The sequence below is a fragment of the Chryseobacterium oryctis genome (assembly GCF_025971925.1).
GTDB classification, from domain to species: domain Bacteria; phylum Bacteroidota; class Bacteroidia; order Flavobacteriales; family Weeksellaceae; genus Chryseobacterium; species Chryseobacterium oryctis.
Genome location: NZ_JAPDHV010000004.1, coordinates 57,672 through 288,357, shown reverse-complemented (window position 1 = coordinate 288,357; position 230,686 = coordinate 57,672). Strand labels below are relative to the sequence as shown.

The window sequence follows — 230,686 nt, the reverse complement described above, 5'->3', positions numbered from 1 at the left end:
CAAAGAAAGAGAATATGATTTCAAAATACAGAAAACAATTTAACCAAGAATTCTCTCAGGATAAATATGAACAATTTAAACAGTCTCTAAAACAGAAAAGTGGCTTAGAGCCTGGATTCAGAATCTCTGAAAGTCCAATTTTTCTTACCAATGAGTTCAAAAACAAACTGATTGATGCAAGTGAAAGTATTATTTCCCAAATCAAAGCTTTACCAAAAGGAACATTAGAAAAAGCTATTCCTGAAAGCTGCAAAGTTCCGAATGATACAAAACAACCTCATTTTTTTACTATTGATTTTGGAATCTGCAAAAATGAAAACGGAGAAATTGAGCCTCAGCTTATTGAGTTACAAGCATTTCCTTCATTATATGCTTTTCAAAAAGTTTTTGAACAAACATTTTGTGGGGTTTACCCTTTTATTTCCGAAATTAAAAACCCGATGCCCGATAATGAGTTTAAAGATTCTTTAAAAGAACTTATTCTAGGCAACGAAAACCCTGAAAATGTAATTCTGCTTGAGATTTATCCTGAAAAGCAAAAAACAGCAATAGATTTCGTTTTTACTGAAAAATTATTAGGAATAAAAACAGTTTGTCTTACGAAACTAAAAAAAGAAGGACGAAAGCTTTTCTACGAAAACAGTGGAAAGCTTATAGAAATTAAAAGAATATACAATCGTGTAATTTTTGATGAATTAAACAGGATTCCAGATTTAAAGACTGAATTTGATTTTCGTGAAGATGTTGATGTAACTTGGGTGACACATCCTAATTGGTTTTTCAAAATCTCGAAATTTCTTTTACCATTATTAAAACATCAATACGTTCCGAAAAGCTATTTCCTTCATGAGTTTCCGGAAACAGAGAATCTTGAAAATTTTGTTTTAAAACCTTTATTCTCTTTTGCAGGAAGCGGAGTAAACTTAAATCCGACAAAAGAAATCATCAATTCTATAGAGGATAAAGAAAACTATATTTTACAAAGAAAAGTAAATTATGAATCTGTTTTTGAAGATATTAATGGTGAGTTTTCAAAAGCAGAAATTCGACTGCTTTATATCTGGAAAGAAAATGATGAGCGTCCTATTTTATTGGAAAATTTAGCACGAATGACGAAAGCAGCAATGGTAAATGTAGATTTTAATAAAAAAGACGCAATCTGGATTGGCAGTTCCAATGCTTTTTTTGGAGAAAAATAACAATTGATAAATAAAATATCGGGCGACTTCTTTGAAGTCGCCCGATATTTTTAAGTTATATAATTAAACTTTATCATCTTCGAGCAATTCTCTAGCCTGATATTCCTGAACCAAATCAATTGCATTAGAAATTACGTCACTTAAAGCTGTAATAAATGTACCCTCTTCTGCCATTCCCATAGCATGTTTTAAAGCTTCAATTTCTTTTGGTATAATTTCGTAACTAATGTCTCTTCCTGAAGATTGCATTCCTTCAATAATCAATCCGTTAATTTCGTCTTCCGTTCTTCCGCGAAGATGTTTTTCATTTCTGATAATAATATGGTCAAACATCCTTCCTGCAATTTTACCACATTCTCTGATATCCTCATCTCTTCTATCCCCAACTCCAGAAATAATACCTATTTTCTTCGTAGATTCTATATTTTTAAGATAATCTTCAATGGCTTCGTATCCTGAAGGATTGTGAGCAAAGTCGATTAAAACTTTAAAGCTCTTGAATTTGAAAATATTAAGTCTTCCCGGAGTAAGTTGTGCACTTGGAAGAAAAGTTCTCAAGGAATTTGAAATATGCTCGATTTCAAAACCATAAAGATAGCTTGCCAAACTTGCAGCCAAGACATTTTCAATCATAAATTTAGCTTTAGCTTCCATCGTAATCGGGAAATCTTTTGCCTTACCTATTCTAATCTTCCAATCACCTTTTTTTATGGTAACAAAACCTTCCTCATAAACGCATGTAATTCTCCCCTCTTTTGCAAATTTTTTGATGTAGGGATTATTCTCATCCATACTAAAAATGGCTACATTACAATCTAAATCATTAACAATCTTCATTGAATATTCATCATCAGCATTCATTACACTCCAACCATTCTTTTTTACGCTATCTAAAACTACTCTCTTTACTCTGGTTAAATCTTTCAGATTATGGATATCATTCAGACCTAAATGATCTTCCTTAATATTTGTCAAAACACCGATATCACATTGAGAAAAACCTAATCCTGAACGTAAAATTCCACCTCTGGCTGTTTCCAGTACAGCAAATTCAACAGTAGGATCTTTCAAGATAAATTCAGCAGAAAGAGGGCCTGTTGTGTCTCCTTTAGATAACATTGTATTTTGAATATAAATCCCGTCAGACGTGGTGAAACCTACTCTATATCCATTGTTTTTAACAATATGAGAAATCAGTCTTGTTGTCGTTGTTTTTCCGTTTGTTCCTGTAACCGCAATAATCGGAATGGTAAAAGGTTTACCTTGCGGATAAAGCATATCTACTACAGGTGCAGCAACATTTCTCGGAAGTCCTTCACTTGGAGCAAGGTGCATTCTGAATCCCGGAGCCGCATTTACTTCAATAATAGCTCCCTCACTTTCTTTTAACGGTTGAGTAAGATTTTCAGCCATAATATCAATTCCACAAACATCTAATCCTATTATTTTGGAAATTCTTTCAGCCATTGTGATATTTTCAGGATGAACCATATCCGTCACATCAATAGAAGTTCCTCCTGTAGAAAGGTTTGCAGTTGACTTTAAATAAACCACCTCTCCTTTATGCGGAATCGTTTCTAAGGTATAATCTAGTTTCTCAAGAAGTTCGGTTGTGTCTTTATCAACTTCAATCTCAGTTAAAACATTTTCATGTCCATATCCTCTTCTAGGATCTTTATTTTCTTTATCTATAAGTTGCTGAAGATTAAGTTCACCATCACCTACAACATGAGCAGGAACTCTTCTTGCTGCTGCAACCATTTTGTTATTAATGACTAAAACTCTAAAATCATATCCAGTAATAAATTTTTCGACAATTACTTTTCGGGAATATTTCTGAGCATGTTCCAGCCCAATTTTAGCCGTTTCCCAATCATTTACATTAATTGAAGAACCTTTACCATGATTTCCATCCAAAGGTTTTAATACAATCGGATATCCTATTTTTCTGATTACTCGTTCTAAATCTTCTTCATCAACAATCAAATCACCTATTGGAACAGGTACTGCTGCATCATGAAGCATTCTTTTAGTTAATTCTTTATTACATGCAATATCAACAGCAATTGAACTTGTTTTTCCTGTAATTGTAGCCTGAAATCTTTGCTGATTAACACCATAACCAAGCTGAACCAAAGAATTTGTACCCAAACGAATCCAGGGAATTTTTCTCGAAACCGCTTCTTCCACAATACTTCCCGTTGAAGGTCCTAAACGAACACGCTCTCTTATTTCTTTTAATCTTTGAATACATGCGTTAATATCATATTCTTTATTATCAATCAAAGCCTGAGCTATTTTTACCGCTTCCTCAGCTGCATAAATTCCTGCATTTTCTTCAATATAATTAAATACAACATTATAAACTCCTGGAGTTTTCGTCTCACGAGTTCTGCCAAACCCCACATCCATTCCTGCTAAAGTCTGGATTTCTAACGCAATATGCTCTATAACATGCCCCATCCATGTTCCGGTTTCCACACGATGAAAAAAACCACCTTCTACTCCTTCAGAACATCTGTGACTAATTAAAGACGGTAATAGTTTTTCTATTCTTTCCCTAAAGCCTTCTATTTTATTAGTAGGAAAACTCTCCTGTTCTTCGAGATCTAATCTCATCTGTATCAGCTTCTTTCTTCTTATACTCCAAATATTTGGACCTCTCAACGCTTGTATCTTTTCAATTTTCATAATTTTTCTTCATGTTTAATCGTTAACTATAACTTCACTTATAATCAAAGATAATGTAAAAGTCTAAACAAAACGATATCTCATTTAAAGAATTATCAAAAAAACTTCAAAATCAATCAACAATCCTAAAACCCTCAAAATCAATTAAAATATGGCATGAATTTCGCCAAATGTTATTTATTTTTTAAATTTGCACACTATGATGAAACCCGTTGGAAAATTAATCGTTATCGGAGGAGCTGTAAACAAAGGAAGTTTTACAGAAACAGATTTCGACCAAAATATAGAAAAGAATCTTAATTTTTTTGAAAGAGGCATCTTAAGAAAAATCATTAATGAATCGAAGCACAAAGAAGATTCAATAATTGAAGTGGTAACTACCGCATCTCAAATTCCTCAAATTGTAGGAGCTGAATACAAAAAAGCTTTTGAGTTTTTAGGAGCCAAAAATGTGAACATACTTGATATTCACAACCGTGAGGAAGCAAATTCTGAAGAAATTGCAGAAAGAGCCAATGCTGCAGATGTTGTAATGTTTACAGGAGGCGACCAATTAAGATTAACTTCTATTCTTGGAGGAACAAAATTTCATGATATCATCTTACAAAAATATCAGGAAGAAGATTTTATTTATTCCGGAACTTCTGCAGGTGCTGCTGCAGCCTCTGAAAATATGATTTATCAGGGAAGTAGTTCAGAAGCTCTACTGAAAGGAGAAATCAAAACAACACAAGGTTTAGGTTTAATCGATAACGTAATCATTGATACCCACTTTGTACAAAGAGGAAGGATTGGGCGTCTTTTTCAGGCTGTAGTAAATAATCCGAGAACTTTAGGAATCGGTTTGGGAGAAGACACCGGACTTTTCATCTATAATGATGTAATGACTGCCATTGGTTCAGGACTTGTAATTTTAGTTGACGGAAGGTTTATTAAGGATACCAACCTTACAAATATCAACCTTGGAGAGCCTATTTCCATTGATAATTTAACGGTTCATGTCATGTCGATGAACGACCATTATGATTTAACTACGAAAACAATGACGATTGAAAATTCTCAGTTTAACCCAGTACCTCAAGATAAATAATAAGTGAAGTTTTTCTTCACTTTTTTTATATATTTAAATCTCAAATTTAAAACATGAAATTAATAATACACGGTGGTTTTTTCTCAGAAAGCGACCAGAGCAATGAAGTAAAAGTTGCCAAACAAAATTCATTGAAAAGTATAGCTCAAAAAGCCTTTGAATACTTGCAAAATAATTCCGCTTTTGATACGGTTGCTTATGCTGTTTCTTTACTGGAGGATGACGAGCTTTACAATGCAGGAATCGGGTCTCAGATTCAAAGTGACGGTGTGATAAGAATGAGCGCAGCAATTATGGATGGCGAAACTCAAAAACTAAGCGGAGTTATTAATATTCAGGATGTAAAAAACCCGATTTTTGTTGCTAAAGAACTGATGAAAGAAGATGACAGAGTTTTAGGAGGAAACGGAGCAAAAATTTATGCTACAGAACATGGTTTTGAAAATTTTTCGACTGAAATTACACAAAGAAGAAAAGAATATGAAGCTAAACTGAATAACGGAGGAAAAGGAACTGTTGGCTGTGTTGCTATTGATAAAAACGGAAAATTAGCAGTTGCCACTTCTACAGGAGGAAAAGGATTTGAAATTCCCGGAAGAATTTCTGATTCTGCAACGGTTGCAGGAAATTATGCCAATTCATTCTGTGCCGTGAGTTGTACAGGCGTAGGTGAAGATATTGTAAGTAATGCCACTGCCACAAAAATCGTGACAAGAGTTACAGACGGAATGTCATTGGAAAACGCCTTTACTAAAACTTTTGACGAATTAAAAACCATTGATGGTTTCGCAGGTGCTATTGCTATTGATAAAAACGGAAATATGTACCATCAAGACTCTTATCCAACTATGGTTTTTGCAAGTTTTGATGGAGAAAAATTTGAAGTTTTCAGTTAATTTTAACATTTTTTTATAATTCCATTTAATTTTTTGGCACACATTTTACATTATCTTTAATAACAAATTTTAATATTAATAATAAAAATTAGAAATCATGGGAAATAATAAAGCAAAAGGTTTATTAGCTCTACTAGGTTTAGGAGCTTTGGCTTATTGGAAATATAAAAAATCAACTCCTGAAGAGCAACAAGCAGTAAAAGATAAAATCAATACAGCGAAAGACAACCTTAACAAATGGGGAAATGACCTGAAGAATAAAGCAAATGATGTAGCATCCCAGGTTCAAAATAAAGTAGACGAGGTAAAAACTAAAGCCGAGGATTCTTTAAACTAAAAAATTTATTTTAACATTCATATAGTTAAAAGTCATTGTAATTTTGAATTACAATGACTTTTTTCTTGCACTTAAAGCATATACCAAAGGTACTTTATTTCCGAATTGAGGAATTCTCCATTTTCCTTTTTCAAACTCATCTATATGCCTAAAACACGGATACGGAGACCAATCAAATTCCTGAAAATTTTCAATTTTTAGACCTTTATTAATCAGATTTTGAAGTACTTCTGCCAAAGAATGATTCCACATTACATATTCCTGAACAATTTCTGCTGAAAAATCGGCATAAGTACCTTCATAGGTTTCCACAATTGGTTTTTCGTTGAAGTAATTATAAGTAATTCCTTTAAAATCATCATCAAACATCCACACTACAGGATGAAATTCTGCCATAATGAATTTACCTTCAGGTTTCAGAAAATGATTAATAATATTTGCCCATTTTTCCAAATCCGGAAGCCACCCAATTGTTCCATAGCTTGTAAATACAATATCGAATTTTTCATCTAAAACATTGAGAAGATTATAAACATCTGAGCAAATAAATTGAGCATCTGTACCACATTGCTGAGCTAAATCTTTTGCTGCTTCAATCGCTTTATCAGACAAATCAATTCCTATAACTTTTGCTCCCAGTCTTGACAAAGAAATAGAATCTTGCCCGAAATGACACTGCAAATGCAATATCTTTTTATCTTTTACATCTCCTAAAAGCTCAAGTTCAATAGAATTAAGAGAGTTTCTTCCATTCAAAAATTCATCAACAAAGTAAAAATCCGATTTCAGATGAGGCTCTACTTTTGCGTTCCAAGAGTTTTTGTTTATTTCAAGGTAGTTATTTTCCATATTGATAAGGTTGATATATTTTGTAAAGGTAATATTGGAGTTTTACTTTAGCATCTTGCCCCTTATTTTATCCATATAACCTTTCACGCTTTATTATATTTTGTATATATTGTCGTTTTTTTATCTCCATATTTTACGATTAACTTTTTATCAACAGCACTTTTTAAATCTCTACTTGCTGTTGCTGATGAAATATCTTTAAAATAATTCATATACTCTTTCCTCGTAAACTCATTTTTACAATGTTCTAGAAATATACTTATTCGATCATCCTCTGATGGTTTTTTAGCAGAATTATCAAGCAAATCCGACAAAGAATGATTTATAACTTTCAACATATATTCTATGAACTTTGTTGAATTCCCTTCCTTGTCGGACTGAGATAAAGCTCTGTAATACTCTTCCTGATTCTTTGAAATTAACGTTTCAAAAGGGAGAAACTCAAAAACAGGATATTCCTGCATTAAAATTAAAGTCTGCCACAATCTTCCCATTCTTCCATTTCCATCTAAAAAAGGATGAATAAATTCCATTTCATAATGAAATACACAGCTTTTGATTAATGCTAATTCAGTTTTATCTTTCAGATACTCAAATAAATCTTTCATCAAAAACGGAACATTCTCGAATGGTGGAGCTACATGCTCAACTTTTGAACCTTTAACAATTCCAACTCCTTGATTTCTATATTTCCCAGGATTTTCAATGAGTTTCTGCATCAAAAGCCTATGAGTAGATAAGAAATCTTTTTCACTATGAGGTTTTAGCTTACTGATATTTTTATAAACCTCCAATGCATTAAGAACTTCAAGAATATCTTTTTCCGGCCCAACTACTCTTTTGTTCTCAATAATTGCAGTAATTTGTTCTTCTGTAAGAGTATTTCCTTCAATACTTAATGAGGAATGAATCGTTTTAATCTGGTTTTGCTTTCTTAAAGTTGGATTGGTTTTAATTAAATATTTTGCATTTACCTCTCCAATTTTTTCTGAAATTACACTGATAAGTTTTAAAATTTCTGAAGTTATGTTATATGGTGGTTTCATTTTATGATACTATCATTTGATACTATCACAAAATTAAATTTTTCATTTGAAATTATGGCAAATTGTGTTGAAAAATATTATTCATAACTGGAAAAAAGTATTAGTAGAGGTGAATAAGATTTTCAAATTACGATATTCTCCCACATTTTGCAAAACCTATGTTATCTGCAGTATTATTTTGAAATTACTAAAAATTTGCGACAATATCTTTCCTTGTCATATTCGTACTTCACTCCATCTTTGAATGTATTTGAAACTTCTTTTAAATCATATCTTACTAATTTCAACAAAATTTTAGCTCTATTTGCCCAGTCTTTTATAATATAGCTTTTCTCAAGATTATATTGTCTAGAAAATTCTACATTAAAATTTTTAAGACCTTCGTTTTCAAATTTATAGATATTTACTCCGTGCGAATACTCTGAACCAAATTTTATTTCAATTAAAGTATTTCCGTTGTCCAATATCACCGGAATTGAATTGAAAAAATATAATGTTTCATTATTTATATTAAAAAGCAAATAATCATCAATTTCAAATGCCTTTAAATTAAAAATATAATAATTTTCAACCTTATCAATCAAAACAATATTAGTCTTTTCACTACAATATGAAGAGTATTCAACTTTACCTTCGGTAAATATTTTTGAATTGATACAATGTTTAGTAATTCTGTTTGGATATTTTTTATTGAATTCGTTTTGAAGAAAATGAATTTCTTTTTCATTTTTTTCAGGAATTTTTATGCTATCCTTTAAAAACAAATTAAAATATTCCTCAGTTACAAGATCAATTTTTGTTCTCAAATTCCCTTCTATAGTTTGTAAAAAATCTTCACAACTAAAACTTTGAGATTTTAGAAAAATATTAAAAAGTAAAAAAATGAATATAAGAAGTCTTACTTTCATAATGTTTTAAACAAATGATAAAGTACATCAATTTAACAAAATCATTAAACGAAAAGAATGCTTTTTCAATAAAACTAAATTACATAAAAAATAGAATAGAAAATCTACTTTTCAATTTTGCACTTCACCCCACTTTTGCCAATACTATGTTATGTGCAGTTTCTCTAATCATTCCAACCATAACTTTTCCAATCTCTATTTTCACTTGAAAAAATTTCTCTAACAAAAAAACCAGTCTCATATTTCAGTTCATAATTATTTGAAAATTTTGATTTTTTATACTCAATGCCAAAATTTGTCTCTAAAGTTTCAGGGAAATTTTCAGATCTTTTTTGAAGTTTAGTTATGATTTTTTCACATCGGATTTTTTGAATTTTATTCACAGTAAATGAAGAAACAATTTGACATAGAAGAAAAATTGGTATTACTAAAATTAGTTTCATTGAGCTTTGATTAAATATTTCCTTTTTAAACTTGAATAAATTTACGATGAAGATAATAATTGAAAAAATTAAAATTATTCCAAACGGAATTATCAAAAAAAATACTTGAATAGTAACAAAATTGTCTATAAAGGGAGTTACAAATCCAAAAACAATAATCAAACTAAAAAGTAATTTCCAAATTTGAAATTTATTTTTCACAGTGATCTTTTATTGATGTGAGTTATGATAAAATTGCACATAACGGAAAAGGTATTGGCGAAGTACGGGTATAAAAGAGAACTTTAGTTCAATTTTTGACCAAGCGTAGCCGATATTTTTTCCCTGAAACGAACTTACAAAAATATGCAGAATTGAAAAGCATGAGCAGAATAGAAAATTTGCTTTTCAATTTTGTCATAAACCCCGTATTTTGCCAATACAATGTTATCTGCAGTTTTATCTTTGCCAACCTTGAATTATGTAATTTTTTGAAAATAATTTTCTCTCTTTTTCAGATTTATTTTCTGGCTTAAACCAAACTTCAATTCGACTACCATAAAATTGATTCCAATCTCCTTCATAAACAGTAAAATCATCTTTCAGTTTAAATTTCATAAGTTTATTGGTAGGATTATATATGTTTATCTTACTTTTTTCCTCAATATCTTTTTCAGATAATTTTTCGTTTTTTGTAATTTCATAAACCTTTAAATATGCAGTTCCTTTCTCAATTTTATTTATAAAAATTTCATATTGATAAATTCCTGGTTGAAATCCATCATAGAGCAGAAATGTTGGGGTGTTAATATTTGGAATTTTTAATTCAGAGCTTAAATTTTCATTTAAGTTAATTGGTTTTTCAAATTTTATATTTTGTGGAATTTTTAAATTATCAGCGAAAAAATCATAAGGATAAAACAGCAGAAAAAACGAAAAATAACCTGCATAAACAACAGAAATTAGTAAAGTTAATATCGTTTGGAATATTCCTTTCAAATAATCTTTTTTGAATAATCGAATTATAGAAAAAATTAAAGCAAATATTATCGAAACATAAACAATAATAATACTTGTGTTAAATGCCAATTCTTTCGGGATTTGTAAGAGGAAATATGACAAAACAAAGCCAATAATCATTAAGATAATTGGATAATACCATTTTTCATTCAATTTCTTGTAAAGTTCTTTTATCAAGGATATTTAATAAAATTGCACATACGGAAAAAGGCTTTGCGAAGTTCAAGAATTCAGAAACGAAGCACATTTTTTCTTTTTATTTACAATTTTTTTTAAATAAAAAGTATGTTTTATCATTTTTGACTGATTGAATATATTTAACCTTTTCTTTTGTTACTTCATAGATACCATCATCCTCATCATCTTTTCTCCAATCATTTTTATATTTTAGCATTGCTGTAGTTTTATTTTCACACTTTGCATTAACATAAAATTCTGATTTGAACATTCCCGGATCATTATTCATTGTATATTCTATTTTGAACCAATAAAAAAATTCATTGCCAAGAGTTTTGTCTAATTTGTAAAATAAAGAATTACCATATTGATCATTACCTAACGATATATATTCATTCTTCTGAGCTTTTATAAATATAGTTGAGCAAATTCCGATTATAAATAATATTCTATTTATCATAAATGTAGTATTTTAATTGTGTTACGTGCCACGGAAAAAGGCTTGGTAAAGTTCAAGAATTCAGAAACTCAACAAATGCTTTTTCAGATTGTCTAAATTAAAGGAAAAAAACAATATGAAAAGCAGTTGCGGTTTATTTTTACATAATTTCAATCAATGACTAAACTTACATTTTGCAAAACCTATGTGCATGTTGCACAACTATGAATAAATTAATTTTAGTAATTCGTAGTATACAAGGGTGAAAAAAATTCACACCACAGTTATTCTATATGACCAGCTTAGATAGTGTAATACCTTCTTAATTTTTTGATTTTTGAACTTTTAAGGAGTTGTGCAACGGTTACCAATGTTTGCGATGTGCCTTTTACTTTTAGTTTTCAAATCTTTTGCAACTTCGATTAAATGTTCCATAATTCTTTTCTTGTCATATTCGGTAAAATAACTGTCAGTTAAAGAATGTTATTATGGCAATTAGATTTTTTATTATTATATTAAATTATATTTAAACCAAAAAGAAAAAGAAATCCTAAAATTGCTATGTTGCAGTAAAATTTATTCCATAGTTTTTTTCTTAATAGCAACATGGTTTCGATGATTAAAACTATAAAAGATATTCCGATTGTAGCTGCAATACCATACGCAATAAGATAAGCAGTATCCATTCCGCTACTTACTAATGATATGCTGAGAAATGCGAGACAGATAATGAGAATAATTCCTATTCGTAATAAAATGTGCTTTATCCAGTTTTCGTCCTTACTATTTGTAATTATGTCTTTTTGTTCGAATAGCGTGTTAAATTCTTTACTTTTATATAGTGAAATAAAAAATGGAAGAGTGCCTAATGAGCAAAACGTCATTAGAAAATAGAGAGAATCTCTAAATCCGAAACCAAATCCATCATCAAATTTAGAAGCAAAATTATTAAGAAAAACTTGTATAATAATTGGTAAAATTGTTGAGATGATCGCAAGTTTAAGTTTATTTTTCATTCTAATGTTTTTTCTGTTGATTCAATTTGTGCAGAATGTTGATTTAGCATATCACACAACGATTGGCTCGGCTTTGCGAAGTTTTTAGAGAGAGCTTTGCTCTTGAAGAAAAAAATTCCGTAAACCGAATATTCTGCAAGGCAACCAAATTAGCGCAATGCGCTAATCTGATTATAATAAATATGTTTTATTTCAAAAATTCTTCCAGAGAAACTGTTTTCTGTTCTCCTACTTCAAGGTTTTTGAAAGTTACTGTTCTGTTTTTAATTTCTTCCTCACCTAAAAAAACAAGGTTTTGAATTCCTTTCTTTTCGGCGTAAGTAAATTGTTTTCCTAGCTTTGCGTTTTCAGGATATAGTTCTGCAGAAATGCCTTTTGCTCTTAATTCCATAATTAATTTTAAGGCTTCAACTGTTTCTTCTCCACCGAAATTCGCGAACAGATATTCAACTTTTGAAGTCGCTTCTTCAGGGAAAAGACCAAGCTCTTCCATCACAAGATAAATTCTGTCTAATCCGAAAGAAATCCCAATTCCAGGAATATTTTTCACACCAAAAACTTCCGTCAGATTATCATATCTTCCGCCGCCTCCGATAGATCCCATCTGAACTTCATCTGCCTTCACTTCAAAAATAGCTCCGGTATAATAATCTAATCCTCTTGCCAACGTAATATTGAAAACAAGATTTTCCATATTTACGCCAAGATTCAGAGATTGTGTAAGTACAAATTCTAATTCTTCAACACCTTTTAGACCGATTTCGTTACCAACAAATTTTTCTTTTAACTGAAGAAGATTTTCCAAAGCATCTTCCGACTGATTGAACAAAAAGTCTAATTTATCAATAGATTCCTGAGAAATTTCTCTTTCTAGTAATTCTTTTACAACGCCTTCTTTTCCGATTTTATCCAGTTTATCAAGAGCTACCGTAAAATCAATCAATTTATCTGTAATTCCTGCATATTCTGCTAAACCTGAAAGAATCTTTCTATTGTTTAAGTGAATCGTAACAGGAACTTTCAAATCTGAAAATGACTTTAAGTACAACTGAACTAAATCAACTTCCTGAAAAAGACTTTCACTCCCCACAACATCTGCATCACACTGATAAAACTCTCTGAATCTTCCTTTTTGAGGGCGATCTGCTCTCCAAACCGGTTGAATTTGGTAACGCTTGAAAGGGAAAGTCAATTGCCCGTGATTCATTGCTACAAATCTTGCAAAAGGCACGGTAAGGTCGTAGCGTAAGGCTTTATCTGAAATTTGAGAAGTCAGTTTCTGATGATTTTTATTTTCCCAATCTTCCTGATTCACTTTTGAGGTATAATCTCCCGAATTTAATATCTTAAAAATCAAACGATCTCCTTCTTCCCCGTACTTCCCTGTCAATGTTGAAAGATTTTCAAAACTTGGTGTTTCCAGAGGCTGAAACCCAAATAATTCGAAGTTTTTTTGTAAAATATTGATGATATATCTTCTTCTTGAAACTTCTAATGATGTAAAATCTCTCGTCCCTTTAGCTAAACTTGGCTTCATTTTATAATTGATAAATGATGATTAAAATGTAATATATAATGCAAAAATAGTGAAATGGCAGGACTTTTTTACAGACAAAACTGATAGTCTAAAATTACATCATCATTAAGTGATAAAATTTATTATTTAAAATACTGTAAACCAATATAATAAATATTGAACAATTCACTTTAACAAGAATTAATACATTTTTTTTATTATTTGTATTAAAAATAATTGTATACTTGTATAAACTAAATAACTAAATATCATGAAAAATATTTCATTTTTATTCCGAATTTCGGATAAAATACATCATTTTGATATTATTTTAAAAATATCATTAACCTTACAATACAAAACAATATTAAGCTAGTTTCTCATCTATCCACCTTACTATAACTATTTAATACTTATCTAAATGGAAAAAATAAGACCCAATCTTTCAACCATTGAAAAGTATGCAGTTAATTTTAATGAAAATGCCAAGCAGAATTTATACGATCCTGTTTTCTATAGAAATCTTGAGATAAAAAAAATAATTGAGACTCTATGCAGAAGGATAAAAAACAATGTCATACTACTCGGATTTCCAGGTGTCGGCAAAACAGCAATCATTGAGTCTATTGCTCAACTAATTGTTGATAATGAAGTACCCGATGCATTAAAAGACAAAAAAATATACGGTATCAAAATGTCTACTATGCTTGCCGGAACAAGTTACAGAGGCGAATTTGAGGAAAGAGCTGAGCAATTATTAAAAGAAATATGCAACAGTAATGTAATCCTTTTCATAGACGAGTTACATACAATTATGAAAGCAGGAGCTTCTGAAGGTTCTGTAGATTTCGTTAATCTTCTTAAACCCTATATCGCACGAGGAGACATTCAGTTAATTGGAGCAACTACTTTTATGGAATACAACAATTCAATTGTTCTGGACAAAGCATTAGATAGAAGATTCCATAAGATAACAATTGATGAGCCCAAAGACTATATAACTTACTTAATCATTAAAAAACTGAAATACAGATATGAACAATTTTATAAAGTTTTAATTAATGACGAAGCTGTTCTTGAAGCAATAAACCTAACTAAAAACCATCCCGATTCTTACTTTCCCGATAAAGCTATTGATCTTATAGATTTAGCATGTTCGAGTTTAGTAATGAATAATGAATTCAAATATTCTGATGAATTAATAGAATTAGAATATGAAGAAGATTTTTATACCAACTTAATTGAGGATCCATTATTCAAAAACATCTTTCAAACCTACGATAATATTGATATTAATTCTATAAAAAAAACAAAACAAAAAATAATCGAAAACTTTGAAACAAACAAAAGGAATTTTGATGAGCAAAAAAAGAAATTAAGATTAGTTAGATCTTATATAAAAGAAGCAAACGCTATGCATAAACAAGGTTATGAATCTAAATCCACAGAAATTTTACAGGTCATTGTTCCTTCTATTATGAATGATCTTCAGGGAAATAAAACAGAACTCACCAAAGATTTTATTAATTCATTTTACAACAATAACTATGGAAGATAATATTACCTATAAACTGAAACAAGTATGTGTTCAAAATCCCATTTTTGGACCACGAAATTTAGGACATTACTGGGGTTCAATGAAAGATTTTGTTAATAATCAGGATAAACATGAATCTTACCTGATCATAGATGATGTATTAGCTATATTAATGAATCCTAATGAAGCTCATGCAATAAAAAACAGAACTTATTTCGTACTACAAGACTTCATCAACTGTGGATACGACATCGAAAAAAGCCATGTTATTTTAACAAGTTCTTTTACGCCTTATCTCATGGAGCTTATACTTTTCTATGCAGATTTTATAGATTTTAAATTTTGTAATTATTTATATGAAAATTCTTTTCTGGGAGGTTTAAAATCATATCAACGAGAAGAATTGGGACTCAATTTATACCCTTCTGTTTTTGAAGTACTTTATCCTCAATTGGGTATACCTGCCATTTCGTTTGCCTTAGAAGCAGAACTATTTCAGGGAGGTGAAGAAATCATAGGCTACACCTATATTATGAATCATCTAAAAAACAATATTAAAAAAGTTTATAACGATTACAACTATCCTCCAATGTACGAACCTGCAAGAAACGGATATGTATTAGGATTGGATGGAGAATACATGTTTCAGCACAATAGTATTTTTTTATCAGAAGATGAAGATTCTTTAATCAAAAAAATAGACAACATAGAAGATAAAAGAGTAATCAAAGACTGGCTTACTTCCGCAGGTCATAAAAATGTTTTTGAATTTTATTCAGAAGACAACGATTTCACCTACCTCAAAAATCTCCTTAAAGATATTTTGGTAAATGAGCTAAAACCTTTCAGAGAAAACCAATTGGAAATAAGTCATTTAGACGAAATCATTATCAATAATTATGAAAATATACAAAATCAGCTTACAAACCATATTACAACTTTAAAAAGAGAAGCCTACAAAATCTCATCCCTAAAACACACCTAGATAAGTAACCACAAAAACAAAAAAAATATGGAAAAATTCATTTTAACCCCACAACTAAAAGTACGAAAAGAAAGCTTTGGCTGTATTGTACTCATAAACAAAAGAAAATCAGTTCGATTCTTTAATAAACTGGGATACCAAATTATTCTGGCACTAAAAACTCCCCGAAGTATATATGAAATTTATGAAAAAATTTCTGAAGATTTTGACATATCAAACGTACAACACGAAGAAATAGAAAACTTCGTAAATCTACTTAAAAGAGTAGATATTTGTAACGAATACCAAGGAGAAACATTAAGAGAAAGCCCTATTTTTTACTTCGAAAATGTTCCTGATGAAGATTTTTCAGACGAATATTTTTATTCTCCTCTTGGCGTAGAAATAGAAAGCACGAATAAATGCGCAAGAGAATGTTCTTACTGTTCTTATTTCAGTAATCCTAGAGTTGATATTTCTTTAGAACTTACAGTGGAAGAATGGCTTCCAATTATCAAAAACATATCAGATTCCGGAGTCTTTTATGTAAGATTCACAGGTGGAGACCCTTTTACAAGAAGAAATGACTTACTGGAAATGGTAACTTATGCAGATAGTTTAGGATTAATGGTTTCTATTGGTTCAGATCTTACTCTTACTACCGAAAATGACATCATCTACTTAAGTCAACTGAAAAACTTTGTTTTCCTGCAGACTACACTAGATGGCTCTACCAAAGATATTTGTGAACAATATCGAGGTAAAGGAAATTTCTTAAAAGTAATAAAGGGGATGGAACTACTTCACAAGCATAAAGTTCCTTTTATTGTAGGAACAGTACTTACCAAACACAACAAACATGATATCTATAATATTGGAAAACTTATTTCTCAATACGAACCATTAGGATATAGTTTTGCACCACTCTATATCGCAGGAAGAGCTCTTAACTTAGAAAGTGATATGCCCAATAATGAAGAGCTTTATGAAGCCAACCTTCAGCTAAAACAGCTTGTAGACGACAAAGTAATCAAACCAGCTGATTCTGCATGGCAGGAAATAGTAAACGACGTAAATGAAGATACTTTCAGAAATCTTATCAACGATCAGCCTTTATTAACCAGAACAGGTGAGCGATTAATGAGAATAACCCCTCAAGGACAATGCTATGTATCTGTAAAACTTAAGAGAGTGGATGTTGAAAATGATCATGAATGGAATTCAGGAAGTATTATCGGAAAAGATTTAATCAAAGTCTGGCAAAAATCTGATAAAATGAATGAATGGAGAAAACTAACCACCTGCGACAACTATTTTGGAAAAACAGTAAATATTAAGGAATTGCTATAACTCTAACTATCAAATTTTATTAAAATGAAAACATTAAAAGAAAACACCAAAGAAATCAAAGGAAAAGTAAAATCCCTTGATAGCAAAGCTACTCCAGTTTTTGAGAATGTAAAACCTATGCTAAGTACTCCTCTGGAGATTACTAGAGATAAGTTGAGAATGATGAATATGGTAGACGAAAATATCATCATTCATGATAGTGACATACAACAGGATTGTGAATAAACCACAAAATATTATTAAAATGAAAACAATAACAGAAAACACCAAAGAGATCAAAGGGAAAGTAAAATCCCTTGATAGTAAAGCTACTCCGGTTTTTGAGAATGTAAAACCTATGCTAAGTACTCCTCTGGAGATTACTAGAGATAAGTTGAGAATGATGAATATGGTAGATGAAAATATCATTATTCACGACAGTGACATAAAACAGGACTGCGAATAATCCTCACCTAACAGTAATTCCTTAATATAATGTATAGAGACCAATCTATTGGTCTCTATATTTAACCAAACCTTAAAAAATTAATAAAATGGAAAGAAAAATCTTAATCAGTGCACACAATCCAGTAACAGGACCAAGACATTTAGGTCATTATTTTGGAGCAATGAAATCTTTAGTAGAATCTCAATATGATCATAACACATTTGTAGTGCTAGACGACCTTCTTGCTTACTTCATGTATCCTAAAGAAAGAGAATACATTCAGAACAGGACATTATTTGTAGTACAGGATTTTATAAATTCTGGTTTCGACGTGGAAAATAATAATATTGTACTAACATCAGATATTGCGCACTTATTTTTAGAACACATGCTTTATTACAGCACAGTAATAGATGTAGAATACTGCAATCACTTATATGAAAATTCATTTTTAGGATCATTAAAGTCTTATCAAAGAAAAGAACTTGGTCTTAGCAACTACCCTTCTGTTACAGAATGGCTTTATCCACAACTTGGTATAGCAGCTATGGCATTAAGTCTCAAAGCCGATTATTTTCAGGGAGGTGAAGAGATTATCGGGTATATATACATCATGGAAGAGATAGCTGAAAACCTCAAAAAAAGGAATAATATTTCCATCAATATTCCTAAATATCTACCTTCAAAAATTGGATATATCAACGGTACAGACGGTAAATATATGATTCAAAAAAATTGTGTTTTCTTAAGTGAAGATTTAGAAGATCTTGAATCTAAAATAATGTCTATAAATGACAAAAGAGTACTACAAGAATGGTACAATTCTTTACACAGAGAAGACCTATCCAAAAACCTGGAAAACATCCCCTTAACAATTGAAGAAAAAATGAGATTTTTTGATATTATATCGGAAGAATTACGTCCATTCAGAGAAAACCGTCTCACCAATGAATACCTGATGAATGTACTTGACAAAGGAAAAGATTCTGTACAAGATCTTTTAAAATCTTCATTGGAACCGCTTAAAAACTCATTAAATATCTATAGCATATAATGAAAAAGCCTAAAACAATGTCTGGCAAAAACAAAAAACTAAATACTTATTTTATAGTTTTAAAAGATTATTAATCATTAATTTTTTATAAATGGAAAACGCAATAACCTTAAGAAAGTTATCTGTCGACGATACAGAAACATTGTACAAATTGGCAAACAACAAAAATATATGGAATAACATGAGGGATATTTTCCCTCATCCATATACAATTGACGATGCAAAATTCTTTATCAATATGGTAGCACAAGAAGAACCACAGCTTACTTTTGCTATTGAATTCAACAGTCATTTTGTAGGAGTAATAAGTTTTGTGAAACAGCCTGATGTTTATAGAAAAAGTATAGAAATTGGATTCTGGATCGGAGAAAAATATTGGGGAAAAAGAATAGTAAGCTCTGCAATAAAAAAAATGATAGATTATGCTATAAAAAATCTAGATGTAAACAGAATATTTGCCAGAGTTTTTGAATACAATATAGGCTCTATGAAGGCCTTAAAAAATAATGGTTTTATTGAAGAAGGAATATCTAAAAAAGCAGTTTATAAAAATAATCAATTTTATGATCTTCACAATTTTTATTTGTTAATCAAATAAGATTAGCTGGATAATCTAAAAAAACAATTTAGACACTAAGAATAAATATGAATAATCTATTTTTTTCATTTTTAAATTCTTACAAAGGCTTATCCAAAGAGTCGTGGATGCTGTGCATGATAATGTTGATATACCGTTCCGGTTCAATGGTTTTACCTTTCCTCGGCGTTTATTTTGCAGATCATTTAGGTTTTTCATTGGAAGAAACAGGCATTATTTTAGGCTTCTATGGATTAGGAGCAATCTTAGGAGCGTACCTTGGAGGCAGATGTACAGATAAAATCGGACATTTTAGAGTACAGATGCTAAGTTTATTTCTATGCATTCCCGGTTTTATAATAATTCCTGAAATAAAGAACATTTATTCTTTATCAATAGCATTTTTTATACAAAGCTGTATTAATGAGTTTTTTTTACCTGCAAACTCTGTTGCAATCACAAGATATTCTTCAACAGAAAACAGAGCAAGAGCATTCTCTTTAAACAGAATGGCATTGCATTTAGGTTTTTTTATTGGTCCTTCTTTAGGAGGTATTCTTGCTTCATTATCATACAGTCTTATTTTTTATGTTAATGCATTCACATCCCTCATTTCTGGCATCATCCTCTATTTTTACTTTAAGGATAGAAAAGACATCAACGTAAAAAAAGAAAATCAAAATTCCCATAATTTTCAGTCTCCTTATAAAGATAAATACTTTCTTATTTTCATCTTTTTTTGTACTATTTATACAATTTGCCTTATGCAACTATTTAGCTCTCTGCCTTTATTTTATAATAATTTAGAAATTTCTAAAGCTGAGATCGGTGTCATTTTTGGGTATTGTGGAATTTTGCTCCTTATAATTGAAATGCCATTAGTCAATATATTAATAAAAACTCTTAAAACAATCTACGTTGTAATATTGGGTCTAATTCTATTATTTACTGGTTATTTTATTCTTGCTTTTTTTACAGACATATATTCTATCTTTATTTCAATCACTCTCATAGCAGTTTCAGGAGTGCTGATAAATCCTTTTTTATCAACAATTATTTCTATTAGAGCAGAAGGCAAAAATATTGGGGGATATATGGGATTATTTAGCGCAACCTTCTCTGTTGCATTATTCATATCTCCTTTTTTAGGAACATTCCTTGCCCAAAATTATGGGTTTAATACACTTTGGCTAATAATTTCTTCTCTCATTATTATATCAATTGGTGGAATTTATTATACTTATACAAGCAAACTTGTAGCTCGTGATAATAATACATAAATCAAAAGTTTTCAAGAATTTCCAAGATTTCTACACCGTAATTTTCAATCTTATGCTTTCCAAAACCTTTGATATCACACAATTCTTCTTTCTTTGCAGGTTTGTATTTTGTTACAGATATCAGCTCTTTATTGGTCGCAATAAAATAAGATGGTAAATTCTGTTCTTGAGCTTTCTCAGACCTCCAGTCTTTCAATGCAGACAAAATCTTTTCTTCATCAGCATTTAGTTCTTCGCTTTCAGCTGAATATTTTGCTCTTTTAGATTCTTTTACACTATTCTGAACCTTTCTTAATTCATCAAAATATAGTATCACAGACCAAAAATTTTCGTCATTTACAAAAGCTGTTTCTACTTTAATAATATCGTGATTTCCTAAAAAATCGTCCAACATTTCCTGATCCTGATAAAGAAAATCCTCAGACAATCTGATTTTAAAAACTTTTACTCTCATCATTCGTGTTTTTTAATTATTTCCCACCAAGAAGTAAAATTTCATCTACTCTTATTTCTGTAATATATCTTTTCACACCGTCTTTATCATCATAAGATCTATATATGAGTTTACCCTCAATTGCAATTTCCTTTCCTTTCGGAACATATTTCTGAAAAATTTCTGCTGTTTTACCAAAAGCAATCAAATTGTGCCATTGAGTCTCCTCTACTTTTTCGCCTTTTGCATTTGTGTAATAATCACTTGTAGCCAAAGATACAATCGCTTTTATATTCCCGTTGTCAAAATTTACGATTTCAACTTCTTTACCTGTGTAACCAATTAATGTTACTTTGTTTCTTAGTGACATAATTTTTATTTTTTTGATTAGTATTAATAGATAAGAAACGCTCACTGTTTTCTCAAATCTCTGTGACAAAGATTTGAAAAACAACAAATTTTAATCGGTAAAAAACTATTTAAATCCGTTTACAGTCGTTTGTAAACGGATAAATACTTCTGCAATTGAGAAAAAGACGTTGAATGAAAATTAATTAGCATCTGTCAATCTTTCTAAGAAAAGTGTAACTTGTCCGGGGCTTGCGACAGTAACTTCACCACCTACTGTTGTGGTTCTAGATACACTAATAGTCAAACGATATACCTCTTTTGTATTTACCAATGTAATCATTGATTGTACAAAATCTCTGAATCCGACATTGGGTTTAGCATTACCATCCTGAGCTACATACCATGTATTTTTTTGTGCTGATATTTGCCTGTGCTGACCTCCGTAAATACCTCCCTGACCTACTTTTATATTATTGGCAATCACATTATCTGCAGTGGCAGCATTACCGTTTGAATCTTTAATATTATTTATTAGTCGAAATGACCAAGTAGCCTCATAATCTGAAGGATTGGTACCATCAAATCGAACAGCTAAGTTCCCCAATTCTAAATAGGAGGCTGTAGCTGTATTATTAGTAATAGGAGCAGTAACTGATTTGTACTGAATGCTTTTAATTTCCGGTAAAACCGTAGTCGGTAAGCCGGAAACAGTTCCTAATACTCCATTTTTATCAACTACTACAGTATTTACTGCTGTAAAAGTTTGATCCTTACTCGTTGAAGATGTATTGTTCGTTGCTGTGTTAGAATTGATTGTATAGATGGCGTTAGTCGCACCGTTTGCTGGTAATTCTTTAACCTTAACTGTTCCATCAACTGACAAGTTTTCAGTTGGTTCACTTGTATGGATACCTACCTTTCCCGATTGTCCGTACGCTGTCAGGCCTAAAAAAGGCAATAATACTAGATAATTTTTCTTCATTTCCTTTCCTTTGTTATTTAATGTTCTTTTATTCGTTGAAACTATCGACCACATAATTATATAAACTAATCTATTCTTTATATAAATTAATTCATCATTACCTGATTAATTTCACTGTGTAATTGATTATTATTAAAAATTTAAACTATTCACATTTCCGTGTTATAAATATATTTTTTTTAAGAAAATATGATTTGATTTGAGTGTTTATATTTCATTTACATTGTTTTATTAGTATGTACAAAATATTTACAACATTTTCAATATATTGATAATCACATAGTTAAAAATAAAGATTTAAGCTCTCAATCTAGGAATTTGAAAAAAATGCTATGTATATTTGCATTATGATTTGAAAAAATTATCCCCTATACACATTTTGTGTAAAATTTTCCCACATATACTTTAACTTTTTATTTATAAAACTAAATATCCTTCAGTTTGAAAGAAAAATTTCAACAAAGGACATATAACCAACTGTGCCAATTTCTAGTTTGACAAACTAGAAATCTAAGTGAAGATGATATAATAATTCTTTGAATTGGGAAAATCTGAGAAACATTCGAACAGTCATGACTTTCATTCTTTATAAATGAAAAAAAAGATTAGAGCAATTGTAATTCTCTTTTAATGACGATTAACACAGAAAACCAAGACCAACACCTAATAAATAAGAAAATCTCCCACATATAAACAAACATAAATTACTAACAACAAAAGAATTACATGAAAAAAAGTACACTGATTATTATTTCCTTTATGACACAATTTTTTTTCGCTCAGGGTAGTGACAATAATATGAACATGCAAGAAGTTGAAAATCAGCTGTATGAAAAAAACCTAGTTGAAGTAAAAAGACAATTAGATAGAAATTTCATTCATTCAGAAAATAAATCAACTCAGATCTTAGGCTATGTTTTCTATTTTTTTTACTATCTCAAATTAGAAGATGAAAAAAAAGCTGTTCTTTCATTACAAAAAGCAAAACAATTAGCTCATTCGACTAAATCTAAACTAGATATGGCATATGTAGACTATGCATATATGTCATATTATAATTATCTCGAAAAATACCAATTAGCATTTCAATCTTTCAACTCGGCAATTAATGAATTCTCTAAACATGTTGACCAAAATTATATACTAACAATTCTGTATTTGGAGCAATATAAAGCCCAAAAACAAAATGTTTTGGAAGCCAATAATAAAACATACATACAGAAAGCCTATGATCATGCGCAGAAAACAAATAATAAATACTTAAAAGCTCGAGCAACACTTGTAAAAGGTTCTTATTTTTTAGAAGATTGCAGATGACTCCCGACTAAAGAAGAAAATCTGGATTCAGCAAGTCATTATCTAAAAAAATCCATTAATCTGGCTAAATTAATCACCAATGAACATGCAAAAAAAAGGACATTAGGATTTGCTTATGTTAACTATTCACTTGCATATACAAGAACTCACAATAACAATCTTACAGAAACATTAAACATCCTTAAAGAAGCCGAAAAAATATTTTTAAGCTCACCAAACAATAGAAGTGAACTTGTACTCGTCTATGATAACATTGGAGGCCTTTACTTTTCAAACAAAAAAAATAAGGAAGCTCTAGTATATTTTAAGAAAGCTTATAATGAGTTGCTAAATACTAAAAGCCCTAAAAAAGAATATCTAGAATATACTTTATCCTATTTATCGGCAGCATATCAGGAATTGGGAGATTGCAAAAATGCATTGAAGTATCAGGCAGAATTAAATGATTACCTGAAAAATATCTATCTTAATTCCTATGCTAACAATACAAAATCGCTAGAGATATTCTATAATACAGAGAAAAAAGAAACAGAAATTAAACAACTTCAGGAACGTAATCAATCTTATAATAGGGAAAGGATGTTCTATTTTTTTCTGTTAATCTTAGCAATTATCATTTTGGGATTGGTCATTTATGTTTTAAAAAGCAAAATAAAAACAAAAAAACAAACAGTAGAATTATTAGAAGCGCAAAATCATGAACACCTGTTAAAATTTCAATTAGAGCAGGAAGAAAAATTCCGGATAAAAGCCGAACAAGAATTATTGGTACTACAACAAGAACAACTGCAAAAACAAGCCTTGGTTGCATCATTGCAGGTGAAACATAAGAATGAAATATTGATGTCACTTAAAGACAAGCTGGAAAAGAAAAACGAAGTTGAATATTCAAAATTAATTAAAAATGAATCATGGATTGATAAAGATTTCACTTCTGTGCAGGAAATGGTGCAAAAAATTCATCCTAATTTTTATAAAAAACTTGACGAAATAGCAAAAGGAAAGCTCACCAATCTTGATGTAAAATATGCTTCTTTTATTTATTTAAACATGAACAATCAACAGATTTCAAATATCTTGAAAGCAGACCCCAATACAGTGAGAATCAGCAAACACAGATTAAAACAAAAACTGGGGTTGAGTAAAGAACAAGATATCAGATTATTCATACAAAATTTGTTGGATTAATTTCTCAGCCTCTTATTTTTTTTGATTAATTCATAGATATTACCATAAAGCTATTTAAATTCATTCACAGTCGTTTACAAACGGATAAATGTTTATCTTTACATAAAATAAAGCAATAGTGAAGAAGACAATTAAGAGAAGTTTTAGGGTATCAAAATATGTAATTTATAAAGAAACCTTGGTTGATTATAAAGAACATTTTTGGTCTTTTTTAGGAGCTTTTTTCGGAATTGGCATTATTGCTTTTATACAATCTCACTCTCTTTCTGCAACAGAAAACATTTTTCTTATCGGTTCTTTCGGAGCATCCAGTGTTTTGATTTACGGAGCCATTCAAAGTCCGCTTGCACAACCTAGAAATTTAATTGGAGGTCATGTCATTTCAGCAATAGTCGGAGTTACTATTTATAAAATTGTTCCTGATATTATTTGGCTTTCAGCACCTTTAGCTGTAGCACTTTCTATTGTTTTGATGCAATACACAAAAACTTTGCATCCTCCGGGAGGTGCAACTGCACTGATTGCGGTAAGTTCAACAGGTAAGATTCCCGAATTAGGTTATTGGTACGTTATCTCACCTGTTTTATCGGGATGTATAATTTTATTATTGATAGCTTTAATTTTCAATAATATTACTCCGAATAGAGCATATCCCACTCATGGTAGAATTAAGCGATTATTAAAGAAAAAACATCAGCACATACATAAAATGAAAAAATAAAAATTATGAACTGTCTCGAATGTGGCGAAAAAATAGTCGGTCGGTCAGACAAAAAATTTTGTAATGATGCCTGTCGAAACGCCTACAACAATAAACAAAACAAAGACTCATCAAATTTGATGAGAAATGTAAATAATAAACTTCGAAAAAACTATAGAATTTTAAAAGAAGTTAATATTGAAGGAAAGACTAAAATTGCAAAATCAAAACTCAGCCAATTAGGTTTTGACTTTGACTATTTTACCAATACAAAAGTTTACAAAAACGGTTCTGAATACAAATTCATTTATGACTATGGTTATAAACTTTTGGAGGAAGATTTTGTTTTAATCGTAAAGAATTAAAAAACATACACAAAATACCATTATGAAAGAGGTTGTTTTAATCACAGGAGCCAACGGAACCATTGCTAAAGAATTAGCAAAAATGATTGGAAAAGACTATGAAATTAGATTTTTAACCCGTAAAAAAACACAAAACAACCAATACGAATGGAATGTAAAAAAGCAAATTATTGATGAATCCGCCTTTGTAAACGTTTCACATATCATTCATTTAGCAGGAGCTAACATTTCTGAACAACGCTGGACCGAAGAACGAAAAAAAGAACTCATTTCCAGTCGGGTTGACTCTGCAAATCTGCTTTTAACCACTCTGAAAAAGAAAAATATTACATTAAAATCTTTCATTACCGCTTCAGGAGTTAATTATTACGGAACCGAAACAACAGATAAAATTTTTAATGAAAATGATAAACCCGGAAATGATTTTCTGAGTGAAGTTGTCGTACTTTGGGAAAAAGCTGCAGATGAATTCAAACTCCAAAATCTTGCAGAAAGAGTTGTAAAACTTCGTACTGCTGTTGTACTTTCCGAAAAAGAAGGTGCTTTAAAAAAAATGGTTCCAACGATTAAAAATTATATTGGTTCACCTTTAGGAAGTGGAAAACAATATATGCCTTGGATTCATATTAAAGATATTTGTTCGATATATGAATTTGCTTTAAAAAACCCCAATATTGATGGAGCTTACAATGCAACTTCACCACAGCATACAACGAATGAAAATTTCACCAAAGAAATTGCCCAAGTTTTAAGAAAACCATTATTTATGCCCAATGTACCGGGTTTCATTTTAAAGATTTTATTTGGCAAATTGGCAAGTGCTTTGCTTGAAGGTTCTAGAGCGTCTTCTCAGAAAATTCAGGAGGCAGGTTTTACTTTTGAGTTTCCTGATTTGAAATTGGCTTTGGAAGATTTGCTAAAAAAGTAATGATATAAAAATATTCAATCAAGATTATAAAATTAATGCAAAATACGAACGTTAGTATTGAAAAAACTGAAATTTTATCAGACAACTGGTATACTTTAAAAAAAGTAACTTTCAATATTCAAAAAAAAGACGGAACAGTAGAAAAACAAAGCAGAGAAGCCTATGACAGAGGAAACGGAGCAGTTATTTTGCTGTATAATAAAGAGTCTAAAACAGTAATTCTGACGAGACAATTCAGATTACCAACTTACATCAACGGAAACCCAACAGGAATGCTAATTGAAGCCTGTGCAGGATTGCTAGATGATGACAACCCTGAAGAATGCATAAAAAGAGAAACCGAAGAAGAAACAGGATATAAAATCTCTAAAGTTGAAAAAATTTTCGAAGCCTATATGTCTCCAGGTTCTGTTACTGAAATTCTTCACTTTTTTGTCGCCGAATATTCAAAAGAAATGAAAATTGCAGACGGAGGAGGATTGGAACATGAAGGCGAAAACATTGAAGTATTGGAACTTCCATTTGAAGAAACTCTTACGATGATAGATTCAGGAGAAATAAAAGATGCGAAAACAATCATGTTGATTCAGCACCTTCGTCTTAAAAATATTTTGTAAATTTTAAAAATTAGTTAATTAAAAACATAACATTATGAAACTGTTGTATACACTAAGTCTTTCTTTGTTATTGTCAATGAATCTTTTTGGGCAGAAAAGTGAAAAACCAAGCCCGAGAGAACAAGCAAATATCGAGCAGTATAAAAAAGAATACAAGAAAAAAAATTATAAAAAATTTGAAGGAAAAATCACAGTAACTAATACTCAGGTTCAATTTGACGATAAGTTTTTTTACTATGATAAATCTGATAAAATTATGAGTTCTTTGCTGAAAGAAGGATTACTTTATCCACAGCTTTTAACAGATTATCAGATGCAAAAATTCTTGGACGAAACCACCGATAAAACTCAAAAAAGATTTTTGAAATTACAGAAAGATCCAAGAGCCGGTTTTGATGTAAACAATGTGAAATTGAGCAATACCTCTGAAATAAGTCCGTTAAGTTCAAACCCGAAAACCAAAGTAATCAAATTTACTTACAAAGACAGTAAATTGGGAAATAATTCTATTGTATATCTTATTGAGCTTACCAACAAATCTGCCGTAAAAGAAACATCTCTTGAAGATTTTATAAAAGGTGCAACTCTGACTTATTTACAACAAGAAAGGTTTGATTAACAGAATTCCAAATAGTAATTTCACCAATATTATGGATATAAACGAAATTCTTAAAGATTTAAATTTAGGATTGATACAAGATTTTGCATTTTGCAAAGGGATGGAAGCTCGAAACAATTTTCGATATATAAATTTTTATGAAACTTGCATTTATGTTAAGACAATTCAGAGTGATTTAATTATTAGTTCAAACAACCTGAATAAAAATAATAATGAAATTGAAAATAAATTTTATGCAAGAATAATTTGCTTAACCATCTATGAATATTTTAATGATATAAATAATATTTTAGGAAAGGAATTAAGTGATGAATTAAAAGAAATAAATTTTTTAGAATTTATAACATCTTTAAATGAAATTGGAAAAGAAATTAATCAATTAAAGAAAAAAAGAACAGCTTTTTTCAAAGAAATTCGACACGAAACAATAGCCCACAGAAACAAAAGTAAAACAAAACTTCTAGAGCAAATATTTAATATCGATGAAGAAGAAGTTTTAGACATTTCTATTGAAACAATAAAACTAAACACAAAGCTAATTAGTTTATTCTCTCAAATTACAAAAAAAATAAGTCAATATCATACTATAAATGGATTACTAAAAAATAACAGATAAAATAATATTACTGAAAAATACAGGTTTAAATGTGATTTAAAAGAATATTAACAATGAGTAGCATCAGAAAGTTGATGCTGTTTTCTTATATTAAATACTCACTCCATGAATATTTTTCACTTCCGCCATCACAAATGTACTATGCGTACTTCCGATAGAATCTACAGAACCTAACTTATTGAACACAAAATCCTGATAATGTTTCATATCTCTCACCTGAACTTTCAATAGAAAATCAAAATCACCGGAAATATTATAACATTCTGCAACCTCATCAATCTTTAAAATATCTTCCACAAACTGATTCCCAACAGAACGGTCATGAATTTTCAGCTTCACCTGACAAAAAACCGTAAAACCACGATTCAGCTTTTCGGCTTCTAAAATAGCTGCATAATGCTTGATATATCCCTCCTGTTCCAGTCTTTTCATACGCTCAAAAACAGGTGATGCCGAAAGATTAACTTCTTTAGCCAACTCTTTTACCGTCAATTTCGCATTTTTTTGAAGGATTCTAAGCAACTGTAAATCCTTTTCGTCAAGCCTTTCCACAGAATAATATTCTTTTTAAATGATTATTTTTCAAAAATACAGAATAATAAACTTTTAAATCCAATTAAAACAAAATATAATACTTAATTTTTAAATTAAAACCAATCAATTCACTTTAATTAATACCTTTACATCACATTTTGTTCTTTTACATACTTCATCAAACGGAAAAGGTTTTGCATAACGTAAATTAATAGGGAATCGTGTGAAAATCACGAGCTGTCGCGCAACTGTAAGTAATCTATCAAAGGTTTTGTCGACTCATATCCACTGTGAAAACGGGAAGGATGACAAAACTGTTACAAGTCAGGAGACCTGCCTTTTCCGAATGATCAATGCTCTCGCGATTTGGAGTTTTTGGATTAGAAAGATGATATACTTGAACGTATTTTCGTTAATGGAAAAATTACGTCATTATTATATCCTGTTCATCAATTTCATTTTACGAAAGCATTTCGAAGCACTAAAGAACTTTTGAATAATTGTTTAATTAAAAGACTTTACAGAAATGCAAACACACCTACTTGGCTATCCGCGAATTGGTAGCGACAGAGAACTCAAAAAAGCCTGTGAACAATATTGGGCAGGTAAAATCGAAGCAGACGAACTATTGGAAATTGGAAAAAACATCGCATTACACAACTGGAAAATTCAGCAGGAAGCAGGAATAGACCTTATTCCATGTAATGATTTTTCGTATTATGACCAGGTTTTGGATATGACTTTAACCGTTGGAGCCATTCCTGAACGTTATCAGGAAATTGCTTCCGAAAAATCCGAAATTGACCTCTACTTTGCCATGGCAAGAGGTTATCAAAATGACGGATTGGATATTACAGCAATGGAAATGACCAAATGGTTTGATACCAATTACCATTATATCGTGCCCGAATTTCAGAAAAATCAGGAATTCAGTTTATTTTCAAACAAAATCATTCAGGAATTTATTAATTCAAAGCAAACGGGAATTAATGCTAAGCCTGTAATCATTGGTTTACTGACCTATTTATTACTTGGAAAAGAAAAAGAGGAAGATTTTGATAAATTAGATTTAGCACAGAAGTTAGTTCCTGTTTATATTGATATTTTAAAGGAATTAGAAAATCATGGTGCAGAATATATTCAGTTTGATGAGCCTTTTTTAGCGTTAGATTTAAACGAAAAAACCAAGGAAACCTATCAACTCATTTACACTGAAATCAGAAAACAATTCCCTAATCTTAAATTTATTATTGCAACCTATTTTGAAGGCTTAAAAGATAATCTTTCCTTAGCAACGTCTCTTCCTGTCGATGTTTTACATATTGACTTGGTTCGTAGCCCGGAACAGTTGGATGAAGTTTTACATATAATTCCACACAACTTGAGTCTTTCTTTAGGAGTTGTAGACGGAAGAAATATCTGGAAGAACGACTATAAAAAATCTTTAAGTTTCATTGAAAAAGCAGTTCAGAAAATAGGCTCGGAAAGAGTTTTTGTTGCACCTTCATGCTCCCTGCTTCACTCTCCTTTTGACCTAGATTCGGAGAAAAACGAAGAAATTTTATCTCCCGAAATCAAACAATGGATGGCTTTTGCCAAACAAAAAGTACAGGAAATTGTTACGCTGAAAAAACTAGCTTCAGAAAACCCTGATTACAGTATTTTACAAGAATTAGCCGAAAACAGAAAAATAATTGAAAGTCGAAAAACTTCCACACTCATTCACAACCAAAACGTGAAAAACCTTGTGAATTCAACAACAGGGCAACATGCACAAAGAAAATCTCCATTTAAAATAAGAAAAAAATCTCAACAGGAAATTCTACAGCTTCCCTTATTTCCGACAACAACCATAGGTTCTTTTCCTCAAACTAAAGAAGTAAGAAATTGGCGTTCAAAATTCAGAAAAGGGGAATTAAATTCCGAACAATACGATACTTTACTAAAACAGGAAACCGAAAGAACTATCCGTTGGCAGGAAAAAATCGGGATTGATGTGCTGGTTCACGGAGAATTTGAACGAAATGACATGGTGGAATATTTCGGAGAACAATTAGCCGGATTTGCTTTTACTCAAAACGGTTGGGTTCAAAGCTATGGAAGTCGCTGCGTAAAACCGCCTGTAATTTTCGGAGATGTCTACAGATCCAATCCTATGACCGTTTATTGGTCGGAATATGCCCAATCTTTAACGAAAAAATGGGTAAAGGGCATGTTAACCGGTCCTGTAACGATTCTTCAATGGTCTTTTGTACGTAATGACCAGCCTCGTTCTCTTACCTGTAAACAAATTGCATTGGCAATTCGTGATGAAGTGAATGATTTGGAAAAAGCCGGAATCAGAATCATTCAGATTGATGAACCGGCGATTCGTGAAGGACTTCCGTTAAGAAAATCTGATTGGCAAAATTATCTGAAATGGGCAGTTGAAGCCTTCAGAATTTCGGCAAGTGGCGTGGAAGATGCAACACAAATTCACACACACATGTGTTATTCTGAATTCAATGATATTATTCAAAATATCGCAGATATGGATGCTGATGTCATCACAATAGAATGCTCTAGAAGTCAAATGGAATTACTGAATGCTTTTGCAGATTTCAAATATCCAAACGAAATCGGACCAGGAGTTTATGACATTCACTCGCCTAGAGTTCCATCAAAAGAAGAAATGCTAAAATTATTGAAAAAAGCTCAAGCTGTCATTCCAGCTCAGCAACTTTGGGTAAATCCTGATTGCGGACTAAAAACCCGTCATTGGGACGAAACAGAGAAAGCCTTGATAGCAATGGTAAAGGCTTCGAAAGAAGCGAGTGAAGAGTTTTCTTTGCAGGAGGTTTAAATTATTGATATTTGTTTTTTAGGAGCTTAAGGGCTCCTGTTTTTTTAATGACATAAAATCTTAATTACCAAATATTTTGAAGTTATACTATTTTATAAAAATATTATTGAAATGAAAGTCTAAAAAATCTTGATCAGGTAAAAACCGCTCTGGCAATACAATTTGTTGGTTCTGAAATTTATTAAAAAAATCATTTACGGCAACATCATTAGAATAATCATCAAAATAATTCGAAACTAATACTTTGTAATCAGGCGTTATTGTAATAAACCCTTTATCAAAAGCTTTATCATGTATAGAGTTTAAGCATAAACCATTATGTGGATTCGTCCTATTATCCATATCTACTGACCAAGGCTTGATGTGGCTAGCAACTAAAAAATCTGGAATAGATAATCCAGTAATACAACATTTTAAATTATAAGATGAAAGAATTGTACTTCTAAAAAAGCTTTGATTTACCCTTGTTTTGATAATAGTTTCTTTCTCTAGCCCTTTTGGAAAATCTGCTACATTATACACTTCTATTTCTTCAATTTTTTTGTTTTGAAACCCTGCTAACAACACTTCACTTTCAAAAACCAAATTATCCCAATTACCATTAAACTCATTCCAAACCTCCTCATCCAACTTACTACCATTTGTTAAGCCTTTAATTCCTTGTTTTTTAAGCTCTGGATCAAGTCGTCCAAAATTTCCAATTTTCATACTTAATGCAGATGGACTCCGACAAATAATGTCAGCATACTTGATTATTATAGGATTTGTTTTACTGCAACTTTTAAAAGGTATTTTACAATAAATGTTAAAAGCAATTATTGTTTCTTCTTTAGTCCAGTTATTATTTTTTGCCATTATCTATTTCAATTACTTCAAGATTATCAACATTGTAATCAGATAATATCTCATCTAATAATTTTTTTGTAAAATCAGAAGAACCAATTAGAATGGTTTCGAAAATTTCAAATCTGTCATCTGTTGTTAATTCATTTAATTTTTCATCATCACGGAAGAAATTCATAAAATCTTCTCTTGACATATTTTTATATTCGTTCATATCACTAATTTAAAATAATCAATTAAATAGTACAATAATATTTCAATAAATTAATAATCAAAAACTTACATTTTTTACAATTAAAAACCCTAATTTTGCACCCCGAAAATAAGGATTATCCGTTATGAAAAAATTAGGCGAATACAGAAAGCTTCTTGAAGTTGATAAAAATGTGACTTTAAAGGAATTAAAAACAATTTACAGGAATACGATGAAAGATACGCATCCTGATAAATTTATCAACGATGAAGCGGGAAAACTGGAAGCAGAAGAAAAAAGTAAGTCTGTGATTGAAGCCTATCATTTTTTGGTAAGCATCAATCCTGAAACACAGGAAAAGTACAAAGAAGAATATACTGAAACGATTACAAAATCTAATATTCAGGATTTTTATCTGGAGAAATCAATCTTGACTGTTCAACATTTGAATGGAGTATCTTACGAATATATTGGTGTTCCAAAGAATACATATATAAAAATGGTGAATGCAGATTCTCCGAGCCGTTTCGCAAGAAGGCACATCTACGGAAATTTCGTTTACAGAAAAGCAGGTGAAGTGATGGCTGATTAATTTCCGTATTATAAAACATATAAGGCTTTCAGTGAATTCTGGAAGCTTTTTTTGAGATTGCTTAGTCTCTGTCCTCTCGCAATGACATAAAAAAGCGTATCATTTCTGATACGCTTTTTCGGTTAATTAAGGCTGTTATATTAATCTAAATGTTTTGGAGTAAATCCGTCATCACTTAGTTCTCTATGTACATAATCGGCTTTCATTTCAGCTTCATAGTCTATCTTTTTATCTTTACCCATTCTTCTTAAAACTGAATCGAATAAAGAATAAACTACTGGTACAATAATCAAAGTAAGGAATAATGAAGATGTTAAACCTCCGATAATTACCCAGGCAAGACCATTATTCATCTCAGCTCCTGCTCCACTTGCCAACGCAATAGGAATCATACCAAATATCATCGCAATTGTGGTCATCAAAATCGGACGAAGACGTGCATGGTTAGCCTGAATCAATGCATCATGAGTATTTGCGCCTTCTGCTTTTCTCATATTCGTAAAGTCAACAAGCATGATGGCATTTTTAGCAACCAAACCAATCAACATAATCATACCCAACATTGTGAAAATGTTTAATGAATTTCCTGTTAATGCCAGAATAACCATAACTCCAATCAATGCCAACGGAATTGAGAATAACACCACAAACGGATATACAAAACTGTCATAAAGCGATACCATTACCAAGTAAACCAAAATAATTGCCGCCAATAAAGCGATACCTAAAGTACCAAAACCTTCAGACTGGTTTTCCATATCACCACCCCAAACGTAATCTACACCTGCAGGTTTATCTTTGCTATCCCAGAACATTGCAGACCATTCATTCGCAACGTCTCCGGAAGGTCTACCTACAACTTTAGATTGAACTTTAACCGCAGGAGATTTATCTCTACGCTGTAATAAACTTGGCCCTGAACCCATTTCTACATTTGCAAACTGACTCAATCTTATTTGTTCACCTTTATTATTAGTAAACATTAGGTTTCTTACATCTTCAATAGATTTTCTATCATTATCTGCAAAACGGATATTGATATCATACTCATATTCTCCGGCTCTGAATTTTCCGTCTGTATTACCGTTAAATGCAGTTTGCATTACTTGTCCTACATTTGAAAGATTAAGTCCCAAAGCAGACATTTTATCTCTGTCAATATTTACCTGAACTTCAGGACTTCCTGTGTCTGTAGACAGTTCAGCACCTACAGAACCCGGAACTTTTTTCAACAATGCCAATAATCTTTCTGCTTCTTTAGTTGCAGTTTCGTTATCAGGAGCCGTAACTACCAATTCGATTGGTGCTCTTTCTGCTCCCATAATTCCGATTGGTGCGGTTTTAAATTCAACACCTGTATATTTTTCTTCTAAAGCTCTTTTTATTCGGGCAGACATAATGTCTGTACTTTCCGCTCTCTCAGATTTATCTGTTAAAATAACCTGAATTTCTGATTGATATGCTGTAGACTGCATACCTCCCATACCAGAAGACTGCTGACCTACTGTTGTAATCATATTAACAACCTCAGGATATTTTCTTAAGAATTTTTCAACATCTAAGGTTACCTGATTGGTTTTTTCTACTGATGCATCTTTTGGTAATTCTATCTGAACTAAGAACTCTCCTTTATCTAATTTCGGGAAGAATTCACCTCCAATAAATCCGAATTTCACAAGCATGAAAGAAGAAATAAGAATAATAAAAGTAACAACAACCGTCATTATTCTTCTCAATGTAGTTCTTAAACACCACTCAAGAATCCCTGTTATCCAATGTGTGAAAGTATCTAATTGTTTTTCAAACCAAAGAATAAATTTTTCGAACCAGTTTTTACCAGTTAAATGCTCTAGCTTACCAAATCTTGATGACAACCAAGGAATAATAGTAAATGATGATAATAACGACAATAAAGTAGCAATAACCACCGTGACACAGAACTGAGCCAAAATATTTGCTACCAAACCTGTACTCATTGCAATTGGTAAGAATACTACCACAATTACTAAAGTAATCGCAGTTACGGTAAATCCGATTTCTGAAGCTCCATCAAAAGATGCTCTGATTTTAGATTTCCCCATCTCCATGTGACGGTAGATGTTTTCAAGTACTACAATCGCATCATCCACCAAGATACCAACAACCAATGATAACCCCAATAACGACATCAGATTAAGTGTATACCCCATTAAATTCATTCCAATGAATGCCGCAATCAACGACATTGGAATCGATATCATTACAATAAATGCATTTCTAATACTATGTAAGAATAATAACATTACCACAGCAACCAAGATAATTGCCAAAAACAAATCGAAAATAACGTGATCCGCAGCAGCTAATGTAAAGGTTGTAGTGTCGTTTACAATATTCAGTTTAATTCCTTGATTGGCGTATGTTTTTTCTACATTTTCGATAGTTTTCTGAACCAATTCTGATACAGCAACAGCATTGGCATCCGATTGCTTTTTAATCTGAATCAATATAGTGGGATTCTGATTATAACGAGCCAACTTTTCTACATCTTCCGTTGTATCCAACACTACAGCAACATCTGATAAACGTACCTGAGCTCCATTTTTGTTAGAAATAACCAAGTTGCTCATCTGCTCCACAGATTTGTATTTACCAGATAATCTGATGGTAGATTTTGATGTACGTGTTTTTACATTACCCGTCGGGAAATCTAAATTGGAAGATAAAATAGCCTGTTGAACTTCACCGATAGAAATACCGTATCCTTGAAGTTTCTTCTCATCAATATTTACTTGAATTTCTCTTTCTTGTCCACCAATCAAATCTACTTTAGCCACCCCGTTTACACGAGAGAATGTAGGTTCAATTTTTTTGTCTAATAAATCGTAAAGCTCTTTACTGTTTAGCTTCTCACTCGAAATACTCATCGTCATGATTGGCATATCATCTAAAGAGAATTTATTAAGTGAAGGAGCATCTGCATCATCCGGCAAATCAGATAAAATTGCATTTACTTTACGCTGTGCATCATTCAAAGCAAAATCAACATCTGCACCTGCGTTCAACTGAACCATGATAACAGATAAACTTTCGTATGAAGAAGCTTCTACTTTTTTTACGTTTTCTAATGACCCAACGGCATCTTCAATTTTACGGGTAACGGATGTTTCTACCTCACTTGGTGAAGCACCAGGATATACCGTGGATATTGTTACCATGTTGGTTTCAAATTTAGGAATAAGCTCGTATCCCATCATGGAATAACTTAGCAAACCTCCTAACGTTAAAATTGTAAATAATACAATAATTAACGAGGGTCTTTTTATCGATATTTCTGCTAACTTCATATAATCTTACTTTACGATATTGATTTTATATCCGTTATCAAGGTTAATTTGTCCACTTGTAATTACTTCATCACCCTCTTTCAGACCACTAAGAATATGTACACGATCTCCATATACTTTTCCTACGGATACTTTAATCATTTTAGCTACTCCATTGTCATTGATAAATAGCTGACCAGAAGATACACCATTCACGAATGCAGTTGCAGGAACAGTTAATATACTTTGAGTTTCACCTCCGTTACTTGTTTTAAATATTGCAGTTCCGTACATACCTGCTTTTAGTTTTCCATTATTGGCAACCTCAATTTCTACAGGGAAGTTAAGCGATGCATCACTTTTCGGTGCAATGAATGTAATTTTACCAGTAATGGTTTCATCACCAATTGAATTTACCTTAATATCAACTGATTGACCTAAAGCTAATCTACCGACTTGGCTTTCATCCACCAAAACAGATAATTTAAGAGTATTGATATTTACAATTTCAAATAATGGTGTTCCCGGAGAAACAACGGCTCCCGGTTCTACCATTCTTTTATTAATAGTTCCGCTGATACCTGCAGTAACATTCGCATTATTTACTTTTACATTTTGAGCTCTAACAGCAGCCTGAGCGTTTTTAAGCTGCAATCTGGATTGATCTAATTGCTGTTTTGTAACCCCTCCTGTTTTGAATGCATTTTCATAACGTTGATTATCAATAATCGCATTCTGCAAATTATTTTGAGCCTGTGTAACATCTACTTCAATTGCATCTTTTTTGATAACAGCAACCACCTGACCTGCACCTACTCTGGAGCCTTCTTTTACATTTACACTGATAACTTTACCCGCAATTTCTGATGCTAAATTAGTTTCAGCTTTAGGTATGAAATTACCATTCGCAGTATATTCAGTATTAATATGTTCGTATTTTACTTTTTCGATATTTACGTTTATTTTTTCTACCGTTTTAGCAACTTCAGCAACTGTGGCTGTTTGTTCTTTTTTATTATTTACAATTTTATAAGCAGCCAGACCTACAAGTACAGCAGCTACGATAATATATATTAAAGTTTTTTTCATTTTAGTTAATTATTGGTTTTGTAGTGTATTTAATTCACCTTTAGCTTTTATCAGTTTTATTTCCGCTTGTTTATAATCTAGTAAAGCATTAGCATGATTTTGTTTTGCCTGTGTTAAAGCATTTTCAGCATCTAAAACTTCTGTAAGATTAGCCAATCCATACTGATAATTTGACTGTGTATTTTTTTGCACTTTTTCAGCCAATTCAACATTTTCTTTCATGCTTTTCAGATTGATTAAGGCATTTTCAATATTCGTAACCGAATTTTCATAATCTAAATTTAAACTCAGTTTAGTATTTTCAATATCCTGATTCAAATCCTGAATATCAATTTCGGCCTGCTGTATTTTAGCTTTTGTGGCTCCACCTGTAAAAATGGGAATATTTACATTAAGACCTATTGAGGCAAAATCACTCCAGTTCACACCATTGTTTAAACCATTTGTAAGAGGAAATTTACCTCCTACTCCATACCAACCGTAATTACCTTGCAAACCAACCGTAGGATAAAGTAATGCCTCTGTTGCTTTTTTGTTATATTGTAAAAGTTCTTTCTGTTTTTCAAGAACTTTTATTTCAGAACGGTTCTCAATATTCGTTACAGAAGCCAATAACTCAGGTTTAGGCTCAATTTCTCTCTCTTCCAGTTCAATTTCAGTATCAATAGGAATACCCATATAGAATTTAAGGGCATTTTTCGCTAAATCAACTCCATTGATTAACCTTTGCTTATTAGAACTTATATTAGTAAGTTGTACGTTTGTTCTGTCTAAATCTATTTCTTTAGCCAAACCATTATCAACTAAACTTTTAATAATATTTCTTACTTTTTCGGTATTGGTATAACTAGACTCTACCGTTTTCAAGTTCTCTTCCTGAACAAAAACATTGTAGTAAGCAGTTGCTACATTTTCAATAATTTGCTCATTCGTAAGCTGAGAATTAAGAATATAAAACTCGCGTGTAGATTTCGCGGCTTTTAATCCTGTAAATACTCTCTGGTCAAATAATGTCTGGTAAACCGATGCCGAAATATTTGACGTCCAAGGTTGTCCCATTTTTACTACAGTTCTCTGTCCTCCAAAATCAAGTACAGATTCTTGAATAATCGGGTTATAGGTAATATTACCTGTTGCACTTACTTGTGGAAGTGCTCCTGCTCTAGCTTCATCAATTTTATATTCCGCTTTTTTCACCTGTAAAGCAGCTTTTTTAGCTTCTGCTTTGTTCTGAAGCGCCTGTTTTATGGCTTCTTGTAAAGAAATCTGCTGTTGAGCAGACACAGATGAATAACCGAAAATCATAAATGCTGCAGCTATCCCAATTTTTAGCTTTTTTGCAGTTATACGTTTCCTTTTCATAATTTTATTACTACGTTTATTATTTTCTTAGATGATTTTATTTATAAAAGACGAATGTATTTTCAAAATACTTTAATCTATTTTAGTGCTTAAATAACATATTTAATATTATTTCTTTTCTTTCGGAGATCAACTGATCATATTCTTTATCATCAATGATAAGATTCTCCATCAATAAAGGTCTGACTGCACTAGGAAAAACAAGCAGAGAAATCATATTAAGGATAAATTGTACAGGCTTCATCTTTTCAATTCTTCCTAGCTCCATTTCTTTTTCAATATCTCGATAGAATTTATTAAGATCGTGTTCCTCAATATCTTTTCGTTGACAATTCCCTTTATTAATCTGTGAAACAATATAAGTTTCAAGGTAAGGGTAACGCAAACTTGTAGACAAACTGCTTTCTATAAACTCACTTATTTTCTCTTTAAAAGGCATTTCAGAATCCATTATAATATCAGATTTCTCTCTCTCCACCTTCTGAGCTTCTTCAAAAACAATCTGAATAAGATTATCTCTCGAACGGAAATAGTAATTTATCAGAGTTCTATTTATCCCTGCCGCATCCGCAATCTCTTGTGTAGTAGCATCAAATTTGCCTTTCACAAAGAATAAATTCTTTGCCGTTTCCTTGATTAACTCCTGCGTTTGGTCCTTTTTTGCTTGATTTGACATTTTTGTTAAACAAATTTGTCGCAAAATTATAACAAATATTTTTTTTGACAAAATTGTTAAACAAAAAATTTAAATAGATTTTATGAAAACTTTACATTATAAAAAAAGCGAGTAGAAAATTCTACTCGCTTTTTTGTTTTATAATAACCGTATTTTATCATCTAAAATATCAATTATTTTATCTTTATAAAGACCTCCGATTGCTTTCTTAAAGTTCTTTTTACTCATCTGAACCTCATCCTTGATTTCTTCCGGTGAAGATTTGTCTGAAAGATGAAGCAAACCATAATTCTCCTCTAATTTATTGAGAATTTTTTGTTTGAATTCGTCAATATTTTCAAATCCTTCCGGTTGTAAAGAAACATCTATTTTGCCATCTTCACGAATTGCCTTAATGTATCCCGTTTCTTCTGACAAAGGGTATAACTTCTTGAATACATCCGAAGCATATATCAATCCGATATATTTTTTATTAATGACAACATTCCAGCCCAATTCGCTTTCATTCATCATAATCAAATCAACTTTATCTCCTTTCTTAAAAGGTAAATCCTGATACTGAGGATTTCTTTTAAATTTAGTAGTCCCAGTAATTAAATCTAAACTTTCATCAACATAGATATGTACTAAATATCTTTTACCTTCAATGATTTTAGATTTTTGCTGCTTATAAGGAATGAATAAATCTTTAATAATTCCCCAATCCATAAATGCTCCACTTGGAAGACTTTGAACACAGCTCATCACAGCAAATTCGCCGACTTCAGCCAAAGGAATTTCAGTTGTTGCCTTTAATTTATTATCATCCTGATATACAAAAACTTCAACTTCTTCATCAATCTCTTTTTCGTCCTGAATGAAAATTTTGGGCAAAAAAGCCTTTTCACCTAATTCATCTGTTAAAATCCATCCTGAATTGATTTTTTCCGAAATTTTTAAAGTTTGAGTTTTTCCGAGTTGCATGTAAAGATAATATTAGTCTGCAAAGGTATGGAAAATATAACCGAAAGAGCAAAATGAAGTTCAAATGAAAAGCATTCATATACTTCAACAAAAAAGAGAGGCATTTTCGCCTCTCTTGAATATATAAATGATTAAATAAAATTAAATATGAATTGCTCTCTTTCCTGTAGCATCCAATGCAGCTTCTTTAATAGCTTCTGCATACGTTGGATGAGCATGAGAACTTCTTGCGATATCTTCTGCACTTGCACGGAATTCCATTGCGATTACACCTTCTGCAATAAGGTCTGCAGCTCTTGCTCCAATCACGTGGAAACCTAAAACTTCATCAGTCTTTTCGTCAGCAATAATTTTCACTAAACCATCAACATCACCACTTGCACGGCTTCTTCCCAAAGCTCTCATTGGGAAAGAACCTACCTTGTAAGCCACACCTTCTTCTTTTAGTTGTTCTTCAGTTTTACCAACTCCTGCAACTTCAGGCCAAGTATATACAACCCCCGGAATCAGGTTATAATTGATATGAGGCTTTTGACCAGCTAAAGTTTCAGCAACGAAAACTCCTTCTTCTTCAGCTTTATGAGCCAACATTGCTCCTTTGATAACATCTCCGATTGCGTAGATGTTTGCAACATTAGTTTGTAAGTGATCATTTGTTTTAATTCTTCCTCTTTCGTCAAGCTCCACTCCTGCTTTTTCAAGTCCAAGACCTTCTGTATAAGGTCTTCTTCCCACAGAAACTAAACAATAATCTCCTTCTACAACTACTTCTTCTCCTTTTTTATCTTTAGCTGTAACTTTTACAGAGTCTCCATTTCTTTCAACTGCAGAAACAGCCGTAGAAAGCATGAATTTCATTCCTTGTTTTTTAAGAACTTTAGTCAATTCTTTACTTAAAGCTCCATCCATTCCAGGGATGATTTTATCCATAAACTCAACAACAGTAACCTGAGCTCCTAATCTTAAATAAACAGAACCTAGCTCAAGACCGATAACTCCTCCTCCGATAACTACCAAATGCTTAGGAATTTCCTTAAGATTTAATGCTTCCGTAGAAGTAATGATTCTTTCTTTATCTAAAGTAATGAAAGGCAAAGAAGATGGTTTAGAACCAGTTGCAATAATTGTATATTTAGACTCTATGGTTTCAGTAGAACCGTCGTTCTTCGTTACTTTAATCTGAGTAGCAGATTCAAAGCTTCCAACTCCTTCAAAAACAGTAATTTTGTTTTTGTCCATCAAAAAGTTGATACCTTTTGTAGTTTGTTCTACTACTTCATTTTTTCTGGCAATCATTCTTGCAATGTCTGCCTTTGGTTCATTAATGATGATTCCATGGTTTTCGAAATTGTGTTTTGCATTTTCGAAATGTTCAGAACTATCTAAAAGCGCTTTTGACGGAATACATCCCACATTAAGGCAAGTTCCTCCTAAAGTTGAATATTTCTCGATAATTGCTGTTGTGAAGCCTAATTGTGCAGCACGAATTGCAGCAACATAACCACCAGGACCAGAACCGATTACGGTAACATCGAATTGACTCATGTTATTTTATGAATTTGTTTATTATTATCAATCTTAATTCTTACAAATTTACAGATTAATTACCAAGTGCCAAAGTGTGTTTCGCCAAATTTGAAATAGAAATTTTTATTGTATTCTGAAATATTACAAATCTACATTCAGTTTCCCTTGCCCGAATTCTCCTGTACTTTCAAAATAAGAACCTCCAAACACATACCAATCAAGGCTTTCCAGATATTCAACAGCATTTTCGGGAGTTATTTGCGGACGGTCTTTTTTCGAAACAATTCCTTTGTACCATCTTCCTGAATTGGAGAAACTTTCATATTCAACAAAATAACGGATCCAGATTCTCTGGCACAATTTGCACTGCTGAATACTTACTTCTCGGTATCTTCCATTAGAATGATCTATTCCCAGCTGAGAGCTTCTGTATTCTGTATAATTTGAGGTCGGTTTTTCACAAGCACATCCTAATTTCTGAATTTTGTTCATGAATAAATAATAGATAAAATTTAAAGTTCAAATTTAGGTAAATACTGAGTTTTAATTGTATTATTTATTAATCATTTCCAAAAGTAATTTTTCATACTTATCCAAAATGATATGCTTTGAAAACCTTGATCGAATGGAATTTTTAATAGCTGTTTTATCATGTTCTCTTTGAAGTACAGAAATGATTTTCTCCGCAAAATTGTCATGATTTTCGATATCAACAATTTCGCCGTTGATATTATCCTGAATAATTTCGTTAATTCCACCAGGGCAGTTATTGGCTAGAGAATACACTCCACAAGCTCCGGCCTCAAGCAAAACATTCGGAAAACCTTCATATCTTGATGAGAGAATAAATAAATCTGCATACTTCAGAAATTGGTAAGGATTTTCCTGTCTTCCATGGAAAACAACCTGATTTAACCCTAAAAAATCTTTCATTTGATGAAGTAGTTCTCTATCGTCACCGTCACCTAAAATATGAAGAATAATATTTTCATTTTTAAGTCTGGAAAAAACCTTTAAAAGATTGTCAAAACCTTTCCTTCCCGATAAATTTCCAATAGCAACTACATTCTTGTAATTGTATTTAAAACTTTCAGGTTTTATTGAGCTTTCAAGTTTTGAATTAATAAACTCAAAATCAACAGGATTATTTATTTTGACAATTTTCTTTTGCTTAATACTAAAATTGTCAATCAAATCCTTCTTCATATCATCACTTTGAGCAATGACTTTGTGATAATTATTGTAAAAATTATAGAAAAACTTTATTTCTTTTCTGGTAACATGTTGAGATACAACATTCGTTTCACGAGCTATGAATTTAGTTCTCGGAAAAAGTTTTATAAACAGTGATAAATATGCATTTACTTCTCCAAAACCCGAAAAGACAATATCAGGTTTTCTTCTATAAATCTCTCTTAAAATTGGTTTCAAAGAATGCCTGATTCTTTCTGTATTAACATCAATAATTTCAACATCTTCTTTTAAGAAATTAAGATACCCTCCTTGCTTGCGTAACAACAAAATTTTAGGTTCAAATCTATCTCGGGAAAGATGATTCGCAATGGTGGTAACAATCCTTTCTGCACCTCCGGTCTCCAGATCCGGCAGAATAAATATGACAGAAATCTTTTTCATCAGTGTAAAATTAGTAAAAAGTTTGGTACAGTTTAGTTTCAATCCATAAAAACAGAAATAATTACATGGTATTTGACCAAATTTTAATAAAAAAGAAACCCTTCTTTTGAAAGGATTTCTTTTTTATTTCATTATCATTTAAATGATTCTAATTAGCTACATCACTAATGAATTTTATTCTCAACATTCTTACTTCTTCATCTGATAATTCATCTCCAAATTCATCTAATAAAACTTTCATGCTGTCACTTTCAGATTCGTTCATAAATTCCATGAATTCATCAACGATATCTTCATCAAAATTATCTTCAATATAATAATCAATATTTAATTTTGTTCCTTGATACACGATACGCTCCATTTCTTTCAACAATTCATCCATTGAAAGGTTTTTAGCTCTTGCAATGTCTTCAAGGTCAATTTTTTTGTCAGTACTCTGAATAATAAAAACTTTGTGGCTAGATTTGTTTGCCACCTGTTTCAGAACCATATCCTGAGTACGCTCGATATTATTATCCTCTACATATTTACTGATGAAATCAGCAAATTCTTTTCCATACTTTTTTGCTTTTCCTTCACCAACACCATATATTTTTGTAATTTCTTCAACAGTAATCGGGTATTGAACCGTCATATCCTCCAAACTAGGATCCATAAATACGGTATAAGGTGGAATCCCATGTTTTTTGGCTACTTTTTTTCTCAATTCTTTCAGCTGACCAAATAAATTCTGATCTAAACCTCCTCCGGACTGCATTTGCACCTGATCACTTTCAGCTTTAGCCTGAGTCAAATCAAATTCTCTGTCTTCAGCAATTAAGAAAGGAGGTTCTAGTTTACCCTCCAAAAGCTGTTTTCCTTTTTCGGCAATCTTTAAAACTCCATACGTTTCAATATCTTTCTGTATATAGTTCTGAACTGTGCCCTGTCTTAGAATACTTTTCCAATAATTATCTTTTTCCTCTTTTCCGAAACCGAAATAAGACGATTGTTCTAATTTATAAGATTTGGTAACTGCCGTTTCTTTTCCACCAATTACAGAGATTAAATCTTTAGCTTTGAACTTTTCTCCTGTATCTCTAATTAGCTCAAGAGCTTTCTTCAAATCATTCGTAGCATCTTTTAATTTCGGAGGATTTGATGAGTTATCACACATCTTCGCTCCCTCTCCATTAACAGGATCAAAATTCTCCCCGAAATAATATAAAATATATTGTCTTCTACTCATTGAAGTTTCGGCATAACCTACAACTTCATTTAAAAGCTGTAACCCAATTTCCCTTTCGGAAACAGGCTTTTGAGCCAAGAATTTCTCTAGTTTTTCAATATCTTTCGGATCATAGAATGCCAAACAATGACCTTCTCCTCCGTCTCGACCGGCACGACCGGTTTCCTGATAATAACTTTCTAAAGATTTTGGAAAATCATAATGAATTACAAATCGTACATCCGGTTTATCAATCCCCATTCCAAATGCAATTGTAGCGACAATCACATCTACTTCTTCCATCAAAAATTTGTCCTGATTTGCGACCCTTATTTTTTGGTCAAGACCAGCGTGATAAGGTAAAGCATTTACACCATTAACCTGTAACAGTTGAGCAAACTCTTCTACCTTTCTTCGGCTTAGACAATAAACAATCCCTGATTTGCCTTTGTGTTGATTTATAAACTTTACAATCTCTTTGTCAACATTTACTTTAGGACGTACTTCATAATAAAGATTAGGTCTGTTAAAGCTTTCTTTAAAAACCAAAGCATTTGTCATTCCCAAAGTTTTCTGGATATCATCCTGAACTTTAGGTGTTGCTGTTGCCGTTAATGCAATTACCGGAACTTCGGCAATTTTATCAATAATTTGCTTAAGATTTCTGTATTCTGGTCTAAAATCGTGTCCCCATTCTGAAATACAGTGTGCCTCATCAATAGCAAAGAAAGAAATTTTCACTTCTTTCAAAAAGTCCAGATAATCTTCCTTAATCAATGATTCAGGAGCAACATATAAAAGTTTTGTTTTACCACTTTTAATATCATCAAAAACCTGTTTGGTTTGTGTTTTATTCAATGATGAATTCAAAACATGCGCTACCCCATCATCAGACGAAAGACCGTTTACCGCATCTACCTGATTCTTCATTAACGCTATTAAGGGAGAAACTACTATCGCTGTGCCTTCAGAAATAAGTGCCGGAAGCTGATAACATAAAGATTTACCACCTCCTGTCGGCATTAAAACAAAAATATCTTTCCCAGCTAACAGGTTATCTATGATTTGTTCTTGTTGACCTTTAAAAGTAGAAAACCCGAAATGTTTTTTCAATTCGCCTGATAAATTGGCTTTTTTTGCGCTCATCTAATTTTCTATTGCTAAATTTGCATCTATTCCAAAGTTATAAAAATTTTACTTAAAATAAAAGCGAACGAATTTATAAAAAATAAAACTTATATTAAATATTCTTTTTAAAATATAACATTTTTTAAGAGATTTTTTGTAAGCCCTATCAAAATAAAATGGAAAATACCAATATTATTTCAATAGCAAAAAAAACTATAGAAATAGAAATTTCAGAACTTGAAAAATTAAAAAGCCGTATTAATGAGGATTTTGCCAAAGCTGTAGAAATCATTCATTCGGCAAAAGGAAAACTAATTGTTGTAGGAATCGGGAAATCTGCCCATGTCGGAAATAAAATTGTAGCTACATTAAATTCCACAGGTACACCATCACAATTTTTACACGCTTCAGAAGCTATTCATGGGGATTTAGGAGTTATTCAAAAGCAGGATGTGGTTTTATGCATTTCAAATTCGGGAAATTCTCCTGAAATTGTAAATCTCGTTCCATATTTGAAGAACTATTCCTCAGCTTTAATAGGAATGACAGGAAACAAAAAGAGCAAATTGGCCGAGTTTTCTGAAGTTATTTTGGACACCCATGTTGATATGGAAGCGTGTCCCAATAAATTAGCTCCTACAAGTTCTACCACTTTACAAATGGCTTTAGGTGATGCTTTGGCGGTATGTTTGATGGAATTAAACCAATTCAAAGAAACTGATTTCGCAAAATTTCATCCAGGAGGAAGTTTAGGAAAGAACCTTACAGCAACTGTAGAACAATTTTTATCTTCTCAAAAACCTCAGGTTTCAGATACGGCATCTATAAGAGAGGTTATCATTTCAATAAGTTCTTCTTCACATGGAATTACAGTTGTAACCAACAATAATGAAATTATAGGTGTTATTACGGACGGAGATTTGAGAAGAATGCTAATGAAAAATGAAGATGTTTCATTCATTATAGCAAAAGATATTATGTCTAAAAACCCTAAAACAATTGAGAAAGAGGCATTAGCTAAAGAGGCAATGAGAATTTTGAAAGAAAACAATATCGGGCAATTGATTGTTACTGAAAACGGAAATTATCACGGTATTATCGACATTCACAGACTTCTGGACGAAGGAATTATATAAAAAACAATCAGGCAGAGAAATAATCTCTGCCTGATTTATTACTACTTCTTTTATTTTTATAATGTTCCAAATTTCCCTGCCTGAAACTCTTCAAATGCTTTCACCAATTGTTCCTGAGTGTTCATTACAAATGGACCGTAATGTGCGATAGGCTCATTTAGAGGTTCTCCGCTTACAATCAAAACGATAGTATTATCACTTGTCGCTTCAAGGCTGAACGTATCTCCTTTTTCATTTTCAAACATTGCAAAAGTGTCTTTATTCAGATTCTCTGTTCCGTTAACAACAACTCCGCCTTCAATAATAAGAATCGCTGTATTGTAATGATTCGGAAATTCAAAAACAGCTTTTCCTCCTTTATTCAAGTATGCATTAAACATATTGATTGGAGAATAGGTAGTTGCTTTTCCTTTTTGCCCCTGATATTCACCTGCAATTACATTTATAAAGCCTCCGTTATTTTCAAGCTGTACTTTAGTCATATCATCAAACAACAAATCCTGATAATGAGGTTTGGTTTCACGGTCTTTTGCAGGAAGATTCACCCACATTTGCACCATTTGAAAAGTACCACCTTCTTTAGACCATTCTTCTTCGTGATATTCTTCGTGAAGAATTCCTGCTCCGGCTGTCATCCATTGTACATCACCTTCTCCTATCACACCATGATTTCTGTAACTGTCTCTGTGCGCAATTTTACCTTTATAAGCTACTGTTACAGTTTCAAAACCTTTGTGTGGATGTGGACCTACTCCTCTCGGAATTTCCTCAGCCTCAAATTCTATATCCGCATTATACCCTAGTGCAAAAAAAGGATCCATTCTACGACGGGTAATTCCTCTCCCTATAAATGATGTGGTATAAAATGCATTTCCAACCCAATTGAATGAGCCTGGATGCAATACTTTTTCTATATTTCTAGTATTCATTTCTTTATTTTTTAGATTAATTTTTTAATATTAGCTAACATCAAATGAGTAGCTGTGAACAATAAAGTTATCATATTAAATTTTAGATTTTGTGATTAAATTTTTAACAGCTTTTTCAATATCAGGATATTTGAAAACAAAGCCTTCATTTTCAATTTTCCTTGAAACTAAATGCTGCCCTTTAAACTTTGAAATCGGCAACTTATCATTCAATCCTAATTCATTTGAAATAGCTTTGTAAATATCTTGTTGTGAGGCAGGTTGTGGTGCCACAGAATTATAAATGTCATCTAATTTTTTCTCAACTGCAAAAGCAAAAATTCCTGCCATATCTTCTACATGATTCCAAGGAACAGCCGAATCATTTTCCTTAAAAATAATATTCGGATCACTTTTTACTATTTGTTCATACACCGGGAAAATCCCCCCTTCATTACCTAAAACCAAAGACACTCTTATTTTAGATACATTTTCAGCAATTCCGTCTTCTTTAAATCTGTCTGCTGCTTTTTCCCAATCATCACTAAGATCAGCCGCAAAACCGATTCCTTTTTTTTCCGTTTTCATCAATTTCAAGTGTACGTTCCTGAAACCCGTAATACCCAATTGCTGAAGCCGAAACAAAAGCTTTAAGTTTATGACCTCTTTTTTTCAGTTCTTCACGAAGGAAATCGGAAGCTCCTATTCTACTTTCATACACCAGCTTTTTACGTTCTAATGTTAAAGGTGTTCCGTCATTCAATTTAGAACCTGCCAAATGCACAATATAATCCACTCCTTCTAATGCTTTATCATCAATTGTTTTCTCATGAACATCCCATTTGAACTCATTACTTTCTCTAGGGCTTCTTGTTAATAATTTAATATTGTAATTTTCCTTTAAAATCTGAATCAAATGACCTGCTATAAAACTATTTGCTCCTGTTATTAATACTGTTTCTTTCATTTCTATATTTTGTTTTGTGATTGAATACAAATTACCCTACTGATACCCTCTATATGAATCAAAAAAAAGATTATATCTGAGTAAACTTGTCTTTTCATAGTAATATTTATGATTTCTTGTACAAATTTATGGCTGAAATAAGCTATATTTGGTATGGGTTAACTTTAGGTAACTGGTAACAAAAAAGTAAGCGAAATGGTAAAAAAACCGATTTCAGATCCACCTGCATGTACAGGAAACTTATTAGCCATGCGTGATACGCTCGAAACTCTTGGCGGAAAATGGAAACTATTAATTCTTCACTATTTAATCGTTCGTGAAGATGATAGTAATACTTTTAAAAAAATGGAGCGTGACATTGACGGTATTTCGTCGAAAATGCTGTCTAAAGAACTTAAAGATTTAGAAGCTAACAAGCTCATTAAAAGAGAGGAGCAAAAAACCAAACCCATAAAAGTAGAATACTCTATCACAGAATACGGAAAATCTACCAAAGAAATTATTGATATACTTGTAAACTGGGGAAAAAAACATCGCATAAACATTTTAGAATCTTATGAATAGCTCTATATTAGAGATTAATTTCATAATTTCGCAACTTTAAAACCTCAATATAAAAAATTTCTAAATGAGTGAAGGTAAAGAAATGTCCTTTCTTGGACATATAGGAGAATTAAGAGGTCATCTCATACGCTCGATTATCGCTATTGTATTAGCCGCATTTATCGTTGGTTTTAATATCAACTGGATAATGGATCATATTTTCTTTGGCCCAACAAGAAATGATTTTCCTACCTTTAAAATTGTGAATCATTTTTCGAGAATGATTTTGGGAGAAGACAGCATTACACTTCCTAAAGATTTCCCTGTACGTGTACAAAGACTTTATCAACAGTTTAATGTAATGATGGCTGTTTCCATTTTTGGAGGAATAGTAGTTGCGTTCCCGTATATTGTTTGGGAACTTTGGAGATTTATCAGCCCTGCTTTACACCCAAATGAAAGAAAAAACTCTGTTTTTATCATCAATGCAGTATGGGTTCTTTTTATGACAGGAGTTTTGTGCGGATATTTTCTAATTCTTCCGTTTGCAGTTAATTTCGGGGTAATTTTTAAAATTTCCGATATTATTGTACCTCTTTATGATTTAAGTGATTATACTACATTATTTTTACAGGTTGTGATAGGTATGGGTGTTATTTTTCTTTTCCCAATTCTTATTTATTTCCTTACAAGTATCGGAATTCTTACGCCAATGTTTATGAAAACCTACCGTCGTCATGCCATTGTTTTGATTATGGTAGTTGCAGCAATCATTACTCCCGCAGATGTTCTAAGTATGCTGATGGCTGCATTCCCGCTTCTTTTGCTGTATGAATTCAGTATTGTAATGTGTTCTTACACTTATAAAAAAGCACAGAAACGAGAAGGAAATCTTCCTGCCGTTCAAGATTAAATATTACTAAATAAAAAAATAAATTCCCGTAAATAGATTTTTACGGGAATTTTTAATTGAAATTAAACCTTAATATGTTTTCGTCATATCCGCAGGAATTATCAGGTTAAAATCTGTCGGAATATAATCCTTCTCAGGAATTTTCAGATCTGGATTTTCAGATTCAAAAACGGAAATGACAGCCATTTTTAGGTTCGGATTTTTCTGTTTAATATACCAATAAATTCCACCAAATTCTTTAGAATGATAATTTCCGTTATAATGAATAAAAAGCTTTCCGGGTTGAATATTTTTCAAAATAGATTCAGCCATTGTAGCATCTTTTATAGCTTGAGCCGAAATAAAATTCATCACTTTTGGACCTTCTGCATGTTCGCCCATCATAGCTTTCATTTCAGGATAACCAGGTGTATCAAGTGTTACTTTTATAGGTAATTGAGCAATATACGATTTATCTTTTTCAGACAGTTTATTTAAAGATTCTAATCCTTCTTTTGCGGTTTGAGAAGCATATCTTCTTGGCACATTGGTTGCTATAAAATCCAATTTTTTGGCTTTAGCAAAATCAACCAAAGGTTTGTAGTCGGTTGAAAAATTATTCCATAAACGAGCAGAATCTCTCAATGTTTTTGCATCAAACTTTCCACTTAAATATTGATTCAAGTGCGATTGATTATCTCTTTCAAACATTTCTGCCCCCAAAATAATTTGTCCGTTTTTTTGTTGATACAGTGCTTCCGTAACTTTCAGCTGAAGCCAATGATTGATTGAATTATTATGATTTTCACCAAAAAAAACAACATCATATTCAGCTAACTGCTTAATCAATTTTTCAGTTTTTATTTCCTTTCCTTTTTTATCATAGAATTGATAGGCTTTAAAATTTTGGGCATTTATTTTACAAAAACCTATTGACAATATCGCTAAAAAAATATTTTTCATTTTTATCATTTTTGTAAAAATAGATTAATAAACTTTAACCACAAAAGTCACAAAAGTATCTTTAGCTTTCTTAGCACTTTAGTTGATTTTAGAAATATTTTGAATATAAAATTAAGAACACTTTAGTTTTTTTGAAAATCTCTGATTTTCATCTTGTCTGAGCTTCAATACACATAATTATTTAAACTTTAGTAGTCAAATCGTTTATGACTTTTGTGGTTACAATTCAAAATAAAAGACCGCTTTGAATTATAAAAAACAAAACGGCCTCAAAAAAATATCTAACTATTTATTTTTCTAATTCTACAACCAAATCTTTCCATTCCTGCAATTCAGGAATTCCCGGTTTTCTTTTACCAAAGAATTGAACGATAAAATCTCCTTCTTTGTTAAATACTTCTATTGCTGTAACTTCGCCATCTTCCGTTGGTTTCTTTACAATCCAAGTTTCTGCAATCGCACTCATATCCAAATGTAAATTGAAATCAGGATCCATTACATTAAACCATTGCTGATGCCAAAGCGTTTTTTTTACATTTCCTGTGTGAATTTGAATGATTCCTCTGTTTCCGACAAAAACCATGATTGGAAGTTGCCTTTCTGAAGCATCTTCTAAAACATTAACAACTTTTGCATTATCAATTTTTTTTGCAAAACCTTCAGGAGCTAATCTCAACGCCTGAGTTCTGCTCACTCCGAATTTTCTGGTCATCATAAAGAAATCGTGAGTGTCTTTCAGTTCTCGCCATGCATTTTGGAAACCTTCAACGTCTATTTCGGAATCGGGTTTTTCTTCTGCTTTTGGCTCAAGAGTTTCAAATTCGAAAACCTGATTTTGGTTTTCATCTTTGAATTTTTCAACAATAACCTCAAAAGCAGCTTCGTTGCTATCTTTCGTCAAATAAATTTTGTGAAGAGCCGATCCGTCTTTTCCGAAAAACTGAAGACTTTTTTTATCACCTTCAACTACTCCGAAAGCAAATTTCCAATGATTCAGAAAAATTCTCAAATCAATATCTTCTCCTACAAAAAGTTGTGCATGAGGACTGCTAAAATCTCCGTTCTGATAAGTACCTTTTCTCTCATGAACACATTCATTATTACGTGTAAGAGCCATTACTTTTCCTAATTGCTCTACATCCATTAAAATATCTTTAAAATCAGGTCTCAAAACAGTTACCCCTTCACCAATGTTGGTAACCAACAATTCGGCTTCGCTTACTCCTAATTGTGAAGCTGCATTTCTAATTCTCAAATGTGGATTTTCAGCCTTCAAAGCCTCCCATTTTTGCTTTAATTCGTTAATTAATGTACTCATTATTTTTATTGTTTTTTTATTTACTTTTTAATAGTTAAAACCGTATAATTTCTCGTTATGGTTTCGTCTCCTGTTTTACTTTTTACCTGCTCTTCTTTTTCAGAAACTTTCATTCTTTTAAAATGGCTTTTAGCAACCAACTCCTCCATTTCATCGGTATTATACAATGTAAAATCAAATTGTGTGAAAGGTAATTTCTCCATAAAATCTCTTTGCCCAAAAGTCAATACAAATGTTCCTTTATCTTTCAAAACCCTATAGATTTCATTTAAAAAGTCAATCGGTTTTTTCCAGAAATAGACTGTATTTACAGTGAATATTTTATCAAACTTTTTATCTTCAAAAGGAAATTTTTCACCTTCATATAAAATAAAATTCACCTGACTCTCATATTCTTGGTTCAATCTTTTGGCTTCCTGATGCATGGTTTCGGAAATATCAATTCCTGTATATTGTATATTCTGAGCTTTACTCAAAATACTTTTGACATGACCTGCATTTCCATGACCGATTTCAAGAATCGTTTCGTGATCTTCAATTAAAAGTGTTTTAATGCTTTCAAGAGTCATTCCTATGTTTGTATCATTCATCATCTCACCAATTTCAATCCCTTTTTCGCCTTGAGGATTCGCAAGATTCTGAGCTAATATTTTTAAGTCTTCTTTTTCCATATTATCCAAAAATAATCATTGGGTTATTAGTAATGGGATGTTCACAAATGGTACACGGAAAATTGTATGCTTCACTAATGTTTTTAGCAGTAAAAACTTCCTGTGGCGTTCCGTACGCGGCAACTCGTCCTGATTTCATCAATAGAATTTTATCGGCAAACTGAGCAGCCAAATTCAAATCATGAAGAACAACCACGGCAGAATTTGCCTTTTCAGTAAAGTTTTTAATAATTTCCAATGTTTTGTATTGATGTTTTATATCCAAATTATTTAAAGGTTCGTCAAGAAAAACCAATTTATGAGCTATTTCGTTCTGCAATTGTGCCATTATCCTCGAAAGATGTACACGTTGCTTCTCTCCTCCGGAAAGCGTATTGTATTCTCTATCTTTTAAATGAACAATATCTGTTTCTAACATCATTCCGTTTATCGCTTCATGGTCTTCTTGTCTTGGCTGCGCCTCAAAATACGGATAACGTCCCATCATTACTACGTCTTTTACATCAAGCGAAATATCATTACTGTTATGCTGAGAAAATTTGGCTTTATGCTTAGATAATTCCCCAATTTCCCAATCTCTGATATTTTTATCTTTAAATACAATTTGATGTTTAGATTTTATTTCATTCGCCAACACACTCAAAAGGCTTGATTTTCCAGCTCCGTTTGGTCCTACAATTGCCAAAAATTCTCCGTATTCCAATATAACATCAATTCCTTCTAAAATATGAAAGTCTTTATGTTTATAACTAATCTGATGCGCCTTTATCATTACAATGATTTTTTGAGTTTAACTAAAATAGCGATGAAAATTGGCCCACCCATTAAAGCCGTTAAAATACCAATCGGCAATTCTGAAGGTTGCACTATACTTCTACTTAACGTGTCTGCCAACAATAGCAAAACACTCCCAAAAACTGCCGATAAAGGCAATATGAATACATAATTTGACTTAAACAAAAGCCTTAAAATATAGGGTATAATAAGACCTACAAAGCCAATTGTTCCTGAAAAAGCAACACAACTTCCCACCATCAATGCAGTAAGAATTATAATTTGCTTTTTTAATCTTTCTACATTAATTCCTAAATGCTGAGCATCTTTTTCGCCCAACATCATTGCGTTTAAAGCCTTTCCTTTGGGCAAAAGAATAAAATAAGAGATTAAAACAACAATTACTAAAATGATATTCTTCGTCCAGGTTGCAGCCGCTAAACTTCCTAAATTCCAAAAGGTTAAATCTCTTAATTGTTCATCTTTTGAAATATAAATCAGAAATCCTGTAATCGAAAAACCAATCGCCGTAATAGCAACACCCGTCAGCAACATCATTACAACATTTGTTTTTCCTCCACTTGTTGAAATTTTATACACCAACAACATCGACAAAAAAGAACCGATAAAAGCAGCAATTCCTACTAATGAAAATTGTACAGCTTCAGGAAGATAGTGTTTGAAATACCCTCCTAAAACAATAGTAATAGCTGCAAGTAATGTAGCTCCCGAAGTCAATCCTATTAAATCTCCTGTTGCCAAAGGATTTTTAAACAATCCTTGTAAACTTGTTCCTGAAACAGCAAGCATACTTCCTATAAGAATCGCCATCACAATTCTGGCTGCTCTTACATCCCAAACCACATATTTATCACTTAGAGATAATCTTGAATCACCTTTAATATATTGAATCAATACATCAAATGCAGACTTATCTCCAAAATCGTATACTCCGATATTGAGCGACCATACTGCTATAATTACAAGCAGTACGGTGCTCATCAAAATATACAGATAAAGTTTATTTTGTGCTTTCAATTAAAAGTTTGTTTAATTGTACTGCTGCCTCACCTAATCTTGGACCGAAACTTGAAACTAAACCTCCATCCATTGCAATAATCTTTTTATTTTTTCCAGCGTTTGTTTGAGAAACTCCTGGCATTTGAAGAGCACCTTCGTTACCACCAGCACCTTGCAATCCGCTTGTAAAGAAGAATAATACATCAGGATTTGCCTTTACAACAGCTTCTGGAGTTAATGGCTTGAAATCTGCAAAATCATTCACAGCATTTTCTCCTCCTGCAATCTCAATCAATGAAGTCATAGGTGTATTTTTCCCTGAAACCATCAACATATTTCCTCTGGCATAAATGAACAATACTTTTGGTTTTTTAGCAATTGGCTGAATCTGTTTTAAATCGGCATCAATTTTATCATTTAGTTTTTGATACTCTTCACTTCCTATTGCTTTTGCTACGTCAGCAATTAGTTTTTTAGTTCCTTCAACCGTAAATTCTTGCTTGAAAGTTTCTGTTTTAATGCCTGAGGACTTCAATTTACCCATCAACTCAGGATTAATATCCTTATCAGAAGCTAAAATCAACGTAGGGTTTACAGCCATGATTGGCTCAATTGTCATAGACCTTACATGTCCCAAATCTTTGGCTGTAGCTTTTAATGTCTCTGGATAGGTACTTGTAACATCGGTACCAACGATTTCTTTTTCGTAACCCAATTCGCTTACGATTTCTGTAATTCCACCGTTAAGCGTTACAATTTTATTATTAGATTTTGGTGCTTCAGAACTGATTTCTGTACTGTTTCCAGCTTTCGATCCTTCTGCTTTTTTACAAGAATATACTGCAAGAAGAACAGATGTTGCAATGATTAATTTTTTCATGATATATTATTTAATTTATTTTACAAAGGTTTATATTCAAATTGAGGATATCCTCTTTCACCTGTATTGCTATTAGTAAGTCTCGTAAACCTAAGTTTAAAGTAATAGCCATCAGAATCTTTAATGATGTAAAAACGATCGTTGTAAACTTCCAGTCCGTTTGCACCTACAGGATTTCTCCAATTTCCACCAATAACTCTATAGTCATTGTAAATGAATTTAGATTTATCAATATCTGATGCTTTGAAATTATTATAAGCCTCAATTCCGGATCCAGAGATAATTTTAACTTCGTAAGCTCCAACTCCTCCTACATTATTATTGTTGACAAAATCGGCATAAACATAACTTCCTGCACCTTCAATAACATTCGTGAATACGGTAAAACAGATATCCCATTTCTTTTTTTCGGGCTGAATGTAAACTTCCTTATTATTTTTAAGGCTGATGAAATTAAAATTATAAGCCTGATTTTTAGCGACAACGATTTCTTTGTGTTTTGAATCATTTAGTTCAGCATATCTTACTTTGTAACCTTCTCCGAACCTTATTACCTGAATTTTCATCCATCCTCTGGAATCTCCTCCTGTTACTACAGAACCATTGGCAACAGTTCCCGTATAGATTTCTTTACCCATATTCAAAAGATAAATTCCGTTTTCGATTTCGGTGGGTTTTATTTCTTCAATCGCAGTATAACCTGACGGAAAATCACCTTTAACATCGTCTACATAAACTTCATTAGAAGGATTGAAGTTGGCTACCTGAACCTGATTTTTCAAAGGTGCTACACTACTTTCTGTAACCTGATCAATATCGATTGCATTAGGAATTTTTCCTGCAGCCATCATAATTGAAGAATTTATAATTACTTTAAATTCTCCTCCTGAATACAACGCAATATCCCAATCTGTTCTTTTTGTTACAACTTCCCTATTTTCACTTAAATCAAACCAAACCTGATTGGGCTGTGTGGCTCCTCCAACATGAGGCTCAATAATATCTCCCTCAATTTTAGATACTTTTACAATATCTTCATTATCATTAATACAAGATTGAGAAATAAGAGAAACGCCTATTACAAAGCAATAAAGTATTTTTTTCATTTTAATACTATTTAAAAGTTATAGTTTAATCGGGCAAAATAACTTCTGCCGTAAAAAAGATTTTGTTGGCTATTGGCTGCATTATGTGCACTTCCTGACTGAATAGAATTTCTTACACTGCTTACATTGAATATATTTTTTACCCCTGCACTTATTTCAAAATGATTTTTAAAGAAAGGCTGAGAAATAGTAAAATTCATCATGTTGTAACTCCCTACTTCTCCCAAAATGAATCTTGGAGGAGCTGAAATATCAGAAGTAGACTCATGTACAAACTGTTTTCTTACTCCTGTATATTTATAATACAATGCAAATAATGTTTTTGTTTTAGGAAGTGTATAATTAGCCGAAAAGTTGGCTTCTGCATAGAAATTATAATCAGATGGAGATTGAGCATCTCCCGCTACAAGTTCTTGCGAAATTCCCATTACAGAAATACCTGCGTTAAATGATACATTATCTTTTTTTGCAGAAATACCTCCACCGAAAAGCAAAGAATTATATCTGTTAATATTAAGATAAGTGAATTTCAAAGGAATATTACTCACTATAACACTTTCAATTCTATCTTTTACATCCAGATACATCGCAGAAAGGCTTGCATCAAACTTCCAGGCATTTTGTGTTTGAGATTGGTAATCCCAAAATAAGCCTAACGAATATCCCTTCTCAGGAGCTAAATTCTCATTCCCACGAATATCATGATTAGCATCTACCGTATAAGAATACAGCTCTTCGTATGTCGGAAATCTATTAGAAGAACCAAAAACTGCACGTAAGTTTGATTTTTCAGAAGTCTGATATCTAGCCGTTAATGAATAATTACTTTGCGAGTCAAACCTGTCACTAAAAGCTAATCTATAACCCGGTCGTAAAGAAAATTTGTCTGAAACATTCCATTCTGCAGATATGAAATTGGCATAATTAAATATTGCTTTATTGATACTTTCTCGCCCTTCAATACTTTGAAATGTAGAGGCACTCGCAAAACCGCTTGTTCTATCTAGCTCATATCCTATCTGGAAATTAATCTTTTTACTATCTAAAAAATTACTGAACATTCCTCTGGAATATAAAACTTTAGAATCGTAATAAGTATTTTTAGGTTCGCGGGAAATTTCTTGCCTGTTCGGAATATCAAATTGATAATCCTGACTATTTCTTTCTTGAGTTTGATATGAAAAATCACCGAGATAATTTATTCTTCCCAATTTTGTCTGTATATTGAACTGATGAATCCATCGTTTGGTAAAGTAATCTTTATCCTTTCCTATATACGTTCTTTCACCTCCTCCCAAAGGTAATTCTTCGGTATTCTGATTATAATAATTAATCTCTTCCTTCAAAAAATTTAGCTTGTAGAATAAAGTCGTATTATTTTTACTATAACGTACCGAAGCATTAGTCGTTAATTGGTCTTTAGGAAGCCATTCATACCCTCTTTCTCCATTACTCGATTCACTAAAATATTTGTAACCGTTATACTTTCCTTTATACCCTTGAAAATCGTTGTGATTAATATCGGCTGCTATAGTCCAATTATCATTTATTCTGTATCCCAAATTCAAAGATTGAATATGTTTTCCATTTCCTTTTTTGAGCCAGTCATAATCTTTAGCCACAGTTTCTTCCTGAACAGATAAGTTGACATTTACTTTCTTATTGTACCCTTTTTTAGTTATGATATTAATAACTCCGGTCACTGCGTTATTTCCGTATTCCACCCCCATCGCTCCTTTTACCACCTCAATGCGCTCAATATTATTGACATTGATTTTGCTTAAATCCACCTGATTACCACTTCCTCTATCGGTCACAACAGGGATATTATCAATCAATATTTTGGTATAAGCACCATTCAAGCCCATGATATTAGCCTGAAAATCACCATTTCCACTATCCGGAACTATTAAAACATTAAGATTTTGATTAAGAACTTCCGCTGCGGTAGTTACTGCCATATTCTTGATTTGCTGCGCAGTAATTACCTCAACTTTATAAATAGATTTATTAATAGATTGCTGCATATACTGCCCCGTAATAACAACTTCTTCTATTTTCAATTGATTAAGAGAATCTTTTTCCTGTGCATCCATCCATAAGGCTACAGATAATAAGGCTACAGAAAGTACTTTCTTCTTCATAAGGATAAAAATTTCGACAAATATATAATTTTATTTAGAATAGTTAAAAATAATTTATTAGTTTTGTAAAACAATTCTAAATAAATATTACAATAAATAAAATACTATTATGAACTTACGATTACTTTTTGGAGCTTTAGTGTTAACAACAGCCACTGCAAATGCCCAGCTAGCAACGATTTACGAAAACTTTGACGGATTTACTTCAGGGAGTTCAACTTTCCCACAAAACGGATGGACAGTAAAATTAGCAGCCAACCCAATGCCTTATCCACCAGCTCCGTTAATGATAGTTACGACAGACACCAATAAATCTATTCAAGCATATTCAGGGAATAATTCTAGTCAGCCTTCATATCTTATCTCTCCTCAAATTGTAACACCTACAGGTGACAAAACTTTGTCTTTTAAAGCGACATTAGCTTCGCCATCTCCAGGTCCTGGTTCTATACAAATCGGAATAGCTTCTGACCCTTTAGATATGAGCACATTTGTGGCAGTTGGTGATTTGATTAATTTAGCTACCGTAAACGCTACTCAGAACGTAAATATCCCGATTCCTGCATCTACAGGTTCATACATTGTTTTTAAGTTTACCCCTACAGCAAGTCACGTAGCTTTACAAATAGACGATGTCATTTACAATACACCTTCGAGTCTTGCAGTTTCAGATAACATAAAATCTAAAGAGAAAACTCAATTTGCATTAACTCCTGACAACTCAACGTTACAATTTTCAGCTAACAAAGAACCTAAAGCAATCCATGTGTATTCAGCTTCAGGAGCAAAAGTAATTGAAGGAAAATTAAACAATAAAAAACTAGACATCACTCAACTTCAAACAGGAGTTTATTACATTTTAATTGAAGAAGCAAACGGCAGTTTAACAAAATCTAAATTTATCAAGAAATAAAATATTTCACGATTTATTATTAAACAATTCAAATTTTAATACTTTCTATTTTTTCTAATAAAAAGGCTGTTCAAATTATTTGAACAGCCTTTTGACATTTTAAGTAAAATATTTTCTTTTATAAAGTTTTAAATCCTTTGTAGACCTGAGTAGAGCTTTCAAGCATTTTTGAAGCATCTCTTCTAAAGTTTAATAAATGGTCTTGTCCATTATGTCGATTAAGGTGTTCTTCACTTTCCCATAATTCAACCATGAAAAAACTTCCTTTATTATCTTTATCTTCAACTAAATCATACTGCAAACATCCTTCCTCCTTTCTTGTTTCTCTTACCAAAGTTTGGAAAAGTTCAATCGCTTCCATCAGATAATTTTCATTAAACTTAAAAAGCGCAATTACATATACATTCATATTCTTTTTTTAATGCGGTAAAAGTAAAATATTTTTAAAATCAATTTCAATTTTTATCTATTTTATTTTTCCACATTCAAGAAATTTCCCATTAAAAAACAGATTTACAAATCGTAATTGAACTCATAATAATCACCAAAGTCCCGATCACAATAAACATTCCTTTTACAGGTAGTTTTGCAGTCAGCATTGCCGAAAAAGGAGCTGTGATAATACCCCCGATAAGAAGCCCTAAAATAATATTCCAATGCTGAATACCTAATGTAAAAATAAACGTAATTGCTGCTGTTATCGTCAAAATAAACTTGGCAACTGTGGAACTTCCTACTGCAAATCTCGGTGTAAAAGCATTTTTGATTAAAGTTCCTGTCACCAAAGGCCCCCAACCTCCACCTGCAAAGGAATCTATAAATCCACCAATTACTCCCAATCGGGTTAAATTTGTTTTCCTTTTTAAAGATTTACTCTGTTTTTTCTTAAAAGCATTCGATAAAATCTGGAATCCAAGATATAAAGTGTAAAATGCAATGACAGTTTTGGTAATTTTTGCATAATATTCACCCAAATAAGTAAGACTCAAAGCACCGATAATTGCCCCGATAATTGCAGGAATCGCTAATCTCTTGACTAAACTTTTACTTACATTTTTCAGCTTAATATGACTAATACTTCCTGCCGCAGTCGTAAAACTTTCAGCAGAGTGAATACTTGCACTTACAATATGCGGCGGAATGTTCAGAAATAAAAGCGTGGTTGTGCAAATCACGCCATATCCCATTCCCATAGACCCGGCAACGATTTCCGCTAAAACTCCCACCAAAAGCATCCAATAAAAAATGTAATTATCTTTTGCCAAAATGGTAAAAAGCTCATCCAGATAACCCAGTTCATACATTGAAAATATGGCAATCAATACTAATGCAATCGTTACCAACAATATATTTAATCTTACCTGAATTTTTCGCGAAATTACCATACTATAAAATCATTAAAGCTCCAACGGTAGAATTACTTGTTTCGTCAATCAGGATTGCGCTTCCCGTATCATTGTTTTCTTCAAAACTGTCAAAAACCAATGGCGAAGAAGTTTTCAGTCTTACTTTTACGACTTCATTAAGCTTAATCCCTGAATACATCGGAATGTTTTCCAAAGTATTTACATCTATTTTATAGTCAATTTCTTTTACAATTGCCTTTAGAACCTTGCTTTTATGTTGAATGAAATACTTATTTCCTTCATTTAATTCTTTTTTATCGAGCCAGCAGACAACAGCATCAATTTCGTTTTCAACTTTTGGCTGATTATCAGTTTTTACAATGAAATCTCCTCTGCTGATATCAATATCATCCTCCGTATGCAAAACTGCAGGTTGATTGGCAAATACAAAATCAACTTCTTTTCCTCCTGTTTCAACTTTTGAAATCTTGGTTTCAATATTCTGCGGAAGAATTGTAACCTTATCACCTTTCCTATAAATTCCGGAAATCACCTGTCCTGAGTACCCTCTGTAATCATGCAACTCATCGGTTTGAGGACGAATCACATACTGAACCTGAAATCTTGCTTTTTCTAAGTTAACATCTTCATTTACGTCAACCGTTTCAAGAAAATTCAAAAGAGTTGAACCTTTATACCAAGGTGTTCTCTCCGATTTATCAACAATATTATCACCATAAAATGCAGAAATCGGGAAATAATTTACATTTTCAAGTCCTAATTTTTGAGCAACCAATTGATATTGAGCTTTTATATCATTAAAAACTTCTTCGGAATAATCAACCAAATCCATTTTATTGATAGCCACTACCACATTTTTCATTTTTAATAATGAAGCGATGATAGAATGCCTTCTTGTTTGCTCAATTACACCTTGTCTCGCATCAATAAGGATAATAATTAATTGAGAATTCGACGCTCCCGTTATCATATTTCTGGTGTACTGAATATGCCCCGGCGCATCTGCAATGATAAATTTTCTTTTCGGAGTTGAAAAATAACGATACGCCACATCAATTGTGATTCCCTGTTCTCTTTCCGCTCTCAAACCATCCGTAAGAATGGCTAAATCTACTCCGTTTTCGTTCTTGTTTTTTGATTGTTTTTCCAATGCTTCAAGCTGGTCAATCAATATATTTTTACTATCATACAAAAGTCTTCCGATAAGAGTGCTTTTCCCATCGTCTACACTTCCTGCAGTTATAAATCTTAGTATATCCATTTTAGTTATGAATTATGAGTGATAAGTTATAAGTGTAAAACTTATTGATTAAAAATACCCTCCTTTTTTTCTGTCTTCCATTGCGGCTTCCGTTACTTTATCGTCAATTCGGGTTTCGCCACGTTCAGAAATTTTAGAGGCAATGATTTCGTTAATTACACTATCCAAAGTCTCCGCATTACTTTCAACAGCAGCTGTACAAGTCATATCTCCTACCGTTCTGTAACGCACTTTTTTATTAACAATCTCATCATTTTCGTCAATCTGAATAAAATCAGAAACTGCAATCAACTGACTTTCATACTCAATTACATCTCTGTTATGAGCAAAATAAATAGAAGGAAGCTGAATGTTTTCTTTTCGGATATAATTCCAAACATCCAGTTCTGTCCAGTTTGAAATAGGGAAAACTCTTACATTTTCACCTTTATTTATTTTGCCGTTGTAGATATTCCATAATTCGGGACGTTGTAATTTCGGATCCCATTGCCCAAATTCGTCACGAACAGAGAAAAAGCGTTCTTTCGCTCTCGCTTTTTCTTCGTCTCTTCTTGCTCCGCCAATACAAGCATCAAACTGAAATTCTTCAATAGTATCCAATAAAGTATGAGTTTGCAGCCAGTTTCTTGAAGCAAACTTACCTTTAGGTTCTGTCAATTTTTTAGCTTTTATGGTATCTTCAACTTTTCTTACAATCAATTCAGCTCCGATAGTTTTAGCTAAATAATCTCTGAATTCCAGAGCCTCAGGAAAATTATGACCTGTATCTATATGCACCAATGGAAACGGGATTTTCATAGGAGCAAAAGCCTTTTTAGCCAAATGCACCAAAGTAATGGAATCTTTCCCTCCACTAAAAAGTAAAGAAGGTTTTTCAAACTGGGCAGCCACTTCTCTCATGATATAAATACTTTCTGCTTCCAGCTGTTCCAGATAATCTAATTTATAATTACTCATTATGTTGTATAAGATTTTTGATTAATGTGTATGCAGACCGCATTCTTTATGTGAATTTTCCCACCACCAACGTCCTGCTCTAGGATTTTCTCCGGGTTCAATAGCTCTCGTACAAGGCTGACAACCAACACTAATGAAACCTTTTTTATGAAGAGGCAAGTCTTGGACATTCTGTTCTTCCAAATAATCTAAAACGTCCTGATAAGTCCAATGTATCAAAGGATTGTATTTGTACAAATTTCTATGTTCATCCCATTCTAAAACAGGCATATTTTCACGATTTTCAGATTGTTCGGAACGCAAACCCGTAATCCATACTTTTGCATTTTCTAATGCTCGGTTGAGAGGTTTTACTTTTCGGATAAAACAGCATTCTTTCCTGTTTTCTACCGAATGATAAAATGCGTTTATCCCCTTTTCATTCACATATTTTTCTACATCAGAAGCATCGGGAAAATAAACTTCAGTCTTGATTTTGTACCTTGAATTGTTTTTGGAAAGCAAATCATAATGTTCATAAAAAAGCCTTCCTGTATCTAATGTGAAGACTTTTATAGGCAACTGATTGCTGAAAATGATATCTGTAATAACCTGATCTTCCTGACCAAGCGATGTTGAAAAAACAACTCCTTCTGAGAATTTTTCGGAGATAAATTTCAATCCATCCTCTGCCGAAAGCTGTTTGAGTGTATCTGCATCTTCTTTTGAAATCATAATTTATTCATTTGAAGTTTTGCAAATATCTAATAAAATAATTATCCTACCAAACAAGTAGACTAATTATTCAAAAAAAAGGATTTAAATCAGTCGATTAAATCCATTAAAGTTTTTTTCTCTAAAATATTAAGTGAAGCATCCCGAACTTCTATCAAAACATCATGTAAACCACAATGTTCTTCGTTACAATCTTCACATTTTTCATAAAAATTTAAACTCACACAAGGAAGCATTGCAATGGGACCGTTTACCAATCTGATAATCTTTGCAAGCTTTACATTTTCAGGATTTTCTTTAAAAAAATACCCTCCTCCTTTTCCTTTTTTACTATCAAGGATTTCTGCTTTTTTTAATTCAAGCAAAATATTTTCTAAAAATTTTAAAGGGATTTTTTTATGTTCTGCGATTTCGGAAATAAGAATTGGTCCGTCATTTCTTTTCTCTACAAGATATGACAGAGCCTTAAAAGCATATTGAGATTTTTTTGACAGCATTACGGCAAAAATAAGAAAATTGTTTAATATTCTACAGGAAGACAACAAAATGATAAATATAAACCTTCAAATATCTTTATTAAGCCTGAATACACCTTCGGTTTTGCTTTTTTTAGTCTAAATTGTTATGTTTGTGTCATGTTCAGTAAACAGGAAGCACAACAATTAAAAAAGGAATTTTGGACAGCATTTGGAAAATCTTTTCCTAGAAAATGGATTTTGTATGATACCAAAATTAAGGATATGTCTTTCAAATTCTATGCAGACAATAAAAAGGCTGAAGTTTCTTTAGACATCGAAATGAAGGATGAAGTATTCAGAAATGCATATTATGAGAAAATTTGGTCATTAGAAGATATTTTGAAGGATTTCATTGGAGATTTTCAGAAAGATGAACATTTCACTTTAGAAAACGGAAAAGTAATCAGCAGAATCTGGATTCAAAAACATAATGTCTCTATTTTTAATAAAAATACATGGCAGGAAACATTTGAGTTTTTTGTCGATAAAATGGATGGTTTTGAAAGATTTTATTATGAATATGAGGATTTTATAAAAGATATTTAATGAAATTTTAACCACAAAACAGACATGAAAATTTCTCCAAAAGCAGAAAATATCCTAAATGAAATAAATAACAAAACTAAACTAGGTGATCTAAGGAATATTGCAAAAGAAATCAAAAAGGATCACTCTTTAGCGATGGAATTGTGGCATTCCGGAAGGGTTTTACCTAGATTATTATCAATTTTAATCATGGATAATAAAACTCTTTCACAGGATGTAATTGATGAACTTGACAAAGATATTCAGAACCACTCATTTGATGAAAGAAATCAATTAATTGACTGGTTGATGGCCAATCAACTTACTAAAAACAAAAAAACACTCGCTTTGATTGAATCTTGGGAAAATAGCCCATCTTCTCTCCAAAGACGTATTTTTTGGTATTATCAGGGAAGATTAAGGTGGATGGGACAACCCCCTCCTGAAAATACTGAATACCTATTATCTGTTATTGAAGATAAAATCGCCCAAGAAAGACCTGAAGTACAATGGGCAATGAATTTCACAGCAGGCTGGATTGGTATATATGATAAACAATATAGAGATCGCTGCATTGAACTTGGAGAAAGAACCAGTCTTTATAAAGGCGAAATGGTATCTAAAGGTTGTACACCTAACTATTTACCCGAATTCATTGAAATTGAAAGTAAAAAAAGAAAACTATAAGCAATTTTCATACAAAAAAGAGAAACCTAAGGTTTCTCTTTTTTATTTTATCCAAATTTTTTCTTTCTCAGCCAGAAGAATAAACCTCCCAAAATTCCAATAATAATTAGTGGAAGTAACAAATTGAACATTTGCCACGTTGATTTTTCTTCATTTATTCTGTGCCTGTCAAGAAGTCTTTCTTCAATATTTCGGTTTCTTAAATCAATTAGATTACTATCATCTAATAAATAATCTAACGCATTTCTTAAAAACTGTTCGTTTCCAAATTGCTCATTCGTCATTAAGTCAACTCCTAAAGGCAAAGGCTCTCCTTTTACAACCTTATTTCTCCCTACATCTCCATCTGCAATAACAATCATTTTGTTTTCAGGACTCTGCCCTTTAAAACCTGGATAAGATTTTCTTTCGATTCTTGATGCATAAGCTGAGTTAAACTTACCTTCCAAAGCAACAGCATAAATTTTTGGAGTACTTGGTTTTTCCATTTGCCCCAGGCTGTCTACACTTGCAACTTCTTTTAATTCAACATAATTAGGAACCTGCTTCAATAATGTTCTTTCGCTGGATTCGAAAAGAACTTTAGTTTTAATATTTTTCCTTCCTCCCAACGTATCAATTGAAGTTGGAAATTCAAACTTTACAGGATTGATATTTTTTGTAACAGGGTTATTATTCTCTGCAATTCCTAACGGATAATACGGCCACGGAAGAGACGTAAACTGAGGATTTCCGCTTACCTCTCCTGTTACTAACTTTAATAAAGCAAACTTTTTTACATCTTTTACCAACGCAGGATTAATTCTGATTCCATAATTGAAAAAGAAGTCCGTCATATTAACATCTATGGGAAAGGGCATTACTTTTTGAGATCTCATCAAGGTATCCATTTCAGCATTTACAGCATCAATCATCCATAACGTTTTACCTCCGTTCATGATGTATTGATCCAAAATCACCTTTTCGTTATCCGTAAAAGCTTTTCTGGGTTTTGCAATCACTAAGGCGCTCATTTGCTTTAGTAAAGGAACATCTTCCAAAGAAAGTTCAGTTTGATTTTTAGGAATAATTGGCCCTGCATCATAGTTTTCCAATGCTAAATTCATAAAACCTTGAAACTCATCTGGTCTCAATTCATCCTGATTAACCAAAACACCTATTTTCTTCCTCTTATCAACAGCTATATTTTTGATATTTGAGATAAGATTATACTCTAGATTTTCTATTGATTTTCTAAGCTGTTCATCTGCATCAATTCCCGTCTGCTGCACCACAAGTGGAATAGAAACACCTTTATTACCCTGTTTTACCACAGCATATGGAAACAAAACAATCTGAGAAACTTTTCCATCTTTTACATCGGGCAAAACAGAAGGCTGCATTCCCATCGCCATCAATGTATCCTGAGACATTTTGGTTTTGATAGGATCAATAAATTTGAAATCTACTTTTGGATTAATTTTTCTGAAATTCTCCAACATAAACTTCGTCTCACCTTGCAATTGTTTAAAGCTTGCCGGGAAATCACCTTCAAGATAAACGTCAACTGTAACCGGTTTTTTCACCGACTCTAATACTTTAATGGTATTTTCTGAAAGGGTATATCGTTTCTCTTTCGTTAAATCCAATCTGATTCCTGTAATTGCTAAAATAATAGCTAACGGAAGGATGATGAACAGTAAAATTCCTAATGGAGATTTAAATTGTATCTTCTTCATAATTTTACTTCTTTTTATTAATAAAATGATTGGACAAAACCAAAGTAAGCCCTATTACAAAAACAAAATAAGCAACATCTTTAAAGTCTATTAAACCTCTCGTAAAACCTAAGAAATGTTGATAAAACCCTATATTTTGAAGAATAAAATCTGCTCCTCCCAACAATTTATAACTTGCCAACTGCTCAATTCCAAAATACATGATAAAACACATGAAAACGCCTAACAAATAAGCCATAATCTGGTTTTGAGAAATAGAAGAAGCCAATATACCAACTCCAGAAAATGTTGCGATTAAAATAATAAGTCCGAAATAACTTCCGAAAGTCATTCCCAAATCAATATTTCCGGCAGGAACTCCCAAAATATAAACAGTATAAAGATAAATGAGAGACGGAATTAAACATAAAACTCCAACCACCCAAACCGAAAGAAACTTTCCCCAAACCAAATCTGCTACTTTCAGAGGTTGAGAAAACAGCCAGTTTAATGTTCCTGTTTGTTGTTCTTCCGCAAAAGTTTTCATAGAAAGTGCCGGAATGATGAACATCAGCAACCATGGAACCAAAACAAAGTAACTTTGTAGAGATGCCAATCCGATTTCAAAAATATTAGAATCATTATCGAAAAAAAACAAAAAAAGAGTACTTATCAAACTGAAAGCGGCGATGATAACCCACGCACTCCAGTTTCCAAAGTAACTCCAAAGTTCTTTTTTTAAAATTGCAATCATGTTTTATAGTTATGAGTTGTAAGTTTTCAGTTACGAATTTCAAGTTAATTATTGATTTAATAACTCATCATTCATAACTTATAACTTCATTATTTTCTTTTTTTATTTACAAGTTTCACCGTTATAGATATCAAAAATACAAGAACGAAAAATCCTGTGATTAATTGCCACCAATATTCAATTACAGTAGATTTTAGAATCACGGTAAATACCACCAAAAATAAAATAAAAGTTGCTATTTCATTGGCTTGTCTCAGCTTGATATTGGAAGATTCCAATGTATTTCCGTTGAGCTCTTTTAGTTTTAAGACTTTCTTCCAACACCAGTAATGATAAACCGCCAAACCAATAAGGAAAGTTAATTTCAGATGAAACCAAGGCATTTTCATTAATCCTGAATTCAGAAATATCATTATCAACCCGCATACAGCCATAATAACACCTGCAGGAACTGTGATAATATTCCAAAGCCTTCTCGCCATGAAAGTGTATTGCTCTCTTAAAATATTTTTCTTTTCCTCAGCAAATTCGTCAGTATCTTTATAATAAACAAAAATTCTTACGAGATAAAAAATACCCGCAAAATAGCTTACCATAAAGATAATATGTAAAGCCTTTATTATTGTATAAAGCATTCTAAAATTTTCTATTTTATGAAGGAAATACTGTCAATCTTTCTACCGTCCTCATATTTTTTTATGTATAAAAGTTTTCCTTCTTCATTATAAAATTTCCAGTCTCCGAAGTAATACCAATGCCGTTCGTTAGTTGAAACATCCAATCTTGACTGCCCTCTTTCCATTACTTTTCCGTTCGGAAAATACATCTTTGTTTTGGTAATATTCTTACGAATTTTATCTTTTTGATATAACTTGTTTTCAAAAGTGGTTTTCCAAGTTCCTACTTTCTCACCGTATTTATATTTTCCTACAGCAATGAGAGTGCCTTTATCAGCAGAATACTCTTCCTTCCATTTGCCATGCCTTTTCTGAAATTTGTCAACTTTTATATACTGATTGAATTTGGTTTTACACGAAACTGTCAATAAAAGCAGCGACAAAACAACATATATTTTATTCATAAAAACAGAATTTCTGTAAATATAAGAAATTCTGTTTTTTATTCTACAATTGTAGAGATTAACTTTTTTTAAGAAATAACTCCCAATTCTTTTCCTACTTTTTCAAAAGCAGCAATAGCTTTATCCAAATGTTCTCTTGTATGAGCCGCAGAAAGCTGAACTCTGATTCTGGCTTTTCCTTTTGGTACAACAGGATAGAAGAAACCAATCACATAAATACCTTCATCCATTAATTTTTCTGCCATTTTCTGAGCCAAAGGCGCATCATAAAGCATTACCGGAACAATTGCAGCATCACCATCAGGAATATCAAAACCTTTAGCTTTCATTTCTGTTCTGAAATATTCTGCGTTTTCCATTACTTTATCACGAAGAGATGTGTCTTGAGAAATCATATCCAATACTTTCAAAGCCGCACCAACAATACCCGGAGCTAATGAATTGGAAAATAAATAAGGACGAGAACGCTGTCTCAGCATATCAATGATTTCTTTTTTCCCGGAAGTAAATCCTCCTAAAGCACCTCCTAAAGCCTTTCCTAAAGTAGAAGTAATGATATCTACTCTACCCATCACATCGTTCGCTTCATGAGTTCCACGACCTGTTTTTCCGATGAAACCTGTAGCGTGAGAATCGTCAACCATTACTAACGCATCATATTTATCAGCTAAATCGCAAACCCCTTTCAAATCTGCAACAATTCCGTCCATTGAAAAAACACCATCTGTTACAATAATTTTGAAACGGTGATTTTTTTCAGAAGCTGCAATCAATTGAGCTTCCAAATCTTCCATATTATTGTTTTTATAACGATATCTTGCTGCTTTACAAAGACGTACTCCATCAATAATAGAAGCGTGATTCAGTTCATCAGAAATAATAGCATCTTCTTCTGTAAATAAAGGTTCAAAAACCCCTCCGTTCGCATCAAAACACGCTGCATATAGAATTGTATCTTCAAGACCTAAAAACTCAGCAATTTTTTGCTCCAATTGCTTGTGAATATCCTGAGTTCCACAGATAAAACGAACAGAAGACATACCATATCCATGAGATTCTATCATATCCTGAGAAGCTTTCATTACTTCCGGATTGTTTGATAATCCTAAATAATTATTAGCACAAAAGTTTAATAATTTTTTACCATTAGCTTCAATTTCTGCGCTTTGCTGAGAAGTAATAATCCTTTCTCTTTTATAAAGCCCATCATTCTCGATATTCTGAAGTTCATTTTGTAAATTTTCAAGATACTTTTTAGAGATCATTTTCAGTAATTTTTAGATGCGCTAATTTAGTAAAAAGGTACTAAACTAACCACTTTTATAATTTTTATTACTAGACGTTTAAATAAAATCAGAATATTTCCGTTAATAGTCTATAAAATTAATAGACTATCAATAAATTTGTCTCTCAAAATTTTAGAAAAATGAGATTGTCACCCGTATCAAAAATCAAAAAGATATCTTCAGAAGCTTTTCTCAAAAATTATATGAAACCAAGAAAGCCTTTGATATTAGAAAATTTTGTACACGCAGAAAGTCCTGCCTTCAAAAAATGGAATTACACCTATTTTAAAGAAATTGCAGGAAGCCATAAAGTAAACATCTATGGAAGTGAGCTGGAGTCTTTAGACAGAGTTGCCAGCAAACCGATTACTCAAACAACTTTCTCTGAATACCTAGACCTTATAACCTCCACTCCTACCGAACACAGATTATTTTTATTTAATTTGCTCAATATAAAACCAGAATTGAAGAATGACATTCATTATAATGATGTTACAAAAGGTAAAATTATAAAATGGCTACCCTTCATGTTTTTCGGAGGAGAGGGTTCAATTACCCGAAATCATATTGACATCGACATGTCCCATGTTTTTATTACACAATTTCAAGGCATCAAAAAAATATGGCTATTTCCTTGGGAACAGTCAGATTTAATGTATAAACTTCCATATAATTTCCATAGTCTGGCAAATATTAAAGAACCTGATTACAAGGAATTTCCAGCTTTAAAATACTTAAACGGCTATGAAGCCATTCTAAAACCAGGAGAAACCCTCTATATACCATCAGGATGGTGGCATTACATCCAATATGAAACCGAAGGATATTCTGTATCAATAAGAGCTTTACCTTCAAGTTTACTTGAAAAATGGAGAGGATTTAGGAACGTTGTTCTTATCAGAAATTTTGACAACATGATGAGAAATTTATTTAAAGAAAAATGGTTTGAATTTAAAGTAAGAAAAGCTAAAAGAAAGGCCAATCGAGCCATTAAAAAGCAAAAAAGTTTTTCAATTTAAACATGTTAAAGATTATTATATAACATTAACTATTGCTTTACACTCAAAAGAACAGGCAACTCACTTGAGTTGCCTGTTTTCATTTATTCCTTTAAAAATTTAATGTTCTCGTCATTAATTTTAAAAATATAAGTACCAGGAATTAGCTCCTGAATATCAATCCGTTTTTCTGGTTGATAATTTCCTTTCTGAACCAGTTTTCCGTCAATCGAATAAATCGCATAATCTGCAGCTTTATTGATTCCTTTTAAAGACAATTCACTTTTAGCAGGATTTGGATAAAATGAGACCTGATTTTTTTGAGAAATCTCATGAATAGATAAATTATCCAGATTTGTAACTTTCACATTATCCACATGGAATCCCGATCCTTTATCATTAAAAATAAAATCCAGAACCCCAATATTTTTATTCGCTCCTAATGTTCCAGAATACACTAAGGCGCCGTCAACATAATATTGAAGAATATTTGTTGACTTCTTGATCACTATTTTAAAGCTATGCCATTGATTTGCACTTATAAATGTATTCGTTGAAACAAAACTGGATGCTGGATTCAAAATAACAACCCTCCCTGTTTGATAATCAATAGATAAATATGCCGTCAAATTTGCCAAATCAATTGTTGTGTTTGTGGATTTAAACACCACTATTCCAAAACCAGAACCTCCCAAAGCGTCAATGTAATGATCAAAACTGATTTCATTATCATTTCCAGTAACAAATGACGATATATCCTTTCTAAAACCGCATTCATTCTGTGCCGACCCGTTACTAACCATGTGTACAGAATTTGTTCCGTTAGAAGAAAGTGTATTTACTACTGTAACCCCCGTACTAGGAAAGTTATTATTAGCAGACCATACCTGCCATCCGTTTTGCCCATTAATAGTACTTAAAGCATAACCTTCAGAGTTTTCAAAAGAAATCTGTGTCTGAGCATGTAAAATTGTAGTGAATGACAACCCCAAAAGGATTGTTGAAAAATAGAATCTTCTCATAGTTATTTAATTTATTTCAAACATTCTAATATACAAATAGAATTAAATAAATCAAACAAAAACAATCAAAAAATATCAAATAAACAAAAATAAATAAATTAAAAAACCAATTTAAAAATAAAAATAACAAATAAGTGAAAATAGATTAAAAAATTTAAATTAAACCAAATACAAAAATAAACTACTATTAAAGAAAAATAAATAATTAAAAAAAATAATACATTATTTGAAAATATAATAAAAAGACACAAAAAAAAGACAGCTTCTACAAAATTTTAAAGAAACTGTCTTTTTGATTCTAAATACAAGAATTTATTTTTTAATAAATTTTATATTTTTATCTTCTATTTTAAAGATATAGGTTCCCGGAATCAATTTCTGAATATCAATCGGTTTTTCGGGCTGATAAATTCCTTTCTGAACCAATTTTCCATCAATGAAATAAATCGTGTAATCTGTTACTTTATTGATTCCTCTTAAATACAATTCGCTTTTGGCAGGGTTTGGATATAAAGCAAAGCCCTCAAGATTTACATTTACTGTACTCAAAGTAGTATCTTTTGTAACTGTAGAATTTCTTTCCAACATTTGATATTCATAGTTAAACTCTACACTTGCAACCGGAAATGACACAGCTTCAGTAAAATATTGGTTATTTACAGTATTATTCAAGGTAAGATAAGCGACCTGACCTCCCGTTCCATTCACTTTTATAGGTAAAGGCATTTCAAAAAAACTAACCGTAGGACTACTTTGTGTTTGGGAAACTTTAAAGGTTAAACTCTGATTTGCTGCAGATTGTGTCCATCGAATATCATAAGTAGGATACCCTTCCCCATATACCCAGTCATTGAAAAATTCTGTAAAATCTTTTCCTGTGGATTGTAAAAGCGATGCTAAAAGGTCTGGAGTTTTAGCATAATTATAAGCCAAGTTTGGCCTTGAATGATAATCTTTAATTGCCTGATAAAATGTATTCTCTCCTAAAATCCATTTAATCATTCTCAAAATATAAGCTCCTTTTGCATACGAAAACCTTCCGCTAAAAACAGTTCCAACATTTCCTAAATTTGCATCGGAAACATAAGTACTTCCAGAAGGAACTTGAGTTATATAGTCTTTTTGATTGGCCAAATAAGTCATAAACTGAGAATGAGACATCAATAGTTTTTCATGAGCCAAATGTTCACCAAACGTTGCAAAACCTTCATTCAGCCATATATCATTCCATGCCCCGCAAGTCACTTTATCTCCAAACCACTGATGCGCCAACTCATGAGCAATCACATATTTATCCCAACCACTCATAGAAGACATTGTTTGATGTTCCATACAAGCACCATTATAATGAAACTCCATATGTCCATATTTTTCATTTCTGAAAGGATATGTTCCAAAATAAGTTTCGAAAAGCTGCATCACATCATCCGTCCAGTTTATATTAGCCATAGCTGTAGTATTGCTATAAGTTGTAGGATATACATAATTCACGAAAGGAAAAGGTGGATTTCCTACGGTAGAATTCACTTTCACAAAATTTGTAATTGACAAAGCAACCAAATAAGCCGCCATAGGATACGCGGTTCTCCAAAAAGTCAGTTTTTTGCTATTCGGAAGCAAAGTTTCTGACATCAATTTTCCATTTGCTGCAACATTATACTGGTCGGGAGTTGTAATTTTAAAATCAAATCTATCAATTTTATCATTCATACTCTGCTTCGTAGGAAACCAATCCTGAGCACCATAAGGTTCATTTAATGTTGCTAAAATTAAGTTTCCGTTCTGCGAACCCGTTGAAAATGCATTATTATTGGTAGCCGGAGGTCCGGAATAGTGAATGGTCAGAGAATCTAAAACATTAGCAGGAAGTGAAGCCGGAAAATCAATCTTAACTTCTTTTGTTGAAAGTTGCTGAAAAACAAGATCTGTCCCATGATACTGAACCTGAGAAACCGTCAAAGTATTAGCCAAATCAAAATAGATACTACTCATACTTTGATTGGGTTTAAAATGCGAAGTTACCGAGCCTGAAATATTATATACAGCAGGATCCAAACTTACATCCATCCTTTGATACTGCAAATCGTAATTTAAAGTATTGGGATTGATATTATAAGTCGTCATTTTATTAGCAAATGATTTCATTTCTTTTGTAATCAATCCTTTTCTTTCAATATTTTCATTCTGGGAATAATATTGATGAAATGCAAAAATGGTTAAAACTAACAGATAAAGTTTTCTCATATTCAGAAGATTATAAAACCAAAGATAAAAAAAACCTTCTAATCATTGATTAAAAGGTTTTTATAATATTAAATAAATATTTCTAAAGATCTAAAGCCGGTTCGAGAATTTTTTCCATTCTTTTCTTCACCATATCTACAGAACCTGCATAATTATTAACCATCAAAGAAAATGCTAATGTTTTTCCTGAATTTGTTTTCAAATATCCCGCTAAAGTTTTCACCTTATTCAAAGTTCCTGTTTTAGCAAAAATTTGCCCGTTTCCTGTACCTAAAAACATACTTTTCAACGTTCCGGATTGCCCACCGATTGGTAATGAATTGAAATAAGTTTTATAGTATTTTTCATCCATTAAAGATGATAAAAACTTAACTTGAGAAATTGGCGTCACATTATTACTCCTAGAAAGTCCACTTCCGTCAGAATAATTAAGACCAACCATATCAAAACCTTGTTCTTTTAAATGATTAGTAACAACAATTCTTCCAGTTTCAGAGGTTTGATCTCCTAAACTTTGAAAACCAACTGTTCTTAATAAAGCTTCCGCCAAAGAATTATCACTACGCTGATTTGTGTAATAAACAATATCTCCCAATGTTGGAGATTTGTAAGCAGAAACAAGTTTTCTGTTTTCAGGAGATGGATCTGTCATTTTTGGAGTCACTTTCCCTGTAACAGCCACCCCACTTTTCACCAAAGTAGTTCTGAATGTATTTGCCAAATATGCCGGAGCATCCGGTAATTTTGTTGTTAAAATTCCCTCTCCGTCATATTTATCAGCATAAACCATCTGATTATTATATGGAGAGACATAGAAATACTTCTTTTCAGTAGAAAAGCCTCCTTTTTTAACGATCAGTTTTTCGTTGGCAGGATTTATCTCTTTCGTGGTACCAACAGGCAAATAATAATTATTGTTTTCAAGCCAAACAACATTTTCCGGAAGCCTCGCAATGTTACCTTTGAAAAGCGCTGTCTGAATAATAATATCACCATTTACCTTTTTGATTCCCTCACGAGAAATTCCGCTTACGAAGTCTGAAACAATATCTCTGTAAGACCAAGCTCCGGCTTTGTTTGTTCCCAAAGAAGGATCTCCGCTTCCAACAATATAAAGATTTCCGTTTAAAACCCCATTTTCGTCAATACTTCCTGAGTATTCCAACTGAGTCATCCAACGATAATTTTCACCCAGCAAACTCATAGCTGTTTCTGTAGTTAATAATTTCGTTGTAGAAGCCGGAACCAAAGGTGTATTTTCATTATACGAAGAAATTACTTTCTTTGTTTTCGGGTCATACACAACAAATCCCCAATTTGCATTTTTCAGCACAGGGTCTGCCATCATTGTGTTTACATTAATATCTACAAGTTCTTTAGACGACAAAATAGTTTTCTCCACCATCGAAGTGACAGGAGAAGGTAAGTTTAAACTGCTCTTTTGATTGTCGTAAGCCTGAGAATATAGAACTGTAGAAACGGTAGATTGCGCAAGGAAAAAACCTGAAGCTAAAACCGCAACGCTTGAAATATATTTTCTGAAATTTACCATCTATTTTTCATTTTTCTATGGTTTTGGATAAGGTAAAAATCAATTGGTTAAATTGAAATCTATAGTCCAAAACACATATTAAACGATCAAAAGTAGGAAAATATTGCTATAAGTAGGTTTACAGCGGCACCATAAAACAATATAAAGTTTGTTAAAAATTGTTAAAAATCAACAAAAACGCCTTTTTTAATGCTTTGATAAGCAGTAATTTCATCAAATTCTTTTAGACTTATCAAAATCAACTTCTTGTATTCTTCATATTTTTTACCTCGCGGAAGTTTCAATAAAATTTGAAATTGATAGAGGTTATTCAGTCTTGCGATTTGCGCTTTTTCGGGACCTAAAACGCAATCTTCAGGAAGATATTTTCTGAAAATAGAACCTAAAAACTGAGAAGCTCTATTCACTTTATCTTCTCTTCTGTGTTTAAGTTCAATCATTATTAATTTGGTGAAAGGTGGATAATGAAATTTCTGGCGTTCAGTTAAAATATATTTATAAACTTTTGCAGGTTCATTCATTTTTAACAACTGAAAAACAGAATGATCCGGATTATAAGTCTGAATAAAAACTTTACCGTTCCCAGAAACCCTTCCTGCTCTTCCCGAGACCTGAGTAATAAGTTGATACGCTCTTTCTTCCGCTCTAAAATCCTGAACATACAATAAAGAATCTGCTTTTGGAATAGCGACTAATTCGATATGATCAAAATCTAATCCTTTCGAAATCATTTGAGTTCCAACAACAATATCTGTTTCTCTTTCTTCAATTTTCTCATACAATTTCTCGTAAGCAAACTTTTTCCTCATAGAATCTACATCCATTCTGTCAACTTCATTATCAGGAAACAATTTAGAAACTTCTTCGTGTATTTGTTCCACCCCAACTCCTCTTTCATTTAGGTTTTCAGAGTGGCATTTCGGGCAGGTTTTAGGCTTTGATGCTCTTTGACCACAATAATGACATTTCATCTCATTCGTAGACTTATGATACGTCATTACCACATCACAATTAGAACAATAATTCACATATCCGCAAGATTCGCATTCAACCACATTGGCATATCCTCTACGATTATGAAGTACAATCACCTGATTTTTTTCGTCTAAAACTTTCTTAATCGAATCAACCAATTGCAGAGAAAAATTTCCTGAAACTTTTTTTGAATCTTGAGCTTCTTTAAAATTAATCAATTCATATTCAGGCAATTTTACATTCCCAAATCTTTCATTAAGGAATACATACTTCATCTTATCCTTTCGGGCGTTATAATAACTTTCAACAGAAGGTGTTGCAGAACCTAAAATAACATTTGCCCCATAAAAATTCCCAAAAACCAACGCTGAATCTTTAGCATTGAAATAAGGAGAAACTTCTCTTGGTTTATAAGCCGAATCATGTTCTTCATCCACAATAATCAGTCCTAAATTCTGATAAGGCAAAAACAAAGCATTTCTTGTTCCGATAAGAATTTTGATATCGTTTTGTCTGATTCTTCTCCAAACTTCCACCCTTTCAAAATCGGTCAGTTTTTGATGGTAAAAACCTAATTGTCTCCCATATTTTTTTTCTAATCTTTGAGTAATCTGCTTGGTTAAAGAAATTTCAGGAAGTAAAAACAATACATTTTTCCCTTCATTAATACATTCTTCAATTTTCTCTAAATAAATATGGGTTTTACCAGAAGAAGTCACACCGTGAAGCAAAACATTTTTCCCTTCCTCAAAAGCTTCATCAATTTCTTTTTTTGCAATAATCTGAGCTTCGGAAAGCTGCTCTATTTGTTCGATTTCACCTTCATAGCTTTCAATTCTGTCTTTCTGCAAATAATATTCTTCAACAAGATTTTTATCCGCTAAAGCTTTAAAATGCGAATTTCCAAAGTATCCGCCCTCAAACAATTCAGATTTTTTTATCGGCAAATCCGGATTCTCAGTCTGTTTTTCTAAGATATGAAGGAAAAGGTCTTTCTGCTTCTGCGCTCTTTTTAATGTTAAAAGAATTTCGGTAATATTCTGATACTTTAAAACCTCATCATTAATCTTTACGTAGGCTACTTCTTTCGCTTTATATTTTTCCGCAACTTTTTCATCAATTTCAATGTATTGTAAATCAATTAATGAATTAATAGTTTTGATGATATCTTTTTTGGGAATAAAGGCTTCAATGTCTGTAAGATTTATCAACTGACGAACTTCCAGTGCCTGAATGAGATACATTTCATTCACATCAAGATTCTGAAAATCTATATGAACATTAGGCTTAATTTTCAAATACGTTTCACTTTCCAGTTTCAAAGAAGAAGGAAAAGCAAAACGATAAATTTCTCCCAAACTACACAAATAATAATCTGAAAGCCAATTCCAGAAGTTAATTTGCTCTTGCGGAACAATAGGTTTGTCGTCCAAAATACCGATAACTTCCTTTGCTACAAATTTTTCCGGAGCATTCTGATGAATTTCAAAGACAATTCCCGTATAAATTTTCTTTCCGCCAAAAGGAACCAGAACACGCATTCCGACCTGAATATCAGAAATGAGTTCATCAGGAACTTTATAAGTAAAAGAACCTTTTAAATTTAATGGTAAAACGATTTGAGCGTAGTTCAAAGGAAATTTTTAAAATGTAAAATTAGATTTTTCTTTATTGAAACGCAAAACCAAGAAGATTTTTTTGATATAATTAAAAAATCAGTTCAAGAATTTTGTACCAAATCGCAGAAGTAAAAAATCCTACAATTATACTGAATCCGATAATTAGATTAGTAAGCTTAGTATTTAATCTGAATTGTTCGGCAATAATACTTGCTGTAACCAAAGTCGGCATTGCAGCTTCAAAAATGGTTATTTTGGCAACATCTCCTTTAATTCCCAACAATAAAGCAAACACTAAGACAATTGCCGGGGCTAAAATCAGTTTAAACAGCATTGAAGCAGACATTTGCGGAATTAATTTTTTCCAACCATTAAATTTCAGTTGTAAACCGACTGAAAATAAAGCCAAAGGACTTACTGTCGCTGCTAATTTATCAAATAATGGTTCACCGAAAGAAAGGTCTACAAACTGAGATAATATCAATGCAGAAACGCACCCGATTAACGGAGGGAAACTTATTAATCTTTTCAAAATAAATTTTGCACTTACTTTTCCGGATTTGCTTCCGCCTTTTACTGCTGCAATAATCCCTAATGTTGAAAGGGCAAAAAACATGGTTTGGTCACAAATTATGGCTATACTCAAAAGACTTTCCCCATAAAAAGCTGAAATCAAAGGAAAACCGATGAATGAAGTATTGCTATAACCGCTTACCAATTCTAATGTACTTCTGGAACGTCTTGAATAATTCTTGCTCTTACTGTAAAACATCATGAACAAAAAGGAAAAAACAGCAATCAAAAAAGTCGCCAAAATCGGGAAAAGCATTTCCGTTGTCCATTTTACTTTTGGCAGATACTTAAAAGAAACTGCTGGTAAAGCTAAATAAAGAATCCAGGTATTGATGCCTTTATGCGCATCCGGATGGATAGATTTTGTTGCTTTGAAAACCATTCCCGCAATAATACACACCGCAATCAGAACAAAATTTACCATAGTTTTAAAAGATATACTACAAATTTACGGTTGAATTTTCAGAATGAATACTAAATGATTTGTTTTTTGAAATCTTCTTCAATAAAAAGCCCTCGACTCCACTCAGATTGACAACGCTTCATATTTCTGATTCATTAGAATGTTTAAGAGAAGATTCTTCATTCCGCTTTGCTTCATTTAGAATGACAAATTGTATATGTGATTTTATTTTATTCATTCATCGTATCAAACAAACTCATTACCTCAACTTTCTCTAAAGGTTTTGAATGGGTGACTCTTTTTGGCATTTTCGGTAATAAATCAAAGAAATTATCACTGAAATGAGTATCACCCATCAAATACACATCTTTTGCCAAAACATCTGTAGAAACTTCAATTTCGGTAGGCGAAATTTTCCTGATTTGAATATTGGGTTTAGATAATTTTAAATCTTTTGGTTTGGATAGAAAACAAATGGTATTGGCAAGTGTTTTTCCTTGATTATCCTTCAATGTAAAGTTTAAAAAAACTTCATTCCATTTTTCTTGTTTTACAAGGTCTTTTACTTGTAACGGATGGTAATTGAGAACAGAATTTTCTTTTAAATCTTGGTCAGTTTCATCAAATTCTTGTAGCAAACCTCCATTCAATGTATAAATTTGTGTACTTAATCTAACCGATTGATAATCTTTAAACTCATCATTGATTACAGAAGTAGATAATAAACCTTCTTGTAGATAAGGTGCAATTACAATCGGTTCAAAACTTCTTTTAATCTGATAATGTAAAGCCTTCCAATTTCCTAAATAATCAATAGAAGACCAAGAAACGACAGGCCAACAATCGTTCAGTTGCCAATACAAAGTCCCCATATTATAAGGTTTTGCTCGACGATGCGCTTCAATGGCTATTTTCATACCTCGAGATTGAAGTAATTGAGAAACATAATTGTATTTCACAAGATCTGTCGGAACAATATAATCTCTCTTCATGTATTCATTAATGATTTCCCAACCTCTTCCATGTTTTTGATGGGCTTTTATCACTGGATTTTGTAAATCTATGTCCTGATTTCCTGAAAACATAGATTTTGTAGTCTCCAAAGTTGGCATTCCCTGAAAACCGTATTCCGAAGCAAATCTGGGTACTTTTTCATTGTAAATTTCAAAAGGCTGTTCTCCCCACCAAACTCCCCAATAATGAGAATCTCCTTCCGTTAAACTTTCTTTATGTCCCCAACCGATTGATGGAGAACTTGGCCAATAAATCAGTTTATCGCTTGTTGCATATTTTTTTACAGCATTTGGAATTACTTCATGAAAGATTTTCTTGTAATCTTTCCCAACCTGTAAAGAATCTTCTTTTGAATACTTGAATTGCTTTTGATACCCCCAATTCACAATTGCTTCATCAATTTCGTTGTTTCCGCACCATAAAGCTAAAGAAGGATGATTTTGAAGTCTATTTATTTGATCTTTTACTTCCAACTCAACATTTTGTTGAAAATTCTCATCAGCTGGATAAAAACTTCCTGCAAACATAAAATCCTGCCAAACCAAAATTCCGTTTTCATCACAAGCCTTGTAAAACTCATCACCTTCGTAAATTCCGCCACCCCAAATACGAATCATATTCATATTCGCTTCTTTGCAGTCTCTGATTAATTTTTGATACTTTTCTTTACTTATTCTTGGTAAAAAACTATCGGAAGGAATCCAATTGACACCTTTTGCATACATCGGGTTTCCATTGACTTTAAAATAGAACGATTTTCCTTTTTCATCTTTTTCCTGAACCAACTCAATGGTTCTAAGACCTATTTTTTCTGTTTTTTCAGCTATTTTCTTTGAATCTTTTTCTAAAGATATTGTAATGTCATATAGATTCTGTTCACCCAAACCATTAGGTTGCCAAAGTTTAGGGGTTTTAATAACAAAAGGAAGTTTAATAGTATTTTTACCTTTGTCTAACTGAACAACATTTTCCTTATTATTAACCAATATTCTATATTTTCCTTGTACAAATGCATTAACTTCAGCATAAATCTGCAAATCTGCTTTTTGCTTGGTCAAAAGTTTCTGTTCAATTTTTATATTTTCAAATTTGGCATTATTCCAAAATTCCAGTTTTACCTCTTTCCAAATTCCCGAAGTCACTAATCTTGGTCCCCAATCCCACCCAAATTGATATTGAGCCTTTCTCACAAAACTTCTCGGCGATTCCGGCATTGTAAAAGGTACTTTTTCAGCTAAATCTTTTCCAACATTGACAGCAGATTTAAACTTAACCTGTAAAATATTTTCTCCATTTTTCAAATATGTTTTAACAGGAATTTCCCATTTTCTGAACATATTATCTGTCTTTTTCAAGAGTTTTCCATTTAAATAAATTTCGGAAAATGTATCTAGTCCGTCAAAAACCAAATCTATATTTTGATTTTTAAGCTCTTTTTCGGAAAGGTTAAAAATGGTTTGATAATCCCAATCTTCATTTTCTACCCATTGAACCTTTTTTTCATTTTCATCTTTGAAAGGGTCAGGAATAATTTGATGATTCATTAAATCCAAATGAACCGTTCCCGGGACTGTGGCAGTCAGCCATTTTTTTTCTTTTGAATTCTTAAAACTCCAATTTTCTAACGATAAATTTCTCTCAGAAAATTGAGCATTAACAAAAGTTTGAATGAAAAGGAAAGCAAAAAGTAGGGTTTTGTTCATTATAATTTATTTACAATTCGATGAATTCCGTCTTTAATAAGTGGCGTGTTAAAATTAATGAGAAGTCCTAATTTCAGATTGGTCAACTTCAGATAAGTTAATAACTGAGAATAGAATATTGGGTGAATTTCAACTACTGATTTGATTTCAACAATTACCTTATCTTCTACAATTAAATCAAGTTTATATGCCTTTTCAATTATTTCTTCTTTGTATTTAAGAGGTAACGAAACCTGTTGATTAACTTTTAATCCCAATTCTTTTAATTCGTACGCCAGAGCTGTTTCATAAGCATTCTCTAACAAACCGGCTCCTAAATTTCTGTGTACCTCTAAAGCTGCTCCTATAATTTTATAAGATAATTCATTTTCCTTCATTTGTGTTTGTTTTTTATTTTTTATCGCAAAGGTTTATATTTTTTCACATTTTATTTAAGGGGCAAAGATGAATCAATAGATTGATTCTACTAAGCGAAAGTTTCAACCAAACACCTTCATCAGCGACTTTGTCGCAATTCTTTGCTCCTTAAAATAATAAGTTTTATTATTAAAAACTTTGCGTTTAAATTATTTGTTTTTCAAAGCAATAACCTCATCTGGATTCGCAAAAGCTCCTCCATCTGTTATAGCCGAAGAATGGAAATATTGAGCTTTTGTAAACTCTCTGATTTCTGCAATATTGGTAGAACGCAAACCTCCGCCAACAAGAATTTCTATTCTTCCGTTTGATAATTCCACCAGCTTTTTTAAGTTTTCTTTTCCTTCTGAAACATTAGGTTTTTGTCCAGAGGTAAGAATCGTTTTAAAACCACAATCAATTACTTTATCTAATGAATTCTCCAAATCTTTAGCTCTATCAAATGCACGATGAAAAGTGCAAGGAAGCGGATTTGCCAACTGAATTAATTCTTTATTTTGCTCAACATTAATCTCATTATTTTCGCTTAAAACTCCGAAAACGAAACCATCTATATTTAAAGATTTTAATCGAATTAAATCTGACTTCATTTGTTCAAATTCTGTATCAGAATAAGTAAAGTCTCCACCTCTAGGACGAATCATCACGAAAATCGGAATATTAATATTTTCCCGAAGTTGTTTTGTGGTTTCAAAATCGGGGGTCGTTCCGCCTTCGCTTAATCCATCACAAAATTCTATTCTATCTGCTCCGTTTTCAAATGCAATCATTGCCGATTGCGGATTGAAACATGCTATTTCTATTTTTGACATTTTTTTAAATTATTTCAAAGCAAAATCAGGTTTTTCTAAACGATTTCCTTTTTGGTCATACACGGCAAAATTGAATCCGTCCTGAATACAGTACGATCCATACTCCCCTTTCTTATTTAACGCAATAAAACCTACCTGAATATCTTTTAGGTTTTTGTTTCTTCTTTTTGCAATCTGTACAATTCTCTCTACAGCTTCTTTGCACGCCTGTTGAGGAGTCCTGCCTTGTCTCATCAGCTCTACAACCAAATGAGTACCTACAGTTCTGATAACTTCTTCCCCATGACCTGTTGCCGTCGCAGCTCCTACTTCATTATCAACAAATAATCCGGCTCCTATAATGGGTGAATCTCCTACTCTTCCATGCATTTTGAAAGCCATTCCACTCGTTGTACAAGCTCCAGAAAGATTACCTTGAGAATCTAAAGCTATCATCCCGATAGTATCGTGATTTTCAACATTTACAATAGGTTGATATTTGCTATCTTTCAGCCACTCTTTCCATTCTTTTTCGGATTCGGGAGTTAAAAGATTTTCTTTTTAAAATCTTGTGAAACGGCAAACTGAAATGCTCCTTCCCCAACCAACATTACGTGTTGTGTTTTTTCCATCACAGCTCTTGCAACAGAAATCGGATTTTTAATATTTTCAAGACAAGCAACAGAGCCAATATTAAAGTTTTCGTCCATAATACAAGCATCCAACGTTACCCTTCCGTCTCTGTCCGGTCTACCGCCAAAGCCAACACTTCTTTCATTGGGGTCAAGTTCCACCAAACGTACACCTTTTTCTACCGCATCTAAGGCTCTACCTCCATTTCCAAGAACCTTCCATGCTTCATTATTAGCTTTTAAACCAAAATTCCAAGTGGAAAGGACAATTGGCTTGTTAACAGCTTTATTATTTTCAGGAAAATCTTTAGCAATCAAATCCAACGGATTCAACAATAATGCTGAAGATGCTAATGCTGTATTTTTAAGAAATTTTCTACGTGAATTCATTATTTATACAATTTAGTTTACCCCGATTTCATCCACAAAAAGCCATGCTTTGGAATCTGCACCAGGATTTCCTGCAGGAATTATTCCCGCATTTTCTATTTTAACTTTAATATATTTTGAAGTTTGATTTCCAACATTAAGTCTGATTTTTCCTTTAGCCTTTTGAATTTCTTCTTTGCCTATTTCTTTAATCATTTTAAAATTTTGATTATCATCAGAAACAAAAATCTGAGCCGATTTTGCCAAATGAATCCAGCTTCCTTTATTTTCCAAAGTATTGAAATACACTTCCGAGAACTGAGTTTTCTGCTCTAAATCAATTGTTGCAACTACATCTTTTCCTTGAAAACCCAACCAAGTTTTTCCTAATTGCCTTTGATTTCCAATAATTCCGTCAACTAAAGTAAAAGCACCTCCAAAAGAGTAATTTTCATTAGGTTGTTCTTCTAATTTAATACTTTTCCCTGTTGTTTTTGAAGTAATAAAGTCTTGTGAAGAAATAGCACTTTTTAATTTACCTTGCTCGAAATAAGCCGACTTTAAAGTTAATGATTTAGAAATTGAAATAGGATTTTGATATGTAGGAGAGCTGATTGTTGGTTCACTTCCGTCTAATGTATACCGAATCCCTGAAGGATTTTGAGAAGTTGAAAGCTCATAACCGATACTATTATCTTTTGAAATAACTATTCCCGAAATATTATAAATACTTCTGGAATAGTTTATATTCATTTTATCCAAAGTTTTAAATTGTTCGATTACTCTTCCTTCAAATTCTTTATAGTTTTTAGAATCGGCAGTACCCCAACCCACTTCCGAAAGAGCCAATAATCTTGGAAAAATCATATATTGAACACGCTTAAAGTCCAGAATATATTCCGTCCATAAATTTGCCTGAACTCCTAAAATATATTTTGATTGTTCTAGAGTCAGTTCACTCGGAATCGGGTTATAAGAATAAACCTTATCCAACGGAGTAAAACCACCGAAAGCATTGGGTTCTGTTGCTGGATCTCCTTGATAATGGTCAAAATAACAATATGATCCGGGCGTCATTACCGCAAAATGATTTGATTTCGCAGCTTCAATACCTCCATTCACGCCAGTCCAGCTCATTACTGCAGCATTTGGAGCTAATCCACCTTCTAAAATTTCGTCCCAGCCAATAATTTTCCTCCCTTTTTTATTGACAAATTTTTCAATTCTTTGAATGAAATAACTCTGTAAACCATGTTCATCTTTTAAATTATTTTTCTTGATTAAATCCTGACAATGGGCACATTCTTTCCATCTTGTTTTAGGACATTCATCACCTCCAATATGAATATATTCAGACGGAAAAAGGGCTATCATTTCATCCAAAACATTTTGCAAGAATGTGAAAGTCTCTTCTTTCGGGCAAAAAACATCATCAAAAACACCCCATTTTGTAGCCGGTTCAAAAGGTCCTTTTGTACATGCCAATTCGGGATAAGCAGAAAGAGCAGCTAACGCATGACCCGGCATTTCAATTTCAGGAACAACCGTAATATGACATTCTTTTGCATAATCTACAACTTCTTTTATCTGTTCCTGAGTATAAAAATAAGGACCGTAAGGTTTTCCGTCAAAAGTATTGTCAACATAAGCTCCAATCATTGATTCTTTACGTCTAGAACCAATTTGAGTGAGTTTGGGATATTTTTTAATTTCAATTCTCCAACCTTGGTCGTCCGTCAAATGCCAATGAAAAGTATTCAACTTATACATCGCCAAATAATCAATATATTGTTTTACCTCCTCAACTGTAAAAAAATGACGGCAAACATCGAGATGCATTCCACGCCAAGCGAATTTGGGTTGGTCTTTAATTTTTAAAGCAGGAATTTTCCCAATTTCTTTATATTGCTCTATAAGCTGAATAAAGGTTTGAATTGCTAGAAAATAGCCCTGCTTTGTATAAGAATTTATAACTATTCGCTTTGGAGAAATATAAATTGAATATCTTTCTTTTTGTTGTTCATCATTCTTTGGTAAATGCGATAAAACCGGAGGATATAAAGAGTATACTAAATGAACCCCTTCATCTTTCTTACCATAACTAAACTTAACTACTCCCTCTAAACGTTTTTTTAAATACTCTGTTTCTTCTTTTGGTAAGTTTTCATCAAGGTTAAATTCCTCTGGTATCAAAAATTCCCCTTCTAAAAATTCAACTTTTTGCGGATAAGGAATCAAATTTAACCTATTTTGAGAAAAAAATTTACTGAAAGACAATAAAAAGAGTATTAACAGAATACGTATCATTAGAAGTGATTATGGTTTTAGCTAATATAGCCATTTTCTGAAAATTTCTAAAGTCATTTTAACCTTTAAAAAAATAAAACATCTAAATTTGTAAAAATAAATAATGAGAAAAACATTTCTATTAGCTGCCGGATTACTATTTTCGGTTTCTACACAAGCGCAAATTTTAGATATCATAAAATCTACCGTAAAAGACAAAACAGGTATCGACCTTGATAATTCTGTAAAAACAAAAAACTCTACAACAACTTCTACATCTACAACAACCAATAGCTCTGCTGTAAATCTTGGTAATTTAACCTCAACACAGATTTCATCAGGATTAAAAGAGGCTTTGAGCCTTGGTGTAAGTGAAGGTGTAAAAAAATTGGGTGTTACAGACGGATTTTTAAAAAATGAAGCTGTAAAAATATTGATGCCTGAAAAACTTAGAAAAATCGATACAACTCTTCGTTCTGTAGGTTTAGGAAGTTTAGCAGACCAAGGTGTAAAATTACTCAACAGAGCTGCCGAAGATGCAGTAACAGAAGCCGCTCCTATTTTCACGAATGCCATTACTTCTATGACGATTACAGATGCTAAAAATATTTTATTAGGAAGCAATAATGCAGCAACCGACTATTTACAAAGTAAAACTCAAAGTCAATTATTTACGGCATTCCAGCCAAAAATAAAAGCTTCTTTAGGAAAAGTTGGTGCAGATTCTGTATGGAAAAATCTGATTTCAAAATACAATATGTTAACGGGACAATCTGTAACTACAGACCTTAACGAATATGTAACTACAGAAACCATAAACGGCGTATTTAAAATGGTTGCAGACAAAGAAAGCGGAATCAGAAATACTCCAGCGATGAGAACCACAAGTATTTTACAGAAAGTTTTCGGAGCGCAGGATAATAAATAACATTTAAAAATAACCAATTAACTTAAAAAGCCTCTCAAATCCATAGATTTAAGAGGCTTTTTTTAATATTGCTGTAATAAATATTTTAAAATATCTGTTGTCGTTACAATTCCTTTCAATTCTCCGTTTTCAACGATAGGAATGGAATGAAAACTTTGTTGTGATAGAATCTCCGCAACTTCTTTAATTGTAGTGTCAGGCTCTACAGTGATTGGAGCTTTGGTCATCACCTGCGAAATACTGAACATATCATATACTACTGCAGAAACGGGAACATCTTCAGCATCACCCGATTCATCTACATCTGCATAACTGATTTTCAATAAATCCGAATAGCTTAAAACTCCTAACAACTTATTATTTTCAACCACAGGTATATGTCTGATATTATTATTTTTAAATAATTTTTCAGCGTCATACAACGATTGTGAAAGATTAAGAGTTATTAAATCTTTAGTCATAATCTGTGATACAGGAACTCTTTGTTTCATAATATTTTTGATTTAATTGTTTTAAAAATTTTCACTGACTAAAATCTTCCATTCCCTTTGTTCTACTCAAAGTTAGTGAACAAATTATAGTTTTACGGAAGTTTAGCTATGACATATATTAGCTTTCTTTTTTATGAAAAAACAACTAAATTCAATTGAAAATTTAATTCTAAAATATGTATTTATTACTTACAAAATTTTCTTGAAAAAAGACATGACTTTATAAACAAATACAATTCAACACATATTATATTTATTTTAAATACAAACAAAAACACACCCCAATTTACTGTAAATTTAAAAATAAAATATATGATTTTTTCCAAAAATGATAAATGTCAAAATGACAAATGTCACCTAAATACATAGCCCTAAACACCTCAAACACAGCTACATTTGAAAGTGTTAACAAACTAAATATATGGACATGAAAAAATTATTATTAGCTAGTTTTCTAGTTATAATGGGGCTGACAAATGCTCAGGAAAAAAATGAAGGTTTAAAAGGAACTTGGTTTGCATCTGCGCAGGTTGGTTATCAAAGTACAAATGACGGTTCAGAATCCGGCAAATCAACAAGTACTACTATTTTACCTATTGTTGGTTATTTCGTAGCTCCTTCTACAGCTGTTGGAGTTGCTGTAGGTAACGTTGGAGTAAAGTCTACAAACCAATTTGCAGAAGATGTTACTTTAAAAACCAATTTATTAGTTGTAGAACCATTGGCTAGAAAATATTGGAATATACATGGTGGTCTGTTCTTCTTCGGACAATTGGCTGTTCCAATTATTTCAGGAAAAACTAAAGTAACAGCAGCCGGACAAGCTGTTCCGGATAGCGATATTAAAGTAAATCAGTTTGGGTTGGCTTTATCAGGAGGTTTTGATTATGTTCTTACTAAACACTTTACTGTAGAATTCTCTTACAATCTGGCTAATTTATCATTTACTACTATTAAAAACTACCCAGGAACAGTAAAAGATATCAAAACAACAGATTTCTCTCTAGCTCACATTGCTACAGTAGCTCCAGATTACAACAAGGCGATATTTGGACCTAACGGAAATGCTATTTCAACATTATCTTTCGGGTTTAAATTCTTATTCTAAAAGCACTCTATTATTATATTCATATCTCATTTTATCATAGTTTAACTGATATAAAATGATTTTTTTGTAGAAAAAATGCCGTTTCAATCTCTGAAACGGCATTTTATTTATTTTGTTTAAACGCTAAAACTGCATTTCAGGAATATCTCCTTCAATGATAAGCTCTGCTTCCGTAGATTTTATAATATGCTCAACAGAAACTCCGGGTGCTCTTTCAACCAATTTAAAACCTTGAGGAGTAACATCCAAAACGGCTAATTCTGTCACCACTCTTTTCACGCAGTTTACTCCGGTTAAAGGAAGTGTACATTTTTTCAGGATTTTACTTTCTCCCGCTTTATTTACGTGCATCATGGCAACGATAATATTTTCGGCAGAAGCTACCAAATCCATCGCTCCTCCCATACCTTTCACCATTTTCCCGGGGATTTTCCAGTTGGCAATATCTCCGTTTTCGGAAACTTCCATTGCTCCAAGAATCGTTAAATCAACTTTTTTGCTTCTTATCATTCCGAAACTAAAAGCAGAATCAAAGAATGAACCTCCCGGTAAAATCGTAATCGTTTGTTTTCCTGCGTTAATAATATCTGCATCTTCTTCACCTTCGTAAGGAAAAGGTCCCATCCCAAGAACTCCGTTCTCACTCTGAAACTCTACAGAAAGGTTTTCAGGAACATAATTGGCAACCAGAGTAGGAATTCCGATTCCTAAATTTACGTAATATCCGTCTTTTACCTCTTTGGAAATACGTCTTGCAATATCTTCTTTACTTAACATTCTGCTTATTTTTTTCTGGTTGTTCTTTGTTCAATTCTCTTTTCAAATTTCTCCCCTTGGAAAATTCTCTGAATCATAATCCCAGGAATATGAATCTGATTGGGATCTAATTCTCCTGGTTCTACCAATTCTTCCACCTCAGCAATGGTGATTTTTGCAGCTCCTGCCATTGGATGGTTGAAATTTCTTGCCGAACCTTTAAAAATAAGATTTCCCGCATGATCCCCTTTCCAAGCCTTAACTATTGAAAAATCTGCTTTATAAGCATGTTCTAAAATATGAGGTTTTCCTTCAAAATTTTTAACTTCCTTACCTTCCGCGACCTCAGTTCCGAAACCTGCAGGTGTGTAAAAAGCAGGAATACCCGCTTGTGCAGCTCTACATTTTTCAGCCAAAGTACCTTGTGGAGTCAATTCAACCTCTAATTCTCCGGAAAGCATTTGTCTTTCAAACTCGGCATTTTCTCCTACATAAGAAGAAATCATTTTTTTGATTTGTCTTTTATGAAGCAATAATCCCAATCCGAAATCATCAACTCCCGCATTATTCGAAATACATGTTAAATCTTTTACATCGCTTTCTACCAAAGCATTAATTGAGTTTTCAGGAATCCCGCAAAGTCCAAACCCACCAAGCATCAAAGTCATACCATCTTTAATACCTTCAATGGCTTCCTTTGCATTTTTTACTCTTTTATCTATCATGAAATATTAGATTTTCTGTTGGTTTAAAATTAATAAAATTTCTCATATAAGCCAGATTTATGAGATTCTTTCATGGCATTTATCTTTAATTTCAATTGATTTTTACAAAAAATCCAGTGGACTTTTGATATTACTCTTGCTAATATCAGTTATATGGGTATATATTTCAGTTGTTTTGATATTGTTATGTCCTAAAAGTTCTTTAATAATTCTTATATCCGTTCCATTTTCTAATAGATGTGTTGCATATGAATGTCTTAATGTATGAACAGTGGCCGGAGAAGTAATATTAGCTTTTATCAAAGAGTCTTTAAGAACCTGTTGAACACTTCTTTCAGAATATTTTTCATTAAATTTACCTTCAAATAAATAATTTTGAGGTTGATACATGATATAATAATCTCTTAATAAATCAAGTAGTCTTGGAGATAATGCAACAACTCTATCTTTATTTCCTTTAGATTGTCTTATCAATATTATCTTTCCTTCCGTTTTAATATCTGACAACTTCAGCTCCAGTACTTCACTTAGACGCAACCCACATGAATAAATTGTCGTAAGAATCGCCTTATGTTTTAAATTTTCTATGGATTCTAATAGTTTTTTAACCTCTTGTTTTGTCAGGAATCTTGGTAATTTATATTCTTTTCTTGTAGGGTAAAGATGTTTAAGATTAATATTTCTTTGAAAAACTTCTTTATAAAACTTTGTAAGAGAAGCAATCATTGCTTTTTGATAAGATTGCCCAACTTTCTTTTTATCTACAACCAAAAAATAAAATCTTCAAGTTGTTTTTGTGTAATTTCTTCAGGAGAATATTTAACCGAGACTTTTAGAAAAAAACTTATATGGAACTTATAAGTTCTTATACTTTTATCAGAATATCTTTGAAGTAAAAGTATATCAATAAACTTTTCTAAATATTTATTATCCATTCTAAATCATTTATGCGTTTATCCAAATATATAAAAAATAATCCACTGATTTACAACAACTTTACGTATTACTAAGAAAAATAGACGCAATAATGTATATTTGATATTAGCGCAATGCGTATATTTAGACGTTATCTGCTATTCTATGAAAAATCGTGTCATAAAAGTAATTTTCACAATTTTAGGAATTTTGATTCTTCTACTTTTTATTCGTCCACAAAAAGTAATTTATTTACCGAAAATTTCAGGAAAAGTTATTGATGAAAATGGAATTCCAATTAAAGATGCGTATGTTTCAAGAATTGAGGAAAAAAATTGGAAGAACGAAAAATGGGGTTATGAAGAAAGTTCTGAATATGAGTTTCAAACAGTATTGACTGACAAAAACGGCTACTTTTTTCTTGACCAAAAATCTCGTATTGATTGGTTTCATACACCTTTTGATTTACCAATTGCATGGTGTTTTGCAGAGTTTAAAGTTTCAAAAGCAGGTTACGAAAATTATAAAACAGAATTTGACGATTATAAATCTTTCAGAAAAGAAGGATGTTATGCTTGTGAAGAAATTGAATTTAAACCTACAATAAAACTAAAAAAGAACAGCAGATAACAGTGTATTTGCAAAATGCGGATTTAAACCAAAGTTGAAAAGCATCAATCATTTATCCGCAAAAATGCTTTTCATCTTGATTTTATTTGTAATTTAACAATCTGAAAAAGCATTTTGCTTCGCTCAGTCTGAATTGAACTTGCAGTTAAATTCAGCCCGCACTTCGCAAATACTTTTTCGTTAGCTGAAAGCGTTTACCAGCATTATGCAAAAAATTCAGAAAATAAAAAAAATTATAGAATCTCTTGAACAGGAGCAAGAATATCTTGAACTTGGATTAATAAATGATTTAATTTACCCTCTTCAAAAACTAAAATATGAGGATTGGGAAAATTTAAATAATCAATTAGATGAATGGAGTGATTTACAAAGAACTATTTTAGTTGATGGAATTTTAGAAATAAAGGACAACAAATCTTCTAATTATGATACAGGAATTATTTTTGCAAAATCTTTTCTTCTATCCGAACAAAGAAATTCAGAAATTCTTATTCAATATTTGGAGTTTTTAGACAATGGAATATCAAAAAAAACTGAATTAATAGATGATATTTATCTAAAAACTAAATGGTTAGAATCTCAAAATAATAGTTATGATATTAACTTCGTCGAAAAATTTAAAATAATTTATAATCTTTACAGTAACGCCATCAGCTAACATTGTATTGACAAAATGCGGGGTTTTGTAATAAGTTGAAAAATTACACTTTTTAATCCGCCATTATTTTTCAATTCCACATTTTTGTTTAATTTAGTTCCATTGAAAAAATATTGGCTATGTTTGGTCGTTCTTGAACATTTAGTTCTTCGAAAGCCCGCACTTCGCCAATACTTTTTCCGTTATCTGCAATTTTTTAAAGACTGCATCCATGAAAAATATTTACAAGCTAATTTTAGTGTTTATTTTACCAATTTTATTTGGATGTAAAGACGAACAAAAATTACAAAGAAAAGAATTTCTAAAAACTGCAAAAATTTATTTTAGCGAAGAGTTCAAAAAAGATGCAGATTTTAAATCCTTAGACTCATTGAGAATATTAAAAATTGACACATTGTCTGATAAAGATGAATTGTATATATATATATATATGTCAATTATATAGATATAAAAACCATTTATTATCACAATCAAAATCGCCGAAAGATTTGAACGAATTAAAATATGGAACTGATGAATTTGGTTCGCAAATGCATGAAGACTACGTAAATAAGTCAGAATATAAGTCTGTAAAAGAAAATGAAGCAAAATCTAATGTTCTGAGGGATTCTATTGACTTTATTAAAAAACAAATAAAACATTATGAACAAATATTAGTCAAAAAAGATAGTTTAAATTTATGTATGTATGAAGTTGAATATTTTTATCAAATAACAAGTAAAAATATGATTACTGAAAAGGGTGTGACAGATTTAATATTTACAAAGGATATGAAAATATATGAAAATAAATATCAGGTTATGACCGAGTACAAAAATCTTGAAAAAAAATTTCCATTTATTAAATAGAAAAACTGCAGATAACATTGTATTGGCAAAATGCGGGAGGAAGTATAAAGTTGAACTACTCTACTTTTTCAGCCGCCGTTATTTTTCCATTCCACTGATTTTTGTAAGTTCGTTTCATGGAAAAAATATCGGCTACAATTGGTCTGAACTTGAACTTTCGTTCAAATTAAGCCCACACTTCGCCAAGCCGCGGCTCGTTATGTGTAATATTAACCAAAAATAGTAATGAAAATAAAAAAAATATTATTTAGCATATTAACCGCTCTTGTTTTAATAGTATCAATATTCCTTTATATGAATAGGGATAAATTTGTTTATGTAGGTTCAGTAGATATTATTGAAGTCGATTGCAGTAAAAAACTTCAAATCTTGAGCGAAGTTTTAGAAAGTGACCAAAGGATTAGAAAATCAAATGAACCCATCAAATACGCTAAAGAAGATCATAGAAATCAAGAATTAGTGATTAGCATAATTGAAAAGTGTGGTATGCCAACATTAAAGGAGGTGGGTCAAAAACAAATGGATGTAATCTGGTTGGGACTGCAACATAGTACTAAAAAAATCAAAAAAAAGTATTTTCCACAAATAGAGAAAGCGGTTGAAAATGGAGACTTATCTAAACAACAATACGCATTGATGAAAGATAGGATTTTAATGGACGAAGGAAAACCCCAAATATATGGTTCACAAATAGAGAATGGTAAATTGTATAAATTAGAAAATCCTGAAACTGTGAACGAAAGAAGAAAAGAAATGGGAATGGAACCAATAGAGGATTATTTAAAGAATTTCAATATTCAGTTCAATCCGAATTAAAATACTACACATAACATTGTATTGGCAAAATGCGGGGTTAAACTCTAAGTTGAACTACTCTACATTTTTAGCCGCCAATATTTTCCAATTCCACATTTTTAATTAACTTAGTTCCATTGAAAAAATATTGGCTACAATTGGTCTAAAATTGAACTAAAGTTCCCTTTTAGCCCGCACTTCGCAAAGCCTTTTTTCATTAACTGCAACTATAAGTGAAATGTTCCGCAATAAATTTTCTTATGTACCTAATATTATTTACTTTCTACTTTTACTGAACATACTTTATTAAAAATAAATCGTATAAAAGGCCCTGCAATTGCGACTTGAAGAAAATAAGCCATTGGAAAATTTAAAGATATATTTTTTATCCAAGTAGAGAATAAATTTGATGTATAACCATCTGTAATTAGAGCTCCATATAACGACATTAAAGTTGCCATACCTGTCACAAAAAATAAAGCCGTTATAAGAATTTTCTTAAATATCGGATCCTTCTCCTTTAAAAATTTAGGAACTAACATCATTGCGACTCTTCCAACAATAAACCATTCGCATATAAAAGCAACAACAAATGTTAAAGGAAACATTAACAATGCTTTTTTTATACTATCTACAGAAAATCCATTGTGCAATATTACATTATAATTGATCATTACGAAACACATAAAAAAAACCATTAGGAACGTAAATATTAAATGTTCCTTTAAAGTTGTAGGCATTCTATTCATTATTATTTATTTATTAAAATGTTTGCTGTGTTGTTGAGAATAGATAATGCTTTAAAAAAATCATTCTGTTCGTCCTCAGATAATCTACCTATGATTTCAGAAAAGTGGGTTTCCATCTTAGTTTCAATTTCGTTAGCCAATTTTTCTCCTCTTGGTGTGAGAGATAAATAAACTAATCTTTTATCGTCAGAAGACCGATTTCTTTTAACCAAATCAAGTTCTTCTAATCTATCTATGGTTTTTGAAAAAGGACCTTTTTCCAAACCAATGGAGCGAGAAATAGCTACCATAGACATATTGATAGAATTTTTAACCTTCATCAATATTCTTTCTTGAGTTAAATTAATATCAAACTCTTTTGGTAAATAATATTCTTTAAATAAAGCATATTTAATTAAATCAACGCTATTAAGCGCTATTGCTATTTTCTTATCCATAAAAAATGTTATAAAAATAACGGTTGAAAATATAACCATTTTTTCTTCTTAAAAAAATAGCAAAATTAATTAACGTAACACAAGATTGTATACTTTATAAATTACTTTTTAGTATCTTATAAAATCGAAATTATAGCTACAGCTAACATCGTATTTGCGAAATGGCGGTTTAAGGGAGAAATTGAAAGTTTCTCCTTTTTTTTCGCAACAGCCTTTTATATTTCCTTTTTTCATAAATTTAGAAAATAATAAAAGGCTGTTGCTTAGGTTAGTGCACGATTACAAGTTTAGGCTTTCTAATCCGCCACTATCGCCAATACGTGGGTCGTTAGCGGTCAGCTTAACCATACGTAACAAACAAAGAATAAAATGGCAGTATTAAACCAATTTCAACATTACTCACAAGGCGAGAATACGGTAACAAATAATGTATTATTGATGCTTTCAAATTTGTATGAAATAAATCCAAAATATTACGAAGAATATATAAAGGGCTTAACAGAAGATTCTGACCAATACGAAGTGATTCCCATTTTTAGACAGCAAATCGGAAATCGTGGAAACGGAATAATAGATGGACATATTCAAATCAAAGCATCAAAAATTATCATTGAAACAAAACTGCACGGACTAGAATGGATAAATAAACTCGTGAAGTATGCACAAAGTTTTGACCCAAGTGAATATAAATTACTGATACATCTTAGTTCAACAAGATATCCAGAGAGTGAAATAGAAAAAATTAAGACAATTCTTAACGATAATAAAAACCTTGGAAAAGTAAACTTTCATTCAATAACATACCAAGACTTAGTTGACCAATTAAAGGAACTTGCAAACAACTATCAATATGAGCATTACTTACAAAGACTTAATGAACATTTTGAGAGTTATTGTTTGGGTATGGGACTTATGTCAAGAAACAATAACGTGTTAAGAGCTATGGCTTGTGGACAATCATATGATTTAAATGTAAAGCATCAATTCTACTTTGACTTGGCTTCACGCGGATATAGTGATTTTAAGTATTTAGGTATTTACAAATGGAAGTCAGTTAGACACATCGGACTTGTTGAGAATATTATTGAAGCAGATTGGAATGAGAAAATAGGTTTAATAATTAAAAACTCAAAATATCCAGTTACAAAAGAGCAAGAACAGAAACTAATAAATGCGATAAAAGAATCTGATGACAAAGGTTGGGGAGTTGAGACTGACCACAGATTTTTTTTACTATCAAATTTCACGGACACAGACTTTAAAAAGACAAGTCCAGGTGGAATTTTTAGAGTACGATATTTTAATCTTGAGAATGAATTAGATAAAGTTCCAGACGACATAAAAACTATTGCTGAACAGTTAAAAACAAAGACGTGGGAATAGAAAGCTGAAAGTCTAAAAAATAATTAATTTCGGATTTGAAAATCTAAATCTTCATCGAATTGAAGCAGGTTGTGCCATCAATAATATTGGTTCAATAAATGTTTTAGAAAAAGTTGGAATGTTTAGAGAAGCTCATACAAGAAAATTGTTACCGTTAAAATCAGGCTGGGCCGACAATTATGGATATGCAATTTTATCAACTGACAAAAGAAAATAAAAATACATCGCCTAACATTATATCGGCAAAATATGGCTTAAAAACCTCTCCTTCTTTGAAGAATACATCAAAAAACATTAAAAAAAATATGATGAAATTAATAAAACTTATTTTACTATTCTTTATAGTTTTATCTTGTAATTCACAAAAAAAATTTCAAATAATATATCTAAATGATAATTATAGAATATCATATATTGCCGACCGAAATAGAAATGTAATCAAAAAATTAGATAGTTCATATAGCTTAAACTATCAGCCTGAAACTTTAGGATATTTTTCAATTTTTTCTATTCAGGGCGAAGAAGGCTGGACTGCAATTGACATTAATGAAAAAAAACTTTTTAAGGTTTACAATACTGAAATCGGAACACCAAGCCCAGACGATATTATCGAAAATAGAATCAGAATTGTTGATTCGAAAGATAAAATTGGTTTTGGGGATAAAAAAGGAAATATTGTAATCCAACCACAATTTGAGATGGCAAGTTCATTTCATAACGGAAAAGCAATGATTGCCGAAAAATGTGAAAAAATACCATGGGAAACACTCCAAAAAAATCATGGCGATTGCGAACATTACTCTATTGTATGTAAAAAACACGGATACATTAATAAAAAAGGAGAAATTCTAAAATTCGGAGATTATACTTTTGAACAAATACAAAAGGAAATAGGCTGGAAAAACCCTTAAAAAATGTTTTGTGAAATTGTATTGAAAAAATATAATCTCAAAAATATGAAACTATAGGTATATATCTGAATGATATAGTGTCCCATTTTCTATTTTTTATTAATTTAGTTTTATTGAAAAATATTGGTAGAATCGGTTGGGCTTGAAGTTTTGCTCCAATCAAGTCTATAATAGTTTTACAATGTTTTTTTTCGTTAGCCATAATTACACAGACAAGTATATGAAAATAGAATTAGAACCAATAGGATTTGTAAAAAATTCAAGAAAAGAACCAATTGATGATAATTGGTATCAAATAATTTCCGACATAGAATTAGCAGATAATATTCCGACAGAAGCTTTTAACAATATATCAGATTTCTCACATTTAGAAATAATCTTTTATTTTGATCAGGTTAAATCTAATAACATCGTTTTCTCCGGACATCCACGAGGAAATAAAAATTACCCGAATGTTGGTATTTTCGGGCAAAGAAAAAAAGACAGACCCAACCAAATCGGCTTAACTACCGTCGAACTATTAAAATGGGAAGAAAGAAAAATTACAGTAAAATATCTTGATGCAATTGATGGAACACCAATTCTTGACATAAAACCTGTATTTAAAGAATTTCAAGTTAAGAATAATATAACTCAACCAGATTGGGTAGAAGATTTAATGAAGAATTATTGGTAAACTATTTAGTTAAAATTTACAACTAAACTGCTATCTTTTTCAAGAATACTCAAACAATTTACTGGAACAATTTACAAATATTGTGGAAAAGAAAATCTTAATCTTAAGTTCTTTAGTTCTAATCGGGACTTTATATAACTACCCTGTTTTTGATAATAAAGGAACCTCATTTTTAATCATTTTTTCTTGCTTTGTAATCATTATTTTTTCAGTTGCCAAAATTCGTTATCCAAGTGACAAAGAAACTTATGAGTCGATCGAGAAAGAAACTGACATCTTAGAAAATTTTGATGGTATTTTTGAATATAAAAAAGATGGTTTTACTATAACAAAAGATAATACGTCTGAATTCATAAAATGGACTGAAATAATAGAAATTAATTCCTTCAGTTTACCTGTTTTACATCGAGAAAAGCATAGTGGTTTAGAAATCATCACAGAAACTAAACATTATGAGTTTAATGATAAACAAACTCCCGGAATTCAAAAATTGGGAAATATCCTATTTAACAATCTTCCCAACTGGAAACTTGATTCTCCTACAGTGCGAATAAATAATTCTGGGCTCGAAAAAACCAATCTTTATAAAAAAGAAAAAAGTCTTAATTAGTAATGTATTGTCAAAATGTCTAAAAAAAATTAACCTATATAACAAACATGTGCTTAGATTCTATTTTTTTGTAATTTAGTTCTATTGAAAAATATAAAAATGGATATAATTATAACAATATTGATAATTTTAGTTTGCATAGTTGTTACTTTACTAATTTTAGCATTATTTATACCCAAACACTATTCAGTCACGGTTTCCCAAACTATAAACAGACCCCAAAAAGATGTTTTTGAATATGTAAGTATATTACAAAACCAATTGAAGTACAGTGAATGGTTGAAATCAGATGATACCCTAAAGCCAGAAATAAGCGGTACAGACGGAACTGTTGGAGCTATTCTTAAATGGGAAAGCAATAATGAAGACAAAAACAAAAATACAGGAAAAGGTGAGCAGGAAATTAAAAGTATGGATGATAATAATATTGATATTGAACTACGCCTGATAAAACCAATGCCCGGTATCTGTAAGCTACAAAACAACTTTCTTGAAACTGAAACAAATAAAACACTTTATACCTGTACATTTTCTGCCTTTGCAAAATACCCCATCAATTTACCTTCATATTTAATAGGACGACAATTTATTAAAAAAGCTCAGCAAAAAACATTAAACAATTTAAAATCAATACTTGAAGAATCTATTAATTAATCAAAAAGCCTAATCTCCAACAACAGTCAGTTGACTTTGATGCAGAATTAAAAAATGAAAACAAAATATTAAATATGAAAATAAAGATTTTAATCTTTTTGCTTATCATTACCTCATTATTCGGATATTTGGAATGGGGAGGAAACAACAAATCTTTTTTAGCAGAGGCAGAATATTCAATATTCAGACAGTTGATTGATGACCCGAAAAAAATAATTCATCCGTTCATATTATTACCTCTTTTCGGACAGCTTTTACTTCTTTTTACACTGTTTCAAAAAATACCCAATAAAATTTTAATTTATATAGGACTTGCCTGTTTGAGTTTATTGTTAGGATTTATGTTTTTCATCAGCATTCTGACAACTAATTTTAAAACATTAGCTTCTACACTACCCTTTTTGACAATAGCAATATTGACTGTAAAACATTTAAAGAACAGAATAAAACAATGATTAAACTGAGAAAAACAACCCTGCAAGATTTAGATACATTATTTATTTTTCAAACCAATAAAGAAGGTATTTGGATGGCAGCTTTCACAGCAAAAAATCCAAGTGATAAGCAATTTTATATGGAAAAATGGACAAAACTTGTTGAAAATCCGGATATAAATATGCAAACAATACTATATAATGATAAAATTGTTGGAAGTGTCATTCACTTCAACGTAATGGAAGAAACTCACGTGTCATATTGGATCGATCAGCAACATTGGGGAAAAGGATTTGCAAATGCAAGAAATGCGGAAATTAAAGAATTTGTATACAAACTTGAAGAATAACAAATCCTTTCTTCAATCAAATTAATTCAATTATTAGAAACTTAAAAACTCATGAAAACAGTATTATTAACAATTATCTTACTCTTACTAAATTTCAATTGTGTAAATTCTCAAAAACGGCTAACATCATGGAGTCAACAGAATATTGAAAACTATACAAAAGAAATGTATGACAAAGCACAAAATTTATCTCCATCACAACTATTAAATAAAAACTTAATAGATAAGTACTGGAGTGAAGTATTCTTGACTTTAAACGCTTCTGTTAACCATCATTCTAAAGATACAGATTATCTAAGGTCTTTGGCAAAACAAATAACAAATAAAACTGAAACAAAACTAAAAGGAACCAGTCGTTTAATAATTTGGGACAGAATTTCTAATGGAGATATAATATTTGAAGGAAAAGGTTTAGTGTTTGACAATGACTTGTTTACCGTTGCTGGTAGAGCAAACCAATTATTACAAAGTTTAACAAAAAAGAATTTTGGATATGTGACAATTAACTCGACTGAAAACGAACTAGAAGTTCTAAAGAATAAATGGTTAGACTATCTTACCGGTAAGCCCGTTGAAGAGTTGAAACCAAACGAATTTACAAATTCAAAAATGCCAGAGATAAGTGGCTTATCAGCAGTAAAGGCATTAATAATTTCATTACAACATAACCCCGAAAAAGAAATTTTAACAAAAAAATGTCTAAAAAACATTTACAATCTGGATGAGATGCCAAAAGAAAAGAGTTCTCCAGCAAACTATTGTAGTCCAGACACATATGCATTTTTGTATCTTGGAATATTATTTGGTGACGAAAAATTCGATGAGGCAAAAAATTCTAAATGGTGGATGAACTTGTGGAATGAAAATCAAAACAAACTTTTTTGGAATTCAGATAAGGGAATTTATGAATTAAAAAAATAATTATTAGTAATCCTAAGTTTACAAATTTCTAGCAATCAATTTTAACATAAACACCTTATATTAATTCAATCACAAACTAACAAAACAACATTATTTTTTTCGTAATTTTACTTTATTAAGATAATTTTTTACTCTATTTAAAAGTAAATTCAAAAAAAACAACCCCATGAAAAATCATCAAATACTGAAACAAGGGTATATTGTAATTTGTATTTTTTTATTACACAATCTTGCCATCCACGCTCAGCAAAAATCGCCTGACCAACGAGCAAAAGAAACGGAACAAAAAATGACAGATGATGAACGATTTTCTCTGATTACAAGCCTTGTAGGATATGTGCCTAGTTTGGGTATTCCGAAAGACAGCCGAATTCCAGATGACATTTCAATGAGTGCAGGATATACACCGGGAATTCCAAGATTAGGCATTCCTAATATTCAAAGTACAGACGCAAGTATGGGTGTTACCAATCCGGGATATAGACCCGATGACAAAGGTGCCACAGCTATGCCATCCTCTATTTTGTTGGGAGCAAGTTTCAATCAGGATTTAGCCTATCAATCAGGCATTGCCATTGCTAAAGAAGCTAAGTCAAGAGGTTTCAATGTTCTTTTGGCTGGTGGAATTAATTTAATCCGAGACCCTAGAAATGGAAGAAATTATGAATATTATTCTGAGGATCCTTATGCTACAGCGCTTTTTGGAGCATCTGCTGTCAACGGAATACAAAGTCAAAATGTTGTCTCTACACTAAAACATTATTCATTAAACAATAATGAAGTAAATCGACATTGGCTAAATGCCGTAATAGATCCTGCTGCTCATAGAGAATCTGATTTGCTTTCTTTTCAACTTGCTATTGAAAAATCTAATCCGGGCTCTATCATGAGTGGATATAATAAAATCAACGGAGAATATGCAAGTGGAAATGATTATCTACTAAATGAAGTCTTAAGAAAAGATTGGGGATATAAAGGCTGGGTAATGTCTGACTGGGGAGCTGTTCCAGGTTGGGATTACGCTTTGAAAGGACTTGATCAGGAATCAGGAATTCAGTTGGATGTCATGCAATGGGGAGCTGAAGCTTTTACAGATTCATTAAAAAATGCCTATAAAAAAGGAATTTTTCCTAAAGCCCGTTTATCTGAAATGGTTCAAAGAATTCTCCGTTCATTATATGCTGTAGGAGCAGATTATTGGAAAGAAAAACCTGTTGTAGATATGGAAAAGCATAATGAAATAGCACTAAATGCCGCACGACAGGGAATTGTAATGCTTAAAAACGATAAAATTCTTCCTATTGCAACAGATAAACCTTTAAAAATAGCTGTAATTGGAGGTTTTGCACAATTGGGCATTCCATGTGGTACTGGTTCCGGATCAGTAATGCCTGAAGCCGGATATGCCGCAAAAATAAATATCGGCGGTCCCGGAATTATGGGAGGAGGAAGAACATTGTATTTATTACCCAATTCTCCTTTGGAAGAACTCAAAAAACTCCTTCCTAATGCAACAATAGATTATGATCCTGGTTATACAATTGCTGAATCTAAAATTTTAGCCAAAAGATCTGACCTCGTCATTGTGTTTGGAGTACGTGTTGAAGGCGAAGGATTTGATATGCCGGACTTATCATTACCTTGGGGACAAGATGAATTAATTAAAGAATTATCTACAGTCAATCCTAATACAATTGTCGTTTTAGAAACCGGAAACCCTTCTTCTATGCCATGGAGAAATAACGTGAAAGGAATTGTTCAGGCTTGGTTTTCAGGACAAGCAGGAGGAACGGCTATCGCCGAAATTCTTACAGGTAAAACCAATCCATCAGGGAGACTTCCGATTACCTTTCCTGAAGATTTGAACCAAACTCCAAGACCAACCATCCCGGAAATAGGAACACCTTGGGGAACACCGACAACTATTGTTTACAATGAAGGTTCAGATGTTGGTTATCGTTGGTTTGCCAAAAAAAAATCAAACACCAATGTTCAGTTTTGGTTATGGTCTTAGTTATACTACTTTTTCATACAGTAACTTCAAAATAAAAAATGGCAAAAACATAATCGCAACATTTACTGTGACAAATACAGGGAAAGTAGCTGGTGCAGATGTTCCTCAATTATATTTAACAAATATTTCAAGAGCAACACAATTGCGCTTGTTGGGGTTTGAAAGAACAGAACTAAACCCTGGAGAAAGTAAAGAAATCACTCTGACAATTGAACCAAGACTATTAGCAAATTATGATGAAAAATCAAAAAGCTGGAATATAAAATCCGGATTATATAAAATAGGATTAGGAAAATCTTCAACCTCAATTGATTTGTCTTTGGACATTCAGCTAAAAAATCAGAAACTAAATTCTAAATAATTAAAAATTAAAAAAGCGGGAAACCTTTGGTTTCCCGCTTTTTTAATCAAATTTCTAGATTTTATTTATTAAAATTCTGTGCAAAGAATCCTAACATATATTTATATAATTCTATTCTGTTTGGTTCTTTTCCAAATCCATGCCCTTCGTCATATTTTACCATATAAGGCACTTCAAAACCTTTTCCTCTTAAAGCTTTTACAATTTGGTCTGATTCGTTGATATTTACCCTCGGATCATTTGCTCCCTGAACGACAAATAAAGGTTTTTTAATCTTATCAATCTGATAAACAGGAGAAACTTCTTTTGCTATTTTAGCCTCCTCAGGATTATCCAAATCATACCAGATTTCTTTTACCATTTCTTTGTAAGGTTTCCAATATTCTGGGAAAGAATCGAAGAATGTAAAAATATTTGAAACTCCCACATAATCAACTCCGCAAGAATACAAATCCGGAGTTTTAATCAATCCCATTAAAGTTGCATATCCTCCGTGGCTACCTCCATAAATTGCAATTTTATCTTTATCAACCCAGCCTTGCTCAATCACATATTTCACTCCGTCTTCTACATCATCCATCGCTTTTCTGCCGATTTGTTTGTAACCCGACTTTTGAAATTCTTTTCCGTAACCTCCTGAAATTCTGAAATTCACCTGCAAAGTTGCATATCCTCTACTTGCAAATAGTTGAGTCTCAGGATTGAATCCCCAATCATCTCTGATTCCTTGCGGTCCACCGTGTGGATTTACAATTAACGGAACTTTTTTACCTTCTTCTACTTGTTTTGGCAAAGTAATATACCCATGAATCGTTAATCCATCTCTGCTTTTAAACTCAATAGGTCTCATTTCAGCCATATCTTCTTCCTTCAGCTGAGGCATCAGATCAAAAAGAAGTTTTATACTTTTAGTTTTAGTATCATATTCATAGTATTTTCCGTATAATTTATCACTATCAACTACTACCAAAAGCTTATTATCATTATCATCTGCAGAAACTACATAGAATTGCTTATCTCCAAATTCAGAAGAAAGCTTGTCATTAACCTCTTTATAAAATTTGCTTACAGGAATGATTTCATTTTTAATTCCGTTATAACTTATATAATCAAGCTCATAATTTCTGTTTTTTCCAGCAACACTTATTGAACTTACATCAAATGTTGGGTTAGAATATACCTCTTTAATAATTTCACTTTTGTTCAAATCATACAGCACAATTCTTGATTTGTCGCTATCTAAATTGGTTACAACATAAGCCTCATCCTTATTTTTAGAATTATCATTAAATCTAATAATACTGAATGTATCTTTCCAGTCGGTAGACATTAAAAGATTGAATTCACCTGTTTGCAGGTTTTTATAATATGTTTTCGTTGTTAAACCATTTTCAAGAACAGTATATCCTCTCAAATTCCCATCTTTATCAAAAAGATAGTCATCTATCGGGCTGTTGACATCTTTATTTTCATACAATTGAGTCATTTCTCCTGTATTAAAATTGATTTTATACGGCTCAAAAATCTGTTTATTGTTTTTGTTCATTGTAACAATCACAAATTCGGTATCCTTTATCAACTTTACCATACCCAGAGTAATTCCGTCAAAAGGTGTCAAATCTTTTAGATTTTTCCCATCTATATCGGCTGCATAAAGATGAATATTTTCGTTACCTCCCTTATCTTGTGTATAAAAAAGTCGTTTTTTGTCTAACCAGCCATAACTTCTTATTAAATCATCTTTTTCTACAAGAGCTTTTGTGATTTTCCCTGTCTTTAAATCTTTTACATAGACATGATTTTTACTGTCTTTATCTTTTTCTTTATATGAAAGATATTGACCGTCAGGAGAAATTTTAAACTGAGAAGCTTTTGGTCTTGCAAAATAATCTTCCACTTTATATTTAAAATTGCCTTTATCATAAGATATAAGTCGGTCTAAAGTGGCCTTAGATGATACTAATGTTGCATCTCCGGGAAGTTTCGTCGCAGTATTCTGTGCATTTATCATAATTGCAGATATTACAATATGAGTGGTTGTTAAAATTTTAGCATTTAGATTCATAAGCTTTTATGATTGGAGTTTAAGTGATTTTTAACTTTTAAAACAAATTTATATAAAAAAAGAGAAGCATTTACTTCTCTTTATAATATTTTAATTCAAATAGGCTTTATTTTTTTAACAGTTATAATTTAGAAAATTATAAATCAAGAATTATATGCATCTTCTAAATCCTGAATAATTATTTTCTGCATTTTCATTATTGCCTGTACAACTTTTTGAGCCTTCATTTGGTCAGAATCTCCCATCAGCTCAATTAATCTTTTAGGTACGATTTGCCAGCTAAAACCAAATTTGTCCTTCAACCAGCCACACATACTCTCTCTTCCACCATCAGAGGTTAAACTATTCCAGTATTTATCTGTTTGTTCTTGATCATCTGTCATTACAACCATTGAAATTCCTTCATTGAAATCAAACTGATGATCATAAGAATTATCCATACAGAAAAAACTATAACCGTCAATTTCAAAATGAGCATGTTGTATATTTTCTTCAGGTTCTGCAATCGGATGTCCTTCACTTCCGTCTCCGTACTTCAAAATCTTTCCTATTTTAGAATTCGGGAAAATATGGGTGTACAATTCCATTGCTTCTTTTGCTTTTCCATTGTTTCCATGAATAAACATCAAGGTCGGAACAATTTTTTGTTCGCTTGCTTTTTCTCCTAAAAATATTTGCCAAGTAACACCATATTTATCCTGAACCCAACCATATTTTTTACTCCAAGAATAGGAATCAAGGGGCATCAAAGCCATTCCGTCAACTAATAGTTTGTCCCAATATTTTTGAACTTCATCTTCTGTCTCACAAATTACCATGAATGAAACAGAAGCATTTTTTTTGAATTGGGGACCTCCATTCAAAAGCATTATCTTTTGCCCAAAAACCTCAATATTCATCACAACAGGAGTATCAGCCGTAATTTTTCCGCTAAACACATTGCAATAAAACTCTGCAGACTCTTTTGCATCTCCATCATACCAAAGGCATGGAAAAATATTATTATTCATATAGTTTTAATTTAATTTCCCTTAAAAAAGGTATTATTTTCTTTCATATAAGTCTTTAGTTTTTCCATTGTAGTTTTTCCAAAACCATGCATTTGCATGATTTCTTTTTCGGAATAATCCGATAGTTTTTCCAAAGAATTAATTTTTTCTTTTTCCAAAGCTCTTCTTGCAGGCATTGCAATAATTCCCCTCAAAAAATCACCTTGATGTACATGACTCACCGCGCAAATGGATTTTAAACATTTTGCCATTATTACTAAGTTAATCATGATAAAAAGTATTAATGCTTTTCCACGTATTTATGAAAATTATCCAAAATGGCATACCAACCATCCCTTTGCATTTCAACGGAATTTTGTTTTTCTGGATCAAAAATCTGAGTAACTTTTGTAGTATTTTCATCAATTTTATCAAAAATGACTTCTACTTTTCTCTCATCACCCAAATGATATTTAATAAGCTCATTAGGAACAACCTCATCGTAAATTCCTTCAAAATCAAATCCAAAACTTTTATCTTTCGCCTCCATTCTGTTTTTGAATTTCCCTCCTACTTTTAAATCATTTTCAGCACTAGGACAATGCCATGATTCATGAGCAAAAGCCCATTTAACGATATGTTTAGGCTCATTAAAATAATCCCAAACTTTCTGTACCGGTGCTAATATTGTAATATCAATTTTAATTGGTTCCATAATAAATAGTCTTTGGTGAAACTAAAGGGCAACCCAAAACAGTCACCCTTTCTATTAATTTAGTATAAATATAAGATTTTATTTCACGTACTCCTCGTTGTAATTTACCATCCAATGAACGCCGTATTTATCTTGAAAACTTCCAAAATAATCTCCCCAAAATTGGTCTTCAATAGGCATTTCTATATTTCCGCCTTCAGAAAGTCCTTTGAAAAGTCTGTCTGCTTCCTCTCTTGATTCAGGGAAAATTGAAACATAATTGTTATTTCCAACATTCAGGCTTTGCCCAAAACTCGGCACAATATCAGATGCCATCAACAAATCTCCTCCGATAGGAAGAGCAATATGCATTACTCTGTTTTTTTCTTCATCAGATAAATGCTCAGTTCCGGGAGCATTTCCCATTTTATAAACTTCTCCTAGAAATTCTCCTCCAAAAACAGATTTGTAAAAATTAAAAGCTTCTTCCGCTTTTCCATCAAAATTTAAGTAAGGATTTAATTTAGCCATGATTTTTATTTTTCAATTGTTAATATTTCTTGTTTACTGTTTGTTATTCTGTATAAAATAACTAATAATAAAGCCTATATTTTAGCTTTATAAAAACTTTAATTATTTAAAAATTTATCAACTTCATTTACCGTAAAATCAATTAGGTTTCCATCAATATTTCCTTCAAAATCAGCCATCATATAAGAACCATGAGTAGCAAGAAGAATCATTAATTGTGAACCTTCTACCAAACGCCACATTTCCACAACGTGTTCAGGTTTTATTATATCTTTGTCTCCTGAAATAAATAGCGTAGGAGATTTTATATTTTTTAAAATATCATCACTCCAATCCTCAAAAGTCTGCATTCTTTTACTGTCTTTTTCAAACATATTTTCAAGTGCAGAAAAATCAGGATTTAGATTTAAAAAATTAATCTTAAGCGGTTCGGGCATCGACTCTAAAGTAATATTTTGCATTCCTTCAAAAAAACCATCTATCATTCCGTTTTTTTTATAAAATGCAGATGCAACAACCAATTTATCAACCATTTCGGGATAAAGATGGGCAACCTGCATTACAGTACTTCCCCCATTACTAAATCCCCAAAACGAAGCTTTTTCAATATTAAGTTCTTTCAAAACAGCCGCAATATCGTGTGCATCCTGCTCAAAAGTCTCGGGAATATCTCTATGTTCGGTCATTCCGTGGTTTTGAAGATCAATCCCGATAAGCTGAAATTTATTTTCCAATCTTAAAATAACTTCTTTATAATCAAATAAAATTGAACCTCCACCTCCATGAATCAACACCAAAGGTTTACCAGAACCATAGATTTCATAATACATCTTGATTCCGTTGACTTGTTTATGACCTTTTTCAACCAAATTCATTATTAATATTTTAAATTTTTATCAAAATCATATTTCATTCCTTCATAACCAAGAATTCTCCTCATCAAGCCGATTTGTCCGCACAAATAATCTTCCCTTCCAATACACATTCCTACAAAATTGAGTACAGTTTCAGGGAAAAAGTCGATATTCATTCCCATAGGAAATGCTTTGTCTAATTCTTCATCCGTTACTTCCAATAATCTATGGTAAACAAGAGGTGAAATTTTATGAAATTCTTCTTTTAATTCTTGTAAAGTCGGATATATTAAGCTTTCATCAAGAGCTTTTCCCTGAAAGAAAAAATCTTTATACTTAAACTCTTCAGTAAGCCCAAGAACATAACCTAATCCAAAACGCATATCCAGAAAATTCCCAACCATCCAAATGATATGATTGGTTCTTCCTTCAATTCTTTTTAAGGCATCTTCTTCAGAAATTCCGTCAAGAAGCAATAAAAAAGTTTGGCTATGACCTCGAAACGCAGGAATTATAATGTCTAATTTTTTTGATTTTGCTGTGTCCATTTTATTCAATTTTATTGAAATAACAGTGAAATTTTATGACGGTTATCAACAAGAATCCAGATATTGACCAGAAAAAAAACTCCCGCAATAGCCAATCCTTCTGGCATAAAAGTTATATTATGACATAAAATACCAATCATCACCGGAAAAATCATCAAACCTCCCAAAATTCTGGTTTTCGGAAGCAATGTAAGCAACCCACCAAAAAGTTCAACAAAGCCAACCAAGGGAAGTAACCATTTTAAAGACATTATTGATTCATTTACCTTCTGTAATTCCGGAGGTAATGGCGGAACAGGCATGTAATGTAAAAATTTATCCAATCCTGCATTAATAAACATCAACGCAAAGATGACAAATACAATTGTTTTAAAAATTTTCATCAGTATAATTTGTTTTTAAATAATTAGAGAAAAATTAGTTTAATCTAAAATCAAGATTATTATGTAGGCAATTGAGAAAGGTCTGCAAATATCACATTCCAGCCATGCCCATTGATATCCCAAAAAGAATTTTGATACATCCAACCATGATCTTGCGGTTCTTCATGTTGGGTTGCACCATTGGCTACGGCTGCATTTACTACCTGATCAACTTCTTCACGACTGTTTAGCCCAATTGCAACCAAAACCTGAGTTGTATCACCTTTGGGTAATGGTCTTTCAGAAAAAGTCTGAAAAGATTCTTCCGTTAAAAACATAACAGAAATATTGTCACTCATCACCACACAAACGGATTTTTCATTATCAATATCCTTATTGATTGAAAATCCTAACTTCATCCAAAATTCTTTAGTTTTTTGGATATTTTTTACTGGAAGATTAACATAAATTTGATTGATTTTCATTGTATTAATTTTTGGTGTTTATCTTTAAACCAAATTTACCAAGCTGTAATGAAAATCAACTTGCCATAAGACAAGATTTAATTTTTCTTTGAGTGAGAAACTAATTCTTTGCGAATACGGCTTAAAGAAGTATCTGTAACTCCCAAATAAGATGCAATTTGCTTCAAGGGTGCAAACTGTATTACATGAGGTTTTTGTTCCAAAAGATTAAGATAACGCTTGGTTGCAGATAAGGTGAACATTTCTACAGAACGCTGTTTATAATTGAAAAGCTGCTGAGACATCCATGCTCTTCCCCATTCTCTCAGATTCGGAATTTTATGGAATAATTCCTGAAAAGTTTCAAAACTCAGCTTCCAACATTCACAATCTGTGATACAGACAATATTTTCCTGTGTAGGAATTCTTTGGAAAAGAGACGAAACTTCAATAATAATTTCATTTTCAGCAAAAAAATGCGTTGTAACTTCATTTCCATTAAAATCATTAACAAACGAACGAACCAGCCCTTTTTCTAAAATATAATATTCATTAGCAGTTTTTCCTTCTTCAAGAATAATATCTCCTTTCTGAAAAACAACTTTTTCGTGAGCCTGAAAAATTTCTTGAAGCTCTTCATTAAAGAAAAACGGAAAATCGTAACAGATTTCCAAAGCCTTATTTGTCACCAAGTCTATGTTTTAATTTTTAAAAATAGACTTTTTATGGGAAATAATAAAATATATTTTAATGTGAAAATCCTGTGATTTTTGCTTCATCGAAATCAAGCTGCATTTCGACTGTTCTCAGGACATGATCATCAAAGATTTTCTCTCTTTTCATTCGATGAAGTTCATTTCTCTGTGCCTGAATAATTTGTCTTAAAACATCTTTATTTTCATTAATTGCCGTTACATAATCTCCCGTTGATGCCATACATTGTGCTTTATCTGCCATGAGCATCATTTCATTCTCAAGTTTATGCTTTTGGTGACGAACCAAAGTGTTTGTTTCAGCCAATTCTGAGAAATCATTTTCCAATTTATGTAAAGCCGTTTCTTTAAGTCTTTTCATCAAAATTACTTCCTGTTTTTCTTCAGGCAGCTCACTTCCTGCATCATTTATTTTTAAAAGTTTTAAAATTGGTGTTAAAAGCAATCCCTGACCAACCAAAGTGATTAATATAATAACAAAAGTTACAAATAAAATAATATTTCGATGAGGAAAAGCTTCACCATTGGGTAAAAAGGCAGGTATTGACAATGCAGCAGCCAAAGAAACCACTCCTCTCATTGCAGCAAAACTAATAATAAAAGGTTCTCTCCAATCCGGTTTTGGAACTTTTACCCTTAATTCTTTAGAACAAAGTCTTGGGAAATACATCAATGCATAACTGTAAAGAATTCTTGTAAAAATAATTGCTCCACCGATTACCACACTATAGAAAATTCCTTCTGAAATAGTGTAATCTTTCATTCCTTCTACCACAACAGGTAGTTCTAAACCAATAAGAATAAAAATAATGGTATTCATCAAAAATATCAAAACACTCCAAACATTTCCTGACTGAATCCTTGATGTATGACTTAAGTAACAATGTGAATTATAAGACATCAATAAACCTCCTGCCACAACAGCCAATACTCCAGAAAACTCAAAATGTTCTGCAGCAACATACATTACATATGGTACAATAAGTGTGATGATGGTATCAATATTAGAATTTGAGGGAATAATTTTCAGCAATTTACCAAAAATAAAACCTGTTCCTATCCCAATTGCAACACCTCCTATCGCCATTGAAAAAAAGTCTTTTATAGCCTCTCCCCAAATGAACTGCCCCGAAATTACAGCCGCCAAAGCAAATTTAAATACAATTAAACTCGATGCATCATTAATCAAACTTTCACCTTCCAGAATACTTGTTATTTTCTTCGGTATTTTCATATGTTTCAAAACCGAAGTTGCCGCAACTGCATCTGGCGGAGAATTTACGCCCCCCAATAAGAATCCCATTGCAACCGTTAATCCAGGAATTATAGATGAAGAAAGATAAGCAACCACAATTGAGGTTAAGAAAACCAAACCAAAAGCCATTGAAAAAATCTGTTTTCTCCATTTATGAAAATCCTGCCACGAGGTAAACCAAGCTGCTTCAAAGAGAATTGGTGGTAAAAAAATTAAGAAAACCAAATCGGGTTCTATTTCAATACGGGGCATTCCCGGAATCAAGCTTATTAACAAACCTGCAATTACAAGGAAAATTGGGTAAGCAACTTTTAGCTTTTGCCCAATCATTACCAATATCATCACAGACAACAATACCACAATTGATATTATGACGTAATTGTGAATCATATTTTTAAAAATTTATTAAATATTAATTTTTGTGAATAGAATATTATAAGAACAATCTAGTATAAAAATATCGTTCTATTTGAAAATATTAACCTGGAATTTGTTCAATCAAAACGTTATTCTTAGTTTTATCAAAATAGGTACAAGTCATTTCCTTTAAGTCTATTTTCCAACCTTCAACTCCGTTTTCAGCACAATCATTACAAAAAGTCGGATAATCTGTACCTCCTTGTTGATGAAGTTTTAATCTTATTTTAAATTGTTCCAAATTCAACTCTTCAGAAATTATCAAATCATTATATTTTGGTCCTGTTGAAACCGACAAGTTTTCATCGTCAAAATACTGTGTATCTCCACACTTAACATAAGTTATATAATGAGAAACTCCTTTATCTTTTATAGCTTTAATATAACTTGGGAAGTCGGCTCCGCTTTTTACTTTCTTATGCTCTTCAATTATTTCATCAATTGTAAAATTCATCATTTCTATTTTTATTTATTTTTAAAACTTAATTAATCAAATTTAAAAAAAACTTGATAAGCAAATGTATCATAAAATAAAAACTGACGAAAAATTCCGCCAGTTTGTTTTACCTATATATTCTATTTAAAATATAAATATTAGGGATGTTGTTGCATTTTTGCAGGATCATCATAATTCACCATCCAGTTGATTCCAAATTTGTCTGTAAACATTCCAAAATATGCACCCCAGAAAGTATCTGCCATTGGCATTGTTACCTGACCATCTGCAGAAAGCCCACCGAATAATTTATCAGCTTCTTCTTTAGATTCTGCATTGATAGAAATTGAGAAGTTATTTCCCGCCTGAAAATGAGAAGCATACTCACAAGCTGTATCACTACCCATCAGTACAGTTTCTTTAGAAATAGGAAGAGAAACGTGCATAATTTTGTTTTTATCTTCCTCAGGGATTTCATTTCCTTCCGCAGGAGGCATTTCTCCGAAAGTACCGATATAAGGATATTCTCCTCCAAAAACAGATTTATAGAAGTCAAAAGCTTCTTTACAATTTCCGTTGAATGTTAAATAAACATTTACACTTGCCATAATATTTTTTTTAGTTTAGTTTTATTTAAATACTCCTTTTTTAGAGTTATCTATGTTGATCAATTAAAATCATATTTCCGTCAGGATCTTTCAGGAAAATATGTTCAGGACCTGAAGTTGTTTCGTCAGCTTCTTTATCAAGTACTACTCCTTTTTCTTTTAAATGTTTCTGAATATCACGAACATCATCAAATACATCCAAAGTTTGGGCATTTTGATTCCAACCTGGATTAAAAGTAAGCATATTACCATCAAACATCGCCTGAAAAAGACCAATTAAATGTTCTTCATTTTTCATTATCAAATAATTATGTTCCATACTTCCAGCCATTTGACTAAAGCCCAATTTTTCGTAAAAATCTTTAGATTTTCCCAAATCTTTCACACTTAAGCTGATTGAAAATGCGCCTAATTTCATTTAGTTTTTTTTATTTATTGCTAATTTGCTTCCTATCAAAACAAGTCCCCAGACTACAATTCCCAAAACCCAGAACCAAACCGGCGTCGGTAAAACAACCATATTGTAAACAGTAAAAAATAAAAAGATAATACCACAAACTATGGCAGCAGTATGCTTACCATTTTTAGTAATCTTTGAGGCGACAAAACCGGCGACAAAAGCAGCGACACCATAAGAAAGTATCACAAAAAACAATGCCATAAAAGGTGCATTAGCTATGTAATCTTTAAAAGCCTCAATATCATTTGGCTTCATACCTTTTGGCAGTGGATATAGGTAATGCCCCAAACTTTCCATAAGCCAAACACAGATAGAACCAGAAAAAATGCCCCCAAGAACTGCAAGAATATTTCTAAGCATAATTATTGATTTTTTAAGCGGGTTTTGAAATCCAAAGTTCCATCATAGCTTTTCCAATCTCCGATGAACTCAATGTATTGTCCTTCAATTTTTTCAGTTTTTTTGTTCCATTTGAAAGTATAAATAAATTTCCCTTTGAAAATACCGGAATGTTTTCCTTTGTTTTCTTCAGCAAACTCATACTCACCAAATACAGTTCCTTTCTTGCTAAAATCTTTGTATTTGGTAATCGTAAATTTACCTTCAAGCTTTGAATACGTTTTGTCTACAAGAGAATATCCTGAAATGAAATACTCTTGGTCATTTTTTTTGTTCTGTTCAGAGATATTTATTTTAAGTTTAAGTTCTTGCTTATCATTTCCAATTGTACCGATATACGGTTTACTATTGTTCAGCCAAACGTTAGAAATATTAGGCATCTGAGCCAACACAAAATTGGAAGCCAAAATGAGGAATAATAAAAGTTTTTTCATGTATTTTGATTTTTATTTGAATATTACTTTAGAGATATCATTGGGAACAAAATTTGCCCACCAAACATCAAAATCTAAGTTTCCGGAATTGTTTTTCCAGTTTCCTTTAAAAGTGACTGTAGCTCTGCTTTCTTTTGTGATTCTCTTCGGAGTCTGAATTCTAAGTTTTCCTTTAAAAGTTCCTACATGTTCCCCAAATCCATCCTCATTCAAGACAAAATCTCCGAAAACAAGCATATCATTTGGTTCTCCGTTAACGTTATATTTTTGAGTAAAAACTATCTGCCCTGAAAATTTAGCTTTATTTCCGTCAACATCTGAATATCCCGAAACAAGATATTGCTCTGCTTTTTTAGGGTTTTTAACAGCTTTTTCTATTTTTAATTTAATAACTGTTTCTTTTGTAGAAATCGTTCCATAAAAAGGAGTTTCGTAATTCATTAAATAATTACTGAAATCTTCATTTTTCAAGGGAAATTCCTTCGTTTGTCCAAATGAAAACGAGAAAACCAATAATAGGAGTAGTAAATAATTTTTCATCACAAATTAAACTCCGAATTGAGACAAATGATGATTCAGATGCTTTGCAAACATATTGTTCCACTCCTGAGAAGTTAATTTACCAAAAGAATGAGACTCTTTACCATCAAAAGCAGATTCCCCCAATTGCTGAGTTTTCTGAATAAACCCAATTAATCTTTTCTTTTCTTCCTCAAAGTTTTTTCTTCCTTTGATTAAAAACTGAGGTGCTGTAGGAGAATCTTTCGGATAAGATTTTTCACCTACAACTTTAGGTTTTACAAAAGTCTTTAAAATAAATTTTGCGATGAATCCCGGTTTTTTATGCTTTTCAGGTTCAAAAACCATTTCGTATGTTACAGAACAGTGCGCCAACATTTGATCAACCGTCATTCTACCCCATAATCCGTGTGTATCTTCTACTAATTTATTTATTCTATCTATATAATTCTGAGCGACTTTTGCATCAAATACATTTTCCATACCTTATTTAATTTATAAAAACAAATATATCAGTTTTTTCTTCTCATTTATCATCCGATAAAAAACAATTTAAAACATAGTATCATTGAAAACTATAATTACATTAAAAACCTTTCACTGATTGGTTTAATGTTGCATATTCAAAAAAACAAGACCTATAATTCCTAAAATTACATTGATCCAATTCACCAACAGATGCGTGAATATTGTATAATATATGTTTCGAGTTTTATAGTATACAAAACAGTAAAACAATCCTATAAACATATAAGGTATAGTTAAAACCACACTATTAAAATTATAATAATGTATCAACCCAAATAAAACTGAACTAATTACAGCAAATATTATATTAGAAAATTTTCTGTTTATATTTTGATAAAATAATGAATATCTAAAGGCTATTTCTTCATAAAAAGGAGCTAACATCGGGAGAATTATTGCTATAAAACTATAAAAGGTAAACGTTTGTGTCTTTGAAGATGCATCTTCAGGAACATCGACATCAAAATAATTTAGTATTAATTTTCTTGTCAATGAGATAATAACAAAACTAAGAATATAAAAAAGTAATATCCATAAATATTTTGTCCATTTATGCGTTTTAAATTCTTTCCATTGGTTTTTTATCCAATCTTTAGTAACAAATAGGGTCGACAAAAAACCTATGACATATATAAAAACAATAATAATTACATTTGAGGGTTTTACTTCTGTAGTATTGAGAGGCGTGAATTTTAACAGAGCAAATACTATAAAAAAACTTAATATTGGAAAATATTTTTTTAATTGATTCATATCGCTTTCCGGTTTATTTTATTGAAACATTAAAGAATCTGTATTAGTGATTTGTATTACAAAAAAACTCCCTGCAAAATGCAGGGAGTTTTTCTATTTATTTCTGAACCGCTTTTTTCATTTTGGCATCAGCTCTGAAAATTTTGTAACGAACTTCTAAATCTTTAGGAATATAGAACACCAAAGGTAGTCTACTATTATATCGTACAAGCTGAGGCTGCATTGATATAAATTTATTCGTTGTTTTTTGATCTAAACATCCTTTCATTGTTCCCATAGTTTCACCTTTAGAATCAACTTCATAATAATTGTATCCCCATCCTTGTAAATCTTGAGTCTTGATTTCACCTATCATATTATAATTATTACAATCTACTGCTTTCTCTGCTCCTACATAAAACTCCACTTTAAGGTTCTCTTCATTTTTTGCAATAGGTAACTGAATATAAACCTGTTTATAACCTTCCTTAGCTTTAGGAAACATTTCAATTTCTAATTTTTCAAATTTTTCAGCCTTTTTTTGAGCAAAAACATTTACTCCCATTAGCATAACAAATCCTGTAATGGCAATTTTTGAAAATTTCATATAATATTTTTTAAATTTTACTATTACTAAAAAGCCAAAAATCATTCCAAAATCTGAATATTTGTCCCTTTTGTGTGAGCATTCATCTGCGGTGCATAATAGTTTTGCATTGTCGTAATTCCGTTTGAGAATTTCCCTGATGCATTGGCAACATAATCATATTCAAATACATACTTACCTTTTGGCATATATTCGATATAGAAATTGGTTGACGCATCTTTTGTTGATTGATAATACCCTAAATTATTTTTCCACTGATAGCCCGAAAGTACATCTACAGGTTCAAAACCTGCTGCTCTCATATCTTTGATATGAATATATTCCATTGGTCTGTCCGTATTCAAAATCATTCTTACTGTAACTTTATCACCAACTTTCAGCGGTGTTTCTGAAGTTATTTTCTTTAATTCTTCTCCGTTAACCGTTTTTACTTTTTTGTACAATTCTTTGGTAACAGAAATGTAATGTTCAGAAGATTTTATTTTATCCAAATCTTCATAATACTGCCAGAACAATCCTCCTTGAACAATTCCAGGACCAGGTTTTGTCACCGTAACAGTTGCTAAACTTTTATCAACATTATCGGTTTTCACAACAGATTTCACATATCCTGTTGCCTGAGTTTGAGGTTGCAATTCTTTTCCTCCCCAAACAATGGTTGCTTTGTCACTTTCTGCACTCGTCCAAGATTTGCCTGAATTCAAAATTGTAAAAATGACTTCTGAAGTTCCTCTTGAACTTCCCCAAGAATTAACCTCTTTTTGGGTAACCAGCCAAATTTTCATTTCTTCAATGAATTTCTGATCATTAGATTTCAGTGTATTGAATGCTTCTAAAGCTCCAGCATGATTCACTACTTTTGAACTGAACCATCCCCAATCATTAAGATTTTGCTTCCAATAAACACCTTGTGTTTGGGTATTTGTAGAAGTTTCTTTTAAATAGTTCATCAATTTATCAGAAACATCTTTTAATCCGTAATTATTGAATAACAATGCCGCACGATGTAATCCGAAGAAAGTAAAATCAGTAAGTTTTGCAGTTTTTGCTTTTTGTTTTACCAAAGATTTCAAAGTTGCCCCTTTGCCTTTCAACGGATATTGTTTTTCCCAATAATTTCTAGTGTCAAGATAATCCAAGACCCAATTATTCCAGACATTTTCTTTTCTTACATCCCAATATTTGTCAATTTCATTATCCAAATAACTCACCAATTTAGCCGTCATTTCATCTTGAGAAGATTTCTGATAATCTTTCACATTATCTTTCAACCAACCATTGATTTTTCCTAAATTCTTAAGAATATACAACGAAACACCGTAAGAACTTGGATAGCCAGAATACCAAGAGAAACCGCCATCAGGATTTTGAAGTTTTTTGAAATCATCCCAATCCTGGTTAATAGAATTTTTCATCGTATTCATATCAAACAATAATGCCAATTTCTGCATTTGTTCCTGCTCATTTTTACTATCCAAAACCCAAGGAGTTTCTTCCAATAATAATTGTTTCAGCTCCTGATTTTTTTCAAGATTTGAGTTTAACAAACCTTTACTTTGATACTCTTCAAATACGGTTTTCATTTTAGGGTTAGCCCTGAAAATCTCTGAAGCCAATACATCTGCAAACCATTTATTGAAAACCACATCCGCAGAATTATTTTGGTCGTTTTTAAGACTTGGCAAGGCAAACATAATTTCCCAAATAGGATTCGTTGTCAGCTCTAATGTATTAGAAACATTTGAAATTGTTGAAGAATTAGTATTTTTCAAATTATCCAAAACAAAAGTTTTAGTCTCTCCTTCTTTCACAAAAACAGGTACCGCATCTGTCACCAACATTCTATTAGGCAGTACAGCAACAGCTTTTTGCTCTCCGTCTGAATATTGTCCTGCTTTAGCTACGATTTTTAAAATAATCGAAGAAACGTTATTCGGAACTTTTAATTTCCATGTCAACGCTGAATTTCCGTTTTCGTCAACAGAGAAAGCCTGTTCTTTATTATATCCTGAAACTGCAGTCAATGTGCTCAACCCAAATTTCTCAGAAATATCTTCATTGGTAAAAGCATCCAAAATCTGTAATTGGGCTGAACCGTTTAGTTTTTTGCTGGTTAAATTTGAAAGTTTAGATTGAAGATTCAGTTCATCTCCTTCTCTTAAAAATCTTGGATAATTTGGAGTAACCGAAAATTCTTTTTGTGTCACCACTTCTTTTTCTAATGTTGCAGACCTTGCATCTTTGGTATGTGCCAAGAACATTAATTTCCATTTTGTAAGTGCTTCTGGAGAAGTGAATTCAAAACTTACATTTCCTTCAGCATCTGTTTTCAAATCTGGATAGAAAAATGCTGTTTCATTAAGGTTTTGACGAACCGGAACTTTATCCAAAGAATCTTTTTCCTCTGAAACACCTGCTGCTGCATCGGCTGCTACAACATTGGCACCTGTTATAGCTAATTCTTTTTTAACACCATAACCAACCATTACTACCTCTTCTATATCTTGAGTTTTAGAACTATCAGCAACAGGAGCAGGCATAGCATTTTCTAGTCGTACACCCGCAACTTTTCCTCTCAACATTCTTCCGTACAATTCTCCATCAAACCAATTGAATTGTGGAACATTCACATAATTTGAAGTAAAATATTTCTGCCTTTTTTGATAATATTTTGAAAGTAAATTCTCTCTCATATCATAAGAAGAAACTATTGAATATTGTGTATATAATTTTTGCCAATAAAAGCTATTTTCTGCGAATTGGTCAAGAGACATATCATACATATTGGCTAAAACTTCAGCATTGATTTTCTCTTTATCATTTCCTGAAACTTTCACCTTCCATTTTTCCTTAGAATTGGGTTCTAGTTTGTCTCGGAAAGTAATTGTTTCAATTTTTAAAGGCTGTTCTGTATTTTTAATTTTTAAATTAACAGTCTGTGTCTGAACATCATTAAAAGCAACAACCTGAAACTGAAGATTCAAACTAGAAATATTTTTATCTTTTGGAACATCAACCAAATATTCCAATACTCCATTTTTAAATTGATGAACCTCAGAAATGGTTTTTCCTGAACCATCCTGCACAAAAACATTCACTAAAGCATCAGGAATTGAAGAGTATGCATAGATTTTTGCCTTTTCACCTCTTGAAAATTCATTTTTTGGCTCCAAAACCGTTAAGAAAGTTTTCTGAACTGGTTTTAGAGTATTTTTATCCCAAACACTGAAATTCTGAGATGTTTTTATGGTATCTTTTCCTTCGATGTTAAATAATTCCAACTGATAATCTCCCGCTTCTAATTTCCCTAAATCTAATGTTTCAGATTGTTCAGATTTAGTACTAATCACTTTTGATTTCCAATTCTTCTGCTCGTAATTTTTATCAAATAAATCATGTGGAAATTTGCTAATAAATTCATCTTTGCTCAGTTTTGGTAAATTCTGAATAACCGATTTAAAATTATCTCTAAAAATTCTATTCGGTACTTCTAGTTTTGAGAGCTTAACCTGATAAGATTTTTTAAGATTTTGCTCATTATAATTTTTGGTTTCAACTTTCAGTTTTACATTTTCGTCAGCAAAAACATTTTTCACTTCCTCAGCTTTGATGTAATGCGAAACAGAAGCTACTTTTAATTGAGTTTCGGCAGATTGAGTTTCTCCGTTAATATCTGTAACAGAAGCATTAATTTCGTAATTATCAATCTGAATTCCTTCTAATTTTTCGTCTTTTTTCAAATCCAACTTAATAACAAATTCTCCTTTTTCATTGGTTTTAGCTTCTCCAAGAATAGAATTTTCATTGTCGTTCCCTTGAGGATACCACCAGAAATATCTCCAACGAATATTACGTTTTTTGATTTCATAATTTACCGTTGTATTACTTAAAGCAACTCCTGAAAACATCATTGCTTTACCTTTCAGTTCGATGGTCTGTCCATATTTATATTCCTCTTTTACAGGCTCGAAAGTTACCTCAAACTTAGGCCTTTTGTACTCTTCAACTCTTATTTCTTTATATGTATCATTGTTTGCTCTTAAATAAAAAGTTCCGTTGAGCTTTCCTTTAGGAAGGATAAAACTTCCATGATAAGAACCAAATTCGTTAGTTGTAAAGTCTTGAGAAGAAACTTCTTCATTATTAGCATCTAAAAGTGTGATTCTTTGCTTCAATCCTGAAGATACAGACTCAACTTCCTTATTAATTTGTGTGACAATTGTTTTGAAATAAACCGTTTGTCCGGGTCTGTAGATTGCTCTGTCTGTGAAAATCTGAGATTGTGTACGGTTTTCTTTATTCGGATTATAATTATCAACATAATCATTATTTCCGTACACCTGCATCAACTGAAAATCGTTGGTTTTAGGCTGGGAAATCAGATATGTTCTGTAATATTCTTTACTTTTAGTAGTTGGAAATTTAAAAACACCTTTTTCGTTAGTTTTTCCATCCGATTTATTCAATGTATTGTTGGCTACAAACTCATAAAAAGTAAGAGATTCATTAATCTGAGCCTTGCCATTTTCACTGTTTACCAACTTCAACTCGTTTAAAAGCTGATTTCTATCGTTTTTATTTTGATAAATAATTTTATTATTAGAAACTAAGAAATAAAAATTCTGATTTGAATTAACATCACTTTGTTCTGCCTCGTTAACTTTATATTCCGCAACATAAATTCCCGACGGGAGTGGTTTGATTTCCAGCGATGTGCTATACAAATTATAATCTCCTAAATTGGGTAATTGATAGTTTTCTTTTCTTATCAAATTCTTTTTAACCTTAGAAAACATATTTGAATATGAGTTTCTCGTATACTGTAAAAATGAAGTAAAATCTTCTTTAACTTCATAAATAGCAAGAGAAAATTCAGAGACATTTTTATGCTCTACAAAAAGATGAATCGGCAAATTGCTTTGAGTTTGTTCCTCATATCTGATATTCAGACTTGGATTTGTAATCTGATTTTCCTTATTCTTTATATTTTCTAAAAAAGGAGATTTGGGATATTGTTTTTTGGCATCATTAGCAATTTCCAAAGCTGCTTTTTGTTGTTTCTTAGAAACCAGCTCAGACATCATCTGCTCCATCAACAAAACTTTGTAATCACCTTCGGTGCTATATTTTACAAGATTTCTAAGCTGCTCCAATTTATCTTTACATTGGTTGAAAGTACAGCTTTCCTCCAGCTTTTGATGCATGAAATACAGCTTAGGATTTCCATTATTCTGAGCAATTAATTCATCAAAAATACCATCTATCTGTTTTCTATTCTCTGCAAGTTCATTTTTAGTAAAAAGTCCATTATCTGAAAGAAAATCCACCTTTTTTAAGCCATACCAATCTGACAAAGTCGGAAAAAAGGCAATATCTTTTGTATTAGAAAAAAGGTCTTGATATTTTGCTAAAGAAACTTTTCTCATCTCCGCTTTCTGCAAGTCTAATTCCTTAAAAATTTCAGCTAAATAATTTTTAAAATCGAGTTTACTCCATGTTTCAATTTGTGAAATATCTTGTGAATTCAAATTTGTTCTGCCATTTATTTTCCAAGAATTCTGGTTGTAATAGTCCATGAAAAAATTGTTTGATAAAACTTTAAAAACAATCTTTTCATCACCTTTCAATTGTTTTTCAGCATTTTGAATTTTACTAAAAAATTGTGATGCAGCATCATTTTTATCATCATCAACCGTTTGATTCACAATACTAAACTCGGCTTTCAGTGAGCGAATAAGCTGTAAGGTATTATTTTCTTTCATGGCTTGTTTTTGTATCTCCAAAACTATAGGAAGGCTAGATTTATATGTTCCTTTTTTACTATTTTCTTCTATTTTTTTCCATTGCTCATCATAATATTTCTGAGCAAAAACAACGGAAAAATTCAATATTAAAAGCAAAAGCAGAAAAATCTTGGAAAATCTTTTCATAAATGTTATTTTTGATGAATGAACTTCTTAAAATTACTGAAAAAATTCGTTATAGACAGTCAAATCTATGTCTCTTTAATGGGAACTCTTTTTGCAGTATTTTTCATGGAAGAGCAAAACACATTCCGTTTCCCTTCCGTCTTATTAATTTTTATTACATATTTCAGCGGATATCTTTATACAAAATATCAATTCACCAAATATTTCTTTAAAATTTTAACAATAAACATTATTGCAGGTGTAGTTTGTGCATTTCTTATTTATCACAATCACAATGAGATAAGATTAATAAAATGGTTGATTATTGTTGTATTAGGATTACTTTACAACAGTTTCTTTCTCGATGTTTACATTAGAAAAATCCCTTTACTAAAAGTATTCTATGTTGGTTTAGTCTGGGCTCTTGTCAATGCTTGGCTCACCTTGCCTGAAATTAATTTACCCATATTCTTAATCAGCTTTTTTTTCATCACAGCGTTAGTTTTACCCTTTGATATTCGAGATATGAAGAGTGATACTGTTAAAACATTCCCAATGTTGATTGGAGTTCAAAATACAAAATACATTGCCTACTTGTTGGTATTCATAAGCAACATTCTTTCAATTTTTTACTTGAAATTAGATTTTTCCATAGCTTTTTTTCTTTCCGGTATTATTGCTTATATTCTTATATATTTCTCTGAGAATAAAAGAGATGACGTTTACTTTTCTTTCGGAGTAGAAACTTGCTCGGTACTTCCTTTTTTATTTTTAGGAATAATGAAGTATTTTTGACAAATGATTATCAAGAAACTTTCCCTTTATAATTTTAAGAACCATTCTGAAAAAAAGTTCGAGTTCTCACCTCAAATTAACTGTTTTATCGGAAATAACGGAGTGGGAAAAACAAATATTTTAGATGCTCTCCATTATCTTTCTGTTGGTAAAAGTTTCCTAGGTAATACCGACCTCAACAATATCAAAAAAGATGAGGATTTCTTCACCATCGAAGCAGAAATACAAAACGATGGCAGCGAAGATATCATCAGAATCACCCAGCCCAAAGAAGCAAAAAAAATCATCAAAAAGAACGATAAAAGCTATGACAGATTAGCAGATCATATTGGTTACCTGCCAAGTGTGATGATATCTCCTTATGATTCTAATCTAATTTCTGACTCCGGGGAAAGCAGACGAAAGTTTCTGGATTCAATGATTTCTCAGACTGATTCTGAATATCTTTTCGATTTGATTCAGTACCAAAAAACCATACAACAAAGAAATGCTTTATTAAAATACTTTGCTAAAAACAGAGTTTGGGATAAAGATTCTCTTGAAATTTATGATGATCCGATTATAAAATTTGGAACTAAAATTTTTGAAAAAAGAAGAAGTTTTGTTGAAAGATTAAATCCTATTGTTCAAAATTTTTATCAAATAATTTCAGGCGGAAAAGAAACTGTTTCGGTTATCTACAAATCTCATTTACTGAACGAAACATTCGAAAATCTTTTAAAAGAAAGCCTTGAAAGAGACAGAATGTTAACTTACACCTCAAAAGGTATTCACAAAGATGATTTACTTTTTGAAATGAATTCTGTTTTAATCAAAAAAACTGGCTCACAAGGGCAACAAAAATCATTCTTGATTTCACTAAAACTAGCCCAAATGAGTCTTGTAAAAGAACTGACAAACAAGATACCCATTCTTTTATTAGATGACATTTTTGATAAGCTGGACGATACCAGAGTTTCTCAATTGATAGAACTTGTAAATCAGGAAAATTTCGGACAAATTTTCATTACCGATACTCACAGAGAACGTACTGAAAATGTGGTAAAAAAAATAAATGAAGAAAGTATAATTTTTGAGGTTTAAAGCAATGAAGAAGAATAAAAAACGAGAATTCCAGTCCTCTGAATTGGTAAAAGCTTTTGCAAAAATTCATGGTTTTGAAGGTAAATTATTAGCTTTTGAAATCAAAGACTTTCTTGAAGACTATCTAGACGAAAGTCTTTTCACCGAAATAAAAAGCGTGAATATTGAAGATAAATGTATTATTATCGAAATAGATTCACCTCTTTTAAAAAACGATTTTAAAATGCGAAAAAGCTTTTATTTAAAGAAATTTCAGGCAAAATTTGGGGAAGACAAATTTAATGATCTTCAGATTTTGTAGAAACTGTATTGCTCATTAATTCGTCTGCTTTTTTATCTAATCTTGAACGTAATGGCAAAAAGAATTTTAAAGGATGCTTCATGAAATATTTGAAGATTTCTTTATAAATCTCACTTACCTGTCCAAAGTTTAGCTTTCTAGATCTGAACGCCAAAAACATTGACAAACTGAAACTCACCAAGAAATTAAAGAATCCTATCAAAAATACAGTTACAAACGAGATCCAGAAAGTATACAAATCAATAGAGAAATCCTTTCCATAAAGACCAAGCGCAAAATTACCCGCAGCAAAAGTAATGTGTCGAATATCTAAATCTAATCCGAAGAACAAGCCAACCGGAGCTGTTGCACCAAGAAAAACCCCAAACCAGAAGTTTGAAGCTATTCCCGCCCAGTTTTTAGCGTAATATTTTGACAAACTTTTTGCAAATTTTCTACCAAAAATTCTTCTTATAGAAATATTCTTAGCAATCCTTTCCGGTATCTGATAAAAGACAGAATTATTACCTATATTTCCTGAAATAATCCCAGAAATAAAAAGATAAAAACCAGCTATACTTGCATGTAAAATAGCTTTAGATTTAAACGGATCTAAATCTTTCAGTAATTTATCTGATTTGTCGGTTGCCAAATTCTGAGAGAAAAACACATCCAATCCATAAATTATTGCCAAAGCAATAGGAAACGACAGTAAAACATTCCCTACAAATGCAATAAATTGGCTTCGAAATAATTTTGAAACCAAATGAGCAAATTCTGTATTATTTTTTTTGTTATTTCCTTCTTCCGATAAAACTTTGGTCATGGTTGCAGCCGTCATCGCCGGCTGTTTTGTCGCCAAAGTAAAGCCCATAAGATAAATCATAATAAATCCCATCGCATAATTCAGGGAATATAAGAATGCATGTGAAAAATCACTTCCGGGAACATATCCGTAAAGCATTTTCAAGACACACAATGCTCCTACAATAATACCACCACCACTTGCTTTATAGAACATACTCATATATTCTTTTCGGCTTGAAGTAATATAATGAGTTCCCGTTTCTGCTGTGTGATTTGTAATAAGATGAGAAATTAATCTTGTACTATCATTGATTAATTCTGTAATATTATTTTTATGAGATTTGTAACTTAAAATATTAAAAATCAACTGTTTTGATTTGATAGAAACATCTTTTTCTTCATCAACAATAAGCAACTGAACGATTTCAAAAATTCTTTGTATCTGTTGACGAATTTTTAGAAGAGATTGGTTGATTTTCCCTGAAATACCATATTTAGATGAGTTTTTGAAAGCAATATTTACAAATTCAAGACATTGCTCAATATATATTTTTATTTGTTTGTATCGGCTGTCTTTAGAACTTAACTGATTAATAATATTTTTATTGAATTCATCAGCAAGATTTTCCAACTCGTTCTGTAACGCTAAAAACGGATTATCAAAATTTCGATATTCCGGAGCCATTCTCACTACTTCAACTTCCAACGCTGCTCCTGTCACACGCCAAGAAAGGATATTCATGGCAAAAATCAGTTCTTTTTTTACATTTGGCTTTCTAATAAAATCAGAAATTTCAAGAATATTGAAAAATTCATCAATCTCATTTTCAGGAAGATTATGAAGATAATTTAAATCTTTTTTAGGACTCAAACTTACATTATCAATCATATACCAAACCGTCTTTTCATTAACAACCGGAGGTAAAATCGTATTAATAATCCTTTTTTTAAGTTCGGGAAAGAAAGCATTCTCTGATAAAACATTAGCTTCTGTCAAAGATAAATTGAAAGATTTTTCTTCAAAAATATGATGAATATAATGTTTAAAATTTTCAGTAATAACAGGATTATTTCTGAAAAAATTAAGAACATCAGTAAAATCAGCTCTTTTAACACTATCTAAAAACTCTGCAAAAGGGTCAAGAGAAAGTGTTTCGTTCTTAAATGAAAAGTATTTTTTAAGAACCGAATCAAAACTTATACTGGAATTAAAAAATTTCATTAGTACAAAGATACTATTTCAAACTTACATTCCTCATTTGTCTCATGATCCAATTGTGCTTCTTCCTTAAATATGCAGAAGGATTTTTGGGATCATACTTCTTCGGATTGGGTAAAACGGTAGCAATCCAAGCTGCTTCAGAAGTTGTAAGATCTTTAGATTGTTTTCCAAAATAATATTCGGCCGCTGCTTCTACGCCAAAAACTCCCTGCCCCATTTCTATTGAATTCAGATACCTTTCCAGAATAACATCTTTGCCCCAAGCTTTTTCAATAATAAAAGTATAAACTGCTTCCAACCCTTTTCTAAACCAGCTTCTGCCCTGCCAAAGAAAAATATTTTTAGCCGTTTGTTGTGAAATCGTACTTCCTCCTCTTATTTTTTTCCCTTTTTCATTATGCTCCATTGCTTTTTCAATAGCAGTATAATCAAAACCATTATGGATAAAGAATTTTTGGTCTTCAGAAGCAATTACGGCTCTCTTTACATTATTTCCCATTTCATCATAAGAAATATAGTCTCTTTTCAGCTTACCATATTCAAAAAGCCCTCCAATTTGAGTGATTGTAATAGGCGGATTGAAGAATCTCCCCCAAACAACAAATACTACATTGAGTACCAAAACTATAAACAGAAATTGTTTAATTTTTTTCCACATAATATTAAAAAGAAAGTACAAAAATAAGGAAATCTGTCGAGTTATTTTAATTCTGACATATAAGTGAATTGCTTATCGGTTAAAAGTTCAGGATGAAAAATTTTAATATAATCTTGTAAAACAAGGTCACATCTTACCACTCCGCTTTCATAAAAATCGTTTGCATTTTGCTTTACTTTATGAGCAACTCCGTAAACTTTACCTTTTTTGAAAACCTCTAGTTTATTGTAAAACTGATTAACATTCTCCATTTCTTTTTTGGATGTATGACTTCCGGCATTTACCCAATATTGAACCTGAGAAGATTTAGCAAAAACTTCTTCAAAACTCATTGTAACAGCCTTTTCGTCATTATTATCCTTTAAAATATAATGAGCATTAGCATCAGAAATATAATTAGCCAAAGACGTTTTTCCACCAGGAAGATACCAAATATCACCATACATTTCATTCGCTAAAACGATTGGTTTTACAGATGACTTTGCTGCTAATTGCTTTAAACTATTGTAGTTTTTTTCAATTTCATGATACTTTGCTTCTGCCTCTTTATCTTTTCCAAGCAGTTTACCAAAAAGTTTGATATATCCTGTTTTTTCTAACGGTTTCTGTTCTAAGTATTCATCTAAAAAAATAACCTGAATTCCGTTATTTCTAAGTAATTCATAAGTATTATCAAAACTTGCAACATGATTTGTGAAAATGGCATCCGGTTTTAAGGAAATAATTTTTTCAACATCATATTTCTGCTCATTTCCCACATACTGAATTTTACCTTCCTTAATTAAATTTTGAATCTTTTCCGAATAAATATATTCAGGGCTCGAAACTCCTACGATAAGATTCTCAGCATCTAATTCAGAAATATATCCTATCAAACTTGCATTCAACATAACAATTTTCTTAAAAGGAACCTGTTCTGACCTAAAACTATAAGTATAATTCCCTGATTTCACCTCCAAAACGTTCGTATTCTCTTTATATTGAACCTTTTTTGATATTGAGATCCAATCCGACGACATTTTTTTTTGTTCTCTTTTACAGGAGTTTAGCGTAAAAAATGCTATTAATAGTAAAATTCTTAGCTTCATCTTTCAAAGAAAAGAAAAAAGTGCTATATTTGCAAACCTTAAAACAACAAGGAAACAACGGGCTCGTGGCGCAACTGAATAGCGCATCTGATTACGGCTCAGAAGGTTACAGGTTTGAATCCTGTCGAGCTCACCAAAAGCCAAATGGCGTCACTTAAAGATAAGTGACGCTTTTTTATTCCTTTTAAAATGATTAATATTTTCATCCACAAAAAACATAAAGATTTCTTAAATAGAAATATAGCTACATTATAAAATGGAAAACTTCGCAAAACGCGAGTTTTTTTTATTTACATTCGCAAAGTTACAAAATTCGCAGAGCGGGGAGTCATCATCAATCATATTAAACTTTCCAATGCAAATATTGAAATCGTCATCGCTAATACTGAACCAAACACCACCAACTTTGAAGTTGAAATAGCCATCACTAAATTTGAGACATGACCAGAAGAAGCTGAAGTTGTAGAAGTATACTTAAAGGCTATTCTTACGTTTTTACCTAAGAAATTAAGTTATATAAAAACATGTATTCATATTAAATTAAAGACTGGTATAAATCAACAATTATTTTTTATTTAAATTTGCACCTTTAATTTTTAAAATACACACATGAGAAAAAGTTTAATTTACAACACATCACCTATTTCAAAAAGCTCAAACACTTTCAAAAACATTAATTTATAATTAGTCTGACATTTTTGGTGCATATATTGTATAAAGCTAGACTTAACAATCAATTATATAAAATTTGTTTTTTTAGATTAAAAGTTAATCAGTAAATCGGGATTAATAATCAGAAATAAATTATTTTAAACAAACAACAATTCAGTTTAACATAATAATTCCATTCAAACTCATGAAAAACCCCACTAATAAAGAGTTAACTTAATAAACTATATTAAATAAAATAAGTAATATTGATAATTTAAACATTATTGATATTAAAAAAAATTGTTACTTTTGCTTTAGGTAATAAAGGCTAATTTTAGGAGTTTTTATTATTAAAATGAAGTACACCAATTATATAAAACATTAAAACCCAGTCAAATGAGAAAAATACTTCTACTATTTACTTGTATGTTCGGTATTTCTGTATTTTCACAAATAAAAATATTGAAAAACGAAACTTTGGTGGAAATTGGTAAAGATAATTCCGTTGGTTTATATAAAAAAGACGATAAATTCACAATCAATTATCAAGATATTAATACCAGTAATCTCAATACCATTCGATCATTTTCTTTTTTAAACCTAAATTCTGATGTCGAGAGTTTATACAAATTGATTTCTGATGGTTTTATCGACCCTCCAATTGGAAATACTACTTTGGAACTTCCCAATGATATCGTTGAACTCCATTTTGAAAAAAATTATGGTCAGCCCACTGTTCAGTTTATTCAATTCATCAATAAGAACAGAAAATACGTAGGGAAATCGCAATTTTTGAATAAAAAACAAATTGATAAGATTTTCGGAAAATCTACAGGAAAGTCTGCACTGTACGACAAACCGACTACCATTAACAATGTAAACTCTTCAAAACCAAACTCAAGTCAAGCCTCTGCAGCAACTCCTGCATCTAGTGGTAAAGACAAAAAATCAAAAAAATAATTTTAATTTTTAAAAATATACTAAACTCATTCTATCGGATGAGTTTTTTATTTTTATTTTTGTGAAAAAGATTGTTAAAAATATGTCTCTTCAAATAAACAATTTAACCAAGAAATTCGGTGAACAAATTGCACTTAATAATATTAATATTTCAATAGAAAAAAATGAAATTATTGGTCTTCTAGGGCCGAATGGAGCTGGTAAATCAACTCTGATGAAATCTATTGTTGGTGCTTTAAAAATTGATGAAGGTGAAATAATTTTTAATAATAGAAATATTTCTGAACACGAAATCGAAAGCAAGAAAAAAATAGGTTTTTTACCTGAAAATAATCCTTTATATCTGGAAATGTATGTGAAAGAATATCTGCAATTTGTCGCAAATATTCATAAAATTTCGGCATCGAGAGTAGATGAAGTTATAGAATTGGTTGGAATTACACCAGAGAAATCTAAAAAAATCGGACAGCTTTCTAAAGGTTACAAACAGCGTGTGGGTCTCGCTCAGGCAATTATACATCAACCGGATTTACTGATTCTTGACGAGCCGACAAATGGTCTAGATCCAAACCAAATTCTTGAAATAAGAAATGTTGTAAAAGAAATCGGGCAACAAAAAACTGTTTTACTTTCGACACATATCATGCAGGAAGTAGAAGCCCTTTGTTCTCGCGTTATTCTTATTCACAAAGGGAACATTCTTCAAGATTGTCCTATTGATGAATTTAAAGGGAAATTTAGCAGCTTAGAAGAAGCTTTTGCCAATTATACCCAATCTGTAGAAATAGCGCATAACTAAAAAAATAAAAAACTCTCGTTTCAGGACGAGAGTTTTGTTTTTATGTACCGGATGGTTTTAAAGCCGTGTAAAAACCACTATCTTCAAAACTGTCTTTGGCTGCATTATAGCCAATATTAAATATTTCTTCTAAACGGTCTTTTTTCCTTTCAAATGTTCCGTAACTTGACAATTCCTGAGAAGAAATAAACCAGTCACAATAATCAAACTTTATTTTTTCTATCCTGTAAGAAAGCAGGTCATAAGAACGGGAAACAATAGCTTTAATCGACTTCAAATCATTGATTTGAATTTCATGAGGCGGAGATACAAAAATACCTATCAGTTTATCACAATCTTCACGAATAATATCTGCCGGAAAATTGTTCAGCACTCCTCCATCACAATACATTTCATCATTCAAAATATAAGGTGTTGCTATCCCCGGAATAGAGCATGAAGCAATAATAGCATCCATCACTTTAAAATCTTCATCAAAAATTTTTTCTGTTCCAGAAACCAGTCCTGTTGCTACAATTTTCAGTTCTTTATCTAAATCTCCAATTTTCATATCTTTAAAAATTGGTCTTAAATAATTTTTAAAAATCACTGAAGAAACCAATCCCGGCTGATTGAAAGTAAAATGCTTCCAGTTAAAAAAATAAATCGAATTAAAGAACTCTAAAATTTCTTCGGGTGTTTTACCTACTGCATACAGTGAACCAACGATAGAACCAGCACTACAACATGCTAAAATATCAGCATTGATATTCTTTTCATTTAAAAATTTTAAAACTCCCGCATGTGCAATACCTTTTGTTCCTCCACCAGATAATACTAATCCTATTTTTTCACTTTCCATAGATTAAAATTAAGAAAAGAGTATGATAAACTCAGATTAATTTTTATAAATATGATAAATTTAAAATTCTTCCAACAAAAAACCACAGAAAAAATCTGTGGTTTATATTTTATTTTGATATAATGTTTAAATATGAATAACTTCTCCGTAAGCAGCAGCAGCAGCTTCCATGATAGCTTCAGAAACTGTTGGATGCGGGTGAACAGATTTAATGATTTCATGACCTGTTGTCTCAAGTTTTCTTGCTACAACAGCTTCAGCAACCATATCAGTTACTCCTTCACCGATCATGTGGCAACCCAACCATTCGCCATATTTAGCATCGAAAATAACTTTGATGAAACCATCTGTATTTCCGTTAGCAGTAGCTTTTCCACTTGCAGAAAGAGGGAATTTACCAACTTTAATTTCATATCCTTTTTCTTTAGCCTGCTTCTCTGTAAGACCGACAGAAGCAACTTCAGGGTGACAATAAGTACATCCAGGAATATTACCGTAGTCAATTTTCTCAACGTGCATTCCTTTGATTTTCTCCACACAAGTAATACCTTCCGCTGAAGCAACGTGCGCTAAAGCCTGAGTTGGGATAATATCACCGATTGCATAATAACCAGGAACAGAAGTTTCGTACCATTCGTTTACTAACACTCTTCCTTTATCTATCTGGATTCCAACTTCTTCTAATCCGATGTTTTCAATATTTGCAGCGATACCTACAGCAGATAATAAAATATCAGCTTCAAGAGTAATATTTCCGTTTGCTGTTTTTACATTAGCTTTCACTCCGTTTCCGCTTGTATCAACACTTTCTACAGAAGCATTAGTCATAATTTCGATTCCTGATTTTTTCAAAGATTTTTCTAAGTGTTTAGAAATTTCTTCATCCTCAACAGGAACGATGTTTGGCATAAATTCTACAATAGTCACTTTTGTACCCATTGTATTATAAAAATCAGCAAATTCTACTCCGATAGCTCCAGAACCTACAACAATCATAGATTTTGGCTGCTCAGGAAGAGATAATGCTTGTCTGTATCCTATTACTTTTTTACCATCTTGAGGCAAGTTTGGTAATTCTCTAGAACGAGCTCCTGTTGCGATGATAATATGATTTGCTGAATATTCAGTTACTTTTCCGTCTTTATCTGTAACAGAAACTTTTTTACCTTTTTGCACCTTTGCTGTACCCAAAATCACATCAATCTTGTTCTTTTTCATCAAGAACTCAATTCCTTTACTCATTTTAGAGGCAACACCACGGCTTCTCTGAATTACGTTCGGAAACTCAAAACTAGCTTCCACTTTGTTCAAACCATAATCTTCAGCATGATTGATATAATGAAATACCTGAGCAGACTTCAATAAAGCTTTAGTCGGAATACATCCCCAGTTAAGGCAAATTCCCCCTAAATTTTCTTTTTCGATAATTGCAGTTTTAAAACCTAATTGTGACGCTCTAATAGCTGTAACATATCCACCAGGACCACTTCCGATGACAATAATATCGTAATTCATTAGTTTAAAATTTTTATGCGAATGTAAGGAAAATTATTGGATGTATAATAGTTGTAAGAATTTACCATACAATGCATAACTTATTAAAAACACATGAATTTTAAACAAAAAAAGAGAGCATAAAACACTCTCTTTTTCAATAAATTTTATTTTTAATTAAAAATTTTACAAATTCATGAATATAGAAATTTAACAATTTTGATTTCAGGATTTGCAAAAAATCTCTTTCATTACAATTTTTTAAGCAATTTTTTCTGACTCTGGTATTTATCAGTTAAAGCCTTTAACTGGTCTCGTTTCATTTGCTTTGTAGCAAGCGGATGTTCCAAAATCAGTTTCTTTTCTGCATTATACCTTTTGTCTAATTCTTTTCTTTTATGCTCTATTAATTCTTTTTTTGTTGGATGTGGTGGAAGTTTTTGAGCTGAAATAGTCATTGACAATCCAACTAATAATAGTATTGATACAAAAAACTTTTTCATGACATTTATTTTATTGAATGAATTCAACTGATTAATTATCAAACAAATTCATTCGGTTCACAATAAATATTACATATATCATGCCGTATTTAACTGATAAACATTACCATTAATTTTCAATCTTTATCCATAAAAGTTAAAATCAATTTCCATTTTTCTATTTTTCTTTCAAAAGATATCGTGTGCAGCGGACTTGTAGAAGGCATTAAATGAATAGGAACCTGAAAATCTTTTCCTAACATTTTCTTCAAACTTTTATACGATTTTCCTCCATTACAAAATATTGCTTTGATATTGGGATATTCTTTTAAAAGCTCTGGAATTTGATTAGCTTCTTCATTTCTAATTTCGGAATCAAGACTTCCTTTTCTCTCACAAGAATCGATAACATCCCAAAGTGCAATACGATTTTGTTGAATAACCTGAATTCGCTGATTATAATCTTCCGTAAATTCTTCTTGGAACAATTCGAAAATGATTCTCCAAAATTTATTCTGAGGATGAGCATAATATTGCTGCATTTCCAAAGATTTCACTCCCGGAATTGAACCCAAAATCAAAATTTTAGAATCCTGATTAATAATGGGAGCAAAAGACGAAATTCTGTTTTGCATAATTCAAATATAACAATTAGGCTAAAATCTTTAAAAATACCACATAAAAAAACGGGCTAGATAACCCGTTACTATTGATTTTTTATTTTTTTAAAATAATTATTAAGAACCACCCCGTCAAAAATTGAAAATTTTTGACACCCCTCCAAAGAGGGGAATTTTATTTACAATGTTTCTTTTAACCAATCGAAAAATTCTCTTTGCCAAACCAAACCATTTTGTGGATGCAATACCCAGTGATTTTCGTTCGGGAAATAAACTAATTTAGATTTAAGGCCTTTCAGTTTAGCAGCCTGGAACGCTTCCTGCCCTTGCTCATAACCTACCCTGAAATCAATTCCGCCTTGAAAAATCATGATTGGTTTGTTCCATTTATCAACAAAATTACTCGGGTTAAACTCTGTATATGCTTTTGGAAGAGGTTTTTCCCAAGGCGAACCCAAATCCCAGTTGGCAAACCAAAGTTCCTCAGTTGTCAGATACCAAGATTTCATATCAAACAATCCGTCGTGAGCTATGAAAGTTTTGAATCTGTTTTCGTGAATTCCTGCTAACATAAATACACTATATCCTCCATAACTTGCTCCTACAGCCGCTACTCTTTCACCGTCTACATAAGGTAAAGTTTTAGCAAAATCTGTTGCTGCAAGATAATCTCTCATAGGTTGTCCTCCCCAATCTCTTGAGATTTCCTCATTCCACTTTGTACCCCAACCCGGCATTCCTCTTCTGTTTGGTGCAACTACAATATAACCATTTGCTGCCATTAAAGAAAAGTTCCATCTTGTGCTGAAAAATTGTGTTAAAGCAGATTGTGGACCTCCCTGACAATACACTAATGTCGGATATTTTTTATTCGGGTCAAAATTAGGTGGATAATGGAACCAAACTCCCATTTCTTTTCCATCTGAAGTTTTCACCATCTTAAGTTCAGATTTCCCTTGATTAAGATTTGCATAAACCTCTTTATTTACATCAGTAACTTGCTTTAATTCTCCGTTTTTAATGTTAACAGAAAATATTTCAGAAGCATGATTAATGTCTGTTTTAGAAACTAATAATGAGCTTTTTTGGTCAGCAAAAATTTCATTGATGTCAAAATCTCCTTTTGTGAGTTGCTGAACTTTAGAACTCTTTGTATCTAATGAAAATAATTGTTTAGTACCTCTGAATGCTGCTGTAAAATAGATTGCTTTAGAATCTGCACTCCAGAAAACATCTCCGGAAACACTTTCATCCCAACCACTCGTTAAGTTTGATATTTTTCCAGATTTCCAATCCATTAATTTAATATCGTTCTTGTCTGCTTCATAGCCGTCTCTAGCCATACTTTGCCAGATTAAAGACTTTCCGTCAGGACTGAATTTTGGGTTTACATCATATCCTTTATTAGATTCTGTGAGGTTTTTTGTTGTTCCTGAAGCCAAATCATAAGCAAAAATATCTGTATTGGTACTTGTTGCGTATTCTTTCCCGCTTTTGGGTTTGGTAACATATAAAAGTTGTGCAGAATCTGGGCTCCAGATAAAATCTTCTGCTCCTCCGAAAGGTCTTTGAGGAGAATCCCAAGTTTTACCTTCCAATAAATCTTTTGCAGCATCTACACTTTTTGATGTTTCAACCACAAAAACATGATTGTATTTTCCTTCATTAAAATAGTCCCAATGTCTATGGTTCAGGTCTGTATAAACTTGTGCGGTAGTTTTGGGTGTATCTGCATATTTATCTTTACCCATTAATTTTTCCACCAAAACCTGCTTACTGAAAGCTATTTTTTTACCATCCGGAGAAATTACGATATTATCAACTTCTCCGACTGTGTAAAAATCTGACCAAGTTTTACCGTTATCTTTCGAAAGAAAAATTTTATCGCCTTCCTGAGCGTAAATCCCGTTTTTATCCCACTGAATAAGTGCTTTTTTTCCGAAATCTATTTTTACTGATTGATGATTAAGAACGTTTAAGAAATAGTTCTCATTTTTTGTTTTTTCAGTTTTGAGATCTACTTGCCCTACTTTATAAATAAGCGAAGACTGATCTGGCGAAACTGCCTGTACTCCTACTTTTTTCAAAGTCCAAAGAATTTCAGGCGTCATTACTTGTTGTGCATTCATTAAAAGCGGAGCTGCCAAAGCCAGCAGACTGTACTTAAGTTTCATAAATTCTTGTTTAATTCAACGATTGCCAAAGTTAATATTTCTCATAAAAATTACCGAAAAAATTAACATTTAGTTTTCAAATTGATAAAAAATAAAAAATCCATCAATTAAATTGACGGATTTTTTTATCATTAAAGTTAAATCTTAAATTAATCTTTATCTGAAAACATAGAGTTTGCCAAAGATGTAATAATGGAAAGCAAAATACTGAATACAAAAGCCCACCAGAAACCATCTACAACCATTCCATCTATGAAATAATCAGCAATAAGAACAATTGCAGCATTGATTACCAAAGCAAAAAAACCTAACGTTAAAATCGTAAGAGGTAATCCGAAAAGACTTAAAATCGGTTTAACAACCAGGTTTAAAACCCCTAAAACAATAGCAAAAATAATGGCTGTAGCAAAACCTTCGAAATGTACACCAGGTAAAACTTTAGTTAAAAGAAATGCAACTACTGCAGTTACAAGCAATCGGACGATTAAGTTCATAGTATTATTTTTTATAATTGATTTTATCTTACAAAACCTATTCCATTTAGAACAAAATACGGCTTTAATAGAGTATTCTTGATAATTTTCAGCTTATTTAATTTTCATCATCGTAACTAAAGAAGTTGCGACGTGAGTTTCCGAACCTTCTTCGTCATCCATAACATAGATTTCTGTTCGTATAACACTTATTTTTGAACCTCCTTTTATCACATAAGATTTTGAAACCAAAGCATCACCGATTGCAGGTCTTAAATAATTGACTTTCAACTCCACAGTCACAACATAACAATCTTTTTCATAATGGCTTACCGCAGCATATCCTGAAGAAACATCAACTAAAGATGCTATCATCGCTCCGTTGAACATTCCTGCTTTTCTGGTCATTAATTCCATTTTAGGAATTTTGATAGAAACAAAGTCCGTTTCTACTTCCAACAATTCTGCTTTATAAAATTTTAAAATTTCAGAACGAGCGAAGCTATCTGTAATGAGTTGTCTTTTTTCAGGTGTCATTTTTTGAATTTAAAATGTAAATGTAATGACAAAATTTTAGAAATGCTTTTGGTATTAAATAGATGCTAGCATGACAAATCGCCAATACTATTCGTTAATTACACAAGATGTATGTTGAAGTTTTCATCCATCGATAAAACACCTTCTATCAAACTTTCGGGATGTGTACTAAAGCCCTTTAGTTTTGAAGTTTTTCCTTTTAAAACTAAATCCATCAGCTGTTTATCTGAAATCTTCTTACCAAAAATTTCAAAAGTTATCTTAAATCCACAATTTTTAAAATCTGAACATCCTACTGCTGTTTTCCCTTTCATTAAATAATGTTCTTTACATTTTGGGCATTGGGTTTCTTCCCAAGACTGAAGCTCTTTTTTTGCAGAAGGTTCTCTTTTTTTCTTTTCTTTAACCACTTCTTTTTCATCCTGCAAAGCAATTACTTTCGCTTTACCATCGATTACTTTTCTGGTTAAATCTGTCACCATTTGAATTAATTCTTCCTTAAACTGATTAGCTTCATATTCACCACTTTCAATTTTACGAAGTTTTAATTCCCACTCACCTGTTAATTCTGGACTTTTCAAGAGTTCATCTTCAATAGTATCTATTAATTCGATTCCTGTTTGGGTAGCAAACAAGTTTTTTCTTTTCTTTTCAATATATTTTCGTTTGAAAAGAGTTTCAATAATATTAGCTCGGGTTGAAGGTCTTCCGATACCATTATTTTTCAACAATTCCCGAAGTTCCTCATCTTCCACCTGTTTTCCTGCGGTTTCCATCGCTCTCAACAATGTTGCTTCTGTATACGGTTTTGGAGGAGACGTTTTTCCCTGATGAATCATTGGTTGATGTGGACCTGTTTCTCCCACTGTAAATTCAGGAATGGTTTGCTCTTCTTCTTTATTTTTATCCGCAGACTCTTCTTTAGGCTCTTTATCATAAACAGCTCTCCAACCAGGTTCTAAAATCTGTCGTCCGCTTGTCTTGAAAGGAATTGTTCCGACTTTTCCCTCGACTAAAGTATTTGAGATTTTACATTCAGGATAAAAAACAGAGATAAAACGCTTGGCAACAAGGTCATAAATCAACTTTTCTTCCCTGCTTAAATTTTGAGAAGGCGGAATTTCCGTAGGAATTATCGCATGGTGATCTGTTACTTTAGTATCATCAAAAACTGCTTTCGTTTTCAGAATCGGTTGTTCTAACAATGGAGCAACTAATTCCTGATAAAAATACATTTTACGAAGAATTCCCTCTATTTTAGGATAAAGACTTTCTGATAAATAAGTGGTATCAACACGCGGATAAGTCACATGTTTTTTTTCATACAAACTTTGGATATATTTCAAAGTATTTTCCGCAGAGTAGCCATATTTTTTATTGGCTTCAACCTGAAGCCCCGTCAAATCAAATAATCTTGGATTTTTTTCTTTTCCTTCTTTGATTTCAAAAGAAACAATTTCAAAAGGATTTACTTTAAGATATTCTAACCCTTTTTCGGCTCTATCCAAAGTTTTTAATCTGTCGATTGCAGCATTAAAAACAACATCTCGATATTTAGTTTTAAGTTCCCAATATTCTTCTGTTGTAAAAGAATCTATTTCTTTCTGACGCTGAACCAGCATTGCCAAAGTTGGCGTTTGTACCCTTCCAATGGAAAGGACGGCTTTATTTCCTCCGAATTTTTTGGTAAAAAGTCGGGTTGCATTGATTCCCAACAGCCAATCTCCTATCGCCCTTGCATTTCCTGCAAGATATAGATTTTTATAATCTTCAGCAGGTTTTAAACTTGCAAAACCCTCTTTAATAGCTTCTTCGGTAAGAGACGAAATCCATAAACGCTGAACAGGTTTATTGCATTTAGCTTTCTGCAAAACCCAGCGTTGTATCAGCTCTCCTTCCTGCCCGGCATCCCCACAGTTGATAACCTCATCACATTCCTCAACCAATTTTTCTATTACTTTAAACTGATTTTCAACTCCTTTATTCGGAATCAGTTTAATTCCAAAATTTTGTGGAATAATGGGTAAAAAAATTAAATTCCATGATTTGAATTGAGGACCATAATCATGAGGCTCTTTCAGGGTACAAAGATGACCGAACGTCCATGTTACACAATATCCATTCCCTTCCATATAGCCTTGTTTAGACGTAGTTGCACCTAATACTTTGGCGATATCTCTGGCTACACTTGGTTTTTCGGCAATACAAAGTTTCATGAATATTCTGAATTATTGAAGGAGTGCAAAATTCGGGATTTTTTTTGACTTTAGCCTAGTTTCAATCTATGATGATGATTCCAAATAATGTTAATAATTGAAAACTTGACTGTTATAAAAAAGCTCCCTTACTAAAGAGAGCTTTTCAAAAAATCATTACATTTTTACAATCCTTCTTTAAACCAAACATCATTATATTCTTCCGGATGACGCTTGAATTGAGCATGAACATAAGGACAAAGAGGTACAATTTTCAAGTCATTTTTTCTTGCATAAGAAACTAATTTTTCCAGTAATAATTTCGCAAAGCCTCTCCCTTCATATTCTGGATTAACTTCTGTATGATAAACCGTTAGTTTATTTCCTATTACCGATATATCCATTTTTCCAGCTTTATTGTCATCCGAAAAAAGCTGTACTTCTCCTTTCACATTTCCTAAAACAACTTCTGTTCTTTCCATTATTTTATTCTTTTTAAATTGATAGTTTAAAGTTAGGTTTCTTATTATTTCTAAATCATGATCTATGATAAGTTCGGAAGGTAAAAAAAGACTAAATCACAGCCAACACTAACAATATATAATTTTTCGACATTCCAAACCTACTAAAAAAACAACTGAAAATCAGAATGATAAACAACATTAATAAAATTTAACATAAATAAAGTCCACTTTTTTAGTAGACTAAAGAAATTTATGTCTTATATTTGCATCCGTATTCAGGATATAATAAAAAATGAAAACTAATTTTAAGAATAGTTCAATGGCAAAAAACATCATTAATACAATGATGATGTATTGTAGTATGCCAAAAATCAGATATTCTCATGGTTGACCTTATTTATTTATGACATATTTCTAAAGGCTTTACCATGTTGTAGAGCCTTTTTTGTTTAAATAAGAATAATAAAATGATAGAGATAAAAAATATTATAAAAACTTTTCATCAGAAAAAACAGTCTTTCAGAGCTTTGGATAATGTAAGCCTTAGTATCGAACAAGGTGATATTGTCGGAATTATCGGATTTTCGGGAGCTGGAAAAAGTACACTAATCAGAACAGTAAATTTGCTGGAAAAACCTGATAGCGGTGAAATTATAATCAACGGAAAAGATTTCACAAAATTAAATTCTAAGCAATTAGCAAAAGAGCGAAAGAAAATCGGAATGATTTTTCAGCATTTCAATTTACTTTCTTCAAGAACCGTTTTTGAAAACATTGCCCTTCCTTTAGAATTAGACAACGTTAACAAGGCTGAAATTAACAGAAAAGTAAATGATTTATTGAAAATTGTTGGTTTGGAAGATAAAAAAGATGAATATCCAAAAAATCTTTCGGGAGGACAAAAACAAAGAGTAGCAATTGCCAGAGCTCTGGCAAACGACCCTTACCTCCTACTTTGTGATGAAGCAACGAGTGCACTAGATCCTGCAACAACACAATCCATTTTACAGTTATTAAGAGATATCAACCTAAGATTAGGAATTACAATTTTACTAATAACCCACGAAATGGAAGTCATCAAAACGGTCTGTAACCATGTTGCAGTAATAGACAAAGGGAAACTTTTAGCAAAAGGAACTTTAAGTGAAATTATTTCAAATAAAGAGAATCCTATTATCAAACAATTTTTAAACTCAAGTGAAATGACTATACCTCAAGAACTAAATAAAAAACTCCAAAAAGCTCCGCAAGAAGGATTATTTCCGCTTGTTGAAGTTGAAGTTGATGAGCATGTATCTGTTGAAGAATTACTTTCAATAGTTTATGATAAATATAAAATTCCGTACAAACTTTTGAAGGCAGATGTTGAATATCTTGGAGATTCCAACTTCGGAAAATTATTGTTACAGCTTCAGGGTGATGAAGAAGAAAACCAACAAGCTATCTATTATTTCAATCAAAACAAAATTCAAAATACAGTAAGAGGATATGCTTAGTGATACGGTAATCTCGCTTTTATCAAAGGGAGTTTGGGAGACAATCTATATGACATTTGTGTCAGGATTTTTCGGGTTTGTTTTAGGATTACCCATCGGAATTCTTTTGTTTCTGACTAGAAAAGGACAATTATTGGAAAATGTAGTTTATAATAGAACCCTATCTATTTTAGTTAATATTTTTCGTTCCATACCATTCATTATTTTGATTGTATGGATGATTCCGTTTACCAGAAGTTTAGTAGGAACATCTATTGGTATGAATGCAGCATTAGTTCCATTGAGCATTGGTGCAGCTCCTTTTATTGCAAGACTGGTAGAAAACAGCCTTTTGGAAGTTCCCAACGGTTTGATTGAAACAGCTAGGGCTTTGGGTGCTACTCCATTTCAGATTATCAAAAAAGTTTTGCTTCCAGAAGCGCTTCCTTCATTAATTAATAATGCCACGATTACACTCATCACTTTAGTTGGATATTCAGCTATGGGAGGAACTGTTGGAGCTGGTGGATTGGGACAAATCGGGTATCAATACGGATATATCGGTTATGATGCGGTAATTATGAATCTTGTTTTAGGATTACTCGTTGCAATCGTTTTTATCATTCAGTTTTCAGGTGATAGACTGGCAAAAAGATTTGACCACCGTTAAAATTCAATTCAAACAAAAATAATATGACTAAGATTTGTCACCAAAACATTAACAAAAGAAAATAATTTATCATGAAAAAAATAAAAATTTTAGGTATATTCACTGCTGGTTTGTTGCTATTATCAGCTTGTAATTCTCCAAAGAAAGATGATGCTGATTATATTAAAATAGGTATCACATCAGGGCCAGAACAGGAAATTGCGGAAACCGCAAAAAAAGTAGCCAAAGAGAAATACAACCTCGATGTAGAACTTGTTTCCTTTAATGATTATGTAGTTCCGAATGAATCCTTAAACAATGGTGATATTGATGCCAACGCCTTCCAACATGTTCCATATCTAGATGAACAGTCAAAACAAAGAGGTTATAAATTAGCTGTTGTTGGAAAAACGTTTGTATATCCGATTGTTGCTTATTCAAAAAAGATAAAAAGCATCAATGAACTTCAGAACGGAAGTACAATCGTCATTCCTAATGACCCGACAAATGGAGGACGTTCATTGCTTCTATTACAAAAAAACGGATTATTAAAATTAAAAGACGGTGTCGGATTATTACCAAAAGTAACGGATATTACTGAAAATCCTAAACAACTGAAAATTCTTGAAATTGAAGCACCGCAATTACCCCGAGTTTTAGATGACAAAGAAGTCGTTATTGCTATTATTAATAACAATTTTGCAGCACAAGCAGGATTAGATGCAGAAAAACAAGGTATTTTTAAAGAAGATAAAGACTCTCCTTATGTCAACATTATTGCATCAAGAATTGATAATCAAAACTCTAAAAAAGTTAAAGATTTTGTACAGGCATATCAGTCTGATGAAGTTGCCAAAAAGGCAGAAGAAATCTTCAAAGGAGGAGCTGTAAAAGGCTGGAAATAATCAAATTTTCTATTATTATATATTTTGACATCGTTTCAGGTCTTTTTTCTGAAACGATGTCTTTTTATTTAAAATCTTAAAAAAAACAAGATTAATAAAAATTCATATTTTCTCAATTTGAGATAATAATATTTTTACTTATTTTTATTTTTAATCAATAAAAAGATTTTTATGTTAAAGAAAACTACCATAGTAAGTTTATTTTCTATAATTTCAGCTTCTTACATGGCTCAGAATACTACTCTACCAGTTTATCTAGATGAATCAAAATCTATTGAACAGCGCGTTCAGGATGCCCTTTCCAGAATGACTTTAGAAGAAAAAATTGCAATGATCCATGCTCAGTCAAAATTCAGTTCACCGGGCGTACCAAGGTTGGGAATCCCTGAATTTTGGACAACTGACGGACCTCATGGAGTTCGTCCCGAAGTAATGTGGGACGAATGGGATCAAGCAGGTTGGACGAATGATTCAATTATTGCTTATCCTGCTCTTACTGCACTTTCAGCCACTTGGAACAAAAAAATGTCCTGGAACTATGGTAAAGCTCTGGGTGAGGAAGCCCGTTACAGAAAAAAAGACATTCTTTTAGGACCAGGAGTAAATATTTACAGAACACCACTTAACGGAAGAAACTTCGAATATATGGGTGAAGACCCTTATTTAACTTCAAAAATGGTAGTTCCTTACATTCAGGGAGTACAATCAAATGGTGTTGCTACTTCTGTGAAGCATTTTGCTCTTAATAATCAGGAAATGTTCCGCCACACAAGCAATGTGATTATAGATGACAGAACTTTACACGAAATTTATCTTCCACCATTCAAAGCTGCGGTTACAGAAGGTGATTCTTGGACGATAATGGGTGCTTATGATTATTATAAAGGTCAAATTGCAAGTCATAACAAATACCTCATCAATGATATTTTAAAAGGAAAATGGGGATACAAAGGCGTAGTTGTTTCTGATTGGGGAGCTGCGAATAATACGGAACAAGCCATTCACAACGGGCTTGACCTAGAATTTGGAAGCTGGACAAATGGACTTTCTGAAGGAAACTCTAATGCATATGACAGTTATTATTTAGCTAAACCTTATTTAAAACTTATTAAAGAAGGAAAAGTAGGCACAAAAGAACTTGACGACAAAGTTACCAGAGTTCTTCGTTTAGCTTATAAAACAACGATGAACAAGAACAAACCTTTCGGAAATATTGCTTCTGAAGAACATAAAGCAATTGCTAAAGAAATCGGAGAAGAAGGAATTGTTCTATTGAAAAACCAAGGAAATGTACTTCCTATTGACATCAATAAAACTAAAAAAATTGCCGTAATTGGTGAAAATGCCATCAAAATAATGACTGTCGGCGGAGGTTCTTCTTCATTAAAAGTAAAATATGAAACCTTACCTTTAGACGGGATTAAAGCAAGATTCGGGAAGCAATCTGATGTACAATTCGCGAGAGGTTATGTTGGAGATATCGGAGGAGAATACAATGGCGTAAAATCTGGTCAGAATTTAAAAGACGATCGTTCACCACAAGAATTATTAAATGAAGCCATAGAATTGGCAAAAAAATCTGATTACGTAATTTTCGTGGGAGGATTAAACAAAGCTGATTTTCAAGATAGTGAAGGAAATGACAGAAAAAGTTATGGCTTACCTTACAATCAAGATAATGTAATTTCTGCTTTAGCGAAAGTCAATAAAAATCTTGCGGTAGTTTTAGTTTCAGGAAATGCAGTTGCAATGCCTTGGCTCAATGAAGTTCCTACAATTGTACAGGCTTGGTATTTGGGTTCTGAAGCCGGAAACTCCATCGCTTCAATTTTGGCGGGAGATGCCAATCCTTCAGGAAAACTTCCTTTCACCTTTCCTGTAAAACTTGAGGACAATTCTGCTCATCAATTAGGAGAATATCCGGGAAACAAAGCAGAATTAGCAGCAGGAAAAGGAAAAGACCAAAAAAACATTATTAACATTAAATATAATGAAGGTATTTTGGTTGGATATCGTTGGCATGATACTAAAAAAATCAAACCGTTATTCAGTTTCGGACATGGTTTGAGCTATACAACTTTTGAATTCGGAAAAGCTAAAGCCGATAAAACAACCATTTCTCAAGACGACAAAATTACTTTTACAGTTTCGGTAAAAAATACAGGAAAAAAAGCAGGTGCAGAAGTAGCCCAGCTTTATATTTCTGATGTAAAATCATCTGTTCAAAGACCAGCAAAAGAATTAAAAGGTTTTGAAAAAGTATATTTAAATCCAGGGGAAGAAAAAGAAGTAAACTTCACGATTGATAAAACTGCTTTAAGCTTCTATGACGCAGAAAAACAAGATTGGGTTGCTGAAGCCGGAGATTTTGAAGCACAAATCGGAAATTCTTCAGACAGCATTAAAACTAAGGTAAAATTTACTTTAAAATAATTATTATCAAACAAAAAACCCCAGACTTCAAATGAAGTCTGGGGTTTTTTATACATTTTATTTAAGTTCTGGAATTTAATTATTTTTCTCCTCCTCCACTTTTTTCTACATCCGTTTTGGTATTTCCTTTTACTTTTTGGTTTCCGAAACGTTTTACAAAGGTAAGAGCAAACCCGTACCAATCTGATCTGGTTGAATTTCTGAAAGTTCCTTCAGGACTAAATGTTGTTGAATCAAAATTAGGTCTCTTGAAAATATTCATCAACTGCAAACTGGCTTCCATCTGTGTTTTTGGGAATATTTTAGTCACAGAAATATTATGAAAAACATTGGTTTTATTCGCATAAGAATTACCATTACTCTGATTGGAAACTTCAACCCAAGCGCTTACATTAATATTTTTATTAAAAAGATTAGAATAAGAAAGATTGGTAGAACCTCCCCAATAACTGATATGATCTTTAGCTTTCAGTTCGTTTTTCTGGTTAAAATCACTGTTGTCAATATAATTCCATCCAAAACTAAGGTTTACACTCAGCTTATTTTTCAGAAATGTTTGGTTTGTACTAGCAAAAAGATTGTATCGTTCAATTTTACCGGTAAAATTGTTGGGATATGCAATCGTTTTATCATTTTCAACCATATATGAAGTCCAATAATCTTGGTCTGTAAACATATATCTTGCTGTAAGGAAATATTTTTTTGAAATTCCAAATTTCATTACAATTCTGTCATTAGGATTAGGATTCAAATCCATATTTCCTCTATTATACATTCCGTTATTATTAGGTAACAAAAACGGATTAAACTCGGAATACCAAGGTCTCCAGATATTTCGGCTATACGTTAAACTCAAATCATACTTATCTGAAAAAGAATACTTCAACAATAAGTTGGGAAGAAAAGTACCATAAGAATCTCTTCTCGATGTACCTGCAACATCTTCACGCATTTTATAATCAATATACTCGTAACGAAGACCTACTCTTGTTTCTAATTTTCCGAAAAGGGTTTGGCTATAATTAAAATAAAGAGAGTTGATATTATCTTCATAACGGAATTGATCATTTGTTCTTAATCCACTCAAATTATTTCCTGATAAATTGTACGGAATAATATTGTTATTAAAATCAATTTTTCCACCTACTTCCAATTTTGCATCTGATTTACCCAAAGGTTGCGTATAATCTATTTTGAGATAATAATTTCTTGCTTCTCTGTCAGAAAGAATATCAAGCTCATCCGAAACAGATGATAAACTGCTGGTTCTAAAAAAATTATTAGTAATTGACTGAGAATTGTAATTGCTCCCTAAATTGATATCTAATATTTTATTTGTCTCCTTATCGTAATACTTATAAAAAAGATTGGTTCCTAAAGATCGGTTAAGACCATTTTGATTCAGACTTTGTAGATATGACTCCTGAAAAGTATCGTTTGCAAAAATATTTCCATCTACGTTAGAAGAAGTATTGTTTCTACCCTGATAATATTCTAGGATGAGCCCAATATTGTTTTTATCATTCAGCTCAAACTCCGAAGTTGACGAAAAAGAAGGGCTTTTTGATTTATAAACATTTTCACCCTCAATTTGAGTTACTTTATTATTTTCATACAACGTGTTGAGAATAGAATTTTTTTGAATAAAAATATTGTCATTATAACTTCCTATAAAGGTTTGAGTAAAATTCTTTCTATGATAATTCAGGTTAAAATTGGCGTACTGAGAGTTCTTAGTATTTTGTCTGTTGTTTAGAGTAACACTTCCTTTTATACCTTCATCATCTCTTTTCTTTAATACGATATTAATGACGGAACCTGCACTTTCATAACGGGCAGACGGGCTTGTAATCACTTCTATTTTCAAAAGATTATCAGCCGGAATCGTTGCAAGATAATCTTTTAGTTCTTTACCTGTAAAAACAGATTTTCTGTCGTTGATATAAACTGTAACTGACTCACCTTCTGCTTTTATGGCATCGTTATTATCAATACTTACCAAAGGTGTCATCCTCAAAACGTCCCATGTTGTATTACCTGCTACAATAGAGCTGTTTGCAACATTAAAAACAGTTCTATCAACTTTGGACTCAACTGTCGGTTTTCTGGCTGTTATGGTAACTGCTTCTATATCTTTTGTGGTACTTTGTTTAATAGTATCTTGCTTTGCCTGTGCAAAAATTATAGTTCCTATTAATACAGCAATTGGTGCCAATGCTTTCTTCATGTAAATTTGAATTTCACAGATAAGACAACTATAACACAATAAACGTTACACCAATTAGTGAAAAAATATATTTTTATTTCAAACGCAATGATTTACAGTATTAAAAATAATCAAACTTCTATAATCAGTTCTTTTTTATAGCCATTATATTTTTCATCAATATATCCATGAGGATTACAAATTATCTCCGTTTTTCCTATTTTATAACGAGAAGGCATATGAATATGCCCATGAATCCAAAACATAGGCTGAAGTTCCAAAATAAAATCTTCCAGATTTGAAGCGTAAGCAGAAGTTAAAGGATCACTTATGAAGTTCTGAGGAACAGACAGAATACTTGGAGCATGATGTGTTACCACAATATTTTTGAGTTTTTTTGAACTTTCAAGACTTTCTTTTAGCCATAATCTAGAAAACTGATGAATTTTAAAGGTGTCAACAGTTCTCAATTTAGAATAAGACGGATCTCGTGTAATTTTTTTATAATCATTCATTTTGGGTTGGCAAAGCATCCCATATTCTATCGGATTTCCAAAAATTGAAAAATCAGTCCACAAAGTTGCTCCATGAAAACGCACTTCATCAATATCTACAAAAGAATTTTCAAGTACGTATACATTTGAATTTTTTGCTGTTTCTTTTATTTTATTCAATGTTTTAGGATAGGATCCTTTATAATATTCATGATTTCCAAGAATATAAATTACAGGTTTATCAGTAATTTTAGTTTTAATCCATTCAATCCCCTTCACACCCAAATTTATATCTCCTGCTAAAACAATAATATCCGCCTTTTCAAAAGATAAGTCGGTGTAACCAAACTCCTGATGCAAATCACTAATAATTTGTATTTTCATATTCGAAAAGTAATCAAATAATATATAATACAAAAAAACAGTGAAAAATTTCACTGTTCTATTTTTTATTTCTGTTTTTAAGGTCATTAGTCAGAGATTCGTCTTTCTTGATTTCTTTAAGCTTTTGATTTCCAAAAGTCCAATACAACCCTAATTTAATACCTCTCGTATCAGAGTATGATGAATTTTTATAAACTATAGGATATATTGCTTCATCATAATTTTTCTGACCTCTTAATAAATCCGACACAATAACATAAGTTGTAAGATTAAGGTGAGGTATTTTCTTTTGAATAGTTATGCTCAAATTATTTGTAGCTCCGTGCTTGAAAAAACCATCATAAAAATCTGTTGAAAATGAATAAGAAGCCTCAGCAGCATACCCATTTTTTAGCACAATCCCTAAAACAGTTCTATTATTAACAGCAAGGCTTGTTCTTCCTTTTTCAAAACCTTCATATTCTATGATAGGAAGATAATTTATATTGAAATAATTCTTAATAATATATTTATCTTTAAATACCTTATTCAACGCCAAACTTGCATACAAGGTCATCAATCTGAAATTATTATATTCCTGAACAAGATAATCTCCCCTTTTGACAATCAAAGTACTGATATAATTCGGAGAATAATTCATCCCAACTGATAACATTTGAGTTTTATAATAAAATGAAAGGTCAACTTCATGCTCAATCTGTGGTCTCAAATTAATATTCCCAGAGGTATACAACATACTGTCATCACTATTCTTTCTTCTTAGCTGATTCAATAAAAAATAATCAGGTCTTATTAATGCCTTTTTATAGCTTGATTCGATCTGAAAATCATCTGAAAAATTATGCTGAACCAAAACATTGGGATAAAAACCATCAATTTTGAATGAGTTTGATTTCAGATTATTATCAAAAAAATTGGTAATATTACTTTCGTACCTCATCCCAAGTCTCACATAAGTCTTTCCAAATTCTTTTTGCCCCTCCAAAAATAAAGCATATTGCTCTTCACTATAATTCTGAATACTTTCCTGTGAAACAAGATTGTTAACTGTGATATTAATCGGGTTATTAACATCACTGTAAGAAATTCTTCCCCCTGCAGACCAAATACCTAATTTTTTGGTTTGAATCGTATAATTCAGGTTTCCGATATACATATTTATGCTTCTGGAAGAGACATCATCTATCTGATTTCCGTCAATAAATTCAGGAGCCTGATAATAATAATTTTTAAAACTATTATTTGTTTTTTTATTGGTGTTTAGGTATTCTATCTGAACATTCAGTTTTTGAGTAGCCGAATCATTTTCAAATTTATAATTCAATTGAAGGTTGGTACTCTTACCAACATCCTTAAACGCTGAATTGTATTTAAAAATAGAATCTTTTCTTGAAATTCTTTCTAAAATCGGCAACCCATTATCTGCATATAATTTACTTTGTGTATTAGCCGGGTTATATTCTGCATAAAGACTCAGTTTATTTTTCTTATTGGCATAATAATTTACCAGAAAAGAATAAATATTGCTTGACCTTTTGATGTCCTGCTCCTGAGTAATATCCCAGATATTCGTTCTAAACTCTCGTTGAGAATTTACTTCCGTAAGAATATTTGTATGTGAACCGCTTAATAGCGTGTTAATTTCAAATTTTTTGGATTTGTAGTTCAGGTTTAAATTCTGAGACATATTCATTTTCTTAGTAAATCCAAGAACAGAACCTATACTCAATTTAAGCCCTTCAATACTACTGTTGATTAAATTAATTTTAATAATTGCCTGTTCATCGGCAGAATAAGAAGAATCCGGAGTACCAATTACCTCAATATTTTTGATAAGTTTACTTGGTATAGATTCTAAATAATTTTTAAGTTCTAATCCGGAAAGTCGTAACTTTCTGTCATTAATATATACAGTGGTATATTTTTGTTTAATTTTTATGGTCCCTTCTTCAGAAGCATCTGCATAGCCTGAGTTTTTAATAAACTCCCAAGTATTATTTGCCTCACCTGTGGCTGTGGAAGATGGCGAAACAATTATTTTTCCATTTTTAAATTTTACAGCAGAACGAGTGATTTTTACTTCTTCTATTTTCTTTTCATTCTTTATTGTGTCCTTTTGTTGAGCAGAGGTTAATATTACTATCGAAGAAGATAGTAATATTAAAACTCTACTTAATTTATTCTGAATGTGATTCATGATGTTACTGCAACTGTTTTTTTAGATTCTTCTAAGTTTAAAAATGCACTTAGGTTCAAAAGAATCATTAATGCTCCAAAGAAATAAAGGTTCATGGCAATGATAATTCCCGCATGTAATGCAACTACCATCCAAATAAAGTATTTTCTAGTGCTGTTTTTCCACATAAAATACGGATACAATAATTCTACTGCTATCGTCGAAATCCCTATAAATATTGGTATGATTGGAAAGTTTAGAAATATTTCATAGCTAGAATTATCTAAAATATAAGACTGAAATCCTGGTAAATGCAAAGCCTTCCAAATAGATTCTCCGTTCCACCAATTAATTCCAAAAGCCTTGTCTAAGCCTGAAGTAAAATAAACAATACTTAAATGTATTCTTAACAAGTTTCTAAAAGGTGTTGGGTTGACTTCTTTAAACTTAAAAATTTTATTATCCACAGAATAAAAACGTCCCAACGGAAATACCACACAATAAAACATTGCAATAGATTTAAAGAAATCAATACCATACATAAAAGTACTTGATGACTGGAATACCAGAATGTGCAATATCAGTATTATAAGTGCCGACAATCGGCTCATAAAACCTATAGTAAGAGAAATACAGGCAATGATATAAAGAACTATATACCCGATCACAACTGTAGCTTCCGATACATTAATGAGACCAAAAAGTTTCATCACAAAATGTAAAGATGGCATTCTATCCGAGCCAAGAAACTCAATAATTTCTAAAGGAATTAAGCCATTATTGGTAAACAGAAGGTCAAAATCTGTAATAATAGAAAGAAGGTGTACCAAAAAGAATAATCCCATGGAGATTCTGAAAAAGGCAAAGAACAATTTGTCTTCCTGTTTGTATTCATTAAAGAACTGATAAAATTCGTAAGGAAGAGATCTAGTTTTTCTTAAGAGGTTTTGCATCGATGTCAAGTAATTTAATTAGTACTGGTTTATTTTTATTAGCCGTTTTGATTTCCTCCATTAAAGGATGGTGATGAAGATAAAGCGTACAAGAAACATTGTAGTTTTCAGGATTGTATTCTTTGTAATAGTATCTTCCTATGCTTTTTATGAAAATATCTAAAAACTCACCATATTTATCAGATTCATTGAATTGAGTAGATTTTTTCTTTTGTAATTTATTTTCCAAAATCGTCAACCTATCCTGAAAATATCCTAATAAAGTATGATACCTGTTTAAGCCTTCTTTAGATTTGAACGGTGGAAAATAAGATTCTTTTACCAAATTTTTATTTTTGTCATAAATAGAAACCTTTAGTATATAAGAACTTGCCACATTGGGTGCAAAAAACCCATATCCTGCATTAATTCCTGCAAAAGCCTGATATTGCTGAATACCGGGTATAGAATTAAATTCTCTAATACTTTCCTTTGTATTCTTCAAAGAATTGGTAAAACCATTTTCTACATAAGAAGTAGATTTTTCATAAGAATCTATCGTACTTGCTGTACATACTATTAGTATCAATAAGATATGTATCATGCTAAATACAAAAAAGAGTTTTGGGTATTTCATAGTAATTAGATTAAAAAATTAATAATTAAATATTACAAACATCATTATCACAGTGAAGTGGTATTATTTTCCTGTTTACTGCTAACTGTATATAAATTATTTGTCCGATTTTTGTAATCTGCATAAGCCAAAGAACAGGAAAAAATAGCCATAGCAAAGGAAGTCTCATCAAAATCCTAAATATAGATTGATATCCATAAGACCAAGAATTTATATAAGATGCCATTTCTTTTTCTGCACGCAGATAATCAATTCCGTTCATAGATTGCCCTCTTTCCCTAAGAGAACGAAAATCAGTAAGATTCAACCAATCTATTTTTTTTACTGTTTTCATGAATTTTGTGCATCTAGGGCACCAACTGTCATAATAAACTATTACTTTTCTCATAATCTAATTTTTAGGAAGATTTTTCTTTAAAAAAGCCTTTACCTTACCACTATTATTCAATATTTTGATTCTGAATTCTCTTTCCTCATCAGAATTATTCATTACATAAAACTCATTTCCAAAATTTATTGTTGTTTTTACAGAGTCATTCTTGGGTAAAACTTTCATCATATTATTACCATTAATATATTTCATATCAGAATTTTGAGAAGAATTGTATAAAACCACTTCTAAATTTTCTTTTGAAGAGTTTTTTAGCTGAAGATTCTGATATGCAGGGATCATCCAGTGATTTCTATATATATGCCTTCCTTTTCTAATCTGAAAAGAATAAAGAAAAAAGATTATGCATATCATTGATAATAAGTAAGAATAAAGGCTTTTCATAAGTTAATTATTTATAAGTTGAAACAATTCTATTTAGGTCCAATTCCGGACTTTCAATAGCAGATACAATCTTTGTCTCGAAAATACTTACAGCATCTCTTTTTACACAATCATCAACCGAACACTCCTTTTTAAAACTTTTATTAGTAATAACTGTACTTTTTATAAAAGCTCCCACTTCTTGTTCTAATGAATTCATTTTACTGATTGTATCATATTTTACAACCTCTTGATCATTACCAGATTTATTGAAAGACAATAAAGAAATAGTTGTTAATAAAGCTATTGGTAGAATTAAAATAGATTTTTTCATATGGTTTAAAGTTTTTAAAAACACATTCAGTTGATTAAATTCAACTGAATGTGTGAATTGAAATAGTATATTATTTGTAGTTTTCTAGAACTTTTCCGAAAGTAAGAACAGGTTCAAGAGTTGTAGCAACTTTCGTTTCAACTACGTTTGTTTGATCTACTGTTGATTTGTCAAACACATTTTTTTTAGTTTTAGATGTAACAACACTACTTGCTGCTGTATCACCAATTATCTGAATAGATGATACTTGGTTCATCTCTCCATTTCCATAGTTTAATGAGTTTCCTTCTGACGTCCAAGAAGAAAGTGCAAGTGGTACAATTGCCAAACCTGCGAATAATAGTTTTTTGTAATTTTTCATAATAAAAAATGTTTAAATAGGTTATTGATAATCTTTTACGATTTTATCGAATGATAGTTCTGTTTCGATTGATGTACTGATAGCCTTTTCGCTTACTACACTTACAGTTTCTACCGTTTCCTTAGAAAGCACCTTTTTCTTTGTATTCACTGTTACAGAGCTACTTACTGCTGTACCTCCGATTACTTCGATAGAAGAGATTTGGTTTACATCTCCATTTTCAAAGTTTAATGAGTTTGCTTCTGATGTCCATGAAGACAATGCCAATGGAACAATTGCAAGTCCCGCGATTAATAGTTTTTTGTAATTTTTCATAATAAAAAATGTTTAAATAGGTTATTGATAATCTTTTACAATTTTGTCAAATGATAGTTCTGTTTCGATAGAACCTGTAGCTACTGACTTTTCAGCTACACTTACACTCTCTACGGTTTCTTTAGAAAATACTTTACTCTTTGTTTTCACTGTTACAGAGCTACTTACTGCTGTACCTCCGATTACTTCGATAGAAGAGATTTGGTTTACATCTCCATTTTCAAAGTTTAATGAGTTTGCTTCTGATGTCCATGAAGACAATGCCAATGGAACAATTGCAAGTCCCGCGATTAATAGTTTTTTGTAATTTTTCATAATAAAAAATGTTTAAATAGGTTATTGATAATCTTTTACGATTTTGTCAAATGATAATTCTGTTTCGATAGAACCTGTAGCTACTGATTTCTCAGCTACACTTACAGTTTCAACAGTTTCTTTAGAGATAATTTTCTTCTTTGTTTTCACTGTTACAGAGCTACTTACTGCTGTACCTCCGATTACTTCGATAGAAGAGATTTGGTTTACATCTCCATTTTCAAAGTTTAATGAGTTTGCTTCTGATGTCCAAGAAGACAATGCCAAAGGAACGATTGCCATTCCCGCGAATAATAATTTTTTGTAGTTTTTCATAATAAAAAAATTTAAAAGGTTATTGTTATTTGTAATTGTTAATGATTGAATTAATGGTAGGAGTTGTAGGGGTAGATGTGTCTATATCTTTAGTTGTTCCTATAACTTTTCTGTTATTGCTTCAACATTTACCAGTTTTTTTGAATGATTCTGAGGGCCTATTGTCTTTGTAACAACATAAGTTCCAATAGCATCATTAAAAAAATCGCCGTCTGAATTTAGAACTATAAAATTAATCTCCTTATCACTTGTTGAGCCCCAAGAAGATAAAAGCAAAGGAATAAAACCCAATCCAGCCAATAATAATTTCTTATAACTTTTCATATTCAGAAATTTCAATTACTATTGATGATTTTTTATAATATCATCTAAAGATAATGTTGAACTTGGCTCAAGAATAACTGAAGTAACAACTATTTTCTTTTGATAAGGTCCGAGGTCAATACGATCTACCATAACTGAAAGTTCTGTTTTAGACTGTATTACAACATCATTTGTAAAGTCTAGTTGACCAATTACACCATTAGAAGGAAGTTGAAATTGCTCTTCAGCATTCTTCAAATGAGGTTCGTTGCCTGTGGAGCTCCAAGAGGATAAAGCTAAGGGTACGATAGCTAACCCTGCAAAAAGCAATTTTTTGTAGTTTTTCATGTTAAAAAATTTTGGATTATTAATTTTTAGGAAAAATTTTCCCTTGCCTTTCTCAGATTGAGAAAAGATTTAGTTTATATAAAATGGTTATTAGTTTTAAATAAAGACTACTTTACCTCCAATGAGAATAAAAGCTCTTTTAGAATTGATATTGTTATCTTTTTCAAGCGCAGCAAGATAAATTCCATCTTGATATTGAGCCGAAAATGACAACTTATTATTCACTACAGATTTTGTTTCTTGTTTTTCCCAACTGCTATCTGTAAGTTTATAAAGTGTATAAGATACACCATCTTCTAGCTTAGTATCTATAGCTTTATTTACCAGTGGCTGAATATTTGGGGAGTTTCTATTATTGATAGCTAAATTCCTCAACTTTGTCGTTACAGATTCTGTTTGGCTGATATCTATTTTAGACCTTTTAGACTTATCAAAAAATAATAGTTTTCCCTCTTTGTTCACATAAAACAAAGACTTTTTGGAATTATTGTCGTCTTCTGTGTGTACAAGATATAAAGCACCCACACCTACTTTATCGAAAACCATTTGCTTGTTTTTCGGACTAATTGCCGCTATTGGAAGCCATCTGTTGAAACTGAACACGGAAAGTAATGCAACTTCAGTTTTATCATTATAAAATCCGTTTACATTATATTTTATGGTTTTTGTATACTTATCTGTCACATCAATATCAGAATAAGTAGAAGTGAAGCCCATTTTGCTTAATCTGCTGTAATATTTCAAATAAACAGATGTCGTGTCAGGAATAAAACCTCTCCTATAGACCTTAGAGATGGTATAAGAGTTATTAATTGTATCTTTTAAACTATTAATAATTTTTTTGGGATTAAATACTCCTACATTATCAACTCCACCTGCAAAAGGATAAGATTTTTTCTGATCTATTACTAAAGCATTCCAAGCTTTTCCTCCGTCTGCATTTCCCCAAACAGGAGCATAATCTATAGTAACGGGTATTCCGTTGGCTCTATTGATATAACTTGCCAAGTTTACTAAGGCAATATCCGAACCTTTTTTCTCTTGAAGTAAATTGTTGAACGACCAGTAATCTTCCTGCGGATAAGGATCTGAATAAGGTATTTTTAAACTCTTAATTTGATTATTCAAATAATTGGTAGATTCTATTACAGCTTTTTCAGAATTTAAAGTATAATTTTTAGGAAGCTCATAATTTTTAAGAACCTTTTTTCTCCAATTAAAATCATTAGAATAATTTACTTTATAAGGAAGAACAAAATTGATAAAACTATAATCCGAAATGGCATTAGAGGTGATTAATTCTTTAGATTTATTATAAGACAGCTCAATATTTTCTTTGATATCCTCATCTTTAATAAATTTTGAATCTTGCTCCTGAGCCCCAGCTGCACTGATATGAAAATTTAGAATTGCATTTTTCTTGATAAATTCAAAAGCGCTTTTATAATTAATACTTTTATCTTTATTTAGAATTCCATATACATTACTATTATCAGAACAAGACATTACTAATGCAGAAACTCCTAATGCGCTAATCCAGTTCTTTTTTTCAAATATTAATGATTTTATGATTTTCATCGATTATTTATTTTGGTTGGTTAGTTTTTCTTTTACAATATTAACTACTTCAAAAAACAAAAACACTACACTATAGTTTAGTTTAATACTACACTAAAGGGTAGTTTTAAGCAATTTGCTGAAGAATTATCTCTCTATAAAATGAATTTTTGTTGCCTTTATGTAAAAGGTTTCTGTTTTTCTCTAAAAAAGCATAAAGTCCTTTATATGTAAGCAATACAGGAATTGTCTCCGAGCCAAGATATTCAATAGAATCAGCTAATACAATACTCTCAATACCCAATAAATTTAATGTTTTTAAAAGCTTAGCATCACATTCTGCCAATACTACAGAGTTTTTCTTTTTACAAACCTCATTAATAGCCGAAGCCATCAAAGTTTTAAAAGTTTTGAACCCTGATTTATCCGCATTTTTTTTAACGGCAAACCTTCCTATATGCCAGATATTTACGTTTGGATCCGGAATAATTTGATTAGGATCAATATTAAAAATCTTCTGAATAGGAAGAACATCTACCCTATTCCAGTTTAATACCCTAATTGACCCTGTAATATCATTACTTGTAGTACTTTTAGAAAAGAAAACGATAGATCCGTTTAGTAAAGATTCTTCCTTATAAACCGAAATTACATCATTTGTCAAATTCTCAAAAGAATCACAATTATGATGAATAAAATTTTCCTCTACAACAAACTTAGCTAGATTATATAAACTGATATTGCTAAATGAATAATTTTGTAATTTTCCCATGGTGTTGATTAATTTTTACTAAAATTATTAATGCTCACCTTGTTTTTTGCTACACTTTTGTGTAGATTTGTTAAATAGTGATGTGAAACTACTCTTTTGTGTAGTAAAATATTTGTTAATTATGGATGAAATAAAAAAATTTTTCTCGGAGAAAAATGAGGTTAATGGTATATCAGATTTTGAAATTAAACAAACAGGAGATTATCTGGAAATAGTAAAAGCCTTTGCCAGAATTACTTATCAAAGTTTATATATCATAGATTACGAGAAAAAATCATTTGAATATGTTTCCGAAAACCCTCTCTTTCTTTGCGGATTATCGCCTGAAGAAGTCAGAGATTTAGGATATGCTTTTTATTTTAGAAATGTACTCAATGAAGATCAGGAACTTCTTCTTAAAATCAATGAGGTGGGATTTGAGTTCTATGACAAATTACCTTTCGAAGAAAGAAAAATGTATACTATTTCTTACGATTTTCACATAGTGAATGATAAAAAAAATGTAATCCTTATCAACCATAAGCTTACTCCGATGTTCCTTACTCAGAACGGAAAAATCTGGAAAGCAATGTGCATCGTATCACTTTCATCTACAAACTCAGCAGGAAATATTTCTATAACAAAAGAAAACTCTGATATTATCTGGAAATATAATCTTGACGAAAACAGATGGATAAAAGAAGAAAAGAAAAAGCTTTCTCAAAGGGAACTTGAAATTATAAGTCTCTACGCCAGCGGATTAACAATTAATGAAATTGCATCTAAAATTTTCGTATCTGCTGATACTGTAAAATTTCATAGAAGAAAGCTTTTTGAAAAAATAGGGGTAAACAACATTACCGAAGCATTAGCGTATGCAAAAAATAATAAACTTTTATAAAGTTACATTATAGAGCTAAAGTAAAACTCAGGAAATCTTTTATACCCTTTTTCAGTTGCTATATTAAACATAATATTTGCACACATAGCTCCTACAATCCAAGAGCCAATTGATAACTGAGGAGGAGGTAAAACCTCTTCTTCAGCCTTATAAGACTTTATAATTTCTTCCAGCCAAACATTGCGTTTCTCCCAAAACCTTAAATAACCTGTGACATACTCCACCATTTTCAGTTCATTAAATTTTTCATCATTCGAGATGCTATTCAAAGAAGGACCTGTAGGAGAAATCACTGCAACAAGACCGGCCCAACCAAGATTATAAGGATGCACAACAGGAATATTACTTTTTCTGCATAATTCATCAAAATAAAGAGGAATATTGCTTGTAAAATCTAATGCATTAACGGCTATTTCATGTCCCTCAATTATTTTTTCAATATTTTCAAATGTGATAAAGTCTTGAATATACTTGATATCAGCATTTGGATTAATTGATTTTAACCTTTCATACAAGGCTTTTGACTTATACTCAGAAATATCTTTTTCGGTATAATTTTGCCTGTTAAGGTTTGATAATTCGACAGTATCACCATCTACAATTGTAATATTCTCAAAACCTATACGCAAAGCACATTCAGCAATATTACTTCCTATTCCGCTTCCTGCGAAGAGAATTGGAACAGATTTAATAGCTTCTTGTTCTTCTTCATTAATGTAAAGTCGATTTCTGGAATATCTCTCTTCCATAATTTAAATTTTAATTTCCTTCAAAATTATCTCTTTTCGCAAACTATATCGCTACACAACATAGTAGTTTTATAAATTTTAAGATAATAAAATTACTCCTCGATCTGCCTTACAATCCAGTTCAGCCACCCCAAAACTGTTGAAGATCTTCTTCTGTAGGTAGATTCAGAATTTACATTGTATAGATTTGATTTCATCATTACTTCTACTACATCATCTTTTGTAGGAATTTGCTTATTTTCAAGTGCTAATTTTAAAGTCTGCTTAAAAACAGAATGTGCAATTATAAGCTTAATGAATTCTTTTTGCCTATCAAAAATGTTAAGGTTAAAAAGACGTTTGCCCGTAGAGGTCAAATAACAGCCAATTTGTCCAGTCAAAATATCTTTTCCTATCTCTAAAATCCCCAAATATTTTCCGGCATTGGAGTAGTAATCCGTTTGTCGGGCATCAAAATCATAATTTCTTGTGATATCTTCTTTAGATATAAATTCTTTCTCAAAAAGTAACTCTCCTAAATTAACCACCCTTTCAAAACTATCAGCCTGAGGAAACGGAATTTCAGGCTCTTTTACGATTTCTGTTTTATCAATGAGTTCTTGCAGAACATTAAACGTTAAACTTCCTTCATGTACAGTATATTTTTTATGCTGAACCAGCACCAAAGAATTATATTTCTGGACTTCTGTAAATTCATATTCTCTTAAATGAAAAATACCATTAGAATAGGTAAGAAAAATCGGTCTCACATGCTTTTTTACCCTTTCATTCCATAATCTGTAAGGATAATACAACTGCCTTACAAGAAAATCTTTCGAAATATAATTTTTAGCTTCAATAATACTTAAAGAAAGTTCCCCTTCGTATCCTCCATCAATTTCAACCTGCGAATTTTCAACATTTACTTTAAAAAGTCCGTTTGAAGAATTGATATCAAAGTCAAAAACAGAAGATCCCATTCTTCCGCTTACAGTGGGAAACAATGCTTTTTCTCCTACAAAATCCTGCAAAATATTAGATACAAAAGCACAATTAATTGCCGCTGCTTCACTCGTAATATTTTTAAAATCCAGACTCTCTAAAAAAGCAGGAAAATTAATTTTTGAAACAGAAGTATCATCATCATTAAACTCATGGAAAGTTTTGAAAGCGCCAATTACATATCCGCCTCTGGAAGTGGGTAAAATAGACAAATCATGTTCATGAAAAAGCTTTGGAAGCTGAGATTTGTGATCAAATTTTGTCATCAATCTTGCCTCTCTAAACTCGTTGATTTCCGTTGCTGTTATATTAAAATGTCCTTCATCTGAAATCTTTTCGAGAATTTTATATTTATTAAAAATTTTCTCCCAAGAATCGTTGAGTTTCGAGGTTTTATCCATCATTCTAATTGATTTTTCATGAAATTATCTAATGACAAAATTAAAAAAAGCACTGAGAAATTCTCAATGCTTTAGTGCTGATATTTATTTAACTACTTTTTACCGGAAATTCTTTTAATCAGTTTATACAATTCAAACCAGAGAACAGAAACTGCTGCTGTAAGTAAAGCCCATCCCAACTCATTTGCATTAAGACTTGTTACTTTAAAAAACACAGAAACCGGCTTTATATAAAGTATTACAAATAATAATACAATAACTGATATGGAAATGAACGCTAATAAAACATTACGATTTTTGAAACTCTCAAATACACTGTAATAGAAGGAACGATTGACTAAACTTAGTAATATATTCGCGAAAATAAGGGTACTGAAAACCATTGCCCTTGTTTTTTCTTCATTCCCTCCGTTTTGAACAGAAAACTGATATATAAATAGTATTCCGAGAGTGATTACCAATCCCTGAATAATACTTATGGTGAGTTCTCGCCAATTCAAAAAAGTTTCACTCATTATTCGTGGAGGTCTTTTCATTGTATTTTTTTCCATTGGTTCATTTTCGTAAACGATAGAGCATGTAGGTCCCATTACAATTTCTAAGAAAATAACATGGATTGGTGTAAATATTTGCGGAAATGCCCAACCCAAAAACAGAGGCAAAGAAACCGTCAAAATAATAGGAATATGAATGGAAATAATATACTGTACTGCTTTTTTAATATTAGAATAAATTCTTCTTCCCGCAGCTATCCCAACAACCAGTTTTTCAAGATTGTCATCTGTAATAACCAATGCCGCCGCCGATTTTGCAATTTCTGTACCTTTACTTCCCATCGCCACTCCAATATGAGCCGCTTTTAGAGCAGGTCCGTCATTTACTCCGTCTCCTAGCATAGCCACAACCTCGTTTTGTTTTTTTAAAGCGTTCACAATTTTAAGCTTTGTATCAGGGAACATTCTTGTAAATAACGTAGTATTTCTTGCAATTTGAGCAATTTCTTCATCAGAATTTTCTATAATTTCACTTCCTGCAACTGCCTTTGCATTATTTTGAATACCAGACTGCAACGCGATTGCTTTTGTAGTATCTGCATTGTCTCCTGTAATGACTTTTACTTTAATTCCTGCATCATAAATCTGCTGAAATACTTTTTGTATTTCTTTTTTAGGCGGGTCATAAAAAACTGTCAATCCTAAAAATTCAAACACAAAATCCTGTTGTTTTTCAGGGAAATTATATCCTTCAAAATGAGATTTAGCTACTCCAAGTACACGATATCCCTGTTCTCCGAACTTTGTTATTTCTTTTCTTACTCTATCTTTCTCAGCCTCTGAAAGATTTGAAACAGCAAGAATTACTTCAGGAGCTCCTTTTGCTGCGATGATTCTCGATTTTTCTGAATTTTCAAAAAGATGAGTCATCATCGGTGGTTTACCTTCAAGCGGATATTCATGAAATAAATGATAGTCTTTTCTTACATCATTGGACTGAGTTTGTTCATAAGTTTCATGTAAAGTTATTTCCATCGGGTCAAAAGGTACCGGCTCACTACTCCACATCGCATAAGTTATAAGCTCATTTAGCTCTCCTGCTCCAAATTCTTTTTCATCATAAGTTTTCCCAGATTTATAATCGTACAGATGTTTCAGATGCATCATGTTTTCGGTAATTGTACCCGTTTTATCCGTACAGATAACTGTAACACTTCCCAAAGTTTCTACAATACTGCTTCGTTTGATAATAATACCTTTTTGCATCAATTTCCAAGCTCCGATGGTCATAAAAGTAGTAAAAGCAACAGGAATTTCCTCAGGAATAACCGACATAGCCAAGGTAAGTCCGTTCAATAAACTCTCAACAAAGTTTCCTGTTTTAATAAAGCTAAAAATACAAACAGCGAGGAAAATACCCAATCCTATTATAGCCATTCCTTTTACAAATCTTCTGATTTGAAGTTGTAATGGAGAAATTTCTTCTTTTATATCTATGATAGATTTCCCTATTTTTCCGACACGTGTTTCTTTGCCTATTTTTTCAACTTTAAAAACAGCTGACCCTGAAACCGTAATCGTTCCGCTATACACAAGATTATCTTCTGAATCATCATCTTTGAAAACAGAATAACTCTCTCCCGTCAATGAGGATTCATTAACAGAAAAATCATTACTGTATACAATCTTCCCATCAGCGTTAATAAACTTTCCTTCTTCCGTAATACACAAATCTCCTACTACAATCTCATGAGTAGGAATTTCTATTATTTTTGAATTTCTTATTACTTTACTTAAAGGCTCATTAAGTTTTTCAAGTTCTTCTAATGCATTTTTGCTTCGGTTATCCTGATAAAAAGAAATAGCTGTAACCGCAACAATAGCGGCAAACATAAAGATAGCCTCCGCATAATCTCCCACAATTACGTAAATCAACGAAACGCACATCAGCAGAATCAGCATCGGTTCCTTTAAAATATTAATGAGAATATCTACCCATGTGTCTTTATGTAAAGCTTCTAATTGATTGAGTCCGAATTCTTTTCTTGAGGCTTCTACTTCAGTTTCCGAAAGACCTTTTAAATATTCTGGGATATTATAAGACATAAAGAATAAAATAAATAAGATTATTAAATTTAGTGATTATTTTTTCCGAAACCAATAGCCAAAATAAGTTATAATTCAAAATTTGAAATCCATATTTACTCTAAATAAAAAATACTGAATTGAGTTTAAAATTTCATTATCATTAAATAAATTAAAATGCAGTAACTTTGATATTCAGTTATGGAAAATAAAATTTCGCCAAAAGAATTTACAATATCTCAGGAACTTGCTGATAAACTTTCTGAAAACGGTATTATCAAAACCTACAAGGAAGGAGATGTCATCCTTGATGAAAACACTTCTATCCGTTCTATTCCTATTGTTTTGAAAGGAATGCTAAAAGTAATCCGTACCGAAGAAGACGGCAGAGAAATTTTGTTGTACTACATCAAAACAGGAGAAAGCTGCATTATGTCTTTTCTTGGTGGAATACACAACGAAAGAAGCATCGTAAAAGCTGAAGTAGAAGAAGATACAGAAATTCTTTTTTTACCTGTAGACAAGGTTTCTTTATTCATAAAAGAATATCCAGAATGGCTCGATTATATTTTCAGACTTTATCACAAACGATTTGAAGAATTATTAGATATCATCAATGCGATTGCTTTCAAAAAAGTAGATGAGAGATTACTGAATTTACTTCATAAAAAATACGAAATATCAAATTCTAAAACTATTGTCATTACCCATGAGCAACTTGCTAACGAATTAGGAACAGCAAGAGTTGTCGTTTCAAGACTACTTAAACAGCTTGAAGAAAGTGGCAAGGTAAAGCTCGGAAGAAATAAAATAACACTACAAAACTGAGTTGTGTAACAAAAGTAACTGTAGAACAATATAAGTATTTCCATTTTTGCTTTCGGAAATTTATAGAAAGTCAAAATGGAAATTTTTGGTTATATCGCATCAGTTTTAATTGGTGTTTCACTAGGATTAGTTGGGAGTGGCGGAAGCATTCTTACCATTCCTGTTCTTGTTTATCTTTTCGGGATTGACGCTTTTATCGCAACAGAATACTCACTTTTCATTGTTGGAATCAGTAGTGTCGCAGGTTCTGTTTCTTATCTAAAAAAAGGATTGGTAGACCTTAAAACCGCTTTGGTTTTCGGAATTCCTTCCATTATTTCAATTTTTCTTACAAGAAGCTACCTTTTACCTTTAATTCCGATTGAAGTTTTCAGAATAGGGAATTTCATTCTTACAAAAGACATTTTTCTGTTACTGATTTTTGCAGTATTGATGATTATCGCTTCTTTTAAAATGATTCAGAAGAGTTCCTTATCAACAATTGAAGTAGCACATTCCCATAAAAACAGCATATTCAAGGCAGCGGGAGAAGGCTCTGCTGTAGGGATTTTAACCGGTTTGGTTGGTGCAGGTGGAGGATTTATGATTATTCCCACATTAGTTAATCTTCTGAAAATCCCAATGAAAGTTGCCATCGGAACTTCTTTGGTCATTGTTTCACTAAATTCGCTCATCGGTTTCTTTTCCGCAATGAACCATTCTGAAATCGATTGGAGTTTACTCATATCAATTTCTGTCATTGCCATTATCGGAATTATTATAGGTTCTTATTTATCAAAAAAAATCGACGGCAAAAAACTTAAACCCGCATTTGGATGGTTTGTCCTGATAATGGGCATTTATATTATTATCAAAGAAATATTTTTTAAAATCTAAAATTAAAATTTATCATTATGAAAATAGAACAGATTTATACAGGATGTTTAGCTCAGGGAGCGTATTATATTGTTTCTGAAAATGAAGCAGTGATAATTGATCCTTTAAGAGAAACTCAACCCTATATTGACAGACTGAAGAAAGATAATGTAACTTTAAAATACATTTTTGAAACCCACTTTCATGCAGATTTCGTTAGCGGTCATGTAGATTTAAGTAAGAAAACAGGTGCATCAATCATCTATGGACCTACTGCAAATCCTGAATTTAAAGCTATCATCGCAGAAGACAATCAAATTTTTGAAGTTGGAAATATCAAAATTAAAGTTCTTCATACTCCAGGACACACACTAGAAAGCTCATCTTTTTTATTAATCGATGAAAACAGACAGGAAAAAGCTCTTTTCAGTGGAGATACATTATTTTTAGGGGATGTTGGACGCCCCGATTTGGCTCAAAAAGCTACGAATATGACTCAGGAAGAATTAGCCGGGTTATTGTATGACAGTTTATACAAAAAAATCCTTCCTTTAAATGATAATATCATCGTATATCCGGCTCATGGAGCAGGCTCTGCCTGTGGAAAAAATATGCAGAAAGAAACGATTGATACATTAGGAAATCAGAAAAAAAACAATTATGCTTTAAACCAAAAAAACAAAGAAAGTTTCATAAAAGCTGTTACAGACGGGCTTCTTCCTCCTCCCGCCTATTTTGGCATGAACGTCATCATGAACAAAAAAGGCTATGAAAGTTTTGATGAAGTTTTATCTAAAGGTTTACATACACTTTCTCCTGAAGAATTTGAAAATATTGCAGAACTTTCGGGAGCTTTGATATTAGATGTCAGAAACAATGGTGACTTTGCGAAAGGATTCATTCCGCAATCTGTTAATATCGGATTAAATGGTGATTTTGCACCTTGGGTTGGAGCTTTAATTGCAGATGTAAAACAACCTCTTCTATTAATTACCAATGAAAATGAACAGGAAGAAGCCGTAACAAGATTAAGCAGAGTTGGTTTTGACAATATTTTAGGGTTTCTGAAAGGTGGTTTTGAAGCATGGAAAAACAGCGGAAAAGAAAGCGATACAGTCCACCGAATTTCAGCCCAACAATTTGAAGCTGAAATCAAGGATAAAAACGCTAAAATAATCGATGTAAGAAAAGAAAGCGAATACAATGCAGAACACGTAAATGAAGCATATAGCAAACCTCTAGCTTATATCAATGAATGGATAAGTCAGATTGACAAGAATGAACATTTTTATCTTCATTGTGCAGGAGGGTACAGAAGTATGATGGCTGCAAGTATTCTTCAGGCAAGAGGTTTCAGAAATTTTACCGAAATTGAAGGTGGTTTTAATGCTATTTCTCAAACAAGCGTTCCAAAGAGTAATTTTGTATGTCAAAGTAAAGTTTTAAAATAAGTAAAAAATAATTATAAATGTTAGATATTATAAAAGAACCTTGGCCTTGGTATATTGCCGGTCCGTTGATTGGTCTTACCGTCCCTATTTTACTGATTTTAGGAAATAAATCCTTCGGAATCAGTTCTTCATTAAGGCATATTTGTGCATCTTGTATTCCTGCAAATATCAGCTTTTTCAAATATGATTGGAAAAAAGAAATTTGGAATTTACTTTTTGTGTTGGGAATTTTTATTGGCGGATTGGTAACTGCTCAATATCTCATAAATCCAGGAGAAATAAACATAAATCCTCAACTTAAAACAGAACTGGCTACTTACGGAATCACAGATTACAGCAATCTTGTACCAGCTCAATTAATGAATTTTGAAAGTCTATTTACACTAAAAGGATTTTTCATCATGATTGTAGGTGGATTTTTAGTCGGTTTCGGAACCCGATATGCGGGAGGATGCACAAGCGGACATTCAATAATGGGACTTGCCAACTTACAATGGCCGTCCTTAGTTGCTACAATTTGTTTTATGATTGGAGGTTTTTTAATGGCAAACTTCATTCTTCCCATAATTCTTTCACTTTAATTTAATCAATAATGACAAAAGAAACAGATATACGTCACCAAGATACTATTTGCACCAATGAAAGTCAGCTTCAACACAAATGGTATCACAACCTAAAATATCTTTTGGTAGGAATTTTCTTCGGAATTGTTTTTACAAAAGCTGAAGTTATCAGTTGGTTCAGAATTCAGGAGATGTTCAGATTACAATCTTTCCATATGTACGGCATCATCGGAAGTGCAGTTTTCACAGCGCTTGTTTCCGTTTGGATTATTAAAAAATTCAAAATCAAAACCATTTATGGCGAACCGATTACCATTGCTCCTAAAAAGTTTAACAAAGGACAAATCTATGGCGGTTTGATTTTCGGATTTGGCTGGGCAATTACGGGAGCTTGTCCGGGACCACTTTTTGCACAAATCGGGACAGGAGCTTTTGCTGTAGCGGTAACTTTACTAAGTGCAATTTTAGGAACCTGGGTGTATGGATATTTCAGAGAAAAACTTCCTCATTAATTTTGATTAAAACTTTTTGCATCAGGGTAAACTTGTATATTTGCCCAATACTAAGTTTTAAGACCAAGAAATACCAATTATGCCAATAGATGATTCTCACAAGTTGATTCCTATGACAGATTTTGTTATTGAGTACTATTCTAATGAGGGATATGCTGATCTTCAGACCTTGAAATTGATGAATAACTATGCAAAATTTCTCAAAAAAAATTTAACATTAGGAATGTTTGTGCCGGTAGATTCTAAAGGAAATATTTTAAAAGAACCTAAAAACTATACAGCATGGAGTTCTCTAAAACATAATAGCAAAAAAAGAAACGACAATGTGGGAAGTCCTGTTTTTGAGGAATACAGAGTCTATCAACAAGCTGAAAAAAATCTCCTTTTTGATGGTTTTACAGTAGCTTATAATGGTTTTTCGGTAGTGAGAATCGTTGCAACTTACAATGATTCTATTGAATTGTCTTTCAATAAAAGTAATATGACATTTCAGAAATTCACCAATGTGGAATCCCTCACCTATTTTGATAAAATATATTTGAATGTAAATGCACTCAAAAAATTAGGATTAACTAAGAAAATATAAAAAGTTGATTTAAACTTTTATTTTGACCACAAAAGACACAAAAGTTTTTTTTTAAAATTCATTATAAAAATCTATATAAGAACACATTAGCTATTTGAAAATCTTTGATTTTCTCTTATATGAACTTTAAAACAAGTTTAAAATTAACGCTCACTAAAATGCATTTTAGTGAGCGTTAATTTTATAATAAATAATTAAAACTGAGTAACTAATCCTCTTCTTCTGTATTTTTAAGCTTCATCAAAAGGGTATAAGCATTTTTAGTAACAATTTTTTTATTGTTGAAATCATTAAAATTAAGAATCTGAACAAATCCGTTTTCTGTTTCACCTAAAGTAACCGGAGTAAGTTTGTACGTCTGCTTTTTTTCTTCTACGAAAACAAAATCTTTGCCTTCAAAATTAACAATACCTTCCTCAGAAACTGCATTTGAAAAAGAAGACTGAATATCAATTTCAGCATTCATATACATCCCGGGAACAAGGCTGTGGTCATATTTATCAAAATGACAGTGAACCTCCGTCAAACCTCCTGAGTTTACATCTTTGCTGATAAGAAAAACCTCTCCATAATATTTTTTGTTAGGTTCTGCATTGGTGTACGCTACAAATCTTTGTCCTTTTTTCAGACTTTCCAAGTCTTTTTCATAAACTTTAAGATTGAGGTGAATATCAGACGGATTTATCAATTCAAAAAGAACATCGGAAGGATTCACATATTTTCCGATATTCACATTCACTTTGCTCACAAAACCATTGATACTACTGTAAACCGGTACACTTTTAGTAATATTTCCGGATTTCAAAGAATTTGGATTGATGTTTATCAAACGTAACTGTTCCGCCAAAGAACTCATCAAAATTCTCTGACTGTTCATCTCGGATTGCGCCTGTTGCATTACTTTATCACTACTTGCCTGACTTTGATTTAATGTTTTTTGGCGTTGATAATCCAATTCTGCAAAATGCAGTTTAGATTTCGCCATCAAATAATCTTGCTGAAGCTGTATAAATTGAGGATTTTCAATCACCGCAATCACCTGACCTTTTGTAACAGGCATTCCAGGAAGCAAACTGCTTGATTTTAAATATCCACCCAAAGGAATACTTACCGAAACAAGATTTTGTGGCGGAACATCTATCATTCCGTTAAGTTTCAATACACTGGAGATATTTTGTAAAGAAAGTGTAGTTGTTTCTATTGGTGCATTTTTCAACTGTGCATCCGTAAGAGTTACTACATTTTCATCTTTATGAGGTTCAGGTTTTTGTTCTGTTTTATCTTTTTCTTTAGTACACTGAACGAACATGAACAATCCTAATACTATATATATAAGTTTACGTTTCATTGTTATGGATTTAAAATAAGGTATTCCAGCTCTATTGCGCTTTGATTAAGTTTTCCGACGGCATCGGTATAATTGCTTTTAAGCGTTACAGCCTGATTAACTAGCATCACAAAATCAAGATAATTGATTTCTCCTGCTATAAATTGTTTTTTTGCCGTTTCTGTAATAATGTCTGCATTTTTCAGTTCAGAAGTTTCATATCTTGAAACAATTTCTAAATTATTCTGATAAACATCAGAAGCTTTTTTAAACTGATTTTGCAAATTGAATTCAGCATTTTTCAGGTCATTTTCAGCGACAGATTCAGCAATTTTAGCCGCCTGAATTCTGGATTTTTGTCCGCCAGAAAAAATAGGAACGGAAACGCCCACCTGCACAGAATGAAACTGAGGTGTTGCATCATAAACCTTGTCATCCGGTCCCATTCCTTTGAAGCTATTTAAATTATAAGCAACTGAAAAACCTGGAAGTAATTTTGCTTTTTCCAACATTGTCTGTTGTGTTGAAACGTTCTTTTGTTGCTCTAAAACCTGAAGGAAAGGATTGTTTTTAAAATCTTTACCCGGGGCTACAGTATACAGTTTTTGGTCTTCCGGAGACCAGTTTGTTTCTGAATTGAGAAGCCATTGAAGTTGGTATTTCAGCACCGAAAGTTCCTGCTGTACATGCTTCATTTGTATTTCTATCGACGCTTTTTGGTTTGCAGCGGTTGTTTTCTCCAAAATATTACTTTCTCCTACTTTTAAACGTAAACTTGCTTTATCTAAAAAGTCTGAATACAATTTCAATATTTCATTCAGCAGTTTTTCTTTTTCATTCCAATAAAGAATGTCATAGAATGTAAGACTTACCGCTTTTTTCAGTTCATATTCCTTCAGAGAAACGTTTAACAAAGATTTTTTCCATTCTTCTGTGTATACATTTTTTTGTTTTTTGTAAACAGTCGGAAAAGCAATACTCTGAGCAATCCCAAATTTCATATCGTTAAAAGCACTGTTAACCTGCCCGTAATCAAACATTATATCAGTCGCCGGAATATCCGTTCCAGAATTAATCAACGCTTTTGAATAATCTGATTTTAATTTTTCATTTTTTAAATTCCTGTTATTTTCCAATGCAGTTTGAATGGCATCTTCTAAAGTAATAGGTGTTTGTGCCTGTATTCCTATTCCAGAAACGCTAAAAAGTAAAATGAATACGGCAATTTTATTTTTATTTTTTATCTTTTTCATTGTAAATCCTTTTTCAATATTCACGTAAAGTAGGGGTAAAACAAATAGTGTAAGAAAAGTTGCAATCAATAAACCCCCAATAACCACAGTCGCCAAAGGACGCTGAACTTCCGCTCCTGCCCCGTTACTTAGAGCCATAGGAATAAATCCTAACGAGGCCACAAAAGCCGTCATCAAAACCGGACGAAGACGAGATTCTCCTCCATCAATAACTATTCTTACAATATTTCGTATTCCGCTTTTATATAGACGATTAAACTCAGATATAAGAACAATTCCGTTTAAAACAGCAACTCCGAAAAGTGCGATAAAACCAACTCCTGCACTGATACTGAAAGGCATTCCTCTTAAAGCCAACAGAAAAACACCTCCGATAATAGAAAGCGGAATTGCCGTATAAATCAGTAAACTTTCTTTAATAGATTTAAACGCCAAGAACAACATCACAAAAATAAGAGCCAATGCAACAGGAACGGCAATCATCAGACGTTGCTTTGCATTGTTTAAGTTTTCAAAAGAACCTCCGTAAGTCATATAATATCCTGTCGGAAGTTTTATTTCCTTGTCAACTTTACTTTGAAGCTCCTCAACAATACTTTGTACATCTCTTCCTTTAATATTAAAACCAACTACAATTCTTCGTTGAGCATTTTCTCTCTGAATTTGGTTTGGTCCGTTTTTCACTTCCACTTTTGCCAGTTGCGACAGCGGAATTTGATTTCCGGAAGGGGTAGAAACCAAAAGATTTTTAATATCATTTACATTCTTACGGCTTTTATTATCAAGTCTTACGACCATATCAAACCTTTTTTCTCCTTCGAAAACCAATCCTGTACTCTGCCCTGCAAAAGCAGTATTCACAATTCTGTTGATATCTGAAATTGATAAATGATATTGTGCCAATAAAGGTCGATTGTATTCAATAATAACCTGTGGCATACCCGAAATAGGCTCTATATAAAGATTTTGTGCTCCTTCTACACTTTCTATAATCTTGCCCAATTTTTGAGCATTTTGTGAAAGAACATCAAGGTCGTCACCAAAAATTTTTACCACAACATCCTGTCTTGCTCCTGTCATCAGTTCATTAAAACGCATTTGCACAGGAAACTGGAAGCTCACGGTAATCCCAGGAACGTCTTCTAATTCTTTTCCCATTTTTTCAGCCAGTTCAGGGAAAGAAGCTGCAGAAGTCCATTCTTTTTTATCTTTTAAAATCACTATTAAATCCGCCGCATCCATCGGCATCGAGTCTGTAGGCACTTCTCCACTTCCTATTTTGGTAACTACTTTCTCTACTTCCGGAAAACGGGATTTAAGAATATGGGCTGCTTTTTGGGTACTTTCGATAGTTGTTGTAAGGCTACTTCCAGGTAAAACTCTGGTTTCTACTGCAAAATCACCTTCTTCCAGAGACGGAATAAACTCACCTCCTAATCTGCTCAAAATAAAAATGGCAGCTATAAATAATGCAATAACAACGGCAAAAATAGTTTTTGGAATCCTAAGGAATTTCAGCAATGTTTTAAGATAAGCCTTTTCTACTTTTTTCATAATTCTGTCTGAAATAGTAGGTTTATCACTTCGTTTTCTTAATAACACCGAGCTCATCATCGGGATATAAGTAAGAGACAGTAAAAATGCCCCCAATAAAGCAAAGGCTACCGTTTGAGCCATTGGTTTAAACATCTTTCCTTCAATACCCTGTAAACTAAGAATAGGAAGATAAACAATCAGGATAATAATTTGTCCGAAAACGGCACTGTTCATCATTTTTCCAGCAGAATCAATAACAATGGTATCCATTTCCTGTTTTCCGACCGAGAATATTTTTTTAAACCTTGAATTATGACTGAATTGATGCAGGACAGATTCAACAATGATAACAGCTCCGTCAATAATCAATCCGAAATCCAATGCTCCTAAGCTCATCAGGTTTCCGCTTACACCAAAAAGATTCATCATACAAATAGCAAAAAGCATTGCTAAAGGAATCACAGAGGCAACCAATAAACCTGCACGAATATTTCCTAAAAATAAAACCAATACAAAAACAACAATTAATGCACCTTCCAAAAGGTTTGTTTCAACTGTACCAATCGCATTATTTACCATTTTTGTACGATCTAGAAAAGGTTCAATTACTACACCTTTAGGAAGTGTTTTCTGTATTTGTTCTATTTTATCTTTTACGTTTTTAATGACCTGCTTACTATTTTCACCTTTCAGCATCATCACAACGGCTCCTGAAACTTCGCCCTGATCATTAAAGGTCATAGCTCCGTATCTTGTTGAAAAGCCAAATCTTACATCTGCAACATCTCTTATAAAAAGAGGAATCTCATTTGCCTTTGTCGCAATAGAAATATTCTGAATATCTTCAATATTCCCGATGAGTCCCTCACTTCTGATATATAAAACTGTAGGACCTTTTTCGATATATGCACCTCCCGTATTTTGATTATTTACCTGAAGAGCATCAAAAACATCGTTGATGGTAATTCCATAAGCATTAAGCTTGTCCGGATTTACTGCAATTTCATATTGTTTTAATTTTCCTCCGAAACTACTGACTTCTGCTACTCCTTTTACTCCCAAAAGTTGTCGTCTAACTACCCAATCCTGAATAGTACGAAGTTCTGTAATGTCATATTTCTTTTCATACCCTTTTTCAGGTCTTACGACATACTGAAAAATTTCGCCTAATCCTGTAGAAATAGGTCCCAATTCGGGTTTTCCTATACCATCCGGAATTTCAGACTGTACCTGCTGAAGCCTTTCCGCAACCTGTTGTCTTGCCCAATATATATCAATATTATCTTCAAAAACAATAGTTACAAGAGATAATCCGAATCTCGAAAAACTACGAATTTCTTTTAATCCTGAAATATTACTGTTTGCTTGTTCTATTGGGAAAGTTACCAATCTTTCTATGTCTGTAGCACCAAAAGACGGCGCAACTGTAATAACCTGAACCTGGTTATTTGTGATATCCGGTACTGCGTCTATTGGGAGTTTTGTAACCTGATAAGAACCAATTCCTATAAGACCCAATACCAACAGTACAATAATGAGTTTATTCTTCACAGAAAACTCAATGATTTTTGTAAGCATAAATGATTTGTTAATCTTTTTTGAATAATGTGTTTAATATCCCTAGAAATACATACATGAAATATCACACATGTAGTTTTTCAATAGCAGAATACACCCAATCGTTTTTCAGATTGAGAAAAAATTAGATGAAGATTAACAAAATTTTGGCGGTTGCCAAATAGAATTCAAAATCTCTTTATTGTAGTAGAAACTTTTATAGATGGTTTCTTTAGATAAAATTTCTTTGAATATTTTTTCTGTGAAATGTAAATATAATGAAGGTTCTACCGTAAAAGCAACTAAAAGTGGGCAACTGTGAGAAACAAAAGGAAGTTTTTGGTCGGTTTGATAATCCGAATCCTGTACAGGATCATCATAATGCAATTTTAGAAAAGCTCCAACAGTCATTCCCGGATTAAGATCTTTATGCTCCATAAAGTGCTCTACAAGAATAGGAATCTTCAAAAACTGATACAATTCAGTTGTAGAAACCAAATAAAAGAACAACAACAATATGGAAATCATCTTTTTCACTGCTTCAAAATTATGAAATCTTTCATAAACAACGATTTAATTTATTGTTAAAAATGAAAAATGAATATAAGAAAGTAAGGAAATTATGATTTTTAGCATAAATCAAAGAATAAAAATATAATAAGACCTTTTTATCTTATTTTATAATATATTTGTATTAAAATTTGAAGGAAAATATTATCTAATATCCCCTTTCAATTTTACAACATGCAATTTTAAGAATTAAATCTATCATAAAAGTATTCAACCCATGAAAAAGAAGCTCATATATATTCTCCTTTTTGTATCACTGATTATAAATATCACGCTGATTTACAAATTCTTTTATCAAGGAGAAAGCGTAAAATTATCATCAGATGGAAGAACTGAAATAAAAATGAGTAAAGAAAATCGGGATTTTGTAATGGCAGAAATGCGCGGTTTCCTTGAAAGTGTACAAAAAATAAACGAAGGAATTGCCAAAAACGATCCTAACCCTATTGCAAGTGTTGGACAACAATCAGGAACCTGTAAAGTAGATGTCGTTCCTCAAGGTTTGGTAAAGTCTTTACCACTCGGATTTAAACAAATGGGATTTGATACTCACGAACTTTTTGATGTAATGTCAAAAATGGCTAAAGAAAAATATGACCGTCAACAGACTCAGGAGAAGCTCAATCAACTGCTCAACAATTGTGTTGCGTGTCATAAAACATATAAAATAACTTCTGAATAATTAATTAAATCATGATTAAAAAATTAATCTATGTAAGCGTTTTAACGTTTGCATACGGGCTTTCGTATGCCCAAATTGACAGTTTAAAAATGAATGTTGATTTACGTACCAGAGGAGAGCTAGACAATGGATTTAAAACCTTAATTCCTAAAGGAAAATCTGCGGAAACAACAATTTCTTCAAGGGCAAGATTTGGAATAGATTATTATTATAAAAACTTACAAATTTATCTATCTGCTCAAGATGCAAGAACATGGGGAGAAACAAGCTCTACATCTACTAAAAATCAAAATTTCACACTCAATGAAGCATGGGCAAAATATCAGTTTTCAGAAAAAATTTCATTAAAAATTGGTAGACAAATCCTTTCTTATGATAACGAACGACTTATCGGAGCAGTTGACTGGGCAATGCAAGGAAGAAATTTTGATGCATTGAAGGGAGTTTTCACACTTTCAGCCAATTCTAAATTGGAAACTGTAGTCACCTACAACAATGATGATAATGACTCCAATGATCTTCCTGATAAAGAAATTTATAACGTAGCAGAAGCTGGTGAAATCACAAAATCACTGCAAATATTGCATTATCAATTTATTGGAAAGGACAAATTTCAGTTTTCTGCAATCGCGTTGAATAACGTATTGCAAAACCCTTCCGGAACTCATTATGATATGCTGACTGTAGGTATAAATGCAAAAAAATACTTTGAAAATTTCGGATTGTTTGGTTCTGCATATTATCAAGCGGGGAAAAATACCAGCGCTCAAAGTAAATCGGCGTATCAGTTTTCTGTCAATGCAGATTTTATCGTGAACTCAAAATTTAATATTGTTTTGGGTACAGAATGGCTTTCTGGTAACAATTATGACACAGCTATCGAAAAAAACAAGTCTTTCAGCCCTTTATACGGTTCAAATCACCTTTATAACGGTTTTATGGATTATTTTTACTCTGGAACAAGTTATTTCAACAGTTTTGGACTGAATGATTATTATTTGAAGTCAACGTTTAAATTTAACCCAAATTCTACTATACAAGCCAATATTCACGCATTTACAACTAACGGAAATCTGGGACATGATAAAGAAGGAAAAGATTTATCATCATATTTAGGATCTGAGCTTGATTTAGTTTTCGCACAGAAATTCGGAAAATTTGTTACTGTAAATTTGGGTCATTCTTTTATGTTTTCGGGAAACAGTATGGAATTTATAAAGAATGTATCTGAACCTAAAAATTTACAAACCTGGACATGGTTGGCTCTAAAAATCACACCTAATTTCAGACTAAAATAATCTGTTTCATTATTAGCAATCCGATAGCAATATTTCTTACAATTAGAAATATTGCTGTTTTTTTTCGATACACAATACAACATTCAGCTTCATTTTTTCAGATAAATAAATCATTCTAAAATATCTTTTTAACAATTTGATAGTTTCTAAACTTTAAACAATATCAATGAAAGCAATATATTTGTATACTAAAAAAAACAAATGCTTGTATTTTCAAACACTTGTCAGTATGCGATTAAGTCCTGCATAGTTTTAGCGAATGACAGACGAAAAATAGGAATCAAAGAGATATCTGAAAAAATTGATACACCTTCTGCTTTCACTTCCAAAATACTGCAACAACTAACTAAAAAAGGATTAATTTCTTCAGGAAAAGGAAAAGGAGGTGGTTTTTATCTGACTGATGAACAGTTTGAAAAACTTACCATAAAAGATATCTATGAAAACTTTGAAGGAAAAGAAGTTTTAAAATCCTGCCTTTTGGGATTAAAACAATGTGGAGGCGAAAACCCTTGTCCTATTCATCATTTGGCTGCAGAAATAAAAGAAAAAATTTTATTGATGTTTCAATATAAAATTAAAGATTTGAAGGATTTTGGAAGTGTAATGATTTAAGTATTAGAATAATCAAACTTTAAAGATTTCAGAAAAAATACTATCGAAATCATAATCACCAAAGAAGCAAAAAACAGCCAATAAGGTGAACTCAAAAAAGGAATTCTGAAAATTGGGAAAACTCCTGCTAAAGCTAACAATATTTCGTTAAACAAAATTCCGAGAACAATTGAATAAACACTGTAAATCAACATTTTATTCATTATGATTTTTTCTATATCTATTATCTTCCACAGCAAAAATATACTGATTCCGACCAATAAAACCAAATGAAGGTATGCAACGGCTACATTGATACTATTAAATGCATAAATACCCAACATTGGAACAGCCGAAGCTGATTGCAAAATAAATTTCAGCAGAAAAGCAGACCCGAAAATACCTAAAAGAGCTTTGTGAACTAAATTTTTACTTTCTGATATTTTTCTCTTATTGTTCCAAGCCCATTTCCAAAGTTTCCATGTACCAAGTAATTGTATTAATGATACAGCAACAAAAAATCCGTATAAATAATCCGGCATTTTTATCCATAAAACAGAAAGTCCATACCCGAAAAAAGCTCCAATAAACAGTAGATAAAAGATGTTTTTATTTAATTTTTGAGGAATGATAACTTTATAATTTTTCAACGAAATTAAAAACAATCCAACACAAGAGAATAAAAAGAAACCATTATACTGAAAATGCAGATAAAAATACGTACAAGCCCGATACAAATCATCAATCACATTTTTACTTGCCGACATATATGCTAATGAAAAAACACCCAAAGAAGATAATATCGCAAAAAAAGCTCCGGAACGAAGCCAGATAATTTCCGAACTTTTATTTTTCCTGGTATCAATCAGTAAAAAAATATAATAAACAAAGCCTGTAAACAAAGAAATTGATGAAAACACAATTGATAACCAATAATACCCTGAATACAGAAAAGTGACCAACATTCCGTAAGAACCTATTTGGTTGAAAATCATAAGAAGTTGGTATTTGGTATGATTTATTTTGGGGTTTTGTCTACTTAAATACTGAACTACAAACAGATAAATACAGGCACTTACCCAACCGTAAAAGGCAAAATGGGAATGTGCTTCCTGCATATATTTGTGATTAGCTCCCGGTAAAGAAAATGCAATATTATACCTCATCATCACGCCTAAAAAAGACACAATAAAGAAGTTAAAGACACATAACTTTAACCAAAAACCAAAATTTTTCATTATTATTTTATAAAAATCTCTATCAATTATAAATATTCTGTCATTCCGACAAAGGAGGAATCTGAATAATTATTAATAGATTCTTCATTCCGCTTTGCTTCATTCAGAATGACATTTAGATTTACATTTATTCAATCTATTCTATTTTTTGCAAAGTATCAAATTTCTCTTTTTCTCCGGTTCTTACAACGGAAATATCAAGATATTTAACGAGACCTTTACTTGCTTCTTCAAACTGTTTTGCTTTTTTGTCGGCATATTCATAAGTGTACCCAATTCCCATCACTACTTTATGACCATTGCACTCTCCCATTGCTAAATACAGGATGTCTCCTAATTTTGGTTGAATATTCATAATTTTTACTTTATTATTTTAAATATTGTATTTCGGATTTTATTTCCAAAATTCATCAGGATAATTATCTGCTTCTTTTTGATGATATTTTATCAATTTTTTGCCAACCTCATCCATTTCTTCCTCAGAAAGATTTTTTTCCAGATGAGGGAATAGCACTCTTTCTTCAAAACGGATGTGGCTCTGAAGAGCGTCAGCAAAATCTGCCAAAAGCTGCATATTTTCAGACTGATTGATGCTGCTTATCATTTTTCTTATTTCCCGGTGTTCTTTATCCATTTGAATCTGAAGGCTGTCATTTCCCGTTTCCGGTAATACAATATCTTCTACCTTGAAATGTTTGCTTAAACTTTCTATCCAGAAATAATTAATATAATTCCGAATCCTTGTAAAGGAAATATCTTTTTTAATGCCTTGTTTTATTTTCCAGCAATAAAGTAATCCGAAATGATGGTCTCTGGAGAGCAATACTAAATTTTCGTTTCTTTTCATACCTCTTAGTTTATACAACGGATTGCTCTATAAAATTACGCGTAAATCAGCTATGAATCATTCTGTAATTCTATGATATCCGTTAGAAAAATTATTAAAAAGAACCGCCATTACATCAATAATGACAGTTCTCCAAATTAAATTTAATTGATTATCTTTTTTCTTTTAGTGACCAGCCCGTTTTTAATCCGATAATGAAAATCACCAACAGTACTTCGCCCAATGCAAGTAATATATCTCCTGGAACACGAAGCCAACGCAGAGTATGCATGATGTCTGTCTGCATAAATTCTGCAGAACGTGCATACCAATATCCTTCTTTGATGGAAGCCACAGACTGCATAATTCCTATTGGAAGCAAACTGATACTTACCATTACCAATAAACCGATATTTGTGAGCCAGAATGCCCAACCTATGAGTTTATCGTTCCATTGTCTGTCCGGATATAAGCCTCTCAGTACAAACATCATTAAGCCAATTCCAAGAATTCCATACACTCCGAAAAGAGCAGCATGACCATGAACCGCAGTTGTATTCAAACCTTGAATATAATACAAAGCAATAGGTGGATTAATTGCAAATCCGAAAATACCAGCTCCCAAGAAATTCCAGAAACACATTGCAATGAAGCAGTAGATTGGCCATTTATAAGCTTTAATCCATTGTGTAGATTTACTTATCTGATAATTCTGATAGGCTTCGAAACCAATCAAAACCAAAGGAACGATTTCCAATGCACTGAACGTTGCTCCCAAAGCTAAAACAGCCGTTGGTGTTGCACTGAAATATAAATGGTGAAATGTTCCTAAAATACCTCCCGCAAGGAAAATAATCGTTGAAAACAATACGGCATGTGTTGCAGCTTTCAGTCTTAATAAACCTAATCTTGTGAATAAAAATGCTGCTACAACCGTTGCGAAAACTTCAAAGAAACCTTCTACCCAAAGATGCACAACCCACCATCTCCAATATTCTGCAATTGCCATGTGAGTTTGTCTTCCGTACATTAATCCTGCTCCGTAGAACATTGCAATAGCAACTGCCGAAAGTGTAAACAATAATAACAAATGTCTGTCTCCGTCTTTCTTTTTCAGGGCAGGAAGTAGCGCTCTCACCATCAATACCAACCAAAGAATTAATCCTATCAACAGTAATATTTGCCAAATTCTTCCTAATTCCACATATTCATAGCCTGAATGTCCCCAAAGGAAATTGTCAACATATCCCAGTTTTTGCATTACGCCCAACCATTGTCCAGCCAATGAACCAAAAACAACAATCAATAATGCTCCAAACAAAACATTCACCCCTAAAACCTGATATTTTGGTTCGTAACCTGAAACAGCCGGAGCAATATAAAGACCAGTTGCCAACCACGAGGTAGCAATCCAGAAAATAGCCAACTGAACGTGCCAGCTTCGTGAAATGGATTGTGGTAAAAATTCATCTAAAGGAAAACCATAAAAAGCACTTCCTTCTACTCCATAATGCGCTGTGATAACTCCCGCAATCATTTGAACCAAAATCAACAGAGCAACCACCCAAATGTATTTTAAAGTAGCCTTCATGGAAGGAGTTGGCTTCATATTTCGTAGCGGATCTTCTAAAGGAAGTTTTTCGCTGATTTCCTCTTCTTTATTTTTAGCATGATAGAAAACCAGTAAACCAACACATCCCAAAAGCATCAAAACACTAAAACCTGACCAAAGGTGTAATGAAGGAGGAGGAATATTGCCTATCATCTCATCATGCGGCCAATTGTTGGTATAAGAAACATCATCTCCCGGACGATCTGTAATACATACCCAAGCTGCCCATGAGAAAAAGGCGTTCATTTTTGCCATTCTTTCCGGATCTTTTACCGTATTTTTAGGAATTGCATAATTATCCCGTAATTGAGCCATTTCCGGGTCATTCATAAATATTTTAGCGTAATATTCAGCCAACTCAGCCTGTACTCTTGCTCTTTCCGGAGAAATGACAATGGTATTGGTAGCTTCATCCAACGTATTATTACGAAGCTCTTTTTTCAGGAGTACTTTATATTTTGCCTGTTCGTCGTCCGAAAGATCTTTGTAGGCTTTCCCATCTTTTTTGGCAAGTTCTTCAAGAAGCAATAAAGATTCACGGTGAAGATAATCAGCACTCCAATCGGGAGCAATGTAAGCACCGTGTCCCCAAATACTTCCTACGGTTTGCCCACCAATAGACTGCCACACATTTTGACCGTCTTTAATATCCTGACCTGTTGCAATAATTTTCCCTTCTGTGGTTATTACTTTATCCGGAATCGGAGGAATTTTTCTATAAATTTCTACTCCATAGAAGATAAGTACGGCAAAGGAACCTATAATTACCGCAGTAAGCCAGATCCATAATTTTTTAGGAGTCATAATTATTAGTTTGAGTTATCATTTTCTTCTGAGAATTCTTTTTCCAGTTTAATTGCTTTCGGGAAAAGTATGTTATTTTCTAAATGAATGTGTTTGTGCAAGTCATTTTCAAAATCCTGAAGCATTGCAAAAGTCACTCTATACGTATTACAAGCGTCTGCTGGTGGATTGTACTCATCTGTAAGCTCTGCAATTTTTCTTAAGCGCTCGCCTTCCACAGTATGCTCATGCTTCATCATATTAACAGGATTTTCTACTGTTCCGAAAGCTGGTTGCTGAATTGCGCTTCCATCTATTTGAGCTTTAACCATATTTTTGATGAATGGAAAAAGTATCAGTTCCTCTTTTTTCAAGTGTGCACCCAAATCCTGTGCAGAAGCATCAAATAATTGTTTTATATCGAATAATTCTGGGTGACTTCCTCCGTGAACTTTACACAATTTATCTAAAAATGCCTGAATAACCGGAGTTTTTTCTTCTACATATCTATGGTGTGTTTTTTCCACATAATCTGCTAATAAATCTAATGGCCAACTTTTAAAATCAATAGAATTGTTATCATTTTTTGGAAGGTTTTCTATTTCTTCATAAATCTGTTCTGTATCAAGCTTCTTAGAGCTACAAGCCTCTTCTATTGTTCTTCCTCCTTTGCAACAGAAATCGATTCCGTATTTTTTAAAAATAGCTGCCGTTCTGAAATCTTCAGCTACAATTTCGCCTATAAAATCTGTCTTTGTATTCATAATTCAATATTTTAATACCTTTTTATCCTTTATTTTGTTAAAAAAATTTAATTTTTAAGGACGGTTTTTAGCTTAAAATTAAGAACCGTCCTTTGAACCATTTATTCTCTTTATTTTTTTAGAGAAAGAATATATTTTACCATTTTTTGTGCATTTTCTTTGCTCATTCCTGCATGTGGAGTCATTGGGATATCTCCCCAAACACCTTTACCTCCGTCAATAATTTTTTGTGCAAGATGATCTATATCTGCTTCTGTGTATTTATTGGCAACATCTTGATAAGAAGGCCCTACTAATTTTGAATCTGTTTTATGGCAAGATAAACAGTCTGTACCTTCTATTAATTTTAACCCCTCTTCTTCAGCAGAAGCAGGAGTTGCATTTGCTGCAATTGCAGCAGAATCTACGGGTTTAGGTTCATCCAACATTACATTAGTTTCTGTTGTAGCTTCTACAGATTCTACTTCTTTTTTATCAGAGCAAGAAGTAAGTGCGAGTGAAAACAGCAATGCTGTTAAGAATACATTTTTCATAATTTCTCTATTTTTTCAGTTTATAATTCTAATTGTCTTTTTATTTCGTTTACAGTAGCATCAATATCTACATTAAGTCCTTCTTTCTGAAAGGCCAAAACTCCTTTTTTGGAATAGACATTAATAATGTTGGAATGTGAAAACTCGATAGGTGAAATTTCTTTATATTTCACTGCCATTACATTAGCCAACTCTCTTATTTCATTATCATTACCACGAATAAACATCCATTCTTCACTATCAAACTTATTAGCTTTAAGGTAAGCTTTCATTACTTCCGGAGTGTCGGTTTTCGGATCAATGGTAATCAACACATATTGAATGTCATCAGAATCTACTTTCCCTACTTTTTTTGTAATCTTCCTCATCTCAGTAGTTAATCTCGGGCAAGCTGTTTTGCATGAAGTAAAAATCATTGCTGTTACCAAAACCTTTCCTTTCAGGTCAGAAAAAGAAACCTTTTTCCCGTCTTGCTGCTCCCACTGCGTATCGACATTATAAATAGAATCCGGACTTATTTCTTCATTCTTTTTGCTGCATGACAACATTATCAATGCAAACAAAATGTAAAATATGTTTTTCATAATTTTAGTTATCTAAATCTTTGGCACATCTGAACCCAAGATTATTAAGGCTGTAATTTGCTTTCAAACTTCCTCTCAGTGCATAGCGTACAAAGGCTGCATAATTTCTGAGATCTGCAGAAGTAACTGCCGCACCAGCACAAAAAAGTGATTCATTGGTAGTATTATCTTTTCTGGATTCCCCACTCATCATTACCGAATTGAAATCATAAGTCCATTCCCAAACCATCCCGTACATATCGTAAATCCCATAATAATTAGGTTCTCCTTGTTTCACAGGTTGCTTATTTTTATCTTTTTTCTGATAAGATTTCAAAATAAAATCTGTAAACTCAGGTTTTTGGGAAGCATTTTTTGAACTTTTATCAGCAAGACCTACATATTCCCATTCATCAATTGTCGGAAGTCTTTTTCCTACACTTTTAGCATAAGCTTCTGCTGCATACCATGAAATATTGGTAATTGGTGCTTCAGGACTTAAGTTTTCGGGTATTTCGAAATCACTTTTCCAATTTTTAAGGTAAGAATCATCTGCATACAACCGTAAAACTTTACTTTTAGTCCATTGGGGATTGGCTTTCACGAACTGAAGATATTCTGCATTGGTAACGGGAGTTTCATCAAGATAAAAGGATTTTACCTGTACTACTCTCCCTGAATCTTTACCAATAAAAGCTTCATAAGTTCCACCTTCAATTTTTGCCATGATTTTTTTGCTGGGAACAGAAATCAATGGATTTGAGGCTGTAGGTTTGCTTTTAGAAGAAGCATCCGAATGACCAGAACAAGAAGATTGTAATATACCTACAACAACAACCAATATTTTGATGAAACTTTTCATGATTACCTTATTAAATTCCCCAATGAACTATGGGTAAACATTAATTCTTTTTATAAACAGTCGGGTTATCCGGTCCTGTAACTTTTATTTTACCTAAAGCACCTTTGTTGAATGCTCTGAAAATAGCGTGATCCACAATCACATATTCTCCCGGAACTGTAGCTTTGAATTCTACTATTGCGGCTCCACCCGGAGGAATAACTGTTGTCTGTACATGTTCATTAATCTTATTGCCTCCTTCAATGTATACTTTATCAAAAATTTCCCCGATTACGTGGAATGAAGAAGTAAGGTTGGGTCCACCATTTCCTACATAGAAACGTACTGTTTCACCTACTTTAGCCTGCAATTCTCCATCACCTAATAAAGCTCCTGTTTTTCCGTTGAATACTACATATTCCGGATGTTCTGCAATGGCTTTGTCCATATCAAATTCCTGAAGTCCTTTATCTCCAAATTTCCCTTTGGTATAGAAGTCTCCCTGCATAATGTAGTATTCTTTATCTACTTTCGGAAGTCCGCCTTCAGGCTCTATTAAAATAAGACCATACATTCCGTTGGCAATATGCATCCCTACAGGTGCTGTGGCACAGTGATAAACATATAACCCCGGATTTAATGCTTTAAAATTGAATACAGCTTCTTTTCCTGGTGCAACGAATGTAGCTTCTGCCCCACCTCCAGGACCATTTACGGCATGAAGATCTATATTATGTGGGAAAGTATTATTTTCATTATTTTTAAGATGAAGCTCAATTTCATCACCTACTCTAGCTCTGATAAAACTTCCCGGAACAGTTCCGTTAAACGTCCAGAAATTATATTGTGTACCGTCTGCAAGCTCACCAACTTTTTCGATTGTTTCTAATCTTACAATGACTTTTTTGGCTGCACGCTGACCGATAGGTGCAGGTACGTTAGGTGGTGCAACTAATTTTTGCTCTTCGGTAGTACCATCTGTTTTAATTTTTTCAGTGTCCGCTGCATTATCTGATGAAGCAATAGTGTTTTGTTTACAAGAATTCAAGCTGATGAATGCTGACAAAACAGTCGTGATTATTAACGTTTTTCTCATAACAGAATTATTTATAAGTAATATTTCAGTTTTGTTTACTAATAAGTTTTTTATGGCTATTTAAGAATTCAATTGCAAAAATAAGCTAAAAATACCTTTTAGTATTTTATTTATATAAAAAATATTTTATCTTTTCAAAAATGTCATCTTTAAATCTAAATCTTCGACAAACATGTTAATTTTAAATCTTTCCAACATATCCTGTATTTCCTGCCTGATTCCTTTAAAATCATTGTGTATCGGACAAGGACACTCTTCCGAACATTCTTTAAGCCCTAATCCACAGCCTGAAAATAGCTTATCCCCATCCATCTCTCTCACAATATCGGCAACTGATAGCGTAAGATTAGTTTCATCCATATAAAAACCTCCATTAGGTCCTTTTGCAGATTGTACAAAATCTTTTCGACTCAACTCCTGAAGAATCTTTGCTATGAAATACTCCGGAGAATCTATTCCTGAAGCAATATCTTTAATACCTATCCTGCTTCCGTCTTTCGACTTCTGCGCAATATAAATCAGAGCACGAATGGCATATTCACAGGTTTTGGAAAACATTTTCTATTACTTTTACATTACAAAGGTAGAAAATAAACAAGCAATAAAAGAGTTATCTATCTTTTATTTTCAATGACATTTATCACATCAAGCAGACGCTGTGTTTTTAGTAAGAATATTAACAAATTATAATTTAATAATTTTAAAATTATTATCTTCGTGATGAATCACAGCGAAAGGTATTGTCCTTAGAGTATTTAACGAGTTGTGAATTGCTTTCAAAAATTATTATCTTCGTGATGAGTCACAGCCTTTGGGGTCGTTATAGGCGTTGGTCTTGTGTTGTGAATTGCTTTCAAAAATTATTATCTTCGTGATGAGTCACAGCTTCAAGGTCCACAGAACCATTTTGTGCAGAGTTGTGAATTGCTTTCAAAAATTATTATCTTCGTGATGAGTCACAGCTCCTGCTATTACAGGAAACCGAAGAACCTAGTTGTGAATTGCTTTCAAAAATTATTATCTTCGTGATGAGTCACAGCTTCTCCCTGAAGCTCTCCTGCTAATTCAGGGTTGTGAATTGCTTTCAAAAATTATTATCTTCGTGATGAGTCACAGCTTTGCAGGAGTTGTTAAACCTGTTACTTGTGTTGTGAATTGCTTTCAAAAATTATTATCTTCGTGATGAGTCACAGCGGCATCCGATTTCTAGCTTTTGGGCGTGACGTTGTGAATTGCTTTCAAAAATTATTATCTTCGTGATGAGTCACAGCGCGTGGAGTGTCAGTTTATCAGCCTTGGTGGTTGTGAATTGCTTTCAAAAATTATTATCTTCGTGATGAGTCACAGCGTCTAAAGACAATTTCCGTTTTAGAATCTTGTTGTGAATTGCTTTCAAAAATTATTATCTTCGTGATGAGTCACAGCTAAGTAAATAATCACTATTACATTCCGACAGTTGTGAATTGCTTTCAAAAATTATTATCTTCGTGATGAGTCACAGCACAAAAAGAGGAATAACATCGCCACCTATGGTTGTGAATTGCTTTCAAAAATTATTATCTTCGTGATGAGTCACAGCTAGCCCCAAATTTGGTCGTAAGGCTTATTAGTTGTGAATTGCTTTCAAAAATTATTATCTTCGTGATGAGTCACAGCACTAATATTGAATTTAAAGGGAGGTTCTTTGTTGTGAATTGCTTTCAAAAATTATTATCTTCGTGATGAGTCACAGCTGAGAATATCTCGGCACGTATCCCCATATTGTTGTGAATTGCTTTCAAAAATTATTATCTTCGTGATGAGTCACAGCAGGTCAGGGGTTGGCAGTGCATTGGTGAAAGTTGTGAATTGCTTTCAAAAATTATTATCTTCGTGATGAGTCACAGCGAATATCGTCAAAGGCTTCGTAAGCGTGATGTTGTGAATTGCTTTCAAAAATTATTATCTTCGTGATGAGTCACAGCATATGGCATGTTATCATATATATACCAAATGTTGTGAATTGCTTTCAAAAATTATTATCTTCGTGATGAGTCACAGCCTTTGGGGTCATTATATGCATTTGTTCGGTGTTGTGAATTGCTTTCAAAAATTATTATCTTCGTGATGAGTCACAGCTCCAAAAATCTAAATAAAAATGAGTAAATTGTTGTGAATTGCTTTCAAAAATTATTATCTTCGTGATGAGTCACAGCAAATTCATAATGAATTTATCACTTTCGCCTGTTGTGAATTGCTTTCAAAAATTATTATCTTCGTGATGAGTCACAGCCTTTGCCCCTCAAAGATGGGTGAATTATCGGTTGTGAATTGCTTTCAAAAATTATTATCTTCGTGATGAGTCACAGCACCTATATACTGCTTCATCACCAATGCCTTGTTGTGAATTGCTTTCAAAAATTATTATCTTCGTGATGAGTCACAGCACTAATATTGAATTTAAAGGGAGGTTCTTGGTTGTGAATTGCTTTCAAAAATTATTATCTTCGTGATGAGTCACAGCAGGTATTATAAGTGGACTTTTTTCCCTTGGGTTGTGAATTGCTTTCAAAAATTATTATCTTCGTGATGAGTCACAGCAAAAGTTTTTTCAAATACACGACCTGTATTGTTGTGAATTGCTTTCAAAAATTATTATCTTCGTGATGAGTCACAGCCTCAAAAAATAATCTACTGAAAATCAGTAGATTATTTTTGCTTTTAGAATTTAAAATTTAGAATAATTCAAGCTGTTGAAAAGTCGGAGGTGGCTCTTCTTTGTTTCTGGCAAAGAAAATTTCTATATCTCCAAATTGTTTGTCTGTAATACACATAATGGCTACTTTTCCTGCTTTGGGCAACAAAAATTTGACTCTCTTAATATGAACTTCTGCATTTTCGCGACTTGGACAATGTCTTACATACATTGAAAATTGAAATAAACTAAATCCATCATCAATTAAACCTTTACGAAAGCGATTGGCATCTTTCATATTGGCTTTAGTCTCAGTCGGCAAATCATACAATACCAAAACCCACATAATTCGGTAAGCGTTAAACCTTTCGGCATTCATATTAATTCAGGATAAGAAATCAATCGTTTTTCTCCAGTATAACACTTATACAATGATGAACAAGTCATTTTTATTGCAACAAGCAGAGGTCTGGTTTTGTCATCAATTAAAACATCTTTGGTGGCTATTTGAAGAATATGGGCTTTGAAATCTTTTGTTAATTCATTGGTTTCAGGATTCAACTTTAGCCATTGCATTACTAGAAGGTCTACAAACGGACGATAAGGTTCCATGATATCATCAGCAAGACAATAGGGGTTGTATTTATTTTTATGAAAAATACCTAAAACCGGTAATAGACCTGTTTCAACAATCGCTCTTGCAACCATACTTCTGAGAACGGCATATCCAAAATTAAAATATTGATTGGGTGAATCGCCGAAACGCTGTCTCAGAAAATCAAGACTGATTAAATATTTCCAATAATGTTGTGCCGCAATACCTTCCATATTAGTAATATCTCCAGACTTTACATTTTTTTGATACTCAATCATTGGCTCATAATAATTCCCTAATCTCTTTAAAACCTTTCTCTGGTTTTCAATCTTACATTCAATCGTTTGTTTCCAAAGTTGTTTCTTAAGAGGCTCACTGGCTTCCAACTGATCTTTCACTCTATCCGAATGTTCGGTATGACCATAAAGTGGCAACATAATTCCGTGCGGTAAATGATGAGTATCACAACTTATGACAACCACATTATTTCCCATCATTTTTTGAATAAGATTATGAGAAATGGTGATTTGAAAATGATCCAACATCAATATTCCCAAATCTTCAACAGGGATACTCCCCTTTTCGGTTTTGGTTTCCGGGCAGAGGATTTTCATTTGCTCATCTTTGAGTTTAAGATAAGCAGGATTGCCAATATAGACAGATCGAGTAATCATAAAATTTAATATTCTCCGATGTGAACGATTTTCCCTAAATGATTAAGTCTTACTTTCAAAATTCCTTTTAACCCATTTAATCCTTCTCTTTTCCAAGTAATTCCTTTTAATGTAGAATTATCTTCAACAGTAGTTTCTAAATGATGTCTGAAGAAATAATCTCTTGTTGCAATTTTCTGAACCCTAAACAAATTTTTAGAAATCAAACTCAAATTCTTTTCATCAAACAAATCCACATCATTCGGATGAAAATCTTCTGACGGAAATAAAAACATTTCGTTCTGTTTCATCGTAAATAAAAACTTCCAACCTAGCTCAGAATTATATTCTTTGTCAATAATTGGTAAATTTTGATTTACTCTTTCCACAGCTTCATAAAAACTCACAACTTTCTCCTGTAGGTTGCCTTTTTCATCTTCATAAATAGCTACATGATGATTGTTTCCCGTACTTACAAAATCAACTGCTACTTTTTTTCCATTTTCATCTAAAATCTCTTTACCAAAATGGTCTTTTTTGTAATGTAGAGCCTCGGCGTTACTAATCCCAGAAATTGTAACTGATTTTATAGATATTCCTTTAGATTTATTGAGCCAAATCGGATTTTTATCCAAATCTGAAAAAGCATCTTTAGAATTTCCATTAAATTCTTTCAATCTATTCATTAAAATATCGCGAACGCCTTTATCAATAATTTTTTCAATATTTTTATAATCTTTAAAATTATCAGGATTAACCGTTTTTCTGATGGTATAACCTGTTTCATACCAAGCTAGAGTAACAGTTTCAGGCAATTGCTCTGTTTTTTCGGTATTAAGAAAAATCGGATTTTTAGAAATTACATTTTTTCCAGTAAATGCTTTTTTGGCATCTCCATCAAATTGTTGTAATCTCGATAATAATGCATTTCGAAATTTTTTGTTCTGAACTTTATTGATGGTTTCTAAATCAAACTTTCCTGATACTTTTTCTTCTTTCGTTTTAAGGAATTTTGCACTTCCGTAAATGGTTTCTTTATGGAGTTGTCCTCTCGGTGTCAATTCTGTTTTTGCAACGACACTTCCCTTTTTCTTGATTTTATTACTATTTTTGGTAACAACTTTATTTTTAGCTTTATGAGAAATCAGCACCTCATCTAAATGTTTTTTAGCATTACTTCTAAAATTTTTAATAGGTTCGATAAATCGTCTTTCTTTTGAACCATTTTTCTTTTCAACTACTTTGGTAATTAAATTTTCAATAGCATAAATATTCTTATGCTCTTTGTGTTTTTCATCTTTTCTTGCATTAAGATAATTGAGATACTGAATATGATTATGCGTTGTAAAAGCAACCGTTAAAGCATCCATTGCATGATGACGATGGTCATTTCTTTTAGTCCAATCTATGATTCTTTCTTTTTCTTCTCCTTTAGAATTTTCAATAAGTTCCGTCAAACCTAATTTTCTGTATTTTTCCAAATTAAGTTCCTTCATTGTATTGATTAGATTCCAGTCCTCACGGAGTTTATCTGTTATTCTTCCTGAAGTGGAAATAACAGAATTAGTTATTCCAAAAAGGATTTCTTTGGCTTTTTTGGCGATATATTGTGTGTTTCGTAAATCTCTTTCGATAAATCCATCTCCTATTTCAATACCTTTTTTCTGAAGTTTTTCATACTTCGCTTTAGTAATAGCTCCTTTATCATAAAGCTCTTTAATAATATTGAGGAATTTTTCCAATCTCTCTTTGCCTTCAATTTCCAGATAATCGAAAGCCGTGAAATTACCTTTCTTAAGATTGGCTCCTCTTGAAACTAAAACTTTGTTCGAAAAACTGTCATCAAAAAATCGTGATTGAGGAATAATATGGTCAATGTCATATTTATCGGTAAAAAGCTCTTCCTTTTTGATTTGTACATCAGTATACAAATCTTTAAAACCATTATTGGCTAATTCTAAATATAATTTATAACGGATTATATCATTTCTTGATGGAACAGGAATACCAAACTCTTTTTTCAAAATGTCAGCATATTTCTGATGTAACAGAGTCGCTTTGCTGATTTCGGAAGTCATCTTAGCACGCTCTTCTGCATTATTTTTAAGTTCTCTTGCCAATTCAATCCGAATTTCATCAGGTCTTCCATATTCTTTAGTGACTTCATTGACAACATTTATCATTTGATTCAAAATCTTTTCAACCACAGGATTTCGTAATGAATTTTTTGGAAGAATATCTAACTGCTCTTTCAATACTCTGTTTTCCAATTGTTCTTTAGTCAATGAATTTTTAGAATGATTGTAACCTGCATAATTACAAGCGTCGCTGTATTTATGTTCTTTTATATAAGGATAAATCTTTCGCATCGCTTTTGAACTAAGGCTTCCATAATCCTGCGGAAAACCAATTTCCGCCAAAACTTTGGAATGTTCTTTTTTGAAACCGAATTTCTTTCCTAAAAGTTCATACAGTTTTTCATTTCCCGACGGTGAATCATCGCCCTCGTAAGAATACAGCAAATGCCAAAGTTGATAAGAAGCCTGTTTTTCAAAATCACTCCCTTCCAGTTCTGGATTAAAATCCAAAATAGAAGTGTTAATACCAAATTCTGACAATTTTTCCTTAACAAATAATTTAATATTTTCTGCAGAAGTATTTATTTTAGAGATTTTGATTTCATCATCAATGATTAATTTAAACTCTTTTGGAAATTCTATTCCTTCATTGGCTATGATTTTCAGAAAAGCGGTATAGAGTTTTTCGTTGGTATAATTTCCTTCAATATCTTTAAAATTAGTTTTCCATTCTTTTCCTGAATAACCAACAATATCCAAGACCTCTTTTGCAGAAAGTTTCCCTTTGATATTAACTTCATCAAAAATGGATTGCTTGAAATCTAAATCAATTGGAAAAATTTCTTTCGTTTCTAAATTTTGAAACTGTAAATTATTCAGAACCTGCCAGATTTTAAACTCCTGAAATAATGGGGAAGACTTAGGTGCTACTTTTAAACCAACCGTTTTCTTTTTTATTTTTCCTGTTGAGCCTGTCGAAACATCGTTGATTTCAATTTCTCTGTTTTCAAATTCACAAATACTGATTAATCCTTTTTGAGATTTAAGTTTTCTCTGATAAAAAATTATAATATCTCGGACCTCTTCCTTCAATTCATTGGTTAGTTCTTTATAATATTTTGCCTGAGTTTCCCATATTTTTTCAAATTCATCCAAGTAATCCTGTCTGTAAAAAACCTGATTTTTAAGCTTTGTGTGTGGATTAGTTTTTAACTGATTGTATAAATATTCTCCAACAGTCTGGTTGTTGAAATACAGTTCTTTACTTCTGTCACTAATGGCTCCAAGATAACCGCTCGAATTATTCAGGTTACTGTTAATCTCCTGAAAAACAACAGCCAAAGTTTCAAAATCTAATTGCTTTTTCAAAGCCTCATTTCTCCAAAAATATTTTTCTATCTTTTTCTCCTGCATCGTCCCAGTTTGTTTGATACCCACTAGAGAAAATGGTTCTTTTAAAATAATCCAAGTAGCATTTTTGTTTTTTCCTTGCAGTCCTTTATACAATTCATCATTTAAAATTTCAGGATAAAACTGTTTCTGGAAATTCCAAATTTTATCAAATTCCGATTGTAAATCTGAGCGATAAAAATCAGGCAATTGCTTTTTACCTTGCTGTAAAAGTTGATAAGAATATTCTCCAGGCGTTAGGTTTTCTTCATATAATTTTTTGGCAACAGCCATTCCATCGATAATTTGTCCTTCATCTTCATTTTTGGCTTTGCGACTGCTTTTATATCCTCTTTTTTTATTGATTAAAAGTAAAACTCTGGCAAATTCCGAGAGTTCTATTCTTTGTTTAGCAGATATTGCTCTTATTTTCTGAGTTTGAAAAGTTGAATGTTTTCCAACTTCTGCCAATAAATCGGTTTCTTTAAGGATATTCTTTTTCTTTAAAACTTCAATAAGATTCACCCGTCTCAACTTAAATCTTTGGAGATTTCTTCTTGCACTTCTGGCTAGAGTTCTTCCGGCATTTGTTGTAATAGGCTTTCCTTTTTCAAAATTCAGTTGCTCATCAACAGTTAGTGGATTTACACGAACACCCAATTTGATGATTTTATTATTCTCAGGATTTTTAGAATCTTCCTGTACAACAGCCCATCCTATTGATGAAACACCTAAGTCTAATCCAAGTATATTTTTAGCCATAGCCATTTAAGTTTTGATAAAGTATAAAAATAAAGAGAAAAAAAGTAACTATTTTACGGAAAACCATAAAACATATAAAAAAATAATTTATAGATTTGTAACCGAAAGCAATTCACAATAAGGATTATTCCGTTGTGAAAACATTCAAGGCGGGGCAACTCGCCTTTTTTTCTTTATAATGATTTCAAAAAAAAATCAATAATTTTAGTATATTTGCAAATAATTAGGCGATTTTTAATCGCCCAATTATATTGTTTTTATTTACGCTTTTTGCAATAAAAACAAAATGGCTTAGATAGATGAACTATCTTTTTGCTTCGCCAATGTCTAAATGAACGAAAGCAAATTAGATTTTTTAAATCCATTTCAATCAATTTAAAAATTAAACATTAATCTAAGTTACAATCCCTTTGATGCGCCAACATCTGGGGATTTTTCGTTTAATCCATCTCTCTTTCTCAAGAGGTTATCACACCAAACTAAAAATTGAAAGCAAGTCACAACCGATTTAATCGACCTAATGAAGTAAATTAATACGTTGTAATTATATGCAAATATAATAATTAAATTAACATATACAACATTAGGTGATTAAATCGTAAACGGAGAAAAAAATAACATTATTAAAACATACCATAAAACACTACTTTTCAAAATACTAAACCAACAACAATCCACAAATAAGGATTATTCCGTTGTGAAAACATTCAAGGCGGGGCAACTCGCCTTTTTTTGTGACTATACCCCCTAAGTTTAATAAATTCAACTAAAATTCCACTCCTTAAATACTCAATTTGAAAAACAACATTCTATTCTTGAAAATAAGTATAAACATGAAAAGCCCAACATCTTACGATATTGGACTTTAACATACAAATTAAAAAACTGAATAAAGAAACAATGAATGATATTCGTTAGAAACGAGCTATCTAAAGGAATAATAGCTAAGTTATTATTCCAATTCAAGTAAACATTTTATTTTAAAGTTTAGATATTGACAAGGAATAACCAGGACCTCCATAGGCCGCTTTTATATCAAGTGCATCCAAAGCTTCCCCTTCAAGATTACCATTCGCATCTCTTGTTCTATAAAAAACTACTCTTATTAAATCATTACTTTTAAGCTCCGTTAAAACAGTAGGAATAGTTAGTGGTTTATTCACAATGAAAACATGATTAGGGAGTCTCAAAATTTCAAAAAGAGTCCTACATCCTGTTATGGACTTCCACAAATTACCTCCATCAGAGCTTACTTCAATATTAGCTGCTATATATACTTTAGCAAAATCCTTTTGGTATATAGGAGTTATTTTAGAATCAAAACCTATATAAAAATTAATACCTCCCCCAATCAAAAAGTATCCTGATGAAGGAACCTTCACCTGATAATTATTTCCTACTGATGTAAGCAATGTATTCAAAAACGTATCATTTGATGCAATAGGTACAGCTACTCTATAACCTGAATTATAGCTACTTAGTCCGTATGGACTATATGTAAATTCATCAGTCTTGAAATAATATGCCGCTTTTTTTTCTTGCTCTACAGGGCTACATTTCCCTAAAACACCCTCTCCATTAGCACATAAGCTATAATTTGTACTACTTTTTAAAATTTCCAAATCTCTAATTCTGGCTTTTCCATTTACATCCAATGCTTCATTAGGATTAATTGTTTTTATCCCAACTTTATTATTTGCTGTAATAATAAAATCATTTCTCTCTGCTTCAGTACCCATTAATTGAGAAGAGTTAACAATATCTTTATTATCTCTCCCTCCATCAATATGAAACGTACCCAAAGGATTTTTAGAACCTATACCAACTTGCGCGGTTAAGATTTTAATACCCAATAAAAAACAACCTAAAAATATCTTTTTCATAATAAAAATTTAACTATTCTTAGAAAAAGACAAAGTATAAGTTGGAATTCCGTAGTCTGAGTTTAACCCTACTGATTGTAGTTTGGTTCCTTGAGGAGTCATACTTCCGTCAACTGTTCTATAAAAAACCATTTTGATTAAGTCTCCTACATTTAAATTAACAATAGATATAGGAAGGGTATATGAATAAACCCTTTCGCTCGTATTATATAACGGAAAGATAGGTCTTGCACCATTGACTGACTCCCAAGATGCCCCTCCATCTGAGCTTCTTTTAATATTAATTGCTATGTAGGCATTATCAGGATCATAGGTTTCACTTGTACTTGTTGGTGATTTAATTAAGGAAAAATTAATAGAACCTCCTATTATATATGTGCCAGCTTCACCAATTCTTACATAATTATTGCTAGTGTAAACACTTGCACCAATAGTATTAATTTTTTGGTCCGCATTCGTGATAGGAATTTTAATCTCATTGCCACCATTATAATAAGATCCTGCTAAAAAAAGGGGAGTTCTAGACTCAAAAAAGGCTAATTTTGAGCTTGGAGAAATAGCTGCTTTTCCTAAAACACCATTTTCATCCGCATAAACAGGATAAGCATTTGAATATCCCAAATAATCGAGACTTCTTACCCTAGCCTTACCGTTAACATCTAAGCTTTGAGTAGGAGATACCGTGGCAACCCCGACTTTTCCGTCTTGGGTAACAATAAAATCATTCTTTTCGGCTTCAGTACCTGTCAGTTGATTAGGAATGATTGCATTTTTGTTATCTTTTCCTCCATCAACATGGAAAGCACCCAACGGATTATTAGTACTTATGCCTACTTGCGCATAAGACATTGATACCAAAAAAAAGGATGCCAATAAAGTAATTTGACTTTTCATCATTGATATTTTTTATGTTTTAATATTATTTTAAAATGAACATTAAGTTTATTTTAAAATGACTAAAAAATAACCTGCAGCACAAAAACATATGCCACCACTGCATAATACAGTAGCAAAAACAATTAAATATTATTTTGATAGCTAGAAATTAGGTTTGTGTTTTTATTCTTTTTAAATAATATCTCTTTAATAAGAGAATATTTTATTAGCCATTCACACTCTTGCTAACAAAAAAAATGCCAAAAACTATTTTTTACTAAAAAAAATAATTTTTTCTAAAAGAAAATTATAACACAACATATAAACAATCTTATTTATGGAAATAAATTCTATAAATTAAAATAATATACTAATTAAATTCACTTTTATTGCCTTTTTAGCAAAAACCAACAGACACATAAAAGTGAAATCAAAAATAAACCACTCTTTTAATTATTGACTTCAACAATTAATATTGATTTTATAATTGAAAAACTAAATTATTTATTTTTAATTTAGAATAATTTAAAATAGTATATTTGCCAAAATTCTATTGTGAAACTTAAAACTGTAAAACATTGGTTCAATTGGCATAAATGGACAAGCCTAATATGTATAGTATTTTTACTTATGCATTGGCATATCCTTGCATTACTTGTTTCTGAGTCTTTCTACTTAAAGGATTATTGGAGGATATTTCTGAAAATATTATGGGTAAAATTTGCCATGATTACCTTCATTATCCCAATAATCGAGCTGTCTTTATGGATAACAAAACATAATACTCAAACCAATTTGTTTTCTACATCTCATTACTATTCTTAATTAACATGAACACTATTATAAAAAAATAAACTTTATACAAACTAAAATAGATTATGAAGAAAGTAATTTTAAGCGCTTCTCTACTATCTGCAACATTATTATTTGCTCAGGAAAAAGATACGATAAAATCTAGTCAAATTGAAACCATTATCATCAACTCCGTCCTAAAGAAAACTTCTGAGTACACCAACAAAATGCCTTTAAAAGCAATTGAGAACCCTCAATCCTACTCCACAGTTGACAAAATATTCTTTGATAATCAAATGATATACTCGGTAGATGATGCCTACAGAAACATTACCGGAATTCAGAAAATGTGGAGTGCTACAAATAGAGCCGGAGATGGTGGCGCATACATCACTTTAAGAGGGTTCACCTCAAACAACTCTTTACGTGATGGTTTGGTAGCTCCTGTCACAACATCTATTGATGCCGTAAATGTTGAAAAATTAGAAGTTTTAAAAGGCCCTTCTGCCACTATGTTCGGAAGCAATGTAACATCTTATGGTGGAGTTGTAAATAGAGTTACTAAAAAACCTTATGGAACTTTCGGAGGAAATGTTTCTTTAATTGCCGGAAGCTACAATTATTATAGAGCACAAGCAGACATTAATACGCCTATCACAAATGATAAAAAATTGATGTTCCGTATCAATACTGCATATACCAATAGTGGAACTTTCCAAAAAACAGATGCTAAAAACACCTATTTTGCCTTCACGCCATCATTGTTGTATAAAGTAAATGATAAGCTAGATATCAATTTAGAATACGAAATGTTTGATACTAGAGCGACACCTGAACAAGCATTTTTCTACTTATCTAAAGGAACAACATGAGTTGATAATATGAAAGATTTAGAAAAACTGGGATTAGATTACAAACAGTCTTATTTTGGTGACGGACTTTACACTACAGCAAAAGTAAGAAACCTTTTCGGGCAAATAAATTATAAAATCAACGACAATATCCGTTCTTCTACAAATGTAAGTAATGCGTATACTTATTCAGATGGATATAACCCTTATTTTACGGCATCTGTAAACCCTTTGGATAATCAATTGTATGTAGGCAGAGCAGATCAGTCAACAAAAGATAGTAAGAAAACGTATTTTCAGATTCAGCAAAACTTCAATTTCGATTATACATTCGGAAATGGCATGAGAAACAGAACAGTTGTAGGATTTGATTATATGAGAATTAAAAACGATCAACATTTCTTATATTTTGCTCAAGGGTTTATTGATCAAGTTCCTGTAATAGGATATGATTATGCTTCAACATTTAATGCTGATACTCTAGCTAACCTATATAAAGTTCCTAGCAACGTTGCAACTTACGACCAAGTTGATAAACAAGATACATATAGTGCATATATTTCCAATGTATTTACTCCTATCTCTGGATTAAATATAATGACAGCGTTACGTTATGAAAGTAATGATTTCAAAGGAGGTAAGCTTTGGATAAATGATGTACAACCCTACAATCAATCTGCATTTTCTCCAAAATTCGGAATTGTTTATGAAGTAATTAAAGACAAATTTTCCATATTTGGAAACTATCAAAACAGTTTCAAAACTAATGGATACAATACTGATGACACTACTTTGAGTAGCAGATTATTTGATCCTGAAAGAGCTAACCAATTCGAAGGCGGTTTAAAAGGTAACTTGTTTAAAGGAAGAGTAAATGCAACCTTAAGCTATTACAACATAAAAGTAAAAAACAGTTTAATTACGACAGGATATCAGAACGGATTTGCGTTAGTAAGACAAGCAGGTAAACTAAAAAGTGAAGGCGTAGAATTGGAAGTTAATGCTTATTTAGTAAAAGGACTTTCTTTGGTAGGAGGAGTTAGTTACAATGATTCTAAATTCTTAGATTCTGACCCAACAACCAAAGGAAGAAGACCAGGAACTGCAGGTTCTCCTTGGTTAGCCAGTTTATATGCAAGTTATCAAATACTTGACGGAAACTTAAAAGGTTTAGGCTTCGGTATTGGTGGAAATTACGCAAGTGATCACAGAGAATTAAACCAATTTGACACAAATTCAAATACTGAAAATGTATTTATACTGCCTAAATATTTGGTTCTTAATGCAAGTGCATTCTATGATGCGAAAAAATTCAGAATTGGAGTAAAAGTAGATAATTTTACCAATCAGCATTATTGGGTAGGTTTCACAACTGCCAATCCACAATCATTAATTAATGCTTTAGGGAGTATTACTTACAAATTTTAATAATCAATTATTATTGGGGGACTGTTTAGAATTTTCTAGTTCAGTCCCTTTTAATGTTATATGAAGAAAAAACATCATCATAAAAAGAAACCCGGAATCTTCAAAAAATGGTCTGCTAAATTGCATTTATGGTTTGGGTTAACCATTGGTTTTATAATATTTATTGTTTCTATTACGGGAGCTATATACGTTTTTAAAGAGGAAATTGAAAACTTCCAGCGTAAGGATGTTATCTTTCACCAAGAAAAAAATATTGAGCAAAAACAACTTTTACCCATCCGTGTTTTAGAAACTAAAGTAAATGAGCAGGTAAAAGAAAAATATCCTATTCATTGGGTAAATATACCGATGGACAAAAGCAGATCTTATCGCTTTTACTGGTACGAACACGATACTACTGCATGGAATTATTTTGATGAATATCCTATTTATAAAGTTGCTTATGTAAATCCTTATAACGGTAAAGTTCTAAGAGTTTATGATGAAAAAAACGGATTTTTTCAAATTGTAAAAATGATTCACTGGAGTTTTCTTCTCAAAGAAAGTTGGGGAAAATATGTTGTCGGCATTCCTGTTATTATTTTTATCATTATGCTGATAACCGGAATTGTACTTTGGTGGCCAAAAAACAAGGCAGCCAGAAAACAACGTTTCTGGTTTCAATGGAAAAATATAAAAAACTGGAAACGTAAGAACTACGATATGCACAATATTTTTGGTTTTTATAGTTCTGTTTTGGCTTTAATTTTCGCTATTACAGGTCTTTTTTATGCTTTTTTTGTTGTTCAAGCAGCAATTTATTTTGTTTTTTCAGGTGGTAAAACCGCACTTCCTGACTACTCACAGTATACAACAAAAGCTCCTATCGAACTTCGCAATGAACAAACTTTAGATAGAGTGGCAGAAAAAACACGCGAAATTTTCCCTGATACCTTTGCTTTTAGCATCGATTTGGGACATCCTCATATGGACGACCACGAACATCCCAATTTTGAAATTTTCGTACAACACCTTTCTTATTCTTATCACAAATACAGCAGTCTTATTTTTGATGAAAATTCGGGAGAACTACTGAAAACAATTCATTACAAAGACAAAAATTTTGGTGAAAAAACAGTGGGTGCCAATTATGACATTCATGTGGGTTCTATTTTAGGTTTACCTACAAAAATTATAGCTTTTGTAATCAGTCTAATGATAGCCTCCTTACCTGTAACAGGCTTTATGATTTGGTGGGGACGAAGAAAAAAGCAGAAAAAAGCATCAGTTTCTTAAATTATTAATAATTCAAAATTATAAAGATATTAATTACTGATTAAATTCTACACCTACCATCTATGTATTCAGTATTTTTGCATTGAATTAAATGATAAAAAATTGAATAATAAATCATCCATAAATCAAGTTGAAAAAGTTTCTACGTTCAACGAACTTATAAGCACTGATTTTAAAGGAAGTACCAATGCAATATGCTGGCAAAGAAATTTAGATGGAGATTTTGAAGAAATTATTTCTAAACTTCAGTTAAAAGAAAATATTACTGAAATATATGAAGAAGATTTATTATCATTAAACCTTTCAGAAAATGGTGAAAAAGCCCGAAAAATAATTCTTGAAGACTTAAAATTATTAGCAGATTTTGGAGCTCAACCTTCCCTCAATTTATTGAAATGCTATGAAAGAGATGAAGAGTTGGATTTCATTTCTACCGATGTATATTCTTTCCACGTTGATCGATCACCCATTTTAATGGACACCTATTTATGTACCTATTATGGTGCTTCAAGTGATATTTTACCTAATCATGAAGCTGAACAAAAGATTTTAATTCCAGAAATCAGAGAAAAACTAAAAACTTTACACAATGGATCTGAAACCAATTTTGAAACTTTTTTAAAAGAAAATTTTTTCGATCTTCATTATCAGGCAAAACCCAAAGCAAAACCCACCAATCTAGGAAAAGGTCATCTTTGGAGATTAGCAGTTGACCATCCCGACCAAAAAGTATTGCCATGTGTCCACCGCGCTCCTGTCGAAAATGAGGGTGAATATAGGTTACTTTTGATTTGTTGAAAGCTACTTTCCGATACAAAAAGTGTATTTGTATTGATTATTAGTAGATTAAAGCATTTAAGGTGTACGAAAGGTGTACTTTATTAAGAATTTTTTATACTCTTGTTTATTTTTAGTCCCAATAGTCTTCAATTGGTTTTTCAATAATTTTTCCAATTTCATGTGTGTAATCAGTTTCACTTTTTAATTCAGCATTTATTATTTGGGGAGTTATAACAAGAAATAAAACACCTTCTGCTTTAAAATTACTTGATAATAATTTCCAATTTATCTTAATAGAATGATCGTCTGTTAATGTTCTAATAAAGAAATCATCTGAAATATATATATCATCTCCAACTAAAATTTTTTTTGATGATATTATTTCAACCTGTTTTTTTTCTTTTTCTATTTTGATATCTGATGCTGAAATAATATTTTTAAAACTAAATCTTTTATTGTCTTCTACAATATCTAAAACTTCACCTTCAAAGTCTAGAATAATTTTAAAATTAGTTATGTCTTTCTTACCTGTATTAACAAGCTTAAATTGTAATCTGCATAGGCTAGCATTAATTTTTTCTTTCCTTGATGAGCCAAAAGATGGCCCTAAAAGATCTAGTGCATTATTTCGTGGATTATATTGATTAGATATTTTGGATATTTTAATAACAGTATCTTTTCTAAATTTGGGTGATAATTCCAGAATATTAGTATCATTAAAAAATGTCAATTCTGCATCATAATTATCTTTAAAATTAAAACTATTTACATAATAATTATAAGTGTTTCGATTTTCAAATATAAGCTCAACAATATCACCCCAACAATATAAATGTATCTCAAATCCGCCTTCTTTTATATTTTCTAAATTGATTTCTCGAATATATTCCTCAATTTTAGAATCTTTATCCGCAGTAGTTGCAAAGTATAATTTCTTAAGTTTTGGTTTAAAATCTTTAGCTTTTTCTATCTCCCTATCAATTTCTTTTGTAGTAAAGTTTTTATTAGTATACTCATCTTTTCCCTTACATTGGATACCAAAATAAGCTGTTTCTCCTTTAGGAATTCCACAAACATCCACACCATTTTGAGCTTGTCCCTGTCTTCCATTTTTCTTAATTTCCGGACAATCCCATATTTCTCCCCATAGTTTTTTACATAAAGTCTCAAAGTCTTGCCAATTCTGTGGTTTAGGAAGTGATTTAGATATTTGCATAGTAAAATAATTGTTAATTAAAATGGTTTAAAAATCTTGATTTAGATCTCCGCATATTATCCCCCCAAGGCATTTTTCGAATACTAGGATATGTTAAGTATAAGAATCTTTTCGCTCTAGTAAAGGCAACATATAGATTATTTTTTTCTTGATTTAGTTCTTCTCCTCCTTTGTCTATTGCTAAATAATATGGGAATGTTCCATCATCTAATCCAATTAGAAAAACAATCTCTGATTCTTGCCCCTTCATTGTATGAACAGTACTAATACAAACTCCTTCTTGTTTTATATTTTTCACTACAGTGCCTAATGAAATAGCATTTTTAAAACCTGTTAATGTTGGTTTTAAAGTATTAAAAGAATACGTTACCCAAAGGTTTACTATACCCTCTAATTCATTTGAAATTTGAACTTTATCTTCTTCTGAAAATGAATTGTTTTCCTTTATATAATCTTCAAGAGTTTTCATAGACTTTTTAAAATTATCAACGGTAAGATCATCAATTACCTTTTTTATAAACGAAAAGTAATTGTATTTTGAAGTTGCTACTTGGTCTTCAATTTCAAAATCTTCGATTTTTAATAAATTTTTTAGTCTTTTAGCATGTAGTCTATCTGAAGAGTTAATTTTAATTCTTAAATAATAGTCAAATAATTTCATAAAGATAGTGTCAAACTTAATTCCAATATTTCCAGATTTAAAATAATATGGAATTTTACTTTCCTTTAATTGTTCTTCAATATGTTTAAAAACAAATCTATTTCTTCCCAAAATTGAAATTTTGCTATAATCAATATCTCCTTCAATATCTTTATGTGATTTCAGATTGATTAGCCTTTTAATATTCTCAATTACAAATTTGGCTTCATCCAGCTCATCATCAGCTTTGTATATTTGAAAACTTCCTTCTATTACATAATTAACAGCTTCAACATTTAATTCCATTAATTTATTCGCCGCATCTATTACTTTTTTTGAACATCTGTAATTTTCTTCTAAAGTAATTCTTTGAGCATTAAAGTCTTCAAAGAAATGTTTCTGCATATATTCTGGAGTAGAGCCGTTGAAACCGTAAATAGATTGGTTGGGATCTCCTACGATCATTACATTCTTTATATTACTTCCGCACAAAGCTCTTAATAAATAATATTGGGCTTTATTTAAGTCTTGTCCCTCATCTACAAAAATATAATTGTATGATTGGGAATATAAATCTTGAACAGATTCATTGTTCATAAACAATTTATACGTCAATAAAATTAAATCATCAAAATCTATTGCGTTATTTGATCTTAAAATGTCTTGATATTCATTAAAAAGTGTAATGTAATGTTCATCGTCTTCCTCAGTTAACAAATCTTCTGGCTCTACAAGTGTTCGTTTCACACCAGAAATGAAGTCTAAGATGCTTGATTTAAAAGATGATTTTTGTTTAACATCCTTTTTTTTATAAAGCTCTGTAAAATAGGGTATTGATTTTATTGCATCTTCAACAATTTCAATTCTATCACCTTCATCTTCAAAAATATGTGGCATCTTTTGAAAACCTAAAAGCTTAAATCTACTTTCCAAAATTGATTGACAAAATGAATGAAAAGTACCTATAAAAATATTTTTATTTTTGATTTTGTCTAAAGAAAGTCTCTCTTTTAGCTCCTCACTTGCTTTATTAGTAAATGTAATGGCTAAAATTTTAGAAGAATTATCTTCTAAAAGTTTTTTAACTCTTTCGGTTAAAACTCTTGTTTTCCCACTACCTGCACTAGCTTCTACTAGAAAAGCACCTTCTCTTAGGTTAACAATTTCTGATTGCTTTGGTGATAAATTAATTTTCAGCATCTGTATTTGGATTTAAAAGGTCATTAATTTTTTCAATAAGGTCATTAATTTTGGGTGGTAAGGGTTTATTGCTATCAAAAATTTTTTGCGATAAAATTGGAGGATACATTGTCTTCTTAGCAGATAATAAATCATTATATGCTTCTAATTTTCCCTCTTCTGTATTATATATTCTTAAAACATCCTCAAAAATAAATTGATTACACTCACCACATTTTTCTGATGTAGGTTGCCTTTTTAAAAGTGTTCCATGTTTACTCATTATAACTTCATCGAGATTTTCACCATATAATTTCTTTAAGGTTTCTTCAATTTCTTCTTTATAATTATTATTAATAAGATGCCTTTCAAAATCTTCTCCATTATCAAAGTAGACTACATTATTTGGCAAAGTAAAGTTTTCAGGTCTAACCTCCAATCCTTGTAGTTTAATTATATCTTTTTTTATTTTTTTTAAAATAGCTTCTTCTCCATCACTTAATATAAGCCACTTTATCCCTAATGATTCACAAAAGTAAATAAATGGGAAATAGTTTCCTCCACCATTGATACCGACTATATTAATGCCTAGGGAAACGAAACTAAGATTAAGTTTTTTTTCAATAAGCATAGGTAAAGATTGTTCCTCTGTTTCACCTTCACATAATATTACAACTTTTGAAAAAAATAATTCCCCTCTAGTGTTTATAACTTGTCTTTCAATTTTTCTCCTCTCTTCATCAGTTAAAGCAGTTAAATTTAATTTACCTATTTTAATTTGTGGTTCAATTTTTAGAATACTTCTTATTTCAAATAAATCAGCCCCAGAAGCTATATAATTTGAATGTGTTGAAATAAACTTCTGTCCAACAATATTATTAATTTGAGAATACAGTTTTTTCTGAGCATTTGGATGTAAATGAGATTCAGGTTCTTCAATTGCTATAATAGGAAAATAAGGCTTTTCATTAGCTAAATAAACTTTTTCATTCAGATTTAAAAAAGATTTTAATACAAGCAAAGATGACCAACTGCGTGTACCCATTCCATGATAATCCATTGAAAATTCAGAGTAGTTAATTCTTATTCCTTTATTAAGGTCTCGAACTTTTTTAGTAAATGGAGTAAGTTGTACGGAGTTATTTGGATTATCCATTGCAGTATCCAATTCCTCTAATGTCATTTGTAAATCGGATAATATATCAGAACTAGCAATTGTAGCATCATTGAGTTCAGATATCAATTGTTCAATCTTTTGTTTATCTTCATTTGTAAACTCAAGTGATGATAAAATTCTACCCAAATATGAGGATTTTGATTTTATATCCTCTAAAATATCTCTATTCGCTTCAAGATAAAAAAAAGGTATTTCATCAAAGTAAAAACTTAGTTCATTTTCATATTCATATTCGTACCAATATGTTGCACTATCAAAAAAGGATTCCCATTGATCAATATAATATTGCTTCTTTCTAAAAGTTTTATTATGCTCTTTTATAATTGTTCTAAATGCCATAATTTGGCGATCCTCTGTAATACCAATCCTCTCTGCTTTAAATACATCAGCCCACTGTTCATCAAATTTATCAGAAACTCCATTTTCATTAATTGGTACAAATAGCGTATCAATTATTATTGTATCATCTATATGTTCTTCACAATAATAGAAATCATCATTTGAAATAAAATGTGTATTGGTCAATGCTATTTGCAATGCCTTTAATAGGGTAGTCTTACCTGCATTATTAGTCCCCACTAAAACGGTAGTGTTTTCAAAATCAACCTCTATATTCTTAAATCCTCTAAATCCTTTTATTCTTATGGATTGTAACCTTATTCCCATACTGTTTGCATTTTTTTGCTAAAAGTTTTTTAATCAATAAATGTACAAAAAGAGAACAAAAGAAACTCTATAGAATTAACTTGAAAAAAACTAATAATTCTTAACTAAATATATTGTTATTTGATATATTTTATTTCTTAGAAAATTCTATTTTTACAAAACAAATCAAATAAATATGAAAAGTGCAATCATGGCAATATGTTTAATGATAACATTATCATTATCAGCTCAAACATCTTTAAAACCGGAAAGTAAAGCCGAAATTTCATCAAACAACTTACCAGATAAGCAAATAAAAGCACAACTATTAACCAGTGGAAAAATTCAAAGTGGAAGTACTCTAACATTTATACTCTCCGAACCCACTTCGATTGCTGGTGTATCCACAAAAAAAGGTCAAATCTTATCTGGAATAGCCAGAGAACAAGACGGACGACTTTATGTTGATGTTAGTACTGTCAAAATTGATGGTAAAGTTTATCCTGCTAAAATAAAAGTATATTCAGAAAATGGAATAGAAGGATTTGGTCTTAATGGAAGGATGCCTGATTCTAAGAAGCCAATTGAAATTCAAAATAGTGGTACTAGCGCTATTCTAATGATATATAATTAATATAAACCCGGTATTATAATATACCGGGCTTTTGATTATAAACGTAAATTTTGAACAAAGGAGCAAAGAATGACAAGCGTTTTGAAAAAACGGGTAGTCTGAGAAAGTGACGACTGAAAAATTGTCGTCAAGATAGATTATTCAGGAAATTATCAAGTTGACTTCTTGAACTTATTTGAATAAAACGTCAATCCTTTATTTGTTTCTCAGATTCTATAATATCTGCAATAAAACCTGATTCATTATTCAATGGTTCAACATCTACTTTAACCTTTGTATTTTTATCTAAGTTAACCTTTAGCTCTTTACAAACAACTTCGATATCATCAAATAAACAGTAATATGTTTGCTTATCTTTTTCAAACTCAATATAGCAAAAGGATACGTCTTTTACTTCAAGTGAACTGATAAATTCTTTTTCACTGGAGTTTAATAAATGATATTTATATTGGAAAATGTAACTTTTAGAATATTTATCCGTGTTATTGAAAAATAGCCTTACTCCATTTTCATCCAGTCTTGTTATTGATAGAAAATTTAAAACTCGTAAATAATTTTCGACTTCAAAAAAACAGAAGCAAAACCTTTCCTTATAATCAAAATCGATATTCCCAAAAATAGAAACCCGCAAATTGTGGGTTTTTGCATTTTTTAAAAACAATAATTCATCCTTGTTAAGATTTTCAAAATATCTAGATAAAGAATAAACATTAAGTTCTTTGTCTAGCTCCATTTCAATATTGGAATAAGAAATATCAGTTTCTATAAATAATTTATTATTAGAATTATGACTATCAAAGAAAAAAGATCTTATAAGTTCTGTGATTTTTACAATATAAAGATCTCTTTCAGCAAAAACTGAATCTATATAATCTTGAAGCAGATCTTTGATTTTATTGTTGGCTGTTGTATTTCTAATAATCCTTAAGCATTCAATAATCTGATTATTTTTTATATTCTCGATACTGAAATTAGGTTTTCGTTCAAAGTATTTAAAGTCATCATCAGCATAGTATACCATATTTCGATAATTTGCCCTTTTTGTTCTCATAAATTTTGCCAAGTCAATACTATCCGGATAGCCGATTCCTTTTCGTTCTGATTTTATTTGCTCTAAAAGATTGATTGCATTTTCTTTTAAGATCGCATAGTTTTCATAAGGAAAGTCTCCAGTCTTAAAAACATTAGAATATTTTACACTATTATTTTTTATTTTTTTGAGCAAATCAATGCTAGGAACATGTCCCTCTTTTAAACTCTCAACAAAATCCAAAACAATTTCTTTTTTATAAAACCATTCACCTGCAATATTTTGTTTCGAGAATAATCGTTTGATACGTGATTCTAAAGAGCTTAAATCAGGATAGTGATACACATTAATAATTTCATTATCTTTTATACCTGAACCTGTTTTAATATTATTAAATCTACTTTTAAAATCCTGTGTAATTCCTACTTTAATCTTCTGTTTAAGTTCAATTACATAAAAATCTTTGTTTTCCATAATTTGATATTTTGTTATTTGGTTTTCTTTATAAAAATGATGTTGTTTTCAATTCGTTCTACTGTGGTGGTGATATGTCTGCCATTCAGATTAAAAGTATAGTAGTCTCCAATCTTAGGTTTAAAATCATTATCATATTGCTGAGTTTCCCTTTCTACCAAAATTATTTTGTCCGGTAATTCGAAAATTTGCTTTATAGTATAATTGATATGTCTATTATTCATTGTATAATATTTAAATTAAGTTTTTGCTTTCTTCAATAATTCTAAAATAATTTTCACTCATTTCTTTATCACTGACAAATTCTTTAGAAGTGGGTCTGTCAGATGCAAAGTCTTCTAAAAATTGAGTTTTTAAAAATTCCTTTGGTTCACCTTCTGCTATAATACCATAAAACTCTCCTGGGTTAAGATTAATCAAGTCACTAACTTTTACTCGATCTCGTTCTTGAATATTTTCACTTTTACTTTTGCTATCATTACTTTGAATATGTATTACAGTTCCGCTTGTTCCTGTACCTGTATTTTTATTAATAAAGGTTCTATCTTCTTTAGAAAATAGGGTTTTAACCATTTCTGCCGTTTTTCCATTTGTAACTCTACCAAAGAATTGATTTCCTAAATTCGAAATAATGATTTGGGCCTTATCTTGTCCATAATTGTCAACTAGTTGGCTAAAGTCCTGTACTCCGAATATTGTTGCAATTTTATTGCTTCGAGCTGTGGCGGGAATTTGTTCTATGTTAGGGATATAAATCGTTGGAGCTTCATCTAATAAGACAACACTTTTCTGCTGCTGTGGCTTGTTCATTTGTCGCATACCAACACTTATAATTAGAGAGATTACAGGCGCATAAACCTGTGGTAGTGTACTATCATTCCCTAAACATAAAAATGTTGGATTCTTGGGATTGTTTAAATTCAAATCAACATCGTTTTTTGACAAAATCCAGAATACATCTTTCGTATTTAGTTGAGCAACTGCTGTCTGAATGGTAGACAATATACCCGCAACTTGGTTTTGTGCTTCATTTTCTAACGATTGTCGCAAGGAAGAAACCATTCCTCCAGCTTCATAATTTTGGGAAATTTTTAATAATAGTAATTTAATATCAGTGTGTAATAGTAAACTAATTACATGTGGTAAAGTACAATATTCAGGATGTTCCTCTTTAAGCCACCATATTACTCCTGCAATAATCATTTTAGTATTATTTGACCAAAAATCAGCTTTCTTAATACTTTCAGGGATAAGGTTGTTGACCAATGCTTGTGAATATTCAATAGCAATAACACTTTTTGTTAAATAGTGGGGTGCAATCGGATTGATCCTATCACTTTGTTGAGGGTTTTTAAAATCAACATTTTTAAGACAAACATTGCCATTGTAATAACTTGACCTAACCTTATTTGTTAGTTCAGGGCTTTTAAAATCATAAAGGATACCTGTGTACTCTTGCTGTGAAATTTGTTTGATAATTGGCTCAAAAATACTTGCACTCTTTCCAGAACCTGCACCACCTTGTATATAAATTCCTCTGAAAGGATTAGCTAGTTTTATGATTCCAGATTTTGTTTTAAAGTTTAGACTTTCATCATCAACCTGTTTTGCGAATTTTTGTATTGGTGAATGTTTTAGCTTGGGCTTACTTAGATCCCGGATAAGATAAAAAGCGGATATTAGAATTGGAGTAAAAATCAGAATTACTCCCAAATTTCCTAAAGATGATTTTGTTTTTTCTCCAATAAGCCCAGTTACAAAAATAGAAAGTACTGTGAAAATTCCAACATATACCAGACCTGTGGGAATGTTCTTAAACTTCCCTAACTTATATACAATATGCCAAAACGATAACCCTAAAAGTGAAAAGCATATATTTAACCAAATTGGAGCTTTAACAAATAATCCTAAGGGCGAATGTGAATATTTTTCTGGTAAAAAATATTTAGTTAGTGGTGCAGTAATAAACATAAAGTTTACTGCTATAAAAGCTATACAAGCAACAACTGCTAATACTTTTAATATCTGAGGTAAACAACCTAATTGATTCATAATTCTAATTTTTACTTATTCCTAAACTTTGTGATTTTTCTTTATTTTTCGAAGTTTCTAATTGTTTTTTCCGACTATTATCCAAAACTGAATTAAACTTATAATCCAAATCATACTTTAATTCTTTAGCCAGATTATTAGCGGACATTTCTCTTTTAATTTCAGATATCTTAAATTCCTGTCCTGATTTCTTATCATTTACAGTGAAACCTTGTATTTCCCCCTTTCTATTAATGGTTGGCTTTATTTCATGTCCTAAAGCTTTCATGTATTCCATATACTTGGAAAAAGTTTGGGGTTTGATCTTCATTACTTGACTATGAGATTCAAAGATTTGTTTCTTTATCTCTTTGGACTGCATAATTTTATTTTCCTGATTTTTATGCATGATATCCCTTGCGGAGATTAACCCTCTTTCTTTTGCTATTTTGTGAACAGTATTTTGAGCTTTAAGAACAATGAAATTGTCTTTAATTGCCTTGTTTCTTTCGTCTATACGATTGATCAATAAATGAACATGTTTGTGATTTTTTTCCGTATGTACAATTGCCAAATAAGCTTGCTTTTCAGGATTTACGCCAATTCCTTTCATAAAGTCATGGCTGATTTCCTTTAGCTCTTTATCTGTTAACTTCTGTCCGTCTTTAGGATCTGGGCTAATGTATGCCGTGAAAAATTTTTTATCACATGTGTAGTTTTCAGATTGCTGGATTCTGAAACTATTCATAATCTCTGTGGATGTTTCCCCATAAATGAGATTTCTATCTAATTCATATCCTTTATGCTCGGCAATTAAATAATCGACACCCTGCCGGCTTCCTCTTATGGATTTTGCGCTTGCTGTCATCTTAGGAATTTTTGAATTTCAACTTTAATTTGTTCATTAATATTTTTTAACTCAGAAATTAGTTCCTCTCTATTTTCCTTATTTAAAATATTAGTTAGGTTTCGGAGCGCTGTACTGATAAAAGTCAAATTTTTCCAAGCTTCAATTTCTTCTTTTGAAAAGCGGAAATTTAAACTCTTATCTAACGAAGCTTTTCTTACATATTCAGAAGTTTTAAGACCTGTTTTTTCAGCCTTATCAGAAATCATTTTCTTTTCATTTTCTGAAACTCTGATTTCAATTTTCTTATTCCTTTTCATTGTAAAATTTTTGCGACCAACGGGAGCAAAACGAGAAGCCTTTAGGACTGAAAAACGAAATGTAACGTAGCGGAATTTGGTTTTGTCAGGACAAAGGCACTTCTCGACCTATGCACCGTAATAACTAAAGTGTTTTTTGCTTATCAATAAAAAAGTCATTAAAATCTTTGTAGCCTTCGTACAGTTTTGAGCAATCTTCAGCATTAGAAAAACAAGATAAAATTTCGTTTTTTGACCTTTCTCCTGCCTTATCATTATCTAGAAAAAGCCTTATTGAGCTAAAATTTTGCAACTGTGTTTTTGCTTTTTCAAGCATAGAAACCGAGTTTAAAATCAATAAACTTTCAGCATTTGAAGTAGTAAATTCAAGGTATGAAAGAGCGTCAATAAATCCTTCAAAAACCGAAATTGAAGCATCTGATTTTTGAATAAAAGAAATATCTTTTGAGGTACATCCTTTATAAAAACTATTGCGTAATTCATAACCCCCAGAAAGGTTTCTAAAACCTATTGCATACAACTTCCTATTGCTGATTGTAAATTTCACCTCATTAAGTAGATGATAAGATTTACTACTAATCCCTCTACTTTTAAGATATTTTTTGAGATAATAATTAGAAAGTGGTTTGACTTCAGTAATATTAATATTAGCTTTTGATAAATCGTTTTGCTTTTGAAAAGAAAAATTAAAGTTTTTTTCTTCTGCCCATGATAAAGCCTCGGAAACAGAACAGTTGAAGTATTTCACAATAAAATCTGCTGTTTTTCCTCCTTTGCCTTCAGAAAATAGATACCATACGTTCTTATGTCTATCTATCTTAAAAGATGCTTCTGTTTCTAGTCCAAAAGGATTAAAAAACCAAGCTTCTTTTTCATTACATTTTACAGGTAGGTGTCCTAGAGAAGCCAGAACTTCTTCCAGTCTTATATTATTATTTAGAGTTTGACAATTCATAAATTTCGGGTTTGAATCAGTTGGAAATTTGATGAGTTGATGAAAAGTGAAAGTATGTAATTGACTTTCATTGATTTGTTACTTCATCAAATACTCATCAATTCATCAAACAATTGTTTAATTGTCTCATCGTTATCTCATCAAAAAGTGTTAATTTTTATTTTGATGAGCTTTTGATGAATTATAATTTGTTATTAATTAAGTGTTTATATATCTATCTCATCATTTCATCATAAATTTCTGTAATGAAATTTCTGTTTACTGTAAAATATCTTCCGATCTTGTTTAGCTGATAAAAGCTTCCGTTATATTCAATATCATATTTTACATAGGCTAAAGAATTACTTTTCGGTTCTATTTTCCAGTTGTTCTTCAATAGTTTTCTAACATCAGATACAGACCAATATGCTTTGAACATAGTTTTTAACATTGATACTATATCCGTTGGAGTAAACTGTATTTCGTTTTCATCAAAATTTTCAAAAATCTCATTGAAAAGTTCTATCATTTGTCTCTCAAGTTTATTGTTGTTTCTCCAAACCAGTTTTCGTAGTGCATCGGTTTTAATTTCATTAGGAGAAAACCACATTCTTGATTTTTTTTCTGTTGTAAATGGATGTGTTAACAGAAAAGAGAGGAAATAGGGGATTTCAGTGACCAACTGAAATAAGAACTCAGTATTTTCTTCTTTGATAGGTTTTACTTTGATAATCCAAAATCGAATTTCGTTTTCATCTATCTGGATAAAATTGTCCTCGTTATTTGAACAAAGTATAAACTTTGCGAAAAAGTCAATTTCTTCTCTGTCGTGTCCCTTTCTTTCAATTTTATCTTTATCCGTTGTGGAAAGATATTTTAAACGTTCTGTGATTTCTTTTCTGTCAAAAAATACTTCATCAATAGCTACAATAAGTTTAGCTGTCCAATCTGCATTGAATTGAGAACTAAAGGAATCACCTTTAATATAAGTCATATTAAGTCCGAAAATAGCTTTAAGCCACTTTATCATTGTCGTTTTTCCGGTCGCTCTCTCTTTACTTACTAAGCAAAGTATTGGTAGATATTGAGTAGGGAGTTCTAGAAGGATTTTTAGATAATCTATCCCCAGGAGAAATTGATTTCCAAAAATATGTTTTAAAAATAAAATTGATTTTTCAATTTTTGGAGAATCTATATCAACTTTTTCTTCAACTGGTTTAAATGGTAGTTCATTGTAAGTATTGTAAAAATTACCAATAATCCTCTCATAATTTAGATTGTCGGGAATACAAATAAAATCATCTAGTTTAGGAATATTACTGATAAAATCTTTACCATGATCAGTAATTATTGTTTCTCTGTTCCATTTTGACATTAGAGAAATTGTATCACCTGATATTGTTGGTTTTTGAATGATTTTATAGTATGATGTTCCTACACGTATATATGGATTTTCCTCGTTCATAAGTAATTGGATTATAAATCCGTATATTTGTACTACGGATTGATTAAACAAAAGATATAAGCGTAACTACTGCAATAGTTGCGCTTTGTTATTTTTGAGATTTGAAAATATAATTTTCAGCTTCTTCGGTAATTTCCGTATCGGATTTAGAATAGTTGCTTCTTAACCAATTGTCTATTTTAGACTTTTCAAAGAATAAAGTCTTGCCGTTTGGTTTTGAATAAGGAATAATATTAGAATGTACGAGCTTATAGATATACGATTTACTAAAACCTGTATAATCTGCAAGTTCTTCAACATTAAAAATACTCTTCGCACCGACTAATAATTTTTCAAGTCGGTTAAGCTTTTGTAAGATTAGGTTACTTTCCATTGCTTGTTTTTTTTGGATTTATGACAGCAAAGGAAAGACTGTGATGTAAGTAAAAAAATACTCTGATACTCTAAAAGTCCCTTTTAGTAGGAGTTTAGACTATCTTTTTAGAGTATTATTGGGTAATATAAAGTTGGTGTATGCTCCATTAATAGTATTAAAGGAAATCTCTTTAATTTCTTCTTCTTCAAATTTTACAAAATTATCCGTAATGAAATTCATTAAGGCTTTTCTTTTCTCTCTCGAAAATTTAATTTCGCCTCCTTCAATTACCGAATGTAACACTAAAAAAATTCCGGTATATGTAATGCTATTTTTGCCAGAAGTTCCAATCCATTTAATTCTAGAATCCAATTTCTCTCCTTTTAAAAGTTTTTTAAAATCTTCTATTGAGCTTTTATCTATATTACTTTTGTTATCATTTATTAGAGAATCTAAAACTTTTGAATCTGATGTCATAATCTTGATATCATGACTAACAATATTTTTAAGTTCAGGAAGAATTAGGGTTTCAAATTTTTTAGACCAAATTAATCTTCCAACCACAAAAGTTCCAATGAGAAGGTAAAAAATAAGTGAAAGACGATTTAGTATTAGTACATAATCATTTTTGTTACTTGGAAAGTTTGTAACGACTAGATATAATACTCCAAAATAAACTATATATATAAGTATTCTTGGTCTTTGAATTCTTTTATCCCACCAGCTGTTATCTATGCAAAGAAAATAATTTAGAATCCATTTAATATTAACTTTAAAAAAAGGGAAAAAGGTAAATAGTATACAAGAAAACAAGAGTAGTTTTAATAAAAAAACTCTATCTTCTAAAGAAAAAAAATAAATTCCCCAGAGTAGAAGTGCAGAAATAACAATAATTAAAGCAATAAATAAATATGCCTTGATTATAAAACGTTTCTTTTTCATAATTTAATTTTAAGTTCAGGAATTATTTCGGCGGTCTCTTTCATCTTTTTATCTACAATTTTGGCATAAATTGCTGTTGTTCTAATTTCGCGATGACCTAATCTTTTAGAGACAGTATAAATATCTGCCCCGTTTTCTAATAATAAAACAGCATTTGTATGTCTTGCACTGTGAAATGTTATATGTTTTGATATACTTGCCCTATTACACCATCTTACAATTTCAGTATTATAAACCATCCCATATTTAAGTCCACGAAAAACCCTGTCTTCCGGAGACTGCCTTTCACCAAGTAGCTCTCTTGCTTGTTGAGAAATGTATAAATATTCAACTCCATCTGTTTTTTCCTGGCGGAAGTTGATTTTGCTTATTTCACCCTCATCTCTTACCTCTGACCAAACCATTGTATTAATATCACTCCATCGAAGCCCACTTAAACAAGAGAAAAGAAAAGCACGTTTGAGTACATCATATTTACATTGAGTACTGGCTAGGGCTTGCAACTCATCAAATGTTAAGTATTCCCTTTGACTTTCAGCCTGTTCAAATGATTTTATTTTGCTGGCATAATTGATAGAAAGGTAGCCTTCATCAAAAGCGTTCCTTAATGATGCTTTAAATTTGTTGAAATAAGAATATTTAGAATTTTGGGATAATGGAAGATCACTCTTAGTTTTTGCTTCGTTGTCAAAATAATTTCTAATCTTTTTAATAAAGTTTTCGTCAACTTCATCAAAAGTAAAGTTTGGTGATATGATTTTCTTTAAATGTTGTAGGGTAGAAAACCAGTTTCCATAATTGTTAGAAGTATCTTGTTTCTGTTTTTCTTCTGTCTTTTCAGAAAAATACTCAAGAAATCTTCTTTTGGATTTGCTAGTGTTCTTTATATCAAATTTTCCCTGTACGTATTCTGCTTTGCGTATTGAAAGAATATTTTCTGCCAGTTTTTCATTTTCTTTATTCTCTTTTTTTTCTTGAGCAGTTTTAGGAAATTGGTATAAATAAATTTTCAAATACTCAAAATCTCTTAGATGAATTCTTTTTCCTGATGAATCACTTGTTGAGCCTTTATAGTATTCAATATAAAGACTAACCATTCCATTTTTAAGTAGCTTTTGCTTAAGAGTAATTTTCATACAATAATATTACAGATGTACATTTGTACACCTTTTATGTTGAAAGGTGTACTAAAGATGTAACAAAAGTAAAAACAAACTCTTAAATAAGAAAATAAAAACAGGCTAATTTATTGTAAATCAAATAAAAGAAAACAAGAGAAACTAAAAGAAAATGAATTTATTTCCCGATACAAAACTTAGAGAAAATATTTCCTAAAACTTCATCGTTGGTAACCTCACCGGAAATCTCTCCTAAATGTTCCAACGCATTACGAAGTTCATAAGCTAATAATTCAGTAGAAATATGAAAAGTAATCGCTTCTTTTACTTTATCAACAGCTTCTAAAGATTTTTGCAGTGCTTCAAAATGACGTTGGTTTGTGATTACCACATTATTTTCAGAAGATTTCAATTGTTCAACATAAGAAGACAATTCATTCTTCAAATCCTGAATATTCTGATTTTCAACAGCCGAGATTTTAATAAAATCAAATTCATGAGAAATTGCACTTCTGAAAACATCTTCCACTTTTTCATATTGAGCTGGTATCACCTCATCAATTTTTGTAACACAGATAATCAGTTTTAAATCATCTCTCAATAGAGATTTTATCATTTCTATATCTTCAGTAAAATCTTTTGTTGCTGCATCAGCCAAATAAACCAAAATATTGGCATTTTCAACTTTTTCTTTAGCTTTTTTTACACCAATTGCTTCTATTTCATCTGCCGTCTCACGTAATCCTGCAGTATCAATCAATCGGAAAGCATGTCCTTTAATATGAAGAACTTCTTCAATGGTATCTCTCGTAGTTCCGGCAATATTACTTACAATAGCTCTTTCTTCTTTTAATAAAGCGTTTAATAGAGTCGATTTTCCTGCATTCGGTTTTCCGATAATGGCGACAGCCGTTCCGTTTTTAATAGCATTTCCGTACTGGAAACTTTCGATAAGAGATTTAAGTTTTAATTCAATTTTATCTAATAATTGATTCAATGCGCTTCTGTCTGCAAATTCTACATCTTCTTCAGCAAAATCAAGCTCCAATTCTATTAAAGATACAAAGTTCAGCAAGTCGGTTCTGAGTAACGATATTTCATTGGTAATTCCACCTTTAAGCTGATTAATTGCCACTTTTCTGGAAGCCTCATTTTCAGATGCAATCACATCAGCTATTGCTTCTGCCTGAGAAAGGTCTATTCTTCCGTTAATAAAAGCCCGAAGAGTAAATTCTCCGGCTTTTGCCATTCTGGCTCCGTTTTTTATTAAGGTCTCAAGAATTTTTTTACCAATGTGCGGAGAACCGTGAAATGCAATTTCCACAGAATTTTCAGTTGTAAAACTTTTAGGTGCTAAAAAAATAGATAACATCACCTCATCGATAACTTCTTCCCCATCCACAAAATAACCGTAATGGATGGTATGTGATTTTTGTTTTTCCAAATTTTTTGCCGGAAAAGATTTCTGAACGACAGACAAAGCGTCATTTCCTGAAACTCTGATAATTCCCAAAGCACCTACTCCGTTGGCTGTAGCTAGTGCACAAATAGTATCGTTATTCATTTTGCAAATTTACGGCTTTTAATGACAATTTTTCCATTTAACAATTATACAAGTTACCTATTATTTCCAATAAAAATAAAATCATCCTAAGGACTAGGATGATTTACCGCTTTTGAATTTACTAAGTTATATATGAAGTTATGAATGATGCTTGTTTCTTTTTGCTGATACAAAGATAAATTCAATCAAACTTCTTTATCTCAGGATAACTACTGAAATTTTATCCGTAAAAATACGGTTGCACAATAAAAAAAGCCCTGTAATAAAACTTACAAGACTTTTAAATTTATCTAACAATTTTTATAGTTTCCGCTTAAATGGGACTTACCAATTGTAAGAACCAATCTTTAACTTCACCTTCCAAATAAGGAGCTAATTTTTCCTCACATATTTTATGGTAGTTGTTTAACCATGTAATTTCCTCTCCCGAAAGGATTTCTTTGACAATTGTATCTTTAAAGAACGGGCAGAATGTCAACGTTTCAAATTCATAGAACGTTCCATGAATTGTTGTTTCAACTTCTTTTACAGCAACTAAATTTTCATGACGAATCCCGTATTCTCCTTCAAGATAATATCCTGGTTCATTTGAACAAACCATTCCTGGAAGAAGCTCCTGTGGATTCAAATCTTTTCTGATATTTTGAGGACCTTCATGTACATTCATAAAACTTCCTACACCATGACCTGTTCCGTGATTAAAATCTTTACCTTCCATCCAAAGCGGAAGCCTTGCAATAGCATCAAGCTGAACACCTCTTGTTCCTTTAGGGAATTTCACCATCGATAAACGAATTAAACCCTGAAGTACCAATGTAGAATTTCTTTTGAATTCTTCAGAAACAGCACCTAAAGCCAAGGTTCTCGTAATATCTGTTGTTCCCTCAAGATACTGACCTCCTGAATCTACCAAAATACTTGCATCATTGGTAACTTCTTTACTACCCTCACTTTTTGCAGAATAGTGCATAATTGCACCATTATCTTTATATCCTACGATACTTCCGAAACTTTCTCCGACAAAATTTTCACCTTCTGCACGGAAACCTCTCAGTTTTTCACCAATAGAATACTCGTTCATCGCTTCTTTTCCGGCATTGTGAGTCAGCCAATACAAGAATTTTACCATTGCTACTCCATCTCTCACCATCACTTTTCTGAAACCTTCCAACTCAGTTTCATTTTTTTGAGCTTTCATCAGGTGTCCGGGAACCGGAGCTTTTATGAATTGATTATTTGATTTTAATGCTTCAAAAATTGATTGATTGCTATTTGGAGAAACCAATACCTTTTCATTTTTGAAGCTTTGCAGATAAGTGTAAAAAGCACCATAAGGCATCATTTTCACAAAAGAATCATCCATCTGCTTTCTCGCTTCAACTTCTAACTTTTCTAAATCTGTAAATAATACAGCATCATTTTTAGTAATAACAATATACCCTAAAAACACTGGATTACTTTGCACATCACTTCCTCTTAAATTAAGTGTCCATGCTACATCGTCCAAACTTGAAATAATATGAACTGTTGCTTCCTGCTCTTCCATCTTCTGGCGAATTGCCGCAATTTTCTCTACAACAGATTTTCCTGCTCTTTCTACAGGGTGTACAAAAATCGGATTTTTTGATGGTTCTCCTCTATCCACCCAAATTTGTTTTAAAAGAGGATTGTCAACCAATGTTATATTTTTAGAATTTAATCTCTGAGTAAGAAGCTCCCAGTTAGAATGAGCTGTTGCCACAGCATTAACCGCAACTTTTCCGTTTGTAGGGATTTCAGAAATAATCCAATCAATATAGTTTGGAGTACCTTCCATTCCATCTTTAAAAAGGTCGATTCCCGACCCCTCCAATTCAATGGCAGCTTGTGTGAAATATCTTCCATCCGTCCAAAGTCCTGCCTTATCTTTGGTAACAACCACAAAACCTGCAGAACCTAAAAAACCTGACAACCAAGCTCTCTCCTGCCATTCTTCAGGCAGATATTCGCTCATGTGCGGATCTGCAGAATATACTATAAATGCATCAACATTATTTTTCTGCATTTCTTCACGAAGTGCAGCTACTTTTTCCCTTGAAGTCATTTTTTATTTTTTAAACACCGAAAGTTACAAAAAATTTGAAGTCGGAAGATGAAATTTCAATGGTATTTTCTTGAAAAACTATTTGATTGCTTAATTCTACTTCATTTGATATATATTGTAATTATCCAAAATGTCCTCGTATATAATTCTGAGTTATTTCATTTTTGGGGTTATTGAATATCTGTTCTGTATCTCCTTCTTCCATTTTTTCGCCCAAATACATAAAAACTGTTTTGTCTGCCAACCTTTGAGCCTGTTGCATATTGTGAGTTACAATGACAATTGTATATTGCTCTTTTAATTTTAAAATCAGTTCTTCAATTTTCAAAGTACTTATAGGGTCTAAAGCCGAACAAGGTTCATCCATTAAAATAACTTCAGGACGTAATGCCACCGTTCTTGCAATACATAATCTTTGCTGTTGCCCTCCAGAAAGTCGGGTTGCCGGTTTTTTCAAATCATCTTTTACCTCATCCCAAAGATATGCTTCTTCCAACGCTTTTTGTACAATTGAATGATTAACCGGAAGATTATTGATTTTTAAACCATAGGCTATATTTTCATAAATACTTTTAGGAAAAGGATTAGCTTTCTGAAAAACCATCCCGATTCTTCTGCGAATACTAGTCACTTCAATTCCTTTTTGATAAAGATCTTGCCCATCCAGAGCGATTTTTCCGGATATTTTGGCATCAGGATACAAATCATGCATTCTGTTAAAGCACCGCAAAAGGGTGCTTTTTCCACATCCGGAAGGTCCAATAAGTGCTGTTACCTTTTTTTCAGGAAATTCAACATTAATGTTTTTTAGAATATGTTTAGTTCCAAATGATAAATTTAGATTTTCCGCAGTTATTTTACTTTTCATCTTGTCTATATTTATATCTGATATAAAAGGCCGTGAGATTCATTAAAAACACCACTACAATCAACACCAAAGAAGTTCCGTAAGCAATCGGCCTCACTTCTTCGATAGACTGATGCTGTGTAGATAACATATATAAATGATAAGGCAATGCCATAAATTCCTGATTGGGACTCGCAAAAGCATTAGTAATGTAAAATGCCGCTCCTGTAAATAATATCGGAGCTGTTTCTCCTGCAGCTCTGGAAAGAGTAAGAACCACTCCTGTTAAAATTCCGGGCATAGAAGAAGGCAATACCACATCTCTGATAGATTCAAATTTGGTTGCTCCGACACCTAAAGCGGCTTCACGCATACTTGCAGGAATCCTAAGAAGAGCCTCCTCTGTTGTTGTGATTATGTAAGGTAATGATAATAATCCTAATGTAAAACCTGCAGAAAGAATGGATGTACCAAAATTCAGTGCCTGAACAAATAAAGCTAATCCAAATAATCCGTAAATAATAGAAGGAACTCCTGACAGATTACGAATAGATGCCCGAATAGTTCTTGTCAACCATGTATTTTGAGCATATTCATTAAGATAAATAGCACAACAAATCCCAAACGGAATTGAAAAAACAGCAGTAATAATAGTAAGAAATACTGTTCCGAGGATAGAAGTTAAAATTCCTCCTTTTGTCATTCCATCAGTTGGAAGTTTTGTTATAAAATCCCAGGAAATGACCGAAATTCCTTTGCTGAAAATATCATAGAGAATAACAACAAGAAAAAAGCAAACCAAACCTGTGCAAAACAACAATGTTCCCCATTCTATAACCGCTGATAGTTTTTTAAACCTAAACTGCATGATATTTTCTAAATCGGTTGATGAAATACTCACCAATTAAATTGGCAATTAACGTCATAAAAAACAAAACAACAGCAATAGCAAATAAAGCATAATAATGCGTTGTCTGATAAGGAACTTCTCCCATTTCAATAGCAATTGTAGCTGTAATTGTCTTTACAGAATCAAAAAAACCTTTTGGAAAAATCGCGGCATTTCCTGTTGCCATCAAAACAGTCATTGTTTCCCCGATTGCTCTCCCCAATCCAAGCATCACAGAAGCAATAATCCCCGGAGCCGCAGCAGGAATCACTACTTTTCTTAATGTCTGCCATTTTGATGCTCCTAAAGCATAACTTGCTTCACGATAAGTTTGCGGAACAGAATGAATAGCATCCTCAGAAATGGTAATAATAGTCGGCAAAGCCATAATTGCCAAAAGAATTGCTCCATTTAATGCATTTAAACCATTAGGAAGATTATTGATTTGTGCAATATGAGGTCCCACCAAAACGATTCCCAGAAAACCTATAACTACGGAAGGAACTGCAGCCAACATTTCAATCGCTGGTTTCAAAAATGCCTTTAATTTTGGGTTTGCATACTCCGAAATAAAAGCAGCCGTTCCAATTCCTAAAGGAATCGCGATAAGCATTGCTCCAAAAGAAACAATGGATGTACTTACAATCAAAGGTAATAATCCATAAGCCGGTTCTGCGGCTGTAGGATTCCATTCGCTTCCGGTAATAAAATCTAAGGGTGATATTTCTAGAAAAAACGAAATCGCATTATAAATCAGCATAAAAAAAATTCCGCCCAACAAAGCCAGAACAAGAAGTCCGGTAGATTTAAAAATAATCTTCGTCAAATTATCAATAAATATGCGTTTTGTATACTGCATAATTTCAATTAATTAAATAATACCCCGAATTTTCAATAATCAATCTTCCCTCACCTTTAGTTTCATATTCAATAAAGGGTTTTACTTTTTCCCATGCTTTTTCCGGAATAAACTGATATAAAGGTCGTTGAAAAAAATATTCTCTATTCTTGATTGAAATAGGATCTAACGGAGATACTGTAACAGAATTTGGAGTTTCTCTTATTTTCAGAACTTTTATCCCTTTATTTTCATTAATTTTTTTTGAAATATACCCCGCTCCTACATATCCGATGCCAGATTTATCTATTTTCACTCCTTCAAGAATCTGGGCATTTCCTGTCATTTCTTTAGCTTTCGGACTATAATCAATTTTCAATTTCTTTTTAATGAAAGAATAGGTTCCCGAGCTACTCTGTCTCCCGTAAATATTAATGGGTAAATTTAATCCTGAAACAGACTTCCAATCAGAAATTTTCCCGTCCATAATTTTCCCCAAAGTCTGTACATCTATTTCGTTGATTGGATTTTCTTTATTAACTACAAAAGCCGTAGCATCTTCTGCAAAAACGACTGTTCTTAGTTCAATATTTTTTTCCTTAAACATTTGTTTTTCTTCATCAGTTAACGGGCGTGAAGAATTGGCTATGTCTGCCTGACCGTTCATAAGTGAAGTAATTCCCATCCCCGAACCTCCGCCTGAAATTGCTATACTAAAACGATGATCTCTATTATCAAACCGTTCTGCGAGATTGACTGCAAGATTGACTTCTGTATCGGAACCCTTGATTTTTATCGTTCTATCTGATTGGGTGCAAGACTGAACAATAAGAAAAAATGGCATTAAAATATGCAGTATTTTATGTGTATGATTCCTAACCATTTACTACAAATTTAACTGAACCTAAATAAAAAATTTTAGTTTTGATATTAAGAAATTATGAATAATTTTAAGTAACTGGAAATTAAAAAATACCAAACTAAAAAGTTCTAAATCTTGGTGTTTTGATTTTGAGATAAAAATATACTTGCTAAAAAATTAATTTTTATGGAAATTCAGAATTACAAAAATCACAGAAAGTTTTATCCTCCTCATCATTTTATATATTCTCCATTATTAATACTTTTGGAATTTTTTGGGGTCTATAAAATCTTTACCGACAAGCCTAATCAAGTCATCTGGATATTATTTTCAGTCATTATATTTCTGATTATCTATCTTTCAGTGATGATTCGGCAACATTATGCTTTAGAGCTTCAAAATCGTTTGATACGACTTGAGTTTAAACAAAGATATTTTGAAATATTTAATCAAAGATCCGATGAAATTGAAGAAAAATTAAGATTTGATCAAATTGCAGCTTTAAGATTTGCTTATGATGATGAATTTAAAAAACTTTTGTATAGAGCTCTCAATGAAAATATTTCCGGTGATCAAATCAAAAGAAATATTAAAAACTGGCGAGCTGATAACTATAGAGTATAAAAAAATCATCTATACAAACTCTAAAAAACAGAAGAAAAAAAACGGAATACGACAATTATAAAGAAAGAAAAACTATTACTCAAAATTTTATAAAACGAAAGGATTTAAATCATCTTAATCAATTTTTTGTCCAGATTAATTGTCGTAAATTTGTCTCATTAGTAAATAAAAAATAATACAATTTATTTAATATGTCAAAAGCAATTTCGCAAGTACCATTTGCAGTAAACGAGCCTGTAAACTCTTATGTTCCAGGTTCTGAAGAAGTAAAAAGCCTTATCGCTCAATACAAAAAAATGTGGGCAGAAAAGGTAGAAATCCCGATGATTATTAATGGTAAAGAAGTAAAAACTGACGATAAAGTACAACTTCAGTCACCTCAGGATCATGCACATGATTTTGGTTTTTATCATAAAGGAACAATGCAACATGTAGATGATGCTATCAACGCGGCATTGGCTGCAAAAAAAGAATGGAATGAACTAGGTTGGGAACATCGTGCTGCTATTTTCTTGAAAGCTGCCGATTTATTGGCCGGTCCATACAGAGATGTAATCAATGCAGCTACAATGATTGGTCAGTCTAAAAATGTACATCAGGCTGAGATTGATTCTGCTTGTGAATTTATAGATTTCTTAAGATTCAACGTAGAATTTATGACTGAAATGTATTCTGAACAGCCTGTTTCTGACAGCGGAATTTGGAATCGTGTAGAATACAGACCTTTAGAAGGATTTTGTTTTGCAGTAACTCCGTTTAACTTTACTGCAATTTCAGGTAACTTGCCAACTTGTATGGCAATGCTAGGAAACGTTGTAGTGTGGAAACCTTCTGATAAGCAAATTTATTCTGCAAAAGTAATCATGGATGTTCTTACAGAAGCTGGTCTTCCTGCAGGTGTTATCAACATGATTTTTACAGACGGAAAAGAAACAGCTGAAAAAGTTTTAGCTCATAAAGATTTTGCAGGTCTTCACTTTACAGGTTCTACAAAAGTTTTCCAAGGAATGTGGAAAATGATTGGTGATAATATTCACAACTACAGAACTTATCCAAGAATTGTTGGTGAAACAGGAGGTAAAGACTTCGTTATTGCTCACCCTTCTGCAAATGCAGAAGCTGTTGCAACAGCGTTAGTAAGAGGTGCTTTTGAATATCAGGGACAAAAATGTTCTGCTGCTTCAAGAGCTTATATACCACAATCTCTTTGGGCTGATGTGAAGAAAGTAATGGAAACTCAAATCAATTCAATCAAGATTGGTTCTCCGGAAGATCCTTCAAACTTCGTAAATGCTGTAATTGATAAAAATTCTTTCGAAAAATGTAAAGGATATATCGACAGAGCAAATGCATCAAACGAAGCAAATGTTGTAATCGGCGGTAAAGTAGATGATTCTAAAGGATGGTTTGTACACCCTACAGTAATTGAAACTACCAATCCTCAATACGAAAGTATGGTTGAGGAAATCTTCGGCCCAATTTTGTCTATTTACGTGTATGAAGATAAAAACTGGAAAGAAACTCTTGAATTAGTTGATGCTTCTTCTCCTTATTCATTGACGGGTTCTGTATTTGCACAAGACCGTTATGCGATCAATGAGGCATTCAAAGCATTAGAAAATGCTTCAGGAAACTTCTATATCAACGACAAACCTACAGGTGCAGTTGTTGGTCAGCAACCTTTCGGTGGAGGTAGAGCTTCAGGAACAAACGATAAAGCAGGTTCTAAAATGAACTTACTAAGATGGACTTCCGTAAGAAGTATTAAAGAAACTTTTGTTTCTCCTAAAGATTACAAATACCCTTATTTAGGATAATCAGGTAATAAACGACCAATAAATACAGCCTCAGAACTTTAGTTTTGGGGCTTTTTTATGTTAAATTTCAACATGCAGAGATTTTTGCATTACCATAATTATTACATTTGTGTACAATTAAGAAATATTTATGAAAAAAATAGCAATACTCTCTTCTATTTTTGTTGGTGCATTTGCATTTGCACAAGGAATAAAATTTGAAGATTCTAATTTTGCAGCCATCCTGTCAAAAGCTAAAAAGGAGAACAAATTAGTATTTATAGATGCCTATGCTTCATGGTGTGGACCTTGCAAATTGATGGTAAAAAACATTTTCCCTTTACAAACTGTAGGTGATTATTACAATGCTCATTTCGTGAATGCTAAAATTGATATGGAAAAAGGTGAAGGAATTGATATCGCAAAAAAATATAACGTAAAAGCCTTCCCTACCTATCTTTTTATAGATGGAAATGGTGAAGAAGTACACAGAACATTGGGATATGTAGAAGAAAAAGATTTCATTCAGTTTGCGAAAGACGCTGAAGATCCTGCTAAAAGATTAACTTCTCTAAAACAAAAATTTGAAAACGGAGAAAAAGATCCTGAGTTTCTGAAAAATCTAGCTAATCTTACTATTTATAATGACGCTGAATTTTCCGCAAAAGTATTAGAACGTTATTTTAATGGCAAAAAAGAATTAGAAAAGGAAGACATCCAACTTTTATTAATGGGTGTTCAAAGTACAAGCAGTCCTCTTTATAAAATATTCTTAGAAAGAAAAAGTGATGTTCAGAAATTTCTTCCGGGTGATAAATACGATAAATTTGATAAGAATATAAAACTGAGCACCGCTCTTAAAAAATCTTACAACTCAGATACAAAAGTATGGAACGATAATCTTTTTATCTCTGAAACCAAAGATTTACTAACCAAAGAGGAGGCCGAAAAAATGCTAAAAAGAGCAAAAGCAAGCAGAGCCTTAAAAAATAAAGACATTACAACTTACGAAAAATTAAGTCTGGAATTATACAAAGATTCTTCCAACGCAAGTTCAGAAGAACTCAACTCTTTAGCCTGGAATTTCTTTGAAAATATAACCAGCAAAACATCTTTAGAGAAAGCTATTTCTTGGGCTGAAGAATCTGTAAAGAAAAATGAAAATTATGCTAATACAGATACCTTAGCCAATCTTTACAATAAAATCGGAGATAAAAAAAATGCTAAAATTTGGGCAGAAAAATCAATTGATTTAGCAAAAAAAACAAATCAGGATTATGCTGACACAGAGAAATTATTGAAAAGTTTATAAAAAGCCTAATTCAAATAATAAAAAAGCAATCTTAAATTTAAGATTGCTTTTTTTATTACTTTATAATGTAAATTAATATTCAAATAACACCTTCAAACCTTAAGAAAGGTTAGTCAATATACTATATGAAGATTATTTCAATCGCTTAATTGAAACTTGAGTCACAGGTCCAGAACCTGTAGTCCCGCTACTTAAATATTTTATTACAAAATTTACTGTATTTGAAGCTCTAAAAGAATATGTGTTTGACGCCAACATGGGTACTGAAGTAATCAAACTATATGTTTGAAGCCCACCGGTAGGTGCCGTAAATCCATCATTTACACGGGCAATCCTGTCCTGCTGTATCATCCCAAACTCCTACAACAGGTGAAGAACCATTTGTTGTAGATATTTGCACATTCATCAAAACCTGATATACTCCATCTTGTGATACTGTAAATGAGTTGGAAGTACTTGTTCCGGTATATTTATTTTCATTGTCTATGATCTCGTTGGTCAAATTCCCCAAAACCAGAGGTGTTGTTGCTCCAGGAGTACCTGTACCTGAAAAATCTGAGGACATCTGAAGCATTAGTTCCTGTGCAACCATAAGTTCACCATCTACAATAATAACTGTACCTGTGGATGTTGGCAAACCAGCCATATTTTCCCAAGTTGGAGGCAAACCCGGACCATTAGATTTCAATACCTGCCCCGCCAAACCGGCATTACCTG

226 protein-coding genes, 1 tRNA gene, 1 pseudogene, 1 CRISPR repeat array and 1 riboswitch (1 of these 230 running past the window's edge) are annotated in these 230,686 nt (G+C 31.8%); of the genes and pseudogenes, 75 read left to right on the top strand and 153 right to left on the bottom strand.

Annotation, left to right across the window (positions count from 1 at the left end; genetic code table 11):
* Positions 1-14: 14 nt before the first annotated feature.
* Positions 15-1,199 carry a hypothetical protein gene (locus OH806_RS11085; protein WP_264743746.1) on the top strand — a complete coding sequence of 395 codons (1,185 nt, stop codon included), beginning with the start codon at positions 15-17 and terminating at the stop codon, positions 1,197-1,199.
* 63 nt (positions 1,200-1,262) lie between these two features.
* Here the strand turns inward: OH806_RS11085 and cphA are convergent, their stop codons facing one another.
* Positions 1,263-3,890: a cyanophycin synthetase gene (cphA, locus tag OH806_RS11080; RefSeq protein ID WP_264743745.1), complete on the bottom strand. Its 2,628-nt coding sequence runs from the start codon at positions 3,888-3,890 to the stop codon at positions 1,263-1,265.
* Positions 3,891-4,092: 202 nt separating this feature from the next.
* On the opposite strand from cphA, the gene OH806_RS11075 reads away from it, so the two are divergent.
* The 3 genes from OH806_RS11075 to OH806_RS11065 all read left to right on the top strand — a co-directional run bounded on the left by OH806_RS11075 (position 4,093) and on the right by OH806_RS11065 (position 6,213).
* Positions 4,093-4,980 (top strand): cyanophycinase, encoded by an 888-nt coding sequence (locus OH806_RS11075; protein ID WP_264743854.1) that lies wholly within the window; start codon positions 4,093-4,095, stop codon positions 4,978-4,980.
* A 53-nt stretch (positions 4,981-5,033) separates the two neighbouring features.
* Positions 5,034-5,876 (top strand): isoaspartyl peptidase/L-asparaginase, encoded by an 843-nt coding sequence (locus OH806_RS11070; RefSeq protein ID WP_264743744.1) that lies wholly within the window; start codon positions 5,034-5,036, stop codon positions 5,874-5,876.
* Between the two features lie 97 nt (positions 5,877-5,973).
* Positions 5,974-6,213, top strand: coding sequence for a YtxH domain-containing protein (locus OH806_RS11065; protein ID WP_264743743.1), 240 nt, complete (start codon positions 5,974-5,976; stop codon positions 6,211-6,213).
* A gap of 48 nt (positions 6,214-6,261) precedes the next feature.
* Here the strand turns inward: OH806_RS11065 and OH806_RS11060 are convergent, their stop codons facing one another.
* The 8 genes from OH806_RS11060 to hisS all read right to left on the bottom strand — a co-directional run bounded on the left by OH806_RS11060 (position 6,262) and on the right by hisS (position 13,627).
* Positions 6,262-7,062 carry a class I SAM-dependent methyltransferase gene (locus OH806_RS11060; RefSeq protein WP_264743742.1) on the bottom strand — a complete coding sequence of 267 codons (801 nt, stop codon included), beginning with the start codon at positions 7,060-7,062 and terminating at the stop codon, positions 6,262-6,264.
* Positions 7,063-7,145: 83 nt separating this feature from the next.
* Positions 7,146-8,108, bottom strand: a complete 963-nt coding sequence (locus OH806_RS11055) for a Fic family protein (RefSeq protein WP_264743741.1) — start codon at positions 8,106-8,108, stop codon at positions 7,146-7,148.
* Positions 8,109-8,281: 173 nt separating this feature from the next.
* Positions 8,282-9,016, bottom strand: coding sequence for a hypothetical protein (locus OH806_RS11050; protein WP_264743740.1), 735 nt, complete (start codon positions 9,014-9,016; stop codon positions 8,282-8,284).
* 164 nt (positions 9,017-9,180) lie between these two features.
* Entirely contained in the window at positions 9,181-9,660 is a 480-nt protein-coding gene (locus OH806_RS11045; protein ID WP_264743739.1) for a hypothetical protein, read from the bottom strand.
* A gap of 237 nt (positions 9,661-9,897) precedes the next feature.
* Complete coding sequence (locus OH806_RS11040) at positions 9,898-10,611, bottom strand: hypothetical protein (protein WP_264743738.1); 714 nt, start codon at positions 10,609-10,611, stop codon at positions 9,898-9,900.
* Between the two features lie 103 nt (positions 10,612-10,714).
* Positions 10,715-11,095 carry a hypothetical protein gene (locus tag OH806_RS11035; protein WP_264743737.1) on the bottom strand — a complete coding sequence of 127 codons (381 nt, stop codon included), beginning with the start codon at positions 11,093-11,095 and terminating at the stop codon, positions 10,715-10,717.
* 494 nt (positions 11,096-11,589) lie between these two features.
* Entirely contained in the window at positions 11,590-12,090 is a 501-nt protein-coding gene (locus tag OH806_RS11030; protein WP_264743736.1) for a hypothetical protein, read from the bottom strand.
* Between the two features lie 187 nt (positions 12,091-12,277).
* Complete coding sequence (gene hisS, locus OH806_RS11025) at positions 12,278-13,627, bottom strand: histidine--tRNA ligase (protein WP_264743735.1); 1,350 nt, start codon at positions 13,625-13,627, stop codon at positions 12,278-12,280.
* Between the two features lie 400 nt (positions 13,628-14,027).
* On the opposite strand from hisS, the gene OH806_RS11020 reads away from it, so the two are divergent.
* The 8 genes from OH806_RS11020 (at position 14,028) to OH806_RS10985 (ending at position 20,795) form a co-directional block, all read left to right on the top strand.
* Positions 14,028-15,164, top strand: a complete 1,137-nt coding sequence (locus OH806_RS11020; protein ID WP_264743734.1) for an AAA family ATPase — start codon at positions 14,028-14,030, stop codon at positions 15,162-15,164.
* A complete protein-coding gene (locus OH806_RS11015; protein WP_264743733.1) occupies positions 15,154-16,128 on the top strand; it encodes a tryptophan--tRNA ligase in 975 nt (324 codons plus the stop codon). Before OH806_RS11020 ends, OH806_RS11015 begins: the two co-directional genes overlap by 11 nt.
* Before the next feature lie 27 nt (positions 16,129-16,155).
* Entirely contained in the window at positions 16,156-17,457 is a 1,302-nt protein-coding gene (locus OH806_RS11010) for a radical SAM protein (RefSeq protein ID WP_264743732.1), read from the top strand.
* A 24-nt stretch (positions 17,458-17,481) separates the two neighbouring features.
* Complete coding sequence (locus OH806_RS11005; RefSeq protein WP_264743731.1) at positions 17,482-17,682, top strand: hypothetical protein; 201 nt, start codon at positions 17,482-17,484, stop codon at positions 17,680-17,682.
* Between the two features lie 19 nt (positions 17,683-17,701).
* Positions 17,702-17,902 (top strand): hypothetical protein, encoded by a 201-nt coding sequence (locus OH806_RS11000; RefSeq protein WP_264743730.1) that lies wholly within the window; start codon positions 17,702-17,704, stop codon positions 17,900-17,902.
* A gap of 88 nt (positions 17,903-17,990) precedes the next feature.
* A complete protein-coding gene (locus OH806_RS10995) occupies positions 17,991-18,938 on the top strand; it encodes a hypothetical protein (RefSeq protein WP_264743729.1) in 948 nt (315 codons plus the stop codon).
* 91 nt (positions 18,939-19,029) lie between these two features.
* On the top strand, positions 19,030-19,536 hold the full coding sequence (locus tag OH806_RS10990) for a GNAT family N-acetyltransferase (protein WP_264743728.1): 507 nt from the start codon (positions 19,030-19,032) through the stop codon (positions 19,534-19,536).
* Positions 19,537-19,583: 47 nt separating this feature from the next.
* Positions 19,584-20,795: an MFS transporter gene (locus OH806_RS10985; protein WP_264743727.1), complete on the top strand. Its 1,212-nt coding sequence runs from the start codon at positions 19,584-19,586 to the stop codon at positions 20,793-20,795.
* 1 nt (position 20,796) lies between these two features.
* On the opposite strand, the gene OH806_RS10980 is transcribed toward OH806_RS10985, so the two are convergent.
* From OH806_RS10980 to OH806_RS10970, 3 genes are all read right to left on the bottom strand, one after another.
* Positions 20,797-21,252 carry an HRDC domain-containing protein gene (locus OH806_RS10980; protein ID WP_264743726.1) on the bottom strand — a complete coding sequence of 152 codons (456 nt, stop codon included), beginning with the start codon at positions 21,250-21,252 and terminating at the stop codon, positions 20,797-20,799.
* A 13-nt stretch (positions 21,253-21,265) separates the two neighbouring features.
* A complete protein-coding gene (locus OH806_RS10975) occupies positions 21,266-21,598 on the bottom strand; it encodes a single-stranded DNA-binding protein (protein WP_264743725.1) in 333 nt (110 codons plus the stop codon).
* A gap of 180 nt (positions 21,599-21,778) precedes the next feature.
* Positions 21,779-22,561: a hypothetical protein gene (locus tag OH806_RS10970; RefSeq protein ID WP_264743724.1), complete on the bottom strand. Its 783-nt coding sequence runs from the start codon at positions 22,559-22,561 to the stop codon at positions 21,779-21,781.
* Between the two features lie 726 nt (positions 22,562-23,287).
* On the opposite strand from OH806_RS10970, the gene OH806_RS10965 reads away from it, so the two are divergent.
* From OH806_RS10965 to OH806_RS10930, 8 genes are all read left to right on the top strand, one after another.
* The gene (locus OH806_RS10965; RefSeq protein WP_264743723.1) at positions 23,288-23,878 is read left to right on the top strand and encodes a hypothetical protein; all 591 of its coding nucleotides are present in this window, start codon (positions 23,288-23,290) and stop codon (positions 23,876-23,878) included.
* 324 nt (positions 23,879-24,202) lie between these two features.
* Positions 24,203-25,066 (top strand): helix-turn-helix transcriptional regulator, encoded by an 864-nt coding sequence (locus tag OH806_RS10960; protein WP_264743722.1) that lies wholly within the window; start codon positions 24,203-24,205, stop codon positions 25,064-25,066.
* Positions 25,067-25,184: 118 nt separating this feature from the next.
* Positions 25,185-25,787 carry an HPP family protein gene (locus OH806_RS10955; RefSeq protein WP_406567625.1) on the top strand — a complete coding sequence of 201 codons (603 nt, stop codon included), beginning with the start codon at positions 25,185-25,187 and terminating at the stop codon, positions 25,785-25,787.
* A 5-nt stretch (positions 25,788-25,792) separates the two neighbouring features.
* Entirely contained in the window at positions 25,793-26,131 is a 339-nt protein-coding gene (locus OH806_RS10950) for a hypothetical protein (RefSeq protein WP_264743721.1), read from the top strand.
* 22 nt (positions 26,132-26,153) lie between these two features.
* On the top strand, positions 26,154-27,059 hold the full coding sequence (locus tag OH806_RS10945) for a TIGR01777 family oxidoreductase (RefSeq protein WP_264743720.1): 906 nt from the start codon (positions 26,154-26,156) through the stop codon (positions 27,057-27,059).
* Positions 27,060-27,094: 35 nt separating this feature from the next.
* Entirely contained in the window at positions 27,095-27,676 is a 582-nt protein-coding gene (gene nudK / locus OH806_RS10940) for a GDP-mannose pyrophosphatase NudK (protein ID WP_264743719.1), read from the top strand.
* Between the two features lie 34 nt (positions 27,677-27,710).
* On the top strand, positions 27,711-28,295 hold the full coding sequence (locus tag OH806_RS10935; RefSeq protein ID WP_264743718.1) for a hypothetical protein: 585 nt from the start codon (positions 27,711-27,713) through the stop codon (positions 28,293-28,295).
* A 31-nt stretch (positions 28,296-28,326) separates the two neighbouring features.
* Positions 28,327-28,911: a hypothetical protein gene (locus OH806_RS10930; RefSeq protein WP_264743717.1), complete on the top strand. Its 585-nt coding sequence runs from the start codon at positions 28,327-28,329 to the stop codon at positions 28,909-28,911.
* A gap of 90 nt (positions 28,912-29,001) precedes the next feature.
* Here the strand turns inward: OH806_RS10930 and OH806_RS10925 are convergent, their stop codons facing one another.
* Positions 29,002-29,463: an Lrp/AsnC family transcriptional regulator gene (locus tag OH806_RS10925; protein WP_264743716.1), complete on the bottom strand. Its 462-nt coding sequence runs from the start codon at positions 29,461-29,463 to the stop codon at positions 29,002-29,004.
* Positions 29,464-29,617: 154 nt separating this feature from the next.
* Positions 29,618-29,800, top strand: a riboswitch (cobalamin riboswitch).
* Between the two features lie 171 nt (positions 29,801-29,971).
* On the opposite strand from OH806_RS10925, the gene metE reads away from it, so the two are divergent.
* Positions 29,972-32,287 (top strand): 5-methyltetrahydropteroyltriglutamate--homocysteine S-methyltransferase, encoded by a 2,316-nt coding sequence (metE, locus tag OH806_RS10920; protein WP_264743715.1) that lies wholly within the window; start codon positions 29,972-29,974, stop codon positions 32,285-32,287.
* An 87-nt stretch (positions 32,288-32,374) separates the two neighbouring features.
* Here the strand turns inward: metE and OH806_RS10915 are convergent, their stop codons facing one another.
* Positions 32,375-33,142 carry an HNH endonuclease gene (locus tag OH806_RS10915; RefSeq protein ID WP_264743714.1) on the bottom strand — a complete coding sequence of 256 codons (768 nt, stop codon included), beginning with the start codon at positions 33,140-33,142 and terminating at the stop codon, positions 32,375-32,377.
* Entirely contained in the window at positions 33,129-33,344 is a 216-nt protein-coding gene (locus tag OH806_RS10910) for a hypothetical protein (RefSeq protein ID WP_264743713.1), read from the bottom strand. Before OH806_RS10910 ends, OH806_RS10915 begins: the two co-directional genes overlap by 14 nt.
* A 124-nt stretch (positions 33,345-33,468) precedes the next feature.
* Here OH806_RS10910 and OH806_RS10905 point away from each other — a divergent pair, with 124 nt between their 5' ends.
* Entirely contained in the window at positions 33,469-33,915 is a 447-nt protein-coding gene (locus OH806_RS10905) for a KTSC domain-containing protein (protein ID WP_264743712.1), read from the top strand.
* A gap of 140 nt (positions 33,916-34,055) precedes the next feature.
* Here OH806_RS10905 and OH806_RS10900 read toward each other — a convergent pair whose 3' ends face one another.
* From OH806_RS10900 to recQ, 9 genes are all read right to left on the bottom strand, one after another.
* Complete coding sequence (locus OH806_RS10900) at positions 34,056-37,241, bottom strand: efflux RND transporter permease subunit (protein ID WP_264743711.1); 3,186 nt, start codon at positions 37,239-37,241, stop codon at positions 34,056-34,058.
* A gap of 6 nt (positions 37,242-37,247) precedes the next feature.
* Positions 37,248-38,309, bottom strand: a complete 1,062-nt coding sequence (locus OH806_RS10895) for an efflux RND transporter periplasmic adaptor subunit (protein WP_264743710.1) — start codon at positions 38,307-38,309, stop codon at positions 37,248-37,250.
* 9 nt (positions 38,310-38,318) lie between these two features.
* Positions 38,319-39,671 (bottom strand): TolC family protein, encoded by a 1,353-nt coding sequence (locus OH806_RS10890; protein ID WP_264743709.1) that lies wholly within the window; start codon positions 39,669-39,671, stop codon positions 38,319-38,321.
* Between the two features lie 82 nt (positions 39,672-39,753).
* Positions 39,754-40,347 (bottom strand): TetR/AcrR family transcriptional regulator, encoded by a 594-nt coding sequence (locus OH806_RS10885; protein WP_264743708.1) that lies wholly within the window; start codon positions 40,345-40,347, stop codon positions 39,754-39,756.
* A gap of 138 nt (positions 40,348-40,485) precedes the next feature.
* Positions 40,486-41,310, bottom strand: coding sequence for a CvfB family protein (locus OH806_RS10880; protein WP_264743707.1), 825 nt, complete (start codon positions 41,308-41,310; stop codon positions 40,486-40,488).
* A gap of 141 nt (positions 41,311-41,451) precedes the next feature.
* Complete coding sequence (gene lpdA, locus OH806_RS10875) at positions 41,452-42,855, bottom strand: dihydrolipoyl dehydrogenase (RefSeq protein WP_264743706.1); 1,404 nt, start codon at positions 42,853-42,855, stop codon at positions 41,452-41,454.
* A 123-nt stretch (positions 42,856-42,978) separates the two neighbouring features.
* Positions 42,979-43,329 (bottom strand): hypothetical protein, encoded by a 351-nt coding sequence (locus OH806_RS10870; protein ID WP_264743705.1) that lies wholly within the window; start codon positions 43,327-43,329, stop codon positions 42,979-42,981.
* 60 nt (positions 43,330-43,389) lie between these two features.
* Positions 43,390-44,472, bottom strand: coding sequence for a glycosyltransferase (locus OH806_RS10865; RefSeq protein WP_264743704.1), 1,083 nt, complete (start codon positions 44,470-44,472; stop codon positions 43,390-43,392).
* 148 nt (positions 44,473-44,620) lie between these two features.
* Positions 44,621-46,825, bottom strand: coding sequence for a DNA helicase RecQ (recQ, locus tag OH806_RS10860; protein ID WP_264743703.1), 2,205 nt, complete (start codon positions 46,823-46,825; stop codon positions 44,621-44,623).
* A 158-nt stretch (positions 46,826-46,983) separates the two neighbouring features.
* Between recQ and OH806_RS10855 the strand changes: the two genes are divergently transcribed.
* Entirely contained in the window at positions 46,984-47,943 is a 960-nt protein-coding gene (locus tag OH806_RS10855; protein WP_264743702.1) for a KpsF/GutQ family sugar-phosphate isomerase, read from the top strand.
* 56 nt (positions 47,944-47,999) lie between these two features.
* Here the strand turns inward: OH806_RS10855 and OH806_RS10850 are convergent, their stop codons facing one another.
* The 3 genes from OH806_RS10850 to OH806_RS10840 all read right to left on the bottom strand — a co-directional run bounded on the left by OH806_RS10850 (position 48,000) and on the right by OH806_RS10840 (position 49,818).
* Complete coding sequence (locus tag OH806_RS10850) at positions 48,000-48,872, bottom strand: pirin family protein (RefSeq protein ID WP_264743701.1); 873 nt, start codon at positions 48,870-48,872, stop codon at positions 48,000-48,002.
* A gap of 75 nt (positions 48,873-48,947) precedes the next feature.
* Positions 48,948-49,439: a DUF1731 domain-containing protein gene (locus OH806_RS10845; protein WP_264743700.1), complete on the bottom strand. Its 492-nt coding sequence runs from the start codon at positions 49,437-49,439 to the stop codon at positions 48,948-48,950.
* Positions 49,402-49,818, bottom strand: coding sequence for an NAD-dependent epimerase/dehydratase family protein (locus OH806_RS10840; protein ID WP_264743699.1), 417 nt, complete (start codon positions 49,816-49,818; stop codon positions 49,402-49,404). The genes OH806_RS10845 and OH806_RS10840 overlap by 38 nt, the downstream gene beginning before the upstream one ends.
* Before the next feature lie 195 nt (positions 49,819-50,013).
* On the opposite strand from OH806_RS10840, the gene OH806_RS10835 reads away from it, so the two are divergent.
* Positions 50,014-50,382 (top strand): winged helix-turn-helix transcriptional regulator, encoded by a 369-nt coding sequence (locus OH806_RS10835; protein ID WP_264743698.1) that lies wholly within the window; start codon positions 50,014-50,016, stop codon positions 50,380-50,382.
* A gap of 64 nt (positions 50,383-50,446) precedes the next feature.
* Positions 50,447-51,274 carry a twin-arginine translocase subunit TatC gene (tatC, locus tag OH806_RS10830; protein ID WP_264743697.1) on the top strand — a complete coding sequence of 276 codons (828 nt, stop codon included), beginning with the start codon at positions 50,447-50,449 and terminating at the stop codon, positions 51,272-51,274.
* 69 nt (positions 51,275-51,343) lie between these two features.
* On the opposite strand, the gene OH806_RS10825 is transcribed toward tatC, so the two are convergent.
* The 8 genes from OH806_RS10825 to OH806_RS10790 all read right to left on the bottom strand — a co-directional run bounded on the left by OH806_RS10825 (position 51,344) and on the right by OH806_RS10790 (position 60,129).
* Positions 51,344-52,216, bottom strand: coding sequence for a ChaN family lipoprotein (locus tag OH806_RS10825; protein WP_264743696.1), 873 nt, complete (start codon positions 52,214-52,216; stop codon positions 51,344-51,346).
* A 289-nt stretch (positions 52,217-52,505) separates the two neighbouring features.
* Complete coding sequence (locus OH806_RS10820; protein WP_264743695.1) at positions 52,506-53,534, bottom strand: hemin-degrading factor; 1,029 nt, start codon at positions 53,532-53,534, stop codon at positions 52,506-52,508.
* Between the two features lie 20 nt (positions 53,535-53,554).
* On the bottom strand, positions 53,555-54,205 hold the full coding sequence (locus tag OH806_RS10815; RefSeq protein ID WP_264743694.1) for a class I SAM-dependent methyltransferase: 651 nt from the start codon (positions 54,203-54,205) through the stop codon (positions 53,555-53,557).
* A 1-nt stretch (position 54,206) separates the two neighbouring features.
* Entirely contained in the window at positions 54,207-54,977 is a 771-nt protein-coding gene (locus OH806_RS10810; protein ID WP_264743693.1) for a heme ABC transporter ATP-binding protein, read from the bottom strand.
* Complete coding sequence (locus OH806_RS10805; protein WP_264743692.1) at positions 54,977-56,017, bottom strand: FecCD family ABC transporter permease; 1,041 nt, start codon at positions 56,015-56,017, stop codon at positions 54,977-54,979. The genes OH806_RS10810 and OH806_RS10805 overlap by 1 nt, the downstream gene beginning before the upstream one ends.
* Positions 56,001-56,879 carry a heme/hemin ABC transporter substrate-binding protein gene (locus OH806_RS10800; protein ID WP_264743691.1) on the bottom strand — a complete coding sequence of 293 codons (879 nt, stop codon included), beginning with the start codon at positions 56,877-56,879 and terminating at the stop codon, positions 56,001-56,003. The genes OH806_RS10805 and OH806_RS10800 overlap by 17 nt, the downstream gene beginning before the upstream one ends.
* Positions 56,880-56,899: 20 nt before the next feature.
* On the bottom strand, positions 56,900-57,985 hold the full coding sequence (locus OH806_RS10795) for an HmuY family protein (protein ID WP_264743690.1): 1,086 nt from the start codon (positions 57,983-57,985) through the stop codon (positions 56,900-56,902).
* 11 nt (positions 57,986-57,996) lie between these two features.
* On the bottom strand, positions 57,997-60,129 hold the full coding sequence (locus OH806_RS10790) for a TonB-dependent receptor plug domain-containing protein (RefSeq protein WP_264743689.1): 2,133 nt from the start codon (positions 60,127-60,129) through the stop codon (positions 57,997-57,999).
* 109 nt (positions 60,130-60,238) lie between these two features.
* Here OH806_RS10790 and OH806_RS10785 point away from each other — a divergent pair, with 109 nt between their 5' ends.
* The gene (locus OH806_RS10785) at positions 60,239-61,042 is read left to right on the top strand and encodes a T9SS type A sorting domain-containing protein (RefSeq protein ID WP_264743688.1); all 804 of its coding nucleotides are present in this window, start codon (positions 60,239-60,241) and stop codon (positions 61,040-61,042) included.
* 118 nt (positions 61,043-61,160) lie between these two features.
* Here OH806_RS10785 and OH806_RS10780 read toward each other — a convergent pair whose 3' ends face one another.
* The 6 genes from OH806_RS10780 to OH806_RS10755 all read right to left on the bottom strand — a co-directional run bounded on the left by OH806_RS10780 (position 61,161) and on the right by OH806_RS10755 (position 65,838).
* On the bottom strand, positions 61,161-61,451 hold the full coding sequence (locus tag OH806_RS10780; RefSeq protein WP_264743687.1) for a putative quinol monooxygenase: 291 nt from the start codon (positions 61,449-61,451) through the stop codon (positions 61,161-61,163).
* 91 nt (positions 61,452-61,542) lie between these two features.
* Complete coding sequence (locus OH806_RS10775; RefSeq protein ID WP_264743686.1) at positions 61,543-62,427, bottom strand: sulfite exporter TauE/SafE family protein; 885 nt, start codon at positions 62,425-62,427, stop codon at positions 61,543-61,545.
* Position 62,428: 1 nt separating this feature from the next.
* Complete coding sequence (locus tag OH806_RS10770) at positions 62,429-63,670, bottom strand: sulfate adenylyltransferase subunit 1 (RefSeq protein ID WP_264743685.1); 1,242 nt, start codon at positions 63,668-63,670, stop codon at positions 62,429-62,431.
* 48 nt (positions 63,671-63,718) lie between these two features.
* Entirely contained in the window at positions 63,719-64,627 is a 909-nt protein-coding gene (cysD, locus tag OH806_RS10765; protein ID WP_264743684.1) for a sulfate adenylyltransferase subunit CysD, read from the bottom strand.
* Positions 64,628-64,648: 21 nt separating this feature from the next.
* A complete protein-coding gene (locus tag OH806_RS10760) occupies positions 64,649-65,341 on the bottom strand; it encodes a phosphoadenylyl-sulfate reductase (RefSeq protein ID WP_264743683.1) in 693 nt (230 codons plus the stop codon).
* An 89-nt stretch (positions 65,342-65,430) separates the two neighbouring features.
* Positions 65,431-65,838 carry an RrF2 family transcriptional regulator gene (locus OH806_RS10755; protein WP_264743682.1) on the bottom strand — a complete coding sequence of 136 codons (408 nt, stop codon included), beginning with the start codon at positions 65,836-65,838 and terminating at the stop codon, positions 65,431-65,433.
* A 138-nt stretch (positions 65,839-65,976) separates the two neighbouring features.
* On the opposite strand from OH806_RS10755, the gene OH806_RS10750 reads away from it, so the two are divergent.
* Both OH806_RS10750 and OH806_RS10745 read left to right on the top strand, forming a co-directional pair.
* On the top strand, positions 65,977-66,405 hold the full coding sequence (locus OH806_RS10750) for a DUF4268 domain-containing protein (protein ID WP_264743681.1): 429 nt from the start codon (positions 65,977-65,979) through the stop codon (positions 66,403-66,405).
* 24 nt (positions 66,406-66,429) lie between these two features.
* Positions 66,430-67,071, top strand: a complete 642-nt coding sequence (locus OH806_RS10745) for a DNA alkylation repair protein (protein ID WP_264743680.1) — start codon at positions 66,430-66,432, stop codon at positions 67,069-67,071.
* A 47-nt stretch (positions 67,072-67,118) separates the two neighbouring features.
* Here OH806_RS10745 and gldG read toward each other — a convergent pair whose 3' ends face one another.
* The 5 genes from gldG to kbl form a co-directional block, all read right to left on the bottom strand.
* Entirely contained in the window at positions 67,119-68,789 is a 1,671-nt protein-coding gene (gene gldG / locus OH806_RS10740) for a gliding motility-associated ABC transporter substrate-binding protein GldG (protein ID WP_264743679.1), read from the bottom strand.
* 4 nt (positions 68,790-68,793) lie between these two features.
* Positions 68,794-69,522 (bottom strand): ABC transporter permease, encoded by a 729-nt coding sequence (locus OH806_RS10735; protein WP_264743678.1) that lies wholly within the window; start codon positions 69,520-69,522, stop codon positions 68,794-68,796.
* A gap of 89 nt (positions 69,523-69,611) precedes the next feature.
* Positions 69,612-70,157 (bottom strand): CopD family protein, encoded by a 546-nt coding sequence (locus OH806_RS10730; protein WP_264743677.1) that lies wholly within the window; start codon positions 70,155-70,157, stop codon positions 69,612-69,614.
* Positions 70,158-70,168: 11 nt separating this feature from the next.
* Entirely contained in the window at positions 70,169-70,603 is a 435-nt protein-coding gene (locus OH806_RS10725) for a hypothetical protein (RefSeq protein ID WP_264743676.1), read from the bottom strand.
* Positions 70,604-70,671: 68 nt separating this feature from the next.
* The gene (kbl, locus tag OH806_RS10720) at positions 70,672-71,868 is read right to left on the bottom strand and encodes a glycine C-acetyltransferase (protein ID WP_264743675.1); all 1,197 of its coding nucleotides are present in this window, start codon (positions 71,866-71,868) and stop codon (positions 70,672-70,674) included.
* A gap of 161 nt (positions 71,869-72,029) precedes the next feature.
* Between kbl and OH806_RS10715 the strand changes: the two genes are divergently transcribed.
* On the top strand, positions 72,030-72,908 hold the full coding sequence (locus OH806_RS10715; RefSeq protein ID WP_264743674.1) for a cupin-like domain-containing protein: 879 nt from the start codon (positions 72,030-72,032) through the stop codon (positions 72,906-72,908).
* Positions 72,909-72,991: 83 nt separating this feature from the next.
* Here OH806_RS10715 and OH806_RS10710 read toward each other — a convergent pair whose 3' ends face one another.
* From OH806_RS10710 to OH806_RS10665, 10 genes and pseudogenes are all read right to left on the bottom strand, one after another.
* Complete coding sequence (locus OH806_RS10710; RefSeq protein WP_264743673.1) at positions 72,992-73,909, bottom strand: T9SS type A sorting domain-containing protein; 918 nt, start codon at positions 73,907-73,909, stop codon at positions 72,992-72,994.
* A gap of 312 nt (positions 73,910-74,221) precedes the next feature.
* A complete protein-coding gene (locus tag OH806_RS10705; RefSeq protein WP_264743672.1) occupies positions 74,222-76,153 on the bottom strand; it encodes a M1 family aminopeptidase in 1,932 nt (643 codons plus the stop codon).
* An 82-nt stretch (positions 76,154-76,235) separates the two neighbouring features.
* Entirely contained in the window at positions 76,236-77,705 is a 1,470-nt protein-coding gene (gene dacB, locus OH806_RS10700; RefSeq protein WP_264743671.1) for a D-alanyl-D-alanine carboxypeptidase/D-alanyl-D-alanine endopeptidase, read from the bottom strand.
* 161 nt (positions 77,706-77,866) lie between these two features.
* The gene (gene priA / locus OH806_RS10695) at positions 77,867-80,314 is read right to left on the bottom strand and encodes a replication restart helicase PriA (protein ID WP_264743670.1); all 2,448 of its coding nucleotides are present in this window, start codon (positions 80,312-80,314) and stop codon (positions 77,867-77,869) included.
* Between the two features lie 73 nt (positions 80,315-80,387).
* Positions 80,388-81,296 (bottom strand): AEC family transporter, encoded by a 909-nt coding sequence (locus tag OH806_RS10690; protein WP_264743669.1) that lies wholly within the window; start codon positions 81,294-81,296, stop codon positions 80,388-80,390.
* A 209-nt stretch (positions 81,297-81,505) separates the two neighbouring features.
* A complete protein-coding gene (locus OH806_RS10685; RefSeq protein ID WP_264743668.1) occupies positions 81,506-83,992 on the bottom strand; it encodes a beta-mannosidase in 2,487 nt (828 codons plus the stop codon).
* Positions 83,992-84,369 carry a GxxExxY protein gene (locus OH806_RS10680; protein WP_264743667.1) on the bottom strand — a complete coding sequence of 126 codons (378 nt, stop codon included), beginning with the start codon at positions 84,367-84,369 and terminating at the stop codon, positions 83,992-83,994. The genes OH806_RS10685 and OH806_RS10680 overlap by 1 nt, the downstream gene beginning before the upstream one ends.
* Before the next feature lie 189 nt (positions 84,370-84,558).
* Complete coding sequence (locus OH806_RS10675; RefSeq protein WP_264743666.1) at positions 84,559-85,221, bottom strand: copper homeostasis protein CutC; 663 nt, start codon at positions 85,219-85,221, stop codon at positions 84,559-84,561.
* A 9-nt stretch (positions 85,222-85,230) separates the two neighbouring features.
* A pseudogene (locus OH806_RS10670) lies at positions 85,231-86,222 on the bottom strand (isoaspartyl peptidase/L-asparaginase family protein).
* A gap of 12 nt (positions 86,223-86,234) precedes the next feature.
* Positions 86,235-88,508: a beta-N-acetylhexosaminidase gene (locus OH806_RS10665; RefSeq protein WP_264743665.1), complete on the bottom strand. Its 2,274-nt coding sequence runs from the start codon at positions 88,506-88,508 to the stop codon at positions 86,235-86,237.
* Positions 88,509-88,611: 103 nt separating this feature from the next.
* On the opposite strand from OH806_RS10665, the gene OH806_RS10660 reads away from it, so the two are divergent.
* A complete protein-coding gene (locus tag OH806_RS10660) occupies positions 88,612-89,415 on the top strand; it encodes a DUF4197 domain-containing protein (protein WP_264743664.1) in 804 nt (267 codons plus the stop codon).
* A 62-nt stretch (positions 89,416-89,477) separates the two neighbouring features.
* On the opposite strand, the gene OH806_RS10655 is transcribed toward OH806_RS10660, so the two are convergent.
* Positions 89,478-89,906 (bottom strand): CBS domain-containing protein, encoded by a 429-nt coding sequence (locus tag OH806_RS10655; RefSeq protein ID WP_264743663.1) that lies wholly within the window; start codon positions 89,904-89,906, stop codon positions 89,478-89,480.
* 427 nt (positions 89,907-90,333) lie between these two features.
* Between OH806_RS10655 and OH806_RS10650 the strand changes: the two genes are divergently transcribed.
* On the top strand, positions 90,334-91,014 hold the full coding sequence (locus tag OH806_RS10650) for an outer membrane beta-barrel protein (protein WP_264743662.1): 681 nt from the start codon (positions 90,334-90,336) through the stop codon (positions 91,012-91,014).
* Between the two features lie 123 nt (positions 91,015-91,137).
* Here the strand turns inward: OH806_RS10650 and OH806_RS10645 are convergent, their stop codons facing one another.
* The 4 genes from OH806_RS10645 to OH806_RS10630 form a co-directional block, all read right to left on the bottom strand.
* Positions 91,138-91,791 carry a CoA transferase subunit B gene (locus tag OH806_RS10645; RefSeq protein WP_264743661.1) on the bottom strand — a complete coding sequence of 218 codons (654 nt, stop codon included), beginning with the start codon at positions 91,789-91,791 and terminating at the stop codon, positions 91,138-91,140.
* A 5-nt stretch (positions 91,792-91,796) separates the two neighbouring features.
* Complete coding sequence (locus tag OH806_RS10640; protein WP_264743660.1) at positions 91,797-92,495, bottom strand: CoA transferase subunit A; 699 nt, start codon at positions 92,493-92,495, stop codon at positions 91,797-91,799.
* Positions 92,496-92,597: 102 nt separating this feature from the next.
* Positions 92,598-93,266 carry a tyrosine-type recombinase/integrase gene (locus OH806_RS10635; RefSeq protein ID WP_264743659.1) on the bottom strand — a complete coding sequence of 223 codons (669 nt, stop codon included), beginning with the start codon at positions 93,264-93,266 and terminating at the stop codon, positions 92,598-92,600.
* On the bottom strand, positions 93,257-93,430 hold the full coding sequence (locus OH806_RS10630) for a phage integrase N-terminal SAM-like domain-containing protein (RefSeq protein WP_264743658.1): 174 nt from the start codon (positions 93,428-93,430) through the stop codon (positions 93,257-93,259). Before OH806_RS10630 ends, OH806_RS10635 begins: the two co-directional genes overlap by 10 nt.
* A gap of 145 nt (positions 93,431-93,575) precedes the next feature.
* Between OH806_RS10630 and OH806_RS10625 the strand changes: the two genes are divergently transcribed.
* The 5 genes from OH806_RS10625 (at position 93,576) to OH806_RS10605 (ending at position 96,362) form a co-directional block, all read left to right on the top strand.
* Positions 93,576-94,040, top strand: coding sequence for a hypothetical protein (locus tag OH806_RS10625; RefSeq protein WP_264743657.1), 465 nt, complete (start codon positions 93,576-93,578; stop codon positions 94,038-94,040).
* Positions 94,041-94,245: 205 nt separating this feature from the next.
* Positions 94,246-94,698 carry a hypothetical protein gene (locus OH806_RS10620; protein ID WP_264743656.1) on the top strand — a complete coding sequence of 151 codons (453 nt, stop codon included), beginning with the start codon at positions 94,246-94,248 and terminating at the stop codon, positions 94,696-94,698.
* 211 nt (positions 94,699-94,909) lie between these two features.
* A complete protein-coding gene (locus OH806_RS10615) occupies positions 94,910-95,143 on the top strand; it encodes a hypothetical protein (RefSeq protein ID WP_264743655.1) in 234 nt (77 codons plus the stop codon).
* A gap of 43 nt (positions 95,144-95,186) precedes the next feature.
* Complete coding sequence (locus tag OH806_RS10610; protein ID WP_264743654.1) at positions 95,187-95,546, top strand: hypothetical protein; 360 nt, start codon at positions 95,187-95,189, stop codon at positions 95,544-95,546.
* Between the two features lie 294 nt (positions 95,547-95,840).
* Entirely contained in the window at positions 95,841-96,362 is a 522-nt protein-coding gene (locus OH806_RS10605; protein ID WP_264743653.1) for a DUF6624 domain-containing protein, read from the top strand.
* A gap of 251 nt (positions 96,363-96,613) precedes the next feature.
* On the opposite strand, the gene OH806_RS10600 is transcribed toward OH806_RS10605, so the two are convergent.
* Together OH806_RS10600 and OH806_RS10595 are read right to left on the bottom strand one after the other, a co-directional pair.
* Positions 96,614-96,949, bottom strand: coding sequence for a DUF2798 domain-containing protein (locus tag OH806_RS10600; protein WP_264743652.1), 336 nt, complete (start codon positions 96,947-96,949; stop codon positions 96,614-96,616).
* Positions 96,950-97,092: 143 nt separating this feature from the next.
* Entirely contained in the window at positions 97,093-97,527 is a 435-nt protein-coding gene (locus tag OH806_RS10595) for a MarR family winged helix-turn-helix transcriptional regulator (protein ID WP_264743651.1), read from the bottom strand.
* 369 nt (positions 97,528-97,896) lie between these two features.
* Here OH806_RS10595 and OH806_RS10590 point away from each other — a divergent pair, with 369 nt between their 5' ends.
* The 11 genes from OH806_RS10590 (at position 97,897) to OH806_RS10540 (ending at position 105,841) form a co-directional block, all read left to right on the top strand.
* Entirely contained in the window at positions 97,897-98,910 is a 1,014-nt protein-coding gene (locus tag OH806_RS10590) for a hypothetical protein (protein ID WP_264743650.1), read from the top strand.
* A 19-nt stretch (positions 98,911-98,929) separates the two neighbouring features.
* Complete coding sequence (locus OH806_RS10585; RefSeq protein ID WP_319804126.1) at positions 98,930-99,127, top strand: GNAT family N-acetyltransferase; 198 nt, start codon at positions 98,930-98,932, stop codon at positions 99,125-99,127.
* Positions 99,096-99,821, top strand: a complete 726-nt coding sequence (locus OH806_RS10580) for a WG repeat-containing protein (protein WP_264743649.1) — start codon at positions 99,096-99,098, stop codon at positions 99,819-99,821. Before OH806_RS10585 ends, OH806_RS10580 begins: the two co-directional genes overlap by 32 nt.
* A gap of 220 nt (positions 99,822-100,041) precedes the next feature.
* Complete coding sequence (gene tsaA / locus OH806_RS10575) at positions 100,042-100,497, top strand: tRNA (N6-threonylcarbamoyladenosine(37)-N6)-methyltransferase TrmO (protein WP_264743648.1); 456 nt, start codon at positions 100,042-100,044, stop codon at positions 100,495-100,497.
* Between the two features lie 82 nt (positions 100,498-100,579).
* Entirely contained in the window at positions 100,580-101,107 is a 528-nt protein-coding gene (locus tag OH806_RS10570) for a hypothetical protein (RefSeq protein WP_264743647.1), read from the top strand.
* A 99-nt stretch (positions 101,108-101,206) separates the two neighbouring features.
* Entirely contained in the window at positions 101,207-101,761 is a 555-nt protein-coding gene (locus tag OH806_RS10565; protein WP_264743646.1) for an SRPBCC family protein, read from the top strand.
* A 74-nt stretch (positions 101,762-101,835) separates the two neighbouring features.
* Complete coding sequence (locus OH806_RS10560) at positions 101,836-102,216, top strand: hypothetical protein (RefSeq protein ID WP_264743645.1); 381 nt, start codon at positions 101,836-101,838, stop codon at positions 102,214-102,216.
* A complete protein-coding gene (locus tag OH806_RS10555; RefSeq protein ID WP_264743644.1) occupies positions 102,213-102,545 on the top strand; it encodes a GNAT family N-acetyltransferase in 333 nt (110 codons plus the stop codon). Before OH806_RS10560 ends, OH806_RS10555 begins: the two co-directional genes overlap by 4 nt.
* A 51-nt stretch (positions 102,546-102,596) precedes the next feature.
* Positions 102,597-103,466, top strand: a complete 870-nt coding sequence (locus OH806_RS10550) for a hypothetical protein (RefSeq protein WP_264743643.1) — start codon at positions 102,597-102,599, stop codon at positions 103,464-103,466.
* Between the two features lie 166 nt (positions 103,467-103,632).
* Complete coding sequence (locus tag OH806_RS10545; RefSeq protein ID WP_264743642.1) at positions 103,633-105,480, top strand: glycoside hydrolase family 3 protein; 1,848 nt, start codon at positions 103,633-103,635, stop codon at positions 105,478-105,480.
* Positions 105,455-105,841 (top strand): fibronectin type III-like domain-contianing protein, encoded by a 387-nt coding sequence (locus tag OH806_RS10540; protein ID WP_264743641.1) that lies wholly within the window; start codon positions 105,455-105,457, stop codon positions 105,839-105,841. The genes OH806_RS10545 and OH806_RS10540 overlap by 26 nt, the downstream gene beginning before the upstream one ends.
* Positions 105,842-105,902: 61 nt before the next feature.
* Here OH806_RS10540 and OH806_RS10535 read toward each other — a convergent pair whose 3' ends face one another.
* From OH806_RS10535 to OH806_RS10440, 21 genes are all read right to left on the bottom strand, one after another.
* Positions 105,903-107,906 carry a S9 family peptidase gene (locus tag OH806_RS10535; protein ID WP_264743640.1) on the bottom strand — a complete coding sequence of 668 codons (2,004 nt, stop codon included), beginning with the start codon at positions 107,904-107,906 and terminating at the stop codon, positions 105,903-105,905.
* Between the two features lie 143 nt (positions 107,907-108,049).
* Positions 108,050-108,916, bottom strand: a complete 867-nt coding sequence (locus OH806_RS10530) for a VOC family protein (RefSeq protein ID WP_264743639.1) — start codon at positions 108,914-108,916, stop codon at positions 108,050-108,052.
* Between the two features lie 11 nt (positions 108,917-108,927).
* A complete protein-coding gene (locus OH806_RS10525) occupies positions 108,928-109,167 on the bottom strand; it encodes a DNA-directed RNA polymerase subunit alpha C-terminal domain-containing protein (RefSeq protein ID WP_264743638.1) in 240 nt (79 codons plus the stop codon).
* Between the two features lie 29 nt (positions 109,168-109,196).
* Positions 109,197-109,610, bottom strand: a complete 414-nt coding sequence (locus tag OH806_RS10520) for an SRPBCC family protein (RefSeq protein ID WP_264743637.1) — start codon at positions 109,608-109,610, stop codon at positions 109,197-109,199.
* A 78-nt stretch (positions 109,611-109,688) separates the two neighbouring features.
* Positions 109,689-110,120, bottom strand: a complete 432-nt coding sequence (locus tag OH806_RS10515; RefSeq protein WP_264743636.1) for a VOC family protein — start codon at positions 110,118-110,120, stop codon at positions 109,689-109,691.
* Between the two features lie 98 nt (positions 110,121-110,218).
* Positions 110,219-110,995: an alpha/beta fold hydrolase gene (locus OH806_RS10510; RefSeq protein WP_264743635.1), complete on the bottom strand. Its 777-nt coding sequence runs from the start codon at positions 110,993-110,995 to the stop codon at positions 110,219-110,221.
* 2 nt (positions 110,996-110,997) lie between these two features.
* A complete protein-coding gene (locus OH806_RS10505) occupies positions 110,998-111,522 on the bottom strand; it encodes a DinB family protein (RefSeq protein WP_264743634.1) in 525 nt (174 codons plus the stop codon).
* 11 nt (positions 111,523-111,533) lie between these two features.
* Positions 111,534-111,905 (bottom strand): DoxX family membrane protein, encoded by a 372-nt coding sequence (locus OH806_RS10500; protein WP_264743633.1) that lies wholly within the window; start codon positions 111,903-111,905, stop codon positions 111,534-111,536.
* A gap of 59 nt (positions 111,906-111,964) precedes the next feature.
* Entirely contained in the window at positions 111,965-112,369 is a 405-nt protein-coding gene (locus OH806_RS10495; RefSeq protein WP_264743632.1) for a VOC family protein, read from the bottom strand.
* Between the two features lie 77 nt (positions 112,370-112,446).
* Positions 112,447-113,037 (bottom strand): Crp/Fnr family transcriptional regulator, encoded by a 591-nt coding sequence (locus tag OH806_RS10490; protein WP_264743631.1) that lies wholly within the window; start codon positions 113,035-113,037, stop codon positions 112,447-112,449.
* Positions 113,038-113,095: 58 nt separating this feature from the next.
* Positions 113,096-114,706 (bottom strand): Na+/H+ antiporter, encoded by a 1,611-nt coding sequence (locus OH806_RS10485; RefSeq protein WP_264743630.1) that lies wholly within the window; start codon positions 114,704-114,706, stop codon positions 113,096-113,098.
* Between the two features lie 88 nt (positions 114,707-114,794).
* The gene (locus OH806_RS10480; protein WP_264743629.1) at positions 114,795-115,187 is read right to left on the bottom strand and encodes a DUF1398 domain-containing protein; all 393 of its coding nucleotides are present in this window, start codon (positions 115,185-115,187) and stop codon (positions 114,795-114,797) included.
* A 140-nt stretch (positions 115,188-115,327) separates the two neighbouring features.
* Positions 115,328-115,777 carry a VOC family protein gene (locus tag OH806_RS10475; protein ID WP_264743628.1) on the bottom strand — a complete coding sequence of 150 codons (450 nt, stop codon included), beginning with the start codon at positions 115,775-115,777 and terminating at the stop codon, positions 115,328-115,330.
* Between the two features lie 46 nt (positions 115,778-115,823).
* Positions 115,824-116,195, bottom strand: coding sequence for a VOC family protein (locus tag OH806_RS10470; protein ID WP_264743627.1), 372 nt, complete (start codon positions 116,193-116,195; stop codon positions 115,824-115,826).
* Positions 116,196-116,597 carry a hypothetical protein gene (locus OH806_RS10465; protein WP_264743626.1) on the bottom strand — a complete coding sequence of 134 codons (402 nt, stop codon included), beginning with the start codon at positions 116,595-116,597 and terminating at the stop codon, positions 116,196-116,198. It abuts the gene before it with no gap.
* A gap of 2 nt (positions 116,598-116,599) precedes the next feature.
* Positions 116,600-117,070 (bottom strand): hypothetical protein, encoded by a 471-nt coding sequence (locus OH806_RS10460; RefSeq protein ID WP_264743625.1) that lies wholly within the window; start codon positions 117,068-117,070, stop codon positions 116,600-116,602.
* 12 nt (positions 117,071-117,082) lie between these two features.
* Positions 117,083-117,610, bottom strand: a complete 528-nt coding sequence (locus OH806_RS10455) for a hypothetical protein (protein WP_264743624.1) — start codon at positions 117,608-117,610, stop codon at positions 117,083-117,085.
* A 6-nt stretch (positions 117,611-117,616) separates the two neighbouring features.
* A complete protein-coding gene (locus OH806_RS10450; RefSeq protein ID WP_264743623.1) occupies positions 117,617-118,072 on the bottom strand; it encodes a DUF1569 domain-containing protein in 456 nt (151 codons plus the stop codon).
* 126 nt (positions 118,073-118,198) lie between these two features.
* Positions 118,199-118,870: a CPBP family intramembrane glutamic endopeptidase gene (locus OH806_RS16610; protein ID WP_406567624.1), complete on the bottom strand. Its 672-nt coding sequence runs from the start codon at positions 118,868-118,870 to the stop codon at positions 118,199-118,201.
* A 97-nt stretch (positions 118,871-118,967) separates the two neighbouring features.
* Positions 118,968-119,456: an ecotin gene (locus OH806_RS10445; RefSeq protein WP_264743622.1), complete on the bottom strand. Its 489-nt coding sequence runs from the start codon at positions 119,454-119,456 to the stop codon at positions 118,968-118,970.
* 41 nt (positions 119,457-119,497) lie between these two features.
* Complete coding sequence (locus OH806_RS10440) at positions 119,498-125,386, bottom strand: alpha-2-macroglobulin family protein (protein WP_264743621.1); 5,889 nt, start codon at positions 125,384-125,386, stop codon at positions 119,498-119,500.
* Between the two features lie 18 nt (positions 125,387-125,404).
* On the opposite strand from OH806_RS10440, the gene OH806_RS10435 reads away from it, so the two are divergent.
* Genes OH806_RS10435 through OH806_RS10425 form a run of 3 tightly spaced genes read left to right on the top strand, consistent with a single transcriptional unit; the run spans position 125,405 to position 127,544 of the window.
* Complete coding sequence (locus tag OH806_RS10435; protein WP_264743620.1) at positions 125,405-126,160, top strand: UbiA prenyltransferase family protein; 756 nt, start codon at positions 125,405-125,407, stop codon at positions 126,158-126,160.
* 3 nt (positions 126,161-126,163) lie between these two features.
* A complete protein-coding gene (recF, locus tag OH806_RS10430; protein ID WP_264743619.1) occupies positions 126,164-127,243 on the top strand; it encodes a DNA replication/repair protein RecF in 1,080 nt (359 codons plus the stop codon).
* A 4-nt stretch (positions 127,244-127,247) separates the two neighbouring features.
* Positions 127,248-127,544 (top strand): hypothetical protein, encoded by a 297-nt coding sequence (locus OH806_RS10425; RefSeq protein ID WP_264743618.1) that lies wholly within the window; start codon positions 127,248-127,250, stop codon positions 127,542-127,544.
* Here OH806_RS10425 and OH806_RS10420 read toward each other — a convergent pair.
* The 3 genes from OH806_RS10420 to OH806_RS10410 are packed head-to-tail and all read right to left on the bottom strand — an operon-like array spanning position 127,522 to position 131,229.
* Entirely contained in the window at positions 127,522-129,552 is a 2,031-nt protein-coding gene (locus tag OH806_RS10420; RefSeq protein WP_264743617.1) for a site-specific recombinase, read from the bottom strand. The two genes, OH806_RS10425 and OH806_RS10420, sit on opposite strands and share 23 nt — an antisense overlap.
* Positions 129,553-129,565: 13 nt before the next feature.
* Positions 129,566-130,210: a monofunctional biosynthetic peptidoglycan transglycosylase gene (mtgA, locus tag OH806_RS10415; RefSeq protein WP_264743616.1), complete on the bottom strand. Its 645-nt coding sequence runs from the start codon at positions 130,208-130,210 to the stop codon at positions 129,566-129,568.
* Between the two features lie 41 nt (positions 130,211-130,251).
* Positions 130,252-131,229 (bottom strand): ABC transporter substrate-binding protein, encoded by a 978-nt coding sequence (locus OH806_RS10410; RefSeq protein ID WP_264743615.1) that lies wholly within the window; start codon positions 131,227-131,229, stop codon positions 130,252-130,254.
* A gap of 128 nt (positions 131,230-131,357) precedes the next feature.
* On the opposite strand from OH806_RS10410, the gene OH806_RS10405 reads away from it, so the two are divergent.
* From OH806_RS10405 to OH806_RS10395, 3 genes are all read left to right on the top strand, one after another.
* A tRNA-Arg gene (locus OH806_RS10405) sits at positions 131,358-131,434 on the top strand.
* Between the two features lie 911 nt (positions 131,435-132,345).
* Complete coding sequence (locus OH806_RS10400) at positions 132,346-132,909, top strand: hypothetical protein (protein WP_264743614.1); 564 nt, start codon at positions 132,346-132,348, stop codon at positions 132,907-132,909.
* Between the two features lie 82 nt (positions 132,910-132,991).
* A complete protein-coding gene (locus OH806_RS10395; RefSeq protein WP_264743613.1) occupies positions 132,992-133,708 on the top strand; it encodes an ABC transporter ATP-binding protein in 717 nt (238 codons plus the stop codon).
* Positions 133,709-133,748: 40 nt separating this feature from the next.
* Here OH806_RS10395 and OH806_RS10390 read toward each other — a convergent pair whose 3' ends face one another.
* The 9 genes from OH806_RS10390 to OH806_RS10350 form a co-directional block, all read right to left on the bottom strand.
* Positions 133,749-134,549: a patatin-like phospholipase family protein gene (locus OH806_RS10390; protein ID WP_264743612.1), complete on the bottom strand. Its 801-nt coding sequence runs from the start codon at positions 134,547-134,549 to the stop codon at positions 133,749-133,751.
* Between the two features lie 126 nt (positions 134,550-134,675).
* Positions 134,676-136,064 carry a dihydrolipoyl dehydrogenase gene (lpdA, locus tag OH806_RS10385; RefSeq protein WP_264743611.1) on the bottom strand — a complete coding sequence of 463 codons (1,389 nt, stop codon included), beginning with the start codon at positions 136,062-136,064 and terminating at the stop codon, positions 134,676-134,678.
* Between the two features lie 230 nt (positions 136,065-136,294).
* Entirely contained in the window at positions 136,295-136,546 is a 252-nt protein-coding gene (locus OH806_RS10380; protein ID WP_264743610.1) for a hypothetical protein, read from the bottom strand.
* A gap of 116 nt (positions 136,547-136,662) precedes the next feature.
* Positions 136,663-137,160 carry a DNA-deoxyinosine glycosylase gene (locus OH806_RS10375; RefSeq protein WP_264743609.1) on the bottom strand — a complete coding sequence of 166 codons (498 nt, stop codon included), beginning with the start codon at positions 137,158-137,160 and terminating at the stop codon, positions 136,663-136,665.
* Positions 137,161-137,324: 164 nt separating this feature from the next.
* The gene (locus OH806_RS10370; protein WP_264743608.1) at positions 137,325-139,319 is read right to left on the bottom strand and encodes a S9 family peptidase; all 1,995 of its coding nucleotides are present in this window, start codon (positions 139,317-139,319) and stop codon (positions 137,325-137,327) included.
* Positions 139,320-139,468: 149 nt separating this feature from the next.
* Entirely contained in the window at positions 139,469-139,813 is a 345-nt protein-coding gene (locus OH806_RS10365; RefSeq protein WP_264743607.1) for a phage holin family protein, read from the bottom strand.
* 93 nt (positions 139,814-139,906) lie between these two features.
* Positions 139,907-140,329 (bottom strand): PaaI family thioesterase, encoded by a 423-nt coding sequence (locus tag OH806_RS10360; protein WP_264743606.1) that lies wholly within the window; start codon positions 140,327-140,329, stop codon positions 139,907-139,909.
* A gap of 98 nt (positions 140,330-140,427) precedes the next feature.
* The gene (locus OH806_RS10355) at positions 140,428-142,545 is read right to left on the bottom strand and encodes a type IA DNA topoisomerase (protein WP_264743605.1); all 2,118 of its coding nucleotides are present in this window, start codon (positions 142,543-142,545) and stop codon (positions 140,428-140,430) included.
* A 164-nt stretch (positions 142,546-142,709) separates the two neighbouring features.
* Complete coding sequence (locus tag OH806_RS10350) at positions 142,710-143,006, bottom strand: GNAT family N-acetyltransferase (protein ID WP_264743604.1); 297 nt, start codon at positions 143,004-143,006, stop codon at positions 142,710-142,712.
* A 449-nt stretch (positions 143,007-143,455) separates the two neighbouring features.
* Between OH806_RS10350 and OH806_RS10345 the strand changes: the two genes are divergently transcribed.
* The 4 genes from OH806_RS10345 to OH806_RS10330 all read left to right on the top strand — a co-directional run bounded on the left by OH806_RS10345 (position 143,456) and on the right by OH806_RS10330 (position 148,450).
* Complete coding sequence (locus OH806_RS10345; protein ID WP_264743603.1) at positions 143,456-144,484, top strand: methionine ABC transporter ATP-binding protein; 1,029 nt, start codon at positions 143,456-143,458, stop codon at positions 144,482-144,484.
* Entirely contained in the window at positions 144,477-145,133 is a 657-nt protein-coding gene (locus OH806_RS10340; RefSeq protein WP_264743602.1) for a methionine ABC transporter permease MetI, read from the top strand. Before OH806_RS10345 ends, OH806_RS10340 begins: the two co-directional genes overlap by 8 nt.
* 71 nt (positions 145,134-145,204) lie before the next feature.
* Entirely contained in the window at positions 145,205-146,017 is an 813-nt protein-coding gene (metQ, locus tag OH806_RS10335) for a methionine ABC transporter substrate-binding lipoprotein MetQ (protein WP_264743601.1), read from the top strand.
* A 171-nt stretch (positions 146,018-146,188) separates the two neighbouring features.
* Positions 146,189-148,450, top strand: a complete 2,262-nt coding sequence (locus tag OH806_RS10330; protein ID WP_264743600.1) for a glycoside hydrolase family 3 C-terminal domain-containing protein — start codon at positions 146,189-146,191, stop codon at positions 148,448-148,450.
* Between the two features lie 79 nt (positions 148,451-148,529).
* Here the strand turns inward: OH806_RS10330 and OH806_RS10325 are convergent, their stop codons facing one another.
* The 16 genes from OH806_RS10325 to OH806_RS10250 form a co-directional block, all read right to left on the bottom strand.
* Positions 148,530-150,677, bottom strand: a complete 2,148-nt coding sequence (locus OH806_RS10325; RefSeq protein ID WP_264743599.1) for an outer membrane beta-barrel protein — start codon at positions 150,675-150,677, stop codon at positions 148,530-148,532.
* A gap of 110 nt (positions 150,678-150,787) precedes the next feature.
* A complete protein-coding gene (locus OH806_RS10320; RefSeq protein ID WP_264743598.1) occupies positions 150,788-151,534 on the bottom strand; it encodes a metallophosphoesterase in 747 nt (248 codons plus the stop codon).
* Positions 151,535-151,592: 58 nt separating this feature from the next.
* Complete coding sequence (locus tag OH806_RS10315) at positions 151,593-153,731, bottom strand: outer membrane beta-barrel family protein (RefSeq protein ID WP_264743597.1); 2,139 nt, start codon at positions 153,729-153,731, stop codon at positions 151,593-151,595.
* Positions 153,728-154,663 (bottom strand): HTTM domain-containing protein, encoded by a 936-nt coding sequence (locus OH806_RS10310; protein WP_264743596.1) that lies wholly within the window; start codon positions 154,661-154,663, stop codon positions 153,728-153,730. The genes OH806_RS10315 and OH806_RS10310 overlap by 4 nt, the downstream gene beginning before the upstream one ends.
* Positions 154,638-155,231, bottom strand: a complete 594-nt coding sequence (locus OH806_RS10305) for a hypothetical protein (protein WP_264743595.1) — start codon at positions 155,229-155,231, stop codon at positions 154,638-154,640. Before OH806_RS10305 ends, OH806_RS10310 begins: the two co-directional genes overlap by 26 nt.
* A gap of 73 nt (positions 155,232-155,304) precedes the next feature.
* A complete protein-coding gene (locus tag OH806_RS10300; protein ID WP_264743594.1) occupies positions 155,305-155,667 on the bottom strand; it encodes a DUF393 domain-containing protein in 363 nt (120 codons plus the stop codon).
* Between the two features lie 3 nt (positions 155,668-155,670).
* A complete protein-coding gene (locus OH806_RS10295) occupies positions 155,671-155,952 on the bottom strand; it encodes a hypothetical protein (RefSeq protein WP_264743593.1) in 282 nt (93 codons plus the stop codon).
* A 109-nt stretch (positions 155,953-156,061) separates the two neighbouring features.
* On the bottom strand, positions 156,062-156,367 hold the full coding sequence (locus tag OH806_RS10290) for a hypothetical protein (protein WP_264743592.1): 306 nt from the start codon (positions 156,365-156,367) through the stop codon (positions 156,062-156,064).
* Between the two features lie 70 nt (positions 156,368-156,437).
* The gene (locus OH806_RS10285) at positions 156,438-156,728 is read right to left on the bottom strand and encodes a hypothetical protein (RefSeq protein ID WP_264743591.1); all 291 of its coding nucleotides are present in this window, start codon (positions 156,726-156,728) and stop codon (positions 156,438-156,440) included.
* A gap of 21 nt (positions 156,729-156,749) precedes the next feature.
* Entirely contained in the window at positions 156,750-157,043 is a 294-nt protein-coding gene (locus OH806_RS10280) for a hypothetical protein (RefSeq protein WP_264743590.1), read from the bottom strand.
* Between the two features lie 21 nt (positions 157,044-157,064).
* A complete protein-coding gene (locus OH806_RS10275; RefSeq protein ID WP_264743589.1) occupies positions 157,065-157,358 on the bottom strand; it encodes a hypothetical protein in 294 nt (97 codons plus the stop codon).
* Between the two features lie 21 nt (positions 157,359-157,379).
* Positions 157,380-157,673, bottom strand: coding sequence for a hypothetical protein (locus tag OH806_RS10270; protein ID WP_264743588.1), 294 nt, complete (start codon positions 157,671-157,673; stop codon positions 157,380-157,382).
* A 99-nt stretch (positions 157,674-157,772) separates the two neighbouring features.
* On the bottom strand, positions 157,773-157,997 hold the full coding sequence (locus OH806_RS10265) for a hypothetical protein (protein ID WP_264743587.1): 225 nt from the start codon (positions 157,995-157,997) through the stop codon (positions 157,773-157,775).
* A gap of 18 nt (positions 157,998-158,015) precedes the next feature.
* On the bottom strand, positions 158,016-158,324 hold the full coding sequence (locus tag OH806_RS10260) for a hypothetical protein (protein ID WP_264743586.1): 309 nt from the start codon (positions 158,322-158,324) through the stop codon (positions 158,016-158,018).
* 96 nt (positions 158,325-158,420) lie between these two features.
* On the bottom strand, positions 158,421-159,902 hold the full coding sequence (locus tag OH806_RS10255; RefSeq protein WP_264743585.1) for a transglutaminase domain-containing protein: 1,482 nt from the start codon (positions 159,900-159,902) through the stop codon (positions 158,421-158,423).
* Between the two features lie 106 nt (positions 159,903-160,008).
* Positions 160,009-160,653, bottom strand: a complete 645-nt coding sequence (locus OH806_RS10250; RefSeq protein WP_264743584.1) for a hypothetical protein — start codon at positions 160,651-160,653, stop codon at positions 160,009-160,011.
* A 121-nt stretch (positions 160,654-160,774) separates the two neighbouring features.
* Here OH806_RS10250 and OH806_RS10245 point away from each other — a divergent pair, with 121 nt between their 5' ends.
* The gene (locus OH806_RS10245; protein ID WP_264743583.1) at positions 160,775-161,533 is read left to right on the top strand and encodes a response regulator transcription factor; all 759 of its coding nucleotides are present in this window, start codon (positions 160,775-160,777) and stop codon (positions 161,531-161,533) included.
* Between the two features lie 2 nt (positions 161,534-161,535).
* On the opposite strand, the gene OH806_RS10240 is transcribed toward OH806_RS10245, so the two are convergent.
* From OH806_RS10240 to OH806_RS10230, 3 genes are all read right to left on the bottom strand, one after another.
* Positions 161,536-162,282, bottom strand: a complete 747-nt coding sequence (locus OH806_RS10240; RefSeq protein WP_264743582.1) for a HesA/MoeB/ThiF family protein — start codon at positions 162,280-162,282, stop codon at positions 161,536-161,538.
* 92 nt (positions 162,283-162,374) lie between these two features.
* Positions 162,375-163,667 carry a type II restriction enzyme gene (locus tag OH806_RS10235; protein WP_264743581.1) on the bottom strand — a complete coding sequence of 431 codons (1,293 nt, stop codon included), beginning with the start codon at positions 163,665-163,667 and terminating at the stop codon, positions 162,375-162,377.
* Between the two features lie 89 nt (positions 163,668-163,756).
* Positions 163,757-166,264: a cation-translocating P-type ATPase gene (locus OH806_RS10230; RefSeq protein WP_264743580.1), complete on the bottom strand. Its 2,508-nt coding sequence runs from the start codon at positions 166,262-166,264 to the stop codon at positions 163,757-163,759.
* A gap of 180 nt (positions 166,265-166,444) precedes the next feature.
* Between OH806_RS10230 and OH806_RS10225 the strand changes: the two genes are divergently transcribed.
* From OH806_RS10225 to OH806_RS10200, 6 genes are all read left to right on the top strand, one after another.
* Positions 166,445-167,071, top strand: a complete 627-nt coding sequence (locus tag OH806_RS10225; RefSeq protein ID WP_264743579.1) for a Crp/Fnr family transcriptional regulator — start codon at positions 166,445-166,447, stop codon at positions 167,069-167,071.
* A gap of 75 nt (positions 167,072-167,146) precedes the next feature.
* The gene (locus OH806_RS10220; protein ID WP_264743578.1) at positions 167,147-167,947 is read left to right on the top strand and encodes a sulfite exporter TauE/SafE family protein; all 801 of its coding nucleotides are present in this window, start codon (positions 167,147-167,149) and stop codon (positions 167,945-167,947) included.
* A gap of 17 nt (positions 167,948-167,964) precedes the next feature.
* Positions 167,965-169,377: an MBL fold metallo-hydrolase gene (locus OH806_RS10215; protein WP_264743577.1), complete on the top strand. Its 1,413-nt coding sequence runs from the start codon at positions 167,965-167,967 to the stop codon at positions 169,375-169,377.
* A gap of 17 nt (positions 169,378-169,394) precedes the next feature.
* Positions 169,395-169,958 (top strand): YeeE/YedE family protein, encoded by a 564-nt coding sequence (locus OH806_RS10210; RefSeq protein WP_264743576.1) that lies wholly within the window; start codon positions 169,395-169,397, stop codon positions 169,956-169,958.
* Between the two features lie 11 nt (positions 169,959-169,969).
* A complete protein-coding gene (locus OH806_RS10205; protein ID WP_264743575.1) occupies positions 169,970-170,452 on the top strand; it encodes a YeeE/YedE family protein in 483 nt (160 codons plus the stop codon).
* Between the two features lie 79 nt (positions 170,453-170,531).
* Positions 170,532-171,038 carry a hypothetical protein gene (locus tag OH806_RS10200; protein WP_264743574.1) on the top strand — a complete coding sequence of 169 codons (507 nt, stop codon included), beginning with the start codon at positions 170,532-170,534 and terminating at the stop codon, positions 171,036-171,038.
* A 208-nt stretch (positions 171,039-171,246) separates the two neighbouring features.
* Here the strand turns inward: OH806_RS10200 and OH806_RS10195 are convergent, their stop codons facing one another.
* The 3 genes from OH806_RS10195 to OH806_RS10185 form a co-directional block, all read right to left on the bottom strand.
* Positions 171,247-172,386 carry an efflux RND transporter periplasmic adaptor subunit gene (locus OH806_RS10195; protein WP_264743573.1) on the bottom strand — a complete coding sequence of 380 codons (1,140 nt, stop codon included), beginning with the start codon at positions 172,384-172,386 and terminating at the stop codon, positions 171,247-171,249.
* A 2-nt stretch (positions 172,387-172,388) separates the two neighbouring features.
* Positions 172,389-176,732: a CusA/CzcA family heavy metal efflux RND transporter gene (locus OH806_RS10190; protein ID WP_264743572.1), complete on the bottom strand. Its 4,344-nt coding sequence runs from the start codon at positions 176,730-176,732 to the stop codon at positions 172,389-172,391.
* 135 nt (positions 176,733-176,867) lie between these two features.
* Positions 176,868-177,239: a hypothetical protein gene (locus OH806_RS10185; protein ID WP_264743571.1), complete on the bottom strand. Its 372-nt coding sequence runs from the start codon at positions 177,237-177,239 to the stop codon at positions 176,868-176,870.
* Positions 177,240-177,498: 259 nt separating this feature from the next.
* On the opposite strand from OH806_RS10185, the gene OH806_RS10180 reads away from it, so the two are divergent.
* From OH806_RS10180 to OH806_RS10170, 3 genes are all read left to right on the top strand, one after another.
* Positions 177,499-177,963, top strand: coding sequence for a hypothetical protein (locus OH806_RS10180; protein ID WP_264743570.1), 465 nt, complete (start codon positions 177,499-177,501; stop codon positions 177,961-177,963).
* A gap of 11 nt (positions 177,964-177,974) precedes the next feature.
* Positions 177,975-179,261: an alginate export family protein gene (locus OH806_RS10175; RefSeq protein WP_264743569.1), complete on the top strand. Its 1,287-nt coding sequence runs from the start codon at positions 177,975-177,977 to the stop codon at positions 179,259-179,261.
* 201 nt (positions 179,262-179,462) lie between these two features.
* Entirely contained in the window at positions 179,463-179,876 is a 414-nt protein-coding gene (locus OH806_RS10170; RefSeq protein WP_264743568.1) for an RrF2 family transcriptional regulator, read from the top strand.
* On the opposite strand, the gene OH806_RS10165 is transcribed toward OH806_RS10170, so the two are convergent.
* From OH806_RS10165 to OH806_RS10095, 15 genes are all read right to left on the bottom strand, one after another.
* Positions 179,873-181,042 (bottom strand): hypothetical protein, encoded by a 1,170-nt coding sequence (locus OH806_RS10165; RefSeq protein WP_264743567.1) that lies wholly within the window; start codon positions 181,040-181,042, stop codon positions 179,873-179,875. The two genes, OH806_RS10170 and OH806_RS10165, sit on opposite strands and share 4 nt — an antisense overlap.
* A gap of 187 nt (positions 181,043-181,229) precedes the next feature.
* Entirely contained in the window at positions 181,230-181,448 is a 219-nt protein-coding gene (locus OH806_RS10160; protein ID WP_264743566.1) for a hypothetical protein, read from the bottom strand.
* Positions 181,449-181,487: 39 nt separating this feature from the next.
* Complete coding sequence (locus OH806_RS10155) at positions 181,488-181,940, bottom strand: hemerythrin domain-containing protein (protein WP_264743565.1); 453 nt, start codon at positions 181,938-181,940, stop codon at positions 181,488-181,490.
* A 151-nt stretch (positions 181,941-182,091) separates the two neighbouring features.
* Positions 182,092-184,335: a nitric-oxide reductase large subunit gene (locus OH806_RS10150; RefSeq protein WP_264743564.1), complete on the bottom strand. Its 2,244-nt coding sequence runs from the start codon at positions 184,333-184,335 to the stop codon at positions 182,092-182,094.
* A 5-nt stretch (positions 184,336-184,340) separates the two neighbouring features.
* Complete coding sequence (ric, locus tag OH806_RS10145) at positions 184,341-185,078, bottom strand: iron-sulfur cluster repair di-iron protein (RefSeq protein WP_264743563.1); 738 nt, start codon at positions 185,076-185,078, stop codon at positions 184,341-184,343.
* A gap of 110 nt (positions 185,079-185,188) precedes the next feature.
* Positions 185,189-185,611 carry a c-type cytochrome gene (locus tag OH806_RS10140; protein WP_264743562.1) on the bottom strand — a complete coding sequence of 141 codons (423 nt, stop codon included), beginning with the start codon at positions 185,609-185,611 and terminating at the stop codon, positions 185,189-185,191.
* 20 nt (positions 185,612-185,631) lie between these two features.
* Positions 185,632-186,195: an SCO family protein gene (locus tag OH806_RS10135; RefSeq protein ID WP_264743561.1), complete on the bottom strand. Its 564-nt coding sequence runs from the start codon at positions 186,193-186,195 to the stop codon at positions 185,632-185,634.
* A gap of 4 nt (positions 186,196-186,199) precedes the next feature.
* The gene (locus OH806_RS10130) at positions 186,200-187,036 is read right to left on the bottom strand and encodes a formylglycine-generating enzyme family protein (RefSeq protein WP_264743560.1); all 837 of its coding nucleotides are present in this window, start codon (positions 187,034-187,036) and stop codon (positions 186,200-186,202) included.
* 40 nt (positions 187,037-187,076) lie between these two features.
* Positions 187,077-188,111, bottom strand: coding sequence for a copper-containing nitrite reductase (nirK, locus tag OH806_RS10125; RefSeq protein ID WP_406567623.1), 1,035 nt, complete (start codon positions 188,109-188,111; stop codon positions 187,077-187,079).
* Between the two features lie 126 nt (positions 188,112-188,237).
* Positions 188,238-188,669, bottom strand: a complete 432-nt coding sequence (locus tag OH806_RS10120; protein WP_264743559.1) for an RrF2 family transcriptional regulator — start codon at positions 188,667-188,669, stop codon at positions 188,238-188,240.
* Positions 188,670-188,873: 204 nt separating this feature from the next.
* Positions 188,874-190,768: a CRISPR direct-repeat array (repeat unit 47 nt; unit sequence GTTGTGAATTGCTTTCAAAAATTATTATCTTCGTGATGAGTCACAGC).
* 57 nt (positions 190,769-190,825) lie between these two features.
* Positions 190,826-191,164 (bottom strand): CRISPR-associated endonuclease Cas2, encoded by a 339-nt coding sequence (gene cas2, locus OH806_RS10115; RefSeq protein ID WP_264743558.1) that lies wholly within the window; start codon positions 191,162-191,164, stop codon positions 190,826-190,828.
* On the bottom strand, positions 191,161-192,054 hold the full coding sequence (cas1, locus tag OH806_RS10110) for a type II CRISPR-associated endonuclease Cas1 (RefSeq protein ID WP_264743557.1): 894 nt from the start codon (positions 192,052-192,054) through the stop codon (positions 191,161-191,163). The genes cas2 and cas1 overlap by 4 nt, the downstream gene beginning before the upstream one ends.
* Before the next feature lie 5 nt (positions 192,055-192,059).
* Positions 192,060-196,262 carry a type II CRISPR RNA-guided endonuclease Cas9 gene (gene cas9, locus OH806_RS10105; protein ID WP_264743556.1) on the bottom strand — a complete coding sequence of 1,401 codons (4,203 nt, stop codon included), beginning with the start codon at positions 196,260-196,262 and terminating at the stop codon, positions 192,060-192,062.
* Positions 196,263-197,242: 980 nt separating this feature from the next.
* Positions 197,243-198,145, bottom strand: a complete 903-nt coding sequence (locus OH806_RS10100; protein ID WP_264743555.1) for a hypothetical protein — start codon at positions 198,143-198,145, stop codon at positions 197,243-197,245.
* A 9-nt stretch (positions 198,146-198,154) separates the two neighbouring features.
* Positions 198,155-199,039, bottom strand: a complete 885-nt coding sequence (locus OH806_RS10095) for a hypothetical protein (RefSeq protein WP_264743554.1) — start codon at positions 199,037-199,039, stop codon at positions 198,155-198,157.
* 860 nt (positions 199,040-199,899) lie between these two features.
* Here OH806_RS10095 and OH806_RS10090 point away from each other — a divergent pair.
* From OH806_RS10090 to OH806_RS10075, 4 genes are all read left to right on the top strand, one after another.
* Positions 199,900-200,685, top strand: a complete 786-nt coding sequence (locus tag OH806_RS10090; protein WP_264743553.1) for a TonB-dependent siderophore receptor — start codon at positions 199,900-199,902, stop codon at positions 200,683-200,685.
* A gap of 9 nt (positions 200,686-200,694) precedes the next feature.
* Complete coding sequence (locus OH806_RS10085; RefSeq protein ID WP_264743552.1) at positions 200,695-202,092, top strand: TonB-dependent siderophore receptor; 1,398 nt, start codon at positions 200,695-200,697, stop codon at positions 202,090-202,092.
* A gap of 60 nt (positions 202,093-202,152) precedes the next feature.
* Positions 202,153-203,367: a PepSY-associated TM helix domain-containing protein gene (locus OH806_RS10080; RefSeq protein ID WP_264743551.1), complete on the top strand. Its 1,215-nt coding sequence runs from the start codon at positions 202,153-202,155 to the stop codon at positions 203,365-203,367.
* A 102-nt stretch (positions 203,368-203,469) separates the two neighbouring features.
* A complete protein-coding gene (locus OH806_RS10075) occupies positions 203,470-204,165 on the top strand; it encodes a DUF1826 domain-containing protein (protein WP_264743550.1) in 696 nt (231 codons plus the stop codon).
* Positions 204,166-204,277: 112 nt separating this feature from the next.
* Here the strand turns inward: OH806_RS10075 and OH806_RS10070 are convergent, their stop codons facing one another.
* The 3 genes from OH806_RS10070 to OH806_RS10060 are packed head-to-tail and all read right to left on the bottom strand — an operon-like array spanning position 204,278 to position 209,025.
* A complete protein-coding gene (locus OH806_RS10070) occupies positions 204,278-205,363 on the bottom strand; it encodes a hypothetical protein (RefSeq protein WP_264743549.1) in 1,086 nt (361 codons plus the stop codon).
* 13 nt (positions 205,364-205,376) lie between these two features.
* The gene (locus OH806_RS10065) at positions 205,377-207,203 is read right to left on the bottom strand and encodes an ATP-dependent helicase (RefSeq protein ID WP_264743548.1); all 1,827 of its coding nucleotides are present in this window, start codon (positions 207,201-207,203) and stop codon (positions 205,377-205,379) included.
* Positions 207,190-209,025 (bottom strand): ATP-dependent nuclease, encoded by a 1,836-nt coding sequence (locus tag OH806_RS10060; RefSeq protein WP_264743547.1) that lies wholly within the window; start codon positions 209,023-209,025, stop codon positions 207,190-207,192. Before OH806_RS10060 ends, OH806_RS10065 begins: the two co-directional genes overlap by 14 nt.
* A gap of 175 nt (positions 209,026-209,200) precedes the next feature.
* Between OH806_RS10060 and traM the strand changes: the two genes are divergently transcribed.
* Positions 209,201-209,638 (top strand): conjugative transposon protein TraM, encoded by a 438-nt coding sequence (gene traM / locus OH806_RS10055; RefSeq protein ID WP_264743546.1) that lies wholly within the window; start codon positions 209,201-209,203, stop codon positions 209,636-209,638.
* A gap of 187 nt (positions 209,639-209,825) precedes the next feature.
* On the opposite strand, the gene OH806_RS10050 is transcribed toward traM, so the two are convergent.
* The 16 genes from OH806_RS10050 to OH806_RS09975 all read right to left on the bottom strand — a co-directional run bounded on the left by OH806_RS10050 (position 209,826) and on the right by OH806_RS09975 (position 226,219).
* The gene (locus tag OH806_RS10050; protein WP_264743545.1) at positions 209,826-211,142 is read right to left on the bottom strand and encodes a GIY-YIG nuclease family protein; all 1,317 of its coding nucleotides are present in this window, start codon (positions 211,140-211,142) and stop codon (positions 209,826-209,828) included.
* A 14-nt stretch (positions 211,143-211,156) separates the two neighbouring features.
* On the bottom strand, positions 211,157-211,366 hold the full coding sequence (locus OH806_RS10045) for a hypothetical protein (protein WP_260124700.1): 210 nt from the start codon (positions 211,364-211,366) through the stop codon (positions 211,157-211,159).
* Between the two features lie 10 nt (positions 211,367-211,376).
* Entirely contained in the window at positions 211,377-213,194 is a 1,818-nt protein-coding gene (locus OH806_RS10040) for a type IV secretion system DNA-binding domain-containing protein (RefSeq protein ID WP_264743544.1), read from the bottom strand.
* 4 nt (positions 213,195-213,198) lie between these two features.
* Positions 213,199-214,041, bottom strand: coding sequence for a relaxase/mobilization nuclease domain-containing protein (locus tag OH806_RS10035; RefSeq protein ID WP_264743543.1), 843 nt, complete (start codon positions 214,039-214,041; stop codon positions 213,199-213,201).
* Complete coding sequence (locus OH806_RS10030; RefSeq protein ID WP_168237402.1) at positions 214,038-214,340, bottom strand: plasmid mobilization protein; 303 nt, start codon at positions 214,338-214,340, stop codon at positions 214,038-214,040. The genes OH806_RS10035 and OH806_RS10030 overlap by 4 nt, the downstream gene beginning before the upstream one ends.
* Positions 214,341-214,464: 124 nt before the next feature.
* Positions 214,465-215,295 carry a toprim domain-containing protein gene (locus OH806_RS10025; protein WP_264743542.1) on the bottom strand — a complete coding sequence of 277 codons (831 nt, stop codon included), beginning with the start codon at positions 215,293-215,295 and terminating at the stop codon, positions 214,465-214,467.
* A 214-nt stretch (positions 215,296-215,509) separates the two neighbouring features.
* On the bottom strand, positions 215,510-216,739 hold the full coding sequence (locus OH806_RS10020) for a primase-helicase family protein (RefSeq protein WP_185188503.1): 1,230 nt from the start codon (positions 216,737-216,739) through the stop codon (positions 215,510-215,512).
* Positions 216,740-216,827: 88 nt separating this feature from the next.
* Positions 216,828-217,112: a helix-turn-helix transcriptional regulator gene (locus tag OH806_RS10015; protein WP_168237404.1), complete on the bottom strand. Its 285-nt coding sequence runs from the start codon at positions 217,110-217,112 to the stop codon at positions 216,828-216,830.
* A 99-nt stretch (positions 217,113-217,211) separates the two neighbouring features.
* A complete protein-coding gene (locus OH806_RS10010) occupies positions 217,212-218,036 on the bottom strand; it encodes a hypothetical protein (protein WP_264743541.1) in 825 nt (274 codons plus the stop codon).
* Entirely contained in the window at positions 218,033-219,172 is a 1,140-nt protein-coding gene (locus OH806_RS10005; protein ID WP_168237406.1) for a tyrosine-type recombinase/integrase, read from the bottom strand. The genes OH806_RS10010 and OH806_RS10005 overlap by 4 nt, the downstream gene beginning before the upstream one ends.
* A gap of 160 nt (positions 219,173-219,332) precedes the next feature.
* Positions 219,333-220,718, bottom strand: coding sequence for a tRNA uridine-5-carboxymethylaminomethyl(34) synthesis GTPase MnmE (gene mnmE / locus OH806_RS10000; RefSeq protein ID WP_264743540.1), 1,386 nt, complete (start codon positions 220,716-220,718; stop codon positions 219,333-219,335).
* A gap of 313 nt (positions 220,719-221,031) precedes the next feature.
* A complete protein-coding gene (locus tag OH806_RS09995; protein WP_264743539.1) occupies positions 221,032-222,801 on the bottom strand; it encodes an aminopeptidase P family protein in 1,770 nt (589 codons plus the stop codon).
* Between the two features lie 121 nt (positions 222,802-222,922).
* A complete protein-coding gene (pstB, locus tag OH806_RS09990) occupies positions 222,923-223,669 on the bottom strand; it encodes a phosphate ABC transporter ATP-binding protein PstB (protein WP_264743538.1) in 747 nt (248 codons plus the stop codon).
* Complete coding sequence (pstA, locus tag OH806_RS09985) at positions 223,659-224,516, bottom strand: phosphate ABC transporter permease PstA (protein WP_264743537.1); 858 nt, start codon at positions 224,514-224,516, stop codon at positions 223,659-223,661. Before pstA ends, pstB begins: the two co-directional genes overlap by 11 nt.
* Entirely contained in the window at positions 224,506-225,396 is an 891-nt protein-coding gene (pstC, locus tag OH806_RS09980) for a phosphate ABC transporter permease subunit PstC (RefSeq protein ID WP_264743536.1), read from the bottom strand. The genes pstA and pstC overlap by 11 nt, the downstream gene beginning before the upstream one ends.
* A 4-nt stretch (positions 225,397-225,400) precedes the next feature.
* Positions 225,401-226,219: a PstS family phosphate ABC transporter substrate-binding protein gene (locus OH806_RS09975; protein WP_264743535.1), complete on the bottom strand. Its 819-nt coding sequence runs from the start codon at positions 226,217-226,219 to the stop codon at positions 225,401-225,403.
* A gap of 204 nt (positions 226,220-226,423) precedes the next feature.
* Between OH806_RS09975 and OH806_RS09970 the strand changes: the two genes are divergently transcribed.
* The 3 genes from OH806_RS09970 to OH806_RS09960 all read left to right on the top strand — a co-directional run bounded on the left by OH806_RS09970 (position 226,424) and on the right by OH806_RS09960 (position 229,969).
* A complete protein-coding gene (locus tag OH806_RS09970; protein WP_264743534.1) occupies positions 226,424-226,861 on the top strand; it encodes a DUF6526 family protein in 438 nt (145 codons plus the stop codon).
* Positions 226,862-227,052: 191 nt separating this feature from the next.
* On the top strand, positions 227,053-228,678 hold the full coding sequence (pruA, locus tag OH806_RS09965) for an L-glutamate gamma-semialdehyde dehydrogenase (RefSeq protein WP_264743533.1): 1,626 nt from the start codon (positions 227,053-227,055) through the stop codon (positions 228,676-228,678).
* A gap of 130 nt (positions 228,679-228,808) precedes the next feature.
* Positions 228,809-229,969 carry a thioredoxin family protein gene (locus OH806_RS09960; protein WP_264743532.1) on the top strand — a complete coding sequence of 387 codons (1,161 nt, stop codon included), beginning with the start codon at positions 228,809-228,811 and terminating at the stop codon, positions 229,967-229,969.
* 316 nt (positions 229,970-230,285) lie between these two features.
* Here the strand turns inward: OH806_RS09960 and OH806_RS09955 are convergent, their stop codons facing one another.
* Positions 230,286-230,686, bottom strand: the 3' portion of a protein-coding gene (locus tag OH806_RS09955; protein WP_264743531.1) for a hypothetical protein. The gene runs 154 nt beyond the window's last position; 401 of the gene's 555 nt are visible here — the last part of the coding sequence; its start codon lies beyond the right edge, outside the window; its stop codon occupies positions 230,286-230,288.

Coding starts and splice junctions, on each gene's coding strand:
- OH806_RS11005 (WP_264743731.1), top strand. CDS start 17,482: ATGAAAACATTAAAAGAAAACACCAAAGAAATCAAAGGAAAAGTAAAA.
- OH806_RS10370 (WP_264743608.1), bottom strand. CDS start 139,319: ATGAAACTTAAGTACAGTCTGCTGGCTTTGGCAGCTCCGCTTTTAATG.
- lpdA (WP_264743611.1), bottom strand. CDS start 136,064: ATGAATTACGATATTATTGTCATCGGAAGTGGTCCTGGTGGATATGTT.
- OH806_RS10555 (WP_264743644.1), top strand. CDS start 102,213: ATGATTAAACTGAGAAAAACAACCCTGCAAGATTTAGATACATTATTT.
- OH806_RS10835 (WP_264743698.1), top strand. CDS start 50,014: ATGGTAAAAAAACCGATTTCAGATCCACCTGCATGTACAGGAAACTTA.
- OH806_RS10295 (WP_264743593.1), bottom strand. CDS start 155,952: ATGATCCCTGCATATCAGAATCTTCAGCTAAAAAACTCTTCAAAAGAA.
- OH806_RS10290 (WP_264743592.1), bottom strand. CDS start 156,367: ATGAAAAAATCTATTTTAATTCTACCAATAGCTTTATTAACAACTATT.
- OH806_RS10170 (WP_264743568.1), top strand. CDS start 179,463: ATGCTTGTATTTTCAAACACTTGTCAGTATGCGATTAAGTCCTGCATA.
- OH806_RS10775 (WP_264743686.1), bottom strand. CDS start 62,427: ATGGTAATTTCGCGAAAAATTCAGGTAAGATTAAATATATTGTTGGTA.
- OH806_RS10605 (WP_264743653.1), top strand. CDS start 95,841: ATGAATAGGGATAAATTTGTTTATGTAGGTTCAGTAGATATTATTGAA.
- recF (WP_264743619.1), top strand. CDS start 126,164: ATGATTATCAAGAAACTTTCCCTTTATAATTTTAAGAACCATTCTGAA.
- OH806_RS10595 (WP_264743651.1), bottom strand. CDS start 97,527: ATGGATAAGAAAATAGCAATAGCGCTTAATAGCGTTGATTTAATTAAA.
- OH806_RS10840 (WP_264743699.1), bottom strand. CDS start 49,818: ATGAAAGAAACAGTATTAATAACAGGAGCAAATAGTTTTATAGCAGGT.
- OH806_RS10045 (WP_260124700.1), bottom strand. CDS start 211,366: ATGAATAATAGACATATCAATTATACTATAAAGCAAATTTTCGAATTA.
- OH806_RS10245 (WP_264743583.1), top strand. CDS start 160,775: ATGGATGAAATAAAAAAATTTTTCTCGGAGAAAAATGAGGTTAATGGT.
- OH806_RS10770 (WP_264743685.1), bottom strand. CDS start 63,670: ATGGATATACTAAGATTTATAACTGCAGGAAGTGTAGACGATGGGAAA.
- OH806_RS10300 (WP_264743594.1), bottom strand. CDS start 155,667: ATGAGAAAAGTAATAGTTTATTATGACAGTTGGTGCCCTAGATGCACA.
- OH806_RS10040 (WP_264743544.1), bottom strand. CDS start 213,194: ATGAATCAATTAGGTTGTTTACCTCAGATATTAAAAGTATTAGCAGTT.
- hisS (WP_264743735.1), bottom strand. CDS start 13,627: ATGAAGCCAAGTTTAGCTAAAGGGACGAGAGATTTTACATCATTAGAA.
- OH806_RS10680 (WP_264743667.1), bottom strand. CDS start 84,369: ATGAAGGAAAATGAATTATCTTATAAAATTATAGGAGCAGCTTTAGAG.
- OH806_RS10865 (WP_264743704.1), bottom strand. CDS start 44,472: ATGAAAAAGATTTCTGTCATATTTATTCTGCCGGATCTGGAGACCGGA.
- OH806_RS10070 (WP_264743549.1), bottom strand. CDS start 205,363: ATGCAAATATCTAAATCACTTCCTAAACCACAGAATTGGCAAGACTTT.
- OH806_RS10525 (WP_264743638.1), bottom strand. CDS start 109,167: ATGGCAAAATGTTTAAAATCCATTTGCGCGGTGAGTCATGTACATCAA.
- OH806_RS10950 (WP_264743721.1), top strand. CDS start 25,793: ATGAACTGTCTCGAATGTGGCGAAAAAATAGTCGGTCGGTCAGACAAA.
- OH806_RS10140 (WP_264743562.1), bottom strand. CDS start 185,611: ATGAAAAATGTATTCTTAACAGCATTGCTGTTTTCACTCGCACTTACT.
- OH806_RS10350 (WP_264743604.1), bottom strand. CDS start 143,006: ATGGAAAGAACAGAAGTTGTTTTAGGAAATGTGAAAGGAGAAGTACAG.
- OH806_RS10485 (WP_264743630.1), bottom strand. CDS start 114,706: ATGATTCACAATTACGTCATAATATCAATTGTGGTATTGTTGTCTGTG.
- pstB (WP_264743538.1), bottom strand. CDS start 223,669: ATGAAAAGTAAAATAACTGCGGAAAATCTAAATTTATCATTTGGAACT.
- OH806_RS10780 (WP_264743687.1), bottom strand. CDS start 61,451: ATGAATGTATATGTAATTGCGCTTTTTAAGTTTAATGAAAATTATCTG.
- OH806_RS10900 (WP_264743711.1), bottom strand. CDS start 37,241: ATGAAGTTAGCAGAAATATCGATAAAAAGACCCTCGTTAATTATTGTA.
- OH806_RS10910 (WP_264743713.1), bottom strand. CDS start 33,344: ATGAACGAATATAAAAATATGTCAAGAGAAGATTTTATGAATTTCTTC.
- OH806_RS10190 (WP_264743572.1), bottom strand. CDS start 176,732: ATGCTTACAAAAATCATTGAGTTTTCTGTGAAGAATAAACTCATTATT.
- OH806_RS10275 (WP_264743589.1), bottom strand. CDS start 157,358: ATGAAAAATTACAAAAAACTATTAATCGCGGGACTTGCAATTGTTCCA.
- OH806_RS10420 (WP_264743617.1), bottom strand. CDS start 129,552: ATGAAATTTTTTAATTCCAGTATAAGTTTTGATTCGGTTCTTAAAAAA.
- OH806_RS10155 (WP_264743565.1), bottom strand. CDS start 181,940: ATGAAAAGAAACGAAAATTTAGTATTGCTCTCCAGAGACCATCATTTC.
- OH806_RS10150 (WP_264743564.1), bottom strand. CDS start 184,335: ATGACTCCTAAAAAATTATGGATCTGGCTTACTGCGGTAATTATAGGT.
- OH806_RS10915 (WP_264743714.1), bottom strand. CDS start 33,142: ATGGCAAAAAATAATAACTGGACTAAAGAAGAAACAATAATTGCTTTT.
- OH806_RS10855 (WP_264743702.1), top strand. CDS start 46,984: ATGGAAAATACCAATATTATTTCAATAGCAAAAAAAACTATAGAAATA.
- OH806_RS10435 (WP_264743620.1), top strand. CDS start 125,405: ATGAACTTCTTAAAATTACTGAAAAAATTCGTTATAGACAGTCAAATC.
- OH806_RS10175 (WP_264743569.1), top strand. CDS start 177,975: ATGATTAAAAAATTAATCTATGTAAGCGTTTTAACGTTTGCATACGGG.
- OH806_RS10195 (WP_264743573.1), bottom strand. CDS start 172,386: ATGAAACGTAAACTTATATATATAGTATTAGGATTGTTCATGTTCGTT.
- kbl (WP_264743675.1), bottom strand. CDS start 71,868: ATGATCTCTAAAAAGTATCTTGAAAATTTACAAAATGAACTTCAGAAT.
- OH806_RS10895 (WP_264743710.1), bottom strand. CDS start 38,309: ATGAAAAAAACTTTAATATATATTATCGTAGCTGCTGTACTTGTAGGT.
- OH806_RS10600 (WP_264743652.1), bottom strand. CDS start 96,949: ATGTTTCCTTTAACATTTGTTGTTGCTTTTATATGCGAATGGTTTATT.
- OH806_RS10880 (WP_264743707.1), bottom strand. CDS start 41,310: ATGCAACTCGGAAAAACTCAAACTTTAAAAATTTCGGAAAAAATCAAT.
- OH806_RS10345 (WP_264743603.1), top strand. CDS start 143,456: ATGATAGAGATAAAAAATATTATAAAAACTTTTCATCAGAAAAAACAG.
- OH806_RS10095 (WP_264743554.1), bottom strand. CDS start 199,039: ATGAAAAGTCAAATTACTTTATTGGCATCCTTTTTTTTGGTATCAATG.
- OH806_RS10050 (WP_264743545.1), bottom strand. CDS start 211,142: ATGGAAAACAAAGATTTTTATGTAATTGAACTTAAACAGAAGATTAAA.
- OH806_RS11010 (WP_264743732.1), top strand. CDS start 16,156: ATGGAAAAATTCATTTTAACCCCACAACTAAAAGTACGAAAAGAAAGC.
- OH806_RS10795 (WP_264743690.1), bottom strand. CDS start 57,985: ATGAAAAAAATACTTTATTGCTTTGTAATAGGCGTTTCTCTTATTTCT.
- OH806_RS09975 (WP_264743535.1), bottom strand. CDS start 226,219: ATGCCATTTTTTCTTATTGTTCAGTCTTGCACCCAATCAGATAGAACG.
- OH806_RS10745 (WP_264743680.1), top strand. CDS start 66,430: ATGAAAATTTCTCCAAAAGCAGAAAATATCCTAAATGAAATAAATAAC.
- OH806_RS16610 (WP_406567624.1), bottom strand. CDS start 118,870: ATGAATCAATTAAAAAAATATTTTCCAATATTAAGTTTTTTTATAGTA.
- OH806_RS10015 (WP_168237404.1), bottom strand. CDS start 217,112: ATGGAAAGTAACCTAATCTTACAAAAGCTTAACCGACTTGAAAAATTA.
- OH806_RS10445 (WP_264743622.1), bottom strand. CDS start 119,456: ATGAAATTTTCAAAAATTGCCATTACAGGATTTGTTATGCTAATGGGA.
- OH806_RS10825 (WP_264743696.1), bottom strand. CDS start 52,216: ATGAAAAATATTTTTTTAGCGATATTGTCAATAGGTTTTTGTAAAATA.
- OH806_RS10625 (WP_264743657.1), top strand. CDS start 93,576: ATGAAAAATCGTGTCATAAAAGTAATTTTCACAATTTTAGGAATTTTG.
- OH806_RS10215 (WP_264743577.1), top strand. CDS start 167,965: ATGAAAATAGAACAGATTTATACAGGATGTTTAGCTCAGGGAGCGTAT.
- OH806_RS10645 (WP_264743661.1), bottom strand. CDS start 91,791: ATGTTAAGTAAAGAAGATATTGCAAGACGTATTTCCAAAGAGGTAAAA.
- OH806_RS10060 (WP_264743547.1), bottom strand. CDS start 209,025: ATGGGAATAAGGTTACAATCCATAAGAATAAAAGGATTTAGAGGATTT.
- cysD (WP_264743684.1), bottom strand. CDS start 64,627: ATGAGTAATTATAAATTAGATTATCTGGAACAGCTGGAAGCAGAAAGT.
- OH806_RS10270 (WP_264743588.1), bottom strand. CDS start 157,673: ATGAAAAACTACAAAAAATTATTATTCGCGGGAATGGCAATCGTTCCT.
- OH806_RS10475 (WP_264743628.1), bottom strand. CDS start 115,777: ATGGCAAGTGTAAATGTTTATTTAACATTCAACGGAAATTGTAAAGAA.
- cas1 (WP_264743557.1), bottom strand. CDS start 192,054: ATGATTACTCGATCTGTCTATATTGGCAATCCTGCTTATCTTAAACTC.
- OH806_RS10130 (WP_264743560.1), bottom strand. CDS start 187,036: ATGAAAAGTTTCATCAAAATATTGGTTGTTGTTGTAGGTATATTACAA.
- OH806_RS10660 (WP_264743664.1), top strand. CDS start 88,612: ATGAGAAAAACATTTCTATTAGCTGCCGGATTACTATTTTCGGTTTCT.
- OH806_RS10565 (WP_264743646.1), top strand. CDS start 101,207: ATGGATATAATTATAACAATATTGATAATTTTAGTTTGCATAGTTGTT.
- recQ (WP_264743703.1), bottom strand. CDS start 46,825: ATGAGCGCAAAAAAAGCCAATTTATCAGGCGAATTGAAAAAACATTTC.
- OH806_RS10255 (WP_264743585.1), bottom strand. CDS start 159,902: ATGAAAATCATAAAATCATTAATATTTGAAAAAAAGAACTGGATTAGC.
- OH806_RS10755 (WP_264743682.1), bottom strand. CDS start 65,838: ATGCTGTCAAAAAAATCTCAATATGCTTTTAAGGCTCTGTCATATCTT.
- OH806_RS10730 (WP_264743677.1), bottom strand. CDS start 70,157: ATGCTTTATACAATAATAAAGGCTTTACATATTATCTTTATGGTAAGC.
- OH806_RS10450 (WP_264743623.1), bottom strand. CDS start 118,072: ATGGAAAATGTATTTGATGCAAAAGTCGCTCAGAATTATATAGATAGA.
- OH806_RS10330 (WP_264743600.1), top strand. CDS start 146,189: ATGTTAAAGAAAACTACCATAGTAAGTTTATTTTCTATAATTTCAGCT.
- OH806_RS10580 (WP_264743649.1), top strand. CDS start 99,096: ATGCAATTTTATCAACTGACAAAAGAAAATAAAAATACATCGCCTAAC.
- OH806_RS10225 (WP_264743579.1), top strand. CDS start 166,445: ATGGAAAATAAAATTTCGCCAAAAGAATTTACAATATCTCAGGAACTT.
- OH806_RS10590 (WP_264743650.1), top strand. CDS start 97,897: ATGGCAGTATTAAACCAATTTCAACATTACTCACAAGGCGAGAATACG.
- OH806_RS10935 (WP_264743718.1), top strand. CDS start 27,711: ATGAAACTGTTGTATACACTAAGTCTTTCTTTGTTATTGTCAATGAAT.
- OH806_RS10705 (WP_264743672.1), bottom strand. CDS start 76,153: ATGAGAAAACTTTATCTGTTAGTTTTAACCATTTTTGCATTTCATCAA.
- OH806_RS10065 (WP_264743548.1), bottom strand. CDS start 207,203: ATGCTGAAAATTAATTTATCACCAAAGCAATCAGAAATTGTTAACCTA.
- OH806_RS10815 (WP_264743694.1), bottom strand. CDS start 54,205: ATGGAAAAAGAAGACTTAAAAATATTAGCTCAGAATCTTGCGAATCCT.
- OH806_RS10790 (WP_264743689.1), bottom strand. CDS start 60,129: ATGAAGAAGAAAGTACTTTCTGTAGCCTTATTATCTGTAGCCTTATGG.
- OH806_RS11070 (WP_264743744.1), top strand. CDS start 5,034: ATGAAATTAATAATACACGGTGGTTTTTTCTCAGAAAGCGACCAGAGC.
- cas9 (WP_264743556.1), bottom strand. CDS start 196,262: ATGGCTAAAAATATACTTGGATTAGACTTAGGTGTTTCATCAATAGGA.
- OH806_RS11035 (WP_264743737.1), bottom strand. CDS start 11,095: ATGATAAATAGAATATTATTTATAATCGGAATTTGCTCAACTATATTT.
- OH806_RS11015 (WP_264743733.1), top strand. CDS start 15,154: ATGGAAGATAATATTACCTATAAACTGAAACAAGTATGTGTTCAAAAT.
- OH806_RS10995 (WP_264743729.1), top strand. CDS start 17,991: ATGGAAAGAAAAATCTTAATCAGTGCACACAATCCAGTAACAGGACCA.
- OH806_RS10750 (WP_264743681.1), top strand. CDS start 65,977: ATGTTCAGTAAACAGGAAGCACAACAATTAAAAAAGGAATTTTGGACA.
- OH806_RS10185 (WP_264743571.1), bottom strand. CDS start 177,239: ATGATTTCCATATTGTTGTTGTTCTTTTATTTGGTTTCTACAACTGAA.
- cphA (WP_264743745.1), bottom strand. CDS start 3,890: ATGAAAATTGAAAAGATACAAGCGTTGAGAGGTCCAAATATTTGGAGT.
- OH806_RS10465 (WP_264743626.1), bottom strand. CDS start 116,597: ATGCTTAGAAATATTCTTGCAGTTCTTGGGGGCATTTTTTCTGGTTCT.
- OH806_RS10220 (WP_264743578.1), top strand. CDS start 167,147: ATGGAAATTTTTGGTTATATCGCATCAGTTTTAATTGGTGTTTCACTA.
- OH806_RS10085 (WP_264743552.1), top strand. CDS start 200,695: ATGAAAGATTTAGAAAAACTGGGATTAGATTACAAACAGTCTTATTTT.
- OH806_RS10850 (WP_264743701.1), bottom strand. CDS start 48,872: ATGAATACTAGAAATATAGAAAAAGTATTGCATCCAGGCTCATTCAAT.
- pstC (WP_264743536.1), bottom strand. CDS start 225,396: ATGCAGTATACAAAACGCATATTTATTGATAATTTGACGAAGATTATT.
- OH806_RS10535 (WP_264743640.1), bottom strand. CDS start 107,906: ATGAATCTAAATGCTAAAATTTTAACAACCACTCATATTGTAATATCT.
- OH806_RS10030 (WP_168237402.1), bottom strand. CDS start 214,340: ATGAAAAGGAATAAGAAAATTGAAATCAGAGTTTCAGAAAATGAAAAG.
- OH806_RS10885 (WP_264743708.1), bottom strand. CDS start 40,347: ATGTCAAATCAAGCAAAAAAGGACCAAACGCAGGAGTTAATCAAGGAA.
- pstA (WP_264743537.1), bottom strand. CDS start 224,516: ATGCAGTTTAGGTTTAAAAAACTATCAGCGGTTATAGAATGGGGAACA.
- mnmE (WP_264743540.1), bottom strand. CDS start 220,718: ATGAATAACGATACTATTTGTGCACTAGCTACAGCCAACGGAGTAGGT.
- OH806_RS10240 (WP_264743582.1), bottom strand. CDS start 162,282: ATGGAAGAGAGATATTCCAGAAATCGACTTTACATTAATGAAGAAGAA.
- OH806_RS10530 (WP_264743639.1), bottom strand. CDS start 108,916: ATGAATAATAATATTTTTCCATGCCTTTGGTATGATGGAGATGCAAAA.
- OH806_RS10390 (WP_264743612.1), bottom strand. CDS start 134,549: ATGGAAAGTGAAAAAATAGGATTAGTATTATCTGGTGGAGGAACAAAA.
- tsaA (WP_264743648.1), top strand. CDS start 100,042: ATGAAAATAGAATTAGAACCAATAGGATTTGTAAAAAATTCAAGAAAA.
- OH806_RS10025 (WP_264743542.1), bottom strand. CDS start 215,295: ATGAATTGTCAAACTCTAAATAATAATATAAGACTGGAAGAAGTTCTG.
- OH806_RS10980 (WP_264743726.1), bottom strand. CDS start 21,252: ATGATGAGAGTAAAAGTTTTTAAAATCAGATTGTCTGAGGATTTTCTT.
- OH806_RS10440 (WP_264743621.1), bottom strand. CDS start 125,386: ATGAAAAGATTTTCCAAGATTTTTCTGCTTTTGCTTTTAATATTGAAT.
- OH806_RS10020 (WP_185188503.1), bottom strand. CDS start 216,739: ATGAACGAGGAAAATCCATATATACGTGTAGGAACATCATACTATAAA.
- OH806_RS10340 (WP_264743602.1), top strand. CDS start 144,477: ATGCTTAGTGATACGGTAATCTCGCTTTTATCAAAGGGAGTTTGGGAG.
- OH806_RS10235 (WP_264743581.1), bottom strand. CDS start 163,667: ATGATGGATAAAACCTCGAAACTCAACGATTCTTGGGAGAAAATTTTT.
- OH806_RS10890 (WP_264743709.1), bottom strand. CDS start 39,671: ATGAAAAGGAAACGTATAACTGCAAAAAAGCTAAAAATTGGGATAGCT.
- OH806_RS10310 (WP_264743596.1), bottom strand. CDS start 154,663: ATGCAAAACCTCTTAAGAAAAACTAGATCTCTTCCTTACGAATTTTAT.
- OH806_RS10080 (WP_264743551.1), top strand. CDS start 202,153: ATGAAGAAAAAACATCATCATAAAAAGAAACCCGGAATCTTCAAAAAA.
- dacB (WP_264743671.1), bottom strand. CDS start 77,705: ATGGTAAATTTCAGAAAATATATTTCAAGCGTTGCGGTTTTAGCTTCA.
- OH806_RS10090 (WP_264743553.1), top strand. CDS start 199,900: ATGAAGAAAGTAATTTTAAGCGCTTCTCTACTATCTGCAACATTATTA.
- OH806_RS10945 (WP_264743720.1), top strand. CDS start 26,154: ATGAAAGAGGTTGTTTTAATCACAGGAGCCAACGGAACCATTGCTAAA.
- OH806_RS11075 (WP_264743854.1), top strand. CDS start 4,093: ATGAAACCCGTTGGAAAATTAATCGTTATCGGAGGAGCTGTAAACAAA.
- pruA (WP_264743533.1), top strand. CDS start 227,053: ATGTCAAAAGCAATTTCGCAAGTACCATTTGCAGTAAACGAGCCTGTA.
- OH806_RS10160 (WP_264743566.1), bottom strand. CDS start 181,448: ATGAATATTCAACCAAAATTAGGAGACATCCTGTATTTAGCAATGGGA.
- OH806_RS10550 (WP_264743643.1), top strand. CDS start 102,597: ATGAAAACAGTATTATTAACAATTATCTTACTCTTACTAAATTTCAAT.
- OH806_RS10655 (WP_264743663.1), bottom strand. CDS start 89,906: ATGAAACAAAGAGTTCCTGTATCACAGATTATGACTAAAGATTTAATA.
- OH806_RS10820 (WP_264743695.1), bottom strand. CDS start 53,534: ATGAGTACATTAATTAACGAATTAAAGCAAAAATGGGAGGCTTTGAAG.
- nudK (WP_264743719.1), top strand. CDS start 27,095: ATGCAAAATACGAACGTTAGTATTGAAAAAACTGAAATTTTATCAGAC.
- OH806_RS11060 (WP_264743742.1), bottom strand. CDS start 7,062: ATGGAAAATAACTACCTTGAAATAAACAAAAACTCTTGGAACGCAAAA.
- OH806_RS10810 (WP_264743693.1), bottom strand. CDS start 54,977: ATGATAAAGGCGCATCAGATTAGTTATAAACATAAAGACTTTCATATT.
- OH806_RS10360 (WP_264743606.1), bottom strand. CDS start 140,329: ATGACACCTGAAAAAAGACAACTCATTACAGATAGCTTCGCTCGTTCT.
- OH806_RS11055 (WP_264743741.1), bottom strand. CDS start 8,108: ATGAAACCACCATATAACATAACTTCAGAAATTTTAAAACTTATCAGT.
- OH806_RS10380 (WP_264743610.1), bottom strand. CDS start 136,546: ATGAAAAAGTTTTTTGTATCAATACTATTATTAGTTGGATTGTCAATG.
- OH806_RS11050 (WP_264743740.1), bottom strand. CDS start 9,016: ATGAAAGTAAGACTTCTTATATTCATTTTTTTACTTTTTAATATTTTT.
- OH806_RS10230 (WP_264743580.1), bottom strand. CDS start 166,264: ATGTCTTATAATATCCCAGAATATTTAAAAGGTCTTTCGGAAACTGAA.
- OH806_RS10425 (WP_264743618.1), top strand. CDS start 127,248: ATGAAGAAGAATAAAAAACGAGAATTCCAGTCCTCTGAATTGGTAAAA.
- OH806_RS10250 (WP_264743584.1), bottom strand. CDS start 160,653: ATGGGAAAATTACAAAATTATTCATTTAGCAATATCAGTTTATATAAT.
- OH806_RS10640 (WP_264743660.1), bottom strand. CDS start 92,495: ATGATAGATAAAAGAGTAAAAAATGCAAAGGAAGCCATTGAAGGTATT.
- OH806_RS10470 (WP_264743627.1), bottom strand. CDS start 116,195: ATGAAATTAGGCGCATTTTCAATCAGCTTAAGTGTGAAAGATTTGGGA.
- ric (WP_264743563.1), bottom strand. CDS start 185,078: ATGAATACAAAGACAGATTTTATAGGCGAAATTGTAGCTGAAGATTTC.
- OH806_RS10515 (WP_264743636.1), bottom strand. CDS start 110,120: ATGGCTAAATTAAATCCTTACTTAAATTTTGATGGAAAAGCGGAAGAA.
- OH806_RS10200 (WP_264743574.1), top strand. CDS start 170,532: ATGCCAATAGATGATTCTCACAAGTTGATTCCTATGACAGATTTTGTT.
- mtgA (WP_264743616.1), bottom strand. CDS start 130,210: ATGTGGAAAAAAATTAAACAATTTCTGTTTATAGTTTTGGTACTCAAT.
- OH806_RS11085 (WP_264743746.1), top strand. CDS start 15: ATGATTTCAAAATACAGAAAACAATTTAACCAAGAATTCTCTCAGGAT.
- OH806_RS10545 (WP_264743642.1), top strand. CDS start 103,633: ATGAAAAATCATCAAATACTGAAACAAGGGTATATTGTAATTTGTATT.
- OH806_RS10325 (WP_264743599.1), bottom strand. CDS start 150,677: ATGAAGAAAGCATTGGCACCAATTGCTGTATTAATAGGAACTATAATT.
- traM (WP_264743546.1), top strand. CDS start 209,201: ATGAAAAGTGCAATCATGGCAATATGTTTAATGATAACATTATCATTA.
- OH806_RS10735 (WP_264743678.1), bottom strand. CDS start 69,522: ATGATTGCAATTTTAAAAAAAGAACTTTGGAGTTACTTTGGAAACTGG.
- OH806_RS10035 (WP_264743543.1), bottom strand. CDS start 214,041: ATGACAGCAAGCGCAAAATCCATAAGAGGAAGCCGGCAGGGTGTCGAT.
- OH806_RS10785 (WP_264743688.1), top strand. CDS start 60,239: ATGAACTTACGATTACTTTTTGGAGCTTTAGTGTTAACAACAGCCACT.
- nirK (WP_406567623.1), bottom strand. CDS start 188,111: ATGAGAAAAACGTTAATAATCACGACTGTTTTGTCAGCATTCATCAGC.
- OH806_RS10285 (WP_264743591.1), bottom strand. CDS start 156,728: ATGAAAAATTACAAAAAACTATTATTCGCAGGTTTGGCAATTGTACCA.
- OH806_RS10630 (WP_264743658.1), bottom strand. CDS start 93,430: ATGGATAATAAATATTTAGAAAAGTTTATTGATATACTTTTACTTCAA.
- OH806_RS10410 (WP_264743615.1), bottom strand. CDS start 131,229: ATGTCGTCGGATTGGATCTCAATATCAAAAAAGGTTCAATATAAAGAG.
- OH806_RS10480 (WP_264743629.1), bottom strand. CDS start 115,187: ATGAATTTTACAATTGATGAAATAATTGAAGAGCATAAGAAAGTAAAA.
- OH806_RS10665 (WP_264743665.1), bottom strand. CDS start 88,508: ATGATACGTATTCTGTTAATACTCTTTTTATTGTCTTTCAGTAAATTT.
- OH806_RS10710 (WP_264743673.1), bottom strand. CDS start 73,909: ATGAGAAGATTCTATTTTTCAACAATCCTTTTGGGGTTGTCATTCACT.
- OH806_RS10975 (WP_264743725.1), bottom strand. CDS start 21,598: ATGTCACTAAGAAACAAAGTAACATTAATTGGTTACACAGGTAAAGAA.
- OH806_RS11000 (WP_264743730.1), top strand. CDS start 17,702: ATGAAAACAATAACAGAAAACACCAAAGAGATCAAAGGGAAAGTAAAA.
- OH806_RS10650 (WP_264743662.1), top strand. CDS start 90,334: ATGAAAAAATTATTATTAGCTAGTTTTCTAGTTATAATGGGGCTGACA.
- gldG (WP_264743679.1), bottom strand. CDS start 68,789: ATGAAGAAGATACAATTTAAATCTCCATTAGGAATTTTACTGTTCATC.
- OH806_RS10905 (WP_264743712.1), top strand. CDS start 33,469: ATGAAAAAATTAGGCGAATACAGAAAGCTTCTTGAAGTTGATAAAAAT.
- OH806_RS10315 (WP_264743597.1), bottom strand. CDS start 153,731: ATGAATCACATTCAGAATAAATTAAGTAGAGTTTTAATATTACTATCT.
- OH806_RS10355 (WP_264743605.1), bottom strand. CDS start 142,545: ATGAAACTTTGTATTGCCGAAAAACCAAGTGTAGCCAGAGATATCGCC.
- OH806_RS10505 (WP_264743634.1), bottom strand. CDS start 111,522: ATGGACACAGCAAAATCAAAAAAATTAGACATTATAATTCCTGCGTTT.
- OH806_RS09970 (WP_264743534.1), top strand. CDS start 226,424: ATGGAAATTCAGAATTACAAAAATCACAGAAAGTTTTATCCTCCTCAT.
- OH806_RS10620 (WP_264743656.1), top strand. CDS start 94,246: ATGCAAAAAATTCAGAAAATAAAAAAAATTATAGAATCTCTTGAACAG.
- OH806_RS10510 (WP_264743635.1), bottom strand. CDS start 110,995: ATGAATTTGGTTGAAAAAGGTCATAAACAAGTCAACGGAATCAAGATG.
- OH806_RS10845 (WP_264743700.1), bottom strand. CDS start 49,439: ATGAAAACGGAAAAAAAAGGAATCGGTTTTGCGGCTGATCTTAGTGAT.
- OH806_RS10210 (WP_264743576.1), top strand. CDS start 169,395: ATGTTAGATATTATAAAAGAACCTTGGCCTTGGTATATTGCCGGTCCG.
- OH806_RS10540 (WP_264743641.1), top strand. CDS start 105,455: ATGTTCAGTTTTGGTTATGGTCTTAGTTATACTACTTTTTCATACAGT.
- OH806_RS10320 (WP_264743598.1), bottom strand. CDS start 151,534: ATGAAAATACAAATTATTAGTGATTTGCATCAGGAGTTTGGTTACACC.
- OH806_RS10990 (WP_264743728.1), top strand. CDS start 19,030: ATGGAAAACGCAATAACCTTAAGAAAGTTATCTGTCGACGATACAGAA.
- OH806_RS10870 (WP_264743705.1), bottom strand. CDS start 43,329: ATGAACAAAATTCAGAAATTAGGATGTGCTTGTGAAAAACCGACCTCA.
- OH806_RS10395 (WP_264743613.1), top strand. CDS start 132,992: ATGTCTCTTCAAATAAACAATTTAACCAAGAAATTCGGTGAACAAATT.
- OH806_RS10560 (WP_264743645.1), top strand. CDS start 101,836: ATGAAAATAAAGATTTTAATCTTTTTGCTTATCATTACCTCATTATTC.
- OH806_RS09995 (WP_264743539.1), bottom strand. CDS start 222,801: ATGACTTCAAGGGAAAAAGTAGCTGCACTTCGTGAAGAAATGCAGAAA.
- OH806_RS10520 (WP_264743637.1), bottom strand. CDS start 109,610: ATGGAACCAATTAAAATTGATATTACAATATTAGCACCGGTACAGAAA.
- OH806_RS10365 (WP_264743607.1), bottom strand. CDS start 139,813: ATGAACTTAATCGTCCGATTGCTTGTAACTGCAGTAGTTGCATTTCTT.
- metE (WP_264743715.1), top strand. CDS start 29,972: ATGCAAACACACCTACTTGGCTATCCGCGAATTGGTAGCGACAGAGAA.
- OH806_RS10280 (WP_264743590.1), bottom strand. CDS start 157,043: ATGAAAAATTACAAAAAACTATTAATCGCGGGACTTGCAATTGTTCCA.
- lpdA (WP_264743706.1), bottom strand. CDS start 42,855: ATGAGTCAATTCGATGTTACCGTAATCGGTTCTGGTCCTGGTGGTTAT.
- OH806_RS10985 (WP_264743727.1), top strand. CDS start 19,584: ATGAATAATCTATTTTTTTCATTTTTAAATTCTTACAAAGGCTTATCC.
- OH806_RS09960 (WP_264743532.1), top strand. CDS start 228,809: ATGAAAAAAATAGCAATACTCTCTTCTATTTTTGTTGGTGCATTTGCA.
- OH806_RS10375 (WP_264743609.1), bottom strand. CDS start 137,160: ATGCAAAACAGAATTTCGTCTTTTGCTCCCATTATTAATCAGGATTCT.
- OH806_RS10455 (WP_264743624.1), bottom strand. CDS start 117,610: ATGAAAAATTATTTACTACTCCTATTATTGGTTTTCTCGTTTTCATTT.
- OH806_RS11030 (WP_264743736.1), bottom strand. CDS start 12,090: ATGAAAAATAAACTTAAACTTGCGATCATCTCAACAATTTTACCAATT.
- OH806_RS11020 (WP_264743734.1), top strand. CDS start 14,028: ATGGAAAAAATAAGACCCAATCTTTCAACCATTGAAAAGTATGCAGTT.
- OH806_RS10760 (WP_264743683.1), bottom strand. CDS start 65,341: ATGATTTCAAAAGAAGATGCAGATACACTCAAACAGCTTTCGGCAGAG.
- OH806_RS10005 (WP_168237406.1), bottom strand. CDS start 219,172: ATGAAAATTACTCTTAAGCAAAAGCTACTTAAAAATGGAATGGTTAGT.
- OH806_RS10615 (WP_264743655.1), top strand. CDS start 94,910: ATGAAAAATATTTACAAGCTAATTTTAGTGTTTATTTTACCAATTTTA.
- OH806_RS10930 (WP_264743717.1), top strand. CDS start 28,327: ATGGATATAAACGAAATTCTTAAAGATTTAAATTTAGGATTGATACAA.
- OH806_RS10685 (WP_264743668.1), bottom strand. CDS start 83,992: ATGAACAAAACCCTACTTTTTGCTTTCCTTTTCATTCAAACTTTTGTT.
- OH806_RS10715 (WP_264743674.1), top strand. CDS start 72,030: ATGAGATTGTCACCCGTATCAAAAATCAAAAAGATATCTTCAGAAGCT.
- OH806_RS10205 (WP_264743575.1), top strand. CDS start 169,970: ATGACAAAAGAAACAGATATACGTCACCAAGATACTATTTGCACCAAT.
- OH806_RS10500 (WP_264743633.1), bottom strand. CDS start 111,905: ATGAAAATTTTTAAAACAATTGTATTTGTCATCTTTGCGTTGATGTTT.
- OH806_RS10690 (WP_264743669.1), bottom strand. CDS start 81,296: ATGGTAAATTTTGTTCTGATTGCGGTGTGTATTATTGCGGGAATGGTT.
- tatC (WP_264743697.1), top strand. CDS start 50,447: ATGAGTGAAGGTAAAGAAATGTCCTTTCTTGGACATATAGGAGAATTA.
- OH806_RS10725 (WP_264743676.1), bottom strand. CDS start 70,603: ATGAATAAAATATATGTTGTTTTGTCGCTGCTTTTATTGACAGTTTCG.
- OH806_RS10100 (WP_264743555.1), bottom strand. CDS start 198,145: ATGAAAAAGATATTTTTAGGTTGTTTTTTATTGGGTATTAAAATCTTA.
- OH806_RS11065 (WP_264743743.1), top strand. CDS start 5,974: ATGGGAAATAATAAAGCAAAAGGTTTATTAGCTCTACTAGGTTTAGGA.
- OH806_RS10970 (WP_264743724.1), bottom strand. CDS start 22,561: ATGAAGAAAAATTATCTAGTATTATTGCCTTTTTTAGGCCTGACAGCG.
- OH806_RS10120 (WP_264743559.1), bottom strand. CDS start 188,669: ATGTTTTCCAAAACCTGTGAATATGCCATTCGTGCTCTGATTTATATT.
- cas2 (WP_264743558.1), bottom strand. CDS start 191,164: ATGAATGCCGAAAGGTTTAACGCTTACCGAATTATGTGGGTTTTGGTA.
- OH806_RS10265 (WP_264743587.1), bottom strand. CDS start 157,997: ATGAAAAGTTATAAGAAATTATTATTGGCTGGATTGGGTTTTATTCCT.
- OH806_RS10675 (WP_264743666.1), bottom strand. CDS start 85,221: ATGTCAAAAATAGAAATAGCATGTTTCAATCCGCAATCGGCAATGATT.
- OH806_RS10010 (WP_264743541.1), bottom strand. CDS start 218,036: ATGAAAAAGAAACGTTTTATAATCAAGGCATATTTATTTATTGCTTTA.
- OH806_RS10965 (WP_264743723.1), top strand. CDS start 23,288: ATGAAAAAAAGTACACTGATTATTATTTCCTTTATGACACAATTTTTT.
- OH806_RS10495 (WP_264743632.1), bottom strand. CDS start 112,369: ATGAAAATCAATCAAATTTATGTTAATCTTCCAGTAAAAAATATCCAA.
- OH806_RS10135 (WP_264743561.1), bottom strand. CDS start 186,195: ATGAAAAACATATTTTACATTTTGTTTGCATTGATAATGTTGTCATGC.
- OH806_RS10460 (WP_264743625.1), bottom strand. CDS start 117,070: ATGAAAAAACTTTTATTATTCCTCATTTTGGCTTCCAATTTTGTGTTG.
- OH806_RS10800 (WP_264743691.1), bottom strand. CDS start 56,879: ATGAAAAAATTAATCATTGCAACATCTGTTCTTCTTGCAGTATATTCT.
- metQ (WP_264743601.1), top strand. CDS start 145,205: ATGAAAAAAATAAAAATTTTAGGTATATTCACTGCTGGTTTGTTGCTA.
- OH806_RS10180 (WP_264743570.1), top strand. CDS start 177,499: ATGAAAAAGAAGCTCATATATATTCTCCTTTTTGTATCACTGATTATA.
- OH806_RS10400 (WP_264743614.1), top strand. CDS start 132,346: ATGAGAAAAATACTTCTACTATTTACTTGTATGTTCGGTATTTCTGTA.
- OH806_RS10260 (WP_264743586.1), bottom strand. CDS start 158,324: ATGAAAAACTACAAAAAATTGCTTTTTGCAGGGTTAGCTATCGTACCC.